The organism is Streptomyces luteoverticillatus (assembly GCF_003970715.1).
Classification (GTDB): Bacteria; Actinomycetota; Actinomycetes; order Streptomycetales; family Streptomycetaceae; genus Streptomyces; species Streptomyces abikoensis.
On record NZ_CP034587.1, the window covers coordinates 3,000,435 to 3,225,497 of the forward strand.

Below are 225,063 nucleotides of genomic sequence, written 5' to 3' on the forward strand. Positions count from 1 at the left end.
ACACCCCCGCTTCTCCCCCGACGGGCGCCGGATCGCCTTCACCAACTGGCGCAGTCTGGATCCGGAGATCCACCTCGTGGACATCGAGGGCGGGCCCGCCCGCCGGCTGAGCTACTGGGGCAGCACCGACACCCGGGTCTGCGGCTGGGCGCCCTCGGACCGCAACGGCGGCCACGACATCCTCGCCGTCTCCTCGCACGGCCAGCCGTTCTCGTACTTCTCCTGGGCCTACCGGCTGCCCACCGCCGGCGGCCCGGGGCTGCGGCTGCCCTGGGGGCCGGTGTCCGACATCGCGATGGGCGAGGTCGACGGCGAGCACCGCACCCTGCTGCTGGCCGGCAAGCCGCCGCACGAGCCCGCGTCCTGGAAGCGCTACCGGGGCGGGGCGACGGGCCGGCTGTGGCTCCACGGCACCCGGCTGGTGCCGGACCTGGGCGGCCACCTGGACTCGGTGATGTTCGTCGACGGCCGGATCGCCTTCCTCTCCGACCACGAAGGCATCGGAAATCTCTACTCCTGTCGCCCCGACGGTTCGGATCTGCGCAGACACACCGACCACGCCGACTTCTACGCCCGCCACGCCGCCACCGACGGCTCCCGCGTCGTCTACCAGTGCGCGGGCGAGGTGTGGCTGGTGGAGGACTTCTCCCCGGGCGCCGTCCCGCGCCGGCTGGACCTGCGCCTGGGCGGGCCGCGCGCCGGGCGGCGCGCGTACCAGGTGCACGCGGCCCAGAACGTCGGCTCGCTGGCCGTGGACACCACCGGCCGGGCCAGCGCCGTCGGGGTGCGCGGCAGCCTGTACTGGCTCACCCACCGCGACGGCCCGGCCCGCGCCATCGCCGACACCCCGGGCGTACGGACGCGGCTGCCGGAGATGCTGGGCTCCACGGGCCGGATCGCCTATGTGACGGACGCGGAGGGCGAGGACGCCATCGAGATCGCCCAGTTGCCGCGCGCCTCCGGGCCGTCCGAACCGCGCCGGCTGGCCGCCGGGCGGCTGGGCCGGGTGCAGGAGCTGCTGTCCTCGCCCGACGGCGAGCGGCTGGCCGTCGCCGCGCACGACGGGCGGCTGCTGCTCGTGGACGCCTCGGCCGAGGGGACGGGCGAGGTCACGGAGCTGATCAAGTCCGCCAACGGGCCCGTGCGCGACCTCGCCTTCTCCCCCGACTCCGGCTGGCTGACCTGGTCCCACCCGGGAGTCGGGCGCTCCCTGCGGCAGATCAAGATCTCCCGCCTCGCCGACCGGCTGATCGTCGACGTCACCAACGGCCGCTTCGAGGACGAGCAGCCCGTCTTCACCCGCGACGGCCGCTACCTCGCCTTCCTCTCCTGGCGCGGCTTCGACCCGGTGTACGACGTCCACACCGGCGACCTCTCCTTCCCGCTCGGCTGCCGCCCCTACCTCGTCCCACTGTCCTCGGCCACGCCCTCGCCGTTCGCGCTGTCCACCGAGGGCCGGCCGGCGGGCGGCGGGCTCGATCTGGACGACACCGGGGACCACGAGGGCGCGCTGGTCGTGGAGGTGGAGGGGCTGGAGAGCCGGGTGACGCCGTTCCCGGTGGCCGCCTCGAAGTACTCCTCGCTCCACCCCGTCGCCGGCGGCGGCCTGGTGTGGCTGCGCTGGCCCATCTCCGGTGCCCTGGGCGAGACCTTCGCCAGCCCCACCGACGTCTCCGGCAAGCCCACGCTGGAGCACTTCGACCTGGTCAAGGCCAAGCGCACCGAACTCACCTCGTCCCTCGACTGGTACGCGGTCAGCGGCGACGGCACCCGGCTCGTCGTCAACGACGACGGCGACCTGCGCGTCGTCCCCGCCACCGACACCCCCGACCCCGACTCGACCGTCTACATCGACATGCGGCGCATCCTCCACGAGGCCGACCCCGCCGCCGAGTGGCGGCAGGCCTACGCCGAGGCGGGCCGGATCGTCCGCGCCTACTTCTGGGAACCGGGCATGTGCGGCATCGACTGGGACGCCGTGCTGGAGCAGTACCGGCCGCTGCTCGAACGCGTCGCCTCCCCCGACGAGTTCGCCGACCTGCTCCGCGAGGTCCTCGGCGAGCTGGGCACCTCCCACGCCTATGTCACCCCCGCCCGCCGCAACGAGGGGCCGCCCCACTACCAGCGCGCCATCGGCCTGCTCGGCACCAACCTCACCCACCAGAAGGACGGCTCCTGGACCGTGCGCCGCGTCCTGCCCGGCGACTCCTCCGACTCCAAGGCCCGCTCCCCGCTGGCCGGTTCGGGCATCCGCGAGGGCTGGGCGCTCACCCACGTCGACGGCCGCCCCGTCGACCCGGTCACCGGCCCGTACCCGCTGCTCGCGGCGGCGGGCGGCACGACCGTCGAGCTCACCTTCCGCCCGCCCGAACCGGACGGCCACCCGCGCCGCGTCGCGATCGTCCCCCTCATCGACGAACGGCCGCTGCGCTACCAGGACTGGGTGACCAAGCGCCGCGCGGTCGTCCACGAGCTCAGCGGCGGCAAGTGCGGCTACCTCCACATCCCCGACATGGGCGGCTCCGGCTGGGCCCAGTTCAACCGCGACGTGCGGATGGAGATGTCCCGGCCCGCCCTGATCGTGGACGTGCGCGGCAACGCGGGCGGCAACATCAGCGAGCTGGTGGTGGAGAAGCTCACCCGCACCATCATCGGCTGGGACCTCACCCGCGACGCCCAGCCCGTCTCGTACGCCTCCAACGCGCCGCGCGGACCGGTCGTGGCCATCGCCGACGAGATGACCTCCTCCGACGGCGACATGATCACCGCCGCGTTCAAGCTCCAGGGCATCGGCCCGGTCGTCGGCCTGCGCACCTGGGGCGGCGTCGTCGGCATGACCGGCCGCCACCGCCTCGGCGAGGGCACGTCCATCACGGTCCCCATGAACGCCGCCTGGTTCGACGCCTACGGCTGGGGGGTGGAGAACCACGGCGTCGAGCCCGACATCGAGGTCGACCGGACCCCGCTCGACTGGGCCGAGGGCCGCCACAAACAACTGGACGACGCGGTACGGGTGGCGCTGGACCTGCTGGAGCAGCACGGCGCGACGAACCCGCCCGACTACTCCGACGTCCCCGACCTGCGCCGCCCGAAGCTGCCGCCGCGCACATAGGAATACGTAGTGAGGGGCGCGCCCTGCTGCTGGGCGCGCCCCTCACTACGGTGCCGTCAGATGTCGTCCTGGATGTCGTCCAGGGACTGCTGGCGGTTCTGCTGCTGGCGCTCCTGCTGTTGCTGCTGCTGGCCCTTGACCTTGTCCTGCGTCTGCTGGCCCTTCTGCTGCGCCTGCTGCTTGGCCTGCTTGGCCTTCTCCTTGGCCTGCTGGGCCTTGCCCTGCATCTCGTCCTTGATGCCCATGCGTACTCACTCCTAGGGGGTGATCGGGGAAGTGGGCCGCGACCAGCCTCACACGGCCCCGCGCCCCCCGCATGTCGATCAGTGACGCTCCGTGCGCGCCTCGGTGGGGGCCTCGGTGCGCGCCTTCGCGTCCGCCTCCCCGCCCGCGCCGACCAGCCCGAACCGCACCCCGCCCAGCCGGGGTTCGGCGCGCCGCATCTCGCGCGGGCCGCCCAGGGCGACCAGCGTCGGGAGCGCGCCGCGCAGCGGCTGCAGCGCGCGCAGCCAGCCCTGCCCGTAGACGTGCGCGGAGCGCCGCTCGATGCCCGTCACCAGCCGGTCGACCGCCGGGCCCAGCGGGTATGTGCGATTGGCGGGCCACGGCAGCCGCTGCCGCAACTCCCGCATCACCTCGAACTCGTCGGCGCCGCGCACCATGTCGGTGTCGGTCCAGCTCAGATAGGCCACGCCGACGCGTACGCCCTTGTGGGCGACCTCGGCGCGCAGGCCGTGCGCGTATGCCTCGACGCCCGCCTTGGACGCGCAGTACGCGGTCATCATGGGCGCCGGGGTGAGCGCGGCGAGGGAGGCGATCTGCAGCAGATAGCCCCGGCTCTCGGTGAGGACGGGCAGGAAGGCGCGGCCGGTGACGGCGCTGCCGATGAGGTTGACCTCGATCACCCGCCGCCAGTCGGCCGGATCGGAGCCGGCCAGCGGGCCGCCGGCGGCGACACCGGCGTTGGCGACGACGACGTCCACCTTGCCGAAGCGCGCCTTGACCTCCGTCGCCACGGCCGCCATCGCCTCGTGGTCGGCGACGTCGGCGTGCCAGTGGGCGGCGTCGCCGCGCAGCGTCCGGGCGACCCGGCGCAGCTCGTCCGGCTCCAGCCCCACCAGCGCCACGCTCGCGCCACGCGCGGACAGCTTCCGGGCCAGCGCCTCCCCCACGCCGCGCGCGGCGCCGGTGACGACGGCGACCTGACCGGTCAGGCTCGTCCGGGGCCTCATCGCGCGGCTCCGGCGACGGCGGCCTCACGTGCCCTGGGCGCTCTCAGCAGCTGGTACTCGGCGAGGTCCACCCGCCGGGTGACCTTGCGGAACTCCGCCGTGGTGCCGGGCCAGACCGTGGTGTTGCGGCCCTGTGCGTCGAGGTACCAGCTGTCGCAGCCGGTGTTCCAGACCGTGCGCTCCATGCGGCGCTGGACGCCGCGGTTCCAGGCGCGGACGGCGGAGGGGCGGGCGTCCAGGGCGGCCCGGCCGCCGATGGTGTCGAGCTGGCGCAGGAAGTCGGCCACGTAGTTCAGCTGCGCCTCGATGATGAGGATCATCGAGTTGTTGCCCAGGCCGGTGTTGGGGCCTATGACGAAGAGGAAGTTGGGGAACCCGGCGGCGCTGGCGCCGCGCAGGGCCGCCATGCCGTCCTTCGCCCACTCCTCCGCGAGCGTCGTGCCGTTGGCGCCGGTGACGCGGTCGGCTATCGGCATGTCGGTGGTGTGGAAGCCGGTGCCGAAGACGACGACGTCGGCCTCCGTCTCCGTGCCGTCGGCGGCCACGAGCGTGGAGCCGCGCACCTCGGCGAGGCCGGAGGCGACGACGTCGACGTTGGGGCGGGCGAGCGCGGGGTAGTAGTCGTCGGACAGCAGGATGCGTTTGCAGCCGATGCGGTAGTCGGGCAGCAGCTTGGCGCGCAGGGCGGGGTCCTTGACGGCCCTGCGCAGATGGGCGGCGGTGACGCGCTCCATGAGCCCGAGCCGCTCGGGCCACTTGGTGAACAGGCCGACCTGCATCTCCCGTACGCCCCACAGCGAGCCGCGCCGCAGCAGGCCCGTGGCCGGGACCTTCGCGTGCAGCCAGCGCTCGGCGGCGGTGATCCGGCGGTCGAAGCGCGGCAGCACCCAGGGCGGGGTGCGCTGGAAGAGGGTGAGCCGGGCGGCCTCGGGCTGGATCGCGGGCACGATCTGCGCGGCCGAGGCCCCGGTGCCGATCACGGCCACGCGCTTGCCGCGCAGCTCGGCGTCGTGGTCCCAGCGGGCGGAGTGGAAGACGGGCCCGGGGAAGTCCGCCAGCCCGGGGACGTCCGGGATCCGGGGGTCGGAGAGCGGGCCGGTGGCGGAGACGACGACGTCGGCGGTCCAGTCGTCCTTGGTGGTGCGGATCTCCCAGAGCAGCCGCTCGGCGTCCCAGCGCATCGCCAGCACCTCGGAGCCGAAGCGCAGATGCGGGCGGAGCCCGAAGGTGTCCGTGATCCGCTCCAGATAGGCCCGTATGTGCGGCTGGCCCGAGAAACTGCGCGGCCAGTCGGGGTTGGGGGCGAAGGAGAAGGAGTAGAGGTGCGAGGGGACGTCGCAGGCGCAGCCGGGATAGGTGTTGTCCCGCCAGGTGCCGCCGACGGAGTCGGCGCGCTCCAGGACGACGAAGTCCGTGACGCCCTCGCGGCGCAGCCGCACGGCCGCGCCCAGCCCGCCGAACCCCGACCCGATCACCGCCACGCGCACGTGACGTCCGCGCTGTCCGGCCTTCTCGACCTTTTCAGCCTCTTCGACCTCTTCGTGCTCGACCATGCCGTCGCCTCCCGGTCCCGGTTCCACAGAAGCACCCGCCGCCCGACCGTGCCAGCGCTCACTGGCACGGTCGGAGCGTAGGGCAGGGACGGGGCGCGGCGATAGGGGCCGGGGGCAAGGAAGTTACCGGCGGTCGCGCGTACGCTTCCCGCGTGGCGAACGACGGCAAGCGCGAGTACCGGACGGCGGAGCTGGCCGCGGAGGCCGGCATCACGGTGCGCACCCTGCGCTTCTACCGCGAACGCGGCCTCCTCCCGGCGCCGCGCCGCGAGGGCCGCATCGCCTGGTACGACGAGCGGCACCTGGCCCGGCTGCGCACGGTGGCCGCGCTGCTGGACCGGGGGCACACGCTCGGCGGCATCGCCGAACTGATCGCCGCCTTCGAGGGCGGCCGCGACGTGGGCGAACTCCTGGGCACGCCCTGGTCGGAGGAGACGACGGTCCGGCTGACCCCGGAGGAGCTCGCCGACCACTTCGCGGGGGAGGCCACCCCGGAGAACCTGGCCGCGGCCCTCGACATCGGCTATCTCGCCGTGGACGGCGAGGAGATCGTCCACATCAGCAGCCGCCTTCTGGACGCCGCGACGGCGCTCGTCCGCGCGGGCATCCCCCTCTCCGCCGTCCTCACGGCGGCCCGCGAGGTCCGCGCCCACACGGACGCGCTGGCGGGGATGTTCACCCGCCTGGCGCGGGAGCACGGGGTCGCGGACGAGGGCGAGTTGACGCGCCTTCGACCGCAGGCGCGGACGGTGGTGGACGCGGAGTTCGCGCTGGCGATGGACCGACGGTTGCGCGAGGTGGAGTGAGGGCGCAGAGGCGGCGCGTTCGGTGTCGCGCGCTCCGGGGTGGGGCTGCGTGCGCCCCGCTCAAATCCCGGCGAAAGGCCGACAGTTGAGGATGACGGGGATAAAGTCCTTCTTGCTTCCTATGACAGGCCGAGCCCCAGTGCTCAATCGCGACCTTTCCCTGGGTCCGCTCGCCGCGTTCGGGGCCCCAGCCAGGGGCCTTGGACGCGGGCCGAATGGCAACGTGTCCGAGGTCCCTTCGTGGGGCCTCGCAGCCGGCGAGCCCCCTTGTGAGGGAAGGCGCCGCATATGGCCCGTCATGGCAAGCCGAAGCCGCCGATCGACTGGGGGCAGGGGAAGCGGTGGGTGAAAGCAGTTACACCGTGGGTGGAACTGCTTGTCACCGTCACCACGCTGATCTTGCTCATGATCGGCAGGGGATGACCGGCGGGGCCTAAGGCCATTAGGCCCCGAACGATCATCGGCTTTGCACGCGCCCGTCGCGGGGCCAGTCCCCGTGGCGGGCGCTCCTGCTCCCGTAGCGGGAACAGGGACGCGGGATGACCGGCGGGGCCTATATCCAGTAGGCCCCGAACGACCAACCCACTTCGACCTCCTGTATAGCAGCCCCCGCCCCCGCTCGCACAGCACTCGCCGCCGCTACTTCTTCGGTACCCGCGGCAGCTCCGCGTGCCGGACCGTGTAGCCGCCCTTGGTGACCGGGGCGTAGGGGGCGGAGGACATGCACGTGCCGACGTCGGAGGAGACCGGCTCCTTCGCGCCCTTGTCGCCGTCGCGCAGGACGTTCACCGCCGCCCAGGAGAAGCCGACCCGGTCCTTGGACTTGTGGCCCGCCTTCTCCTTGCCGCCGTCCAGGACGCTGAAGCCGAGGCGCTTGCCCACCCAGTCCTGCGGGCCGTCCGGGCTGACCTTGGTCATCACCGCCGTGAGGGACGCGACGCCCGGCCCGGTGACGAGGCAGTCGACCTTGCCCTCGGCCGTCATCGTCTTCCCCAGCGCGGCGACGTAGTGGGAGACCTTCACCGTCCCCTCCGCGTCGGTCGGCAGCCCGCTGGGCAGGCCGGCCAGCGGCCGGCTGTAGGGCTTGGCGTGGGCGTCGAAGGCGAAGGAGCGGACGTCCTTGTCCGGCCAGTACGGGAGCCCGAACTCCGCCGACCCGGTCACGCTCGCGCGCTGCGGCGCGGCGTCGGACGCCGCCGCCGCGTTCCCGGCGGCGGCGCCGCCGAGGGTGACCGTGGCGGCCAACGCGACACCCAGCGCGGCGGCTTTGCGCGAGCGAGCGGAAAGGCGGGCGGGCGATGCGAATGCCATGACGTTTCTCCCGAGGAGGACGGTGAAGCTGCGGTTGCTGCCGAACTCATCGTTCAGCAGCGCCCGCCGCGGCCCATCCGTCCCCGGGCGGAACCCGCCCGCGCCCCCTCCGCCACGAGGCGATCCGCCATCCGCCCGGAGGACTACCGCGCCTCGTAGACGGCCGTCACCGGCGCGTGGTCCGACCAGCGCAGATCGTGGCTCGCGGCCCGCTCGACGACCGCCTTCACCGCCCGCTCGGCCAGGCCCGGCGTCGCGACCTGGTAGTCGATGCGCCAGCCGGAGTCGTTGTCGAAGGCGCGGCCGCGGTACGACCACCACGAGTACGGGCCCTCCACCCCGGGGTGGAGGGCGCGGACGACGTCCACGTACTCCTCGAAGACCTTGCCGAGCCACTCGCGCTCCTCGGGGAGGAAGCCGGCGCTCTTGCGGTTGGCCTTCCAGTTCTTGAGGTCGGCCTCGGTGTGGGCGATGTTCCAGTCGCCGCAGACCAGCACCTCGCGGCCGTCCGCCGCCGCGCGGGCCTTGAGGCCCACGAGGTAGGGCAGGAACTCCGCCATGAAGCGTTCCTTCTCGTCCTGCCGCTCCGTGCCCACCTCGCCCGAGGGCAGGTAGAGGCTGGCCACGGTCACACCGGGAAGATCGATCTCCACGTACCGGCCGCTGCCGTCGAACTCCGCCGAGCCGAAGCCGACGCGCGTCGCGTCCGGCTCGCGCCGCGAGTAGAGGGAGACGCCCGCGCGGCCCTTGGCCGCGGCCGGGGCGTGGACGACGTGCCAGCCCTCGGGGTCGCGGACCTCGTCCGGGAGCTGGTGGGGCTCGGCGCGGACCTCCTGGAGGCACACGACGTCGGCTTCGGTCTGCGCGAGCCACTCGACGAAGCCCTTCTTGGCGGCGGCGCGCAGTCCGTTCACATTTGCGGTGGTAACGGTGAGCATCCGGGCACGATACCGACTCCCGAAACCCGCTGCCGCCGGGGCGCACGTACCATCGCGGCATGGAGATCGTGCCGGTCGCCTACGACCACCCGGACGCCGTAAAGCTCAATGACCAGGTGCAATTGGAGTACGTCGAGCGGTACGGGGGCGGCGACGACACGCCGCTGGACCCGGCGCACTTCGCCCCGCCGCGTGGCCTGTATCTCATCGCGTACGACACGGACGGCGAGCCGGTCGCCACGGGTGGCTGGCGCGCGATGGAGCGCGACTCCGAGGGCGGCGTGGGGTACGCGGACGGGGACGCCGAGCTGAAGCGGATGTTCGTCATACCCCGGGCCCGGGGCCTGGGCCTGGCACGCCGCATCCTCACCCTCCTGGAGACCGACGCCCGCGAGGCGGGCCGCGCCCGCATGGTCCTGGAAACGGGCGACAAGCAGCCGGAGGCCATGTCCCTCTACGTCTCCAGCGGCTACGAGCCGGTACCGGCGGGGCGCAAGTTCGGCTACTACCGCGAGTACGACACGAGCCGCTGCTTCACCAAGCCGTTGCGCTGCCGCTAGGGCTTCGAGGGCGTGGGGCGCGGGCCCGCCGGGGCGGCGCCTGGGCACGGCCCCGGGGCCCCGGCCCTCCGGGCCGCTCCCCATGGGCAACAGGCCCGACGGCGGAGCCGAAGCCGCCGGGGCTCACGCCCCGAGCGGGCACGAGGTCCAGCGCCGGCGCCCGCGCCGCCGGGCGGTCCGCGGGCGGAGCCCCGGGTGGGCAGGCCGCCGCAAGCGCCGCCGCGAAGCCTAGGAGCGGAACCCCGACCGGCGCGTGCCAAGGCCGGGGCCCGCACCGCTGCGGGGTTCAGGGGCAGAGCCCTCGGGTGGGCACGGGCCGGGCCGTCGTAAGCGCCGCCGCGGCCCAGGAGCGGAGCCCCGACCGGCGCGGCCCCGCGCCGCCGCCCGGCCCAAGGGCGGAGCCCTCATGGTCACGGGCCGAGGCCGGGGTCAGCCGCCGGGGCCGGCGGCGATGGCGGCTTCCACCTCCGCGCGGACGCGTTCCGCCGGGTAGCGGCGGACTTCGCCGAAGGGGGCGAGGGCGCGGTCGACCGGCCCCGGGTCGTCCTCGCGGACCTCGGCCATCAGGACCGTGCTGCCCGGCGGCACCTCCGCCGCCAGCATCTCCAGGGCCGCGTTCGACGCCGTGGCCGCGCGGGCGTCGTGGACGCCGCCGATCAGGCCGCCCGCGCCGAAGCCGACCAGGACGCCGAGCGGCCCGCCGAGGATGCCCAGCAGGCCGCCGAGCAGGCCGCCCATGGCGAAGGCGGTGGCCGTGCCGGTGTTGTCGACGGCGTCGGGGAAGTCGAGGGCGCCCTCCGCGTCCCGGGCGATCACGGCGCCCTCGCGCAGGGTGACCTCCCCGTCGGAGTGGACGCGGCGCAGGGCGTCCAGCGCCTTGTGGCCCTTGGCGGGGCCGGTGACGTTCAGGAAGAGGACGTTGTCGTTCACGGCATCCACTCTTCAGCCTGCCGCCGCACCCCGCACGTCAGTCGCCGTCGTCCGGCGGAGCGGACGAGGCCGCGTCCACGTCCACGTCCCGTATCGCGTCGCTCAGGTCGAGCACCGCCTCCGCTCCCCCGCCCGGCGGGTTGGTGAAGGTGAGCCGGGCGCCCAGCACCCGCGCCTGGCCGACCGCGATCGTCAGGCCCAGGCCGAGCCCGGCCCGCGAGCCCGTGCGGAAGCGCTGTGGGCCGTGGGAGAGGAGCTGCTCGGGAAAGCCGGGGCCCCGGTCGCATATGCGTATGACGCCGTCGTCGACCTCGGCGACGACCTGCCCCGAGCCGTGCCGGAAGGCGTTCGTGACGAGGTTCGCCAGGATCCGCTCGACGCGGCGCGCGTCGGTCTCGACCAGCCGGTCGCGGACCACCCGCACCTCGACCTTCTCCCCCGAGCCCGCCGCCCGCACCGCCCGCCGGGTGAGCTCGCCCAGCGCCCGTACGTCCGTCTCGGCGTGCTCGGCGTCCGCGTCGAGGCGGGCGACCTCCAGGACGTCCTCCATCAGGGTGCGCACCCGGTGCGAGCGTTCGCGGACGAGCTCGGTGGGCCGGCCCGGCGGCAGCAGCTCCGCCGCGGCCACCAGGCCCGCGACGGGCGTGCGCAGCTCGTGGGCGATGTTGGCGGTGACCTCGCGCTCGGCCTGGAGGCGGGCGGCGAGCGCGTCGGCCATGGTGTTGACGGCGTGGATCAGCCGGGCGAGCTCGTCCTTGCCGCCCCGGGGCCGCAGCCGGGCGGTGAGGTCGCCGTCGGCGATCCGCTCGGCGGTCCGCGCGGAGGCGTTGAGCCGGCGCCCCGCGACCGTCGCCAGGGCCACCCCGACGACCCCGGCGAGGGCGGTGCCGATGCCGCCCGCCAGCCACAGGACCTCGTCGAGCTCCTCCAGATTGCGGATCTGCCGGGTGTAGGGGTGTTTGAGGACGACGACGTCGTCGCCCACGCGCGTCGCGGCCCACAGCGTCGGCTCGGGCCCCGAGCGGTCCAGATAGGTCGCGCGCCGGCCCCGGTCGACGGCGCGCCGCAGCGGCTCGGGCAGCCGGTGGGGATTGAGGATCACACGGGGGCGGTCGAGGCCCGCCGCGTGGTCCTCGGCGGCGGACACGACCCGCTGGTCGAGGGACTCCCGCGCGGTCTCCAGCTGGTTGAGCGCGGTGCGGTGGTGCACGACGAGGCCGATGAGGACGGAGACGACCGCGGCGGTGGCCGTGATGGCCACCCCGATCTTCGTACGCAGACCCATCGACTGACAGTCTCCTCGGCTGGGGGCTGGGCTCCGCGCGCTCAGCGCGGTGCCTGCGGGGGGACGAAGAGCCGCAGGTCGCGCAGCTCGTTGTGCTGCCCGGGCGGAAGCCCGTCGACGACGACCACGGCCCGCCCGTAGTAGGCGGAACGATCCTTCCGCACCAGGCCGGCGAAGGTGACCTTCGCCGGGTAGCTCCTGGCCCGGCAGGCCGGCAGGCACCAGCCCCCCGACGCCTCCCCCGTCGCCTCGGCGGCCGGACCGCCCCAGGACAGCCACCGCAGCCCGGTGAGCCGTACGGACTCACCGGCCTCGAAGGACGCCGGACGGCGCAGCGAGGGTTTACCGGGGCCCTCGACCACGTAGACCGGGCCGGTGAGGGGGCTGGTGGAGGGCCGGGCGGGGCCCGCGTCCTGGAGACCGCCGGGTTCCGCGCAGCCGCAGAGCAGGACGCCCAGCAGCCCGGCGGTGAGAGCGGTGGCACCGGGCGCCGGGCGGACCGGTCGCGCGGTTCGTCGCCGCACGGTTCGTCGTCGCACAGCTCGCAGCACAGGCTTCCTCACGCCGTCGGGACAGGACCGGACTGGACGAGCGGGACGCGCAGGACGGACCGGACGGCCACCACACCCCCGGGCGCCCCCGCCTTTAGCAGGTCGCCCGAGGCCCGCGGGGCCATTCGTGCCAAATGTAACCGGCGTGGCTGGTTCGACGCCTGTGCCCTTGACCGTTTCCCGACGAGGACTCATAGGATCTCCGCGCTCAAGTGGTCCAGTCCAGCCAGTCGTCAGCCGACGGCCGGGAGCCGGCCCGTAGCCGGTCGCCGGCCGGCAGGCCGCGGCGCCACGGTGGAGGTCACTCATGCCCATCGCCCGTCGTACGATCCTCGGCGCGCTCGCCGGGACCGCCGCCCTCGGCACGGTGGGGTCGCCCTCCGCCGGGGCGGCCCCGGCCGGGGCCGCCGCCTCCGCGCTGGCCCGGCTGCTGCCGCGCCACCACGACCAGGTCACCTTCCGCACCGTGCCCCGCCGGAACGGTCACGACGCCTTCCGGGTGTCCGGCACGGCGGGCCGGATCACCGTCGAGGGCACCACGCCGGCCGTCCAGCTGACCGGCTTCCACCACTACCTCCGGCACGTCGCGAACGCCCACGTCTCCTGGCGCGGCGAGCAGACCGCCCTCCTCCCGGCCCGGCTCCCCGCCGTCGGCGAACCGGTCGCCGCCACGGCCAACGTCGCCCACCGGTTCGTGTTCAACGACACCAACGACGGCTACACCGGCCCGTACCACGACTGGGACTACTGGGAGCGCGAGCTCGACGTCCTCGCCCTGCACGGCTTCAACGAGGTCCTCGTCTACGCCGGCGCCGACGCCGTGTACCACCGCACGTTCATCGAACACGGTTACAGCGACGCGGAAGTCCGCGCGTGGGTTCCCGGCCCCGCCCACCAGCCGTGGTGGCTGATGCAGAACATGGCCTCCTTCGGCGGGCCCGTCACCCGGGAACTCCTCGACCGCCGCACCGCCCTGGCACGGAAGATCGTGCGCCGGCTGCGCGAGCTGGGCATGACCCCGGTGCTGCCCGGCTACTTCGGCACCGTCCCGCCCGGCTACGCCGAGCGCGACAAGGGCGCCCGGACCATTCCGCAGGGCGGCTGGTGCGGCTTCGACCGCCCCGACTGGCTCGACCCCCGCACCCCCCACTTCGCCGCCGTCGCCCGCACCTTCTACCAGGTGCAGCAGGAGCTGTTCGGCGCGACGACCATGTACAAGATGGACCTGCTGCACGAAGGCGGCTCCCCCGGCGACGTCCCCGTCGGCGCGGCCGCCAAGGCGGTGGAGAAGGCCCTGCGCACGGCCCACCCGGACGCCGTCTGGGCCATCCTCGGCTGGCAGCACAACCCCCGGCGGGAGATCGTCGACGCCGTCGACCGCTCCAGGATGCTCGTCCTCGACGGCATCCCCGACCGCTTCCCGAAGATCACCGACCGGGAGCAGGACTGGGGCGGCACGCCCTACGCCTTCGGCACCATCTGGAACTTCGGCGGCCACACCGCGCTGGGCGCCAACGCCCCCGAATGGGTCTCGCTCTACGAGCGGTGGCGCACCAAGCCGGGCAGCGCCCTGCGCGGCATCGCCGTGATGCCGGAGGCCGCCGACAACGACCCGGCCGCCCTCGCCCTCTTCTCCGACCTGGCCTGGACGTCCGGGCCGGTCGACCTCCGGACCTGGTTCGGGCAGTGGGCCGTCACCCGCTACGGGGCCGCCGACGCGGGCGCCGCCCGCGCCTGGGACGCCCTGCGCCGCACCGCCTACGGCACCGGCCGCGCCGACAGCTGGAGCGAGCAGGCCGACGGCCTCTTCGGCGCCCGCCCCGACCTGGCGGTCGACCACGCCGCGAGCTGGTCCCCGCGGCAGCTGCGCTACGACGCCGCCGAGTTCGAGGCGGCCCTGCCGGCCCTGCTGTCGGTGGCCCCACCCCTGCGCGCGAGCTCCGCGTACCGGGCCGACCTCGTGGACGTCGCCCGCCAGTGCGTCTCCAACCGCGGCCGGCTGCTGCTGCCACGCGTCAAGGCCGCCTACGACGAGGGCGACCGCGACCGCTTCGGCGACCTCACCCGGCAGTGGCTGGACTGGATGGACCTGCTGGAGCAGATCGTCGCCACGGACGACCGCCACCTCCTGGGCCGCTGGCTGTCCGCCGCCCGCGCCTGGGGCTCCTCCGACGCCGAACGCGACCGCCTCCAGGCCGACGCCCTCACCCTCCTGACGGTCTGGGGCCCCCGCCACGCGGCGGACGCCGGCAAGCTCCACGACTACGCCAACCGCGAGTGGGCGGGCCTGGTCGGCGGCCTCTACCGGCTGCGCTGGCAGACGTACTTCACGGAGCTGGAAACGGCCCTCGACGAGGACCGCGCCCCCCACCCCGTCGACTGGTTCGCCCTGGAGGACCGCTGGACCCACGGCCCGACGGAAACCCGCACCCGCCCGACGGGCGACATCGTCCGCATCGCGAGAACGGTGGCGTCACGGCTGTAACCGGGCACCCAGCCTCGCCGGCGTTTGAGGCGCGGGGTCTGGGGCGGAGCCCCAGGAAACGGCGGGGACCCCCCACCGGCCAAGCCGACAGGGGGTCCCCGGAACGCGAGCGCGAGCGCTACCGCTTCTTCGGAACGCTGACCGAGCCCTCCCCGCCCGCGAGCTTCCACTCCCGGTGCAGGATGTCGACCGGAATCCGCCGCTCGAACAGCGGCGTACCGAAGATCTTCAGCTGCGCCTGCAGCGCACCCGTCAGGTCGACACCGCCGTACGCGGCCCACTTGCCGCTCGCGGAGGCCGACCCGTTGGACGAGGCGGTGGCGGTACCCTCCGCCTCGGCCCGCAGGTAGGGCGCGAGGTTGGCGCTGACGCCGACCATGCCGTAGAGGCCCACGGACGCCTCCGCGCCGAGGGTCGCCTTGACCTTGCCCGCCGCGCTGGCGGTGGCCGTGACCGGCGTGGCGTTCATCTGGGAGCTGCTGACGGGCGTCCAGCCCTTGCCCCAGGTGTAGGCGCCGCCGACCTTGAAGTCGCCCTTCAGCTCCTGCTTGACGTCGACGGAGATCTTTCCTTCGGCGTCGACCTGGAGGTAGCAGGTGAGGTCGAGGTTGACGACGACCGGCACCGGGCCGACCTGGATCACCGGGTCGGCGTGGAGCTTCGCGAAGGGCAGCTTGATGGGCTTGTCGGCGGTGGTGGCCACCGCCTGGCCCTTGAGCTCCCACGCGGAGGACCAGTCGCCGGTCAGGGCCAGCGACGCGGTGCCCGGGCCGCCGGTGGAGCCGACGCCCTTGCCGTTGTAGGAGAAGTCCACCTCGGGGGCGAGCTGGACGTAGCCCGCGGCGGACGCCTCGGCCTTGACCGGGGAGCCCGGAGGCGTGGGGATGGACGCGCCGACGTCCAGCCGCAGGTTGCCCAGCGGCACCTTGGCGCCCTGCGGGCCCACGTGGATGCCGTCCGGCTTCGTCCAGGAGGCCTTCACGCCCGGCAGGAGCGGTACGACCTTCACGGACGACGGGTCGACGGGCACCGCGCCCTTGGCCTCGGAGTCGCCGAGCAGCGCGTCGAGGGTGGCCGGGGCCGTGTTGACCTCGGTGCCCTTGTCGGTCGTGCCCAGCACCTTGGTCACCTTGGCCAGCAGGCCGGAAGGCGCACCGGGCGCGGGGGCGCTGGCGATGACGTCGCCGACGGCCACGCCGTTCGCCTCGGCCCCGCCCGGCTGGGCACCCTGGGCACCCGGAGCCGACTGCGGCGGCTGAGCCGACTTGTGGGGCTGCGGCGCGATGCCCTTCGGCTTCTTCGCGGCGCCGCTGCCCGTCGGTCCCGCGATCACGGCCCGGCCGCTGCGCTGGTCGAACGAGGCGACCTTCAGCGACGACTTGGCCGCCTTGGGCGCGGAGGCGCCGTCCGACCCGCCACCGGGGCGGGCCACCGCGCTCGGCGCGCCCGCCCCGGCGGGGGCGGCGGCGACCGCGAGCTGCGGCGCGAGGGCGTTCGACGTCGCGGCGACCGGCTCGGCGTCCGAGCCCTTGGCCGCCGAGGAGGAGCTACCCGCCGAACAACCCGTGGAAAATATGGACACAGCGGTCAGAGAAGTTAAAACGGCGGCGTATCTAACAGACTTACGCAAATTCAAGTCCTCGGGAGCGTGAGGTGGGGGCGACCCGGCGGGATACGCGGCCGGGCCGCATCACACGGCATCAGGAAGGGCTGCGATCGCCACCCACGCCGGGATTACCGGCAAGTAGCGATCCGCAAGATCGTGCCATGCGCCACACACCCAGAAGAACCGTTTCCCTACCGCTGGAAACATGATCTGGGTCACACTTTTCTCAACAAGGTTTAATAAGTCGCCCGTTCAATCATCGGCGGTTCAACTGACCTCGATAAGCAACCCTTTGGGGCGCCCCTACGACCACACCCCCGCCGGGGCCACCCGCGCCGCGTACACGCCGAGCCCCCGGGGCTCCCGCCCGAGCACCCGCAGCACATCGTCCGTGGGCACGGCCATGTGCCCGGCGCGCTGCGCCGCGAACATCGCGCCCAGCCCCGCGACCGTCTCCTCCGGCCACCCCTCGGCGCGCAACTCCGCCGCGTACTCCTCGGGCGCCAGCTCCACGAAGCGGATCGGGCGCCCCGCCGCCCGGGCGATCGTCGCCACGGCCGCCTCCCAGGGCAGCGCCTCCGGCCCGGACAACTCGTAGACCCGGCCGTGGTACCCGTCCCGCGTCAGCAGCTCCGCCGCGACCTCGGCGACGTCCTCGGCGTCCACGAACGGCTCGGGCACCCCGCCGGTCGGCAGCGCCAGGCGCCCTTCCCGCAGCGGCCGGTGCCAGAGGTCCTCGTCGAAGTTCTGGTGGAAGTTGTTCGGGCGGATGACCGTCCACTCCACGCCGGAACCACGCACCGCGCGCTCACCGGCCGCCATGCCCCGCCCGAAGTCCGGGCCGGTGTGCTCGACGCCCCGCCCGGACAGCGCCACGAAGCGGCCCACGCCCGCGGCGACCGCACGGCCGACGAAGTCCGCCACCGGCGCGGGGTCCTCGGGCGCCATCAGGTACACCGCCGACGCCCCCGCCAGGGCCGGCTCCCAGGTGCCCGGATCCGACCAGTCGAACCGCACCTCCCCCGAACGGGACGCCGCCCGCACCCGCTCACCCGCCGCCCGCAGCCGCCGCACCACGCGGCGTCCCGTCTTGCCCGTACCGCCGAGAACCAGGATGTCCTTGCCCGTTGTCGTCATGACGGAGAGTCAACCGTCCCGCGCGCGCCCCCGACATGGCCGTGAGTCCGTCACACATGCGCGATCGTACGGACGCCCACGGCCGCACACGGCCCGCGCCCACGGCTCGCATACCGTGACCCCATGGGCGACCCCTTCGACGACCTCCTGCGCGGCGTACGCGCCGACGGCACCGCCGTCGGCCGCTCGATCCTCACCCCGCCCTGGGCACTGCGGTTCGACGAGGGCGCCCCGCTGACCCTGTGCGTCCCGCTGCGCGGCGAGGCCTGGGTCGTCCTCGACGGCGACGACCGTCCGCACCACGTCGGCGAGGGGGCCGCGGCCATGGTGCGCGGCCCGCGGCCGTTCGTCCTCACCGACGACCCGGCCGCCGCCACCCGGGCGCGACCGCTGCGCGAAGCCGGGCAGGCGGACCGGGAACCGGCCGAGGGGGCCGGCCGTACGGTCCTGCTGGCGGGCGCGTACCGCTTCCAGGGCGCGATGCCCGCGCGGCTGCTGGACGCCCTGCCGCCGGTGGCGGTGGTGACCGACGACGACTGCTCGCCGGTGAGCGACTTCCTGGAGTCCCAGCTCACCAGGGGCCGGCCGGGCCGCCGGATCGTGCTGGACCGCCTGCTGGACTGGCTGCTGGTGTGCACCCTGCGCGACTGGTTCGACAGCCCCGGCGCCTGCCCGCCGACCTGGTACCGCGCCTGGGGCGACGCCGTCGTCGGCCCGGTGCTGCGCGCGATGCACGAGTCCCCCGGCCGTCCCTGGACGCTCGCCTCGCTGGCCGCCGAGGCGGGCGTCTCCCGGACGACCATGGCCGGCCGCTTCACCGGCCTGATGGGCGAGCCCCCGCTGTCGTACCTCACCCAGTGGCGCATGGACCTGGCCGCCGACCTGCTGACCGACCCCGCCGAGACGGTCGCCGCCGTGGCCCGCCGCGTCGGCTACGCGGACGCCTTCGGTTTCAGCGCCGCCTTCAAACGCGTCCGCGGCCTGACTCCCAGCGAGCACCGCAGGGCCGCCTCCTGACAGTGACACAGGACGCGGTGACACAGGCCACAGCGGTGAACGCGGGCCGCGCGACCCGCTCCCCGAAACGCAGAAAATCCCGCCCGATCTGACGATCGGACGGGATTTCCCGCTGGCTCCCATTCCGGTTCGGGAACCTTCTGTTGTGGACCTGAGGGGATTTGAACCCCTGACCCCCTCGATGCGAACGAGGTGCGCTACCGGACTGCGCCACAGGCCCTTGCAACGAGTGAAACTCTAGCACCCCCACCGCGCTGTTCGGAAATCCGCTCCCCTCGCCTCCGCTGGTCAGCGAGGCGGAGGCCCGCCGGCGTCACTCGTTGGCGGCGCGGGGGCGGTCGTCGTCGGCGTACTGGTCGAACAGCGGGGTGTGCCCGCGCTCGCGCCGGGGGCGGCGGGGACGGGCCGGGCGGCGGTCCTCGGCGGGCGGACGGCGGTCGTGGGCGTCGGCCGGCTCGGCGTGGCTGGAGCGGGCCGAGCTCCAGGTGTCCGCCGGGCCGGCACCCGTCGCCCGGGGGGCCACCGGCGCGGAGACGTACGTGGGCAGCGGGACGGGCACGGGCTCCCAGCCCTCGCCCGGATCCCGGTCGCGCTGCTGGTCGACCCACTCGGCGTGATCGGTCTGCTCGACCAGAGCGCGCCGGCCCGCGCTGCGCGCGGCGGCAGCGCCGCCCGCCGCCGGGGGCGCCGCGTGGTGGACAACGGTGTCAGTGTCGGCGGAGCCGTCCTCGGGGGGCGCGGGGTGGGAGCGCGCACGACCCTCGCGGAGGCGCTGGGCGGCCAGTTCGGCGCGGCGCTGGTCCATGGTGAAGGCGAACCGGCGACGCTCGTGGATCCGCAGGTAGCAGATGTACGCGCTCAGCAGCACGGCCGGGACGCCCGGCACCCACAGGAGCTCGAGACCGCCGACGCCCGCGACGACCGCGCCCAGGGTGAAGGCGAGGAAGAGCAGCACCGTCGTCCGGCGACGCCGGGCCAGCACCTTGGAGCGCCGGGCCCGCTCGGCCGCCGTCAGCGCGCCGGCCTGGGCGGACGCGGCCGACGGGGACGGAGACGGAGACGGAGATGGCGACGACGAGGGGGCCGACGGTGCCGCCGGGGGCGCCTGCGCGGCGTCCGGCCGCCCGGACGCGGGCGCGCCGAAGGACCGGACGTCGACCATTTCGGTCGCCGCGTCCGGTTCGGACGCCCGGGGCTCCGGCTCCCCGGCTTCCCCGGGGGCCGCCGCCTCGGCGGGGGCACGCCCCTCCAGGTCCTTGGCGTAACGGCGCTCCATGCCCGCCCGTCCGGACAGCAACCGGATGGCCGTGCTGAAGCGTTCCGTCGGACGGGCTTCATTGAGCTCGTCCTGCCTACGGAGCCACATCGGCACCAAGTAGGCGGCCCAGGCCCCGACGATGACTGCGTAGATCAGGCCGCTGCTGCTCACCCTTCACACGGTAGAGGGGTGTGCGCAGATGATTCCGCCAATTGGCGCGGTGTGTCGCACGATCCGGCTGATATCTCGAACTTTTTTTGTGATTGTTGAGATCGGAACCCTACGAATACCGTCAATTGACCGGTCAATTCGAACGTTTATTTTATTTCTGGGGAGAGTCCCGTCCCCGCGCCCGTCCCGCCCCTCGGCCGGGAGCGGTGCCAGCGGGTGAGGAGCCCCTCGGGGACCTCCTCGGCGGTCAGCGCGTAGACCAGGTGGTCGCGCCAGGCGCCGTCGATGTGGAGATAGCGGGGGCGCAGGCCCTCCTCGCGGAATCCCAGTTTCTCCACCACCCGGCGGCTGGGCAGATTCTCCGGCCGGATGCACACCTCCACGCGGTGCAGCCCGACCGCGCGGAAGCAGTGGTCGACCACCAGGGCCACTGCCGTGGGCATCACGCCCCGGCCGGCGACGGCCTCGTCCACCCAGTAGCCGATGTGGGCCGAGCACATCGAGCCCCAGGTGATCCCGGCCACGGTCAGCTGGCCGACGAGCTGGCCCCGGTACTCGATCACGAACGGCAGCATCCGCCCGGCGTGCGCCTCCGCCTTCAGATGGCGGACCATCTGCCGGTAGGTGGGGCGCTGGGCGACGGGCCCGCCGGGGGGCGGCGGGGGCACGGTGGCCTCCCAGGGGCGCAGCCAGTCGCGGTTGCGCCGGTTGACCTCGCGCCAGGCGCGCTGGTCGCGCAGCTTTATGGGGCGCAGGGCGACATCGCCGTCCGCCAGCTCGACCGGCCAGATGTTCATAGGGCGGCCGCGGGGTTTCTCGGGTGGTCGCCGCCGTGGTGGTCGCCGCCGGTCCCGTCACCGCCGGGGTGGTCGCCGCCGTGGAGCTGGTCCACCGCGTGCCGGAGGAGCCGCTCCAGGACGGCCAGCCCGTCGCGTACGCCGCCCGTCGACCCGGGCAGGTTGACGATCAGTGTCCGGCCGGCCACTCCGGCCAGGCCCCGGGAGAGCGCGGCCGTGGGCACCTTGGCCAGGCCCTCGGCCCGGATGGCCTCGGGGATGCCGGGGACCTCGTAGTCCAGGACGCGGCGGGTGGCCTCGGGGGTGCGGTCGGTGGGGGAGATCCCGGTCCCGCCGGTGGTCAGCACCACGTCGTAGGCGGCGGCGACCGCCTCGCGCAGCGCGGCCTCGACCGGGTCGCCGTCCGGCACCACGCGGGGCCCGTCCACGGCGAAGCCCATGGCTTCCAGCCCGGCCGCGAGGAGGGGCCCGCCCCGGTCCTCGTAGACGCCCGCCGAGGCCCGGTTGGAGGCGGTGACCACGAGGGCCCGGTACCGCCGCATCGCGGGAGCGGTCACGCGCCGGCCTCCCGCCGGACGTACGGGCCGGACTTCCCGCCCGTCTTCTCCTCCACCCGGATGTCCGTGATCACCGCGGCCTTGTCGACGGCCTTCACCATGTCGACGACCGTCAGAGCGGCCGTGGTCACGGCGGTGAGCGCCTCCATCTCCACCCCCGTGCGGTCCGTGGTCCGCACGGTGGCGAGGATCTCGACGGCCTCGTCGGTGACCGTCAGGTCGACCGTGACGCCGGAGAGGGCGAGCGGGTGGCAGAGGGGGATCAGCTCGGGCGTCCGCTTGGCGCCCATGATCCCGGCGATCCTGGCGGTGGCGAGGGCGTCGCCCTTGGGCAGGCCCTCGCCGCGCAGCAGTGCCACGACGCGCGGTGAGACCAGCACCCGGCCGCTGGCCCGGGCGGCGCGCGCGGTGACCTCCTTGGCCGAGACGTCGACCATGCGGGCCGCGCCCGTCGCGTCGAGATGGGTGAGGTGCTCCTGGCCGCTGCTCATCGTTCTCCCGGTCCGGTCCCTGTGGGCAGCCACCGTACCCGGCGGGAGCGCGGATCGTTCGGGAAGGACGTCAGCCCAGGAGGACGACCTCCACCTCGGCGCCCGGGTCCACGGACGTGGTGTCCTCGGGGACGACGATCAGGGCGTTGGCATCGGCGAGGGCCTTGACCAGGTGGGAGCCGGCCCCGCCGACCGGTGTGACCTCGCCGTCCGTGTACCGGCCGCGCAGGAACTGCCGCTTCCCCGCCGGGGAGGACTTCACCCCGTCCGCGCACACCGCTCGTACCGTCTCGCGGTCGGCGGGCGGGAGCCCCATCAGGGCGCGCAGCGCGGGCCGGACGAAGAGTTCGAAGGAGACGTACGAGCTGACGGGGTTGCCCGGCAGCGCGAAGAGGGGGACGCGGTCGGGGCCGACGCGGCCGAAGCCCTGGGGTTTGCCGGGCTGCATGGCCAGCCGCCGGAAGGAGACCTTCCCCTCCGCGCCGGTCAGCCCGGTCAGGGCCTCCTTGACCACGTCGTAGGCGCCGACGCTGACGCCGCCGCTGGTGACGACGGCGTCGGCGCGCACGAGCTGGTCCTCCAGGGTGGCGCGGAAGACGACGGGGTCGTCGTCGACGGCGCCGACGCGGTAGGCGAGGGCGCCGGCGTCCCGGGCGCAGGCGGTGAGCATGAAGCTGTTGGAGTCGTGGATGCGGCCCTCGCCCAGGGGCTCGCCGGGCGGCACGAGCTCGCTGCCGGTGGAGAGCACGACGACGCGGGGGCGGGGCCGGACGGTCACGGTGGCGCGGCCGATGGCGGCCAGCAGCCCGAGCTGGGCGGGGCCGAGGACGGTACCGGCCCGGGCGGCGATCTCCCCGGCGGCGACGTCGCTGCCGCGGTCGCGGATGTGGGCGCGGGCGGCGACGGGGCGGTGGACTCGGACCTCGCCGAAGGCATCCTCCCCGCCGGCCTCGGCCATGGTGACGGCCGGGCCCTCGCCGCTCTCCCCGTCGGTCCACTCGACGGGGACGACGGCCTCGGCGCCGGGCGGCAGCGGGGCGCCCGTCATGATCCGCACGGCCTCGCCGGGGCCCACGGGGGGCAGCTCGGCGCTGCCCGCCGCGATGTCGCCGACGACGGTGAGCACGGCGGGGAACTCCTCGCTCGCGCCCGCGACGTCGGCGGTCCGGACGGCGTAGCCGTCCATGGAACTGTTGTCGAAGGGGGGCAGGGCGGCGGGGACGACGACGTCCTCCACCAGCACACAGCCCTGCGCGTCCAGGAGTTGCAGCTCGATCGGCTCCAACGGGCGGATCTTCCCGAGGATGTCGTCGAGGTGCTCGTCCACGGACCAGACGCGGTCCCCTCCGGCGGCCGACCCGTCCGTCTCACTGCTCAAGTCGCTACATCTCCTCGGTGACATAACTCCGGAGCCAGGCCCGGAAGTCCGGTCCCAGATCCTCGCGTTCGCATGCCAGTCTGACAATGGCACGCAGATAGTCACCTCGGTCGCCGGTGTCGTAGCGGCGGCCCTTGAAGACGACGCCGTGCACGGGCCCGCCGAGGCCGGGCGCGGCGGCCAGGGCCTGGAGGGCGTCGGTGAGCTGGATCTCGCCGCCGCGGCCGGGCTCGGTCTCGCGCAGCACGTCGAAGACGGCAGGGTCGAGGACGTAGCGGCCGATCACCGCGTAGTTGCTGGGCGCCTCGGCGGGGCCGGGCTTCTCGATCAGGCCGGTGACCTCGACGACGTCCTCGACGTCGGTGGGCTTGACGGCCGCGCAGCCGTACATCCCGATCTGCGCGGGGTCGACCTCCATCAGCGCGATCACACTGCCGCCGTGCCGGCGCTGGATGTCGACCATGCGCGAGAGCAGCGGGTCGCGCGCGTCGATCAGGTCGTCGCCGAGCAGCACGGCGAAGGGCTCGTCGCCCACGTGCGGGGCGGCGCACAGCACGGCGTGGCCCAGGCCCCGGGGGTCGCCCTGGCGCACGTAGTGCATGGTGGCGAGATCGCTGGACTCCTGGACCTTCGCGAGGCGGGAGGCGTCGCCCTTGCGCCGCAGGGCCTCCTCGAGCTCGTAATTGCGGTCGAAGTGGTCCTCGAGGGGCCGCTTGTTACGGCCTGTGATCATGAGGACGTCGGACAAACCCGCGTGAACCGCTTCCTCCACCACGTACTGGATCGCCGGCTTGTCGACGACCGGCAGCATCTCCTTGGGGGTGGCCTTGGTGGCCGGGAGAAAACGGGTTCCGAGCCCGGCGGCAGGGATGACAGCCTTGCTGATCCGAGGGCGCGATTGAGTCATGGGCCGAACACTAACCGTTGGGACTGAGCGGAAGATGTGACTCCGCCGAGTATGACCCCAGACAGGAGAATGCCGAAACCATGTGCGCGTCAGCAGAGGTCCCCCAGCCCGACAAGGCGGCGTTGCGGCGCGCCCTCCTGGCGGTGAGAGCCAGTCTGACCAGGGACGACGTCCTCGCGCGCGAGGCGGAGCTGGGCCGGCGCGCCCTGGAGCTGCCGGAGCTGGCGGACGCGCGGACGGTGGCCGCGTACGTGTCCATCGGCGGGGAGCCGGGCACTCGAGCGCTGCTGGACACGCTGCGTGACCGCGGGGTGCGGGTGCTGCTGCCCGTCCTGCTGCCGGACAACGATCTCGACTGGGGGCTCTACCGGGGCCCGGAGGGTCTCGTCCGGGCGGGCCGGGGCCTGCTGGAGCCGGACGGGGAGCGGCTCGGCCCGGAGGCCGTCACCGGCGCCGACGCGGTGCTGCTGCCCGGGCTCGCCGTGGACGGGCGCGGGCTGCGGCTGGGGCGGGGCGGCGGCTCGTACGACCGGGTGCTGGCCCGGCTGGACCGCGCGGGGGCCGATCCGGCGCGGGTCGTGCTCCTCTACGACAACGAGGTGGTCGCGCGGGTCCCGGAGGAACCGCACGACCACCCCGTGCACGCGGTGATCACCCCTGCCGGGGTCCGCCGCTTCGGCTGAGCGCCCCGTCAGGGGCGCGGGACGGTGTCGCTATTGCGGCTACCGCCGCGTGGGCGCGACCAGCCACAGTCCACCCGCAGCCGCGGGACCGCACTTCCGGCGGAGCGCCCGGCGCCCGGCACCGCCGGACCTGGCTACCCGCCGGGAGGGCTCACGGCTTCAGCGTCAGCACCGCGTCCTTGCTCTTCTCGACGGCGTCCTTGCCGAAGGCCCACGGCAGGAGCTCGCCCTTGGCCCACTTGTCCGTCTGGTCGTAGTAGTGGGCGTTGTAGGCGTGGCCGGAGGCACCGGTGAGGTTGATCCAGCGCGACTTGTCGAGGTCGCCGAGGTTGACGACCATCCGCATGGACGGCACCCAGACGACGCCGTAGCCGCCCGCCGCGTTCCAGCCGGCGGCATTGACCGCCGCCTCGCCGCCCGCGAGGTTCCAGGGACCCCGGTTGAGCATCCACCGGACGATGCCGGGGCCCTCCTTGCCCAGGGTCTGGTTCTTCAGGTTCAGCTGGTGCAGCCGGCCCCAGCTCCACTGGGTGACGTCCTTGCCGAGCTTGGAGGTCAGCTCCCAGCGGGCGTCGATCATGGCCTTGGCCAGCAGCTGGTCACGGTTGGCGGCACCCGGGTTGGCGCGCGTGCCGTTGGTCTTCCACCAGGCGTTGTCGGGCTTGTCGAGGATGTTGCGGACGACCTCGAACCAGCGGTCGCCACCGTCGGGCTGCGCGTTGTCGGGGTCGCGCTCGCCGCACTCGAGGACGAGGCGGGTGTTGCCGTCCAGGTCCTCCTGCGGGCCGGAGTCGTTGGCCGGGCGCACTCGCAGGCACTGGCCCTTGACCCGCAGCTCCTTGGGGAGCTTGTTGCCGAAGGCGAGCTTGAGGGTGTTGCGCCACACCGCGTTGAAGTACGCGGCGGCCGCCGAGTCGGGCTCCTGGGTGTAGTCCCAGTCCTTCAGCAGCTTCTGCGCCTCGCGGACGTACTTCGTCTCGCGCTCGTTGGCGCCCTTGACGTCGATCTTGAGCAGGTAGGGCGTCAGCAGCTTGCCGATCTCGCTGCTGTTGTCCATCTGCATCTTCTGCATGTCCTCCGTCGAGATCTTCCCGCCGTCCTTGATCTTCGACTGGATCATGTCGTTTATCCGCTGGCTGCGGGCGCCGTAGCCCCAGTCCTGCGTCAGGAGGTACGGGTAGCTCTTGTCGGCGACGGCCTGGTTGGCGGTGACGATGTAGCCGCGCTTGGGGTTGTAGTCGTACGGCAGCGCGGACTGCGGCACATAGTCGGTCCACTGGTAGGCCGGGTCCCAGCCGGGGGCGGGCAGCCGGCCGTCGGGCGTGGCGGCCTGCGCGTCGGGCTTGGCGCCGTCCTTGGCGTCGATCTTGCCGTCGCCGTTGACGTCGGTCTTCGGCTCGCCGGTGGCGCCGCTCTGCGCGGGGGTGCCATTGGCGCCATTGACGCCGTTCCGGCCGGTGGTGCTCGTCTCGCCGCCCTTGGCCGCGTCGACGCCCGCCTTGCCGCGGACCGGGATGCGGCCCGGGGCCTGGTAGCCGATGTTGCCCTTGGTGTCGGCGTAGATCAGGTTCTGCGAGGGGACGTCGAAGTCGGCCGCCGCCTTGCGGAAGGAGGCCCAGTCTCCCGCCTGGTCCAGCGCGAACAGGGCGTCCATCGTCTTGCCCGGGTCCAGCGCGGTCCAGCGCAGCGCGACGGCGTAGCCCTCGGCGCGGTCCGGCGCCGGGTCCTGCACGGGCGCCTTCTCGCCGACCTTGACGAGCTCGTCGTTGCGGTCGGAGACGATCGGGCCGTTGTTGGTCTCGCGGACGGTGATCTCACGGCTCTTCTCGCCCGCGACCTTGATGGTCTCCTTGCGGGTGACGAAGGGCTTCTGCTTGCCGTCGTAGAGGTAGCTGTCGGCGGTGACCTTCTCCAGGTAGAGGTCGGAGACGTCGGCGCCGAGGTTGGTCATGCCCCAGGCGATGTCCTTGTTGTGGCCGATGACCACGCCGGGCATGCCCGCGAAGGTGTAGCCGGCCACGTCGAACGGGCACTGCGCGCCGGTGGTGTTGCAGTGCAGGCCCATCTGGTACCAGAGGGAGGGCATCTGCGGCGCGAGGTGCGGGTCGTTGGCCAGCAGCGGCTTTCCGGTCGTCGTGTACTGGCCGGAGACGACCCACGAGTTGGAGCCGATGCCGTTGCCGCTGGGGCCGAGCAGTGCCGGGATCTTCTCCAGGGAGCTCGACAGCGAGGCGAGGCTGCCGCGCAGCCCGTTCGCCGCGCCCGCGCCCCCGGCGGTCGCCGGGTTCTGCGTGCCGGCGGCCTGGGTGCCGCCGGTGGCGGCGCCACCCTTGGGGTCGAAGGTCTTGGCGCTGTCGACCGCGCCGCCCTCGACGATCGGCTTGTTCCGGTCGTACGGGTACGCCGGGTACAGCTCGTCGATCTGCTGGGGGGTCAGCCGCGAGGACGCCAGGGACCGGTCGATCTCGTCCTTCATATTGCCGCGCAGGTCCCAGGCCATCGCCTTGAGCCAGGCGACGGAGTCGACCGGGGTCCAGGGCTCGGGCTTGTAATCGTTCTGGAACTCGAGGGCGGCGTACTCGACGGACAGCGACTTGCCCTTGTGGTCCTTCAGATAGGCGTTGACGCCGTCGGAGTAGGCCTGGAGCCACTTCTTGGTGGTCGCCGACAGCTTGGTGTCGTACTCCTGCTGCGCGACCTTGCGCCAGCCCATGGTGCGCAGGAAGGCGTCGGTCTCCACCTGGCCGGATCCGAACATCTCGGAGAGTCGTCCGGCCGTCAGATGACGGCGGACGTCCATCTCCCAGAAGCGGTCCTGCGCCTGGACGAAGCCCTGGGCGCGGAAGAGGTCCTCGGCCGAGTCGGCGTAGACCTGGGGAATGCCGTGGTCGTCGCGGACGACCTTCACCTGACCGGACAGGCCCTTGAGCTGAAGGGTTCCGTCGGTCTCGGGGAAGGAGGCGCGAACGGTGCTGACGCTCCAGTACGCGCCGAAGGCGACGCCCGCCACGAGCAGCAGCACGGTGGTGATCACGAGCAGGCGGGCGCGTCGCCCCTTCTTCTTTTTGCCGGGGCCGTTCTTGTTGGCGGGCATCGCTGTCCTTTGAGGGGCAGATGGTCCTGGGAATGCTGGAAGCAACCATAGGCGCAGGGCGCGGGAGACCCGGACGCGGTGCCGTGCCGACGGCATCCGGCCAGGCGAGGCCGTGCCGAAGAGGCGTTAAGAACCCGTAAAATATTAGATGAGGAAATTAACTTCCTCTGGACGCATCCCCCATTGCCCCCGCCCTCGCGGCCCCCAGGACAGGAGGAACGTTTCGGCCGCATCGTGAACACCCCGACGCCGTATGACGACGCCCGTGGAACATCTCGTGAAGGGACCGGCCCCTGACTGTCCACCACCTCAACGAACTCCTGTTGATCTGCTCGCTCGTGCTGCTCGTGGCGGTGGCGGCGGTCCGGATCTCCTCGCGCAGCGGGCTGCCCAGCCTGCTCCTCTATCTCGGCATGGGCGTCGCCATCGGCCAGGACGGCATCGGCGTCTCCTTCAACGACGTCGGCCTCACGCAGGTCATCGGCTACGCCGCGCTGGTCGTGATCCTCGCCGAGGGCGGTCTCGGCACGAAGTGGCACGAGATCAAGCCGGCGCTGCCGGCCGCGGCCGTGCTCTCCACCTTCGGCGTCGCGGTGAGCGTCGGTGTGACGGCCGCCGCCGCGCACTATCTGGCCGGCGTCGAATGGCGCCAGGCACTGATCATCGGCGCCGTGGTGTCCTCCACGGACGCGGCCGCCGTCTTCTCCGTCCTGCGGAACGTTCCGCTGCCCGGCCGGCTCACGGGTGTCCTGGAGGCCGAGTCCGGCTTCAACGACGCCCCCGTCGTCATCCTCGTCGTGGCCTTCTCGGCCGCCGGACCGGTCGACCACTGGTATCTGCTGCTGGGCAAGATCGCGCTGGAGCTGGTCATCGGCGCCGCCGCCGGCCTGCTGATAGGCATGGCAGGCGCCTACGGCCTGCGGCACGTGGCACTGCCCGCCTCCGGCCTCTACCCGATCGCCGTCATGGCCATCGCCGTCACCGCCTACGCGGCCGGCGCGCTCGCCCACGGATCGGGCTTCCTGGCCGTCTATCTCGCCGCCCTGATCCTCGGCAACGCCAAGCTGCCGCACTCTCCGGCCACCCGCGGCTTCGCGGAGGGGCTGGGCTGGATCGCCCAGATCGGCATGTTCGTGCTGCTGGGCCTGCTGGTCACCCCCCACGAGCTGGGCGACGACATCGTGCCCGCGCTGGTGGTGGGCCTGGTGCTCACGATGGTGGCCCGCCCGCTGTCCGTGTTCCTCAGTACGGCACCCTTCGGGACGCCCTGGCAGGAGAAGGCGCTGCTCTCCTGGGCCGGGCTGCGCGGCGCGGTCCCCATCGTCCTGGCGACCATCCCCATGGTCGCCGGGGTCCCCGACAGCCGCCGGATCTTCAACATCGTCTTCGTGCTCGTGATCGTCTACACGCTGGTGCAGGGCCCGACCCTGCCCTGGCTGGCGCGGCACCTGAAGCTGGGCGACGGCGAGGAGGCCAAGGACCTGGGCATCGAGTCCGCGCCGCTGGAGCGGCTGCGCGGGCATCTGCTGTCGGTCTCCGTCCCCGACGGTTCGCGGATGCATGGCGTGGAGGTGAGCGAGCTGCGACTGCCCGCCGGGGCCGCCGTCACCCTGGTCGTCCGCGACGGCGCGAGCTTCGTGCCGGGCCCCGCGACCGTCCTGCGCCACGGCGACGAGCTGCTGGTCGTGGCCACCGACCCGGTGCGCGACGCGACCGAGCGACGACTGCGCGCGGTCGGCGAGGGCGGCAAGCTGGCCGGCTGGCTGGGCGAGGCCCCCGCACCCCCGGAAAGTGCGGCGGCAAAGCGGCGAGCAAAGAAGGGTCTGGTGAAGAAGAGGTTGGTTAAGTAAGATATTCGACTATTCGCGTGCGTACCGGGAGTCCCACCGGGACCCCACACGCCACGCGTGCGACACGACAACATCGAACCAACTCTGCCTGACGCAGAGCTGGCGCGACCGCACGGCGGCCGTGGCCGCATGAGGCGGCCGGATCGGTATCTACCACGGTCCTGCGCGAGAGGACAGCTCTCGGCGCGCTCCGTGCGACGTATTCCCGTTCGTCCGGAGCGTGCTACCAGGCGGCGGAAAGGCCGGACCGTGGCAGCCACGGTCAATGACAACGACGGGGCCCGCGCCGGGTACGGCAGCCTGCTGCGCACGCGCGGCGCGCTGTCGTTCCTGCTCCCCGGGTTCCTGGCGCGCCAGCCGTTCGCGATGCTCACGATCGGCATCCTGCTGCTGGTCAACGACACCACCGGCTCCTACGGCACCGCGGGCACCGTCTCGGCGACGGCGGGCGTGGCCATGGCCCTGTTCGCCCCGCTGAGCGGCAAGCTCGCGGACCGCTTCGGACAGGCCGCCGTGCTCATGCCCGGCGTCGTCGTCCACGCCGCCGCGATCTCCCTGCTGACGGCGCTCGCGCTCTCGCACGCGCCCCTGTGGGCGCTGCTCGCGGCGGCCGTGCCGGCGGGCGCGTCGACCCCGCAGATCGGCCCGATGGTCCGCGCCCGCTGGGCGGCCAAGCTGGACGGCTCGCCGCTGATGCCGACGGCCGCGGCCTTCGAGTCGGTCACCGACGAGTTCACGTTCGTGATCGGCCCGGTGCTGGCCACCGCGCTGTGCACCGGCGTCCACCCGGCGGCCGGCCTGATCGCCGAGGCGGCCCTGACGCTGATCGGCGGCCTGGTCTTCGCCTTCCAGCGGGGCACGCAGCCCGTCCCGACGGGCCGCGCGGCCGCCGGGAGCGCCGAGGGCACCTCCGCGCTGTCCGTGCCGGGTGTCCGGGTGCTGGCCATCACCATGCTCGGCATCGGCACGGTCTTCGGCGGCATGCAGGTCTCGATGACCGCCTTCACCAAGGAGCTCGGCGAGCCCGGCCTCAACGGTCTGATGTACGGCACGTTCGCGGCCGGAAACATGATCGCGGGCATCGTCTGCGGCGCCGTCGCCTGGAAGTCCAGCGCGCAGCGCCGGCTGCTGACCGCCTACCCGCTGCTGGTCCTGGCCACCACCCCGCTGTGGGCCGCGCACGCGCTGCCGCTGCTGGGCGCCGCGGGCCTGCTCGTGGGCCTGTGCATCGCGCCCTCGCTGATCACCGGCTACACGCTGGTCGAGAAGCTCGTCCCGGCGAGCGCCCGGACGGAGGCCTTCACCTGGCTGACCGGCGCGGTCGGCCTGGGCCAGGCGGCCGGCGCCACCGTGGGCGGCCGGCTGATCGACGCCCACGGCGCGAGCACCGGTTTCCTGGTGCCGCTGGGCGGCACCGCGCTGGCGCTGGTGGTCCTGCTGGGGCTGCGCAAGGCGCTTACGCCGAAGGGCGAGTCGGTCGTCGCGGCACGTGGGGTCGGTCACCGTGAGCCCGTTTCGGTGGACTGACGGGCCGGAATACTGCACTATTGAGCGTCGTTAGCACTCATTGAGTGAGAGTGCCAGGAGGAACAAGTGCCGACTTACCAGTACCAGTGCACCGCGTGCGGCGAGGGCCTCGAAGCGGTGCAGAAGTTCACCGATGACGCCCTGACCGTGTGCCCGCAGTGCGACGGACGCCTCAAGAAGGTGTTCTCGGCGGTCGGCATCGTCTTCAAGGGCTCGGGCTTCTACCGGAACGACAGCCGTGGCGCGTCGTCCAGCAGCACCCCGGCGTCGAAGTCGACGTCTTCTTCCTCTTCCTCGTCGTCTTCGTCTTCGTCTTCCACGACGACGAGCTCGTCGAGCGCGTCGAGCACGACCAGCAGCAGCTCGGCCGCCTGACACGCGCCCATACGCGGTTACGCAGCTTCTCCACGGAGCCCGTCGCCCCCGTTCTCGGGGGTGGCGGGCTCCGTGGCGTGCGGGGACGGTCCGGCTAGGGTGAGCGCATGGCCGAGACCAACAGCGCAGCGACGATAGGGGTCATCGGGGGATCGGGGTTCTACTCCTTCCTCGACGACGTGACCGAGATCACGGTGGAGACGCCCTACGGGGCGCCGAGCGACTCGCTGTTCCTGGGCGAGCTGGCGGGCCGGAAGGTGGCCTTCCTGCCCCGTCACGGCCGCGAGCACCGCACTCCCCCGCACCGCATCAACTACCGGGCCAACCTCTGGGCCCTGCGCTCGGTGGGCGTCCGGCAGGTCCTGGGCCCGTGCGCGGTGGGCGGCCTGGTCCCGGAGCACGGGCCGGGCACCCTGCTCGTGCCGGACCAGCTCGTGGACCGGACGAAGTCCCGCGCCCAGACCTTCTTCGACGGGGAGCCGCTGCCCGACGGCTCGGTGCCCAACGTGGTCCACATGACCTTCGCCGACCCCTACTGCCCGGCCGGGCGCTCGGTGGCCCTCGGGGCGGCGCGTGGGCGCGGCTGGGAGCCGGTGGACGGCGGGACGATGGTCGTGATCGAGGGGCCGCGCTTCTCGACCCGGGCCGAATCGCGCTGGCACGCGGCGCTGGGCTGGTCGGTCGTCGGCATGACCGGCCACCCGGAGGCGGTCCTCGCCCGTGAGCTGGGGCTCTGCTACACGTCGATGGCGCTGGTCACGGACCTGGACGCGGGCGCGGAGGCCGGTGAGGGCGTCTCCCACGAGGAGGTGCTGCGGGTCTTCGGTGAGAACGTGGACCGGCTGCGCGAGGTGCTGTTCGACGCGGTGGGCGCGCTGCCGAAGACGGCGGACCGGGACTGCCTGTGCACGCGGGCGCACGACGGCTGGGACCTGGGGATCGAGCTGCCGTAGAGGGACGCGGGCGGGCCGGGGGTCCCGGGGCTACCGGGGGCTACCGGGTGACGAAGTTGTCCACAACCGGCGAGTAGTCCACAGGCCTCAGCGGGACCGGCGCGGAACGGGGATCGTAGGGAACGTCAGCCGACGCTCCCTCTCCCCCGTCGCCAGGTGGTGTTCCCATGTCCGCAGCACCCACAGCACCCCTCATGCCCGCCGTGCCCGCGACCCCCATTCCCCGTTCCTTGGCCTCCGTCTCCCGCTCGTACCCCGCGCCCTGGACCCCGCCGGGGCGCCGGGTGCCGATGTTCGCGCCGGTGCGTGTGGGGCGGCGCGGGCGACGCCGACGCACCCGGGCGCCGGTTTGCGGATTGGACAGACCAGCCAGACTCTCTCGTATGTTATGGAATCGGCCATTCCGGCATAGGTACGTACAGAGAGAGGTTGTTCGGTGAGCTCCGGGAGCGATAAGAAAACAGGAGTCCTCGGGGGTTTCAAGGCCTTCCTGATGCGGGGCAACGTGATCGACCTCGCGGTCGCCGTCGTCATCGGAGCGGCGTTCACCAACATCGTGAACTCTGTGGTGAAGGGCGTCATCAACCCCGTCGTCGGTGCCTTCGGCACCAAGGACCTCGAACGCTACGCGTCCTGCATCAAGGGCCCCTGCACCCGTAGCGCCGCGGGCGAGGTCACCAAGGGCGTCTACATCCAGTGGGGCTCGGTACTCAGCGCCACGCTGACGTTCCTGATCACGGCGGCGGTGGTCTACTTCCTGATGCTGCTGCCCATGAAGCGCTGGCAGGACCGCCAGGCCGCCAGGACCCCGGCGGAGACCAAGCCGGACGAGCCCACCGAGATCGAGCTGCTGGCCCAGATCCGCGACGCCTTGACCGAACAGCGCCGAGGCCCGGGCTCAGGCTCGGACTCCGTCCCGGCCCAACGCTAGATGTGGTGGGGCGGCTTCTCGTCCAGGAAGCGGGCCAGGTCGGCGGCGCCGCCGCCGGTGGCCGGGCGGTCGCCCCAGCCGCGGTCGGTGTCGTCGGAGGACTGCCGGTCCAGCGGGTCGTCGAAGATCAGCGCGGCGGCCGGGGACGCGGGGTCCCGGCGGGGCGCGGGCTCAGGGGCGGTGCTCATGCGTCCAGGGTACGGGCGGCGCCCCCGGCCGGAAGGCCGCGAGCCGACGAGACCGCCGGGTGCACGGCACGGCACGCAGTACTCGGCACCCGACACTCGGCACGTGAGGTTCGACGCGCGGCGGGCCCGCACCCCGGCGACAATCGCCCCATGAGCGACGAGGAGCCGAACGGGGAGCCGAACGGGGAGCCTCCGCCTCCCGACCGCCGCTCCGGCGTCCTGCGCCGGATGACCGCGCGCGGGCGGGACGAGGAGCACCGGGCCGCGACACCCCTCGAGCTCTTCTTCGACCTGTGCTTCGTCGTCGCGGTCGCCCAGGCCGGCAGACAACTGGTCCACGCGCTCGCCGAAGGGCACCCAGGACACGGCATTCCTGGCTATCTCATGCTTTTCTTCGCGGTGTGGTGGGCCTGGGTCAACTTCAGCTGGTTCTCCTCCGCCTACGACACGGACGACGTCGTGTACCGCGTCGTCACGCTCGTCCAGATCGCGGGCGTGCTGATCCTGGCGGCGGGCATCCCCCGCGCCTTCGACGAGGCGAACTACACGGCCGTCTGGCTCGGCTACGCCGTGATGCGGCTCGCGCTCGTCTCGCAGTGGCTGCGGGCCGCGCACTCCTCCGCCGGGGCGGAGCGGCGCACGGCGCTCAAGTACGCCGTCGGCGTCTGCCTGTGCCAGGTCGGCTGGCTGGGGCTGCTCCTGCTGCCGGACCGGGCCAAGCCCTGGGTGTTCCTGGTGATGGCGATCGCCGAGATGGCCGTGCCCGCGATCGCGGAGAGGCGACAGCAGACCGCCTGGCATCCGCACCACATCGCCGAGCGCTACGGCCTGTTCACGATCATCGTGCTGGGTGAGACGGTGTCGGCCGCCACGGTCGCCGTCCAGTCCGCGCTGGACGAGCACGAGGCGGTGGGGGAACTGCTGCCGATCGCGAGCGGCGGCCTGCTGTTGATCTTCGCGGCCTACTGGATCTACTTCGCCGTGCCCATCCACCTCCACCTGGCGTCCAACCGCCAGGCGTTCCTGTGGGGCTATGGCCACTATCTGGTCCTCGGCTCGGCGGCGGCCATCGGCGCGGGCATCGAGGTGGCGGTCGAGGAGTCGGTGGGCAAGGCGCACATCTCCACGTTCGCGGCGTCGGCCTGTGTCACCGTTCCCGCCGCCCTGTTCATGTTCTGTGTCTGGCTCATCCACTCCCGTCACTACAAGCGCGGCACGGCCCAGCAGCTGGTCCTGCCCGTGTCGGCGCTTGCCGTTCTCGCCTGCACGTTCGCGGGCGGGGCAGCGGTGCTGCTGGCGGGTCTGGTCGGGGTGGCGACAGTGGCAGTAGGGGTGACGCTCTTCACGCGCAACCCGCCAGAACCCGAGCCATCACCTCAACACAGCTGACTCCTCCATATTCTGACGGTCCGTGATACGGATGCCGTATGACTGACGCTCGCCTCACACCCACGCCCGGACCCCAGGACGGCCTCACTGATGTCCACGGCCTCCACGTGGGTCACGCCCACCGCAGGGGTGACGGCGCCCTCACCGGCACCACGGTCGTCCTCACCGCGCCCGGTCTGGGTGGCGCCGTCGCCGCCGTGGACGTCCGCGGCGGCGGGCCGGGCACCCGGGAGACCGACGCCCTGGACCCCCGCAATCTCGTCCAGCGCGTCGAGGCCGTCGTCCTGACCGGCGGCAGCGCCTTCGGCCTGGACGCGGCGTCCGGTGTCATGGCGTATCTGGAGGACGCGGGCCGGGGCTTCCGGGTCGGGCCGGATCCCGCGCAGGTCGTCCCGGTGGTCCCGGCGGCCGCCCTGTTCGACCTCGGCCGGGGCGGCGACTGGCGGGCCCGCCCTGACGCCGCGCTGGGCCGGGAGGCCGCCGAGGCGGCGGCCCGGACGGCACCGGGGGCACCCGTCGCCCTGGGCACGGTCGGCGCGGGCACCGGCGCGGTGGCGGGCGGGATCAAGGGCGGCATCGGCACCGCCAGCGTGGTCCTCCCCTCCGGGGTGACGGTCGCCGCGATCGCCGCTGTCAACGCGGCGGGCTCCGTGGCCGACCCGGCGACGGGCGTGCTCTACGGGCGGCTGTACGAGGGCCGGCCCGTCGCCTATCCCTCCCCGAGCGGCACCGGGCGGCCCAGGAGGCCCTGGCTGTGGCGCGGCAGGAGTCGGCCCGGCGCTGGGCGGGTTCCGTCCGCCCCCCGCTCAACACCACCATCGCCGTCGTCGCCACCGACGCCGTCCTGACCCGCGCCCAGGCCCAGAAGCTCGCGGGCACCGCCCACGACGGCCTGGCCCGCGCGGTCCGGCCGGTCCATCTGCTGACCGACGGGGACACGGTCTTCGCCCTGGCCACGGGCGCCCGCCCGCTGCCGGTGGAGGACCATCTGCCCGGCAGTGCGGACTTCGCCGCCGGCGCGGTCAACGAGATCCTGGCGGCCGGGGCGGACGTTCTGACCCGCGCCGTGGTCAAGGGCGTCCTCGCCGCGGAGGGCGTCGACGGGCCGGGCGGCGTCTTCCCCGCCTACCGCGACCTGTACGGCACGGACGCCTGACCGCCGTCGGGGTTTCCCGCGCCTTCGGCGCGGGTTTCGCCCACCCACCCGCCCGATTACCCGGAACGGGACCCACGAGGTAGTAACGGAAGGGGGCGGGGTGGGGTGGATGGGCCCTGGTAGGGGCGTAAAGAGCTCTTCGCCGCTGGAGCAAAATACGGGGCAACCGTCACCAAAGTGGCAGGCACCGCGAAGAGCTCAGCCCCGTAAGGGCCCGTCCACCCCACCCCGCCCCCGGCCTACACGGCGGCCCGCTCCTTGTGCGACGCGACCGCCTCGCCACCCTGCGCGGGCAGCGCCGACCCGGCCGCAGGAGCCACAGACTTGCGCGGCAGCGCGAACATCAGGGCAAGCACCACGCCCAGCACCGCCGCGACCCACCACATGCCGTGCCGGAACGCCGCGCCGAACGCCTCGCCCGCGCGACCCCGCGCCATCTCGCCCTCGTCAAGGGCGTTGAAGAAGACGACCGACACCAACCCGAGACCCACCGCGTTGCCCAACTGCTGCGTGGTGTTTATCAGCCCGGACGCCGAGCCCGAGTGCTCACGCGGCACCCCGGCGATGACCGTCTCGGTGAGCGGGGCGACGATCAGGCCCATGCCGAGGCCCATGACGGTCAGCGGGAGGGCCATCTGCCAGGGGTGGATGCCCGTGCCGAAGTGCTCGGACTCCCAGATGTAGAGCAGGACGCCGGCCATCATCGCCAGCGCGCCGGCCTGAAGCACCTTGCGCCCGAAGCGGGGGACGAGCTTCTGGACCGAGAGGCCCGCCGCCACCGACACGGCGATGGAGAAGGGGATGCCGGTCAGGCCCGCCCGCAGCGGGCTCCAGCCGAGCCCGATCTGCATGTAGAGGGTCCAGATCAGGAAGAAGACACCGCAGGCGACGCCGAAGGCGACCTCGACGCCGATGCCCGCCGCGAAGCTCTTGACCTTGAACAGCGACAGCTCGACCAGCGGCGAGCCGTCCTTCCGCGACTTGTGGCGCTCGTAGGCAACAAAGGCGACAAAAACAACCGCGCTGCCGGCCATGCAGAGGAAGCCCCACAGCGGCCAGCCCAGCTCGCGGCCCTGCGTCAGCGGGTAGAGCAGCATCAGCAGCCCGCCGGTGGCGAGGGCGACGCCCACCAGGTCCAGCTTGAGCGCCTGCGGCGCGCGGGACTCGGAGATGTAGCGACGGCCCATGATCAGGCCGGCGATGCCCACGGGCAGGTTGACCAGGAAGATCGGCCGCCACTCCAGGCCGAAGAGGTTCCACTGGGTGAGCAGCGCGCCGAGGATGGGGCCGGAGACCGCGCCCAGGCCGACGACGGCGCCGAACATGCCGAAGACCTTGCCGCGCTCGTGGGCGGGGAAGGTGGCGTGGACGATGGCCAGCACCTGCGGCACCATCAGCGCGGCCGTGGCGCCCTGGAGGACGCGCGCGGCGACGAGGAGGTGGGGGTCGCCCGCGACGCCGCAGAGCATCGAGGCGAGGGTGAAGCCGCCCATGCCGAGGAGGAACACACGACGGCGCCCGTATATGTCGCCGAGGCGGCCACCGGTGATCAGTCCGGCGGCGAAGGCGAGGGCGTAGCCCTCGGTGATCCACTGGAGGATGCTGAAGGAGGCGCCGATGTCCTTCTGGATGCTCGGCATGGCGATGTTGACGATGGTGACGTCCACCAGGTCCATGAAGGAGGCGGTCATCACCACGGCGAGCGCCAGCCAGCGGCGGCGGTCTGCGATCGCGTCGGGGGCGGTCGCGTCCGGGGAGGCCCCGGCGGCGGGCGGGTCGGTGGTGGCGGTGCTGGTCACAGGGGTCTTGCCTTTCCTCTTCCTGCGCGCCGGATCGTTTCCCTCACCCGGTGCGCCCACCACGCTAGGGGGCGTATAGGTCAGGTCATGTCCTAGATGCCTGCCACCCTGGTGAGATGACGGACACCCCGGCACGGCTGCTGAATCTGCTCTCTCTCCTCCAGACACCTCGCGAATGGCCCGGCAGCGAGCTCGCCGAGCGGCTCGGTGTCAGCTCCCGCACCATCCGGCGGGACATCGAGCGGCTCCGCGATCTCGGCTACCCCGTACAGGCAACGATGGGGGCCGAGGGTGGGTACCGGCTGGCGGCCGGAGCCGCCCTGCCGCCGCTGGTCCTGGACGACGAGGAGGCGGTCGCCATCGCGGTGGGGCTGCGCGCGGGCGCGGGCCATGCCGTGGAGGGCATCGAGGAGGCGTCGGTGCGGGCGCTGGCCAAGCTGGAGCAGGTGCTGCCGGCCCGGCTGCGGCACCGGGTCTCGGCCCTGCAGGCCGCGACCGTGCCGCTCACCGGTGGCGACGGCGCGACCGTGGACCCCCACACGCTGACCGTGATCGCCTCCGCCGCCACCGGTCACGAGCGGCTCCGTTTCGCCTATCGCAAGGGTGACGGCACGGAGACGAAGCGCCTGGTCGAGCCGCACCGGCTGATCAGCACGGGCCGCCGCTGGTATCTGGTCGCGCATGACGTCGAGCGCGGCGACTGGCGGACGTTCCGGGTGGACCGGGTGAGCGAGCCCTTCGCGACGGGGGCCCGTTTCGCCCCGCGTGAGCTGCCGGTGCCGGACGCGGCGGAGTACCTGAAGCGGTCGATGGCGGGGCTCCAGCCGACGTACCGGCTCGTGGTCACGTTCCGCGCCCCGGCCGAGTCGGTGGCCGCCCGGCTGCCGAACTGGCTCGGGGTGCCGGAGCCCGTCGACGCGACGACGTGCCGGCTGGACGTCACCGCGTCCGACTCCGTCGAGTGGGTGGCTCTACGGCTGGCGATAGTGGACTGCGAGTTCGAGGCACACGAGCCGCGCGAGCTCGTCGACCACCTGCGCGAGCTGGGCGCCCGCATCAGCAGGGCGGCGCTCTGAAGGCCCTCCGCCCCCGCCCCCACGAAGGCGAAGGCGGACATAAAAGGGCCCCGGCGCAAGGGGGGGAGATGCGCCGGGACCCGGCCTGCTGGCTTATAACCAGATTAGACCCGTTTAGGCCGCCGCGTCGAACCCTGTGGCGTGTGCCATTTTCTTCAGCTCCAGAAGCGCGTGCTTCTCGATCTGCCGGATGCGCTCACGCGTCAGCCCGTGCTGCTTGCCGACCTCCGTCAGCGTGCGCTCGCGCCCGTCCTCGATGCCGTACCGCGCCTTGATGATCGACGCGGTGCGCTGGTCGAGGCGGCCGATGAGATCCTCCAGCTCCTCGCTGCGCAGCAGCGCGATGACCGACTGTTCCGGCGAGACGGCGGAGGTGTCCTCCAGCAGATCGCCGAACTGGGTCTCGCCCTCGTCGTCCACGGACATGTTCAGGCTCACCGGGTCACGGGCCCAGTCGAGCACGTCGCCGACGCGCTCGGGCGTGGTGCCCAGCTCCTCGGCGATCTCCGCGTGCTCCGGGTCGCGCCCGTTCTCGCGGTTGAACTCGCGCTGCACCCGGCGGATGCGGCCCAGCTCCTCCACAAGGTGGACGGGGAGCCGGATCGTACGGGACTGGTCGGCGATCGACCGGGTGATGGCCTGGCGGATCCACCACGTCGCGTACGTGGAGAACTTGAATCCCTTGGTGTAGTCGAACTTCTCCACCGCGCGGACCAGGCCGGCGTTGCCCTCCTGGATCAGGTCGAGAAGGGGGAGGCCACTGCGCGGGTAGCGCCGGGCGACGGCGACGACGAGACGCAGGTTGGACTTGATGAAGACGTCCTTCGCGCGGGCGCCCGCGGCGGCTATCGCCGCCAGCTCCTCGCGCGACGCCTCGCCCGCCCGGTCCCCGCCGGCCTCCAGGCCGTCCAGGATCTGCTGGGCGTAGACGCCCGCCTCGATGGTCTGCGACAGCTCGACTTCCTCGGCGGCGTCGAGCAGGGGTGTACGCGCGATCTCGTCGAGGTACATGCCGACCAGGTCGCGATCGGCGATCTCCCCGCCTGTGGCGCGAACACTGCTTGCCTCGCCAGTCCGCTGTGCGGTGGTCTGACGACGGGCGACGGCACGGGTTGCCATGCGTACTCCCTTGCGATGAGACGTGTCGCGGGATGGGCCAGGTGCCCCGGGGGCACCCCGTCCGAAGTAAAGAACGGCCGGAATCCGGACAGAATTCCCCAGAGACGTCTTCTTTTTATGGATCATGCAGTACCCTGTCCGGCCGCACGGCGGGTACGCGTGGTGACGGAGCTCGGGGAAGCGCAGGTCAGCCCCGGTGGGGCGGTCCGTCCCACGGCCCTCGTGCGCCCCCGCGGCCACGACGTCCATGAGACGGCCGTCACATCGCGGCCATTCCGCTCCTACCCCGCTTCCTCATCCCCAAGGACGCCGGTCATAGGTCACCGGTTGCCCGGGAAGGCCCGGAAGGCCGGTTTCCTGACGGCTCCGACCGGGCCCGTGGCGGCGTAATCGAGCGTGATCGAGTTGCCCCGGCGATGGGGCGGGTGTGCCCTGGTGGACAGAGCGAGAGGAGCCCGCCATGACGCACTCGATCCTGCCCGGCCGGCACCACGCCCACGAGGGGCCCGGACCGGTCCCCCGCACCGGCCACGTCCGCCACGAGCGCACGGCCCCCACCCCCACCTGGGCGGTGCCCGTCATCGGCGGCTTCGTCCTCGGCCTCTACGCGGTGTTCCTCGCCCATGAGAACGGCTTCGGCGAGCTCCAGGGCTGGATGCTGGGCCTGGTCGCGGCCGTGGTCTCGGCGGGCCTGGGCTATCTGGTGATCCGCAACCGCGGCAAGATGATCACCGAGGTGCGCGCCGCCTCGTTCGGGGCGCTCTTCGGAGTCTCCATGGGTTTCCTGCGCAGTCTCACCCGGGTCTCGGTGCTGGAGGCCTCCTGGATCGGCCTGATCTTCGGCGTGTGCATGGGCCTCGCCTCGTACTACGTCTTCTACTGGCACGAGCACTGAACGAGGCCGAACGCGGTCAACGAGGCGGCATCGGACGCGCGGAGTACGGACGGAGTACCGGCGACCTACGCCGGTGAGCCATGGGGCGTAGGTCCGGCGACCGTTCCGCCCGGGCCGCCCCCGCTCCTACGGTGAGGCCATGACCGCCATTACTGAGGACGGCACACTCGACGAAGCACTGCAGCGCGTCCACTCCACCGGCCCGGAATTGTCCCAGGGCTGGCTCTCCAACCACGCCCCCATGGCCGTGGAGGCCCTCGCCCGCCACGGCCAGGCCCGCACGGTGCACCGCTGGCTGGACGCCTACCGGCACCGGACGGACGAACTGCCGTCCGCCGCCCTGACGATCACCGACGACAACTGGCGCGAGGCCCTCGGCGACCCCCGCCACCTCGGCTCCTGGATCGCCCACTTCACCCGGCTGACGGCCGAACTCCCCTGGACGGACGTGCTCACCGCATGGTGGCCACGGCTGCTCCCCGGCATCATCGCCGGCGCCACCCACCCCGTGATCCGCGTCGGCCACGCCGTCCGCACCCTCCTCACGGACGGCGAGACCGAGCCCCGCACGGCCGAACTCGCCCACGCCCTGGGCTACTGGGCCGCCCGCCACCAGCCGCTGCCCGTCACCGTCACCCCCTCCGGCGGCGCGGGCCCCCACCGCGCGCTGGACGCCGTACCGTCGCTGGCCGTCCAGGAGGGCGGCGTCCTCGACCGCCTCGCGCGGCTTCCCGCCGCCGAGGGCTGGCCCGCCGCCGCCAGCGGCCTGCGGCGGCCCGCCGGCCCGGACGACGCGCGCGACCTGCTGACGGAGCTCGTCCGCGCCACGGTCGCCCGCTACCCGCGCTACGCCCACGGCGACGCGGTCATGCTCGTCCACGCGGCGACCGCGCCCAACGCCGTCCTCCGCGTCCTGCCGGCGCTTCCCCGCGCCTTGTGGGTGCCCAGCCTGACGGCGGCGTGGGAGGCGAGCGCGGTCCTCACGGCCGCGTACGCGCCGGCGCGGCCGGTGTTCCCGGCAGCGCCGGGGGTCACCACGACGATGGAGGAGTCCTTCGCGCTGGCGGCGGCGCACGGGGACGCGCACGTCATCAAGCTCGCCGACACGGCGTGGGACGTGGGCGGCCCGGCCGCCCTGGCGGCGACGGCTCGCGCGTGCGAGCTGATCGAACCGGGCGACGGCTGAGCGGCCGGGTTTCCGAGGGGGCTGCGCCCCCTCGCCCCCGCCCGGGGACTTCCTAGTCCTCAGCCCAGTACGGCGGCTCCTCGTCCGGCCACGGCACCTCGTCCTCGCCCACAGCCTGCGCGGGCACCCGCGCGGGCTCCGGGGCCGGAGCAGGAACCGGAGCAGGAACCGGAGCAGGAACCGGAGCAGGCGCAGGCATCTCCGAAACCTCCCCGCCGTGCTCGCCCAGGACCCCCAGAATCCCCTCCCCGTACTTCGTCAGCTTGCTCTCGCCCACACCGTTCACCCCGGAGAGCGCGTCCAGCGACGTCGGCCGCGCCGTCGCGATCTCCCGCAACGTCGCGTCGTGGAAGATCACATACGCGGGAACGCCCTGCTCCCGGGCCGTCGCCGCGCGCCAAGCGCGCAGCGCCTCGAAGAGGGGTGCCGCCTCCGCTGGAAGATCAACGGGCGCGCGCTTGCCCGAAGCCGGCTTCGCCGTCTTCGCCGCCCGCGCCGGCTTCGGTTCGCGCCGCAGCGACACCGTGCGGCGCGAGCCCAGCACGTCGCCGCTGGCGTCGGTCAGGACGAGCGTGCCGTAGTCGCCCTCCACCGCGAGCAGCCCCTGCGCCAGCAACTGCCGCACCACGCCCCGCCATTCGGCGACGGAGAGCTCCGTGCCGATGCCGAAGACGGACAGCGTGTCGTGGTCGAACTGGATGACCTTCGCGCTCTTCTTCCCGAGCAGGATGTCGATGATGTGGCCCGCGCCGAACTTCTGCCGCCGCTCCCGGGCCAGCCGGAGGATCGCCGAGAGGAACTTCTGGGCGGCGATCGTGCCGTCCCAGGTCTCCGGCGGGGTCAGGCACGTGTCGCAGTTGCCGCACGCGGTGCTCGGCTGGCCGAAGTAGTCGAGCAGCCGCGTCCGGCGGCACTCGACGGTCTCGCACAGGGCGAGCATCGCGTCGAGGTGGGCGGCCAGCCGGCGGCGGTGCGCCTCGTCGCCCTCGGAGCCGTCTATCAGCTTGCGCTGCTGGACGACGTCCTGGAGGCCGTAGGCCAGCCAGGCCGTGGACGGCTGGCCGTCGCGCCCGGCGCGGCCGGTCTCCTGGTAGTAGCCCTCGACGGACTTCGGCAGGTCGAGGTGGGCGACGAAGCGCACGTCCGGCTTGTCGATGCCCATGCCGAACGCGATCGTGGCGACCATGACGATGCCGTCCTCGCGCAGGAACCGCGACTGGTTGGCCGCGCGCGTCCGCGCGTCGAGGCCCGCGTGGTACGGCAGGGCCTCGACGCCGTGCTGCGCGAGGAACGCGGCGGTGTCCTCGACGCCCTTGCGGGAGAGGCAGTAGACGACGCCCGCGTCGCCCGGGTGCTCGGTGCGCAGCAGCTCCAGGAGCTGCTTCTTCGGGTCGTTCTTGGGCGCGATGCGGTACTGGATGTTGGGCCGGTCGAAGCTGGCGACGAAGTGCCGGGCGTCCTGGAGCTTGAGCCGGGTGGCGATCTCCGCGCGCGTCGCCTCCGTGGCCGTCGCGGTCAGGGCGACGCGCGGCACGTCCGGCCAGCGCTCGTGCAGCTGTGACAGGGCCAGGTAGTCGGGGCGGAAGTCGTGGCCCCACTGGGCGACGCAGTGCGCCTCGTCGATGGCGAAGAGGGAGATCTTGCCCCGGTCGAGCAGCCGCAGCGTGGACTCCACGCGCAGCCGCTCGGGCGCCAGATAGAGCAGGTCCAGCTCGCCCGCGGCGAACTCGGCCTCCACCAGGCGGCGTTCGTCCAGGCCCTGCGTGGAGTTGAGGAAGCCGGCCCGCACCCCGAGCGCGCGCAGCGCGTCGACCTGGTCCTGCATGAGGGCGATCAGCGGGGAGATCACCACGCCGACCCCTGGTCTGACGAGCGCGGGGATCTGGTAGCAGAGCGACTTGCCGCCGCCCGTGGGCATCAGCACGAGCGCGTCGCCGCCGCCGACCAGGTGATCGATGATCTCTTCCTGGTCGCCGCGGAACGCGTCGTAACCGAAGACGCGCCGCAGGCAGCTCAGGGCCTCGCCGTCGAGGCTTCCGAGCTCTGCTGTGGTCTGTGTGGGGTCGGCCATTGCAGAAGTCTACGAGGCCCCGCCGACAGAACCCGTTGGATCAAGGAACTCCACACGAACGGGTGATCGAGCGATCGAGCGGGTGATCAGGCGGCCTCCGTGACGATCGGACCACGATCACGCGACCTCTATCCCGTACTCCTGCACCAGCGCCTCCAGCCCGCCCGGGTACCCCTGCCCCCCGAGCACGAAGTCCCAGTCGCCGTTCGCCCGCCGCCGGAACGAGCCCAGCACCAGCGCGGTCTCGCCGGGCCGGCCGTCCGAGACCTCCAGCTGCCCCAGCTCGGCTCCCGTCGCGTCGGCGAGACGGATGCGGGCGTCGGTGAACTGCGAGAGGTCGGCCTCCGGGTTGACCTCCGGATCTATGGCCGCGACCAGCACCAGCCGGTCGGCGGCGGCCGGCAGCTCCTCGAAGGCGACGCGCAGCGCGGCCTTGTCGGCGAGGGTGGGCTCCAGCGCCCGGACGGAGCCGTCGGGGGTGCGGGGGTTGTTGTAGAAGACGAAGTGATCGTCGCTGAGCACCCGCCCGCCGTCACAGACCAGCGCGCACACGTCAAGGGCGACCTGCCCCGACCAGGACATGCCCAGCACGTTGTGGGTCTCGGGCCGGCCCTCGGCCGGCTCCTCACCCGAGGAAGCCGCCCGGCCGCCGCCCCGGGCCGGGCGCGGCGACCCGCCCCCGAGCCGGCCGCGCAGCCCGTGCTGGGCCAGCAGGTCCACGAGCTCCTCGCCGGAGACGAGCGTGAGCGGCTTGCCGTTGGCGAAGGCGTACGAGCCCGGGCCGAAGCCGGAGGTCGTCACCAGGACGCCCTTGTTGGCGCCCGCGCCCTGCACCGTGCCGAACAGATCGCGCACGGCGGTCGGCGGGACGGTCTTCCGGTACCGCTTGACCTGCACGATGATCCGGCCGCCGCTGATCGGGTCGGGGTCCAGGGCCTCGACGTCCACGCCGCCGTCGTTGGAGCGGGTGGTCATCACCGCCCGCATGCCGCGCGCCCGGAACAGCTCGGCGACGAGCTCCTCGAACTCGATGGGGTCCATCTCGAAGAGGTCCGGGTCGTCACCGCCGCCGTGGGAGACCACGCCGCGCCCGACGTCGCCCGGCACCCGTCCGGGGCGGACGGCGGCGAGCTGGTCGGGCCGGGCGGACAGCTGCCCGCCGAGGCCGTCGACCAGGCAGTCGACCGCGCTGACCTGCTCCAGCCGCAGGCCCGAGAAGACGGACCGGCCCACCGTCAGCGAGGCCAGGACGATCTGCGCGCGGTGCCCGGTGGCCGGGTCGTGGTCGTCGACGAAGCCGTTGAGGGCGACGGATTCCAGGATCCCGAACTCGTCGGCCGCGAACAGCTCGCGCACCGCCAGCAGCACGCACTGCGCCAGCACGTCCCGGTAGGCGTTCCGGCGCTGGGTGACGGGCCGGGCCGTCTCCTTCTCCTCGTCCGCCGTCGGCATGTACCGCACCGACTTGATCTCGGGGACGATCCCGAAGCCCGGCAGCTCCCAGTCGAGGACGAGCTGCCGGGCGCCCGGGTCGTAGGCGGCGGCTATCTGGTGCGGGAACTCGTCCGGCCAGGCGGTGGAGGCGTAGAGCGCGGCGGAGAAGTACTCCACCACGGCGTCCGGGTCGCCCTCGCGCAGCGCGGTGATCGTCTCGCCGATGCCGGCGTTGTGCCGGCGGATGTCGGCGAGCGTGGCCGCGGCCCACTGGTCGTACTGCTGCCGGTAGGCCGCGAGCTGCTGCTGGCGCTGCGCCTCGGCGGCCTGGGCGGCGTGCCAGTCGTGCTCGTACTGCGCGCGGTTGCCGAAGCCGCGGTAGGCGTTCGGATCGGGCATGGGAACCGGCTGACCCAGGTGGCCGGGGTTGAACGGCTCCAGCCGCTCGGGCCGCTCCAGCGCGCTCGTCCGGAAGCCCGGGGCCCCGCACCCGGCGCTCAGCAGGCTTTCGAGCGCCGTCATCCGCGCGTCGAGCTCCTCCGTGCGCCGGCGCGCCTCCGCCTCGCGCGCCTGCCGGTACGCCTGGCGCCGCTCACGGTCCTGGCGCGCCAGATCCCGCTCGTGCGCGCGCTGCTGCCGCTCCTGCTCGCGCTGCTGCTGCGTCAACGCCCGCTGCCGGGCCTCCTGCTGACGCTGCTGCTGGCGCTGCGCCTCGGCCCATATGCTCATCAGTCCACTGGAGCGGCGACTCATCGGTTACGTTCCCTCCCCCGGCGGACTGCGCTTGCGTGTCGACTTTAGTCGGCTTGCGCGTGAATTGATCACCGCCTGGCGAAAGACCGCCCCGGACGGCGGGATCGCAGCACGAACCAGCCACCGACCAGCGCGATCGTGCTGATGACCGCTGTGAGGACGATGGCGGTGAGGTGGGCGCCACCGTCGAAGGCCGGAGACGGCGCGGCCGGTTCCGGCGAGGCGGCGGGGGCGGCCGCCGCACGGGGCGCCGAGGCAGGTGCCGCGGCGGGCACGGTGACCGTGGCCTCGCCATGGCCGAGGTCGGGGAAACCGCAGTGGAGGGTGACCGTCCAGTTTCCGGGCGGCAGCGACTCGTGGGTGGTGTAGGCGCCCTTGGCGCCGGGGACGGGCACGAGCACCCAGGGCCCCTGGGCGTGCCCGGCGGCATCCCGGGCGGTGAGGGTGCCGGCGACCCGCTCGTCCACGGGGTCGCCGTCGTTCTCCCAGGTCGCGAGGGCCCGGATGTGACCGTCCGAGGGCGGGCCGGGGACGGTGAGGCGGATCGTGTCGCCGTGCGCGGCGGCCGGGCCCGCGGCGCCCAGCGCGAGCAGGCAGACCGTGGCGGTCGTGGTCGCCGCGAGCCGGAGGGTCCGGGAGGTCCGGGAGGTCCGGGAGGTCCGGGAGGTCATCGTCGCTCCAAGAGAAAAGTGGTGGGGGAAGGGCCGGCGGCCACCGGTGGGTGTGACGTGGGGGGTGCCGGTGGCCGCCGGCCCGATCACAGAAGGACTGGGGCGTCAGGAGGCCTTGGCCAGCGTCCAGTTCTGGTAGCCCTGGCTGTTGCGCTGCTGGAGTTCCAGCAGCTGGCCGCCGTAGTACCAGCGGTTGCTGATGCCCAGGACGAGCTGCGAGCCCTGCGGCTGGAGGACGTACGAGCCGTCGCCCGCCGCGGTCAGCCGCCACTTCTGGGCCGAGGTGTCGTCACAGGACCGCTGCGCGACGTACTGGCCGGCCGCCGCCCGCCCGTCGGTGCCCGGCTGGAGGCACTTGCCGGACTGGACGGACTTCAGGCGTACCGCGCCGCCGCCCGCGTTCTCGAACGTCCACTGCTGGTTGGCGTAGCCGTGGCGCTGGTAGGCGATGGCGACGGTGCCGTCGGCGGAGGAGCTGCCCCACAGGTCGGCGGCCTGCCCGGTCAGGCCGTTGACCAGCACGTACTTGCCGCCGGGCCGGGTGGTGCCGGTGGTCGCCGCGAGGGTGCGGAAGGACGCGGCGCGGCCGGGCGCGGAGACCTTGCCCTGCCCGTCGCGCACGGCGACGGCGACCCGGTGGGCGCTGTCGGGCGCGAGCCGGGTGATCCGCAGGGCGGTACCCGTGACGTCGGCCAGCTTCTTGCCGTCGAGGAGCAGCTCATAGCCCTTGGCCCCGGTGACCGGGTTCCAGCCGACGAGCGCGGAGTCCGGTCCGATCTGGGTCACCTGGACGTCGGGGCCGGTGGACGGGCGCGTCGGTCCGGACGTGGGGCCGGTGGTGGGGGTGGGAGTGGGCGAGGGGTTCGGGCCGGGGCCCTTGCCGGCGCCCGCGATGAGGAAGCGGTTGTTGGCGATGTTCCAGTGGGTGGCCAGATAGCTGCCCGGGCTGGGGTTGGTGTGGAAGTAGTCGTCGTGGTGGCAGTCCAGGCGCTGGTCGCCGGCGCGGTCGGGGCAGAGGATCTGCATCTGCGGGTAGTTGGGGGCGTCCGAGTAGCACATGATGTCCCACTCGTCGACGCAGTGCCCGGCGCGGCTGGTGTGGGGGGCGCTGTTGTTGACGGCGCCGAGGTTGTGGCCCAGTTCGTGGGCGGGGGTGCTGCCGCCCCAGCAGCCGGAGTCGGTACGGCCGTAGGAGGGGCCGAAGTTGCTCATGTTGTCCTGGCCGGGGCGCTCGTCACCGTTGAAGGTGCCTATGCCGCAGTAGACCTGGGTGTCCGCGAAGAGCATGTACTTGCGGTCGCGGCGGTTGAAGCCCTTGGCGGCCAGCGCGTCGTTCGTCGCGCCGAACTCCTGGAGGGCGCCCGCGGGAAGCTCGACGTTCAGGACGGACGCGGTGCAGTCGGACTCGGTGACGTAGCGGACGTGCCGTTCCCCGCCGGTCTCCTGGGCGCTGGCGTTGTAGATGAGGTCGGTCTCCGACGCCCACTGCTTGAACGAGGCGGCGTACTGGGCGAAGCGGTCGCGGCCGGGCGCGTGGACGTACAGCACCTGGACGCGGTTGCCGCTCGCGCCGTCGCCCTCGCACACCACGCGCGAGCCGGAGGGGGCCTGCGGCGTGGTCGTACCGCCGCCGGGGGCGGCCGGGGCGGCCACGCCGCCGGTGCGGGCGTCGAGGACGGGCTGGGCACCTCGCAGCGCCTCGGCGGCCGAGGGGCCCCGGCCGCCGTCACCGGCCGGGTCCGTGGACCCGGAGGCGGTGGCGCGGGCCACGGGCGGGGTGTCCTTGGCGATGTCGACGCCCTTGGGCGGCGCGTCCGGGCCGTGGGTGCACAGGCGCGCGGAGGAGACGCGGTAGACGCCGGCGCAGGGGTCGCCCTTGGGCGCGGGGTCGAGGCCGTCGTAGACCATGCCGCGCGACGCGTCGGACTTGGGCGCGGCGGTGAGGGGCGTGGGCGGTTCCTGGTGCCGGGGCGCGGCGGCGGGCACGATCGCGGCGTCCGCCGGGGCGCCCGCCTCGACGTCGGGCGCGGAGCCGGTTCCGGAACCGGTGCCGAGGGTGAGGACCCCGGCGGCGACGGCGGCGGCCGCGACGGTCGCGGCCGCCGTGAGTATCAGTGGTCGTCGTCCGTTCTTCTTCCGACGGTGGGTGGTACCGCGTCTGTCGCGTACGTGCTTGGAGCGCATGGGTGATCCCAACGGTCGTGGAGGGTGTGACGAGGCCGGGGCGGAAACGGAAGGCCCCGGCGGAACCGCGCGGCGGGCGCGCGGAAGTTCAGGGGGAATCTGCGGGCCGGTGCGTCAGCGGGCGGCGACGACGGGCGTCCCGTGCGGCGAACCGGCGGTGAAGGTGACGGCGACGCCGAGTTCGGTCAGCGAGCAGTCGCGGACGACGTCGTGGCGGGTCGCGCCGCGCGTCCACACGGTGAGAGCGCCGGCGACGTCGGCCCGTCCGGCCGAGGCCATGCCCGCGAGGCTCCAGCGGTGCCCGGGCTCCGCCTTCTCCGGCCCCTGCTCCCGGTCCTGCGCCCGCTCCCGCTCCTGCTCGCGGGTGGCGTCGAGGCGGGCGCCCAGCGCCAGTTCGCCCGCGCCGCGCCGGGCGACGACGACCAGCTCGGCGCTGGCCCGCAGCGGCCCGCAACCGGCCTTGGCCCGCTCCTTGTTGACCTGACGCTCGACCTCCCGTGCGGTCTCGTCCCGCTGATCGGCACCGGGCGTGACCGCCGGCGCCGGGGTACGGACGGGGGCGGTGGAGTGGGCGGACGTGGGCGCGGAGGGGGTACGGGCGGACTCCGGCACCACGGGCCGGTGGGCGGGCGCGGACGCGGACGTGGCGGTACGGGCCGCCGGGGAGGACGCGGAGGGCGCGGGTACGGGCGGCGAGGGGAGCTCGGTGCGCAGGGACGTGAGCGGAAGCACCACGTTCTCCGCACCCCGGCCCTGGTTTCCGTCGCGCGTTCCGCTGCCGTCCGGGGCGGGGGCGAGGTAGCGGTACCCGCCCAGGACGCCGATCGCGACGGTGACGGCCAGCGCGACGGCGGTGACGACCGCGCGAACGCCGGGACGGCGGGTACGGCCCCGGCCGGTGCCCGCGGCCGTACCCGAGGACGTGCCGGGGGCCACCCCACCGGCACCACCGGACGAAGCACCGCCCGTGGCGCAGCCGACGGGCTGAACGCCCAACGCGCCCGCGGCGAAACGATCCATCAGAGCGCCGCTCACCGGGACGAGTCCGAGGCCCGCGAGCAGTCCCTCGGCGGGGATGAGCGCGGTCCAGTGGCCGCCGCACTCGGCGCAGCCGCGCGTGTGCCGGGCGATGCGCTTGCGCCACAGCGGGGAGGGCGTGCCGTCCCAGATGCCGACGATGCCCGCGAGTTCCGGACAGCGGGGGGTGGTGGCCAGGGCCCGGACGACGGCCCGGGCGGTCTCCAACTGGAGCTTGGTGCGCTGGATGCGCACGGCGGTGTGCTGCGGCGTGAGCTCCAGCGCGGCGGCGACCTCGGCCCGGGTCAGCTCGCCCGTCGCCTCCAGCCACCACAGGGACAGCGCGGCCCGCTCGTCGTCGTCGAGCCAGCGGGTGGCCTCGGCGACCTGCCGGCGCTGTCCCTCCAGCCCGAGCCGGAGGATCGTCAGCTCGACGAAGTCGGCGCCGGGGTCGGAGAGGTGGCACGCCTCCTGGAGCCCGCCCACGGGGGCGTCCTGCTGTCTGCGCCAGTGGCCGCGGATCCGGTTCACGGCGATCGCGACGAGCCAGGACCGGAAGCGGGAGGCGTCACGCAGCCCGGAGAGACCGCCCACCATCCGGATCATCGTCTCCTGGACCACGTCGTCGACGTCCGCGTGGCCCTTCAGCGCCCTGCCGACGATGTTGTAGACCAGCGGCAGGCAGGCGGCCACGAGTTCGCCCTGCGCACCCGCGTCCCCGGCCCGCGCCGCCTCGACCACTCCGGTCACCCCGGTCACACTCTTCACAGTCACGCCTCGCCACCTCGTTCCCGTCCGCCATTCCTGGCGTTCCGATGCATGGGAGACCTGGGGTAACCGGGGGCATAACGAAAAGTGGTCCAACTTTTCGGCCACCACTTCGGCACCGCCCGATCACGGCGGGGCCGCCTAGCGCTCGCGAAGCGGTCAGGAGAGCCAGTCGGTGTAGCGGGTGGGGGCGAGGTGAGCGTCCTTGTCGGTGAGGACGTCACCCTTGACGACGGCGAACATGCCGGCGGTGGGGTCGGTGACGACGGTGCGGTCGTCGCCCTTGCGGGCAAGGGTGATCCGGCCCAGCTCGTCCAGGGTGAAGATCTCGGGTCCGGCGATGTCGCGAATGCCGTTCAGCGGGGCGCCCGCGGCGACTTCCGCGACCGCGGCGGCCACGTCCTTGGCGGCGATCGGCTGGACCGGCGTGGCGGGCAGCCGGACGGTGCCGGCGTCGGCGGTCCAGGACATGACGGCGTCCATGAACTCCATGAACTGCGTCGCCCGGACGATCGAGTAGGGGATCGGCCCGGCCGCGAGGATCTCCTCCTGGAGCGCCTTGGCCCGGTAGTAGGCCAGCTCCGGGACCCGGTCCGTGCCGACGATCGAGAGAATGACGAAGTGGCCGACGCCGCCCTTCCGGGCCTCGGCCAGAAGGTTCTCCATCGAGGTCCGGAAGAAGGCCGGGGAGGCTTCGTCGAAGGTCGGGGAGTTCGTCAGGTTGACGACGACGTCGGCTCCCGCCACCGCCTCGCCCAGTCCCCGGCCGCTGATGACGTCGACCCCGCCGGACTTCGAGTGCGGTACGGCCTCGTGCCCGGCGGAGTTCAGGATCTCGACGACCTGCGATCCGATGAGTCCGGTACCGCCGATGACTGCGAACTTCATGCCATGCCCTTCATCGAGAATGGGTGGAAATATGGCATATCACCCGTCATGTGGGCATACATACGAAGAAGCGGCGCCCGGCCGTACGGGCCACGCACCGCTCACGCGAACGGCCCCGGACGAAGAGTCCGAGGCCGAAGAGAGCGCGCCTCCCTGGGAGAATCCCCAGGTCAGCGCGTTGACGCAAAGTGCCCCCGGGCAGATTCGAACTGCCGACACCCGCTTTAGGAGAGCGGTGCTCTATCCCCTGAGCTACGGAGGCGGGGCGTGAGCGCGTCCGCCGGCGCCCGCGGACACCCCTGGGGGCCGCGCGGCCTGCGAGGACGCTCGACGGACAGGTTAGCGGATCGGCGTGCGGCGGGTCAGTGGGCCATCAGGCGTAGTCGTCCGCCGGCGGGCGGCGGGTGACCTGGACGCGCCAGTTCCCGGCGCGGTCCTGGCCGAGGACGTCGACGGTGACGTCGGCCGTCGAGCAGCGCTGGCCGGCGCGGTAGGGGGCGTCGGTCAGGGCCGGGCTGACGTTGGGGTCGGTGGTCAGGCAGCCGCGGCTGCCCGGGGTGGCGTCGGAGGCGCGCACGGGGGCGGCACCCGAGGGGAGGTCGGAGGCGACGGTCGTGACGAGGACGCCGGGGCGGCAGACGGCGTGGTCGAGGCGGCCCGGGGCGCGGGCCTCCAGGGTGATCGCGCGGGTCGCGGAGAGGGGGATCACGGCGAGCTTGGGGCCGCCCGGCACCGAGGTGGGGCTCAGGGTCAGCAGCCGGCGGCCGGGCCGGGTCACGCAGTGGACCTGCGAGGGGGCCAGCCAGCCGAGCTTCCACTTGTGCCAGGCGAGGAAGTCGTTGGAGGGCCCCCAGTCCTCGTCCATGGGGTCCCAGTGGCCCACGGGGGTGCGCGGCGTGCGGTTCTGGTCGCCGCGGTAGAGGTCGGGGAGACCGAAGCTGTGGGCGTTCTCGTGGTTGAGGACGCGGTAGGGGCTGTCACCGGTCTGCCGGCTCCAGATGAAGGACACGTTCCGGATGGGGGCGCCGTTGCGGGAGGTCAGCCCCGTGGCGGCGCCCGCGAACGTCACCGAGCGGACGTCCTGGACGGCGGGTGGTCCGGCGTTGGGCGCGGCCAGCACGTTGATCAGGTCGTAGCGCCGGAAGTCGACCCGGCCGCCGACGGCGGCCACGATCTCCTTGGTGATCGCGTAGTAGCCGTCGCCCCGGTTCGGGTCGAAGCTCGCGCCGCGCGTGATGCCGTACGAGCGGTACGGGCGGGACATGCGGATCCAGCGCGGCCAGGGCGTGGAGCGGTAGTCGAGCCGCCCGTAGGAGCTGACGCGGTAGTAGTCGGCGACGGCCGGGAAGAACTCGGCGTACCGCTTGCGCGGGGTCATCCTCGCGGGGGCGTCCGGGAAGTCGATGAGGAAGGTGACGGCCCGTACGACGCCGCTGGAGCGGGCGTACCCGCGCGGGGTGCGGGCCCCCTCCGAGACGTGCGAGGTGACGGTGCGCAGCGCGCACGGGCCGCCGGGCGGCCGGCCCCCGCCCCGGAGGCCTGCCGCGGACGGGCGAACGACCGAAGGGCGGTCGGCGTCCCCCGCCCGCGCGGGCAGGGGGGCGGTGAGGGCGCCCACCGTGGCCGCCGCGACCAGGATGACCAGGGGTCTCATGCGCCGCCTCGCCTTCATCCCACGTCTTCATCTCAGCGTCGTCATCTCGTCGTACTCATCACTCACCCTGTGCCCGGTGAGTGGGCCCGCGCGCCCCGGACTGCGGCAGACGGGGAGTGGAATCCCGCCATCCGGGGGTGTGATTCACGCCATACGGCGCTCCGAAATATCCGGGGAGGGTCTCCCCGTTTAAGTGAGCGTTCCTGTCAAACGGGGAGCGACTCCCCGCATAGCACTTCTCACGGAAGGAGGGCGCGGCCTTGGCCACAGCCCCGCAGCCCCGCCTGCGCGCCGACGCCCTGCGCAACCGCGAGCGGATCGTCGCGGCCGCCCGCGAAGCCCTCGTCGAGCACGGGGCCGATTCCTCACTCGATGAAATCGCTCGACGCGCCGGGGTCGGCAATGCCACGCTGTACCGGCACTTCGCGGATCGCCGCGAGCTGATTCACCACGTCACCCTCTCCGTCATGGCCCGTATCGCCGACCGGGCGGAGGCGGCGCTAGCGGAGGAGCCCGATGCTTTCCACGCGCTGAGGCGCTTCGTCCACGCCGCGGCGGACGAGCGGATCGGGGCCCTGTGCCCCCTGCTCGCCGAGGGTGTCGACAAGAGCCACCCCGACCATGTCGAGGCCCGCGACCGGCTGGAGAGCCTCATCGAGGCGCTGATGGCCGCCGCCCGCGCGTCCGGTCAGCTCCGCGCCGACATCGGCATCGGCGACCTGATGGTGGCCGTCACCCAGCTCACCAGACCGCTGCCCGACACCGGCTGCCACGACTTCGGCCAGTTCGTCCAACGCCACCTCCAGCTGTTCCTGGACGGCCTGATGAACCCGGCCCGGTCGGAACTCCCCGGCGCGCCCGCCACCTTGGCGGACCTGCGCAAGGGGTTCCCCCAGGCGGCGGACCCGTCCGCCGGGGACGCGCCCCGCCCGTAGCCCGCGCGGCCCGCGCGCCGGACAGGCCCGCGCACCGGACAGCCCACGAACCACCACACCTCACCACCACCGCTAGGTAGGCCCCACCCATGTCAGATCTCCGCACCGAAGCCGATCCGAGGCGCTGGAAAGCGCTGATATTCATCGCCCTGGCCCAGCTGATGGTCGTCCTCGACGCGACCATCGTGAACATCGCGCTGCCCTCCGCCCAGGCCGACCTGGGCATCTCGGACGGCAACCGGCAGTGGGTCATCACCGCCTATGCCCTCGCCTTCGGCGGACTGCTGCTCTTCGGCGGCCGGATCTCCGACCTGTGGGGCCGCAAGCGGGCGTTCGTCACCGGCCTGATCGGCTTCGCGGCCGCCTCCGCGCTCGGCGGCGCCGCCGTCAACACCGCCATGCTGCTGGGCGCCCGCGCCCTCCAGGGCGTCTTCGGCGCGCTGCTCGCCCCGGCGGCCCTGTCGCTGCTCGCCGTGCTCTTCACCGAGGCGAAGGAGCGCGCCAAGGCGTTCGGCGTCTTCGGTGCCATCGCCGGTGCCGGTGGTGGTGTCGGCCTGATCCTCGGCGGCCTGTTCACCGAATACCTCAACTGGCGCTGGACGTTCTTCGTGAACATCCCCTTCGCCGTCGTCGCCGCCGCCGGCGCGATCTCCGTGATCCGTGAGCCCGCCGAGGGCCGCAACCCCTCGAAGCTGGACATCCCCGGTGTCATCCTGGCCACCCTCGGCCTGGTCTCCCTGGTCTACGGCTTCACGCGCGCCGAGTCCGACGGCTGGTCGGCCGGCATCACCATCGGCCTGTTCGTCGCCGCGGCCGTGCTGCTGGGCGCCTTCCTGCTCGTCGAGCGCTCGGTGAAGGCCCCGCTGATGCCGCTGCGCGTCCTCACCGACCGCAACCGCGGCGGTGTCTACATCTCCCTGGGCCTGGCCGCCATCGCGATGTTCGGCCTGTTCCTCTTCCTGACCTACTACCTGCAAGTCGTCCGCGGCTACTCGCCGGTCAAGACCGGTCTGTCGTTCCTGCCGATGATCGCCATGATGATCACCGGTTCCACGCAGATCGGCACCCGCCTGATGACCCGCGTCCCGGCGCGCTGGCTGATGGCCCCCGGCTTCCTGCTCGCGGCGGCCGGCATGGTGCTGCTCACCCAGATCGACCTGGACACCTCCTACGCGGCGGTGATCCTGCCCGGCCTGATGATGATGGGCCTCGGCATGGGCACGGCCTTCATGCCCGCCATGAGCCTGGCCACCCACGGCGTGCAGCCGCGTGACGCGGGTGTCGCCTCGGCGATGGTCAACACCTCGCAGCAGGTCGGCGGCGCCATCGGCACCGCGCTGCTCAACACCATCGCGGCCAGCGCCACCACGGACTACTTCAAGTCCCACATGGCCGGTGCCACGAACCCGAAGCTCCTCACCTTCCAGTCGATGGTGCACGGTTACTCCACCGCCGTGTGGTGGGCGGTCGGCATCCTGTCGCTGTCCGCGCTGGTCGCCCTGGTCTTCGTCAACGCCAACCCGGGTGGCGGCCCCGCCGCCTCCTCGGCGGACGGCGAGACGGCCGAGGACGCGATCCCGGTGATGGCCCACTGAGGCCGTAGCAGTACGCGAAGGGCCCCTGCCGAATCGGTCGGCAGGGGCCCTTCACGCTTTTGACGAGCTTCTTTCCACGGGCTTCAGGTCACCGCAGCCAGGGCAGATCCGCGCCCTCCGGCTGGAGCCCGGCGGCGATGATCCCGCACACCTCGCCGAACTTGGCGACCTGCTCGGGCGTCAGCCGGTCGAAGACCGCGCCCCGGACCGCCTCCACGTGCCCCGGCGCGGACCGCCGCAGCATCTCGAAGCCGGCGTCGGTCAGCACGGCCAGCTGCCCGCGCTTGTCCGACGGGCACTCCTCGCGCCGTACCCAGCCGCTCTTCTCCAGCCGGGCGATCGCGTGCGAGAGCCGGGACCGGGTGATCTTCGCGCTCTGCGCCAGCTCGGTCATCCGCATCCGGCGCCGGGGCGACTCCGAGAGCTTGACGAGCAGGCCGTAGTAGACGTGCGGCATGCCCGCGTCGCGCTGCAGCTGCCGGTCGAGGTAGTCCTCCAGCAGCGTGGAGGCGTGCTGGTAGGCCCGCCAGGCCTCCTGCTCGGCGGGGGTGAGCCAGCGGGGCTCGGCGACGGCGGCGTCGTCCGGGACCTCCGGGGGTCGGTTCGTCATGACATCCACTGTTTCACTCGCCGGTTCCCTCCGGTACGACGACCAGCCATTGCTTGAAGCTTAAATAATAAAGTTGTAAGGTCGGTAGCGCTAGAAGGTTGAGAGTTCAAGCATTTCGGAGGCTGTCATGCCGGCACCGACACCCGGGCGCATGCCCGCCCTCTACCTCTCCCACGGCGCGCCGCCCCTCGCGGACGATCCCATATGGCCCGGCCAGCTCGCCGCCTGGGCCGCGGACCTCCCCCGGCCCACGGCGATCCTGATGATCTCCGCCCACTGGGAGGAGGCCCCCCTCGCCCTGGGCGCCACCGAGACCGTGCCCCTCGTGTACGACTTCTGGGGCTTCCCCGAGCACTACTACCGCGTCCGCTACGCGGCACCGGGCGCCCCGGCCCTCGCGGACCGCGTCCGCCGCACCCTGCGGGGCGCCGGTACGCCCGTGGCGGACCTGCCCGACCGGGGGCTCGACCACGGCGCGTACGTCCCGCTCGTCGAGATGTACCCCGACGCGGACGTCCCCGTCCTCCAGATGTCCCTGCCCACCCTGAACCCCACGCGGCTGCTGGAGATCGGCCGGCGGCTCGCGCCGCTGCGCGACGAGGGCGTCCTGATCGTCGGCAGCGGCTTCTTCACCCACAACCTCGCCGCCCTCCGCCACGCCGGCTCCGGCCCGCCCGGCTGGTCGGCGGAGTTCGACGCGTGGGGCCGCGAGGCCCTGGCGGCCGAGGACGTGGACGCGCTCCTCGACTTCGAGCACAAGGCCCCGGCCGGCCGGCTGGCCCACCCCCGCACCGAGCACTTCGCGCCGCTGTTCGTGGCGATGGGAGCGGCGGGCGAGCACCTCAGCTCCCACCGCAGCGTCATCGACGGCTTCTGGGGCGGACTGGCGAAGCGATCGGTGCAGTTCGGGTAGGACGCCTGACCTCAGCGCGGCTGACCCGACCGGCTCCTGACCCGACCGGATCGGGCACAGGATGTCGGGTCCGGCAGGGTGGTCCTTTCCTAACGTGAGTGATCGAAAGGGAAGGAGTCCGGGATGGTGCTGGAACGGCTGAACCAGGCGCTGGAGCACATCGAGTCACACCTCGACCAGCCGATCGACGTGGCCGACCTCGCGCGCATCGCGGCGACATCGGAGTACCACCTCCGCCGGCTGTTCTCCGCGCTGGCGGGCGTCCCGCTGTCGGAGTACATCCGCCGCAGGCGCCTGACCGTCGCGGGCGCCGAGGTGCTCGCCGGCGAACGGACCCTGCTGGACGTCGCGACGCGCTACGGCTACGGCTCGGGGGAAGCCTTCGCCCGCGCGTTCCGCGCCCTCCACGGCGTGGGCCCGGGCGAGGCCCGGCGAACGGGTGCGGCGCTGAGCGCCCAGCCCCGGATGTCCTTCCGCCTCATCGTCGAAGGGAACAGCAGTATGCGATACCGGATTGTGGAGAAGGACGAGTTCCGCGTGGCCGGAAAGAAGGCCCGCGTCCCGCTCGTGTACGAAGGGGTCAACCCGGCGATAGCCGAGTTCGTCCGGGGCATCGGGAAGGACGAGCTGGGCCGCATCGCCACGCTCTCCGACCAGGACCCGTCGGGGATCGTCGCGGTGAGCGTCCTGCTCGACCCGAGCCGCGCGGAGGGCAGCGAACTCGACTACTACCACGGCGTGGTGACGGGCGCACAGGACGTTCCCGCCGACCTGGACGTCCTCGCCGTCCCGGCCGGCACGTGGGCCGTCTTCGAGAACTCCGGCCAGTTCCCGCAGTCGCTCCAGTTCATGTGGCGCGACGTGTTCACGCAGTGGTTCCCCTCGAACCCGTACGAGACCCGGCCCGGCCCGGAGATCCTCCGTGTCCGCCCTTCGGCGGACGGGACGCACGCAGATTCGGAACTCTGGATTCCGGTGGGGCGGGCCGCGACGGCCTGAGCCGGGCCGGCGGGGCCGGGTGCGCTTCGGGGCGCCTAACCGGCGACCCCGAGGCCCCCGGCCCGAAGGCCGACGACGAACGCCGACCAGGCGTCCACGCCGAAGGTCAGCGCCGCACCGGTCAAGTCCTTGCTGTCGCGGGTCGCCACCGCCCCCCGCCGGACCGCTATCTCGAAACACTGGCCGTTCCCGCTGCTGTAGGAACTCTTGCGCCATATGCCATCGGGGGTCGTCGCTCGGCCCACTGCCGCCACCTCTTCCCTCACTGAGTTTCCTTGGCCAGTGCGGCGATCAAATTCGACGTGTCGTCAGGACTCAGCGCCACCGCGCGCAGGTTGTCGAAGATCGCGCCGTACCGGCGAATATCCGCCTCGGCTTCGAGGAAGAGGTCTCCAGCCATGCTGTCGATGTAGACGATCTCAGGGTCTTCGGCCTCGGGAAAGCTCATGAGCACGAAGGAGCCAGGCATCCCTGCATGCGCACCGGCGCCGAACGGGATCACCTGGAGCGTCATGTGCGGCTCCTGGGCCACGGCTGTCAGGTGTTGCAACTGCTTGTGCATAACATCGCGGCCACCCACCATGCGCCGCAGGGCAGCCTCATCCATGATTGCCCAGAGGTGCAGCGGGTCGTCTTTGACAAGCACCGCCTGCCGTTCCACCCGCGCCTGAACTCGCTGCTCGATTTCCCTGGCACTCGCCATCGGCAATACGCCCTTGATCACAGCGCGTGCATAGTCCTCGGTCTGCAACAGACCTGGGACGAATAGCGATTCGTAGTTTCGTACTGCACGCGCCTCAGCCTCGAAGCTGATGTAAGCAGTATATTCCTCGGGCAGTTCACTGTGATACGGGCGCAACCAGCCCTGCACGCTCGCGCCTTCCGACAGCGCCAGGACCTCATCGCGCTGCGACTCACGCACGCCATACAGATTGAGAAGCGCGACCAAGGTCCGCCGTTGCGGACGGACACGTGCGGTCTCGATCCGGTAGAGCGTCGCCGTGTTGATGCCCGTCTGTTCGGCGACGTCCTCCCTGGTCAAGTCGGCACCGGCGCGCAGCCGTCGGAGTTCGGCGGCCAGACGCCGGAGGCGGACCGTCGGCATCTGCCGCTTCGTAGGCATGCCCTCCACCTTTCATCTGCACAGGAGGCAGGGCGATTCTGTCCGCCAACACCCCTCACCTGCAAGGCAGGTTCGCACATGCACTCTATGCATTCTCACGTCTTGCACACGCATAGTCGGCGGGTGCATTCTGATCCCGCGATCGCTCGGCGCGACGACATCGTCACGCAGAGGTGATTTTGGTGTGTGCCACGCCCAAAAGGAGAAACCCCCGCGACCGTGCAGCCGGTCCGGGGGCGTGGCCAACGCTAGAGAGGAGCGTCAGCAATGCATGACCTTATCCGCCGGTGGCTCGCATGGGCGAGGGCGGTTTTCCGTACGAACAACTCCCGCGCAGGCGGCGACCGTCCGTGCCCCGCCTGCGTGGGCCTCGCGGCACCGCGGCCCGAGCCCCGGCCCGTCGACGACGCGTCGTACTGGGTGTGGATCACCGCGCACGGCATCGATCTCCGCCCCCGTGTGCCCCACCACGACACGGAGGCGGCCCGGTGACCGACAACACCGGTGAGAACGACGCGCTGCGCGCGAAGGTGGCCGACGCCAACCAGCAGAGCAGGCAGCGGCTGGCCTCCACCAGCGGGAATCCGCCCGAACCACCGGCCCGCCGTTGCGATGAATGCTGGGACATCAAGCGCCGCCGCGCGGCCGCCCTGCGCGCCGACGATCGTCAGGAAGCCGCGAGGATGACGACGGCGATGGGCGTCCACCAGCGCCGGGCGCACTGACGAGCGCGCCCGGCACGGGCACCGGCACCCTCCTCAGCTCAGCAGCCCGGGAGGGTGCCGGACCGCCGTGAGGTGGGCGTAGACCACCACGTTGCCCAGGTACTCGTCCGCCTCCGCCGAGAAGCCCCCGCCGCAGGTGATCACGCGGAGCTCCGCACGGCCCTGGCCCGGGCCCACCGCCCCGTACACCTTCTCCGAGGGGAAGCTCGACCGGTCGTAGACCTCGATCGCGTCGATCGTGAAGACGGCCGTCAGGGCGTCGGAGCGGGCCACCTCCACCGTGTCGCCCTTCTTCAGCGCGCCGAGGTTGTAGAAGACGGCCGGGCCGTTGGCCAGGTCGACGTGGCCGGCGACGACGGCGGTGCCGGCGGTGCCGGGCGGTGTGCCGTCCGCGTACCAGCCGGCGAGGTTGCCGTCCTCCTCGGGCGGGCTCGCGAGTGTGCCGTCGGGGCCGAGGCCGAGGGGAGTCATGGGCGCGTCGACCTGGATGCCGGGGATGCGGACGCGCGTGGGCACGGCCCGCGGCAGGGGCGGTACGGCGTGGTCGTCGCGGCGCGGGCCGAGCAGCGGCTCCCCGGAGGTGGGGAACGCCTCGGCCCGGGACGGCTGCGGGGGCGGCCTCTGGTCCTTCGCCCCGTGCTCGATCAGCCAACTGCCCACCAGCAGCGCCACCGCCAGGACGACGGCGAGCACGGTCTTGTGGCGCGAGTGACGCGAGTGGCGCGGGGCGCGCGAGTCGCGTCGTCCGTACCGTGAACGCGCGGGCGCGCTCCGCAGACAGGCACTCGCCCACCGGCTCACCCCGGGGGCCGGGTCCCCGGCCCCCGGGCGCAGCGCGCGCGTCCGGGGGCCCAGGGGCGGTCCGGCCGGCACCGGGAGCGGTCCTCGGTCCGGTCAGGCCTGGTCGGCCCGGTCGCCGCCGCCGCGACGCCGCAGGAACCAGACGCCGACGACCGCCGACGTGCCCAGGACGGCCGCGCCGGCGATGACCTCGGCGGTGCCGGAGTCGTCGCTGGTGCCGCCCACGCCGGTCTTCATGCCGCCCTTCGGGGTCATGGGCGACATGCTCGGGGCGGCGGAGGGTGAGCTCTTCATGCCCGCGCCCGCCTTGACGACCAGGTCGCCGGTGGCCTCCTTGCCGTTGGCGCACTTGGCGCCGATCCCGTAGGTGCCGGGCTTGGCCGACTTCGGGACCGCGAACTGGCCGACGACGGCCTCCTTGTTCGTGCCCGCCTTGAGCTCGAACGACGCCGGGCCGCCCACGGCGCTGGCGTCACCCGTGCCCTTGCCGTCGGGCCCACAGGCGGTGGTGTTCACCGTGATCGTGGCGCCCGGCTGGACGGTGCCCGGGGTGACCTCGAGCTTTCCGAAGTGATCGGCGGCGAGCGCGGGGGCGGCGGCCGCCCCCAGCGCGGCTATGGTCAGCGCGGCCCCGGCGAGCACTCGTGCGTTACGCATGCTTCCTCCGTGAGCGCGGGCGCGGCACGCCGATGTGCCGCAGCGGGAGTCGGAATTCCGCGCTCCTCTCTGCCGAGGGAAACCGCGCCGGCGGGGGCCCGCACCCGGCGGGATGGGCCGCCGACGGCCCGGGGCGGCCCGGGATACGGCCGTATGGGCAGGTCATCCCAGGGGCGCGAGATCATCCGGACGGCCTCCCCGCCGAGACTGCGAACGGGTGACCGAGGGTGTTCCCTCGGTCACCCGTTCGGCATGGCGGCGGGTACAGGCGGCTAGCGCGCCAGGTCGTCCGGGCAGGCCGTGCCGCGCGGCAGCTTGTACTTGGCCACGATCCGGTAGGTACCGGCGTGCGGGGCGCGCAGCAGGGTCCAGTCGTCCTCCGGCTGGCCCGCGCGGGCGTCCTGGACCTGCTTGGCCAGACAGCCGTTGACGTTGACCGGCGGCTCGCCGCCCGGCCCGGCCTTGGGGGGCTGGATGTCCTTGCCCTGCGCGTCGACCAGGCCCAGCCACGGCGAGTACGGGACGCGGATCAGCACCGGGCCTGGCTTGCCCACCGTGACCGTCAGCCCCTCGGCGTCCGAGCGGTCCACCACGGCGGGCGGGTCGGCGAGCGGCGTGGGGTCCTTCACGGCGAAGACGCGCCAGTTCTCGTCGGACCACACCTCGCGCAGATACGGCTGGCCGCGCTCGACGAGCTTGGCCTCCTCGACGGCCGCGTTGTCCGGCTCGTCCTTGGGCAGCACCACGTAGGCCACGGCCCAGCGGCCGAGCCAGGCGCGGTAGCTGTCCGGGGTGAGCATGCCCTCCTCGTAGAAGAGCGGGTTCCGCTTGAGGTCGGCCTGCCGGTTCCAGCCACGCGCGAGATTGACGTACGGGGCCAGCGCCGAGGCCTCGCGGTGGCTGCGGGCCGGGACGACCTCGACGCGCCCGCCCGCCGCGTCCAGCTTCTGGAGCTGGTCGACGAGGGGGGCGAGCTCCCGGGCCCAGGAGGCGGCGGGGGTGGTGTGCACTATGTCGCTGATGGAGTTGGCGAGCTGCCAGCCGGTGAGGGTCAGCACGCCGCACACGGTCGCGAGCCAGACCTTGCCGCGCCGCAGCAGCTCGGCTCTCGGCGGCGCCTCCATCCCGGTCAGCGCGGCGACCAGCACCACACCACCGAAGATCATCCCGAGCCGGGAGATGTTCGTGCCGATCTGCGAGGGGATCAGCCAGACCAGCAGCACACCCAGCACGTAGAGCGACGAGACGGCCCGCACCGTGCGCCACGACGAGGGCGTCATGAACACGCCGAAGAGCCCGGCGAGCAGCGGCAGGATCGCCGAGGCGAAGGCCATCGGCTGCTGCCCGGAGAACGGGAACAGCCACGCCGACAGCGCCACCACCACCACCGGGGTCACCCCCAGCGCGTAGGCCGCCGGCCGGCGCCGGCTCAGCCACAGCGCCGCCGCCACGATGCCGACGAACAGGCCGGCCACCGGGCTCGACGCCGTCGCCAGCCCCGCCATCAGCCCGGCCAGCGCGGCCCGCCCCCAGCGGTAGCGGCCCGTGGCGCGCCAGCGCACCGGCCAGGCGAAGATCGTGGCCACCGCCGCCAGCCCGAACATCGCGCCGAGCCCGAACGTCACCCGGCCCGATATGGCGTTGCACATCAGCGCGAACGTGCCGTAGAGCGCCGCCCACAGCGGCCGGCGCACGACACGGCTGCGGACCAGCAGCAGCGCGATCAGGCCGGAGGCGACCGTGCCCGCGATCATCATCGTGGTGCGGACACCGATGGCGGCCATGATGTAGGGCGAGATCACGCTGTACGACACCGGGTGCATCCCGCCGTACCAGGCGAGGTTGTACGCCGAGGCCGGATGCTGCAGCGCGAACTCCGCCCACGCGTCCTGCGCGGCGAGGTCGCCGCCGCTGTTGGCGAAGATGCAGATCCAGAGGATGTGCAGCGCCGCGGCCACGAAGAGGGTGATCCCGACCGTCCCGGTGAGGGCGGCGTAGCGCCCGCCCTTGCGGTGGTGCGGGACGACGGCCCACGAGGGGCGCCGCCAGCCGGCCCCACGGGCCACGGTGGTACGTCCCGTCACGGGTGTGCCGGTGTCACCGGTGTCGTCCGGTGCTCCCGGACGCTCCGGACGTGCGGGCCGTTCCGGCCGTTCCGGCTGCTCCGGGTCTCTGGGCCGCGCCGGCCCCACGGTGGTCACTGCGGCTCTCCCCGTCTTCCCCCTGCGGTCTTCTCCCCCATCTTCACGCATGCTCCGGCTGTGACGAGCAAACCCTGGCGACGCTAGCACGCGCCGTCGGGCCGCCCCGCACGTCGCGGCGACCGCGAAAGCGGCCCCCGGTCCGCACCCACTCGTACGGACCAGGAGCCGTCACGGCCGGGCCGGCGTCAGCCCAGGCGGGTCAGCTTGGCGCCGAAGGAGGGCTCGGCCAGAGCCGTCTTCAGCACGACCGGGACCTTCACCGCGTCGGGACCGCTGCCCACGACCAGCTCGCCGACCTCCGTACCGGCCTTCGCCGAGTGCGGGATCTTCCGGCCGACGTCGGACAGCGCGAACTTCGTGTCGAAGCCGGCCCAGCCGACGGCCACGACGTCCTTGGTGGAGACGATGGGCGTCTGCCCGCCGAGACCGTCGTCGACGTGGCCGACGACGTCGCCCTTCTTCACCACGGTGACCGTCTTCAGAGCGTTCTGGATCGACGTGATCTGCTCGTAGCTCTTGTTCTTGACCTTGGTGAGGCTGTTCTCGGCGTTGGGGTCCAGGCCCTTGAAGTGCTGGTCCATGGTGGCGCCGACGACCAGGTACTCCTTGCCGTCGAGCACCCGCCGCGCCGCCCACATCAGCGCGCCGCCGGCCGCGGTGCTGGAGCCCGTCTTGATGCCGAGGACTCCGGTGCCCTTCACGAGCAGCGTGTCGTTGTTGTTGTTGATGTGCGGGCCGCCGGGGATGTCGGCGTTGGGCTGCTGGGTGATCTCCCGGACGACCGGGTTCTTGATCATCACCTCGGCGAGCTTCACCTGGTCCACGGCCGTGCTCTTCGTCGTCGCCGTCAGACCGCTGGGGTCGGTGTAGGTGGTGTTGGTCATGCCGAGGTCCTTGGCGGCGTCGTTCATCTTCTTGACGAACGCGTCCTCGGCACCGTTGGTGTCCCACCGGGCGAGCATGCGGGCGATGTTGTTGCCCGACGGGATGAGCAGCATGCGGAGCATGTCGTACTCGGAGAACTCCTGCCCGGCACGCACCTTGGCCGTGGACTCGCCCTCGGCGTTGGACTCCTTCTCCGCCGCCTCGTCGATCGTGATCTTGTTGCTGGTCTTGTCCCCCTTCTGCAGGGGGTGGTCCTTCAGGATCACGTAGGCGGTCATGACCTTGGCGACGCTGGCCGTCGGCACGGGCTTCTGCGGGCCGAACGTGCCCACGTCACCGGCGCCCACGACCTTGGCCGCGGACTGGCCCTCGTCCGGCCAGACGAAGGGCGCCTTGCCGCCGTCGAAGGTGAACGACTTCTTCGCGCCGAGGGAGAGCTTGGGGTCGGGCAGCGGCCGGAAGGACTGCACGATCACGAAGATGATCCCGAGCAGCACGACGAGCGGCGTCCAGATCTTGACGCGCCGGACGGCCGTCCGTACGGGCGTCTGCGGCGGCGGCGGGGTGTTCGTCAGCTGGGCGAGCAGGTCGAGCGGCGCGGCCGGCCCCGTGGGCGCGGCCGGGGCGGCGGTGTGGCCCGGGGGCGGCGGGACCTTGGACGTCCCGGGCTCGGGCTTCGCCGGCTCGGGCTTCGTGGGCTGCGGCTTCGTGGGCTGCGACTTCGCGGGCTGCGACTTCGCGGGCTGCGACTTCGCGGGCTGCGGCTTTGCCGGGGCCTTGGCGGGCGCGGCCTCGTCGTCCTTCTTCAGCGGGACGAACTGGCTCTTGCGCTCGCCACCGGGCGTCGGCTGCGGGGTGGGGGCCTTCATCAGCTCGGTCGGCTGGTCGCCGTTGTCGAGCTTGGCGGCACCGGCCTTGGGGGCGGCGTCGGTCTTCGGCGCGTCCGCCTTGGGGCGCACGGTACGGAAGACGGCGGTCGCCTGGTCGGCGGCGGGCTCGTCCTTGCCGTCTTTGCTGTCCTTGCCGTCCTTCTCGCCGTCGGCGGCGGGCTTCTTCGCCTCGGACGTGGCGGCGTCGGCCTTCGGGCGCACGGCACCGAAGACGGCCGTGGCCTGGTCGACGCCGTCCTTGCCGTTCTTGCCGCCCTTGCCGCCCTTGCCGTCCTTGTCCTCGTCGGCATCGGCGTCGGAGGACTTCGGACGCACGGTACGGAAGACGGCCGTCGCCTGGTCGGCGGCGGGCGCGCCCTTGCCGTCGTCCTTGCTGTCCCCGCCGTCCTTCTCGTCCTTGGCAGCGGGCTTCTTCGCCTCGGGGGCGGCGTCGCCGCTGGTTTCGTCCACCTTGGGGCGCACCGTGCGGAAAACGGCTGTCGCCTGGTCGGCGCCGGACTTGTCCTTCGCGCGGGCGGCCACGTCGTCAGCCGTGCGCTCCGCCTCTGCCGGGGCGTCAGCGGCCTTACCGGCAGGGGCATCCGCGGTGGCGTCGGCTCGGTCGGCCGACGGCTTCTCACCTGCGGCGTCGCCCTCGGCACCGGCCTCCGGGCCGTCCTCTTCCGCGCTCGCCACCCAGGCGGCGACGGCGGCCTTCAGGCGGGCGTCACGCTTGACGCCGCCGTTCGCACCACCGTTCCCGTTCCCGGCGGACTCAGCGGGCTTCGCTGCCTCATCGGCATCGGAATCGGCCGTGTCGGCCTCGCGGCCCTGACGGTTCTCATCCGAAACCGAATCCGAACCCGAATCCGATGAATCCGACCCGCCGGACTTGCCGTCCGTACGGTCCTCGGTCGTGTCCGTGCCGGCCCGGAAGACTCCGAGCCGGGGGTCGCGTTCGCTGCCGGTCGTACCAGTGGTGCCAGTCGTCTCCCCCGACGACTTCCGCTGCTCCGACTTGCCGGGGGACTCGCCCGCCACCGATGCCTCCTCGAATTCCGCGCCGTTACACCGAGGCGGGACGACAAGTGTCCCGCTGCCCGGATCCTCTCAACGTCTATCAGTGTCCTCTGCCGCCGTCGCGTCAGGGCACAGCTAGCGGGTCAGAGAGCGGTGTCCGCCTTCACCCACGTGCAAGACGAGACGACATACCTACCGGTTCCCACCCGAAGTCACCACGCGCTCTCGACAGACCAATGTGAGAGGGGTCACCCTGTCACTCATCCACGCGGGGAGGCATGGATGGGCAGGAGCCGCAGAACAATTCCGGAGGAGCTTCTGCTGCTCGCCCTGGACCCGGCCACGGGTACCACGGCGCAGCCGCAGTCGCTCGACCTCGGTCTCGCCGGAGCGCAGCTCGTGGAGCTGGCTCTGGCCGGACGGATAGCCCCAGACGGGGATCGTATCGCCGTGGTGCACCCACGGCCGACTGGTGATCCGACCCTGGACACCGCGCTCGAGCTGCTGCGCCGTCGCGGCAGCCCGGTGCGCGCCGTCCACTGGATCGGCGGGCCCCGGCTGGGGCTGCGTCAGACGTATCTCACGCATCTGGAGCGGTGCGGCATGGTGCATGCCGTGGCGGGCCAGATGTGCGGGGTGCTGCCGACCACGCGCTATCAGGCGACGGACACGGCGATCAGCCGGGAGATCAGGTCCCGGCTGGACAGCGCGATCCGCACCGGCGTCCCGCCGGACCCGCGGACGGCCGCGCTCGCCGCCCTGGCCCACGCGGTCGGCCTGGGCAAGCACCTCTACCCGGGCAACGAGGGCCGTTCCTCACGGTCCCGGTTGCGCGATCTCATCCGGCACGACCCCATGGGCGGGCTCGTCGCGCACGCCGTGATGGACGTGCAGAACGGGGTCGGCGCGCAGCCGCGCCGGGCGCCGGCCACGGCCGGTCCGACGGGTGGCGGCGGTTCGGGCCGGCGCGCCGCCGTGCGGGCGCCGGTCGAGCCGGCGGCGGTCGGCACGGGCCGGACGACCGCGCATCGAGGTGGGGTCATGGCCCGCGCGGGCGCCTCGTGAAACGGTTCCGCAGCCGCTGACCGCGGTCGTACGACCGCAAGCACGACCGCAAGCACCACCCCACGCATCACCCACGCATCACCCTTGGCACCAACCCACGCACCAACCCAACGCACCACTTCCGCTCCACCGACCGCACCGGGGTCACCTGCCCCGGTCCGGGAGCCGCAGCAGCGCGGGGCGGCGGGCCGTACCGCCCGAGCACGGTGGTACGGCCCGCCGCCCCGCGTGCGCGTACGCGCGCCTGGGCGCGCGCGGTCGTAGGGGTCGCGCGGTCATGCGTAGTAACGACTACGTCACGCGCATCCGCATCAAGGTCACCACAAGCGGACACGGTGTAAGCATTTCCCAGCGCCGCCCCGGCCGGTGGTGGCAGGCTGCCGGAGCAGGAGACAGCAGCATGACGGAGCCGGAGGTGCGTCCCGTGGCGTCCAGTGTCAACCCCACCGTAAGGCGGCGCCGATTGGGGCAGGAGCTACGCAAGCTCCGTGAGCTCAAGGGCATGACCGCCGAGGAGGTGGCCGAGCGGCTTCTGGTCTCGCAGTCGAAGATCAGCCGGCTGGAGAACGGCCGCCGCAGCATCAGCCAGCGCGATGTCCGCGATCTGTGCGGCGTGTACGGCGTCGAGGACCACCGCATCGTCGATTCGCTGATGCAGATGGCCAAGGAGTCACGACAGCAAGGCTGGTGGCATGCCTTCGGCGACATCCCGTACAGCGTCTACATCGGACTCGAGACGGACGCGGCGTCGTTGCGCGTCTACGAGGCGTCGCTCGTACCCGGGTTGCTCCAGACGCCCAACTACGCCAACGCCGTGACCGAGGGCTCGTGGCCGGAGGCCACCGCCGCGGACGTCGAGCGGCGCGTACAGGTGCGGATGCGCCGCCAGGAACGGATCACCGACCCGGAGAACCCGCTGCGCCTGTGGGCGGTCATCGACGAGTCGGCGCTGCGCAGGATCGTCGGCAGCGGCGCCATCATGCGCGAACAGATGGAACATCTCGTGGAGTTCAGCCTCCAGCCGCACATCACCGTGCAGGTGCTGCCCTACGCGGTGGGCGCCCACCCGGGCATGTACGGGAAGTTCTCCATCCTCGAGTTCCACGATCCGCAGGACGCGAGCACGGTCTACCTCGAGGGCATCACCAGCGATCTGTACCTGGAGAAGCCCAACGACGTCCAGGCGTACAGCGTGATGTACGAGCATTTGCGGATGCAGGCGCTCAACGCCGAGGACTCGCGGCGGTTCATCCTCCAGGTCGCGGAGGACTGGGCGGACGAAGGTCGGAAAGAGGAGCCCGGCCAGTAGCCGTGAGGTGCGAGGGGCGGGACTGTACACCCCTTCCCGCCATGGAGGAAGGGGTGATGGATATATGCCATCCGGTCGAGTGAACGGGCCGTTCATCAGGTGATGTTGGCGCGTAACGTCGATCGCGTCGGGACACCGGCCCCACCGGTCCGGCCAGTGGGTTCCCGGCCGTCTTCCGGCCGGCACCCGGGCGATTCCCGCCGTACCAGGCAGCACTCACAGGCATCGGAGCAATTCATGGCGATTCAGCAGGGAAAGACCACGTGGCGGAAGTCCTCCTACTCGCTGGCCCACGGCGACTGCGTCGAGGTCGCCTCCCCGCTCGTGCGGTCCATCGCGGTCCGTGACTCCAAGGACCCGCAGGGCCCCGCCCTCGCCTTCTCCTCGGAGTCCTGGTCCGCGTTCGTGACGGTCGTCGGCGACAGCGCGCAGTCCCTCTGACCGACCGCGTTGAACGCGGATCACCCGGCACAGCGACATAAAACCGCCGTATCGATATTTCCGCAGAGAGCCCTCTTGTCGCCTGGCATCCCGTCCCGGCCGAGAGGGCTCCGCCACGTCCGGAGCCACCTCCTACGCGCGGGGATACCGCGCCAGCCAGGCCGCCGACGAGACGGCGCCCGGCGGGCCGTGCAGCGCGGGTCCCTGGGTGAGCTCCATGGCGAAGTCGTCGGCGAGTTCGAGGATCGTGCCCCGGCCCTCCAGCTCCGCCACCCACCCGGGCGGCAGCGCCGTCTCCCCGTGCACGGCGCCCAGCAGATTGCCGCAGATCGATCCCGTGGAGTCCGAGTCCCCGCCGTGGTTGACCGCCAGCAGCAGGCCGTGACGGACGTCCTCGGCCACCAGCGCGCAGTACAGCCCCATCGCCAGGGCCTCCTCCGCCACCCACCCCTCGCCCAGCGACTGGAGCCGTTCGGCCGACGGCGGCCCCTGCCGCACGGCGGCCAGGGCGCCCCGCAGCGCCGCGGTGGTCTCCTCGTGGCCCGGCCGGGCGGCCAGCAGTTCCAGGGCCCGCAGCGCGGCGGCCTCCAACGGCGCGCCCCGCACCGCGCCGTGGACGATGACGGCGAAGGCGGCGGCCGAGAGCCGGCCGGTGGGGTGACCGTGGGTCTGCGCCGCGCACTCGTCGGCCAGCTGGAGGACGAGGCCGGGCGCCCAGTCCGCCAGCAGCCCGAACGGCGCGGAGCGCATCACCGCGCCGCAGCCCTTGGAGCCCGGGTTCTTGGGCTCCGCCAGGGTGCCCATCCGGTGGTCGGCGAGGCCGGAGAGGCACGCCCCGCCAGGCGCCCGGCGCGCGTAGAGCCACTCCTGCCCGGCGAGCCAGCCCGCGTCCCGCACCCGCTCGTCGGGGCCCCAGCCCTCCTGCGTGGCGGCCCAGCGCAGATGGGCGCGGTGGACGTCGGCCGGCGGGTGCCAGGCCCCGGTGTCCCGGCGGACGTGGGCCCGGATCAGCCCCTCCACCGTGAAGAGCGTCATCTGGGTGTCGTCGGTGACGGCGCCGCGCCGGCCGTAGGCCGGGACGTAGTCGGTCACGCCGGCGGGGCCGTGCGCGGCGCGGATCGCCTCCAGGGAGTCGAACTCGATGCCCGCGCCCAGCGCGTCCCCGATCGCCCCGCCGAGCAGGCAGCCGCGCACCCGGGAGCGGAAGTCCTGCTGTTCGGCCCGGCCCCGGGGCAGCGGCCCGGGGGCTCCGGCGGTGCCCGCCGTGGCGGTCGTGGTCACGTGTCCGGCCTCCTGGACGGGAGAGTGGCGAGCGGGCCGCGGGCCCGTTCGCCAGGCCCGCGTCGGTCGGTACGGCACTGTGTCGCTACAGCGCTGTGTCGGCACAGTGCCGTGTCGACATGCGCTGTGTCGGCACAGCACTGTAGTGCGCCGGGGCCGGCCCGGCGTCCGGGACACCGGGCCGACGGCGATTACGCGCCAGGCCCCTTGGCCGGGCGCACCGTGTTCATGATCTTGTCGATCTGGGCCTCGGTGAGCGCGTCCGGGACGCCCTGGTCGGCGTAGATGACCCAGCCGTGGAAGGTGCCGTCGGGCATCTTCTGGGCGATGGACTTCACGATCGCGGTGGGCGGCACGCACGGGCTCGGGCGGTTGGTGACGGTGACCTTGGCGGTCGCCGTCCAGCCGTCGATGCCGTTGTGCTTCCACTCCTTCTCGTCGGTGAACTCCAGCTTGGGCTTGTGGTCCTTGCCGCCGTAGGCCATGAAGCCCCAGTTGCCCGCCCAGTTCTTGGCGTTCGTCTTGAGGTCGCCGTCCTTGCCGCCGCCGGTGGTGCCGACGGTGGCGAGCTGGCCCTGGCCGGCCTCGCCGACGGCGTCGGGGTTGGGCTGCGAGGAGCAGCCGCCCTCCTTGTAGTTGGACGTACCGGTCATCACGACGACCGGCTTGCCGTCCTCGGTGTACGAGATGGCCGTGTCCGTCGGGAAGACCTTCCACTTGTCGGTCTTGCCCGGCACGTCGTACTGGAAGTAGTGGTCCGCGCGGGTCTGCGTCTGCCAGCCGGGGACGGTGGGCTGCTGGGCGGACGGGTCGGCGGAGGCGCCGGCGTCCGCCGGCTTGTCCGACTGCTGCCCGGGCGCGGCCGGTGCCTGCGACTGGGCCTGGCCGGCCTGAGGCTTGTCGTTCTTCTTGTCGTCGTCACCGCCGCTGCCGCCGAGGAAGGCGTACGCGCCGCCGCCGATGACGGCGAGCGCCACGACGCCGCCGATGACGGCCATCAGCGTCTTGTTGCTCTTGCCGGCCTGCGGGCCCTGACCGGCCGGCTGGCCCTGGGGGGCGTGCGGCTGCGGCGGCCAAGGCTGCTGGCCCATCGGCTGCTGACCCATCGGCTGCGGGGCCATCGGCTGCTGCCCCATCGGCGCCGGGGGCATACCGGGCGGCGGGGCCATGCCGGGGCCCTGGGCACCCGGGACGGGCCCCGGGGCGCCCGGCACCGGGCCCGGGGCGGGCGGCGGGGGCGGCGGGACCGCGCCCGGGGCGCCGCCCCGCGCCGGGCCGGGCGGCGGCGGCACGGCCGGCTGGGAGATCATCGTCGGCTGGGCGTGCCCGTCGCCGTCCGGACCCCACGTGGGCGGCGGGCCGAAGCCGCCCTGAGGCGGCGTCGAGGGGTTCTGCGGCTGCTCAGGCTGCTGCGGCTGCTGGGGGTTCTGGGGCCAAGACATGCGGGACACCCTATGCGGGGACTGTCGTCGACCGGTCGGCGGTCGGCGACAGATCCGCAACACTTGTACGAACGAAGATCAAACGAACATCACTCCTCGCCGGCGCCGGAGGCGGGAAGCGCGTCCAGCACCGGGAGCAGCGTGGGCAGATGGCCGTCCGAGGAGAGGGCGGCCTCCTGCCGCTCCTTCGCCACCTCGCCGTAGAGCGTCGTGCGGGGCCGCGCGGGGCGCCCGGCGCTCTCGGCTATCGCGACGAGGTCCTGGATCGAGCGGTACGAGCCGTACGAGGAGCCGGCCATCCGGGAGATGGTCTCCTCCATCAGGGTGCCGCCGAGGTCGTTGGCGCCCGAGCGGAGCATCTCCGCCGCGCCGTCCGCGCCCAGCTTGACCCAGCTCGTCTGGATGTTGGGGATATGGGGGTGGAGCAGCAGCCGGGCCATCGCGGTGACCGCGCGGTTGTCCCGCATGGTCGGGCCGGGCCGGGCGATGCCCGCGAGATAGACGGGGGCGTTGGTGTGGATGAAGGGCAGGGTGACGAACTCGGTGAAACCGTCCACGCCCTTGGCGAGCGCGTCCCGCTGGATCTCGGCGAGCAGCCGGAAGTGGCCCAGCCAGTGCCGGGGCTGGTCCACGTGCCCGTACATCATCGTGGAGGACGAGCGGATGCCCAGCTCGTGCGCCGTCTTGATGACCTCGACCCAGGTGGCGGTGGGGAGCTTGCCCTTGGTGAGGACCCAGCGGACCTCGTCGTCCAGGATCTCGGCGGCGGTGCCGGGGATGGAGTCGAGCCCGGCCTCCTTGGCGGCGGTCAGCCACTCCCGGATGGACATGCCCGTGCGCGTCGCGCCGTTGACGACCTCCATCGGCGAGAAGGCGTGGACGTGCATGCCGGGCACCCGCTCCTTCACCGCGCGGGCGATGTCGAAGTAGGCCGTGCCGGGCAGGTCGGGGTGGATGCCGCCCTGCATGCACACCTCGACCGCGCCCACGTCCCACGCCTGCGCGGCGCGGTCGGCGACCTGGGTGAGCGAGAGGGTGTAGGCGTCGGCGTCGGTGCGTCGCTGGGCGAAGGCGCAGAAACGGCATCCGGTGTAGCAGACGTTGGTGAAATTGATGTTCCGCGTGACGATGTAGGTGACCTCGTCCCCGACGACGTCGCGGCGGAGGTCGTCGGCGACGCGGCAGAGGGCGTCCAGTGCGGGGCCGTCGGCGTGGAGCAGGGCGAGCGCCTGGTCGTCCGTCAGCCGGGTGGGGTCGTCGGCGGCCTGGCGCAGTGCTTCGCGGACGTCGCCGTCGATGCGCTCGGGCGCCATGCCGGGGGCGGCGGCCTCGCGGAGGGCGTCCCAGTCGCCGTAGACGTCGTCGAAGTCCTCGCGGCGGTCGGAGGTGCGGCCCTCGGTGTCGATGGCGCGGTGGAGGTCCGTACGGCCGGAGGCGGTGAAGACCTCTTCGGGCTCCTGCCAGGGGATGCCCTTGACCTCGGCGTTCTCATCGGCCAGACCGGTCTCGGGGTCGGCCAGGGCTCGGACGTGGGGCAGGATGCGGGGGTCCAGCCAGGGCTCGCCGCGCTGGACGAACTCCGGGTAGACGGCGAGGCGTTCCTTGAGGCGGAAGCCGGCGGCGGCCGAGCGCTCGGCGAGCTCCTCGATGGCGGGCCAGGGGCGCTCGGGGTTGACGTGGTCGGGGGTGACCGGGGAGACGCCGCCCCAGTCGTCGATGCCGGCGCCGATGAGGCGGGCGTACTCGTCGTCCACCAGGTTGGGCGGGGCCTGGAGGCAGCCGGAGGGGCCCATGATGAGCCGGGCGACGGCGACGGTGGCGACGAGGTCGTCCAGGGTGGCGTCCGGCATGCGGCGCATGGCCGTGTCCGACTTGGCGCGGAAGTTCTGGATGATGAGTTCCTGGATGCCGTGGTAGGCACGGGAGATCCGGCGCAGGGCGAACAGGGACTCGGCGCGCTCCTCGGGCGTCTCGCCGATGCCGATCAGCAGGCCGCTGGTGAGGGGGACGGAGCTGCGGCCCGCGTCCTCCAGGTGGCGCAGCCGGACGGCGGGTTCCTTGTCGGGCGAGCCGTGGTGCGGCATGCCCGGCTCGCTCCACAGCCGCTGGGCGGTGGTCTCCAGCATCAGGCCCATGGAGGGGGACACCGGCTTGAGGCGCTGGAAGTCCGTCCAGGTCATGACGCCCGGGTTGAGGTGGGGCAGCAGGCCCGTCTCCTCCAGGATGCGGATGGAGACGGCGCGGACGTAGGCGATGGTGTCGTCGTAGCCGTGGGCGTCGAGCCACTCGCGGGCCTCGGGCCAGCGGTCCTCCGGCTTGTCGCCGAGGGTGATCAGCGCTTCCTTGCAGCCGAGTTCGGCGCCGCGCCGGGCGATGGCCAGCACCTCGTCCGGCGACATGAACATGCCCTCACCGGCGCGGCGGAGCTTGCCGGGGACGGTGGCGAAGGTGCAGTAGTGGCAGCGGTCGCGGCAGAGGCGGGTCAGCGGGATGAAGACGCTCTTGGAGTACGTGATGACACCGGGCCGCCCGGCGGCCTCCAGGCCCGCGTCCCGCACCCGGGCGGCGGAGGCGCACAGGTCTTCCAGATCGGCGCCGCGCGCACGGAGCAGCACGGCGGCCTCGGTGACGTCCAGCGCGACGCCGTCGCGGGCGCGTTTGAGCGCGCGTCGCATGGCGTTGGCGGTCGGGGCGACCGGGGTGTTCGGCTGTTCGGGACGCGGTGCGCTCGAAGTCATTGTCCGAGCATACGAGCGGACACTGACACCGCCACGTACTGGAAGCGGACGTTCCATGTGCCTCTCGTCACGTCAGACGGAGGCATCCTCCGGAATGCCCCGGAGGCGTCGCCTCCGCCCTGCCTACAGGAACTCCGCGTGGGCGTCCAGCGCCCTCAGGACCTCGGCCTCCGGGGCCGACGGCAGCCCGACCGCCACCTCCTCGATGCCCAGGTCGGCGTAGTGCGCGAGCTTGCCCGCCGAGGGGTGGACGGCGTACGGCATGACCTCCGGCTCGCCCGGCCGCCCCGCCTCCGTCCAGACCCGGCGCAGCTCCGGCAGCGTCTCCCGCAGCCCGCTGCCGCCCACCGGCATCCAGCCGTCCGCGTACTCGGCGACGTGGGCGAAGAGCTTCGGGCCGGCCGCGCCGCCGATCAGGGTGCGCGGCCCCACCAGCGAGTCCGTGCCCTGGAGCCGGCGCGGGCGGCGAACGGGCTTGGGGTGCGCCCAGCTCGCCTGGACCGACCCGAATTCACCGTCGTGGGCCGTCGGTTCGGGCGACCACAGCGCGCGCATCAACGCCATCCGGTCGCGCACCAGCTCCCGGCGCGTGTGCCAGTCGACGCCGTGGTCCTCGGCCTCCTCCACGTTCCAGCCGTAGCCGATGCCGAGGGTGAACCGGCCGCCGCTGAGGAAGTCCAGGGTCGCCGCCTGCTTGGCCAGGACGATCGGGTCCTGCTGGGCCACGAGCGCGACGCCGGTCCCCAGCTCGATCCGGTGGGTGACGGCGGCGGCCTGGGCGAGCGCCAGGAAGGGGTCGAGGGCGCGGCCGTACTCGCGCGGCAGCGGGTCCCCGGCCGGCGCCGGGGTCTTGCGGCTCACCGGGATGTGCGTGTGCTGGGGCAGATAGAGCCCGGCGAAGCCGCGCTGCTCCAGCTCACGGGCCAGCCGGACCGGGCTGATCGTCTCATCGGTGAGAAAGATCGTCGTGGCGATCCGCATCCCGGGCACCTCCGTCGTCGCGGCGGTCTCGCGTGTGACCCACGGTATGCCTTGGGAGGCGGCCGTGGGGGCGCCACGCGCGGTCGGGTGTCGACGCGTGTTCGTATACCGGCCGCCACGCGCGTCGGCGGGTGTTCCACAGCCCGCCACCCGGGCGTACAACAGTGGGTCACGGCAGTCGCGGCACATCGCCACAGGCATCGGCGATCGGCAGTCGGACACGGCCCACGCGAGGAGGCGGGGATGCACCGGCGCGACGTACTCAGGCGCGACATACTCAAGGGGGCGGCAGCCGCGGGAGCGGTGAGCATACTGACGCTCGAGGGAGTGAGCTTCGCGCACGCCGCGGGCGGGGGACCCGCCTCCGGCGAGGAGACCCGCAGGGTCACCGGACGGCTCCCCGCCGGCGCCCCGGACTTCGTCCACCTTCCCGTGGAAGTACCGCGCGGCGTCCGCGAGATCGCCGTCTCGTACAGCTACGACAGACCCTCCGTGCCCACCGGCACCCAGGGAAACGCGTGCGACATCGGCATCTTCGACGAACGCGGCACCGCGCTGGGCGGAGCCGGCTTCCGGGGCTGGTCGGGCGGTGCCCGCTCGGAGTTCTTCGTCGGCGCCGAACGGGCCACGCCCGGCTATCTGGCCGGGCCCGTCCGCCCCGGCACCTGGCACGTCGTCCTCGGCCCGTACACGGTCGCCCCGCAGGGGCTCGCCTACGAGGTCGCGGTCACCCTGCGGTACGGGACGCCGGGGGCCACGCCGAAGCCGGTGTACCCGCCGCAACGGGCCCGGGGCCGGGGGCGCGCCTGGTACCGGGGCGACAACCACCTCCACAGCGTCCACTCCGACGGGCTGCGCACCCCCGCGCAGATCGCCGCCGCGGCCCGCGCCGCCGGGCTCGACTGGATCACGACGACGGAGCACAACACGACCGCCGCGCACGGGGCGTGGGAGGGCCTGTGGGGCGACGACCTCCTGATCCTCACGGGCGAGGAGGTCACCACGCGCAACGGCCACGTCCTCGCCCTCGGCACCGACCCCGGCGTCTTCATCGACTGGCGCTACCGCGCGAGAGACAACGCCTTCGGACGTTTCGCACGGAGAATCCGGCAAACGGGCGGACTGGTCGTCCCGGCCCACCCGTACGCGACGTGCGTCGGCTGCGGCTGGAAGTTCGGCTTCGAGGAGGCGGACGCGGTGGAGGTGTGGAACGGCCCCTACACCCCGGACGACGAGATGGCCGTCGCCGCGTGGGACAACACGCTGGTCGCCGCCGCCCGCTCCGGCGGCCGCTGGCTGCCCGCCATGGGCAACAGCGACGCCCACCGCGAACCGCAGGTCGTGGGGCTGCCCCAGACGGTCGTCCTGGCCGACGCACTCTCCCGCGAGGCCCTGCTGGCGGGCATCCGCGCGGGGCGCAGCTGGATCGCGGAGTCGTCGGCCGTCGACCTGTCGTTCACGGTCCTCGGCGGGCGCGGCGCGCACGCGGGCATCGGCGAGCGGCTGCGGGCCGCGCCGGGCGAGCAGGTCACCGTACGGCTGAAAGTCACCGGCACGACGGGCTGCTCGGCGTCCTTCGTCACGGACCAGGGGCGGATGTTCACCGCGCCCGTACCGGCGGACGGCACGCTGGAGTGGCGTACGACGCCCTCCCAGGCGGCGTACGTACGTGCCGAGGTGCGGCACCCGGCGGGCGACGGCGGTGCGTCGGGGCTGCCGGGGGCGATGGCGGCGATGACGAACCCGGTGTTCCTGAGCGCGGCCGGCTGACGGCCAGAACCGCACCACGAACAGCACCACAGACCTGGCCTTCCGCCGCTAGAGTTCTGGCGCTTCGTCACTTCTGGCATCGCTTCAGGCATCACCTCTCTGGCATCACCTCCTGTCGAATCCTGTCGATCTCGTCGAAGGGAACAGCCGTCCCCATGCCGAAGTCCTCCCCCCGCGTCCGGCTCGCCGCCGTCGCCCTCACCGCCGCCCTGTTCGGCGCGAGCGCCCCCGTCGCCTACGCCGCCTTCGACGACCCGGACCCCAAGGCCGCCGCAAGCGCGCCGGTGCGGGCGGTCGGCAAGCCGTACGTGAAGACCGAGCTGCTCTTCGGCACGGCCAAGCCCAACGGTGGTTCCCCGGTCACCGACAAGGAGTACCGCGCCTTCGTGGACGAGGTCGTCACCCCGCGCTTCCCGGCGGGCCTGACGGTCGAGAACGCCTACGGCCAGTACCTCGACGCCCACGGGAAGATCGAGCACGAGCGCTCGTACAAGCTCACCCTCCTCTACCCGAAGGGCGAGGCGCGCACCGCCGGCGCCAAGATCGAGCAGATCCGCGCCACCTACAACAAGCGCTTCGCCCAGGAGTCCGTGGCCCGCGTCGACGACAACGAGCTCGTCGACTTCTGACCGTCTTCTGATCGCCTGCCGGAATCAGTCCTCGATCACCGGGGTGGAGCGCGTCAGCACTTCACCCCGGAAGAACGCCGGGCTGCGCCGCCGCATCAGCTCCATCAGCACCACACCCAGGAGCAGCAGGCCCACCCCGATGAAGAAGACCGATCCGACCCCGAAGACCGCGCTGCCGCTGCCGTAGGCCGGGTTCCACATGTCGTGGAGCGTCTTGCAGAAGACCGCCGCCAGCACCAGACCGCCCAGAACCGGGAAGACACCCTTGAACAGCGCATCGCGCACCGAACGCCGGAGCCGGGCGCGAAAGAACCACGCACACGCGAATGCCGTGAGCGAGTAATAGAAACAGATCATGAGCCCGAGCGCGTAGATCGTGTCCACGAGGACGTTCTGGCTCAGAAAGCTGATGCCGGCATAGAAGACTCCGGTGGCGGCACCCGCCGCGATCGTGGCCGGACCCGGGGACTTGAAACGCGGGTGGATACGAGCGAAGGAGGGCGGGAGCGCCTGGTACGTGCTCATCGCGAGCACCGTCCGCGCCACTGGCAGGAACGTCGTCTGCAGGCTCGCGGCGGCAGAGGCCAGCACCGCGACGAAAAGCAGGACACCGAGGACCTTACCCATGACAGGCTCGGCGAGTGCGGCGAAGACATTGCTCGACGTGTCCGGGTTGCCGAGCCCCATCCCTTTGTCTCCCACGCCTGCGAACATCTGGGCACCAACGGCGGTCAGCAGGTACGAGCCGACGAGCGCGGCCATGACGATGAGAGAAGCCCGGCCAGGGGTCTTCTCGCTGCCTTGTGTCTCCTCGTTGACCGTAAGGCAGGCGTCCCACCCCCAGAAAAGGAAGATGGACAAGGACAACCCCGCCGTGAAGGCGCCGAAAGAAGCGACCTCGAAGGGGTTCAGCCACGTCCACGAGAAGTCGAGCGATCCGGGCAGGCCGCCGGACCGCGCCTTCGTGAACGCCATGGCCACGAACAGGGCGAGCACGGCCAGCTGGAGCCCGACCAGCGCGTACTGCACCCCTTTGGTGGCGGTCATGCCGCGATAGCTGACGGCCGTCGCGGCGGCGATGAACACCAGGCACGTCACGACGTGGACGAGCCGGTCGCCGTCGAGGGCCGCGATGGAGTCGCTGCCGGTGAGCCGGCCGAGCAGCAGGTAGAAGAAGGACGTCGCGACGCCCGCGAGGTTCGACAGCACGATGATGGTGGCGATGACCAGGCCCCAGCCGCACATCCAGCCGACCCGGGGCCCGAAGGCCCGTACGGTCCAGGTGAAGGACGTGCCGCAGTCCGGGAGGGCCTTGTTGAGCTCGCGGTAGGCGAAGGCGACCAGCAGCATCGGGAGGAAGCCCGCGAGGAAGACGGCGGGCATCTGGACCCCCGCCTTGCCCACGGTCGGGCCCAGTGTGGAGGTCAGGCAGTAGACGGGCGCGACGGTCGAGATCCCGATGACGGAGCTGCCCAGCAGGCCGACGGAACCGCCGCTCAGCCCCTTGGCCCGCGGCCGCTCCCCGGCGTCCCGGCCCGCGACGCTTCTTACCGTTTCTCCGGCCCTCGGCCGCGGCTGCACGTGAACCATGGCGAGGACGTTAAGCGCTGCTGTATCCGCATCCGGAGAACAATCGTCCCGGAGCCCCACCTTCAACCCACCCCAGCAAACGGTGAGTTGATCTTCTTAATAAAGGCCACCACAGCCTTACGCCAAGTAACACCAAGGGGCAATCCCACTCCTCCCCGGATGCGAGAACCGCACCTCCGCCCCTTTTGTGCCGGTTCAAAATTTTCCCGTCGCCGCCGTCGTCACCGTCTCCGTGTCCCGCCCCGACCGCAGCACCCGTCCCGGCACCGCTCCCGTCACCACGTCGTGCCGGACGGTCTCCACGCCATTGACGCGTACGCTCACCATGCCCACGGCCCGCGAGTCCAGCCGGCCGCCGTCGCCCGGCAGGTCCCGGACCAGCGTCGCCGGGCCCGCGTCGACGCGCTCGGGGTCGAAGAGGACGAGGTCGGCGCACCACCCCTCGGCGATCCGGCCGCGCTCGCGCAGGCCGAAGAGGCGCGCGGGGTCGTCGGTGAGCATCCGTACCGCCCGTTCCAGCGGCACGAGCTTCCGTCCGCGCAGACAGTCGCCCAGGAAGCGCGTCGGGTAGGGGGCGCCGCACATCCGGTCCAGGTGGGCCCCGGCGTCCGAGCCGCCGAGGAGGACGTCCTCGTGGTCCCAGGCGCGGCGGCGCAGCTCCCAGCTGGCGGGGTCGTTGTCGGTGGGCATCGGCCACAGGACGGTGCGCAGGTCGTCGGCGACGCAGACGGCGACCAGCGTGGCGAAGGGGTCGGTGCCGCGTTCGGCGGCGATGTCCTCGACGACGCGGCCCGTGAGGCCGTCGTTCTCGGGGGCGTAGGTGTCGCCGATGACGTACCGGCCGAAGTCGGTGAGCCGGCGGAAGGGGCCGGCGTCCGGGCTCGCCGCGCCGCGCAGCAGCCGGTCGCGGACGGCCGGGTCGCGCAGCCGGTCGATCCGTTCCGGCAGCGGGAGTCCCAGTATTTCGCCCCAGCCGGGGAGGAGGTGGAGGGCGCAGAAGGTGCCCAGCGACATGTTCATGGGGGTGAGGATCGGCATGGTGAGGGCGACGATCCGGCCGCCCGCCGCGCGGGCGCGCTCGCTGGTGGCCAGTTGGTGCGGCACCCTGCCGGGAACGGTGGACTCGATGGTGAGGACGTTCCAGTTCAGCGGGCGTCCGGCGGCGGCCGTCAGCTCCACGAGGAGCGTGCTCTCCTCCGCCGAGAAGTGGTCCAGGCAGCCGGAGACGATGGCTTCCAGTTGGGTGCCCTCGTGCTCGCCGACCGCGCGGGCGAGGGCGAGGAACTCGTCGGGGCGGGCGTGGCGGGAGGCGACGGGCCGGCCGTCGCCGTCGGAGTGGGTGGTCGAGCGGGTGGTGGACAGGCCCCAGGCGCCGGCGTCCATGGCGTCGTGGAGCAGCGCGGTCATCCGCCGTAACTCCTCCGCGCCCGGGGTGCCGCCGATGGCGGACGGTCCCATCGCGTACCGCCGCAGCGCGCAGTGGCCCACCATGAAGCCCGCGTTGACCGCGATCCGGCCGTCCAGCGCGTCGAGATATTCGCCGAAAGAAGACCAGTCCCAGGGCGCGCCCTGTTCCAGGGCGGCGAGCGACATGCCCTCGACCTTGCTCATCATCCGCCGGGTGTAGTCGGCGTCGGCCGGGCGGCCGGGGTGGAGCGGGGCGAGGCTGAAGCCGCAGTTTCCGCCGACGACGGTGGTGACGCCGTGGCTCAGGGAGGGCGCGGCGTAGGGGTCCCAGAAGAGCTGGGCGTCGTAGTGGGTGTGCGGGTCGACGAAGCCGGGGGCGAGGACGAGGCCGGTGGCGTTCTCCTCGGTGCGGGCCCGGTGCCCGACCCGGCCGCCCGCCTTCACCCCGCCCGCGTCCCGGTCGATCAGCGCGATCCGGCCGTCCCGGACGCCGACGTCGGCGACGTACGCGGGACCTCCGGTGCCGTCGACGACGGTGGCGCGGCGGATGAGGTGGTCCAGCACGGTCGGCTCCTCTCGCGACGAGCGGGACCGGGGCGGCGGCCCGGGAGGCGCCGCCCCGGGGCGTGGGCGGCCGCTCAGGCGTGCCCGGCGGCCTGGCGGTAGCGCGTGGTGCGGTGGACCGGATCGGTGTCTATCTTCGGGATGACGTGTTCGCCGATGAGCCGGATGGTCGTCATCGTGTCCTCGGGGGGGATGCCGATCGGCAGCCCGAAGGACAGCTGGTCGGCGCCGGCCTGCTCCCAGCGCTTGCACTGCCGGAAGACCTCGTCGGGGTCGCCGCAGATCATCAGCTCCTCGGCGATGAGGAGTTCGATGATCTCCTCGGTGTACTCCGGCAGCAGTTCGGGCCACCGGGGGATGCCCTCGGGGCGGGGGAACGTGTCGTGGTAGCGGAAGAGCAGCGACTGGAGGTAGTTGAGGCCGCCGCCGACCGCGATCTCGACGGCCTTGGCGTGGGTCTCCGCGCAGATGGCGGTGGAGGTGACCATGACGTTGTCGTTGACGTAGTCGCCGACGGGCCGGGCCTTGTCGATCGCGGTCTTGTAGGAGTCGACGACCCACTCCATGTCGGAGACCTTCTGGACGCTGAAGCCGAGGACGCCCAGCCCCTTGCCGGCCGCCATCGCGTACGAGGAGGGCGACCCGGCGGCGTACCACATGGCGGGGTGGGAGGGTCCGTACGGCTTGGGCAGGACCGTGCGCGGCGGAAGGGACCAGTGTTTGCCGGCGAATCCCTCGTAAACCCCCTCCCGCCACATCTTCGGGAACTCGGCGATGGTCTCCTCCCACATCGCCTTGGTGGCGTCCATGTCGGTCACGTCCGGCAGGAAGCCCAGGATCTCGTGGCTGCCCGCGCCCCGCCCGGTGCCGAACTCGAAGCGTCCGCCGGAGAGGTGGTCCAGCATCGCGGCCTTCTCGGCGAGCTTCACCGGGTGGTTGACCTTGGGCAGCGGGTTGAAGATGCCGGAGCCGAGGTGGATGCGCTCAGTGGCGTGGGCGAGGTAGCCGAGGAAGACGTCGCTGGCGGAGAGGTGGGAGTACTCCTCCAGGAAGTGGTGCTCGGTGGCCCAGGCGTACTTGAAGCCCGACTTGTCGGCCTGGACGACGTAGGCGGCCTCCTCCATCAACGCGTGGTGCTCGGCCCGGGGGTCGGTGCGCGACCGGCTCGCCGGCACATAGCCCTGCACGAAGATCCCGAATTCCACGGAGGTCACCCCGTCCTTTTCTGACGAACTGTCAGATCGATTGACGCGATGCGACTGTGGCACCGGTCACATGACCCGTCAAGGCCATGGGGCCGTCAGGCTCGGGCCCCCGCCCAGAGCCCCTCCGGCGTGAGGCCGAGCAGCTCGATGGCGTTGCCCCGGACGACGCGCTCCACGACCTCCGGCGCCAGGTGCGCCATCTGCTCCTCGGCGACCTGCCGCGAGCGCGGCCAGGTGGAGTCGGAGTGCGGGTAGTCGGTCTCGTACAGCACGTTCCCCACCCCGACGGCGTCGAGGTTGCGCAGCCCGAAGGCGTCGTCGAAGAAGCAGCCGTACACCTGGCGGGCGAAGAGCTCGGAGGGCGGGGTGAGCACCTTGTCCGCGACGCCGCCCCAGCCGCGGTTCTCCTCCCACACCGTGTCCGCGCGCTCCAGGACGTACGGGATCCAGCCGATCTGCCCCTCCGCGTACATCAGGCGCAGGCCGGGGAAACGGTCGAGCTTGCCGGACATCAGCCAGTCGGCCAGCGAGAAGCAGCAGTTGCCGAAGGTGAGGACGGAGCTTACAGCGGGCGGAGCGTCGGCCGACGTGGAGGGCATCCGGGAGGAGGAGCCGATGTGCATGGCGAGGACGGTGCCGGTCTCCTCGCAGGCGCGCAGGAACGGGTCCCAGGCGTCACTGTGGACGGACGGCAGTCCCAGATGTGGCGGGATCTCGGAGAAGCAGACGGCGCGCACGCCGCGCGCGGCGTTGCGCCGCACCTCGGCGGCGGCGAGCTCGGCGTCCCACAGCGGCACGATCGCCAGCGGGATCAGGCGCCCACGCGCCTCGGGGCCGCACCATTCGTCGACCATCCAGTCGTTGTAGGCCCGTACGCACAGCAGGGCCAGCTCCCGGTCGGCGGCCTCGGCGAAGGTCTGGCCGCAGAAGCGGGGGAAGGTGGGGAAGCAGAGGGAGGACTGGACGTGATTGAGGTCCATGTCGGCCAGCCGGTCGGGCACGCTGTAGGAGCCCGGCCGCATCCGTCCGTAGGTGATCCCTTCCAGTCTGACCTCGTCCCTGGAGCATCCGACGGCGGTATCAAGCCGCGTGAGAGGACGGAACAAATCCTCATAGACCCACCAGTCCGCTTCCGGGCCGTCGTCACCCGGGGTGCCCATGACGGGCGCGAAGCGCCCTCCCTCGAAGGTCATGCCCTTGACCGGGGCCCTCACGATGCGTGGTCCGACGCCGTGGAATTTCGCCGGTAACCGGTTCCGCCAGACGTCGGAGGGCTCCACTGTGTGGTCGTCCACCGAGATTATCTTGGGGAAGCTCACCATGGCCGACACCGTAGCGCTGAACTGACGGTTCGTCAGGACAGGGCGGATCCGGCCCGTGGCCGGGCGCTCGCGGACCGTACAGAGAGGGCCGGACCCCTGCTGACGTAGCAGCCCCGAACAAGGCAGACTGGCCGGTGCGACCGAGCAGGACAGGCAGGGGGTCACCATGGCCGGGGATACAGGGCACGGGCAGGCGCTGCGCTTCACCGTGCTCGGGCCCGTCCGCGCCTGGCGCGGCGACGAGGCGCTGAACACCGGTTCACCCCAGCAGCGGGCGCTGCTGGCCGCCCTGCTGCTGCGCGGCGGGCGCACGGCCACCGCGCCCGAGCTCGTGGACGCCCTGTGGGGCGAGGAGCCCCCGCACGCCGCCCTGGCGGCCCTGCGCACCTACGCCTCCCGGCTGCGGAAGGCCTTCGGTCCGGACGCGGACGCCCTGGTCAGCGAGGCGGGCGGCTACGCGATACGGGTCACCGACGGCTGCCTGGACGCGGACGAGGCCGAACGCCTGGCCGCCGACGCGGAGAAGGCCCGCGCGAGCGGCGACCGCTTCCGCGCCCGCGACCTGATGAACCAGGCCCTGGCCCTGTGGGACGGCGAGCCGCTGGCCGGGCTCTCCGGCCCGTACGCCGACACCCAGCGCGCCCGGCTGGAGGAGTGGCACCTCACGCTCCTGGAGACCCGCCTGGATGTGGACCTGGAGGTCGGCGGGCACGCCGAGGCCGTCTCCGAGCTCACCGCCCTGACCGCCGCGTACCCGCTGCGCGAGCGGCTGCGCGAGCTGCTGATGCTCGCCCTCTACCGCAGCGGCCGCCAGGCCGAGGCCCTCGCCGTCTACGCCGACACCCGCCGCCTGCTCGCCGACGAACTGGGCGTCGACCCCTGCTCCGAACTCTCCGAGCTCCAGCAGCGCATCCTCAACGCCGACACCGAGCTCAACGTCCATCCCGCGGGCGACCGTCCCAGCCTCGGCCCCACCTTCATCCGGCCCGCGCAGCTGCCCGCGACCGTCCCGGACTTCACCGGGCGCGCCTCCTTCGTCCAGGAGCTGGGCGACCAGCTGGCCACGGCGGAGGGCAGCGTGATGGCGGTCTCCGCCGTCGCGGGCATCGGCGGCGTCGGCAAGACGACGCTCGCCGTGCACGTCGCGCACGCCGCCCGGCACCACTTCCCCGACGGCCAGCTCTATGTCGACCTCCAGGGCGCGGGGCCCGTGGTCGCCGAGCCGGAGGCCGTGCTGGGGTCCTTCCTCCGCGCCCTCGGAATCCCGGACTCCGCCATTCCGGACGGGATGGAGGACCGCGCCGCCCTGTTCCGCTCCACGCTCGACGGACGCCGCGTGCTGACCCTGCTGGACAACGCGCGCGACGCCGCCCAGGTCCGCCCGCTGCTGCCCGGCAACGAGGGCTGCGCCGCGCTCGTCACCAGCCGCGTCCGCATGGTCGACCTCGCCGGCGCCCACCTCGTCGACCTGGACGTGATGAGCCCAGAGGAAGCGCTCGTCCTGTTCACCCGGATCGTCGGCCCCGAGCGCGTCAGCGCCGAGCGGGACGCCGCCATGGACGTCGTGGCCGCCTGCGGCTTCCTGCCGCTCGCCATCCGCATCGCCGCCTCCCGCCTCGCCGCCCGCCGCACCTGGACCGTCTCCGTCCTCGCCCGCAAGCTCGCCGACGAACGCCGCCGCCTGGACGAGCTCCGCGCCGGCGATCTCGCCGTCAAGGCCACCTTCGAGCTCGGCTACGGCCAGCTCGAGCCCGGCCAGGCCCGCGCCTTCCGCCTCCTCGGCCTCGCCGACGGCCCCGACATCTCCCTGGCCGCCGCGGCGGCCGTCCTCGACCTGGGCCCCGACGCCACCGAGGAACTGCTGGAGTCCCTCGTCGACACCTCGCTCCTGGAATCCGCCGCGCCGGGCCGCTACCGCTTCCACGACCTCGTCCGCCTCTACGCCCGCGCCTGCGCCGAACGCGACGAGCAGCCGCCCGCCGAACGCGACGCCGCCATGTCCCGCCTGCTGGACTTCTACCTCGCCACGGCTGCCGGGGTGTACGTCCTGGAGCGCCCCGGCGACCAACTGCTCACCCACCTGACGCCGACCACCCACCCGGGCCTGACCTTCACCGACCGCACGGCCGCCGGTGACTGGCTGTTCGCCGAGGCCGGCTGCCTGCTCGCCTGCGTGCGCCAGCACGCGAGCGCCACCGGCGACACCCTGCGGCGCGCGGTCGACCTGCTGCTGGCCGCGAAGGACCTCGCCGAGTCCGGCGCCGACTCCCGCCAGTACGAGCAGGCGGCGTCCGCCCTGCTGACCGCCGCCCAGGGGGCCGGCGACATCCGGGCCGAGGGTCGCGCGCGGACCGTGCTGACGCACGCCCACAGCATCGCGGGCCGCTTCGGGCACGCCGAGGAACAGGCGCGGCGCGCCGTGCTGCTGGGACGCTCCTGCGCGGACCCCATCCCCTGCTGCTACGCCTCCAACAACCGCGGCATCATCGCCATCTACGAACACCGCTACGAGGACGCCGAGGCCCACATCGGCCAGGCGCTCAGCGCCTTCCGCGCCGACGGCAACCGCCCGGGCGAGGCCAGCGCGCTGAGCAACCTCTCCCGGGTCCACCTGGAGACCGGCCGCACGCAGTCGGCCGTCCGGCTCGCCGAACAGGCCCTGGAGCTCTACCACGAGCTCAACGTCTCCTGGCGGCTCGCCAACGGCCTCTACGCGTACGGGATCGCCCTCACCCGCGCCGGGCGCTACGAGGAGGCCCTGGGCCGGCTCGCCGAGGCCCTGCCGGTCTTCCACGACAACAGGCAGCGGCTGTGGGAGGGCATGACCCTCTTCCGGATGGCCGAGCTCTACCTCGCCACCCGCCGGCACGCCCAGGCGGCGTCCTACGCCGAGCAGGCGCTGGTCCAGATACGGGGCATCGGCGGCGAGTGGCGGCGCGGCAACATCCTGACCGTGCTGGGCCGTTCCCTGGACGCGCTCGGGCAGCAGGGGCGCGCGCACGCCTGCTGGACGGAGGCGCTGGCCATCTACGAGGCGCTGGGCTCGGCGGAGGCCGCCGACGTACGGGACCTGCTGACGCCTGCCGCGGCGGCGTAGATTTCCCCAGCGGGGTGCGGGAGCCCGTGGGGGCTCGAAGGCGTATCCGCGGACGTACTCACAGACGTACTCACAGATGTTCTCAGGCGTACGACGGTCGGCGAGGTGTGGGAACGGGCTGCCGGAGTGGGGCGTTCCGGCGTATCCGGAGGTGCCGTTCCGCGCGGGCTTACCGTCTTACCGGAGGTCACAAACAAGCGGAACTAGGCCGCTTACGTGCCCGTTCATCGATCGTTTATCGTGACCCGTCAATCTAAGGGATGTCGATCCGTCGCGTCGGGGGGCAGGCGGGTCGTAGGTGAGACCTTCACCTCAGGGCGAGCAGCCCTCACAACCCGTCCGGCGGCCCTCGGGGGAGTCGCCGGGCGGGTTCTGCGATCCCTGACCGTCCCAACGACTCGCACTGCCAACGGGAGACAGCATCATGAGCGACGACAGCAATCTCAATTCGCCCATAGCGGCCAAGCCGCAGGACGACCACGCCACGGGGGCGCCGCTCACCGCACAGAAGCTGACCGGCGTGGAGGCCACGCCGCAGGACGACCACGCGACGGACGCTCCGGCGATGGTCACGATGGACGACCACGCGACCAACCCGCCGAAGTTCGTGACGATGGACGACCACGCCACGAACCCGCCGAAGTTCATGGCCATGGACGACCACGCCACGATCGAGAAGCCGTTCTGAGGGCTTTCCGAGCCACGCGGTACTGAGAGAACAGCGCCGTACGGAGAAGCACCACCTCGAACAGCACCACTCTGAGCACATCGCGCATGGGGAGCTTCCGCCAGACATCGGCCGGAAGCTCCCGGAGCCCAGGGTCCTCCGGGGGAACCGAGGGGGGCGGGCTGTCCGGCGGCGGTAACCCACGGGGGGCGTGGGCGACCGACGGGGGAACCGGCGAATGCGCCGACGAGGCGGACACGGGGGAACGACACCGTCTCGCGGAGCACTTGCAGGAGGACAGCCCGACGGGGGGCCCGGGTGGGAGAGGCAGGGGCCGGAGCCGACGGCACGGAGGGGGAGCCGTCGGCCCCGGTCCCTGCCTTTCGTCCTGCCACGGGCACGGGCGTCCAGAGGCGGATACGTCCTTCGGCGGGGGATTCCCCGATTCCATGAGTTTTCCGCCCGAACACCCGTACTTCACGGCAACCCGCCGGTACGTTCTCCGGCACAGCACCACCGACCCACGCACGGCAACCCCCGATCAGAGGAGCCACCATGATCCGCATCCGCACCAAGACCACCCCGACGGCGCACGGGAACTACGGCGGGAATTACGGCGGGAATTACGGGAAGCGCGGGAAGCAGGCGTTCGCCATACTCGGCCTGGCCGCCGCGGCGGCGGTCCTCGGCTCGGTACCGGCGGCCGCCGACGACCACGCGTCCGGCCCCGCGGCGCTGAGCGCCCGGCCGGCGCACGTCCTGCGGGTCCACGACGACCACGCGTCGACCGCTCCCCGGCTCCTCGACGACCACGCCTCCGGCACCACGCTGATCGGGGACGACCACGCGTCCGGCGCCTCCCTGGCCGGGGACGACCACGCCTCGGTCAGCCCCCGGTTCCTCGACGACCACGCGTCCGACAGCCCCCTGATCCTGGACGATCACGCCTCGGACAACCCGCTGATCCTGGACGACCACGCCTCGGACAACCCGCTGATCCTGGACGACCACGCGTCGGACAACCCGCTGATCCTGGACGACCACGCGTCCGGCGGCAACGACGACCACGCCTCCGGCCCGGAGCCGAGCCTCCGCTGAGCCCCGGCGCGCGGGCCAGGGGGTGCGGCCGACGGTAGAAGCCGGCAGGCGACGGCAGCCGACCGCGGCCGGAGACCTCCGGAGGACGGCCACGGCCGCACCCCGGGCCGCGCCGCGCCCCACGCCCGCGTTCCCGTTATTCCGCCCGGCGCCGCTATTCCGCCCGGCGCCGCAGCAGCCCCTTGAGCACCTTGCCGGAGGCGTTGCGCGGCAGCTCCCGGACGAACTCCACCTCGCGCGGCACCTTGTAGTTCGCCATCTCACGGCGCGCCCAGGCGATCAGGCTGTCCGCCGTGACCGCGTCCCCGGCACCCGCCCGGCGGACCGCGAACGCCTTGCCGACCTCGCCGAGCCGGCCGTCCGGCACACCGACCACCGCGACCTCGGCTATCCCCGGGTGCCGCGCCAGGACCCGCTCGATCTCCGCCGGGTAGGCGTTGAAGCCACCGACGACGAACATGTCCTTCAGCCGGTCGGTGACCCGCAGATTGCCCCGCGCGTCCAGCACGCCCACGTCGCCGGTGTGCAGCCAGCCCTCGGCGTCGAGGGCCCGTGCCGTGGCGGCCGGGTCCTCGAAGTAGCCGGACATCACCTGAGGGCCGCGGACCAGGATCTCCCCGGGCACCCCGGCCGCCCGCGCCCGCCCGTCGGGACCGGCCACCTTGACCTCGGTGCCCGGGACGGCCCGGCCCGAGGTGCCCGCGATGACCTCCGGAGGGTCGCCGCGCCGGCACATCGTGACGACGCCGGTCGCCTCGCTCATCCCGTAGGCGGTGAGCACGGTGGCGATGCACAGCTCGCCGCGGAGCCGGTCGATCAGCCGCCGGGGCACCATGGCCGCGCCCGTCACCACCACCCGCAGCGACGACAGGTCGTACGCCGCCCGGTCGGGGTGGTCCAGGAGCGACTGGTGGAGCGTCGGCGGCCCGGGCAGGACCGTGATCCGCTCGGCGGCGATCCGGGCCAGCACGGTCTCCGCCGCGAAGACGGGCTGAGGCACCATCGTGGCGCCCCGCATCAGGCAGGCGATGACGCCCGCCTTGTAGCCGAAGGTGTGGAAGAAGGGGTTGACGATCAGATAGCGGTCTCCTTCCCGCAGCCCGGCCAGCTCGCTCCAGACGGCGAACGTGCGCAGCGTCTGCCCGTGGGTGATGACGGCCCCTTTGGGCTCGCCCGTGGTGCCCGAGGTGAAGAGGATGTCCGAGGGCGCCTCGGAGGGTATGGCGTCGGCCCGGGCCCGTACCGTCCGGGCGGGGACACCCTCCCCGGCGGCGAGGAACTCCTTCCACGCCCGGAAGTCGGCCGGGGCGTCGTCGGCCAGGACGACGACGTCCCGCAACCGCGGCAACCCGGGCAGCGGCCCCCGCACGGCCCCGGGGGCGGCGGGCCGCTCCCCACGCGCGGCACCGCGCAGCGCCGCCACATAGGACGTGCCGAGGAAGGTGCCCGTGACGAAGAGCAGCCGGGCCCGGGTGCGCTCCAGCACCTGCACCGCCTCGGCGCCCTTGAAGCGGGTGTTGACCGGCACCAGCACCGCGCCGGCGCCGACCGCGCCGAGGGCGGCGACGATCCAGTCCAGACTGTTCGGCGCCCAGATCGCGACCCGGTCGCCCGCCTCCACCCCGGCGGCCACGCACGCGGCCGTGGCCCGCCCGACACGCTCGCCGAGCTGCCGGTAGGTGATCCGGGTGCGGCCCTCGACGACGGCCTCACGGGCGGCGTACCGCTCGGCGGCCATCCGGACGAGCCGGGGTATCGAGACGAATTCCAGGTCACCGCGCATCGCACACCCTCCCCCCGCCGCCCCCGGTTTCGCGCCGACCACCCCGGCGCGCCACCAGCTGGCTGACGGTTCGTCAGATTAGCGATAGCCTTCCGCGCTGTCAGCATCGACAGCACGGAGGCGGCGATGACGGCAACGCTCAAGGACACCACCGCGATCGTCGGCATCGGCCAGACCCCCTTCGCCCGACAACTCCCCGAATCCGAAAAAACGTTGGCGTGCCGCGCCGTCCTCGCCGCACTGGACGACGCGGGCCTCTCCCCCTCCCAGGTCGACGCCTTCGCCTCGTACACCATGGAGACCACCGACGAGGTCGAGGTCGCCAAGGCCATCGGCGCCGGGGACGTCACCTTCTTCTCCCGCGTCGGCTACGGCGGGGGCGGCTCCTGCGCGACCGTCGCCCACCTCGCCGCCGCGATTGCCACGGGCCAGGCGACCGTCGGCGTCGCCTGGCGCTCCCGCAAGCGCGGCTCCGGCCCCCGCCCCTGGCGAGACACCCGGACACAGCTCCCCACCCCGGCGCAGTGGACCCGCCCGTACGGACTACTGCGCCCCGTGGACGAGATCGCGATGCTCGCCCGCCGCTATATGCACGAGTACGGCGCCACCCGCGATCACTTCTTCAACGTCGCCCTGGCCTGCCGCAACCGCGCCAACCAGAACCCCGCCGCCGTGATGTACGAACGGCCGCTGACGCGCGAGATGTATATGACCTCCCGCTGGGTCAGCGATCCCCTCTGCCTCTTCGACAACTGCCTGGAGACGGATGGCGCGTTGGCCTGCGTCATCGTGGCCGCGGAACGCGCCCGCGACTGCCGCGCCACCCCCGTCTATGTGCACTCCGCCGCCCAGGGGCTGCCCGCCCAGCACCACGGCATGGTCAACTACTGGACGGACGACCCCCTGTCCGGACCGTCCTGGACCGCCGCCCGGCAGCTGTGGAAGACGGCGGACGTCGGCCCCCAGGACATCCATGTCGCCCAGATCTACGACGCGTTCACCCCGCTGATCCCCCTGTCCCTGGAGGGCTATGGCTTCTGCGGACGTGGAGAGGGTGCGGCCTTCTCGGAGGGCGGCGCGCTCGAACTCGGCGGCCGGCTCCCCCTCAACACCGGTGGCGGCGGTCTCAGCGAGGCCTACGTCCATGGCTTCAACCTCATCAACGAAGGGGTCAAGCAACTCCGCGGCACCTCCACGGCACAGGTGCCGGGCGCGGCGACATGCCTGGTCACGGCAGGCGAGGGCGTCCCCACTTCGGCACTTCTGCTGAGGAGTTGAGTGCTCATGTCCTCCATGATGCAGGGCACCACTGACAACGGCCTCCTGCTGCCCGTCCAGGACGAGGACGGGCGCCCGTTCTGGGAGTTCGCCGCCCGCGGTGAGCTGCGCGTCCAGGCCTGCGCGGACTGCCACCGGCTCCGTTTTCCGCCTCGGCCCTGCTGCCCGCGCTGCCAGTCCTTCGCCACCGAATGGCACCGCGTCTCCGGTCGCGGCCGCGTCTGGTCGTACGTCCTGCCCCACCCGCCGCTGCTGCCCGCCTACGCCGAGCAGGCCCCGTACAACGTCGTCGTCGTGGAGCTCGCCGACGCCCCCGGCATCCGTCTCGTCGGCAACCTCGTCGCCGCACCGGACGCCGCGCTCGACTCCGTCGACCCGTCCCGGCTGCGCGTCGGCGCGCCGGTCAGGGTCGTCTTCACCGAACTCGCGCCCGGGGTGACCGTGCCACGCTGGCTGCTGGAGCGCCCATGACCGTCCGCACCGAACGCCACCCGGACGGCGTAGCGCTCGTCACCCTCGACCGGCCCGAGCGGCACAACGCCATCGACCTCGCCACGGCCACGCGCCTCAAGGACCTCTGGACGGAGTTCCGCCACGACGACTCCGTCCGCGCCATCGTGCTGACCGGCGCCGGGGACCAGGCCTTCTGCACGGGCATCGACCGCTCCACCGACGTCCCCCAGCCGGGCTCCCCGTACTCCCTGGACGACCCGCTGCGCACCGTCGGCCCCAAGGCCGCCGACCTGTGGAAGCCCGTCATCGCGGCGGTGGGCGGCATGGCGTGCGGGGGCGCCTTCTACCTGCTGGGGGAAGCGGAGTTCATCGTCGCCGCCGAGAACGCGACGTTCTTCGACCCGCACACGTCGTACGGGATGGTCAGCGCCTACGAGGCGGCGTACATGGCGCAGCTCATGCCTTTCGGCGAGGCCGCGCGGACGGCGCTGATGGGCACGGCCGAACGCCTATCGGCGCGCCGCGCCCATGAGATCGGCCTGGTCTCGGAGCTGACCCCGCCCGGAGAGGCCACGGCGGCGGCCCTGCGCGCGGCGGCGGTCATCGCCTCCTACCCACCCGAACCGGTCCAGGGCACGGTCCGCGCCCTGTGGTCGACGAGGGAGCCGACCAGAACCCATACGGATTCGTTGGCCCAGCACTTGATAGCACTGGGAAACGCCTCAGCCTCGGAGCAGGCCAAACTCTTCACCACCCGCACCCGGACCTATCGGGTGCGGTAGGTTGCGGGCAATCGTCCCGCAGGGCGGGACGGGTGGGCGCAACCGGGACCACCGGCCCGCACCCGAACACGGCGCCCCCTCGGGGGGCACAACGGCGCGTCAGCGCCGAACGTGCCCCGTCCCCTTCCCCGCGTCCAACGCGTAAACGCACCGGTCCTTGCTGCACGCGTAGACGACCCCGCCGGCCGCCACCGGCGACCCCGTGATCTCCCCGCCCGTGGCGAGCTTCCAGCGCAGCTGGCCGCCCGCCGCGTCCACCGTGTACAGACAGTGGTCGGCGGAGCCGAAGTGCACCCGGCCGTCGGCGACGACGGGCGTGCCGATGATGTCGCCGCCCGCCGCGAAGCGCCACTTCGGCGTGCCCGTGACCGCGTCCAGTGTGTAGAGCGCGCCACCGCTGCCCAGGTGGACCGATCCCCCGGAGACCAGCACCGGCTCCGTGGTCTGCCGGGCCTCCGTGGCGATGCGCCAGCGGTCGCGGCCGGTGGCCGCGTCCAGGGCGTAGACGGTGCCCAGGTAGTCGGCGATGTAGACGCCCCCGCCGGTCACGGCGGGGCCGGGGGCGAAGGCGGGCGGGCTCAGGAAGACCGCGGGCGCCTCGAAGCGCCAGCGCACATCCCCCCGGGTCACGTCGATGGCGAGCACGCGCGTGCCGGCCGCGACATAGACGACGCCGTCCGGCGCGGGCAGCAGCCGTACGGGCACACCACCGCACGAGGCCGCGTCGCCCACCGGGTACGACCAGCGCTCCGCGCCCGTACGGGCCTCGAGCGCGCGCAGCCGCGCGTCGGACCAGACGTACACCGTGCCGTCGTGGACGAACGGCCCGCAGTCGGGGGTCTCGAAGTCGGCCTGGGCGCCGTTCATCTCCCACAGGAGCTCGCCGTTGGCGGCCTCCCACGCCTGGACTCCCCCGCCGCGCGTGCCGGTGACGATCGTGCCCCGGTCGGCCTTGAGGGAGTAGACCCAGCCGTCCGTGGACAGCCGCCACCGCTCGGTGCCGTCGGAGGCGTCGAGCGCGTACAGCGTGGGACCGTCGGAGGCGTGTATGCGGCCATCGGCGACGGCCATCGCCCAGGCCACGTCCCGCGTCTTGAACTGCCTGCGCCCGCTGGCCACATCGAGCGCGTGGACCTCGAACGACGTGACGTACAGCAGGTCGCCGGAGACGACGGGGGTGCCCCAGACGTCGTTGGACATCCGGAACCGCCACGGCCGCCAGCGGCCCTGATCCGTCTGCGCGGTGGCCCCGCCGTCGGGGGCGGGGGCGGCGGGGGCGGCCACCGGGGGCTGGCTGGGGACGGCCGCGGCCGACGCGCCGGCCGGGGGGCGGACCCATCCCGTGGTGGCGCCCGCGCTGGTGCCCGCGTGCGGATCCCGGGCGTCGGCGACCCTCGGGCCCGGGCCGATCGGCACCTGCGACCCGGCCAGCCGGATGGCCCCCTCGGAAGCGGACGGCGCGCCGGCGTGGCGGCCGTGCGCTACGGCTCCGGCCCCGGCCACCGCCCTGACGCTGTGCGGTCCGCTCAGCCCGCCGCGCGGGTCGGGCGTGCCGGTACCCGCGTGCCCGTCGCTCCAGCCAGGACCGCTGCGGCCGGCGGGGCCGCTGTGGCCGCCAGGGCCGCCGTGCGGCTCGTAGGCGGCCACAGGCTCCGGCGCCGGAGGCTCGGCGGGCCGGGGCGGGACGGCCTGACGGGCGCGGCCGGCCGCGCCGGTGCCCTTCGCGGTGGGGCGGTGCCCCGCGCGGCGCTGCTCGATCAGGGTGACGGCGTTGTCGGGCAGCCAGGCCGAGGCCGTGCCGCTGTCGTCGCCCCCGCCGGAGGCGAACAGATGGGGGGCGAGCTGCGACTGGAGGTCGGCGGGGCTCGGCCGGTTCTCGGCGGCCATCTGCATACAGGAGTCGATCAGGGGCCGGAGCTCGTCCGGCAGCCCGCTCAGGTCGGGCCCCTCCCTGAGCAGCATGAACACGGTCTCGACCGGGTTGACGCCGTGGAAGGGGGCGTGCCCGGTCGCCGCGAAGACCAGGGTGGAGCCGAGGGAGAAGATGTCGCTGGCCCCGGTGACGCTCCGGGAGTCGCGCGCCTGCTCGGGCGACATATAGGCGGGCGTGCCGACGGCGACGTTGGTCATGGTCAGCCGGGTGTTGGAGACACCCGAGGCGATGCCGAAGTCGATGACCCTCGGCCCGTCCTCCACCACGAGCACGTTCGACGGCTTGAGGTCCCGGTGGACGAGCCCGGCGCCGTGGATGGACTGGAGCGCCTCCGCGACGCCCGCGGCCAGCCAGCGCACCGCCTGGGCCGGCAGCGGCCCGCACTCGGTGATGATCTCCTCGAGCGAGGGGGCGGGCACATAGGCGGTGGCCAGCCAGGGCACGGCCGCCCTGGGGTCGGCGTCGACGACGGCGGCGGTGTAGAAGCCGCTGACCGCACGGGCCGCTTCCACCTCACGGGTGAAGCGGACGCGGAAGAGCTGGTCCTCCGCGAGCTCCGTGCGCACCGTCTTGATCGCCACCCGTCGGCCGGACGCCGAGCGGGCGAGATAGACCAGCCCCATGCCGCCGGCACCGAGTCGGCCGAGCACCTCGAACGGGCCGATCCGTCTCGGGTCGTGCTGCGTAAGCTGCTCCACCACTGACCTGCCACCTCCCCGTGGGGGCTTGAAGGGTTCCAGCCCCGTGCAGCGTCTCTCCGCGAAATTATCCCGGGGAACGCACCCCAGATTCTTCCTGGCGAAGCCCTCGGTTGCGAACCCGGGGCGCGCTTCGCCGTGTCTCCGCCATATGGGGCCATATCCCCCGCCATGCGGAACGACCCCTCTCACCTGCTGCTCCGCAGCGCTCCCGGGCCCGTCGGCTACCCCGGGCCCGGGTGCGCGACGTCGATCACCGCGAAGTCGGCACCCTGGTCGTCGGCGAGAACGGCGAACCGTCCGTACGGCGTGTCCTGCGGCTCCCTGCGCACCCGTCCGTGCAGCCGGAGCGCCTCGCGCACCACCGCGTCGCAGTCCTCGACGACGAAGTAGGCGAGGAAGTGCGCGGGCATCTCCCGGGGGAACCGCTCGTCCATGACGGCTCTGCCCGCGACCGCGTTCTCCGGGGTGCCCGGGGTTCCGGCGGGCGTCCAGACGGCGAAGTCGATGCCCGCCTCCTCGCTCACGTCGTGCGTGGTGAAACCGAAGACCGCCTCGTAGAAGGGGTCGACCGCCGGGGCGTCCCACGTGTACACCTCGGCCCAGCCGTACGAACCCGGCTCGCCACGCTTCTCGAAGCCCCGGTGGCTGCCGGCCTCCCATACCCCGAAGGCGGCCCCTCCGGGGTCGGCGGCCATCAGCATCGTGCCGAACGGGCCGATGGACATCGGGCCCATGAAAATCTGACCGCCGGCCGCCCTGATCCGGTTCGCGGTGACCGCCGCGTCCTGGGAGGCGAAATAGATCGACCAGGCCGTCGGGAACCGGCCGTCCGGCTTGGGCGCCAGCGCGGCGACGTTCTTCCCGTCGTGGAATGCCTGGGTGTAGTGCCCGTACTCGCCCCCGCTGTCCTCGAATGTCCAGCCGAGAAGTCCGCCGTAGAAGCGCTTGCCCGCTTCCACATCTGAGAGCATGGCGTCCGCCCAGCACGGCGCGCCTTCGCGGAATGCTTCCGTGGCTGCGCTCATGGTGCGGCTCCTTCCGCGCGGTCGGGTTCCGCGCGTGCGGGCGGGGGCGTCTGCTACGCGGAGTGTTCTGGCAGCCACGGTAGAGGCAGATCGCCGATCTCGCTCGGCCTGTGGATAACCGGAAATCGGAGCCGTCGGCTTCTCCGTCCACAGCTTGTTGATAGGACAATTCACCGGTACGGGCCAATCCGGTCCGGCTCTCCCATCACCCCTTCCAACACCGCCTGACCTGCGATTACATACCTTCGCGCACCCCTGCCCCCATTTGCATGCGGCCGAATCGCGCTCCGATCACCCCTCGGTAAGCTGACGGCATGACAGGACAAGTACGCACCGTCGACGGCCGCGTGGCCGGTCGGCGCGGTCAGGCGACGCGGCAGAAGCTGCTCGACTGCCTCAGCGAAATGCTCAGCTCCTCGCCCTACCGCGATGTCAAGGTCATCGATGTCGCCCGCCGGGCCGGCACTTCTCCGGCGACCTTCTACCAGTACTTCCCCGACGTCGAGGGCGCCGTCCTCGAAATCGCCGAGGAAATGGCGAAGGAAGGCGCGACGCTCACCGATCTCGTCGCGGGCCGTTCCTGGGTCGGCAAGTCCGGCTGGCAGGCGGCCGAAGAACTCGTCGACGGCTTCCTCGGCTTCTGGCGCAAACACGACGCGATCCTGCGTGTCGTGGACCTGGGCGCGGCCGAGGGCGACAAGCGGTTCTACAAGATCCGCATGAAGATCCTCAACGCCGTCACCAACTCCCTGACGGACTCCGTCAAGGAGCTCCAGTCCAAGGGGAAGGTGGACAAGGACCTCAACCCCGCGGCCGTCGCGGGCTCGCTCGTCGCCATGCTCGCCGCGGTGGCCTCGCACCAGAAGGGCTTCCAGAGCTGGGGAGTCAAGCAGGCCGAGCTCAAGCCGAACCTCGCGCTCATCGTCCACCTGGGCATCACCGGCAAGAAGCCGACCAAGTAGCGACCGCGCGCCCGACGCGGCCACCCGGCCCGGCGGCCACCCGGCCCGTCCGCGTGCCCCGCGCCGCGCCGCGTTCCCGCAGCGTGCGGGCACTTCGAACGTGCCGGCGCGTCACGGACGCCCGCCCTTCGCACGTCCTGTCATCGTGGCGGCGGGGCCGCCCGGGCCATCGAGCCCGGGCGGCCTCAGCCGTGCCGCATTCCCGCGAAGGGTCCCGGCGTCGCTGCCGCCGCTACCGCCGTTCCAGCCGGAAGAGCCGGATCTCCCGCTCCACGCGCGCCTGATAGCGCGCGTACGGCGGCCAGAACCTCACCACCGCCGACCACATGGCCCCCCGCTCCGCGCCCTTCAGCAGCCGCGCGCGCACCGGAATCTCCTGGCCCTTCCAGCTGATCACGACGTCCGGGTGCTTCAGCAGGTTGGCCGACCAGGCGGGATGCCCGGGGCGGCCGAAATTGCTGCCGACGAGGATCCAGGCACCGACTGTTCCGTCCTCGTCCTTCAGGGGCATGCACGCGAGCGGCGTCCTGCGGGGCAGGCCGCTCTTCGCCCCTGTGGAGGTCAGCAGACAGCTCGGCAGCAGGCGAGTGCTCAGCAGCACCTTGCCGCCCGTCAGCCGGTGCACCGCGCGGTCGAGCGACGGAACGACATGCGGAGCGAATCGCGCGAACGACCGGGTCGAGGAGATTCTCTGTACGAGGCGTTCGACCGTCGCCATCACAGCACCACCGTTTCCCTCTCTCCCGGAACGCCAAACGAACCTGTCGTGTCGAACAGCCCGGCCGTCTCGGCCGCCCGGGCCCGCAGCCGGTCCACCGGGCCGAACAGCAGCTCGTCCGAAGCCGCTCGTTTGAAGTACAGCTGTGCCTCGTGCTCCCAGGTCACCCCGATGCCGCCGTGCAACTGCACGGCCTCACCGGAGACCCTCCGGGCGGTCTCCAGCGCTTGCGCGAGCGCGAGACCGGCCGCGGCGGGCCGCCCGGACCACGCCGCGTAGTAGGCCGCCGAGCGGGCGGCCTCCACGGCGACGTACAGGTCCGCCAGCCGGTGCTTGACCGCCTGGAAGGAGCCGATCGGCCTGCCGAACTGTTCGCGCACGCGCGCGTACCCGACCGTTCGCTCCAACGCCCGGTCCGCCGCCCCCACCGCCTCGGCCGCGAGGACGGCGGCCACACCGGCGCCCACCTCGGCCGGCTCCCCCCGCACGCGGGAACCGGGCGGCCCGAGCGGCTCCGCCTCGACGTCCCGGAGCTCGACACGGGCCTGGGGGCGCGTCTCGTCCAGCGAGGTCAATCTGGTCCGCGTCACCCCGGAAGACGTCGCGGGCCGTACGACGAAGAGCAGGGTGCGGGCGTCGGCGTAGCCTCCCGTGCGCGCGGCGACCAGCAGCAGTCCCGCGCTGTGCCCGTCGAGCACCTGGGGGGCCTCCCCGTAGAGCCGCCAGCCGTCACCGGAACGCCGGGCCTGTACCCCGCCCGCCCGACCACCGCCCGCCCAGTCGCCGTCCCGCGAGCGGTCGCCGGGGCCCGGCCCGGTCAGCCCGAGCGCGGCCGGCAGCGTGCCGCGGGGGACGACGAGCGTCCCGGTCAGCTCGCCGGATGCCAGACGCGGCAGCAGGTCGCCCCGCTGCTCGCGCGTGCCCAGGGCGGCGATCAGTGGGACGGTCACGGCGGACGTGGCCAGCAGGGGCGAGGGCAGGAGCACCCGCCCGGTCTCCTCGCAGGCCAGAGCCAGCTCCAGAAGGCCGCAACCGGCCCCTCCGTACTGCCGCTCGACGGCCAGGCCGGGCAGCCCCGGCCGCTCGGCGAGCCGCCGCCACAGGTCCGTGTCATGACCGGCCGGGGTCAGCACCGCCGCCCTGACCTCGGACATGGCCGCGTGCTTGGCCAGCACCTCGCGCAACGTGCGGCGGATCTCTTCCTGTTCGTCACTGAACGCGGCATCCATCGGCAGAGCCACCTCCTGACTGACGAGGCGTCATATTAGAGAGAGCCGCAACGCTTTCCCAGACCGCATGGACATCTGCCTGATGTACCGTCAGATCCATGACTCCAGGCACGCGCAAGGTCGCTGTCGTCGGCGTCGCCCTCTCGGACTGCGGTCGTCTCGACGCGGTCACGCCCTACGCACTGCACGCCCAGGCCGCCCGCCGCGCCCTCGCCGACTCCGGGCTCGACAGATCCCTGATCGACGGCTTCGCCTCCGCCGGACTCGGCACGCTCGCACCCGTGGAGGTCGCGGAATACCTGGGGCTGCGGCCCTCCTGGGTGGACTCGACCTCGGTCGGCGGGGCGACCTGGGAGGTCATGGCCGCGCACGCCGCCGACGCCATCGCCCAGGGGCACGCCGAGGTCGTGCTCCTCGTCTACGGCTCCACCGCCCGCGCCGACATCAAGGCCGGCCGGCGCACCGCCGCCCTGTCCTTCGGCACGCGCGGCCCGGCCCAGTTCGAGGCACCGTACGGGCACACCCTCATCGCCAAGTACGCGATGGCCGCACGCCGCCATATGCACGAGTACGGCACCACGCTGGAACAGTTGGCGGACATCGCCGTTCAAACCCGCGCCAACGCCTTTCACAACCCGTACGCCCTGTACCGCTCCCCCCTCACGGTCGACGACGTCCTCGGCGGCCCGATGGTCGCCGATCCCTTCACCACGCTGCACTGCTGCGTACGCTCCGACGGAGGGTGCGCCGTCCTGCTGGCCGCCGAGGAGTACGTGCCGGACACGGCGAAGCCTCCGGTGTGGGTGCTGGGCACCGGAACCGCCGTCTCGCACGCGACGCTGTCCGCCTGGGAGGACTTCACCGTCACCCCGGCCGCGCTCTCCGGCCGGAAGGCCTTCGCACGCGCGGGCGTGACACCCCAGGAGATCGAGGTGGCGGAGCTCTACGACGCCTTCACCTATATGACCCTCGTGACGCTGGAGGACCTGGGCTTCTGCGCCAAGGGCGAGGGCGGCGCGTTCGCGGCGAAGGGCAGACTGACCATCGGCGGCGAGCTGCCCGTCAACACGGACGGCGGTGGCCTCTCCGCCTGCCACCCGGGCATGCGCGGCCTTTTCCTCCTGGTCGAGGCCGTACGGCAGCTGCGCGGCGAGGCGGAGGAGGGCCGCCAGGTACGCAGGGCCCACGGCCGTCCTCCCCGGCTCGCCGTCGCTTCGGGGACGGGGGGCTGGTTCTGCTCGTCGGGGACGATCGTCCTCGGCCGCGAATGACGCCCCCGGCCGACGGGCTACCCGCCCACCTCATCAGGCCCAGCCACCGCCTCCGGCCCCGCCGGCCCCTCCGGGCGGAAGACCGGCACCACCACCCCGGCGTCGGGCAGGCGCCGGTAGGCCACCCGCAGCCGCATGCCGATCCTCAGCTCCCCCTCCGGACAGTCGACCACCTCGGTCGTCATGCGCGGCCCCTCGTCCAGGTCGACCACGGCGGCCGTGTACGGCAGGCGCGAGCCGAAGGGCGGCAGGTCGTTCCGGTGGACGACGGACCAGGTGTAGAGCGTCGCGCCCCCGCCCGCCTCCTCCCAGCCGACGTCCGCGCTCCAGCAGTACGGGCAGAACTCCCGTGGGTAGTGGTGCGCCCGCCCGCACCCGGCAGCGTGGCAGCGGCGTATCAGCAGCCGCCCCTCGGCCGCGGCGTCCCAGTAGGGGCGCGCGAAGTCGTCGATCTCCGGCACATCCGCCCTCGCCGGTCGCGTCAAGGGGCGCTCCCTCCCTCCACGTTCCGATCGTTCCGGCGCACACCCTGTTCCTGATGAACCATCAGCTCAGTAATCTGACTTACCGTCAGCTTATCGGCCATTGAGCAGGAGTGGGCGAGAACGATGCTCGGATCTACTCACGGCACACTCACCACCACCTCCCGTCCCGCCCGGGTGACGGCCTGCGGCCGCCACCCCGGCCCTGCTGTCCATGGCACGACCACCACCGCCGAGGACACCGACGTCAGCGGACGCCCCCTCTCCTCGGACGTCCCCGACCTCGACCGCCTCTTCCACCCCCGGACCATGGCCGTCATCGGCGCCTCCGAGACCGAGGGCAAGCCCAACACCACCATCACCCGCCAACTCATCGACTGGGCCGAGCGCGTCGGCGCCCGCGTCCACCCCGTGCACCCCACCCGTACGACCGTGTTCGGCCTCCCCTGCCACGCCTCCGTCCGCGACCTCCCCGAGCGGGTCGACCTCGCCGTCCTGCTCGTCGGCGACCCGGCCCCCGTGCTCGAGGAACTCAGGGAGGTCCGGGCCCGGTTCGTCGTCGTCTTCGCCTCCGGCTTCGCCGAGACGGGCGCCGAGGGCGCCACCGCCCAGACCCGGCTCACCGCCGCGCTCCAGGGCTCCGGCACCCGGCTGCTCGGCCCGAACACCAACCTGAACGCCTTCGAGCGCTTCCGCGACGACCTCGACGGCCCCGCCATCGCCCTGATCACCCAGTCAGGCCACCAGGGGCGGCCCGTCTTCGCCCTCCAGGAGCTGGGCATCCGGCTCTCCCACTGGGCGCCGACCGGCAACGAGGCGGACCTGGAGTGCGCCGACTTCCTCTCCTACTTCGCCACCCGGCCCGAGGTCGGCGCCATCGCCGCCTATGTGGAAGGGCTCAAGGACGGCCGCGCGTTCCTGCTCGCCGCCGACCGGGCCGCCCGCCACAAGGTGCCCGTGGTCATGGTGAAGGTCGGCCGGACCGAGACGGGCGCCCGCACCGCCGCCACCCACACCGGCAAGCTCACCGGCGCGGACGACGTGGTGGACGCGGCCATGCGGCAGTACGGCGTGATCCGCGTGAACGGCCTGGACGAGCTCCAGGACACCGCGGCCCTCCTCGCCCGCGCCCGCCCGCCGCGCGCCCAGGGCGTCGCCGTGTATTCGATCTCCGGTGGCACGGGAGCCCACTTCGCCGACCTCGCCTCCGCGGCCGGCCTCGACCTCCCCGTCCTGTCCGCCGCGAAGCAGAACGAACTCCACCAGTGGATCCCCGGCTATCTGAGCGTGGCCAACCCCGTCGACAACGGCGGCCATCCCGTCGGCGACTGGCGCGGCCGGAAGATCATCGACGCGGTCCTCGCCGACCCGTCCGTCGGCGTGCTCGTCTGCCCGATCACCGGCCCCTTCCCGCCCCTGAGCGACCGCCTCGCACGGGACCTCGTGGACGCGGCCGAGAAGACCGACAAACTCATATGCGTGGTGTGGGGCTCGCCCGTCGGCACCGAGGACGCCTATCGCACCACCCTCCTCGGCTCCTCGCGCGTGGCCATCTTCCGCACGTTCGCCAACTGCGTCACCGCCGTCCGCGCCTACCTGGACCACCACCGCTTCACCGACGGCTACCGTTCCCCCTTCGACGACGCCCCGCGCACCCTGTCCCCGTCCGCCCGCAAGGCGCGGGCGCTGCTGCGCCCGGGCGAGCAGCTGAGCGAGCACGCGGCGAAGCAGCTCCTGCGCGCGTACGGCATACGCGTGCCCCGGGAACAGCTGGTGACCAGCGCCGCCGCGGCCGTCCGGGCGGCCGGCCAGATCGGCTATCCCGTGGTCATGAAGGCCTCGGGGCCGCGACTCGGCCACAAGTCGGAGCTCGGCCTGGTGCGGATCGGGCTGACCTCGGCCAGCCAGGTCCGCGACACCTATCGGGAGCTGACCGAGATCGCCCGATACGAGGAACTGCCGCTGGACGGGGTGCTCGTCTGCCAGCTCGTCGGCCAGGGCGTCGAGATGACCGTCGGCATCACCCACGACCCGCTCTTCGGCCCCACCGTGACCGTGGGCCTGGGCGGCGTCCTGGTGGAAGTCCTGGACGACACGGCCGTACGCGTGCCGCCGTTCGGCGAGGACCACGCGCGGGCCATGCTCGGCGAACTGCGCGGACGCGCCTTGCTGGACGGCGTCCGGGGGGCTCCCCCGACCGACGTGGACGCCCTCGTCGAGACCGTCCTGCGCGTCCAGCGCATGGCCCTGGAGCTGGGCGACGGCCTCGCCGGACTGGACGTGAACCCGCTCGTGGTGCTGGAGCGCGGCCAGGGCGCCGTGGCCCTCGACGCGCTGGCCGTCTGCCGCTGAGGCACCGGGCACCCCCGCCGCACCCCGCGCGGCCGGGCCGCGCCCGGCCGCCCGTAGGACAAGGAGCTCCCCCATGACGTTCTCCCCCCGTGAGACATCCCCCGGGCCCGGTGGACGCGGCGAACCGGACGGGTCCGCCGCGTCCACCGGATCCGCTGAGTCATTGGTACTGCACACCACTGACAACGGGGTGGCGTGGCTGACCCTCAACCGGCCCCAGGCCCTCAACGCCATCACCCCTGACCAGCGCGAACACCTGATTTCCCAGTTCGCGCGGGCCTCGGCCGACCCGGCCGTCCGGGCCGTGGTCCTCACCGGCACAGGCCCGGGTTTCTGCGCGGGCGCCGACCTGCGGACGGTGCCGGGAACAGCCCTCACCGACCGCGCCCCCGGCGATGTGGCCCGGACGATCCGGGACGGCGCCCAGCGGCTCATCGGCGCGGTGCTGGACTGCGAGAAGCCCGTGATCGCCGCCGTGAACGGCACGGCCGCCGGGCTGGGCGCGCATCTCGCGTTCGCCTGCGACCTGGTCCTGGCGGCGGAATCGGCCCGTTTCCTCGAGGTGTTCGTGCGCCGGGGCCTGGTCCCCGACGGCGGCGGCGCGTACCTGCTGGCCCGCCTCGTGGGTCCGCGCCGGGCGAAGGAGCTGATGTTCTTCGGCGACGCGCTCTCCGCCACCGAGGCGGAACGCTTCGGCCTGGTCAACCGCGTCGTCGCGGACAAGGAGCTGGACGAGATGGCACGGTCGTGGGCCCGGCGTCTCGCCGACGGCCCGACCCGTGCCCTCGCCCTGACGAAACAGCTGGTCAACGCCTCGCTCGACGCCGATCGCGGCACGGCGTTCGCCGCCGAGGCAGCCGCGCAGGAGATCAACGCCACGACGGCGGACGCGGCCGAGGGTCTCGTCGCCTTCCTCGAACGCCGGAGCCCCGCGTTCCGGGGACGGTGACCGCCATGGCCGCCGGCTCCCGCGCACGGGGTACCGATCTCACACACCATCAGTTTCAATGGGGGCCATGATGGGACACGCCGGTATGGCGGACGTCGCCCTGCGCTATCTGCGATCGGCCGGCTCGCCCGCCCCGGCCGCCCCGCGCCTTCCCCCGCTCCCCCGCCCGGCCTTGCGAGCCGTACGAGCGGACGAGCCTCCTCCGCCGAATACGGAGGACTTCCGGACGGTGCTGGGGCATTTCGCCAGCGGAGTCACCGTGATCACGGCGCCCGGAGCGGACGGCGAGCCTCCGGCGGGTTTCGCCTGTCAGTCGTTCGCCTCGCTGTCCCTCGACCCGCCCCTGGTCGTCTTCATGGTGGGCCGTATGTCCACGACCTGGCCCCGCGTGGCCCGCGCGGGGGTCTTCTGCGTCAACATCCTGGGCTCCGGGCAAGGAACGCTCTGCCGAGGTTTCGCGGTGAGCGGCGCGCAAACGGCCGACAAGTTCGCCGGAGTTGCTTACACGCCCGCTCCGGCGACCGGTTCGCCCAGGATCGAGGGCGTGCCCGCCTGGGTCGACTGCGTGATCCACGCGGTGCACACGGCCGGGGACCACCTCATCGTCGTGGGGCGTGTGGCGGCCCTGGGGGCGGATGAGAACGCGGCGAGCGCAGGCCCCCTGCTGTTCCACCGGAGCGGCTTCGGCACCTTCGACGCGTTCGGGACGTACGACGAGCGGGCGCCCCGCCCCTGACGGGCGCGTCCGCCCCGTCCCGCCCCCGCGGTCACTTCTCCCTGTGCCTGCTCTTGTGCTTGACCACCTTCGTCAGCACATAGCGCTTGCCGGAGCCCGGCTTGCCGATCTCGTGGAAGATCCGCGGCTCCTTCTCCGTACCGATGACGCTCCAGTCGCGGGACAGCTCGCAGGAGCTGATCCGCATGGAGACACCCTGTACCCGGCCACCGTCCTTGACCGGTGTCCAGGTGCCGGAGCCGTCGCAGTCCTTGGGCCGGTCCTTGCCCGTGCCGTCCCAGATGAAGTTGTCGAGCCCCTCGGCGATCGCGTTGCCGTCCGAGTCCAGCTTGACCGTGCCGCCGCGGCCGTCCGTCCAGGTGCCGGCGAGGTCCGACCTGGTCAGGCGCGGCGGCTCGTACACGCTCACCAGGCCCGTGCCGTACGCCCCCGCGCCGAGCGCGCCGACGACCAGCCAGGCCAGCAGTCCGTCACGCGTCACCCGGCGGGCCACGCTGCCGGACCGGCTTTCACGGACCCTGCGGGCGGCCGCCCGGCCCGCCAAGGCGGCGGGTACCAGTACGACCGTGAGGGCACCCCACCAGATGGGGTAGCTGAGCGGCCGCGCCAGGGAGAGGCTGCCGAGCGCGGCCACTCCGCCGAACACGACGACGGCCGCCGCGGCGACGGCGGTCGCGGCCCCGGCGGTCCACAGCGCGCTGTCGCTCCGCTTCCGGGCGCGTGCCGTCCGCCGGGCCAGCGTCAACGTGGGCATGACGGCGGCGGCGGTGACGAAGCCACTGAGCAGCACGGTCAGCAGTAGGGCGCCGAGGGCCACGGCGGCGATCAGGACGGGTCCGTTGGGGAGCCCGTCGTGCTCCCGGGAGAGAAGGACGAGCACACCGGCCGTCGCGGCGACGACGATCTCCGCGCAGAGCGTGGCCATCGAGGCGCAGAACGCGGCGCCGAACCCGTCGTCGCGCGGCGCCCGGTGCGGCGCTTCGCAGCACGGCCCGGACGCGGCGTCCATCGCCTCGTCCGGTGCCTCTTCCGCTATCGGGTGCGGCTCAGCCTGCTGTGTCATGTCAGCCCCTCTCTCCAAGAATGATTCCCCCAGAGGCCGCGAGGTTCCGTTCCGGCCGGTGCGGGACCACGCCCGTCCCGCCGGTCCGCCGGCGGGAGGCCCGGTCACGCCACCGCGTCGGCGGCGGCCGACGGCGGACCATTCTTACCGAATGGTCCGGCTTGACCTGAATCCGGGCCTGAACGGCACGAAAGGCACAGGCCAAGCCCACACTCAGGCGACGGCCCGCGCAAGACCCACGACGGGGATCACATGGAGGACGACCGGCTCACCGGTCGAAGGAGAGGACGCCCCGGGCCACCGCATGGTTGTTCATGTCGTCCATGGCCTGCGCGAACTCCTCGACAGGGCGGATCCGGCCGACGAGTTCGTCGAGCATCAGGCGCCCCTCCCGGTACAGCCGGGCGTAGAGCGCGATGTCGTGCTGCGGCCGGGACGAGCCGTAACGGCAGCCCAGAATCGACTTGTCCAGATAGAGGGACGAGACCGGGAACGACGCCTCCGCGCCGAGGGGCGGCACGCCCAGGAGGACCGCCTGGCCATGCCGCCCGAGAAGATCCACCGCCTGCCGGACGAGCCTGACGTCACCGACGCATTCGAAGGCGTGGTCGGCTCCGGCGGGCAGAACCTCCCGGACGGCGGCGAGGACGTCACGGCCGGCGGAGGCGTGGACGAAGTGCGTGGCGCCGAGGAGCCGGGCCGTCTTCTCCTTCTCGGGATTCGCGTCGACGGCGACGATCGGGACGGCACCGGCGATCCGGGCCCCCTGCAGCACGTTGAGGCCGACCCCGCCCGCCCCGATGACGAGGACGGACTCGCCCTGGCCCACGCGCGCGCGGTTGAGGACCGCGCCGACACCGGTCAGGACTCCGCAGCCGAGGAGCGCCGCCGGGACCAGCGGGACGTCGTCGGGGATCCTGACGGCCTGGACGGCCTTGACGACCGTCCGCTCGGCGAAGACGGACGTGGCCGCGAAGTGGAACAGCTTCTCCCCGTTCCGCCGGAAGGGTCTGCCGGGCCTGCCGAAGGCGGCGCGGCACATGGCCGGCCGGCCCCGGTCGCAGTCGGCGCAGGCGCCGCAGGAGGCCAGAGTGGACAGGGCGACGTGATCGCCGGGTGAGACGTGTGCGACTCCCGGCCCTACGGCCTCGACCACGCCCGCGCCCTCGTGCCCGAGGACCACGGGGAGGGGATGCGGGATGGTTCCGTCGACGACCGCGAGGTCGCTGTGGCAGAGACCGGCCGCGGCGACGGCGACGAGCACCTCGCCGGGGCCCGGGTCCCGTACCTCCAGGTCGTCGACGAAACGCGGCCGCTCGCCGTCGAAGATGACGCCTCTCATCGGTGGTGATCCTCTCCGGGGCAGGGCTCAGGACGGCCAGACGACCGACTGGAGTTCGCTGTACGCGTCGAGGGCGAACGAGCCGCCGTCGCGGCCGATCCCGCTCTCCTTGAACCCGCCGAAGGGCGTCTCGGGATGCCGCTGGACGGTGTTCACGCCGACGTTCCCGCTGCGGAGCCGGGCGGCAAGGGCCCAGGCACTGCCGGCGTCGGCGCTGAAGACGTAGTCGTGGAGGCCGTATGCGGTGCCGTTGGCGATACGGACCGCCTCGTCCTCGTCATCGAAGACGAGCACGACCACGACGGGTCCGAAGATCTCCTCGCGGGCGACGGCCATGTCGGGGGTGACGTCGGTGATGAGGGTGGGGGCCACGTAGAAGCCCGGGCGGACGGCGGGGCGCGTGCCGCCGACGACGATGCGGGCGCCCTGGTCACGGGCCTGGGCGATGTGGGCCTCGACGCGATCGCGCTGCTCGGCGGAGATCAACGGGCCCACGGTCGTGGAGTTATCCACAGGGTCCCCGACGATCAGCGACCCGGCGTAGTGTCTGAGACCGGCGACGACCCGCTCGTACAACGACCGGTGGACGAGTACGCGGGTCGGCGCCGTGCAGATCTGCCCACTGTGGAAGGACCAGACCGAACCGACCGCCCCGACCGCCGACTTGATCACCGCTTCGTCGGCGTCCTCCAGGACGATGGCCGCGCCCTTGCCGCCCAGCTCCATCAGGGTGCGCTTCATCGACCTCCCCGCGGCCTCGGCGATCTTCTTTCCCACCGCGCTGGAACCGGTGAAGCTGATCATGTCGACGCCGGGGTGCGCCACGAGCGCCTCCCCGGCTCCCGTGCCAGAGCCGGTGACCACGTTGAACACCCCGTCGGGAAGCCCGGCTTCACGGCACAGCGGGCCCAGCTCCAGGCAGCAGAGCGGGTCCTGCGGCGCCGGCTTCGCGACGACCGTGTTGCCCATGGCCAGGGCGGGCGCGACCTTGCCCGCGAGATTGACGAGAGGGAAGTTGTAGGAGGTGATACAGCCGACGACGCCCACGGGGCGGCGCACCGCGGCGGCGCCGAGCAGGCCGCCGGGTGCGAGGGGGCTCGCCCTGACGGGGCGTGGCGCGAGCGGGACGACGTGCGGTTCCGTCGCGCCCCGCGCGTACCGGTGGAAGCGTTCGGCGGCGGTGGGAAGTTGCATGGCCGAGGTGATGCGTGTCGTCGAGCCGGTCTCGGCCTGGAGGAGGGGCGCGAGCTCCTCGCTCCGCTCGGTGATCAGATCAGCGATCCGGTCCAGTACGGCCGCGCGCTCGCGCGGACGCGTACGGGACCAGCCGTCCTGCGCGGCCCGCGCGGCGGCCACGGCGTCGGCGACTTCGGCGGGAGTCGACTCCGGGGCCTCCCCGACGACCTTCTCGGTCGCCGGATTGACAACTGGATAGTGCCCTTTTTCCGGCGCGCGCCAGGCGCCGGCGATCCAGTGCCCGTACTCCGTCATGTCCGTGCCTCCTTGGGCAGACCGAGTACGCGCTCGGCGATGATGTTGCGCTGGATCTCGTCCGAGCCGCCGTAGATGGTGTCGGCTCGGCTGAAGAGGAACAGGCGTTGCAGGGTGTCCAGCCGGTACGGGCTGTCGGCGCTCCAGGGGTCCGGCCCCAGGGCGGCGGGGGCGCCGCGCACTCGCATCGCCAGTTCACCGAGCCGCTGGTGCCAGCCGCCCCACAGCAGCTTGGCGACGCTGGGCGCCCCGGGGGTGTCCGCGGCCCCCAGGGTCCGCAGGGCGTTCCAGCGCATGACCTGGAGTTCGGCCCATTGCCGTACGAGCTGGTCCCGTACCGCCGGCTCCTCTGCGGCGCCGGTCTCCACGGCCAGGCGGACCACTCGCGCCAGTTCGGCCGCGAAGCCGATCTGCTGGACGAGGGTGGACACTCCGCGTTCCCTGGCGAGGAGCCCCAGGGCGACCCGCCAGCCGTCGCCCTCCCTGCCGACGAGGTGTTCGGCACGGGCCTCGGCGCCGTCGAAGAACACCTCGTTGAAGTCGGAGGTCCCGGTCAGCTGGCGGATCGGGCGGACCTCGACGCGGCCGGGCTGGTCCATCGGCACGAGGAGGAAGGAGAGTCCGTGATGGCGCCGTGAGCCCTTGGTGGTGCGTGCGAGGACGAAGCACCAGTCGGCCTCGTGGGCGAGAGAGGTCCAGATCTTCTGCCCGTCGATCCGGTAGACGCGGCCGCCGTCGGCGCGTGTGGCGGTGGTCCGGACACCGGCGAGGTCCGAGCCCGCGCCGGGTTCGCTGTAGCCCTGGCACCAGATCTCCTCACCGCGGGCGATGGCGGGGAGGAAGCGGGCGCACTGGGCGTCGTCGCCGTGGGCGAGGAGGGTGGGCGCCAGGAGGTTCTCGCCCAGGTGGCCGAGGCGGGCAGGCGCTCCGGCGCGGGCGTATTCCTCGGCCCAGACGACCTGCCGGGTCAGGGTGGCCGTGCGGTTGCCGTGGGTGCCGCGGTGGGGGCTCCAGCCGAGGCCGATCCAGCCGCCGGTGCCGAGTTCGCGTTCCCACGCGCGGCCGGGCGCGGGGTGCCCGTCGTCGTCCTGGTGCCGGGCCGTGTGTCCGGGCAGATGCTCGGCCAGCCAGGTCCGGGCCTCCTGGCGGAAGGCCTCGTCCTCCGGCCCGAATGCGAAGTCCATGGCGTCGCGCCTCTCCCTTCGCGGTCCGCCGCGTCACGCGTTGGGGCGCCGGCCGGCGGCGGCCGCGTCGGCCATGTCCCGGAGCCGGTCCAGGAGGGGCATCGGGTCGACGCCGATGGTCTCCGGGAGGGCCTCGGCGATCCGTTCGGGGGTCCAGCGGCCCTCGGCGTAGGCGGCGCGCAGTTCGCGGGGCTGGGCCCAGACGGCGATCTTGGGTCCGGCGACGGTGTAGACCTGGCCGGTGACGCCCTGCTCCCGGGCGCGGTCGCCGAGCAGGTAGACGACCAGGGGGGCCACGTCCTCGGGCTCGCCGATCTCCTTGAGTTCCATAGGGACGCCGGCGGACATCCGGGTGCGGGCCACGGGTGCGACGCAATTGGCGGTGACGCCGTACTTGTGGAGTCCCAGGGCGGCGCTGCGGACGAGGGAGATGATCCCGCCCTTGGCGGAAGCGTAGTTGGCCTGGGACACGCTTCCCTGGTGGTTGCCGCTGGTGAAGCCGATGAGGGTGCCGGAGCGCTGCCGGCGCATCACGGCGGAGGCGGCGCGGAAGACGGTGAAGGTGCCCTTCAGGTGGGTGGCGATGACCGAGTCCCATTCCTCCTCGGTCATATTGAAGATCATGCGCTCGCGGAGGATGCCCGCTCCGCAGACGACGCCGTCGAGGCGGCCGTACCGGGCGGTCGCCGTGTCCACGATCCGCCCGCCTCCGGCCATGGTGGAGACGTCGTCCGCGACGGCCGTGGCCTCGCCCCCGAGGGCCTCGATCTCCTTGGCGACGGCCGTGGCGATCTCACTCGAGGGCTCCTCGCCCGCCACGGACACCCCGTAGTCGTTGACGACGACCCGGGCGCCCTCGGCGGCGCAGGCCAGGGCGACCGCCCTGCCGATCCCCCGTCCGGCGCCGGTGACGGCGATCACCTTGCCTGCCAAGAAGTTCCCCACGGCGTGGCCCCCTCCCGCAGTTTCTGACGGTCCGTTAGATTTTTGGGCAGCACGGGCGCGAGCACAAGCCCCGCGGCCGAAGCCGCGGGGGAGCCGTACAGCCGCCATCCGGGAGGACATCCATGCCGCTGCCGTCCGAGTTCTACGAACTGGCCAAGCGACTGAACAACTGGGGTCGTTGGGGCGAGGCTGACGAGATAGGCACGCTCAATCTCATCACCGACGAGGTGGTGCGGGAGGCCGCCGCGACCGTGGCCGTCGGCAAGCGGGTACCGCTCGCGCTGCCCCTGCACCAGGACGGCGTCCAGACGGGTGTGATCCCGGGCAGGATCAACCCGCTGCACACCATGGTGGCGATCAACGTGGAGCTGTTCGGGCCGGGCACCGTCGCCACCAGCGACGACATCGTGACCATGGGACTGCAGGCCGGCACCCACTGGGACGGGCTCTCGCACGCCTCCCACGGCGGGAAGCTCTACAACGGCCGCCCGGCGGAATCGATCACCGCCCACAGCCGCTCGGCCTTCAACGGCGTGGAGAAGGCCGGGCACATCGTCTCGCGCGGCGTACTGCTCGACGTCGCCCGTGCCAGGGGCGTGGACCGGCTCGAGGGCGACCACGCCGTCACGCCCGAGGACCTGGAGGCGGCGGAGGAAATGGCACGGGTCACGGTCCGGCCGGGCGACATCGTGCTCGTCAGAACGGGGCAGATCCAGCGATTCCTGGCCGGCGACAAGCACGCGTACGCCCACCCCTCCCCCGGCCTGTCGATCCGCACACCCGAGTGGTTCCACGCCCGCGACGTGGCAGCCGTCGCCAATGACACCCTCACGTTCGAGATCTTCCCGCCGGAGATCACGGACCTCTGGATGCCCGTACACGCGCTCGACCTGGTGGAGATGGGAATGCCACAGGGCCAGAACTGGAATCTCGAGGAACTCTCCGCCGTGTGCGCGGAAGAGCGGCGCTACGCCTTTTTCCTGGCGGCCATGCCGGAGCCGTTCGTCGGCGGGACGGGAACACCCGTGGCGCCCGTGGCGATCCTCTGACGACGGCGCCCGGGCGCGGGCGGACTCCCGGGACAACGGGTGGGCGGCGGCGCACAGATGCGCACCCCGAGCACGGCACCGTGCGCCGCCAACCAGCTCCGGCGCCTCAGCCCTGTCGTCGCGCCGGATCGCGACCCGCACTCGCCAAGGCAGCCCAGGACAGCCGGACCTCTCGACGTCCCCTCGCAACGAATCGCTGCATCCAAGGGTGATCACGTGACCACTTCACGTCAACACCTGGTCTGGACTTTGTCGATTACGCCCGATTTGTCGCGGCGTGTTGTGGCTCGAAAGCACTACTCCAGCATGGACCGCCGCGGTCGACCTCGCACCAGACGCGCTTGCCGGCTCCCTCGCGCTGCCAGCCCCAGCGGTCGGCGAGTCCGTCCACCAACTCCAGACCCCTGCCTCCCGTGTCACCACCCTCGGCCCACCGCCGCGCCGGCGGCCGGGCGCTGATGTCGGCCACCTCGACCCGGACCGTGCCGGGACGAGCGTCCGGCGCCCGTCCGGCGGGGCTCGCGGCGCCCGGGAGGAGCATCCGCAGGACGGCCGGACAGCCGGTGTGCACCACGGCGTTGGTGACCAGCTCCGAGATCAGCAGGATCAGCGTCTCGGCCAGGGGCTCGTCGAGCCCTATCCCGCATCCGGCGAGCCGCGACCGCGCCCACCTACGGGCCCGTCCCACTTCCGAGGGGTCGGCCCCCACCTCGATCTGCACCTGAAGCACCTGCACCGCTCACACCATCCGAACCGGCGGACACAACGCCTCGCTGCCTGATGGGATCACACAGCGTGACCCCCTTCGGCGAAAGCATGGTTGACCTACAGTCACCCCGACAAGCGCTTCGGGCATATTCCGGCGCGAAGGAGCGCGCCTACTGCATACTGTGCGACGCGCGCTTGAGGGTCTCGGACACCAGGGCGTTCCCGCCTCCGGGCCGACAAGGACGAAGGGCGTTTCCCCACCCGGCACCGCCTCTTCGGCGGGACCGGATTTATTGCGCCCCTGAACCACTCGCATCTCACGGAGAGTACCCGAAATCCGGCGCGACTCCATACGGTGACGAGTTGCGCGAAGAACACAACTCGATATCGACGCAGCGTGATCATTCGGGGCGGCAAGGGTGGCATTTCGGCCGGGCCGATTACCCGGCGTCATTCGAATGGTTCGCGATTTCCTCCGGGCAATTCCCCCGGCGCGGCGAGCAGGGCCCGGGCCAGCGACTCCTCGGCGTCCTCGGTCGGCCGCCACTGCGTTCGCCTCAGCCAGGCCCGCTTCAGATGGAGATGGACATCTGCCTCCCAGGTGAAGCCCATGCCGCCATGCAGTTGCAAACAGTCCCGGGCATTCCGGACGGCCGCCTCGTCCGCCAGCAGCCGGGCTCCGGTGATATCGATTTCGGTGGCCGTGAGTGATGCCGCATATACGCTTACGCGTGCGAGTTCCGTACGGGCGAGCATTTGCGCGCACAGGTGCTGCACGGCCTGGAAAGCGCCGATCGGGCGGCCGAACTGGCTGCGGTTCTTCGCGTGGGAGACGGCCATGTCCAGAGTCTGGCCGGCACTGCCGAGTTGCTGCGCGGCGGTCAGCAGCGCCGCCTCCCGAAGGAGGCGAGCGGCATCGTCCCCGGCGAGCCCGCCGCCCCTGGCGCCCGCGTCCGGCAAAGCCGGTGTCCTCTCGGGCATCGACACCACCTGATGGAGGGGCGTCGTGGGGTCCACCGACCGCACCGGGCGGCCCGCCAGGACGCTCGGTCCGTGACCGCCCGTCACCTCCAGCACCCTGAGACAGCCACGATCAGGACCGCGCTCGCCGTCCAGGACGAGCACGACATCGGCCATGGCGAGGTGCTCGACCATGCCGGGCGCCTCCAGGGCCGTCACGACCGTGTCGCCCTCGGCGACGCCGGGGATCAGTCCGGCCGCCAAGTGGGTGGCGACGAGCGGGCCGGGGAGCAGATGGCGGCCCGCCTCCTCGAAGAGGAACACGGCCTCGGGCAGGCCGAGACCGGCTCCACCGTCTTTCTCCGCGAGTCTCAGGGAGAAGAATCCGCACTTGCCCAACTCCCGCCACAGTGAACGGTCGAGAGTGTCTTCCGGCACTTCGGCATCGACGGCCTCCCGGAGATTCCGCCGGGGGAATCGCGCCGACAGAAGCGTCCGCATTCCCGCGACCAGCGCGCGTTGATCATGGCTCGGCCGGAAGTCCATGCCCTTGAGTCACCGCCCCTTGGGAAGGCCGAGGACGCGCTCGGCGATGATGTTCCGCTGGATCTGGGAAGTACCGGCGGCGATGGTGTAGGCGAGGGACGTGAGGCGCCCGGTGGTCCACTCGTGATCGGCGTCCAGGGAGAGCGGCCCCATGACGTCGGCGGCCGCGTCGTAGAGCTCCTGTCGTGCGTGGGAATAGCGCAGTTTGAAGACGGATGAGCCGGCACCGGGCACCCCGTCGCCGCCCGCGCGGAGCGCCGCTTCCGCCTCGCTCGTATTCCACTGGACGAGCCGCCACAGCGCGCCGAATTCGGCGTTGAGGCGGCCGAGTCGACGCCGTAGGGCGGGGTCGTCCCAGCGCCCGTTCTCCCGTGCCGCGCGGGCCAGCCGTACGAGGGTGCGGCGGCAGGCGACGACCTCCCCCGCGAAGGCGGTGCCGCGCTCATAGGAGAGCGTGACCATGGTGACGCGCCAGCCGTCGTTCTCGGCGCCGACGCGATGGGAGAGCGGTACGCGCGCCCCGTCGAGGAACACCTCGGCGAACTCCGCCGACCCGGCGAGGGTCCGCAGCGGGCGAACGGTCACCCCGGGGGCGTCCATGCTCAGGGCGAGCCAGGTCAGGCCACGGCGGCCGGAGTCCGGGGGGCCGGTGCGGACGAGCAGTTCGCACCAGTCGGCGACCTCGGCGTGCGAGGTCCAGATCTTGCTGCCGGTGACGACATAGGCGTCGCCGTCACGGACCGCGCGGGTGCGGAGGGAGGCCAGGTCGGAACCGGCGTCCGGCTCCGAGAAGCCCTGGCACCACACTTCCTCGCCGCGCAGGATGGGCGGGAGCCACCGGGCGCGCTGGGCGGCGGTCCCCTCGGTCGCGATGGTGGGGCCCGCGTGGAGGAGGCCGACGAAGTTGGCGCCGACATAGGGGGCGCCCGCCCGTTCGGTCTCCTCCAGGAAGATCAGGTGCTTGCCGGGCAGCGCGCCCCGGCCGCCGGCGTCGGCGGGCCAGTGCAGGCCGGCGTACCCGGCGTCGTACAGCGCCCGCTGCCAGGCGCAGTCGTAGGCGCGGCGGGCGGGCCAGTCGTCCGGTGACGGCTTGGGGGGCAGTTCGGGCAGCGTCGCGTCCAGCCAGGCGCGGAGCCCCCGGCGGAACTCCTCCTCTTCGGCGGTGCGGTCGAGGTCCACCGGGCTCAGCTCCCCGGTTTGTCGAGATCGGGATCGAAGGCGAGGTCAAGGTCGAGGTCGAGGCCGAGCATGCGGATGGCGTTGCCGCGCATCAGTTTGTGGACGGTCTCCTCGTCGAGGCCCCGCACATGGTCGAGAGCCACTTCCTTCGTGTGCGGCCACGTCGAATCCACGTGGGGGTAGTCGGTCTCGAAGGTGGCGTTGTCGCGGCCGACCGTGTCGAGCGAGTCGATGCCGTGTTTGTCGCGGAAGAAGCAGCAGTAGATCTGCCGGTAGTAGTAGGTCGACGGTGGCTCGGGGATCAGGTCGCGAACGCCGCCCCAGGCGCGGTGTTCGCGCCAGACGTCGTCGGCGCGTTCCAGGGCGTAGGGGACCCAGCCCATCTGTCCCTCGCTGTAGGCCAGTTTCAAGTGGGGGAAGCGGACGAGGACGCCGCTGAAGAGGAAGTCCGACATCGAGGCCATGGCGTTGTTGAAGGACAGCGTGGCCTGGACGGCCGGGGGCGCGTCGGGGGAGGCGGCGGGCATCTGGGAGGAGGACCCGATGTGCATGCACACCACCGTCCCCGTCTCCTCGCAGGCGGCGAAGAACGGGTCCCAGTAGCCGGAGTGGATCGACGGCAGGCCGAGGTACGTCGGGAGCTCGCTGAAGGTCACGGCCCGTACGCCGCGCGCCGCGTTGCGCCGGATCTCGGCCACGGCCAGTTCCACGTCCCACAGCGGGATCAGGCACAGCGGGATCAGCCGGCCGCCGCTGTCGCCGCACCACTCCTCGACCATCCAGTCGTTGTAGGCCCGCACACAGGCCAGCGCGACCTCCTTGTCCCGGGCCTCCGCGAAGGTCTGGCCGCAGAAGCGCGGGAAGGTCGGGAAGCACAGGGACGCCTCGACATGCCCCAGGTCCATGTCCGCCAGCCGCGCCTTCGGGTCCCAGCAGCCCCGGCGCATCTGCTCCCGCGTGATGCCCTCCAGGGTCATCTCGTCCCGTGAGAAACCGACGGCCGCGATGACGCGCTTGTACGGGAAGCGGAGGCCCTCGTAGACCCACCAGTCGGTAGGGGGCCCGTCCGGGTCCATGGTGACGCGGTAGGCGCCCCCGACGTACTCCAGCTCCCCGATCCCGGCGGTCAGGGAGCGCGGGCCACGGTCGCGGTACTTCGCGGGCAGCCAGGTCTCGAAGAGATGGGCCGGTTCGATCACATGGTCGTCGACGCTGACGATGCGCGGCAGCTCCATGGGTGCCCCTTCGCCAAATCTGACACTCCGTCAGTTAATGAGGAGGCTAGCCCTCGCCCCCTGGACCGACAAGGCGCGACCGCCTACGCTCCGGCCCGGTATGACATACCGTCAGATCGAGAGGCGCTCTCATGCGGAACGGCACCGACGCCCGGGAACTGGCGGCCTCCCGCACGCTCTGGGAGCTCCTGGAGCGCCGCGCGGAGCTCACCCCGGACGCCCTCGCGCTCGTCCAGGCCGACGAGCCCGCGCGGGAGGCACGGGACGGAGCACCCGGCGGCGACCGGCGGGTGACCTTCGGCGGGCTGCGCTCCCGCGCCGAGCGCGTCGCCGCCTGGCTCCACACCTTCGGCGTGGGCCCCGGGAGCCGGATCGCCTGGCAGCTGCCCACCCGCGTCGAAACCGTCGTCCTGGCCTTCGCGCTGGCCCGGCTGGGCGCCGTCCAGAGCCCCCTCGTCCCCGCTTGCCGCGACCACGAGGTCGGGCACGCGCTCAGGGCCGCCGGAGCCGAGTACTTCGCCGTCCCCGGGCTGTGGCGCGGCTTCGACCACACGCCGATGGCCCACCGCGTCGCCCTGACACTGCCCACGCCACCCCTGGTGTTCCTGGCCCACGACGCCCTTCCGGAGGCCGACCCGGCGATCCTCCCGCCCCCTCCGGCCGACGGCACGGCCGTCCGCTGGATCTTCTGGACGTCCGGCACCACGGCGGGCCCCAAGGGCGTCCTGCACACAGACCGCGCCCTGGTCTCCGCCGGCGCCTGCCTCGCCGACGCGCTCCGGCTCGCCCCCGACGACGTCGGCTCCATGGCCTTCCCCTACGCGCACGTGGCCGGGCCCGAATACACCGTCGCGTCGCTCCTGCGCGGCTTCCCGGCACTGCTCGTGGAACACTTCTCGCTGCCCGGTTCGCTCGCCGCCTACCGGCGCCACGGGGTCACCGTGGCGGGCGGCTCGACCGCGTTCTACGCGATGTTCCTCGCCGAGCAGCGCAAGAACCCCGCCCGCAGGCTGCTCCCCACGCTCCGGCTCATGGCCGGCGGAGGGGCGCCCCGGCCGCCCGCGCTCCACCACGACGTGGTCCGTGAACTGGGCTGCCGGCTCGCCCACGGCTACGGGATGACCGAGGCACCGATGATCACCATGGGGTGCCCGGACGACCCCGAGGAGAAGCTGGCCGCCACGGAGGGACAGCCGCCCCCCGGCATGGAAATCCGGGTCGTCGGCCGGGACGGCGCGCCCGTCCCCACCGGTGCGGACGGGGAGATACGGCTGCGCGGCGAGGCGGTCTGCCGGGGCTACCTCGACCCGGCCCAAACGGCCGAGGCGTTCGACGAGGACGGCTTCCTCCGCACCGGGGACCTCGGCCGGCTCACCGAGGACGGCCACCTCGTGCTCACCGGCCGGGTGAAGGACATCATCATCCGCAAGGGCGAGAACATCTCGGCCCAGGAGGTCGAAGGGTTCCTCCACGACCACCCGGGCGTCGAGGACGCCGCCGTCATCGGCCTGCCCGACGCGCTGCGCGGGGAACGCGTCTGCGCCGTCGTCCAGCAGCCGGCGGGAGCCCGGCCCCTGACCCTCGAAGCCGTCACGGCCCATCTGCGCGCCGCCGGGCTGGCCGTGCACAAACTGCCCGAGCAGTTGGAGCTCGTCGACGCGCTGCCCCGCGACGACACCCTGCACAAGGTCCTCAAGAAGACGCTGCGCGAGCGCTTCGCCGACTGAGCGACGCCGGGCCCGGGGCGAACGGACGTCAGGCGCCCGCCCGGTACGTTGCCATGGCCTGGTCGAAGAAGGTGTCCACCGACCGCTGCTCGTCCATCGGGCCGCGCACCTGGAGCAGGTGATAGCGGTCGCCCAGGATCATCGCGGCGTTGCGCACGTAGATCTGACGGCCGCCGCTGTCGTTCCAGTGGAACGTGCCCTCCGCCGTCGCCGTCCCGCCGACGTCGACGCGCCGCAGGCCGGAGGAGCCCGACCAGGACGAGGCGCGGTACGGGGCCAGTTCGGGCTCCTTGTCCTGCTGGTAGGCCATGGGGTCGCCGCCGAACTCGGCCACCGTGTCCCGGCCCGGCACCACGATCAGCTCGTAGTCCCCGCCGGCGTAGACGACCTGCCCGCGCGCGTTCTCGCCGCGCCGCTGCCAGTCCTCGGCGACGGCCACGGCGAAGCCCTTGGCGTCCTTGCGCAGGGCGAAGCCCTTCGCAGCACCGGCACCGGAACCGGAACCGGCACCCGTACCGGCGCCGTCAGTGGAGGCCCGGCCCGCCGTACCGGCGGGGGCGGAGCCGCCCGGCGCCGCGCTCAGGGCACCGGCCGCGCCCGTACGGTCCGCCGGGGCGCGCCCCGTGCCCTCCTCCGCGCGCGGCATGAACAGCACCGCGTACAGCACGGCCCCGACGAGGGCGAGCAGGATCAAGCCGAGCAGGAGCCTGCCCAGCCGCAGCGGGGAGGCCGTCGCGGGCACGCGCTCCTCCCGCAGATGGCCCGTGGTGTGGAGGCCGCTCCGCTCCTGCGCGCGGGGCGGCTCCCCGCGTCGCTCGGCCGCCGTCCGCTTGTGCCGCCCGTGGGTGTTCTCCGGGGCCTGAGCGGCCGCCGCGCCCCGGGCGGACGCGCGGACGCGCCGCCCTCGGACCAGCTCGCCGCGCCGGCGGACGACCGGAAGCCGGCGCGGATCGCCGGGGGCGGGGGCGCCGATCGACGGCACGGTGACGGTCCGGCTGCCGAGCTCGGGCTCCGGGGCCGACCGGATCAGCGAACGGAGCCAGCCGCGGAGCTCCTCGAACTCGGGCCGCTCGGCGGGATCCTTCCGCATCAGCGACTCGACGACCGGGCGCAACGCGCCGCACTCCTCGGCGTACGCGGGCGGTTCCGCGCAGACGACCTGGACGAGCTCGGCCGCGCTCTCCTCGGGATAGGGCGCGTGGCCCTGGACGACGCGGAAGAGCAGGGCGCCCAGGGCCCACAGGTCGGCGGCGGGGCCGACGGGGGGCGCGAGCTGCCAGTTCTCCTGCACCGGCCAGGCCTGTTCGGGAGCCCAACGCTCGGTGACGGCGCCCACCACGACCATCCGCGCCTGCCGGGCCCGCTCGGCGGCGAGCGCGTCGGCCGGGCCCTTGGGGTGCCCCCAGCCGTTCGAGGACCGCCCCGGCGAGGCCGGCGACGAGCCGTCGGCGGGCCCGCCCTGCCCCGGCCCGGCGGGCACGCCCTGCCCCACCACGGCGGGCCCACCTTGAGCGGACACGCCGGGCTGAGCACCCCGGCCCGGAGCGCCGGGCCTGCCCTGAGCGGAAGCGCCGGGCCGCCCGCCCTGCCCCGGCACCCCAGGACCACGCGCGCCACCGGGGACCGGCCCGCCGGCACCCGTGCCACCGGTACGCGCCCCGCCGGCACCCGTTCCGCCGCGCGGCAGGCCGTCCGGGGTCCAGGGGCGAGTGGTCCCCGGGGCGGGGGCGCTGCCGCTGGACGCGCGGCCGCCGCCCCAGGTGGAGGCGCCGGCGGCCGGGCGGGTGGCGCCTTCGGCCGCCGCGCGCGCGGCGGCGCGGGCTGCCGCGTGGTAGGCGGCGATCGCACCGGAGCGGGCCGCGCGGGCGTTCCGGGCCTCGTCCGGTTCGTCCCCCGCGCCGTGGGGCTCGACGGCACCCGAGGACGCGGTACCGCCCGTCGTACCCCCCGTCACGGCGCCGCCGCCCTGCCGGGGGACGCCCCCGGCTCGCGTGCCCGGGCCGCCGGGAGCTCCGCTCCCCGGCCCGTACGGCGAGGGGCGCGGCCGCTCTCCCCGGGCCGCCGTCTCCGGGACCGGGTCGTAGCCGCACAGCGCCTCCTCGGCCGCGCCCGCGGCGAGGCCGGTGAGGATGGCACGGCCGTCGTCGCAGATGAGGACGGTCCGGGCGGTGATGTTGCGGTGGGTCCAGCCCTGGGTGTGGAGGGCGCGCAGGGCCGTGAGGACGTCGGCGGCCACCTCGGCCGCGCGGTGCGGGGAGAGCGTGCGCTCGGCGAGCAGGGCGGCCAGCGGGCGGGCGGAGACGAGCTCGCTGACGATCCAGAGGCTGCCCGCCTCGGCGAAGACGTGGAAGACCTGGTCGAGCCGGGGATGGTCCGGGATCTGCGCGGCGGCGGTGGCGGCCACCAGCGCGCGGCGCACCGCCGGGTCGCCGGGCCCCGAGGCCGTACGCCGCGCCCCCGCGCCCCCCGTCGCCGACCCGGTCGGGCTGTGCGGGCCGTCCAGGACCTCGGCATCCACGACCTCCGGCAGCGGGACCTGCCGGACCAGGACCTCCTGGCCGCTGTAGGTGTCGAACGCCCGGGTCTCCACGAGCTCGAACGCCTCGGACGGGGGCAACGGCAGACGGTAGCGGTCGGCGAGCACCCGGCCCGCGTAGTCGTCCACGACGCCTCCCCACTCGTGCGATCCGCCGTCGCACGGCCCGCCCCCGACACACCCGAGGCACCCCGCCGCGCCGACCGGCAGTCAGAAACGGTCGGTCAACGGGGCCTTGCGGCGTATCGCGACTGCGTACGGTCCATGACGACTCACGATACGTGCCGAACCCGCCCCTTAGGGCGCGTACGGCTCAGTACGTCCCCACCAGTCCGGCCCGGTATGCGCGCGGGTCCCTCCCGTCCGGGAGGTCACGCGGCGTCACACGGCGTCGCGCGCGCCGCCGCGTCAGTTCGCGCGCGAGAAGCCGTCCTGGCCGTCCCGGCCACCATGGCCGTCCGGGTCGGCGTACATCGGTGCGGTCGAGACGATCGCGGCCTTCTTGTGCTTCGTGGACGAACCGCCGTTGCCGCTGTCGCCCTTGTCGCCGCTCACGGCGATGGCGATCACCGTGCCGATGACGGCGAGGACGACCACGACCGCCGCGACGAGCAGCACGCGGCGCGGCACGACGTCCATGAGCGAGGCGCGGCCGTAGGTCGTGCCACGGGCGTCACGGACACCCCTGGCGCCGGCGGCGACACTGCCGACCCGCAGTTTGACCGGCTGCCCGGCGCCCTCGGGCTCGGCGGTGACCGACGAGCCCGTGTCCGCGTCCCGCAGCGGCCGGAAGGCGCCCCTCGACGGCACGGACGGCGAGCCGGACGGCCCACCGGACACGCCACCGGACCGGGAGGACGACGCCGACGGCGTCGACGAGGAACGCGAACCCGCCCCGGCGGAGGACGAGGCGGCCGAGGATCCCGTCGGCCCCGGAGAAGCCGGGCCCCGGGACGTCGGCGCGGACGAGCGGCCGTCGTCGTAGCCGTACCCGCCGCGCTCCTTCTTCGGCCGTGCCGGAGCCGCCGCGCGGACCGGCTTCTCCGGTATGGACGGCACGGCGATGGCCTGGGTGGCCTCCAGGTCGGGCTGGGGCTCGGGCGGCTTGGGCAGCCGCTCGTCCGGGGCGTTGACGGCGTCCGTCAGCAACGCCCGCGCCCCCGCCTCGTCGAGGCGCTTCTGCGGGTCCTTGGCCAGCAGGCCGTACATGACCGGCGCCAGCGGCCCGGCGTTGCGCGGCGGCCCGAGGGGCTCGGTCATGACGGCCGTGAGGGTCGCGATCGCAGACCCCTTGTCGTAGGGCGGGGCGCCTTCGACGGCCGCGTAGAGGAGGCCACCGAGCGACCACAGGTCGGCGGGAGGGCCGGGCTTCTGGCCGCGGGCGCGCTCGGGGGATATGTACGAGGGGGCGCCGACGAGCATGCCCGTCGAGGTGACCGACGGGTCGCCCTCGACCTGCGCGATGCCGAAGTCGGTGAGGACGACACGGCCGTCGTCCGCGATGAGGACGTTGGAGGGCTTCACGTCACGGTGGAGGATGCCCTCGCGGTGCGCGGCGCGCAGCACGTCGAGGACGGCGAGCCCGACCTCGGCGGCCCGGCGCCACTTCAGCGGCCCGTCCTCGCGGATGACGTCGGCGAGCGAGCGGCCCTCGATGAGCTCCATGACGATCCACGGACGGTCGTCCTCGTGGACGACGTCGTAGACGGTGACAGCGCCGGCGCTGCGGATCCGGGCGATGGCCTTGGCCTCGCGCAGCGTGCGCGTGATCAGGCGGCGCTTCTCGTCCTCGTCGATGTTGGACGGAAAGCGCAGCTCCTTGACCGCGACCACGCGGCCCAGGGTCTCGTCCGTCGCCCGCCAGACCGTGCCCATGCCACCGCGCCCGAGGACGTCCCCGAGGCGGTATCGCCCGGCGAGGAGGCGCCCTGCCGTGCCCTGCGTCTGCTCCGCCTCCGACATGCGTCCCCTCTGGCAATCAGCTCTGCGACCAACCGACCCTGGCAGAGGGACCATTGTCTCTCATCCGCGGACCAGCGGAAGGCCAGGGTCCGAGAGCCCTGGTGAGGGGCGTGTGCCGACACGCGCCGGGGCGGTGCCGAGGACGACGGGATGCGGTGGCGTCGTCGCCCGCTCCCCTGAACAGGACCTGTCACTCCCACAGGACACGGTGGGGCGACGGGCGGTTCCCGAAGCTGCCGGGCTGTCACACACCGCTCATGAGCACATCGCGTACCTGTAAAGGGCACGCATGCCCCCGGACGGCCCGTCAGACCGGCTGGATGTCCGGCGCGCCGAGCCGGGCCGCGTCCGCCGTCAGGTCGTCGGGCTGCCGCTGCGACTCGCGCTCGGCCTCCACGCGCTTCTCGTAGTGCTCGACCTCCTTGTCGACCTGGGCCGCGTCCCAGCCCAGCACGGGCGCGATCAGCTCGGCGGCCTCGCGGGCGCTGCGCGTGCCGCGGTCGAAGGTCTCGATCGAGATCCGCGTCCGCCGGGTGAGGACGTCGTCGAGGTGGCGCGCGCCCTCGTGGGAGGCGGCGTAGACGACCTCCGCCCGCAGATAGTCCTCGGCGCCGCCCAGCGGCTCGCCCATCGCCGGGTCGGCGGTGACGTAGGACAGCACCTCGTCCACCAGCGAGCCGTAGCGGCTGAGCAGGTGCTCGACCCGCGCGACGTGCAGCCCGGTGCGCCGGGCGAGCTGGGCGCGCCCGTTCCACAGGGCCTTGTACCCCTCGGCGCCGACGAGCGGGACGTCCTCGGTGACGCAGTCGGCCACCCGCTGGGCGAGCCCGTGCACGGCCTCGTCGACGGCGTCCTTCGCCATCACCCGGTACGTGGTGTACTTGCCGCCCGCCACGACCACGAGCCCCGGCACGGGGTGGGCCACCGTGTGCTCGCGCGAGAGCTTGCTGGTCGCGTCCGACTCGCCGGCCAGCAGGGGGCGCAGCCCGGCGTAGACACCCTGGACGTCGTCGCGGCTGAGCGGCACGGCGAGCACCGAGTTCACGTGCTCCAGCAGATAGTCGATGTCGGCGCTGGAGGCGGCGGGGTGGGCCTTGTCCAGGTCCCAGTCGGTGTCCGTCGTGCCGATGATCCAGTGCCTGCCCCATGGGATGACGAAGAGCACGCTCTTCTCGGTACGCAGGATGAGCCCGGTGGTGGAGTGGATCCGGTCCTTGGGGACGACCAGGTGGATGCCCTTGGACGCCCGCACGTGGAACTGGCCGCGTTCGGCGATGAGCTGCTGGGTGTCGTCCGTCCACACGCCGGTGGCGTTGACGATCTGCCGGGCGCGGATCTCGAACTCGCCGCCCTGCTCCAGGTCCCGCACCCGGGCGCCGACCACGCGCTCGCCCTCGCGAAGGAAGCCCACGACGCGCGCCCGGTTGGCGACGTCGGCGCCGTAGGCGGCGGCGGTGCGCACGAGGGTGGTGACGTAGCGCGCGTCGTCCATCTGGGCGTCGTAGTACTGGAGGGCGCCGACCAGCGCGTCCTTGCGCAGGCAGGGCGCGACCCGCAGGGACTTCCGGCGGCTGAGGTGGCGGTGGGCGGGCAGCCCTCTGCCGTGGCCCGAGGAGAGGGACATGGTGTCGTAGAGGGCCACGCCCGCGCCGGCGTAGAAGCGCTCCCAGCCTCTGTGCTGGAGCGGGTAGAGGAAGGGCACCGGCCTGACGAGGTGCGGGGCCAGCCGCTGGAGCAGCAGCCCGCGCTCCTTGAGGGCCTCGCGCACGAGGGCGAAGTCGAGCATCTCCAGATAGCGCAGCCCGCCGTGGATGAGCTTGCTGGACCGGCTGGACGTGCCCGCCGCCCAGTCCCGCGCCTCGACGAGGCCGGTCGCCAGACCGCGGGTCGCCGCGTCCAGGGCGGTGCCGGCGCCGACGACGCCCGCGCCGACGACGAGGATGTCCAGTTCCCGCTCCGCCATTCGGGCGAGAGCCTCGCCGCGCTCGGCCGGGCCGAGTGTCGCTGTCCTCACCACTGCCTCCCGCCTGGCCGCTCCCGCCGCCGCTGCCGGAGGCCGCGCGGACGGAGCCGAGACCGTACGTCGTGACGCGTCCACGACCGCATGTCGTGCCGCGTCCTTCTTCGATGCTGCCCCAGATCGACCGTTCCGGCCGCGCCACGACCACCTCCGGTCCGTCCGCCGCGACGCGGCCCCGGCGGATGTGAAGCACAAATACCGGATAACAGTCATATATCCCCTAAGCTGATGTACCGGATCGCTTTATCCGGGTTCATCCGGAACCGGAACCCACCGGACACCGCCTCCGGACGTCACCTCCGGGAAGGACCGCATCCCGCCATGCCCGCAGATCTCGCCGTCATCGGCCTCGGTCACCTCGGGCTCCCGCTCGCCCAGGCCGCCACCGCCGCGTCCATCCCCACCGTCGGCTACGACACCGACGCCCGCATCGTCGCCGAGCTCCGCGCCGGACGGCTGCCCCCGGAGGGCGCCGACGGCTTCACCGCGGGCCTGATCCGCCGCATGGTCTCCGCCGGCTTCCGCGCCACCACCGAGGACGCCGAGCTCGGCCGGGTCCGCACGGCCGTGATCTGCGCCCCCACCCGGCTGGGCGAGGACCGGGCACTCGACCTCGGCGCCGTCGTCGCGGCGGCCCGTGCCCTGGCGGCCCGGCTCCGGCCGCACACCACCGTGATCCTGGAGTCCGCCGTCTACCCCGGCACCACCGAGGACCTGCTGCGCCCCCTCCTGGAGTCCGGCTCCGGGCTGCGCGCCGGCCAGGACTTCCACCTCGCCTACTCCCCCAGCCGCCTCGACCCGGGCAACCGCCACCACGGCCTGGCCAACACCCCGAAGGTCATCGGCGGCCTCACCCCCGCCTGCACCGAGGCCGCCGCCGCCTTCTACGGGCGCATCTGCGAGAAGGTCGTCCGCGCGCGCGGCCCCCGCGAGGCCGAGGCGGTCAAGGTCCTGGAGACCAACTACCGGCACGTCAACATCGCGCTCGCCAACGAGATGGCCGTCTTCTGCCACGACATCGGCGTCGACCTCTGGGACGTCCTGCGCTGCGCGGAGACCAAGCCCTTCGGCTTCCAGGCGTTCCGCCCCGGCCCCGGCGTCGGCGGCCACGGCGTCCCCATCGACCCCAACTACCTCTCCTACAAAGGCCGCAGCCTCGGCTACCCGCTGCGCATGGTCGAGCTGGCGCAGGAGGTCAACGGGCGGATGCCGCGCTATGTCATCCAGCGCTGCGCCACGCTCCTCAACGAGCACGGCAAATCCGCGCGCGGCGCCCGGATCCTGCTGCTGGGCGTCAGCTACAAGGCCGACATCGGCGACCAGGAGGGCTCACCGGCCCGCGAGATCGCCTCCCGGCTGATCGAGATGGGCGCCCTGCTCAGCTACCACGACCCCTACGCCGCCCAGTGGCGCGTCATGGGCCAGCCCGTGCCGCGCGCCGACTGCCTCTACGAGGCCGCGGCCGCCGCCGATCTGACGGTCCTTCTCCAGCACCACCGCACGTACGACCTGCAGGGGCTCGCGGTCAAGGCCCAGCTGCTGCTGGACACCCGGGGCGCGAGCCCCACCGGAGCGGCGCACCGGCTGTGAAACGCGCCCCAGCTGCAAAAACGCGCCGGGGCCAGCCAGGGCTACAGCCGGCCCGAGGACAGCAGGCGCGGCTGGGCGTCCAGCACCGTGCGCATCGAGGCGAAGTTCTCCACACAGCGGCCGGTGCCGACCGCGACGCAGTCGAGCGGCTCGTCCGCGACGAACACGGGGATGTCGAGCTCGCGGCTCAGCCGGACGTCCAGGCCGCGCAGCAGCGCGCCGCCGCCGGTGAGCACGATGCCCCGCTCCATGATGTCGCCGGAGAGCTCCGGCGGGGTCTCGTCGAGCGTCTGGCGCACCGCCATCACGATGGCGTCCACCGGCTCGGTGAGCGCGTGGCGGATCTCGTCGGCCGTCAGCTCCAGCGTCTTGGGCAGACCGCTGACCTGGTCCCGGCCGCGCACCGTCAGCCGGTCGCCGGGGCGCAGCCCCTGGGTCTCCTCCGGGTCGCCGCCGCCCGCCTCCGCGTAGCCGGTCGGCGAGGCCGAGCCGATGCTCAGCTTGATCTCCTCGGCGGTGCGCTCACCGATGGCGAGGGCGTACTCCTTCTTGACGTAGGAGATGATCGCCGCGTCCATGGCGTCGCCCGCCGTGCGCACCGAGCGCGCGGTGACGATCCCGCCCAGCGAGATCACCGCGACCTCGGTGGTGCCGCCGCCGATGTCGACGACCATGCAGCCGGTCGGCTCGCTGACCGGCAGCCCCGCGCCGATCGCGGCCGCCATGGGCTCCTCGACCAGGTGCACCTGCCGGGCCCCGGCCTGCGACGCGGCCTCGATGACCGCCCGTCGCTCGACGCCCGTGATGCCCGAGGGCACGCACACCACGACGCGCGGGCGGGAGAAGCGGCGGTTGCCCATCACCTTCTTGATGAAGTGCCGCATCATCCGCTCGGCTATCTCGAAGTCCGCGATGACGCCGTCCCGCATCGGGCGGATGGCGACGATGTTCGAGGGGGTACGGCCGATGGTCTCCTTGGCCTCGGAGCCGACCGACAGCACGCTGCCGTCCTCGGCGTTGACCGCGACGACCGAGGGTTCGTTGAGCACCACTCCCTTCCCCCGGACATACACCAGCGTGTTCGCGGTGCCGAGGTCGATACCCATGTCCCTGCCGCTGAACGACTTGCTTTGCGCCATAAGTCGCCAGTATTCCCTACGATCGAATGTTTATACGGCGCTAACGGCGGCGCCAGGCCACGCGAAGGGGCCATGCGAAAGGCCCGGCCCGCCGAAGCGGACCGGGCCCTGGGAGACGAAGCGTCAGCGCTTGTCGTGCTGCGACGGGGCGACCGTCACCTCGACGCGCTGGAACTCCTTGAGCTCGCTGTAGCCGGTGGTGGCCATCGCGCGGCGCAGCGCGCCGAAGAAGTTCATCGAGCCGTCCGGGGTGTGCGAGGGGCCGAGGAGGATCTCCTCGGTGGAGCCCACGGTGCCCAGGTTCATGCGCTTGCCGCGCGGCACGTCCTCGTGGACGGCCTCCATGCCCCAGTGGAAGCCACGGCCGGGGGCGTCGGTGGCGCGGGCCAGCGGGGAGCCCATCATCACGGCGTCGGCACCGCAGGCGATGGCCTTCGGCAGGTCGCCGGACCAGCCCACGCCGCCGTCGGCGATGACGTGGACATAGCGGCCGCCGGACTCGTCCATGTAGTCCCGGCGGGCGGCGGCCACGTCGGCCACGGCGGTGGCCATCGGGACCTGGATGCCCAGGACGTTGCGGGTGGTGTGCGCGGCGCCGCCGCCGAAGCCGACGAGGACACCGGCCGCGCCCGTGCGCATCAGGTGGAGGGCGGCGGTGTAGGTGGCGCAGCCACCGACGATCACCGGGACGTCGAGCTCGTAGATGAACTGCTTGAGGTTCAGCGGCTCGGCGGCGCCGGAGACGTGCTCGGCGGAGACGGTCGTCCCGCGGATCACGAAGATGTCCACGCCGGCGTCGACGACGGCCTTGGAGAACTGCGCGGTGCGCTGCGGGGAGAGCGCGGCGGCGGTCACGACACCGGAGTCGCGGACCTCCTTGATGCGCTGCCCGATCAGCTCCTCCTTGATCGGGGCGGCGTAGATCTCCTGGAGGCGCTTGGTCGCGGCGGTCTCGTCCAGCTCGGCGATCTCGGCGAGCAGCGACTCCGGGTCCTCGTAGCGGGTCCACAGACCCTCGAGGTTGAGCACGCCCAGGCCGCCCAGCTCACCGATGCGGATGGCGGTCTCGGGCGAGACGACCGAGTCCATGGGGGCGGCCAGGAACGGCAGCTCGAAGCGGTAGGCGTCGATCTGCCAGGCGATCGAGACCTCCTTCGGGTCGCGGGTACGGCGACTCGGGACGACGGCGATGTCGTCGAACGCGTACGCCCGGCGGCCGCGCTTGCCGCGCCCGATCTCGATCTCAGTCACGTGTGTGGCCCTTCACTTTCCTTGGCGCTCCGTCTGCCGCATACCAGTATCCCCGACGCGGCGGAGCCCGCGGCCTGAGCGGTCGCGGGCTCCGACGGACTTCTGTGCGAAGCTCCGACTACTACCGGCGGGAGTAGTTCGGCGCCTCCACCGTCATTTGAATGTCGTGCGGGTGGCTCTCCTTGAGGCCCGCGGACGTGATCCGCACGAAGCGGCCCTTGTCCTTGAGCTCCTGGATGTCGGCCGAGCCGACGTAGCCCATGGAGGCCCGCAGGCCGCCGACGAGCTGGTGGGCGACCGAGGACAGCGGGCCGCGGTAGGGCACCTGGCCCTCGATGCCCTCGGGCACCAGCTTGTCCTCGGAGAGGACGTTGTCCTGGAAGTAACGGTCCTTGGAGAAGGACCGCGCCTGGCCGCGGGACTGCATGGCGCCCAGCGAGCCCATGCCGCGGTAGGACTTGAACTGCTTGCCGTTGATGAAGACCATCTCGCCCGGCGACTCCTCGCAACCCGCGAGCAGCGAGCCGAGCATCACCGTGTCGGCGCCGGCGGCGATGGCCTTGGCGATGTCGCCCGAGTACTGCAGGCCGCCGTCGCCGATCAGCGGGACGCCCGCCGCGTGGCACGCCTGGGCGGCCTCGTAGATCGCGGTGACCTGCGGGACGCCGATGCCGGCGACGACGCGGGTGGTGCAGATCGAGCCCGGGCCGACACCGACCTTGACGCCGTCCACGCCCGCGTCGATCAGGGCCTGGGCGCCGTCACGGGTGGCGACGTTGCCGCCGACCACGTCGACGCTGATGTTGGACTTGATCTTGGCGATCATGTCGAGGATGCCCCGGCTGTGGCCGTGGGCGCTGTCGACGACCAGGAAGTCCGCGCCGGCCTCGACGAGCGCCTGGGCGCGCTCGAAGGCCTCGGCGCCGACGCCCACCGCGGCGCCGACGACCAGGCGGCCCTCGGCGTCCTTGGCGGCGTTCGGGTACTTCTCGGCCTTGACGAAGTCCTTGACCGTGATGAGGCCCTTGAGCACACCGGCGTCGTCCACCAGCGGCAGCTTCTCGATCTTGTGGCGGCGCAGCAGCTCGATGGCGTCCTCGCCGGAGATGCCCACCTTGCCGGTGACCAGCGGCATCGGGGTCATGACCTCGCGCACCGCGCGGCCGCGGTCCATCTCGAAGGCCATGTCACGGTTGGTGACGATGCCCAGGAGCTTGCCCGCCGGGTCGGTGACCGGCACGCCGCTGATGCGGAACCGGGCGCAGAGCGCGTCGGCCTCGGCCAGCGTGGCGTCCGGGCGGACGGTGATCGGGTCGGAGACCATGCCGGACTCCGAGCGCTTGACGAGGTCGACCTGGTTGGCCTGGTCCTCGATCGAGAGATTGCGGTGGAGCACGCCCGCGCCGCCCTGGCGGGCCATGGCGATGGCCATGCGCGCCTCGGTCACCTTGTCCATGGCGGCGGACAGCAGCGGGATGTTCACACGTACGTTGCGCGAGACCCGGGAGACGGTGCTCACGCCGTTCGGCAGGACCTCGGAGGCGCCCGGCAGCAGCAGGACGTCGTCGTATGTCAGACCGAGCATCGCGAATTTCCCGGGCATTCCGTCGACGTTGTCAGTCATGACACCTTCCCAAATGGTCTTGCCCCAGCGAGGACTACCATGCTAACGGCCGTGGCGGGTGTCCCATTCCACGAGCTCTGAGGCTCGCGTCACTTGGATTTTCCTACGAGAACACCCGCGACACGCCTCGCTCTCACTGTTCGGCGAGCGCCCTGAGCCTGCTGAGGGCGCGGTGCTGGGCGACCCGGACGGCGCCGGGTGACATTCCCAGCATCTGCCCGGTCTCCTCGGCGGTCAGTCCGACGGCGACGCGCAGCAGCACGAGCTCCCGCTGGTTCTCCGGAAGGTTGGCGAGCAGCTTCTTCGCCCACTCGGCATCGCTGCTGAGCAGTGCCCGCTCCTCGGGCCCGAGCGAGTCGTCGGGCTGTTCCGGCATCTCGTCGGAGGGCACCGCCGTGCTGCCGGGATGGCGCATGGCGGCGCGCTGGAGGTCGGCGACCTTGTGCGCGGCGATGGCCACGACGAAGGCCTCGAAGGGGCGCCCGGTGTCGCGGTAGCGCGGCAGGGCGCACAGGACGGCGAGACAGACCTCCTGGGCGAGGTCGTCCACGAAGTGCCGGGCGTCGCCCGGCAGCCGCGAAAGGCGCGTACGGCAGTAGCGCAGGGCGAGGGGGTGCACCAGGGCGAGCAGATCGTGGGTGGCCTGCCGGTCGCCCTCCACCGCACGGGCCACGAGCGCGCCAATGGCGGTGGTGTCGTCGTCGCGCATCGGTCCATGGTGCCCCGGCGCCGGATGCTCCGTGGCACCGCCCTCGTGGTTGTGCATCGAACCGTTACGCGTCGGTGTCCTCGCACTCACGTCTAGCGCCTCCCCCTTTCGGGTATGCCCGCCCCAGCACTCACGACTCCACCGATAGCTTGCACCCGTGCCGTGCGGCACGTGGCAGGGCTTGTCCGTCATGAGGTCTCTTCTGGCCGAGCGAGAAACCTCGGCCTCCGCCGGGGAGGAGTCACACCTCAAGGATGCGGCATCCCTCGAGGTTTCGGCGTCGGGCCGGTGGGGCGGCGAGGTCGGGGTGCGCGCCACGGGGGTCGCGGTGGGCACCGCCCGCCGGGGTGGCGCGCACCGCGACCTCGAGACGCTGCGCGCCACACCGCCTCAGCGGACCAGGCCCCAGCGGAAGCCGAGGGCCACCGCGTGCGCCCGGTCCGAGGCGCCCAGCTTCTTGAACAGCCGCCGCGCGTGGGTCTTCACCGTGTCCTCGGAGAGGAAGAGCTCGCGGCCGATCTCCGCGTTGGAACGGCCGTGGCTCATGCCCTCCAGCACCTGGATCTCCCGCGCGGTGAGGGTGGGCGCGGCGCCCATCTCGGCCGAGCGCAGCCGCCGGGGGGCGAGCCGCCAGGTGGGGTCGGCGAGCGCCTGGGTCACGGTGGCGCGCAGCTCGGCGCGCGAGGCGTCCTTGTGCAGATAGCCGCGCGCCCCGGCGGCGACCGCCAGCGCGACCCCGTCGAGGTCCTCGGCGACCGTGAGCATGATGATGCGGGCGCCCGGGTCGGCGGAGAGCAGCCGGCGCACGGTCTCCACACCGCCGAGCCCGGGCATGCGTACGTCCATGAGAATGAGGTCCGAACGATCGGCGCCCCAGCGGCGGAGGACTTCCTCGCCGTTGGCCGCCGTGGTCACGCGCTCGACGCCGGGCACGGTCGCCACCGCGCGACGGAGCGCTTCTCGGGCAAGCGGGGAGTCGTCGCAGACGAGGACGGATGTCATGGCCGCCCTCCGCAGCTGATGCGCGTCACCTTGAGCCTCCAGAGGCTGGTACTGGTCGTCACCTTGCGCGGTCGACGGCACCCGGGCCCTGCCACCCGCCCGACTGCTTCATGCGTCAACCGCCTCCGCACTCTCAACGACGGTCACCCGAAAGAGTTACGGGCTTGGTCGGCCGTGTTCGGCACTCTACGTGAGGGCGCGGACACGGAGCAGGGCGCACGGGGGGCGCCCGCTCCATCGGCCAAGCTATGCCCCATTTGCCCAGTCGGACCCGCATTTCTTCCCATTTACCGGTATCTGTGGCTAGATTCAGCAATGAGTCATATTTTCATCTGCTCACACGACAGTCACGACAGATACACGACAGAGATACGGGCACGGGCACTGCATCGGACAGATCGTTTCGAGGGGATAAGCAATGGCAGATTTCTCCCGCCTTCCCGGTCCCAACGCCGACCTGTGGGACTGGCAGCTCCTGGCGGCGTGCCGAGGGGTCGACAGCTCGTTGTTCTTCCACCCTGAGGGCGAACGCGGCGCGGCGCGCAGCGCCAGGGAAACCTCCGCGAAGGAGGTGTGCATGCGCTGTCCCGTACGCGCCGAGTGCGCGGCGCACGCGCTGGCGGTGCGGGAGCCCTACGGCGTCTGGGGCGGGCTGACCGAGGACGAGCGCGAGGAGCTCATGGGGCGCGCGAGGCACCGGCCCATCTCGGCGAGCGGCGCCGGCGCCGGCGCGATGACGGCGTGAGCGCCTGCGGCGCGCTTCCGCTGACGACCACGCTCCCGCACGCCCCCAGGCCGCTCCGGGCCGCGCCGTCGCGGCCGACGCCCACGCACGGGCCCCACCACTGGCACCCCGCGGCCGACGGCACGTTCCCGGCGGCACATTCCCGGCGACGCCCCGCCGCAGGTGCACCGCCTCAGCGACTCGCGGCCGCCGTGAGGCGGTCGAGCATCGCCCCGACCGCCGGGACCCTGGCCAGGTCCGGGAGGGTGAGGGCGACGATCTCCCGTTGCACCACCGGCTCCACCGGCACCGTCCGCGCGCCCTTGGGCCGCACCGTCTCCAGCGCCAGCTCCGGCATGACCGCGACCCCGAGACCGGCTCCGACCAGACCGAAGACCGCCGGGTAGTCGTCCGTCGCGAAGTCGATGCGCGGGGTGAAGCCCGCGCTCTCGCAGACCTCCACCAGATGCCGCCGGCAGCGCGGGCAGCCCGCGATCCACGGCTCCCGCTCCAGCTCGGCGATCCCGATCCGCTCCGCCCCGGCCAGCCGGTGCCCCTCGGGCACCACGCCGATGAGGCGGTCGGTCAGCAGCGGCCGGACGACCAGGTCGTCCCACTCCGCGCCGGCCGCCGGGTCCGCGCCGCGCACGTCGGGGTAGCGGAAGGCGAGCGCGATCTCGCAGTCGCCCTCGCGGAGCATCTCCACCGAGCGCGGCGGCTCCGCCTCGACGAGGGAGATCTGGGTGCCCGGGTGGGCGGCGCGCATCTCGGCGAGCGCGGTGGGCACGAGCGTGGAGCTGCCGCTGGGGAAGGACACCAGCCGCACCCGGCCGGCCCGCAGCCCGGCGATGGCCGCGATCTCCTCCTCGGCGGCGGTCAGCCCGGCCAGGATCCCCGTGGCGTGGCGGACCAGCGCCTCGCCCGCCTCGGTCAGCCGCATCTCCCGGCCCGTCCGGACCAGCAGGGGCGTGCGCGCCGACTGCTCCAGGGCCTTCATCTGCTGGCTGACGGCGGGCTGGGTGCAGCCGAGCTCCCGGGCCGCGGCCGAGAACGAACCGGTGGCGGCCACCGCGCGCAGCACCCTCAGATGACGTGCCTCGATCATAGAACCGAGCATAAGGCACCCTTGGGGCCGACGCGAAATAATCGCTCGACGCTTTGAGGGGATCCGCCTAGGCTGATCGCATGGACCGCGCCATGACTTCCCCCATGCGACTGCTCTCCGTCAACATCGGCCGGGCCCTGACGGCGGGCGACCGCCCGGGCCACGAAGGCGCCTTCGCCGGCGGGCTCGCGAGCGGCATCGACAAGCGTCCCGTCCCCGGCCCGGTCGCCGTGGCCGCCCCCGGCCCGAAGGGCACGGCGGGCAGCGGCCTCGCGGGCGACGCGGTCGTCTCCCTCCGCCACCACGGCGGGAACGACCAGGCGGTCTACGCCTTCGCCCGGGAGGACCTCGACGGCTGGGAGCGGGCGCTGGGCCGCGCGCTGCCCCACGGCGCCTTCGGGGAGAACCTCACCACCACCGGGATCGACGTCAACGGCGCGCGCATCGGAGAGCGTTGGCGCATAGGTACGGATCTGCTGCTGGAGGTCACCTCTCCGCGTATCCCCTGCCGCACCTTCGCCGACTGGCTGGGCGAGTCGGGCTGGATGCGCCGCTTCACCCAGGAGGCCGCGCCCGGAGCGTATCTGCGCGTCCTGGAGCCCGGGGAGATCCGCGCGGGCGACCGCGTCGACATCGTCCACCGCCCCGCGCACGAGGTGACCGTCGCCTACGCCTTCCGCGCGCTGACGACGGATCAGTCGCTGCGGGCCGGCCTCCTCGCGGCGGGCGACGCCCTCCACCCCGAGCTGCTGGAGAAGGCCCTGGCCTACAGGGAGCGTCAGAATCGCGCCAACGGGCGGCCGGCGGGGCGGCCGGAGGAGGGGGAAGGCAACCGGGAGGGTGTGCCGAGCACTAACGTTCCCGTATGACGACTGCACTGATCACGGGAGCCACCGCCGGCATCGGCGCGGCCTTCGCCCGGCGGCTGGCGGCCGACGGGCACAATCTGGTCATCGTGGCCCGCGACGAGAAGCGGCTGAGCGAGCAGGCGACGGAGCTCCACGACCGCCACCGTGTGGAGGTGGAGGTGCTCCGCGCCGACCTGTCGCAGGAGAAGGACATCGCGGCGGTCGAGGCCCGGCTCTCGGACCGCAAGAACCCGGTGGACCTGCTGGTCAACAACGCGGGCTTCGGCAACAAGGGCCGCTATCTCGAGGTCGCGATGGCCGACGAGCTGACGATGCTCAAGGTGCACTGCGAGGCGGTGCTGCGGCTGACCTCGGCCGCGGCGGCCGGGATGCGGGAGCGCAGGCGCGGTGGCGTGGTCAACGTGGCCTCGGTCGCCGCGTTCGTCCCCCGCGGGACGTACGGGGCGAGCAAGGCGTGGGTGGTGCAGTTCACCCAGGGCGCCGCGCGGGACCTGGCGGGCAGCGGGGTGCGGATGATGGCGCTCTGCCCCGGCTTCGTCCGCACGGAGTTCCACCAGCGGGCCGGCATGGGCACGGACAACGTGCCCGGCTGGATGTGGCTGGACGCCGACAAGCTGGTCGACGCGGCGCTGAAGGACCTGGCCCGCGGCAAGTCGCTGTCCATCCCCGACCCGCGCTACAAGGCACTGACCGGTCTGCTGAAGCTGGCGCCGCGCCGCGCGGTCTCGCGCGCCGGGGCGACGACGGGCCGCCGCTACGGCCCCAACTGACGGCACGAACCGGCGGACGGCGCCGGAACGGACCGGGGCCCGGCCTCCCCACGAGGGAGGCCGGGCCCCGGCCGTATCACCCGGATGGGCGAAGGGTTATGTCAGTGGGCGTGGCCGTGGCCGTGACCGGCCTCGGCGGGCTCCTCTTCCTTCTTCTCGACGACCAGGGTCTCGGTCGTGAGCAGCAGGGAGGCGATGGACGCGGCGTTCTCCAGGGCGGAGCGGGTGACCTTGACCGGGTCGATGACGCCGGCCTTCACCAGGTCGCCGTACTCGCCGGTCGCGGCGTTGAAGCCCTGGCCCGCCTCGAGCTCGGCCACCTTGGAGGTGATGACGTAGCCCTCGAGGCCGGCGTTCTCGGCGATCCAGCGCAGCGGCTCGACGGCGGCGCGGCGGACGACGGCGACACCGGTGGCCTCGTCGCCCTCCTTGCCCAGGTTGCCCTCGAGGATCTTGACGGCGTGGACCAGCGCGGAGCCACCACCGGAGACGATGCCCTCCTCGACCGCGGCGCGGGTCGCGGAGATGGCGTCCTCCAGACGGTGCTTGCGCTCCTTGAGCTCGACCTCGGTGGCCGCGCCCACGCGGATGACGCAGACGCCACCGGCGAGCTTGGCGAGGCGCTCCTGGAGCTTCTCGCGGTCCCAGTCCGAGTCGGTGGTCTCGATCTCGGCCTTGATCTGGGCGACGCGGCCCTGGACGTCCTCGCTGTTGCCGCCGCCGTCGACGATCGTGGTGTCGTCCTTGGTGACGGTCACGCGGCGGGCGGTGCCCAGCACGTCCAGGCCGACCTGGTCGAGCTTGAGGCCGACCTCCTCGGCGATGACCGTGCCACCGGTGAGGGTGGCCATGTCGCCCAGCATCGCCTTGCGGCGGTCGCCGAAGCCCGGGGCCTTGACGGCCACGGCGTTGAAGGTGCCACGGATCTTGTTCACGACCAGGGTCGACAGGGCCTCGCCCTCGACGTCCTCGGCGATGATCAGCAGCGGCTTGGAGCCACCGGCCTGGATGATCTTCTCCAGCAGCGGGAGGAGGTCCTGGATGGCGGAGATCTTGCCCTGGTGGATCAGGATGTACGGGTCGTCGAGGACGGCCTCCATACGCTCCTGGTCGGTCACCATGTACGGCGAGAGGTAACCCTTGTCGAAGGCCATGCCCTCGGTGAAGTCCAGCTCCAGACCGAAGGTGTTGGACTCCTCGACGGTGATGACACCGTCCTTGCCGACCTTGTCCATGGCCTCGGCGATCAGCTCGCCGACCTGCTTGTCCTGCGCGGACAGCGCGGCGACGGCGGCGATGTCGGCCTTGTCCTCGATCGGACGGGCGGTGGCCAGAAGCTCCTCGGAGACGGCCTTGACGGCGGCGTCGATGCCCTTCTTCAGGGAGGCCGGGGAGGCGCCGGCGGCGACGTTGCGCAGACCCTCGCGGACCAGCGCCTGGGCCAGCACGGTGGCGGTGGTGGTGCCGTCACCCGCGATGTCGTTGGTCTTGGTCGCCACCTCCTTGACGAGCTGGGCGCCCAGGTTCTCGTACGCGTCGTCGAGCTCGACCTCGCGGGCGATGGTGACACCGTCGTTGGTGATGGTGGGGGCGCCGAACTTCTTGTCGATGACGACGTTGCGGCCCTTGGGGCCGATCGTCACCTTCACGGTGTCGGCGAGCTTGTTGACGCCGCGCTCAAGGGCGCGACGGGCGTCCTCGTCGAACTTCAGGGTCTTGGCCATGGGGTACGTATCCTTCGCCGGGTCTCAAAACGAACCGCGCCCCCGGCGCCCGGCTGTGCAGGCACGGGAACCAGGGGCACTGTTCACAAGCTTCGAAGGCTCACAGAGCCTCGGGTGAACTACTTCTCGATGATCGCGAGAACGTCGCGAGCCGAGAGGACGAGGTACTCGTCACCGTTGTACTTCACCTCGGTGCCGCCGTACTTGCTGTAGAGCACGACGTCACCGACCTTGACGTCGAGCGGCAGGCGCTCGCCGTTCTCGAAGCGGCCCGGGCCCACGGCCAGGACAGCGCCCTCCTGGGGCTTCTCCTTGGCGGTGTCCGGAATGACCAGGCCGGAGGCCGTGGTCTGCTCGGCGTCGAGCGGCTGGACCACGATGCGGTCCTCAAGCGGCTTGATGGCAACCTTGGAGCTGGCGGTCGTCACGATCCGACCTCCCCCTTCGGAGATCTCACGGGGTTAACTGTCTGAGGTGGCGACCAGGAGTCCCGTCGTCGCGGGTGCCGGAACGTGCCCGTCGCTACGTTTGGCACTCACCGGTGGAGAGTGCCAACGGAGCCGAGACTATGACGCGGTTAGCACTCGGTCAAGCGGAGTGCCAATTCGGCGTGCGGCGAGCTTTGATCTACCCCGTGGGCGGAGCCGTACTCCTGCGGGACGCGGCCCGGCTCCCGCGCACTACAGATAGTCCTCCAGACGGGCCACCGTGAAGCCCTGCGCCTGAATGCTGCGCAGCATGTTGGTGACCATCCGGGTCATCGTGGTGCCCTTGAGCTCCTGGGGCCCGCGGAAGTGGGCCAGGACGATGTCGCCGGGCCGGAGCCCGTTTCCCTCCGCGTAGCGCATGTCGTTGATCTGCATCGTCGCCTCCCACAGCACGACCGCGCGCACCCCGCAGCCGGCCGCGGCGGTGAGCGTGGCGTCGTTGTAGTTGCCGTAGGGCGGGCGGAAGAGGGCCGGGCGGCTGCCGAACCGCTTCTGAAGGGAGTCCTGCTGCCCGCAGATCTCGCGCTTCTGCGCCTCGGCGGAGAGGGTGCGCAGGTTGGGGTGGGAGAGGGTGTGGTTGTCGATGCCGTTGCCGAGGGCGCGGAGCTTGTCGAAGTAGCCGTAGCCGGCGCCCGCGCGGGCGATGTCGTCCGTCAGGAACATCGTGAACGGCACCTTGAGGTCCGCCGCCATCCTCAGGAACTCCGGGTCCTTCTCGGCCCCGTCGTCGAAGGTCACGAAGACGACCTTGTCCTGCGTGGGAATGCGCCGGATGATCTGCGGCTTCTCGCCTGCCCTGAACCCGTCGGTGAGCTTCTTCGCGGGCGGGGCCGGGGGCGCGGCCAGCGGCTTGTCCAGGCCCCAGCGGCGGTACGCACCGGGGTCGGCCGGTGAGGCGGTGGCGGGCGCGGTGGGCGTCCCGGCCGCCTTGTGCGGCTTCCCCGGGCCGCCGGAGGAGGAGCCGGAGCATCCGGCCAGAGCACCGGTCAGGACGCCGGTCAGCAGCAGCGCGGCGGAGGCGAGGGCGGCGGCGCGTATTCGGCCGGAAACAGACGGGCTCACAGGGCTCACACACCCGATTCTTGTTCATCCGTTCGAAGACCGCACGGGCCCCCTCACCCTCCTCCGGCTCACCGCCCTACGAGGAGTGGCGCGAGAATGAGACACGTGCCCGCACCGAACGCCCCCGCCACCGACGCCTTCGTCGCCCTCCTCACCGACGAGGGCCGCGCCCTCCTCGACGAGCTGCGCGACCACGACCCCGCCCAGGAGCTCGCCACGGCGACCCGGCTGCGCCGCGACCACCCCGCCGACCTGGTGTCGGCGGCACTGGGACAGGCCCGGCTGCGGCAGCGCGCGGTCGCCAAGTTCGGCGCCGAGGACGCGTACCGCATGTTCTTCACCCCGAACGGCGTCGAGCAGGCCACCCGGGCCGGTGTCGCCGCCTACCGGGCCCGGCGCTTCGCCGCCCTCGGCGTGCGCCGGCTGGCCGATCTGTGCTGTGGCATCGGCGGCGACGCGATCGCGCTGGCACGCGCCGGCATCGAGGTGCTGGCCGTCGACCGCGACCCCCTGACCTGCGAGGTCGTCCGCGCGAACGCGGCCGCCCTGGGCCTGGCCGAGCTGATCGAGGTGCGCTGCGCGGATGTCACCGAGGTCGACACCTCGTCGTACGACGCCGTGTTCGTGGACCCGGCGCGGCGCGGCGGCCGGGGCCGGATCTTCGACCCGGAGGCTTACTCGCCCCCGCTGTCCTGGGCGGTCGAGGCGGCCCGCAAGGCCCCGCACGCCGCGCTGAAGATCGCTCCCGGGGTGCCGCACGAGGCGATCCCCGAGGACGCGGAGGCCGAGTGGATCTCGGACGGCGGTGACGTGAAGGAGGCCGTGCTGTGGTTCGGCACGGACCCCGGCACGCACCGGGCGACCCTGCTGCCGGGCGGCGCGTCCCTGGTGGGGCGCGGTCTGCCGGACCCGGCCGTGCGGCCCGTGGGCCGCTACCTCTACGAACCGGACGGCGCGGTCATCCGCGCCCACCTGGTGGCGGAGGCCGCGACGGAGCTGGGCGACGGCGGGCTGATCGACGAGACGATCGCGTATGTGACGAGCGACGAGCTGCGGGCTTCCGCCTACGCGGCGGCGTACGAGATCACGGACGTGCTGCCGTTCAACCTGAAGAAGCTCAAGGCGATCGTCCGGGAGCGCGGGATCGGGGTCGCCGTCATCAAGAAGCGGGGCTCGGCGGTGGAGCCGGAGGAACTCCGCAAGAAGCTCAAGCTCGCGGGTGCGAACTCGTGCGTGATCGTGCTGACGCGTGTGGCGGGCGCGCCGGCCATGCTGCTGGGGCAGCCGGCCCGGGCGTGACCCGGACCGGCGGGGCCGCCCGTCAGTCGTAGAGGTTCTGCTTGCTCAGCTCGTGCACGTGGTCGTGGTCATGCGCGTGACCGTGCCCATGGCCGTGCTCGTGGTCATGGTCGTGCTCGTGGTCGTGCTCGCCCGGCACGTGCGTCTCCGTGACCGGCAGCGAGGAGTCCGCCGACAGGTCCCACGACGACGCCGCGCGGCCCCGGGCCACCATCTCCGCGCCCAGCGCCGCGACCATCGCGCCGTTGTCGGTGCACAGCTTCGGGCGCGGCACGCGCAGGGTGATACCCGCGTCCTCGCAGCGGCGCTGGGCCATGGCGCGCAGGCGGGTGTTGGCGGCGACGCCGCCGCCGATCATCAGGTGGTCCACGCCGTGGTCCTTGCAGGCGCGAACGGCCTTGCGGGTCAGGACGTCGACGACCGCCTCCTGGAAGGAGGCCGCGACGTCCGCGACCGGCACGTTCTCGCCGGCCGCGCGCTTGGCCTCGATCCAGCGGGCCACGGCCGTCTTCAGGCCGGAGAAGGAGAAGTCGTATATCGGGTCACGGGGACCGGTCAGGCCGCGCGGGAAGCGGATGGCGTCGGGGTCGCCCTCGCGCGCGTAGCGGTCGATGACCGGGCCACCGGGGAAGCCGAGGTTCAGCACCCGGGCGATCTTGTCGAAAGCCTCGCCCGCCGCGTCGTCGATCGTCGAGCCGAGCGGCCGGACGTCCGAGGTGATGTCGGGCGCCAGCAGAAGGGACGAGTGGCCGCCGCTCACCAGCAGGGCCATCGTGGGCTCGGGCAGGGCACCGTGCTCCAGCTGGTCCACGCAGATGTGCGAGGCGAGGTGGTTGACGCCGTAGAGGGGCTTGCCCAGCGCGTAGGCGTACGCCTTCGCCGCGGAGACGCCGACGAGCAGGGCGCCCGCGAGGCCGGGGCCGGCGGTGACCGCGATGCCGTCGAGGTCCTTCGCGCTCACGCCCGCTTCCTTCAGGGCGCGCTGGATGGTCGGGACCATCGCCTCAAGGTGGGCCCGGCTGGCGACCTCCGGAACCACGCCGCCGAAGCGGGCGTGCTCGTCGACGCTGGACGCGACCGCGTCGGCGAGCAGCGTGTGGCCGCGGACGATACCGACGCCGGTCTCGTCGCACGAGGTCTCGATGCCGAGGACGAGGGGTTCGTCAGTCTTGCGAGCCATGGGACATTCCTTGCACTGCGGACAGGGGATCGGAGAGACGCATCACGAGCGCGTCGATGTTGCCGGGCTGGTAGTAGCCGCGGCGCACGCCCACGGGCTCGAAGCCGAAGCGTTCGTAGAGGCGCTGGGCGCGGGTGTTGTCGACGCGCACCTCGAGCAGCACCTCACGGCACTCGAAGGCGTTCGCGGTGGTGAGGAGCTCGGTCAGCAGCCGGGCGCCGAGGCCCGTGCTCCAGTGCTCCCTAGCCACGGCGATGGTCTGCACGTCGCCGGTGCCGTCGACGGCGGCGAGGCCCGCGTAACCGACGACCCGGACCTCCCGGGCCTCGCCGACGACCTCGGCGACGACGTAGCGGCGGTTGGCGTTCGCCCCGCGCGCGTGGGCGAGCTCCGACCAGAAGAGGCCCTTGGACCACGCGTCGTGGGGGAACAGGGCGCGCTCCAGCTCCAGCACGGGCGCGATGTCCCACCAGCGCATCTCGCGGACGCGGACGGTGGCGGCTGCTGCGGCGGCGGCCGCTTCGGCTGGCCCTGTCACTGCGGGGTGACCACCTTGTAGTTGGCCGGCACCTGGGCGTCGGGGCGACGCAGGTACAGCGGCTGGTCCGGCAGGAACTCGCCGCCCGTGCGGAGCTTCTCGGCCGCCAGCGCCGCCAGCGCGGCCGCCGACTGGTGCTGCGGCAGCTCCTCGCGGACGTCCGAGAAGGCGTCCCGGTAGAGCACCGCGCCCGCGCCGACGGCGGTCAGGCCCGCCAGGCGCTCGGTGAGCTCGGCGGGGCGGTCCACGGCGGGCTCGGTGATCCGGGTCCGGGCGTCGGCGTAGCGCGCCCAGTACACCTCCTTGCGGCGGGCGTCCGTCGCCACGACGAACTCGCCCGTCAGCCCCTGCTGCCCGGCCGCGTACGCGATGCCGTCCAGCGTGCACAGGCCGTGGACGGGGACGGAGAGGGTGGCGGCGAAGGTGGCGGCGGTGACGATGCCGACGCGCAGACCGGTGTAGGGGCCGGGGCCCACGCCCACGACGATCCCGGTGACGGCGTCGAGCTTCGTACCCGCCTCGCGGAGTACCCGGTCGACGGCGGGCAGCAGCAGCTCCCCGTGCCGGCGGGCGTCCACCTGGGTCGACTCGGCGACGACGGACTCGCCGTCGTGGAGGGCGACGGTGACAGCGGGGGTGGCGGTATCCAGAGCGAGCAGCAGCACGTGACAAGCCTACGGCGCACCATGGGGCGGGCGGCGCGCGCATGGGCCCCGAGCCGGGGGCGCGGCGGGGGCGCGGGCGGGTGCTACGGTCAGCCGCATGGCCGTACGGACGGCCGTACGAAGCCGCGCAACGGCCGGTACGCACGGGCCGGGTACCCACGGGCCGGGACGGCGGCGCCGGGCCGGCGGCGGGACAGTGGCGACAGCACACAGCGACACAGCAAGCACAGCAACACAGCAGCACGCGGGACGAAAGGTGCGCAGCGTGGCACGTAGCAGCTCGGGGATCATCGTGGCCACGCTCACCGCGGCGGCCCTGGCCGCCGTCGGTTTCCTGGCCGTCCAGGCGGAGGCCGCCCCCGATCACCCCACCGCGCACGCCTCGGGCCGGGCCGCCGGCAAGGCGAAGGACGGGGAGCAGGGCAAGGACAAGGCCGCAGGCTCCGCCGGGCAGGAGCAGGGCAAGGCCCCGAACGCGGTACCGGAGGACTCCGGCACCGGCCTGCGCGTCGTCTACGGGCTCGCCCAGAAGCGGGTGTGGCTGGTCGGCTCGGACGGCAAGGCCACGCGGACGTTCGAGATCGCGCCCAGCACCGTGAACCCGCCGCCGGGCAGCTACGCGGTCACCTCGCGCACGCCCACGATCACCGGCTCGGACGGAACGCCCGTCGAGCACGTGGTGGTCTTCCACCGGGACGCCGCCGGGGTCGTCTTCGGCTTCAGCGCGGCCGTGGACGGTTCGTCGCCCAAGCCGGACCCGGCGAAGAAGACGGGCGCGATCCGCGAGCAGCCGGCCGACGGGCGGGCGATGTGGGAATTCGCGGTGAACAAGACGCCGGTCGTCGTCGTTCCGTAACTCGTTCGGTAGCTCTTTCAGGCGGCGTCGCGGGCGGTGTCGCGCGCGTCGTCACCCTCGTCGTCCGCCCGCGCGGGCTCCGGCGCCTTCGGGGGCGTGGAGACGGCGTCGGCGGCGGCACAGGACGCCAGGAGGTCGCGCACCGACAGGGGGCGCTCCTCGGCGGCGGGGGTGGGCTCGGGCTCGTGGGCCGACATGAATGCCTCCTGGGGCGGCTCGGGCCGGTCGGAGGCGCCACGGTCCACCTTCTACTTAGGTAGACCTAACCGACCCTCCTGCCCTCCATGTGACCACGCCCGGTGTCGCGCGCGCAACATCTTGCCGACGGCTTGTCGGAACGAGCGCCGTTCACCGCCCCAGCGGCGACAGATCCACGCCCGCCCAGCGGGCGCCGAGCCCGGTGACGGTCACGCTGCGTACGTCGTCGGCGTCGCCCTCGGCCGGGGCGTCCGCGCCCACCGCGCGCTCGATCACGACGCGCAGCCGGTCCTCGGACAGCTCCTCGACCTTGCCGTCGCCCCACTCCACGACGATCACCGACTCGGGCAGCGAGACGTCGAGGTCCAGGTCCTCCATCTCGTCCAGCCCGCCGGACAGCCGGTAGGCGTCGACGTGGACGAGGGCCGGGCCGTCGCCCAGCGGCGGGTGCACCCGGGCGATGACGAAGGTCGGGGACGTGACGGCACCGCGCACCCCGAGCCCCTCGCCCAGCCCCCGGGTCAGCGTCGTCTTGCCGGCGCCCAGCTCCCCGGAGAGCAGCACGAGATCACCGGGGCGCAGCAGCGCGGCGAGGCGGCGGCCCAACTCACGCATGTCTTCGGCGGACTTGACGGTGAGCTGCGCGGCGGCGGGGATCTCATGCAGGGTGCTCATATCCGCCGATGGTAACGCCCGCGTTGTGGGCAATCGTTCCGCAGGGCGGAACGGGTGGGCACAACGCCGGAACGACGGCGTCAGCCACCCCGCCGGACCCCGGTGCGGGGCGCGGGTCGCTATTCGGGTGCGGCCCGGTGGGCGTTGCCCACCCTCCCCCAGCTACCGCTGGGAGGTGCCCCCAGCCCTGCGGAACGCCTGCCCACAAGCTGCAGGACGTGTCCCGACACCAGGTCCGGAACCTCGAGCATCACCAGATGCCCCGCCCCCGGCACGATCACCAGCTCCGCGTCCGGCAGCGCCTCGCCGATGACCCGGCTGTGCTCACTCGGCGTGACCATGTCCTTCTCGCCCGCCAGGACCAGCACCGGCCGCCCCGCGAACTCCGCCAGCGCCGCCACCTTGTCGTGCTCGGCGAAGGCCGGGTAGAACTCGGCGACCACGTCCACCGGCGTCGCCTCGATCAGCCGCTCGGCGAACCGCGCCACCCCGGGGTCGACGTCCCGCGACCCGAACGAGTAGCGCTTGATGATCCCGCCGATGAGCTCGGCGACGGCTCGCCGCCCCTTCTCCACCAGCTCCGTCTGGGTCAGCATCAGCCTGAACGCGCCCGGCAGGACCGTCCGCCGCAGCAGGTTCATCCCCACCGGCGGCAGCCCGTACGTCACCTCGCCCATGAGGCCCGAGGACGTCCCGATGAACGCGGCACCGACCACGCGCTCGGCGATCAGCTCCGGGTAGTGGGCGGCCAGGGCCATCGTGGTCATGCCGCCCATCGAGTGCCCCACCAGCACCAGCGGCCCCTCGGGGGCGGCCGCGTCGACGACGGCCTTCAGATCGCGGCCGAGCAGGTCGATGCTGACCGGTTCGCGAGCCTCGCGCTGGCCCTTGCCGCGCGCGGAGCGGCCGTGGCTGCGCTGGTCCCAGAACACGGCGCGGACGCCCGCGGCGCGCAGCGCGGCGCGCTGGAAGTGCCAGGAATCCTGGCTCAGGCAGTAGCCGTGGCTGAAAACGACGGTGAGCGGCGGCTCCGGGCGGCGCCCGAAGAAGCCCTTTCCCTTACCGGGGGCCTCCGGCTCGTCCACCTCGTAGTGGAGCTCGGTGCCGTCCTCGGCGAGGGCCGTGCCCGCGGTGCCGCGCAGCGTCCCGTACGGACCGGCGGAGTCGAGGGCGAGCCGCGCCTTGCGGCGCATGCCGCGTCCGACGGTCAGCCGTTCCACGGCGACCCCGACCGCGGCTCCGGCGGCGACGACCCCGACGGCCGCGCCAGCGAACCCCGCGATGCCCGCCCCGCGTCGCCAGGCGGCGCCGTCCAGGGCCTCCACGGCCCCCGTCGCCACCGTGCCCGTACTGTCGCCGCCGCCCTCGCTCATGTCAGGCCCCCGTGTCTTCGACGTCCTTGTCCCCGACATAGACGCGCGGCACACGCGCGGAGATGCGCGTGACGACTTCATAGGCGATGGTTCCGGTCGCCCGCGCCCAGTCCTCGGCGGTCGGCTCGCCCCGGTCACCGGGGCCGAAAAGCACCGCTTCGTCGCCGGGAGCCGCGCTGTCGCCGCCCAGGTCGACCACGAACTGGTCCATCGCGACCCGCCCGGCCACCGTCCGCCACTTGCCGCCCACCAGCACCGGGCCGGTGCCGGAACCGGAGCGCGGGATGCCGTCCGCGTAGCCGACGGGGACGAGCGCGAGGGTCGTCTCACCGGGGGTCGTGTACAGGTGGCCGTACGAGACGCCGTGCCCGCCCGGCACCCGCTTCACCGAGGCCAGGGACGCGGAGAGCGTCATCACCGGCCGGATCCCCAGCTCCTCGGAGGTGCCCAGCTCGGGGCTCGGGGATATCCCGTACATCGCGACGCCGGTGCGCACGAGGTCGAAGTGGGTCTCGGGGAGGGTGAGGGTGGCCGGGGAGTTGGCGATGTGCCGGACCTCGGGGGCCAGGCCCTGGGCCTCCGCGTAGGCGATGGCGTCCTTGAAGACGGTCAGCTGGGCCCGGATGGAGGGGTGGCCCGGCTCGTCGGCGCAGGCGAAGTGCGACCAGATGCCGGTGACCTTGACGAGCCCGGCCGTCTCGGCGTCGCGCGCGGCGGCGACGAGCTTCTCCCAGTCACCGGGCTGGCAGCCGTTTCGGCCGAGACCGGTGTCGATCTTCAGCTGCACGCGGGCGACGCGGCCGGTCGCGCGGGCGGCGGCGGTGACCTCCTCCAGCGCCCACAGGCCGCTGACGGAGACGTCGATGTCGGCCTCCAGGGCCTCCCGCCACGGGTCGCCCGGCGTCCACAGCCAGCACATCAGCCGGCCGGTGTCACCGGCGGCGCGCAGGGCGAGCGCCTCGTGCGGGGTGGCCGTGCCGATCCACTCGGCTCCGGCCTGACGGGCTGCTCTGGCGCAGGGCACCGCGCCGTGGCCGTAGGCGTTCGCCTTGACGACGGCCATCAGCTGCGCCCGGGGGGCGCGGGCGCGCAGAGCGCGTACGTTGGCCCGCAGGGCGGCCAGGTCGACCACGGCTCGGGCGCGCATCGGTGTCTCACTCATCGCAGCCAGTCTCTCAGGCCGAGGCCTGGGGGCGGGCCGCACCTCCGCCGGTTGTGGGCAATCGTTCCGCTGGGCTGGGGGCACCTCCCAGCGGTAGCTGGGGGAGGGTGGGCACAACCGGACCACCGGCCCGCAGCCGAACAGGGCACCCCCGCTACCGGACCAGTCGTACTGTCGCGCACCCGCCCCGTGCGGCAGGCTGGCCCCTATGAGGACCGCCTACAACGTAGAGACCGTACGGGCCGCCGAGCGCGCCCTCATGGCAACGCTCCCGGAAGGCACGCTCATGCAGCGCGCGGCCGCGGGCCTGGCGGCCGCCTGCGCCGACCTCCTGGGCCGCCGCGTCTACGGCGCCCGCGTCGCCCTCCTCGTCGGCAGCGGCGACAACGGCGGCGACGCCCTCTACGCCGGCGCCCGCCTGGCCCGCCGCGGCGCGGGCGTGACGGCCGTACTGCTCACCCCGGACCGCGCCCACCCCGGCGGCCTGCGCGCGCTCCGCGGCGCGGGCGGCCGCGCGGTCACGGCCGGCGAAGGCGTAGGGGCCGTCCGCCGCGCCGACCTCGTCGTCGACGGCATCGTCGGCATCGGCGGCAAGGGCGCCCCGCGCGAGCCCGCTCAGGAGCTCGTCGCGGCGGCCGAGGGCGCCCTGATCGTCGCCGTGGACCTCCCCAGCGGTGTCGACGCCGACACCGGCGAGGCCCCGGGCGCGGCGGTGCGCGCCGACGCCACCGTCACCTTCGGCACGTACAAGCCGGGCCTGCTCGTCGACCCCGCCCGCGAGCACGCGGGCGCGCTGCGCCTGGTCGACATCGGCCTCGGCCCGTGGCTGCCGTCCGAACCGGACGTCGAGGCCCTCCAGCACGCGGACGTGGCCGATCTGCTCCCGCGTCCCAGCGCGGAGAGCGACAAATACCGGCGCGGCGTGGTGGGAATCGTGGCCGGATCGGCCCGCTATCCGGGCGCGGCCGTCCTCGCCGTGGCGGGCGCGCTCAGCGGCGGCGCGGGCGCCGTGCGCTACGCGGGCCCGGCCACCGACGCCGTGATCGCCCGCTTCCCGGAGACGCTGGTGACGGCGGGCCCCCCGGCGGAGGCCGGCCGCGTGCAGGCCTGGGTGATCGGCCCGGGCCTCGGGGACGGCTCCGAGGCGCGCCAGGCCCTGGTGGACGTCCTGTCCTCCGACGTCCCCGTACTCGTCGACGCCGACGGCCTGCGCCTGCTGGACCCCCAGGCCGTACGGGCGCGGCGGGCCGAGACCCTCCTGACCCCGCACGCGGGAGAGGCCGCCGCGCTGCTCGGCCTCTCCCGCGAGGAGGTCGAGGCGTCCCGCCTGTCCGCCGTCCGGGCGCTGGCGGACCGCTTCGGCGCGACGGCCCTGCTCAAGGGCTCCACCACGCTCGTCGCCGACGGCACCCGAGCGATCCGCGTCAACCCGACGGGCACCCCGTGGCTGGCCACCGCCGGCAGCGGCGACGTCCTGGCCGGCCTGACCGGCTCCCTGCTCGCGGCGGGCATGAACGCCCGCGACGCGGCCTCGGTGGGCGCGTACCTCCACGGCCTCGCGGCGCGCGCGCTCGGAAGCGCGCCGATCACGTCGCTGGGCGTGGCGGAGGAGCTGCGGCGGGTGTGGCTGGACGTCAGCCGCTGAGAGGTGCTTACTACGCGTCGTACGCCCGCAACGCGGCGATCAGCCACTTCACGCCGGGGCCCATGGCCGGCTCGGGCCAGCCGTTGATCGCGGAGACGAGCTGCCAGTACCGCTCGTAGCCCGACTCGTCACCGATCTCCAGCCGCTCCAGCAGCCAGGCCCGGAACGCGGGCCCGTCCGCCCGGCCGGCCAGCTCCGCGTAGGCGCGCGTCAGCTCGTCGACGACCGGCCGCGCGGCGGGCGAGCCCGGCTCGGTCCCGGCCTCCCGGGCCGCCGCCGTACGCACCCGGACCAGCTCGGCGAGCTGCCACCCCGCGTGCGGGTCGAGTTCCCCGGCCTCGTCCCGGGCCCGCACCTGGTCGGCCGCCGCCCTGCGCATGGCGGCGCGGAAACCGTCGTCCTGGACGAGCCCGGCCAGCTCGATCCAGGCGTCGACCTGCGCGGGCGTGGGGTCGTCCGGCAGCATCGGCATCGCGTCGCGCAGCATGGCCAGGAAGTCGGGGCCGACGTCGACGCCCTCGAAGGCGTTGTCGATGAAGTCGTCGATCAGACGGCGGCGTTCAAGCTCCGACAGTTGTGCGAGTTTGTGCATGGTCTCCAGCTCCTCGGGTGTCGACCCGCGTACGGCCACGGCTCGCAGCACGGCCCGGTGCAGCCGCAGGGTGCGGATCTGCCGCTCCAGGGCGTCGGCGTGCACGGCGGCTATCTGCGCCACGGAGACCTCCCGCCCCAGCACGCGCTGGACGGCGGAGAGCCCGACGCCGAGTTCGCGCAGCGTGCGGACGAGGCCGAGCCGGGCCAGGGCATCCGGTCCGTAGAGCCGGTAGCCGGCGGGTGTGCGGTCGGTCGGCGGCACGACCCCTGTGTCGGACCAGAACCGGATGGTCTTGACCGTCAGGCCGGTCAGCCGGGCCAGTTCCCCGATGGAGTAGCGGGTGGTGTCGTCGTCCATGCCCGCCACCTTGGTGTCTCCCGTCGCGGGAGAGTCAACTCGGACATCCTGGAACCCGGGGCGGGGGTCCCGGCGTCCACGCCGAAAACAGTCGATCACGGACGTCGTCCACGGATGTCGTCACAAGGAGGCCCCATGGCCGCCATGGCCGCGCGCTACCTCTACCTCGTCCGGCACGGCGAGGCGCTACCGGACGAGAGCGGACTGACCGAGGCGGGCCGCCGCCAGGCGGAACACCTCGGCGAGCGCCTCCGCGCCGCCCCGCTCTCCGTGATCCACCACAGCCCCCTGCCCCGCGCCCGGCAGACGGCCGAACTGATCGCCGGGCGGCTCGACGGCGTCCCGCTGCGGAGCGCGGAGACGGCGGGCGACTACTTCCCGTACGTGCCGCGCCGGGACGAACTGCCGCCCGCGTTCGCCGACACGCTGCTCAGCCGCTTCGCGGGCCACCCGGACGAGGAACTGCGGCGGGGCCCGGCCCTGGCCCGCGAGGCGCTGGCGGAGTTCACGGGTCCGGTGGAGGGCGCCGAGCCGCGCCACGAACTCGTGGTCACCCACAACTTCCTCGTGGCGTGGCTGGTGCGCGCCGCGCACGACGCCCCGGCCTGGCGCTGGATGGGCATGAACCAGGGCAACGCGTCACTGACGGTCATCCGCTACGCCCCGGACCGTCCGGCGTCGGTACTGATCCACAACGACATGGGCCATCTGCCGGAGGAGCTGCGCTGGACGGGATTCCCGCCGGAGCTGCGGGTGTGAGGGCGGACACCCTTGACCTCAAGCCGACTTGAGGTACCAAGATCGCAGCACGAGCACGGGGGAGCCCGGTCCGGACGCGCCACGGGGGTGCGGGCCCGGGCCGGGCTCACAAGGCAGCGCTCGCCTTAAGCCCGCACTGCCGCCGGACGCGGATTTCCGCTGCCTACAGCAGCGGAGACAGGCAGGGGCACGTCCTGCCGCAACTCGAACCACACCTGCTTGCCGACGGGCCTGAGCTCGTCCCACACCCACCTCACCCCGGACGCGTGCGCCAGCCGGCGCAGCAGCGCGAGCCCGGAGGCATCGCCCACGCAGGGCGGCCGGGGCCACGGGGGCCGTCCGGGATCGTCGTCCCGCACGGCCACGAGCACGCGCTCGGGGTCGACGGTCACCTGCACGGCGAGCTCGGGCACGCGCGCGTGCCGCACGACGTTGGCGACGGGGGCGGAGAGCAGATACGTCCCGCCGAGCCCGCTCATCGCCCCACCGCCCCGAGGCCGGCGGAACGGACTCTCCCCCAACTGGCCTGTCGGCGATTAGTGTTGCGCATCGTCGGCGCTCCTCTACAGCGTTGGCCACGCCCCCGGACCGGTCGCACGGTCGCGGGGGTCCTCTGACCCCTGACAGCCTGCCGACGCCACAGGGCCGGAACTATCAGACGTCATTGACAGCGTCGGCCAGCGCCTCGCCGTAGGTCACCTCCCCAACCACGCCGCGTAGTTACTGAAGGTGTCCGGCATGCGCCGCCTCGCCGACTCCAGCCCGGCGAAGGTCTCCCGGACGATCGGGTGGTAACGCGTCTGCTGCGGCGCAACCCTGCGGGCCAGCTGCAGGTTCTTCCCGGTGTGGTCGTCACTGTGCGGGGGCATAGAGAGCTCCGTTCTGACACGACACAGGCACGGTATCGCCGCCCACTGGCACGGCAATGGCGAACGTTCGTGGCTGGACGGACGATTGGGCCGCCCAGGCGGCCGTCAACCCGCTTCCGCCGCGTCCGACGCTCCCTGCCGGAACGCGTGGCACGCCCTGCTACCACGTGCTAGCTTCCGCGTATGGCGAAGACGCAGGTCAACCTCAGACTGGAAGAGTCCACCGCCGAGATGGCCAAGCAGGCCGCCGAGACACGGCACATCCCGGTGAACGAGTACGTCGAGCAGCTGATCCGGGCGGACAACGAAGAGCTCCGTGAGAAATTCCTCGCCGGCGTCCAGGAGGTCCTGGACGGCTACGGCGACCTCATCGACGAGATCGAGGCAGCCGCTGCGTGACCGTGCACGTCGACCTGTCATGGCTCCTTGACGCCGCCCGCCTCAACGGCAAGGAAGACCCGGCACCCGAGGACTACGGCGTGCCGATCGCGGCCATCGAGCGGCATCGGGCCGTGCTCGCAGGCCAGGACGTCTATAACGGCGCCTACGCACGAGCCGCCGCCTTGGCGCACACGCTGGGTCGGCTGCCCTGGCTGGAGCGTTCGAACCTGCGTGTGGCCATCGGCGTGGCTCAGGGCTACCTGGGAGCGTCCGGAATCGAGCTGAAGCTCACCCAGCAGAAGGTCACGGCCCTGGCGAGCGAACTCAAGAAGCCGGAATCCACCGCCGCGACCGTAGCGGCCGTCCTGCGCACCTGGAACGACTGACCTCGGCCCCTGCCCCGAGCGGAAGCGGTGAGCGGCCCACCCAGGGCCGCTCACCCCGCCAACCGCACCCGCCACGGGCACCCGCATCCGGCCGCGCAGCGAGCTTCACTGCTCCGCGATCACCACCGCCGAGGCCACCCCCGCGTCGTGGCTCAGCGAGATGTGCCAGCTTCGCACCCCCAGCGCCTCCGCCCGCGCCGCGACCGTCCCTGTGACGACAAGAGCAGGCCGGCCGCTCGACTCCGTGACGATCTCGGCGTCGGTCCAAAGGAGCCCCGGCGGTGCCCCCAGGGCCTTGGCCAAAGCCTCCTTCGCGGCGAAGCGGGCGGCCAGCGAGGCGATGCCGCGTCGTTCGCCGCTCGGCAGGTACAGCTCGCGTTCCACGAACAGACGGTCCGCCATTCCGGGCGTCCGCTGGAGCGCGGCGTCGAAGCGGTCGATCTCCGCGACGTCGATCCCGACTCCCACGATCATTCGACGGTCACCGACTTCGCGAGGTTGCGCGGCTGGTCGACCTCGTTGCCGCGGGCCGTGGCGAGCTCGCAGGCGAAGACCTGGAGAGGGACGGTCGCGACGAGCGGCTGGAGCAGCACCGGCGTGGCCGGGATCTCGATCAGGTGGTCCGCGTAGGGGCGCACGGCCTCGTCGCCGCGCTCGGCGATGACGATCGTGCGGGCGCCCCGGGCCCGGATCTCCTGGATATTGGAGACGATCTTGTCGTGGAGGACGGACCGGCCGCGCGGCGAGGGGACGACCACGACGACCGGGACGTCCCGCTCGATCAGCGCGATCGGGCCGTGCTTGAGCTCGCCCGCCGCGAAGCCCTCGGCGTGCATGTAGGCGAGCTCCTTGAGCTTGAGCGCGCCTTCCAGCGCGACGGGGTAGCCCACGTGGCGGCCGAGGAAGAGGACCGTGTTCTTGTCGGCGAGGGAGCGGGCCAGCTCACGGACCGGCTCCATCGTCTCCAGGACCTCCTCCACCTCCCCCGCGATCTCCGACAGGTCGCGGATCACGGAGAGGATCTCGTCGCCCCACTTGGTGCCCCGGACCTGGCCCAAATACAGCGCTACGAGATAACAGGCCACCAGCTGCGTCAGGAAGGCCTTCGTCGACGCGACGGCCACCTCCGGCCCCGCGTGGGTGTACAGGACCGCGTCCGACTCCCTCGGGATCGTCGAGCCGTTGGTGTTGCAGATGGCGAGCACCTTCGCGCCCTGCTCGCGCGCGTGCCGCAGGGCCATCAGCGTGTCCATCGTCTCGCCGGACTGGCTGATGGCGACGACGAGCGTGCGCGGGTCGAGGATCGGGTCGCGGTAGCGGAACTCGCTGGCCAGCTCCGTCTCGCAGGGGATGCGGGTCCAGTGCTCGATGGCGTACTTGGCGATGAGCCCCGCGTGGTACGCCGTGCCGCACGCGACGATGACGACCTTGTCGACCTCCCGCAGCACGGAGGCGGGGATGCGGACCTCGTCCAGCGTCAGCGAGCCCGCCGCGTCGATGCGGCCCAGCAGCGTGTCGGCGACGGCCTTCGGCTGCTCGGCGATCTCCTTGAGCATGAAGTAGTCGTAGCCGCCCTTCTCGGCGGCCGAGGCGTCCCAGTCGACATGGTAGGCGCGGGTCTGCTCGTCGGCGGGGGCGCCGTCGAAGTCGGTGACGACGACGCCGTCGCGGCGCAGCTCGACGACCTGGTCCTGGCCGAGCTCGATGGCGTCCCGGGTGTGGGCGATGAAGGCGGAGACGTCGGAGGCGAGGAAGTTCTCGCCGTCGCCGACGCCCACCACGAGCGGGGAGTTGCGCCGGGCGCCCACCACCAGGTCCGGGTCGTCGGCGTGGACGGCGACGAGCGTGAAGGCGCCCTCCAGCCGGCGGCAGACCTGGCGCATGGACTCGGCCAGGTCGCCGCAGGAGGAGAAGGCCTCCGCCAGCAGGTGGGCGACGACCTCGGTGTCCGTCTCGGAGGCGAGGTCGTGGCCGCGCTCGGCCAGTTCGGCCCGGAGCTCCGCGAAGTTCTCGATGATGCCGTTGTGGACGACGGCGACGCGGCCCGCGTTGTCCAGGTGCGGGTGGGCGTTGGCGTCGGTGGGGCCGCCGTGGGTGGCCCAGCGCGTGTGGCCGATCCCGGTCGAGCCGGAGGGGAGGGGGCGGTCGGCCAGCTCCTTCTCCAGGTTCGCGAGCTTGCCCGCCTTCTTCGCCGAGGCCAGCCCGCCGTCGGCCAGGACCGCCACCCCGGCCGAGTCATAGCCGCGGTACTCCAGCCGCCGCAGCCCCGCCAATACGACATCGAGGGCGCACTGCCCTCCCACATAGCCAACGATTCCGCACATGGACGGAAGCGTACGGCCCCGGTGTCAGCCCCCGTGGGTCAACGCCCGCGCTCGATCCGGTCGATGGCGTCCTGGACCAGCTCCAGATACTCGACCTCCTCGCAGCGCGGTTTGCTGCCGAGAACGTACCGGTCGAGGCAGTCGTCGAGGTCCTGGCCGAGGTCCTCGTCCGGCAGCTGGGCGGTCAGATCGCCGCGCACCCGGTCGGCGAAGGCGTCGCGCGGGGCCACGGCCCCGGCGGTGGGCGCGCCGACGGGCGCGTGGACGACACGGCGGGGCCGTACGACACGTCGCACGCCCCTCCTGGCACGGCGGAGCACGAGCTGGAGAACGAACAACGGAACCCCTCGCGTGGGGAGAGGGACAGGGGGCTGGACGCTATTCCTGACTCGCGAGTAAGTACAGACCCCAGCGCGAACTTCACCCACTGGCACCACACCGTCCCCGTCCGCCACGAGGGCCACACCGCTTGGAGCACGGCCGGAGCACCGTCGGAGCACGCTCGGAACGCGCTCGGAACGCGCTCGCGGCAGGATCGGAGCCCGCTGGTGGCACCGCCACGCTCCGCCGTGGAACCGCCACCCGAAGGTGATCACTCCGCCGACGGCGCGCACAATGGGCCCGTGCCCACCACGACCGACCAGCCGCGGCACCGACGCCGCGCGGACTCCTCCCCCTTCGTCGACCTCACCCGTACGGAGTGGAGCGCGCTGCGCGAGAACACCCCGCTGCCGCTGACCGCCGAGGAGGTCGAGCGGTTGCGCGGCCTGGGCGACGTCATCGACCTGGACGAGGTCCGGGACATCTACCTGCCGCTCTCCCGCCTGCTCAACCTCTACGTGGGCGCCACGGGCAGCCTGCGCGGCGCCCTCAACACCTTCCTGGGCGAGAAGGGGGCGCAGCGCGGCACGCCGTTCGTCATAGGCGTGGCGGGCAGCGTGGCGGTCGGCAAGTCGACCACGGCCCGGCTGCTGCGCGAGCTGCTGGCCCGCTGGCCCGAGCACCCGCGCGTGGAGCTCGTCACGACGGACGGCTTCCTGCTGCCCAACGCCGAGCTCCAGCGGCTGGGCCTGATGTCGCGGAAAGGTTTCCCCGAGTCCTACGACCGCCGGGCGCTGACCCGCTTCGTCGCGGATGTGAAGGCCGGGAAGGACGAGGTGTCGGCGCCCGTCTACTCCCATCTGATCTACGACATCGTGCCGGACGAGCGGCTGACCGTGCACCGCCCGGACATCCTGATCATCGAGGGTCTCAACGTCCTCCAGCCGGCGCGCCCCGGCGAGGACGGCCGCACGAGGGTGAGCCTGGCCGACTTCTTCGACTTCAGCGTCTATGTGGACGCGCGCGCGGAGGACATCGAGCGCTGGTACTACGACCGCTTCAAGAAGCTGCGCGCCACGGCCTTCCACGACCCCGACTCCTACTTCCGCCGGTACACCCAGGTGTCGGAGGAGGAGGCGCTGGACTACGCGCGGCGCAACTGGCGGACGATCAACAAGCCGAACCTGCTGGAGAACGTGGCGCCGACGCGGGGGCGGGCGAACCTGATCCTGCGCAAGGGCGTGGACCACAAGGTGCAGCGGCTGTCGCTGCGGAAGCTCTGACGCGAACGCCGGAGGGGGCCGACAGAAGTCGGCCCCCTCCGGCGTTCGCGAAGGCCCGGCCGGCTAGCCCAGCGTCGTCTTGACGACGTCGGCCAGGTGCTCGGCCACCTTCCGCGCCTGCTCGTGGTCCGCGGCCTCGACCATGACGCGCACCAGCGGCTCCGTGCCGGACGAGCGCAGCAGCACCCGGCCCGTCGTGCCCAGCTCACGCTCGGCGGCGTTGACGGCGGCCGCCAGCTCCTGCGAGGTGCCCACGCGGGACTTGTCGACGTTCCGCACGTTGATGAGGACCTGCGGCAGGCGCTCCATGACGCCGGCGAGGTCGGCCAGCGAGCGGCCGGTGGCGGCCACGCGCGCGGCCAGCATCAGGCCGGTGAGGGTGCCGTCGCCCGTCGTGGCGTGGTCCAGGACGATGACGTGACCGGACTGCTCACCGCCGAGGGCGAAGCCGTTGGCCTTCATCTCCTCCAGGACGTAGCGGTCGCCGACGGCGGTCTGGACGAGCTGGACGCCCTCCCGCTCCATGGCGAGCTTGAAGCCCAGGTTGGACATGACGGTGGCGACGACGGTGTTCTTGCGCAGCGAGTCCGCCTCGCGCATCGCCAGGGCCAGGACGGCGAGGATCTGGTCGCCGTCGACCTCGTTGCCCTTGTGGTCCACGGCCAGGCAGCGGTCGGCGTCGCCGTCGTGGGCGACGCCCAGGGCGGCGCCGTGCTCGACGACGGCGGCGCGCAGCTTGTCCAGGTGGGTGGAGCCGCACTCGTGGTTGATGTTGAGGCCGTCGGGCTCGGTGCCGATGGTGACGACCTCGGCGCCGGCGCGCGAGAACGCCTCGGGGGAGACCCGGGAGGCCGCGCCGTGGGCACCGTCGATGACGACCTTGAGGCCGTCGAGGCGGTTGGGGAGGACGCCGATGAGGTGGGCGACGTAGTTGTCGAAGCCCTGGTCGTAGTCCTTGACGCGGCCGACGCCGGCGCCGGTGGGCCGGTCCCAGGGCTCGCCGGAGGCATGGGCGCGGTAGGTCCGCTCGATGCGGTCCTCGAGCTCGTCGGCGAGCTTGTGGCCGCCGCGGGCGAAGAACTTGATGCCGTTGTCGGGCATCGCGTTGTGGCTCGCGGAGAGCATCACACCGAGGTCGGCGCCGAGGGCGCCGGTCAGGTAGGCGACGGCCGGCGTGGGCAGCACGCCCACCCGGAGCACGTCGACGCCCGCGCTGGCGAGACCGGCCACCACGGCGGCCTCCAGGAACTCCCCGGACGCCCGCGGATCACGGCCGACCACCGCCACCGGGCGATGCCCCTCGAACGTGCCCGCCTCGGCGAGCACATGCGCCGCCGCCACCGACAGACCGAGCGCGAGCTCGGCCGTCAGATCCGCGTTGGCGACGCCGCGCACACCGTCCGTACCGAAGAGTCGTCCCACTGGTGTCCTCCGAAAAACGCGGGAGTGCGGGGCCCGGTACGAGCCCCCTTGCTTGAGGTGTCGAGTCCTGGACCGGGGCGGCGCCTCCAGTCATCAGATATACGCCGCATCCGGCGTATTTACGCCTACGGCGCCCGCATGGCGCCAACGCCGTATTTCGCCCCGGGCCGACAATGGCCGAACGCCCCGGCGGCACGGAACCGTGTCGCCGGGGCGTTCGAGCAATGCAGCGAAGCCGCTGTTTAGCGCTTGCTGTACTGCGGAGCCTTGCGGGCCTTCTTGAGACCGGCCTTCTTGCGCTCGACCGCACGGTCGTCGCGCTTCAGGAAGCCGGCCTTCTTCAGCGGGCCGCGGTTGTTGTCAACGTCGGCCTCGTTCAGCGCGCGGGCCACGCCGAGGCGCAGGGCACCGGCCTGACCGGAGACGCCGCCACCCGCGATGCGGGCGATGACGTCGTAGCGACCGTCGAGCTCGAGCACCTTGAAGGGCTCGTTGACTTCCTGCTGGTGCACCTTGTTGGGGAAGTAGTCCTCAAGGGTGCGACCGTTGATCTTCCACTTGCCGGTGCCCGGAACGATCCGGACGCGGGCGATGGCGTTCTTGCGACGGCCCAGGCCGGCGGCCGGCTGCGGGTCGCCGAAGCGGGACGCGAGGGACTCGGAGGTGTACTCCGACTCAACGACCTCGGTCTCGGTGGTGTACTCCTCGACGCCCTCGACCGGCATCTCGGCGGTGGTCTCAGCCACTGGTTCTCCTCAGACTTTCTGGTTCGGCGGTGGCCGGGACTTAGCCCTGCTTGACCTGGGCGATCTCGAACGGAACCGGCTGCTGGGCGGCGTGCGGGTGCACGGAGCCCGAGTAGACCTTCAGCTTCGAGAGCATCTGACGGCCGAGGGAGTTCTTGGGCAGCATGCCCTTGATCGCCTTCTCGACGGCCTTCTCGGGGTTCTTGTCGAGCAGCTCGTCGTAACGGACGGAGCGCAGACCACCCGGGAAGCCAGAGTGGCGGTACGCCATCTTCTGGGTCTTCTTGTTGCCGGACAGGTGCACCTTGTCGGCGTTGATGATGACGACGAAGTCACCCATGTCCATGTGCGGGGCGTACACAGGCTTGTGCTTGCCGCGCAGCAGGGAGGCAGCCTGAGAGGCCAGACGGCCCAGGACGACGTCCTGCGCGTCGATGATGTGCCACTGGCGCTGGACATCGCCGGGCTTGGGGCTGAACGTACGCACGGTCGTAGCCTTCGCTTCTTCAGTGAGTGGGTCCTGACACAGCCCACCAGAGAGATCACACAGCGCAGGCCGCACAACGGGGACGCAACCCGTGTGCAGGCCGCTGGCGATCAGCCCGGCGGACCAGCGTAAGGGCCCTTCGCGTGAGAACGACCAAGCCAATACGCATAACGAACTCGTAGAGTACCGGGACCCGACCGTTGGGGTCAAAACACATGGTCCCACCGGTGCCCCGGCCCGGCCATCGGGCTAGCGCGCCCGGGCCACCCGCGCCTCGTCCCACACCGGCTCCGACACCTCCCGCAGCCGCCCGTCCGATCCGAACACCACGCTGCATTCTCCCGGGGGCAACCCCCGGACCCCCGGCCGACCGCAGCGCCGCCCTCCCAGCCGACGCCGGACGGCGTCACCGCGCCCGGGCCACCCGCGCCTCGTCCCACACCGGCTCCGGCACCTCCCGCAGCCGCCCGTCCGCCCCGAAGACGACGAAGCGATCGAACGCGCGAGCGAACCAGCGGTCGTGGGTGACGGCCAGGACCGTCCCCTCATAGGCCTCCAGCCCCGCCTGGAGGGCCTCCGCGCTCTCCAGGTCCAGGTTGTCCGTCGGCTCGTCCAGGAGCAGCGCCGTGGTGCCGGAGAGCTCCAGGAGCAGGATCTGGAAGCGGGCCTGCTGGCCGCCGGAGAGCTTCTCGAAGGCCTGGTCGCCCTGCTTCTCCAGCTCGTACCGGCGCAGCACCGACATCGCGCCGCCCCGGTCCTTGGCGTGCTCCGTCCACAGGATGTCGACGAGCGTGCGGCCCATGAGCTCGGGGTGGGCGTGGGTCTGGGCGAAGTGCCCGGGCACGACACGGGCGCCCAGCTTCCAGGTGCCCGTGTGCGCCACGTCCTCCCCCGCGAGGAGCCGAAGGAAGTGGGACTTCCCCGAGCCGTTGCTGCCCAGCACCGCGACCCGCTCGCCGTAGAAGACCTCCAGGTCGAACGGGTTCATCAGGCCGGTCAGCTCCAGCCCCGCGCAGGTCACGGCACGTACGCCCGTACGCCCGCCGCGCAGCCGCATCCGGATGTCCTGCTCGCGCGGGGGCTCCGGCGGCGGGCCCGCCTCCTCGAACTTCCGCAGCCGGGTCTGGGCGGCGGCGTAGCGGGAGGCCATGTCGTGGCTGACGGCCGCGGCCTGCCGGAGCGTGATCACCAGCTTCTTCAGCTGGGCGTGCTTCTCGTCCCACCGCTTGCGCAGCTCCTCGAAGCGCGCGAAGCGGTCCTTGCGGGCCTGGTGGTATGTGCCGAAGCCGCCGCCGTGCACCCAGACGTCGCTGCCGGCCGGGCCCGGCTCGACGCTGATGATCTTCTCGGCGGCGCGGGCCAGCAGCTCACGGTCGTGGGAGACGAAGAGGACCGTCTTCTTGGTCTCGCGCAGCCGCTCCTCCAGCCAGCGCTTGCCGGGGACGTCCAGATAGTTGTCCGGCTCGTCCAGCAGCAGGACCTCGTCCGTGCCGCGCAGCAGGGCCTCCAGGACGAGCCGCTTCTGCTCGCCGCCGGAGAGGGTGCGCACCTGGCGCCACTGGGCCTTCTCGTAGGGGACGCCGAGGGCGGCCATGGTGCACATGTCCCACGTGGTCTCGGCCTCGTAGCCCCGGGCCTCGGCCCAGTCGCTGAGCGCCTGGGCGTAGGCCATCTGAGCGGCCTCGTCGTCCCGCTCCATGATCGCGACCTCGGCCTCGTCGACCGCCCGCGCGGCCTGCCGGATGCCGGGCTGGGCGACGGAGACCAGCAGGTCACGGACCGTACGGTCGTCCCGGACGGAGCCCACGAACTGCGGCATCACGCCCAGGCCGCCGGAGACGGTGACCGAGCCGCCGTGCGGCTTGAGCTCGCCGGAGATCATCCGCAGCAGGGTGGTCTTGCCGGCGCCGTTGGCCCCCACGAGGGCCACCGCGGCCCCTTCCCCCACCCGGAAGGACACGTCGTCGAGCAACCGCCTCCCGTCGGGGAGGTCGTACTCAAGATGTGCCGCTTCCACATGTCCCATGAGGGCGATTCTCGCCGCTCCCGAGGCGGCGACCAACCGGTTTACGATGCACGCCATGAGCTTTGGGCAGGGTGGGCCGTACGGGGCCCAGGGGGATTCCGGGCCGCACACCACGCCGTGGGGGGCGCCGCCGCCCCAGCAGCCCGGGCAACCTGGGCAGCCGCAGCCCGGGCAGTTCGGACCACCTCCCGGGCAACCGGCTCAGGCGGCCCCCCTCCCGCCGCAGCAGCCCGCCGCGCACCCGGGCGCCCAGCCACCCCAGGCCCCGCCCCTGCCGCACCCGGGCGTCCTGCCGCAGCCCTGGGATCGGCCGCAGGCCGGCGGCACGCCCGACTGGGCCGCGCTGGCCGACACCGCCGACCGGAACCGCCGCCGCAAGTGGCTGCTGATCGGCGGCGGCGCGCTGGCCACCGCCGCGGTCGCCGCGATCGTCGCCACGGCCGTGGTGCTGTCCGACAAGGGCGACAAGAACCTCCCCGCCGCCGAGAAGCTGCCCAGCGCCTCGGCCGGCACCCCCGAGCCGACGTTCTCCAAGGCCGTGACCCCGCCGCCCAACCCGCGCGAGTTCATATCCAGCCAGGAGAAGGACACTGCCCCGCTCACCGTCAAGACGCTCTTCCCGCACTCCAAGCCGTCGCTGGACAAGCGCGTCTACAAGCGGGCCGCCCAGGACACCGCCACCGACTGCGCCTCCGTCGCCCAGGGCGGACTGGGCCAGGTCCTCGCCGACAACGGCTGCCGCCAGGTGCTGCGCTCCACCTACGTACGGGACGGGGTCGCCGTCACCGTCGGCGTCGCCGTCTTCGACACCAAGGCCGCCGCCGACAAGGCCAAGGAGCAGTCCACCGGCAACATCGCCCCCCTCACCGGGGACGACGCGGCGTCCTTCTGCCAGGGCACCGCCTGCCGGCTGAGCGCCAACGCCGAGGGCCGCTACGCGTACTTCACCATCGCCGGGTTCACCAACGGCTCCGCCGTCACACCCGACGACACCAAGGCCCTCCAGGCCGGGCGGGACGTCGCGGGCTACACCTTCCGCCGCATCATGGCCCGCGCCAACGCGCAGGCGGCCGCGGCGGCCTCGCCCAAGCCGTCCGGGAAGCCCTCGGCCAAACCGTCGGACTCGGCCAAGAACAAGGCCTGACCCCGAGGGCGGGAGTCCGGGCCACCGCTCCTCACTCCTGAATCTCCCCGTCCCCCTCCTCGGCGCCCTCGCCACCCTCCCCCGGGTCGCCGTCGGCGGGCGGCGCGGTGGGCGGGCGTTCCGCCCGCAGCAGCCGCTCGACCTTCGCGACCTGCGCCGCGACGAGCGCCGGCGGGATCTCCACCGCCCCGGGGTCGGACAGGTGCGTGGCGAAGAACATCGACAGCGTGGATCCGCTGCGCACCACCGTCACCAGAGTCGGAGCCCCCTCCGCCGCGTTGACCATGCGGTACGCCAGCGCCTCTGCCCCCAGCCGGGGCGCGGGCAGCACCGTCACCGCCTCGAACCGCTGGGGCTGCCCCTCCCCCGTGCGCATCGCGAAGCCCCCCGCGCAGTCGGACACCGCCCGGCGCAGCTCCCGGAGCGTGACGAGCGCCCCGTCGTCCGCGTAGGCGGACACCCGGACCGTCCCCAGCAGGCCCTGGAAGCCGTGCTCCCGCGAGGACTTGGAGAACGTCCGTACGAGCGAAGCGACGGGCGCGGGCTCCTGCCGGGGGCCCAGGGCCAGCACCAGCGGCCGGCAGGCGGGCCGGCCCGTGCTCGGCAGCCCGTGCCCGGCGCTGCCCTCGGAGGCCCGTTCGAGGACGAAGCCGGGCACCTCACGGGCATCCAGCGCCACGTGCTTGAGCTGATCGGCGCTGAACACCTGGACGACCGACGGCCCTTCGGCGCCCCCGGCCTCGTCCTTGCCCTCGCCGGGCCTGCCCCCGCCGACACCGGCGCAGCCGGTCAGCAACAGGAGGGCCGTCAACACCCCTACGGGGGAAGCCGTCAGGCCCCGTTTACCCTTCACCCTCATCAGGTCCACCCTCATGACGTCCGCCCTGCCCTCCAGTTCGCGGCGCTCGCCGAGCGGCGCCCCTCATGGCTTCTTGCGACGTGACCCAGGCCACAATGTAGGCTGCGCAGGCATCGGAAGCCCCTCCCTACGGTCCCACCGGCGGTTCGAGCCGCGCGGAGCCCCGGCCGGTCGGGCCGAACACCCAAGGGCGCTATGAAGATCTCTTTCCTTTTGCAGAACGCCTATGGCATCGGCGGAACCATCCGCTCCACTTTCAATGTGGCGGGCGCCCTCGCCGCCCGGCACGACGTCGAGATCGTGTCCGTCATCCGCAGCGGCGAGAAGCCCCGGCTGACCCTCCAACCCGGCGTACGGCTCATCAACCTCATCGACCAGCGCGCCGACAAGGGCGCCGACCTCGACGACGCCCTCCTCGGCCAGGACAGCCAGTACATCCCGCCCGTCGAGGCCAAGGGAGCGCACTTCAGCGCCCTCACCGACCAGCGGGTATCCGCACACCTCGCCGCCACCGACGCAGACGTCGTCATCGCCACCCGCCCCGGACTCGTCATGTACCTCGCCGAGTTCGGCCAGGACCGCTATCTGCGGATCGGCCAGGAACACCGGATCTACGGCACCCACGAGGCCGCCATCCGCGCCTACCAGGACGCGTCCATCCCCCACCTCGACGCCCACACCACGGTCTCCGAGGCGGACGCCGTCACCCACCGGGAGCAACTCCCCGGCATCAAAACGAAGATCGTATGCATCCCGAACGGCTGCCCGCCGTCCGAGGTCGAACCGGCCGACCCGGAGAGCAAGTTGGTCGTAGCCGCCGGACGGCTCATCCCCGTCAAACGCTACGACCTGCTGATCAACGCCTGGGCCGCCGTCGCCGAGGCGCACCCGGACTGGAAGCTCCGCCTCTACGGCCGCGGCCCCGAACAGGCCAAACTCCGCGCCCAGATCGACAGGCTCGGCCTGAATGAGTCACTGACGCTCATGGGCGCCCACTCCCCCATCGAAACCGAATGGGCCAAGGGCTCCATCGCCGCCGTGACCTCCCGCGAGGAGTCCTTCGGCATGACGATCGTCGAGGCCATGGGCTGCGGCGTCCCCGTCGTCGCCACCGACTGCCCCCACGGCCCCGGCGAGATCATCAGCGACGGCGAGGACGGCCTGCTGGTCCCCGTCGGCGACAGCGACGCGATCGCCAAGGGCCTGATCAAACTGATCGAGGACGACGAACTCCGCCGCACCATGGGCGCCGCCGCCCGCGTCTCCGCGCGGCGCTACGCGCCCGAACGCATCGCCGACGCATACCTGGAGCTCATCGACGACCTCGGCGGCCCCCGCCGCACCGGCGACGAACAGGCCACCACCGCGAAACCGGCCCGGCCCACGCTCAGGCGGCGCCTGCGCCGCACCGTCGGCAGGATCGTCCGGCCACTGCGCCGCCAGGCGGCGCCCCCGCGCGAGAAGAAGGTCCTCAAGGACATCGTCGTCCGCAAACCACTGCGCCCGGTCGCCTCCTGTCGCGTCAACTCCGAGGGGGACATCGTCGTTTCGGTGGACCCGAAGGGCGTCAGCGGGGAGAACCTCTCCCTGACCGTCACCCGCCGCAAGGAGAACAAGCCGGCCGCGGTCCCCCTGACGCCGCCGTCCGAAGCGGACGCGCCCTGGACCGCCGTCCTGAAGCGGACCGAACTCCGCCTGGGCGAAGGCCGCTGGGACCTCCACGTGGTCCGCGCCGACGACCGCGCCCGCCGCCGCGTCGTCGCCCATCTCCCCGAAGGCCGCCGCCTGTTGACCCTGGAACCGCTTCCGGGCTCCCCCTTCACGTGGTGGATCCCCTACTCCACCGTCGACGGCTACCTCGCCCTGCGCGCCTGGCACCGCGACGGCCACTCGGAGGCGCGCGCGCTGAGGCCGGACGGGAACTCCTTGACCGTCGAAGGCGCCCTGTACGGGGTGGAGTTCGCCTCCGAGGGGACACCCTTGCTGGTCGGCACCCCACGTGGTGAGGCGGCCTCGGAAGTGACAGCGGAAATCGAGCTCGTGGACGCGACGACCTTCAGGGCGACGCTGCCGTACGACCGCCTTCGCGCGGCCCGCGCCGGGGAGGAGAGCGCGACGTGGGACCTGGCCGTACGGCTGGCCCCGGACGCGGCGCCGATCCGGATCGGCCGCCTTGTGGGGGACATCGTCGACCGCAACAAGACGGATGTGTATCCGGGGGTGGCGGGGGTGCGGCCGTACTTCACGGTGACGAGTGATCTGGCGGTGAATCTCCCCTGACCCGCCCCTTCCCGTTTCTTTCAGGGGCTGCCGCCCCCGAACCCCCGTGTCCTCAAACGCCGGACGGGCTGATTTCAGCCCGTCCGGCGTTTGAGGACGTCTCTAGCAGCAACCCGCCCCGGGCAGCGACCTCTTGTTCCGCGCCGCGAGGTTCCGCGCGGCGAGCTCGGAGTCCGCCGGGTACCCGACCTCCTCCAGCGTCAGCCCGTGCGGTCGCACCACGTGCACCGCCGAGTCGCGGACTCCCGCACGCAGCACCTTGCCCGGCCAGTCCACCGGCCGGTGCCCGTCGCCGACGAACAGCAGCGCGCCCACCAGCGACCGCACCATGTTGTGGCAGAACGCGTCCGCCCGCACGGTCGCCGTCACGACACCCGAAGCGTCCCGCACCCAGCTCAGCTCCTGGAGCGTGCGGATGGTCGTCGCACCCTCGCGCTTCTTGCAGTACGCGGCGAAGTCGTGCTCACCCAGCAGCGCACGCGACGCCGCGTTCATCGCGTCCACGTCCACCGGCCAGTCGTGCCACAGCACATGACCCCGCAGCAGCGGATCCACGCCGCCCGGGTGGTCGACGACCCGGTAGGCGTACCGTCGCCAGATCGCGGAGAACCGCGCGTTGAACCCGGCCGGGGCCTCCGCCGCACGCCAGACCCGGACGTCGTGCGACAGCCGCCCTGCCAGTCGGCGCAGCAGTTTGTCCTCGTGCTCGGCCCAAACCTCCGCCGGAAGATCGACATGCGCGACCTGGCCCCGGGCGTGGACGCCCGCGTCCGTACGGCCGGCGACCGTCAGCTCGTACGTCTCCTTGGACCGGGTCACGGTCCGGATCGCGTTCTCGAGCTCACCCTGCACGGTGCGCTGGCCCTCGCGCTGCTTGGCCCAGCCGGAGAAGTCCTTGCCGTCGTACGACAGGTCCAGCCGCACCCGTACGAAACCGGGCTCAACCTCGTCACTCACCGAGTGTTTCCTCTCAGAATGCGGGACGGGCCCGCCCCCGGAAGGGGCGGGCCCGTCACTGACACGTCAGACGCGTCAGGCGTCCTTCGACTCCTCGGCCGGAGCCTCGGCGGCGGCCTCGGTCTCCTTGACCGCACGCTTGGTGGCGGCCTCGGCCTCGGCGACGGTCGCCTTCTTGGCGATCTCACCCTCGACCAGCTCGATCACAGCCATCGGGGCGTTGTCGCCACGACGGTTGCCGATCTTGGTGATACGGGTGTAGCCACCCGGACGCTCGGCGAAGCGCGGAGCGATCTCGGTGAAGAGCACGTGCACGATGCCCTTGTCCGTGATCGTCTGCAGCACCTGGCGACGGTTGTGGATGTCGCCCTTCTTCGCCTTGGTGATCAGGCGCTCGGCGACCGGACGCAGGCGGCGGGCCTTGGCCTCGGTCGTCGTGATGCGGCCGTGCTCGAAGAGCGACTTGGCGAGGTTCGCCAGCATCAGCTTCTCGTGCGCGGCACCGCCGCCCAGACGGGCACCCTTGGTGGGACGCGGCATGGTATTTCTCCTAGAGGTCTGCCCCGGCCGTATCAGGTACCGGAGTCAGTATCCGAGCGGGCGGTCGCCCGTCGGAGATCCGGGGCAAGCCCCGGAAGGGGCGCGGGGAACTGCGCGACAAGCCACAGCGCACCCGCACCCGAAGACCGATCAGTACTGCTCGGTCTCCACGAAACCCGCGTCCGCGTCGTCGTCGGCGCCAAAGGCGTCGGCGGCGGCGGTCGGGTCGAATCCGGGCGGGCTGTCCTTGAGGGCCAGGCCCATGCCGGCCAGCTTCGCCTTGACCTCGTCGATCGACTTCGCACCGAAGTTGCGGATGTCGAGCAGGTCGGCCTCGGAGCGGGCGACGAGCTCACCCACGGAGTGGATGCCCTCGCGCTTGAGGCAGTTGTAGGAGCGAACGGTGAGCTCGAGCTCCTCGATCGGCAGCGCCAGGTCGGCGGCCAGGGCGGCGTCCGTCGGGGACGGGCCCATGTCGATGCCCTCGGCGTCGATGTTGAGCTCGCGGGCCAGACCGAACAGCTCGACCAGGGTCTTACCGGCGGACGCCATGGCGTCACGCGGGCGCATGGCCTGCTTGGTCTCGACGTCGACGATCAGCTTGTCGAAGTCGGTGCGCTGCTCGACACGGGTCGCCTCGACCTTGTAGGTGACCTTGAGAACCGGCGAGTAGATGGAGTCGACCGGGATACGGCCGATCTCCTGGCCCACCTGCTTGTTCTGGACGGCGGAGACGTAGCCGCGACCGCGCTCGACGGTCAGCTCCATCTCCAGCTTGCCCTTGGCGTTCAGGGTCGCCAGGACCAGGTCGGGGTTGTGCACCTCGACGCCGGCCGGCGGGGCGATGTCCGCGGCGGTGACCAGACCCGGGCCCTGCTTGCGCAGGTACATCACGACCGGCTCGTCGTGCTCCGAGGAGACGACCAGCTGCTTGATGTTCAGGATGAGGTCGGTGACGTCCTCCTTGACGCCCGGCACGGTGGTGAACTCGTGCAGGACACCGTCGATGCGGATGGACGTGACAGCCGCACCCGGGATCGAGGAGAGGAGCGTACGACGCAGGGAGTTGCCGAGGGTGTAGCCGAAGCCCGGCTCCAGCGGCTCGATCACGAACCGCGAGCGGAACTCGTCGACGACCTCTTCGGTCAGCGAGGGACGCTGAGCGATCAGCATGTTGTGAATCCTTCAGTCATGGGCGCCCGCTATTTGACGCCCTCTGCCACCGGACGGTAGTCCGATGTCGTCACTGTGCAAGGGTACGGGCGGCACGGCCCCCGTGAAGGGGAGCCGTACCGCCCGGCACCTTACGAACAACCGTGCGAAACGGCGCAGCGTCAGACGCGGCGGCGCTTCGGGGGACGGCAGCCGTTGTGCGGGGTCGGGGTGACGTCCTGGATGGAGCCGACCTCGAGACCGGTCGCCTGGAGCGAACGGATGGCGGTCTCACGACCGGAGCCCGGGCCCTTGACGAAGACGTCAACCTTGCGCATGCCGTGCTCCTGCGCGCGACGGGCAGCCGACTCGGCGGCCATCTGCGCGGCGAACGGGGTGGACTTGCGCGAGCCCTTGAAGCCGACGTGGCCGGCGGAGGCCCAGGAGATCACGTTGCCCGAAGGGTCGGTGATCGAAACGATGGTGTTGTTGAACGTGCTCTTGATGTGCGCGTGGCCGTGAGCGACGTTCTTCTTTTCCTTGCGGCGCACCTTCTTGGCAGCGCCCTGACGACCCTTGGGGGGCATGTCTTACTCCTGAATGGAGAGGGAGGTGGTCGGTCCTACAGCGAAGACCGCTGATGAGCGTCCGCTGTGGACTACTTCTTGCCCGGCTTCTTCTTGCCGGCGATGGCGCGACGCGGGCCCTTGCGGGTACGAGCGTTCGTGCTGGTGCGCTGACCGTGGACCGGCAGACCGCGGCGGTGACGCAGACCCTGGTAGCAGCCGATCTCAACCTTGCGGCGGATGTCGGCCTGAACCTCACGACGGAGGTCACCCTCGGTCTTGATGTTGGCGTCGACGTACTCGCGGATCTTGACCAGGTCCTCCTCGGACAGGTCACGAACGCGGGTGTTCGGGTTCACACCGGTGGAGGCGAGGGTCTCCTTCGCCAGGGTGCGGCCGATGCCGAAGACGTAGGTGAGTGCGACCTCCACGCGCTTTTCGCGCGGGATGTCAACACCGGAAACGCGTGCCATTGAATGGCTCCTGTTGGTGTTCGGGGGTCTTCCGCAATGCCATTCCGTGGCCGCCGTACCAGGTACGGACCAGGTCCCCGGCCCCCGCCGGAGGTGTCACCGACCCCGTGCCGGGGCTAGGTGGGCGCTGCGTATGTACATGTATTGCTCGCGTCGCGCGAAGAAACTGCGGAGTGCAGGTTCTGCGATCAGCCCTGGCGCTGCTTGTGGCGCAGGTTGTCGCAGATGACCATGACCCGGCCGTGGCGGCGGATCACCTTGCACTTGTCGCAGATCTTCTTGACGCTCGGCTTGACCTTCATGGGATGTGAGGTTCTCCGGGTCAGTGCCGTCGCCCCGCCGGAAGCGGGACGTCGACAAGATCTACTTGTAGCGGTAGACGATCCGGCCACGCGTCAGGTCGTAGGGAGACAGCTCCACGACGACCCGGTCATCCGGGAGGATTCGGATGTAGTGCATCCGCATCTTGCCGCTGATGTGCGCGAGGACCTTGTGACCGTTCTGGAGCTCTACCTTGAACATGGCGTTCGGCAGAGACTCGATCACGGTGCCCTCGATCTCGATGGCACCTTGCTTCTTGGCCACGCTTCGCCTTTCGAATCGGCTACCTTGATCGACTCTCCCATATGCACGCGGGCATGCGGATACACGAGAGCCGACGCGTCAGTCTACGTCAGGGCAAACGAAAAGCCTAATCCAGGGTGCTTGCCCGACCATGGAGATCCTTACGCAAGGGGATCCGGCGCGGCAGTGATCCCATACTCCGCGAGCTTCGCGCGGCCGCCGTCGACCGCCGTCAGGACCAGCGGGCCCTGCTCCGTCAGGGCGACGGAGTGCTCCCAGTGGGAGGACCAGCTCTTGTCGTCCGTGAGGACCGTCCAGTCGTCCGCCAGGACGTGCGTCCTCGCCGTGCCCAGGCTCACCATGGGCTCGATCGCGATGCAGAAGCCCGGGACCAGCTTGGGGCCCTTGCCGCGCTTGCGGGAGACGTAGTTCAGCAGGTGGGGGTCCATGTGCATCTCGGAGCCGATGCCGTGGCCGCCATAGTCCTCGATGATCCCGTACTTCCCGGAGGCCGGGCGGGGCTGGCGGCGGATGTAGCCCTCGATGGCCTTGGAGATGTCCACGAGCCGGTTGCCGGCCCGCACGGCCGCGATGCCGGCCCACATGGACTCCTCGGTCACCCGGGAGAGCTCGATCAGCTCCGGAGCGTGACCGGTGCCCACGAAGGCCGTGAAGGCCGCGTCGCCGTGCCAGCCGTCCACGATGGCGCCGGCGTCGATGGAGATGATGTCGCCGTCCTTGAGGACGGTCTTCTCGTCCGGGATGCCGTGGACGACGACCTCGTTCACCGAGGTGCAGATCGTGGCGGGGAAGCCGCCGTAGCCGAGGAAGTTCGACTTGGCGCCGTGCTCGGCGATCACCTTGCGGGCGACCTCGTCCAGGTCCTTGGTGGTGGCACCCGGCACCGCGGCCTCCCGGGTGGCCGCGTGGACGGCGGCGACGACCAGCCCCGCCTCACGCATCTTCGCGATCTGCTCCGGGGTCTTGATCTCGACCATGACCATGCCTTCCTGGCTGTTGCATCGAATACTGCGTCGAAACACCGCATCGAAATATTGCTCGGACAAACACTACGGCCGCGACACCCCGAGGGGCATCGCGGCCGTGGCGAGAGGGACTCACGCCTCCCGGGACGGGAGGGCGTCCATCGCGCGCTGGGTGACCTCGGCGACCTTGCCGAGGGCCGAGATCGTGACCACCAGGCCCTGGGCCTTGTAGTAGTCGATGATCGGCTCGGTCTCGCTGTGGTAGACCTCGAGGCGCTTGCGGACCGTGTCCTCGGAGTCGTCCTCACGCTGGTACAGCTCGCCGCCGCAGACGTCGCAGACGCCCTCCGCGGCCGGCGGGTTGTAGATCACGTGGAAGATGTGGCTGCTGTCCTTGCGGCACATCCGGCGGCCGGCGATGCGCTTGACCACCTCGTCCTCCGGGACCTCCAGGTCCAGGACGGCGTCGAGCCCCAGCCCGTCCGCCTTGAGGATGGTGTCCAGCGCCTCCGCCTGGGCGAGGTTGCGCGGGAAGCCGTCCAGCAGGAAGCCCTCGGCGGCGTCCTCCTGCTCCATGCGGTCCTTGGCCATCCCGATGGTGACCTCGTCCGGCACGAGCTGGCCGGAGCGCATGTACTCCTGGGCCTTCTGGCCGAGCGGCGTGCCCTGGCTGATGTTCGCCCGGAAGAGGTCGCCCGTCGAGATGTGCGGGATCGCGAGATTCTTGGCGAGGTACGCGGCCTGCGTACCCTTGCCGGCGCCGGGCGGCCCGACGAGGACGATTCGCATCAGCGGAGGAACCCTTCGTAGTTGCGCTGCTGAAGCTGGCTCTCGATCTGCTTCACAGTCTCCAGACCGACACCCACGATGATCAGGATGCTGGTTCCACCGAACGGGAAGTTCTGGTTCGCGTTGAGTGTGACCAGTGCCACGGTCGGCACGAGCGCGATCAGACCCAGGTACAGCGATCCCGGCCACGTGATGCGGTTCAGCACATAGCTCAGGTACTCCGCGGTGGGACGGCCAGCCCGGATCCCCGGGATGAAACCACCATACTTCTTCATATTGTCGGCAACTTCTTCGGGGTTGAAGGAGATGGCGACGTAGAAGAACGCGAAGAACACGATCAGCAGGAAGTACGTGACCATGTATACAGGGTGGTCACCCTTGACCAGGTTGGCCTGGACCCACTGTGCCCAGTCCGCCTTGGAGCCGGTGAACTGCACCAGCAGCGCCGGGATGTAGAGCAGCGACGAGGCGAAGATGACGGGAATCACACCCGCCTGGTTCACCTTCAGCGGGATGTAGGTGGACGTACCGCCGTAGGAACGGCGGCCGATCATGCGCTTCGCGTACTGGACCGGAATGCGGCGCTGAGCCTGCTCGACGAAGACCACGAGCGCGACCATGGCCAGACCGCACAGGATCACCAGGCTGAACTCCAGCCAGCCACCGAGCAGCTTGCCCTGCATCTTGATGGCCCACAGCGCGCCCGGGAAGCCGGCGGCGATGGACGTGAACATCAGGATGGACATGCCGTTGCCGATGCCGCGGTCGGTGATCAGCTCACCGAGCCACATGATCAGCGAGGTGCCGGCGGTCATGGTGATGACCATGACGACCGTGGTGAAGATCGACTGGTTCGGAACGATCTGGTTCCCGACGGTGCAGTTGCCGAAGAGCGCACCGCTGCGGGCCGTGGCCACCAGGCCGGTGCCCTGGAGGATGGCGAGGGCGACGGTCAGATAACGCGTGTACTGCGTGATCTTGGTCTGGCCGGACTGGCCCTCCTTCTTGAGGGCTTCGAGTCGCGGAATGACCACGGTGAGCAGTTGGAGGATGATACTGGCCGTGATGTACGGCATGATCCCGAGCGCGAAGATCGTGATCTGCAGCAGCGCACCACCGCTGAACATGTTCACGAGGCCGAAAAGGCCCTGCCCACTCTTGGCCTGGTCCATACACGTCTGGACATTGCGGTAGTCGACCCCCGGGACGGGGATGTGGGCCCCGAGCCGGAAGAGAACCATGATGCCCAGCGTGAAGAGCAGCTTCTTGCGCAGGTCGGGCGTCTTGAACGCCCGGGCGAACGCGGTGAGCACGGTGCCTCCTGCGCCCCCCACGTGGCTGCGTGAGAGGTGACGGTCTTGAGGTTCGACGAATACGTAGAGTCAGCCAAAATCCGCGCGGGCAGAGTCCGCGCGGAAGTTAACAGTGCACGCCACCTTACCGGCGACCATGCCCCCCTTGGAACGACCAACCGGGGATGCCCCTATTGGGACATCCCCGGTTGTCAGATCAACGAACTCAGATGAGCTCGGTGACGGTGCCGCCGGCGGCGGCAATCTTCTCCTGGGCGGAGCCGGAGACGGCGTCGACCGTCACCTGCAGCGCCACGGAGATCTCGCCCTGGCCAAGGACCTTGACGAGCTCGTTCTTGCGAACAGCGCCCTTGGCGACCAGGTCGGCCACCGTGACCTCGCCACCCTGCGGGTAGAGCGCGGCCAGCTTGTCCAGGTTCACGACCTGGAACTGCTTGTGGGCGGGGTTCTTGAAGCCCTTCAGCTTCGGGAGACGCATGTGGAGGGGCATCTGGCCACCCTCGAAGCGCTCCGGAACCTGGTAACGGGCCTTCGTACCCTTGGTACCGCGACCAGCCGTCTTACCCTTCGACGCCTCACCACGACCGACACGGGTCTTGGCGGTCTTGGCGCCCGGGGCGGGACGGAGGTTGTGGACCTTCAGCGGGTTCTGCTCCGCCATGTCAGTCGACCTCCTCGACCGTCACGAGGTGGCGGACGGTCTGCACCATGCCGCGGATCTCGGGGCGGTCCTCCTTGACAACCACGTCGTTCAGGCGCTTGAGCCCGAGCGAACGCAGGGTGTCGCGGTGGTTCTGCTTGCTGCCGATGTAGGACTTGACCTGCGTGACCTTGAGGCGAGCCATTACGCACCCGCCCCTGCACGCGCCCGCAGCAGAGCGGCGGGGGCGACGTCCTCGAGCGGCAGACCACGACGGGCGGCGATCTCCTCGGGACGGGACAGTCCCTTGAGGGCCTCCACCGTGGCGTGCACGATGTTGATCGGGTTCGAAGAACCGAGCGACTTCGACAGGATGTCGTGGATGCCGGCGCACTCGAGCACCGCACGCACCGGGCCACCGGCGATAACACCGGTACCGGGGGACGCGGGCTTGAGCATGACGACGCCGGCCGCCTTCTCACCCTGGATCGGGTGCGGGACGGTGCCCTGGATACGGGGGACCTTGAAGAAGTTCTTCTTGGCCTCTTCCACGCCCTTGGCGATGGCAGCCGGAACTTCCTTGGCCTTGCCGTAACCGACACCGACCGTGCCGTCACCGTCGCCCACCACGACCAGCGCGGTGAAGCTGAAGCGGCGACCACCCTTGACAACCTTGGCGACGCGGTTGATCGCGACTACGCGCTCAACGTATGCGGTCTTCTCGGCGGCAGCGCCACCGTCACGGCCCTTCCGGTCCCGCCGCTCGCCGCCACCGGCACCGCTTCCGCGGCGCTGGGGTCCAGCCATTGGAATTACCTCTCTCTGTTACGTCCGCTAGCTCCGGAACCGGGGCTTAGAACTTCAGCCCGGCTTCGCGGGCGGCGTCCGCCAGAGCGGCAATGCGCCCGGCGTACTGGTTGCCACCGCGGTCGAACACGACGGCCTCGACACCGGCGGCCTTGGCACGCTCGGCCACCAGGGCGCCGACCTTCTTGGCCTGGGCGCTCTTGTCGCCCTCGCCACCGCGGATCGACGCGTCCAGGTGCGACGCCGACGCCAGGGTGTGACCCTTGATGTCGTCGATGACCTGGGCGGTGATGCCACGGTTGGAACGCGTCACGACCAGGCGCGGGCGCTCCGCCGTACCCGACAGGGTCTTGCGGATGCGGATGTGGCGGCGCAGCTTCGCAGCGCGCTTGTAGGCGTCGCCCTTGGCGATCTTCACACCGTATGCCATGGCTTACTTACCCGCCTTTCCGACCTTGCGGCGGATGACTTCGCCCTCGTACTTGACGCCCTTGGCCTTGTACGGGTCGGGCTTCCGCAGCTTGCGGATCTTCGCGGCGACCTCGCCGACCTTCTGCTTGTCGATGCCCTCGACCGAGAACTTGGTCGGAGCCTCAACCTTGAAGGTGATGCCTTCGGGAGCCTCGATCAGGATCGGGTGGCTGTAGCCGAGGGAGAACTCCAGGTTGGAGCCCTTGGCGACAACGCGGTAACCGACACCGCTGATCTCGAGCTTCTTCACGTAGCCCTGGGTCACGCCGGTGATCATGTTCGCCACCAGCGTGCGGGACAGGCCGTGGAGAGCCTTGTTCTGACGCTCGTCGTTGGGACGGATCACCTGAAGGGTGCCGTCCTCGCCCTTGACGATCTCGATGGGGGCGGACAGCGAGATGTTCAGGGCGCCCTTGGGGCCCTTCACCTGCACGTCACGGCCATCGATGGTGACGTCCACACCAGCGGGAACCTGGATGGGCAGCTTGCCAATACGCGACATTAGCTATTCCTCCGTTCCCGATTACCAGACGTAGGCGAGGACTTCCCCACCCACGCCCTTCTTGCTGGCCTGCTGGCCGGTCAGGAGACCGTGGGACGTGGAGATGATCGCCACGCCCAGGCCGCCGAGGACCTTCGGCAGGTTGGTGGACTTTGCGTAGACCCGGAGGCCCGGCTTCGAGATCCGCTTGATGCCCGCGATGGAGCGCTCACGGTTCGGACCGAACTTGAGGTCGAGAACGAGGGACTTGCCAACCTCGGCGTCCTCGACCTTCCAGCCGGAGATGTAGCCCTCCTGCTGCAGGATCTCGGCGATGTGCGCCTTGATCTTGCTGTGGGGCATGGCCACGGTGTCGTGGTAAGCCGAGTTCGCGTTCCGCAGACGGGTCAGCATGTCTGCGATCGGATCGGTCATGGTCATGTTTGGCCTTCGGCCTCTCTCGCCGGGGTTTCCTATCTGCGCCATCCCTCTCCCCGAACTCAAGTCGGGACGGGTGCGGCGCGGGGACCTACGGCGTAGTAAGACGGTCATGGGCGGCGGGCGCCCAACCCTTCAACTCTACGGGAGTGAAGGGCTGGGCCCCACCGTCCTTGATGCTTACCGAGAGCCCTGGTCAACCCAAGTGGGTTGTTACCAGGAGCTCTTGGTCACGCCCGGCAGCTCGCCACGGTGAGCCATCTCACGAAGGCACACGCGGCAGAGGCCGAACTTGCGGTACACGGAGTGCGGGCGGCCGCAGCGGTTGCAGCGCGTGTACGCGCGAACCGCGAACTTGGGCTTGCGCGCGGCCTTCGCGATCAGAGACTTCTTCGCCATCTCGGTCACGCCTCCTTGAAGGGGAAGCCGAGGTGACGAAGGAGGGCGCGGCCCTCGTCGTCGTTGGTCGCCGTGGTCACCACGGTGATGTCCATACCCCGGACGCGGTCGATCTTGTCCTGGTCGATCTCGTGGAACATGACCTGCTCCGTGAGACCGAAGGTGTAGTTGCCCCGACCGTCGAACTGCTTCGGGGACAGACCACGGAAGTCGCGGATGCGCGGGAGCGCGAGCGACAGGGTGCGGTCCAGGAACTCCCACATGCGGTCGCCACGGAGGGTGACGTGGGCACCGATCGGCTGGCCCTCGCGCAGCTTGAACTGCGCGATGGACTTGCGAGCCTTGGTGACGGCCGGCTTCTGGCCGGTGATCGTGGTGAGGTCGCGGATGGCGCCCTCGATCAGCTTGGAGTCGCGGGCGGCGTCGCCCACACCCATGTTGACCACGATCTTGGTGAGGCCGGGAACCTGCATGACGTTCTCGTACGAGAACTCCTCACGCAGCTTGCCCGAGATCTCCTCACGGTACTTCGTCTTGAGACGCGGAGTGGTAGCCATCAGATGTCCTCACCCGTCCGCTTGGCAACGCGGATCTTGTTGCCGTTCTCATCGAAGCGGTAGCCGACGCGCGTGACGACCTTCTTGCCGTCCTTCTCCACGACGAGCTGAACGTTGCTCACGTGGATCGGGGCCTCGGTGATCACGATGCCACCGGCCTGGTTCTGCGCGGCCTTGGTGTGCTTCTTGACCCGGTTGACACCCTCGACGAGGACGCGGTTCTCGCGGGGCATGGCCACGATGACCTTGCCCTGCTTGCCCTTGTCCTTACCGGTGATGACCTGGACCAGGTCGCCCTTCTTGATCTTCATCGGTTACAGCACCTCCGGCGCGAGCGAGACGATCTTCATGAACTTCTTCTCGCGCAGCTCTCGGCCCACGGGGCCGAAGATACGGGTGCCGCGGGGGTCACCGTCGTTCTTGAGAACGACAGCGGCGTTCTCGTCGAAACGGATGTACGAGCCATCCGGACGGCGGCGCTCCTTGACGGTGCGAACGATGACGGCCTTGACGACGTCACCCTTCTTCACGTTGCCACCGGGGATCGCGTCCTTGACGGTGGCGACGATGACGTCACCGATGCCCGCGTAGCGGCGACCCGAGCCACCGAGAACACGGATGCAAAGGATCTCCTTGGCACCAGTGTTGTCGGCGACCCGAAGTCGCGACTCCTGCTGGATCACGTCTATCTCCTGATCGTCTGCCGGTTCCCGGCGGGGGCCTCACGGTGTTCGTTCAAACAGTCATGAGGCCCCGCGCCGAGCCTGGCGGAACTTATCTGAGGGAAACCCCCTCAGAAATTACTTGGCCTTCTCGAGGATCTCGACGACGCGCCAGCGCTTGGTCGCCGACAGCGGACGCGTCTCCATCAGGAGGACGCGGTCGCCGACGCCGGCAGCGTTCTGCTCGTCGTGCGCCTTGAGCTTGTTCGTACGGCGGATGACCTTGCCGTACAGGGCGTGCTTGACACGGTCCTCGACGGCGACGACGACGGTCTTGTCCATCTTGTCGCTGACGACGAGACCCTCACGGGTCTTGCGGAAACCGCGCTCGTTCGTCTCAGTCACATTCTTCTCGCTCATCAGGCGCTCTCCACCGTCTCGATGCCCAGCTCACGCTCGCGCATCAGGGTGTAGATCCGGGCGATGTCCTTACGGACGGACTTGAGCCGACCGTGGTTCTCGAGCTGCCCCGTCGCCGCCTGGAAGCGGAGGTTGAACAGCTCTTCCTTGGCCTCACGGAGCTTCGCGACGAGGTCCTCGTCGTTGAGCTCGCGCAGCTCGGTCGCCTTGATACCAGCGGCCATCACGACTCACCTGCCTCGCGCCGAACAATGCGGCACTTCATCGGAAGCTTGTGGGCGGCGCGGGTCAGCGCCTCACGAGCGACCTTTTCGTTCGGGAAGGACAGCTCGAACATCACCCGACCGGGCTTGACGTTCGCGATCCACCACTCCGGAGAACCCTTACCGGAACCCATGCGGGTCTCGGCCGGCTTCTTCGTCAGCGGACGGTCCGGGTAGATGTTGATCCAGACCTTGCCGCCACGCTTGATGTGACGGGTCATGGCGATACGAGCGGACTCGATCTGCCGGTTCGTCACGTAGGCCGGGGTCAGGGCCTGAATGCCGTACTCACCGAAGGCGAGCTCGGTGCCACCCTTGGCCATGCCGTTCCGCTTGGGGTGGTGCTGCTTGCGGTGCTTGACCCTGCGAGGGATCAGCATGTCGGTCAGGCCTCCGTTCCGGTGGACTCGGCCGGAGCAGCGGCAGCGGCCTCGGCCTTGGGGGCCTCGGCAGCGGCGCTCTGCTGCGGCTTGCGGCCGCGGCCGCCACGCTCGCCACCACGGCCACCACGGGCCGGGCGGTCCTGAGCGCCACCACGGGACGGGCGGTTGCCCGCACGCGCGGCGGCGTTCTCGGCGCGGACCTCGGCGATGTTCTTGACGTCGCCCTTGTAGATCCAGACCTTCACGCCGATGCGGCCGAAGGTGGTCTTGGCCTCGAAGAAGCCGTAGTCGACGTTCGCACGGAGCGTGTGCAGGGGCACACGGCCCTCGCGGTAGAACTCCGAGCGGGACATCTCGGCGCCGCCGAGACGGCCACCGCACTGGATCTTGATGCCCTTGGCGCCGGCCTTCATCGTCGACTGCATGCTCTTACGCATGGCGCGACGGAAGGAGACGCGGGAGGACAGCTGCTCGGCGACGGCCTGGGCCACCAGCTGAGCGTCCACCTCGGGGTTCTTGACCTCGAGGATGTTCAGCTGAACCTGCTTGCCGGTCAGCTTCTCCAGCTCGCCACGGATGCGGTCGGCCTCGGCGCCACGGCGGCCGATGACGATGCCCGGGCGGGCGGTGTGGATGTCAACGCGGACGCGGTCGCGGGTGCGCTCGATCTCAACCTTCGAGATACCGGCGCGCTCCATGCCCTTCGTCATCATGCGACGAATGGCGACGTCTTCCTTGACGTAGTCCTTGTACAGCTTGTCGGCGTACCAACGGGACTTGAAGTCCGTGGTGATGCCGAGCCGGAACCCGTGCGGGTTAACCTTCTGGCCCATTACCGGGTTCCTTCCTTGCTGCTGACGACCACGGTGATGTGGCTGGTCCGCTTGCGGATCCGGTAGGCACGGCCCTGGGCACGCGGACGGAACCGCTTCAGGGTCGGGCCCTCGTCCACGAACGCCTCGCTGATGTACAGCGACGAAGCGTCCGTGTGGTCGTAGTTGTGCGCGGCGTTGGCAATGGCGCTGTCCAGCACCTTGCCCACCGGCACGCTCGCGGCCTGCGGGGCGAAACGCAGGACCGCCTGAGCCTCCGTGGCATCCATGCCACGGATGAGGTCCACCACGCGGCGGGCCTTCATGGGCGTGACGCGGATGTACCGCGCCTGGGCCCTGGCTTCCATGGTTGTCCCTTCGGTGTCAGTCATAGTCGTTCACACCCCGCCTTTAGCGGCGCTTCGACTTGCGGTCGTCCTTGACGTGGCCGCGGAAGGTGCGGGTCGGCGAGAACTCGCCGAGCTTGTGGCCGACCATCGACTCGGTGACGAACACCGGGACGTGCGTCTTGCCGTTGTGCACCGCGAGCGTGTGGCCGAGCATGGCCGGCACGATCATGGAGCGACGGGACCAGGTCTTGATGACGTTCTTGGTACCGGCTTCGTTCTGTACGTCCACCTTCTTCATGAGGTGGCCGTCGACGAAGGGTCCCTTCTTGAGACTACGCGGCATCTAAACCCGCTCCTAGCGCTTCTTGTTCGTCTTGCGGCGGCGGACGATGTACTTGTTGCTCGCCTTCTTGGGAGAACGAGTACGACCCTCCTTCTGACCCCACGGGGAGACCGGGTGGCGACCACCGGAGGTCTTACCCTCACCACCACCGTGCGGGTGGTCGACCGGGTTCATCGCGACACCGCGGACGGTCGGGCGAACGCCCTTCCAGCGCATGCGGCCGGCCTTGCCCCAGTTGATGTTCGACTGCTCGGCGTTGCCGACCTCGCCGACAGTGGCGCGGCAGCGGACGTCGACCAGGCGGATCTCACCGGACGGCATACGAAGGTGGGCCATGGTGCCCTCCTTCGCCAGCAGCTGCACGGAGGAACCGGCGGAGCGGGCGATCTTCGCACCGCCACCGGGACGCAGCTCGATGGCGTGGATGGTCGTACCGACCGGGATGTTGCGCAGCGGCAGGTTGTTGCCCGGCTTGATGTCGGCCCCGGGGCCGTTCTCGATCCGGTCACCCTGGCCGAGGCCGCGGGGAGCGATGATGTAGCGCTTCTCGCCGTCCACGTAGTGGAGCAGCGCGATGCGCGCGGTGCGGTTCGGGTCGTACTCGATGTGAGCGACCTTGGCCGGCACGCCGTCCTTGTCGTGACGACGGAAGTCGATCACACGGTAGGCGCGCTTGTGGCCACCGCCCTGGTGGCGAACGGTCACACGACCGGCGTTGTTACGGCCGCCCTTGCTGTGCAGCGGGCGGACCAGCGACTTCTCCGGCGTGGACCGCGTGATCTCGACAAAGTCGGCGACGCTGGAGCCACGACGGCCCGGGGTCGTCGGCTTGTACTTGCGGATACCCATTTCTCAGTCCTCGTCCGATTCCGGACGACTCGGACTCCGTTAGGAGACCGGGCCGCCGAAGATGTCGATACGGTCGCCCTCGGCGAGGGTCACGATGGCGCGCTTGGTGTTGGCGCGCTTGCCGAAACCGGTCTTGGTGCGCTTGCGCTTACCCTGACGGTTGATCGTGTTGACCCCGGTGACCTTGACCGAGAAGACCGCCTCGACGGCCTGCTTGATCTGGGTCTTGTTGGCGCGCGGGTCGACGATGAACGTGTACTTGTTCTCGTCCAGCAGCGCGTAGCTCTTCTCGGAGACAACCGGCTTGACCAGGAGGTCGCGCGGGTCCGAGAACGTCTTGCTGGTGACGACGGCCTCAGTCATCAGGCCTCGCTCCCTTCGGTCTCAACGGCCTTGGGGCCAGACACGAAGGACTCGAAGGCGGCCTGGGTGAAGACCACGTCGTCGGAGACGAGCACGTCGTACGTGTTCAGCTGGCCCGGCTCCAGGATGTGAACCTGGGGCAGGTTGCGGGCGGACAGCCACGCGGCCTCGTCGGAGCGCTCGGCGACCAGGAGCAGGTTCTTGCGCTCCGAGACCTTGCCGAACAGGACCTTGGCGGCCTTGGTGGAGGCAGTGCCCTCGACCACGCCGGAGACGACGTGGATGCGGGAGTGGCGCGCCCGGTCGGAGAGGGCGCCACGCAGGGCGGCGGCCTTCATCTTCTTGGGGGTGCGCTGCGAGTAGTCGCGCGGCACGGGACCGTGCACGACGCCACCACCGGCGAACTGCGGCGCGCGGGTCGAACCCTGACGGGCGCGACCGGTGCCCTTCTGGCGGTAAGGCTTCTTGCCACCACCACGGACCTCGCCGCGAGTCTTGGTCTTGTGCGTGCCCTGACGGGCAGCGGCCAGCTGCGCGACGACGACCTGGTGGATCAGCGGGACGCTGACCTTGGCGTCGAAGATCTCCGCGGGGAGCTCGACGGTCCCGGCCTTGTCGCCCGCCGGCGAAAGGATGTCAATGGTGCTCATCGTTACCTCAGGCCCCCTTGGCCGCGGTACGGACCAGGACGAGGCCGCCGTTCGGACCAGGAACCGCGCCCTTGATCAGGAGCAGGCCCTTCTCCGCGTCAACGGCGTGGACGGTCAGGTTCTGGGTGGTGACCCGCTCGTTGCCCATGCGGCCCGCCATACGGAGGCCCTTGAACACGCGGCCCGGGGTGGCGCAGCCACCGATCGAACCGGGGGAGCGGTGCTTGCGCTGGGTGCCGTGACCGGCGCCGAGGCCCTTGAAGTTGTGACGCTTCATGACACCGGCGAAGCCCTTGCCCTTGCTCTTGCCGGTGACGTCAACCTTGACGCCCGACTCGAACACGGCAGCGGTGATCTCCTGGCCGAGCGTGTACTCGCTGGCGTCAGCGGTACGCAGCTCCACCAGGTGGCGGCGCGGGGTGACGTCGGCCTTGGCGAAGTGACCCTTGAGGGGCTTGTTCACCTTGCGCGGGTCGATCTCGCCGAAGGCGATCTGGACCGACTCGTAGCCGTCGATGTCGTTGGTGCGGACCTGGGTAACGACGCAGGGCCCGGCCTTGACGACGGTCACCGGGACGACACGGTTGTTCTCGTCCCAGACCTGGGTCATGCCGAGCTTCTCGCCCAGGACGCCCTTAATGTTCTTAGCCATCTCGCGCGTCACCTCAGAGCTTGATCTCGATGTCGACGCCCGCCGGCAGGTCGAGACGCATCAGCGAGTCAACCGTCTTCGGCGTGGGGTCGAGGATGTCGATGAGGCGCTTGTGCGTGCGCATCTCGAAGTGCTCGCGCGAGTCCTTGTACTTGTGCGGCGACTTGATGACGCAGTACACGTTCTTCTCAGTGGGCAGCGGCACCGGGCCCGCGACCGACGCACCAGTGCGGGTCACCGTCTCGACGATCTTCTTCGCCGAGGAGTCGATGACCTCGTGGTCGTAGGCCTTGAGCCGGATGCGGATCTTCTGTCCCGCCATGGCTACTCAGTAGTCCTGTCTCTCGTAACGCTCTGGGACTCGGTCGGCTGCCTCCGGAGGCCTTCCGGACGCTGCTCTTCCTCACTCCACCTCCGACCCACGCGGTCGGGCGTGTCGCGCCCCTTCCAGCAAAATCCCCAAAGGGGATTCCCTGCTCAAGGGGTTTGTGGGGGAAGAACACCCACCGAGCGCCTGGTCGGTACCCCGCTGGCACTTCCCGGAAGATTCCCGTACTTCCGCCCCTCATAAGGGACGACGAGTACTGCGGGACTCGCTTCCAGTCCTCCCGGCGGGAGGCGCGCAGCATCGGCACTCAACCGAGCAACCTGAACAGTGTGCCATACGGTCGGGAAGAGGCGCCAATCGAAGCTGAAGACGGTACCCCGAGCGGCGCACTTGTCAAACCACCCCGCCGACATACGGGACACTATGGTCGCGAAACGCCCGGGCCGTCGCCGAGCGGGCCCGGTGTCGCCCGGCGGGGTGCTTTGCCGGGCCCCGGGCAACCTCCCGGGAGCCCCGGTCGTCCCCTATCACGTATCACGCCGGGGTACGGCCGGGACGGCGCGCTGGACGACGGGACGGAGTCATCTAGTTGAACACCTCACAGCGCAAGGGGCTCACGCGGCGGTCCGTACTCACCGGTATCGCCGTGGCCACCGCGGCCGCCGCCACCGGGTGCGGCGACGGCGGCGCCGGGTCCAGCCGGGTCGCCCCCTCCCCGACGCCCTCCAGTCCACGGGCCCCGCCGGCGCGGGATCGTTCACCGGCGGCGGGGACGCGCTGCTCCTCCAGGTCATGGCCCACCCCGACGACGACCTGTACTTCATGAACCCCGACGCCCGGCACATGGTCGAGGCGGGCGCCCCCGTGGTCTCCGTCTATGTGACCGCCGGCGAGTCCGTGGGGCAGAACTGGATCGAGGGCATGCCCAAGCGCGGGCCCGACAAGGCCGCCTACTCCTCGGCCCGCCACCAGGGCCTGCGCCAGGCCTACGCCGAGCTCCTCGGCCGGGACAAATTCACTCCTTGGAAGAAGTCCGTCATGGACCTTCCGGGTGGTTGCCGCGCCGAGGTCAACGAGCTCGGCGAGGGCCGCCGCACGGTCCGGCTGATCTTCCTCAACATCGCCATGTTCTCCGCCGGCGAGACCCGGCTCCCCCTGCTGTGGGACCGGCCGTACGCCGTGATGCAGACCCTGGTGGCCACCGGCTCCCCCTGCGGCTCCGTCTCCACCTACCACCACCAGACCCTGGTGGACGCGCTGGTCGCGATCATGGAGAAGTACCGGCCCACCGTCGTCCACACCATGGACCCCGACCCCGACTACCAGGTCCACGACGCCACCCACCCCAAGGACAACGACTACGGGGCGTGCTCGGACCACCGCGACCACACCCCCACCGCGCTCTTCACCTGGAAGGCGCTGGGCCAGTGGGTCTCCCGGCACACCCGGCGCGAGGGCCACCCGCCGCGCTTCACCACCCTCGCCTTCCGCGGCTACTACAACCAGCGCTGGCCCTACAACCTCCCGTCCGAGATCGTGGACGAGAAGTACCGCCTCGTCGCCGCCTACGGCGGCGACCCCGGCTGGGCCTGCCAGAACCAGGGCGGCTGCGGCGACTACGGCCAGGGCGGCGAGCGCCCCCTGCAGAACCGCAAGGGCTGGATCCGCTCCACCCACTACCGCTACCCGGGCCCCATCGCCGTCGCCGACAGCGACCGCTCGGGCCGCCTGGAGGCGTACGGCGTCCTCGGCCTCCAGGCCGTGCGCTGGCAGGAGACCTCCCCCGGCAGCGGCCGCTGGGGCGCCCCCGTGGGCCTCGGCGGCGGCCCGCTGGCGCCCGCCGTCGCCTCGGTCAAGGACGCCAAGGGGCACCGGCTGCTGTTCGCCCTGCGCTTCTCCTCCCTGGAGGGCCAGGGCCGGGGCAACAGCCGCGAGATCACCGTCCTGGAGCAGCACAGCCCCGGCGGCGCCTTCAACGCCTGGAAGAGCCTCGGCAACCCCGAGCACAAGGCCGAGCGCGGCCGCCGCGTCGGCGTGCCCGCCGCCGTCGCCACCCCCGACGGCCGGGTCCACCTCTTCGTCCGCAACGCCGGCAAGGGCCTCTCCAGCCGCGTGCGCGAGCCCGACGGCAGCTGGGGCAAGTGGCAGAGCCTCCACGGCCAGGAGATCCAGGAGGGCCTCTCCGCCGCCCTCGACGGGCAGGGCCGCGTCCACGTCTTCGGCATCGGCCGGGACACCGTCCACCACTGGAGCCAGGACGCCCCCGGCAAGCCCGTCCGCGTCATGCCGCTGCACGGCCTGCCCGGCCCCGGCGGCAACCAGATGGGCGCCGCCCTCGGCGCGGACGGCGGGCTGACCGTCGTCTACCGCACCCCGACCGCCGCCGAGCCCGTCGGCTACAGCCTGGGCCGGGACGGCAACGGCGCCGACCGGACCGGCGGCTCCGGGCTGCGCTCCTTCACCGGCTACGGCCCGCTCGCCGCCTGCACCGTCCCCCGCCGGGGCGGCCGGGACTCCCTGATGGTGCTGGGCCGCGCCCTGAGCGGCGAGATACAGCTCGCGGACGCCGAGGCCGGCGACGGGCCCGTCCGCGCGCCCCGGGGCATCACCGCCGTGGGCGCCTCCGGGCTCGTCACCGACTCCGGCCAACGGGTGTGCGCCGTGGGCCTCCGCCCCGACGCCACCCCCTGGGTCTGGCGCCCGGCCCCCGGCTCGGGCGTCTGACCCTCCCGTACGCGTGGCCGAGGAGACCGCCCTGCGGGGTCTCCCGGTCCCCCCGTACGTTCAACCGGCGCGAGAAGGGGCAGGGGCAAGAGGTGCGCATTCACTTCACCGGGGTCGACCTGGGCCGCGTACGCCTGGACGCCGAGCCCGACCTGCTGTGGGAAACGCTGCTGGCCGCCCACATGGTCCAGACGGGGCAGGGCCCCCTGATCTTCGACGGCTGGCGCGAGCTGGTCCGGGGCCGGCTCACCGACCCCATGCGGCGCGTCCTCGCCCTGGCCCCGCCCCGGGGCTACTCCCCCGACTTCCTCACCCCGCCCGAGGCCACCGAGGGCCTCGCCACCGGCCTCGACGCCATGCTCTCCCTGCCCCGGACGACGCTCCGCCGCGATCTGGAGCTGCTCGCCCCCGACCGCCGCGACCTCCCCTTCGTCCGCCACCTCGCCGAGGGCCGCACCGAGGCCCTCCAGGCCCTGGGCCAAGGCCTCACGGCCTTCCACGACACCGCCGTGCGGCCTTATCTGGCCAAGGTGCGGGAGCACATCGCCGCCGACCGGGCCACCCGCTCCCAGGCCCTTCTGCGCAGCGGAGTCGAACAACTGCTCTCCAGCATTCATCCACAGGTGCGCTGGAGCCCACCGGTACTGGAGGTACTCGTACCGGGCACGGGCGAGGACGTCCATCTCGAAGGGCGCGGGCTTCGGCTCGTGCCCTCCTTCTTTTGCTGGCGCGCCCCCACCGTGCTCCGAGATCCGGAGCTGCCGCCCGTGCTCGTCTACCCGATCGTCCACGACCCCGCCTGGCTCGGCGACCTCCGGGGCGGGCGGCGCGAGGGCGCCGAGCCGCCGCTGGCCGCCCTGCTCGGCCACACCCGCGCCGAGGTGCTGGAGGCCACCGCCCGCGGCTGCACCACCAGCGAGCTGGCCCGCCGGGTGGGCATCGCCATGGCCACCGCCAGCCACCACGCCACCGTGCTGCGCGAATCCGGGCTGATCACCACCCACCGCACGGGCGGCCGGGCCTACCACACCCTCAGCGTCCTGGGCCGGGACCTGCTCAACGGCAACCGCCTCGTCCTCCCCGGTCCCGGGAGGTAGCCGCCTACCGTAGATCCATGCAGCAGCCAATAAAGCCCCACGCGGGTCGCCGGCTCCTCGCCGTCAGCGACCTGCACACCGGCATGGCCGACAACGTGGCCATCGCCGAGTCACTGCGCCCCACCACCGACGAGGACTGGCTGATCGTGGCCGGTGACGTCGCCGAACGCTTCGACGACGTCGAACGCACCCTCAAGCTCCTGGCCCGCAACTTCCCCAAGGTCATCTGGTCCCCCGGCAACCACGAGCTGTGGACGCCGACGGGCGACCCCGTCGAGCTGCGCGGCGAGGCCCGCTACGCGCACCTGGTCGACCTCTGCCGGAGCCTGGGGATCACCACGCCCGAGGACCCCTGGCCCGTCTGGGAGGGCGAGGGCGGACCGGTGGCGGTGGCCCCGTTGTTCACGCTCTACGACTACACCTTCCGCACGCCCACGGCCGCCACCAAGGAGGAGTCCCTGGCCCAGGCCCATGAGGCGGGCATCGTGTGCACGGACGAGTACCTGCTGCACCCCGAGCCCCACCGGGGCATCGACGACTGGTGCCGGGCCCGGGTCGCGGCCACCGAGGCCCGGCTGGCCGCCCACGACCCGGAGCTGCCGCTGGTGCTGGTCAACCACTGGCCGCTGGACCGCCGGCCCACGGACGTCCTCACCTACCCCGAGTTCGCCCAGTGGTGCGGCACGGAGCTCACGGCCGGCTGGCATACCCGCTTCAACGTCGCCGCGGTGGTCTACGGCCATCTCCACATCCCCCGGACCACCTGGTACGAGGGGGTGCGCTTCGAGGAGGTCTCCATCGGCTACCCCCGCGAATGGCGGCGCCGGGGCCACCCCAAGGGCCTGCTGCGGCAGATCCTGCCCTATCCGGCCTAGCCGTCCCCCGGAAACACGAAGAGGGCCCGCACACCTCGCGGTGTGCGGGCCCTCTTGTCGACCGTCAGGTCAGACCGTCAAGCAAGCGGACTTACTTGTTGATCTTGGTGACCTGGCCGGCGCCGACGGTGCGGCCGCCCTCACGGATGGTGAAGCGCAGGCCCTCCTCCATGGCGACGGGCTGGATCAGCGAAACGGTCATCTCGGCGTTGTCGCCGGGCATGACCATCTCCGTGCCCTCCTTGAGGGTCACAACACCGGTCACGTCAGTCGTACGGAAGTAGAACTGCGGACGGTAGTTGTTGAAGAACGGGGTGTGACGGCCACCCTCGTCCTTCGACAGGATGTACGCCGTGGCCTCGAACTCGGTGTGCGGGGTGACCGAACCGGGCTTGATGATGCACTGGCCGCGCTCGACGTCCTCGCGCTTGATGCCACGGAGGAGCAGACCGACGTTCTCACCGGCCTGGCCCTCGTCGAGCAGCTTGCGGAACATCTCGATACCGGTGACCGTGGTGGTGGTCTTCTCGGTCTTGATGCCGATGATGTCGACGGTCTCGTTGACCTTGAGGACACCACGCTCGATACGACCGGTGACGACGGTGCCACGACCGGTGATCGTGAAGACGTCCTCGATCGGCATCAGGAACGGCTTGTCGACGTCACGCTCGGGCTGCGGGATGTTCTCGTCGACGGCGGCCATCAGGCCGAGGAGCTTCTCGCCCCACTCCTTGTCGCCCTCCAGCGCCTTCAGCGCGGAGACGCGGACGACCGGAGCGTCGTCGCCGTTGAACTCGTACTCGTTGAGGAGCTCACGGACCTCGAGCTCGACGAGCTCCAGGATCTCCTCGTCGTCCACCATGTCGGCCTTGTTCAGGGCGACGACGATGTACGGAACGCCGGACTGGCGGGCCAGGAGCACGTGCTCCTTGGTCTGCGGCATCGGACCGTCGGTCGCGGCGACCACGAGGATCGCGCCGTCCATCTGGGCGGCACCGGTGATCATGTTCTTGATGTAGTCCGCGTGACCCGGGCAGTCGACGTGGGCGTAGTGACGCGCCTCGGTCTGGTACTCGACGTGCGCGATGGAGATGGTGATACCGCGCTGACGCTCCTCCGGGGCCTTGTCGATCTCGTCGAAAGGCGTGAAGGGGTTCAGGTCCGGGTACGCGTCGTGCAGCACCTTGGTGATCGCCGCGGTAAGAGTGGTCTTACCGTGGTCGACGTGACCGATGGTGCCGATGTTGACGTGCGGCTTAGTCCGCTCGAACTTCGCCTTCGCCACTGGGGTCCTCCTGTGGAGTGGTTCTGTACGCCTAGATACGTTCGGCGCCAGGGATCTTTGCTGGGAAGCCGCCCACCGGGGCATTCCGAATGGTTTGTTGCGGAATGCCCCGACAGCCGGTGTCAAGCCTAAAGCGTGTGCAACGCCCGCCGTAGCGGGAGCTGGTTACTCGCCCTTGGCCTTCGCGATGATCTCCTCGGCGACGTTCCGCGGAACCTCGGCGTAGGAGTCGAACTGCATCGAGTAGCTTGCGCGACCCGAGGTCTTGCTGCGGAGGTCTCCGACGTAGCCGAACATCTCCGACAGCGGAACCAGGCCCTTGACGAGCTTGGCGCCGTGACGGTCCTCCATGGCCTGGATCTGGCCACGGCGGGAGTTGATGTCGCCGATGACGTCACCCATGTAGTCCTCGGGGGTGGTGACCTCGACCGACATCATCGGCTCGAGCAGAGCCGGCGATGCCTTGCGAGCACCCTCCTTGAACGCCATGGAACCGGCGATCTTGAACGCGAGCTCGGAGGAGTCGACGTCGTGGTAGGCACCGTCGAGCAGCGTCACCTTGACGCCGGTCAGCGGGTAGCCGGCCAGCACACCGAACTCCATGGCCTCCTGGCAACCCGCGTCCACGGACGGGATGTACTCCCGCGGGATACGGCCACCGGTGACCTTGTTCTCGAACTCGTAGCCGTCGCCCTCGAGGGGCTCGATCGCGATCTGCACCTTCGCGAACTGGCCGGAACCACCAGTCTGCTTCTTGTGCGTGTAGTCGATCCGCTCGACGGCCTTGCGGATCGTCTCGCGGTACGCGACCTGCGGCTTGCCGACGTTGGCCTCGACCTTGAACTCACGCTTCATACGGTCGACCAGCACGTCGAGGTGCAGCTCGCCCATACCCGCGATGATGGTCTGGCCCGTCTCCTCGTCCGTGTGGACCTGGAAGGACGGGTCCTCCTCGGCCAGACGCTGGATGGCGACACCCAGCTTCTCCTGGTCGCCCTTGGACTTGGGCTCAATGGCGACCTGGATGACCGGGGCCGGGAAGTCCATCGACTCGAGGATCACCGGGTTGGACGCGTCGCAGAGGGTCTCACCGGTGGTGGTCTGCTTCAGACCCATGACGGCGACGATGTCGCCGGCACCCACCGAGTCGATCTCCTCACGCTTGTTCGCGTGCATCCGGTAGATCTTGCCGATGCGCTCCTTCTTGCCCTTCACGGAGTTCTGCACCTGGGTGCCGGCCTCCATGCGGCCCGAGTAGACCCGGACGAAGGTGAGCTTGCCGAGGTGCGGGTCGCTCATGATCTTGAAGGCAAGGCCGGCGAACGGCTCGTCGTCGGACGGCTTGCGCTTCACGACCTCGTCGGCGTTGTTGACCGCGTGGCCCTCAACGGCCTCGATGTCCAGCGGCGACGGCAGGTAGCGGACCACGGCGTCGAGCAGGGGCTGAACGCCCTTGTTCTTGAACGCGGTACCACAGAACACCGGGGTGACGGTGACGGAGTCGCCGCCGCCCTTCGACGCGAGAGTGATGCGGCGGATGGCCGCCATCAGCTGCTCCTCGGTCGGCTCCTCGCCGCCCAGGTACAGCTCCATCATCTCGTCGTCGTTCTCGGCGACGCCCTCGAGGAGCTTGCCGCGCCATTCCTCGGCAGCCTCGATGTGGGTGTCCGGGATGTCGACGACGTCGTACATCTCGCCCTTGGCGGCCTCGGCGGACCAGACCAGCGCCTTCATCTGGACGAGGTCGACCACGCCCTTGAAGTCGGCCTCGGTGCCGATCGGCAGCTGCATGACCAGCGGAACCGCGCCCAGGCGGTCGACGATCATGTCGACGCAGCGGTGGAACTCGGCACCCGTACGGTCGAGCTTGTTGACGAAGCAGATACGCGGCACGCCGTAGCGGTCCGCCTGACGCCAGACAGTCTCGGACTGGGGCTCGACACCGGCAACGCCGTCGAACACCGTCACGGCACCGTCGAGCACGCGCAGGGAGCGCTCCACCTCGACGGTGAAGTCGACGTGACCCGGGGTGTCGATGATGTTGATGGTGTGGTCGACGTTGTCGAGCGGCCAGTGGCAGGTGGTGGCAGCGGACGTGATCGTGATGCCACGCTCCTGCTCCTGCTCCATCCAGTCCATCGTGGCAGCGCCGTCGTGGACCTCACCGATCTTGTACGAAACACCGGTGTAGAACAGGATCCGCTCGGTGGTGGTCGTCTTGCCCGCGTCGATGTGGGCCATGATCCCGATGTTGCGGACCTTGGCCAGGTCAAGCGAAGTGGTGGCCATATGGCTCAGTCTTCTCTCGGTTCTCGATGGGGGTAGCGACTACCAGCGGTAGTGCGCGAAGGCCTTGTTGGACTCGGCCATCTTGTGCGTGTCCTCACGCTTCTTGACCGAGGCGCCGAGACCGTTCGAGGCGTCCAGCAGCTCGTTCATGAGGCGCTCGGTCATGGTCTTCTCGCGACGGGCGCGGGAGTAACCGACCAGCCAGCGCAGCGCCAGGGTGGAGGCGCGGCCCGGACGGACCTCGACCGGCACCTGGTAGGTGGCGCCACCGACGCGGCGGGACTTGACCTCGAGAGCCGGCTTGACGTTCTCGAGAGCGCGCTTGAGGGTGATGACCGGGTCGTTACCGGTCTTCTCGCGCAGACCCTCCATGGCGCCGTACACGATGCGCTCGGCGGTGGAGCGCTTGCCGTGCAGGAGGATCTTGTTGATCAGCGACGTCACCAGGGGGGAGCCGTAAACCGGGTCGATGATGACCGGGCGCTTCGGGGCGGGGCCCTTACGAGGCATTCTTACTTCTCCTTCTTGGCGCCGTAGCGGCTGCGAGCCTGCTTACGGTTCTTGACGCCCTGCGTGTCGAGGGAACCGCGGATGATCTTGTAGCGAACACCCGGAAGGTCCTTCACACGGCCACCGCGGACGAGCACGATGGAGTGCTCCTGCAGGTTGTGGCCCTCACCCGGAATGTAAGCGGTGACCTCGATGCCGGAGGTCAGACGCACACGCGCGACCTTACGGAGCGCCGAGTTCGGCTTCTTCGGGGTGGTGGTGAAAACACGCGTGCAGACGCCACGACGCTGGGGCGAACCCTCGAGTGCGGGCGTCTTGTTCTTCTCGACCTTGTCCTGCCGGCCCTTCCGGACCAGCTGCTGGATCGTAGGCACCGTTTCTCCGGTTTCTGTGATCTCGATAAAACTAACCTGGGCGTCACCGCCGACCCACGCGGTCGGGCGTGTCGAAGGCTGCAGACCCCACTGGAGGGCGGAATCAGCGCAGATTTCGGTGTTTCCGGCCGCTGGATCCGTCCGGCTCCGGGTCTCTCACACGGTCTGAAGGCACGCGCGAGAGCCCAGGGACACCCCAGGCACAAGGTCAGAGCGTACCTACAGCATGGGCTGCGGTCAAAACAAATGCACACGCGGAGGACACCCCGATGTGCTGCATATGTCGCAGATCAGAGCGGCCGCGCGGGCCCCGCCGGGGCCGCTCCCGGCGGGACTAGCGGCCGGCCGATACACCCCGATGGACGCCGTGGGTGCCCTCCGTACGGGCCCCGCTGACCGAAAGGATCATCTCGGCCATCTCGACGAACTGCCGGCGGTGACTGTCGGGCACGCCGAGCATCTGCGCGGCCTCCGCCGGGGTCACCAGGCCGTCGCCCTCCCGGCCCCGGGCGCCCTCACCGGCGCCCGTACGCCCCGCGCCCGGCAGCGGCAGGTCCTCCGCCGTCACCTTGCCGGACTGGATCAGCATGTCGCGCAGCGAGACGCCGAGCACGCGCGCGAGGGCGCGCATGGTCTCCAGGTCGGGCAGGCTCTGCCGCTGCAGCAGCCGGGTGACCGCCGCACGGTGCACGCCGGCGTCCTCCGCCAGCCGTGACCTGCCTCCGCCACGCGGGCTGTCGATGTCATAGCCGCGTTCGCGCATCAGGCCTTCGACCCAGCCCGCGAAACGCTCCATATCCGAGCCCTTTTCGCCCATAACACTGCTCCCTCCGCACTCCCTCCGCGCCACCGAGCCTACCGTCCGATCGCGCACGCAATAAACAGAATGAAGTGCGCGAGCGCAACTCGCCACCCCGCCATGGCAAATTCCGGCTTTTACCTACTGGTCAGCGCGTTTTCGGGACGCCCGGTATGTGGGACGGAACACATGATCGGTATTTGTTGCGCTCGCGCACGCACTCTGTCTACTGTTGATTGCGCCACCGCAACATGACGCACTGTGGTCACGGTGGCACCTCCCACCACGCACCCACCGCACCCACCGCACCCGCACGCACCGCACCGCACCCGCACGCACCGCACCGCACCCGCACGCTGCTTCACCCTGCCGCGCACCACCCCGAGACCTGCCCCGCACCACCCCGAGAGGGGACTCCACCCCGAGAGGGGACCCGAACCCGCCCATGCCCGAATCCGCGCTCCGCGCCCCCGTCACCGCCTATCCCCACCCCACCGCCGCCCGCCGCCCCGTCGACTGGCGCTCCCACGCCGCCTGCGTCGGCCTCCCGGACGCGGCGGTCTTCGCCCGCCGCCCCAAGGACGCCCTCCCCGCCCTGCGGGCCTGCGCCGGCTGCCCCGTCCCCGCTACTGCCTGGAGGCGGTGGCGCCGAGGGAGAGCTGGTTCGACGGGGTGTGCGGGGGTCGCCTGTGGCGCAACGGCAAGGAGGCCCGGATCCCCGACGCGCTGGCGGGTGAGGCGGGCCTGCCCGCCTCACCCGTCCCGTACCCGTCCCCACATCCGTCCCCGTATCCGGAGGAGCTGTCATGACCACCGCGCACACGACCACCGCGAGCCGTCCCGACCGCGCCGCCGTATGGCTGGGCATCCTGCTCCGCCAGTTCCCCGAGCTGGCCCGGGAGCTCGCCCCGAGCCGCACCGCCCGCCCCTCCTCCGGCGGACGCCCCACCCGTACGGCCCCGGCGGCGCCCATCCGCCTGTTCGTCTCCGACACCATCCGTGACGTCACCGACGGAGTGGTGGAGCTGGAGGAGGCGGTCTGCGAGAAGCTGCGCCTCCCCCGCCCGGGACGGGCCGGGGTGGAGCAGCGGCTGGCCCGGCTGATCGCCCTGCTGGACGACGTCGCCGAACGCCCCGACCCGGTGCTGGCCGAGCACGTACGGGCCGAGGCCCGCCGGATGGCGCGGCGCTGCTCCCTCGCGCTGGGCGACGCCGAGACGCCCGTACGCGTACGCGGCCGCTGCCCGCACTGCGACTCGGTCTCCCTGCGCGTCTTCCCCCACCGCGAGACGGTCCTCTGCGTCAACCCCGGCTGCCGCTGCGCGGACCCTGCCTGCGCCTGCCGTACGGACCGCGGCCACCGGCACGCATGGGCACGCGGCGAGTGGGCGCGGCTGGCGGAGGCGACGGAGGGCGACCTGGCGGAGATGGCCGCGGCGCAGGACGAGGAGGGCTCGCAGGGATGACAACGACTCTGGTGACAGCGCGGCTGGCGGCCGAGGAGGTGGCGGTGGTGCCGGACACCATCCGCAAGTGGGTCCAGCTGGGGCACCTGACCCCGGCGGGCCGCCGGGGCAGGGCGAACCTCTTCCGGCTGGAGGACGTCTTCGCGGCGGAGCGCGTCACGCGCCGGGCGCACGAGCGACGGGAGGGGCGCGCGGCGCCCCCTATATAAAGAGGAGCAGACAGCACTGTGCCCCGCGACTCGGGTTGATCCGCGGGGCACAGTGCTGTCTGTTCTGTATGTCAGACGTCGGTCATGTCGTAGGAACCGATGCGGTACACCTGAGCGCCGGCGGCGTCCTTGCGCTTCTGGTCCACGGCCTCGATGGCCTCCTGCCAGCCGCTGACGAAGCCGCTCACCTCGGCCTCCTCGACGGTCTTCCCGGCTATCTTGCCGACGACGGCGGTCAGCGCCCGGGCGACCTCGTCGGTGAAGAGCCCCGACCGCCCCGACTCGGCGGCGACCTCGACGGTGGCTGCCACGACGTCCGTGAGCAGGTCACTGCGCGCGCTCACCACGTGGTCCCCCCGCAGACCACGATTTGCTCGCTCATGCCACCCCCAGGTGCTTCCGCCGACTCATTTGCCCTTCCGTAACACCTCCTGAGCATCTGTCGTGAGATGGCCAGGAGTGTGCGCGATCGCCCATTAATCTATCCCGACGGTCTGACACCTCGTCCCCTCAGCACCGGACCTCGCGATATCTCCCGGAGGGCTTCCGGTCGAACATAAGATCACTCCCAAGTGTGACGTGTGCGACGCACTGGCCGGTAGGGGATTAAGCGGACGGGTGGGGTCAGCCATGTGGGGACGGAGACGAGCGCAGCGGGCCTACGACGGGATGCTGGCGGGGGCTCATGAGGCCTTGTCGAGCCTGCTGGGGGTGGCGGACGAGACCCACGGGCTGCTCCAGGACGCCTACGAGGACCTGCGTGCCGCGCACGGCCGGATCGAGGAACTGCTCGACCGGGGCGACGGCCTCCCGGCGAAATCGGTCCGGGCGGAGCTGTCCGGTGCCGAGCGGCTCTGGGACGACCACGAGCGCCTGGTCACGGGGTACGAGGAGATCCGCGCGCCCTGGCACGACGGCGTCGAGCACGCCGACATCGACGACGTGAACACGGCGGCCGAGACCTTCTCGGCGTACCTGGAGGAGACCATCCCCCTGGTCAAGGACGTGGCCTCCCTCATCGACAGCCTCGGGACTCTCCACCAGAACCTCCTGGCCCTCCACGACAAGCTCGCCCCGATCCAGCAGCGCACCCACGCCGCCTTCGCCGCCGCCTCCGCCGACCTCGCCTGGGCCGGCCCCGAGGCCCAGGGCAGATTCGCCCTGGAGGCCCGCCTCCACTCCCTCGGCGACCGCCTCCACGAACTGGACGCGGGCCGCGTCGAGCTCCAGCCGGGCCGCACGGTGATGGACTGGTACCGCGAGGTCGAGGCCGGCATCGCCGAGATCCGCGACGCGACCGTGCGGCTGGGGCGGTGAGCCGGCCGTGATCAGTGTGCACGTGAGCGGGTTCGTCGGCGGAGCGCTCTGGTTACTGATCGCGGCGGGCGTGGCGGTGAGTGATCTGCTCGCCTACCGGAGGCGGGTCACCACAAGAGCCGTGTGCGTCAGCGTGCATGACGAGCCCGAGGGAATCGTCCGTCACCACCTTGAGAGGGTCCCGGTGACCGACGAGAGGAGATCTGTCCTCTTCCGCACCAAGGGACCGAGCGTCGGGGTCGGCAGGGCCGTCACCATCTCGTACGACCCCAAGCGCGACCACGAGGTGTTCCTCGCGGACCGCCACCCACGGATCTCGTGGCAGCCCGTCCTTGCACTGGCGGGCATCGGAGTCGCGCTGATCGTCATGGGTCTCATCCCATAACTCCCCCGGGCCGACGATTCGCCACTCAGAACAGCGAACCCGGCAGCTCCAGCAGCCAGAACACGAGTGGGGCGCAGAGGAGCACACCCCGACCGCCGGTCAGGGAGAACGCGACCGCGGCCGTGACAAGCCACATGATCCGTGTCGGAACCACGACACGCGACGGATCACGGGAGTCGTAGCGGATCACGCCCCCGCGGGCCGTCGGGTAAGTCGACACCTACTCGCGCTCCCGGCGGTTCCGACGGCGAACGGTCAGCGCCTTCGTATCCGGGCAGGCGCCCTCGAACAGATGCGGCGTCAGTTCGCCCTCGGCGACGTCGGGCTGTCGCACTTACCCTCCGAGCACGATCGTGGTGGCGCGCTTGGTCTTCCAGTGCACCTCGTCACGCGACGGGTTTCTTCACTGCCCTCATGCGCGAACCACAACCCTCTGGCACCCACCACCCCGAACCCTCCTGATTGCGCGCTCGAAACTTCTTGTTGCGATCTCGCACGATCTCGTTCACAATAGATGCAGCGGCGGAGCTGTGCCCACGACAAGGGCGCGGCCCGCCGCTTCGCGTTGAGCGGCCGGCGACGACCACTCCCGCGTGCCGCATGGCAACGGCCCCCGTCCCCGAAAAGGGACGGGGGCCGTTCGCGTGGCCCCGAACACGACCGACGCGCCGCGCCGCTCGACGCGAATCCCACCCGCCAACCGCAACCACTAAGAAAAGAAAGGGGGGCAATCACAGAAATGGCCAATACCGCCAAGGCCCTGCTCGCCGAAGCCGCCGAGCACATCGGCTACAAGGAAGGCCCGAACAACGACAACATGTTCGGCCGTTGGTACCCCATGAACAACGAGCCGTGGTGCGCGATGTTCGTGTCGTACTGCGCCTGGAAGACCGGCAACGACGACATCATCCCGAAGTTCGCCTACTGCCCCAACGGCGTCGCCTGGTTCAAGGCGCGCGACCAGTGGAACCGGACTCCTTCCGTCGGCGCGATCGTGTTCTACGGCACCGAGGGCCAGGACCACGTCGAGATGGTCGAGTCGTTCACCGACTCCGAGATCGTCACCATCGGCGGCAACACCAACAACGACGGTTCGTCGAACGGCGACGGCGTCTACCGCCGCCGCATCAGCCGCAGCAACCCCCGTATCTACGGCTACGGCCACCCCACCTACAAGAATGACGAGGACCTTGACATGCCCAAGCGCGTGAGCCTTGCCCGTAAGACCGAAGTCGTCCTGAAGCGCAACACCGTTACGCAGATCCCGTTCGACGACGAGTACTCCGACGGCGGCGACCAGCACCCGGACAAGGGGGGCCCGGCGTTCATCACCGGCAACTCGGACTACATCGCGACCGCCGCCGCCACGATCGCCGGCATCGCCCCCGGCATCACCATCCAGACCCGCTTCCTGGAGATCAACGCCAAGGGCGACGTCGTCAAGGAGGGCCCGATCGAGGAGGCCCTGGCGACCACCGGCAACACCTACGTCACCCAGACCCGCGCCGGCGGCGTCTGCGACCCCGGCAACCACGTCGTATGGACCATCGAGGTCATCAACGGCGACACCGACGGCAAGGTCACCTACGCCGAGGTCCAGGCCAACTACTGGCCCCGCCAGGCCTAATCGGCTTTATCGACCGGCACTCGGTGATTCGGAAGGCCCCGCACGCGAAAGCGCGCGGGGCCTTCCGCGTCCGGTGACGCGGCGTACGCCGCGATCCCGGAGAGGTTCGCGCACGTCAACCTCGCTGTCGTCAGCGAGGAGCGCAAGGGCACCGACCTCCGCTGAGCGGCCTCCTGGACCTCACCACCAGAAAGGACACCACCATGGTCGCAGTCAGTGACCTTCTGCCGTACAAACTCTCTCCCCCGCAGGAGAAGTGGAAGTTCGACGCCGACCAGCGGAGCAACGCCACCGCCATCCTGGACGAGGCGCTCAAGGCCGGCCTCGGCTACCGCGGAGCGGTCGTCGGCGTCGCCACCGCGCTCCAGGAATCGGGCATGCGGAACCTCAACTACGGCGACGCGACGAGCATCGGCCTGTTCCAGCAGCAGGACTGGTGGGGCACGCGCGAGCAGCGGCTCGACCCGCACTGGACCTCCTGGAAGTTCTTCTCCGAGATGAAGAAGATCTGCCCCGGCAAGTTCGGCTCCGGCTACCTCACGTCGACGCCGCTCACGCAGGTGGCCCAGGCCGTGCAGGTCAGCGCGTTCCCCAACGCCTACGCCAAGCACGAGCAGTCGGCCGCCGAGCTGATCGCCGACCTGGTGAACAACGGCGCCGACGACGACGCCCCGAAGCGCGTCAGCCTCGCCCGGAAGTCCGAGCTGCCCCTCAAGCGGAACACGGTCACCCAGATCCCGTTCGAGGACGAGTACTCCGACGGCGGCGACCAGCACCCCGACAAGGGCGGCCCGGCGTTCATCACCGGCAACTCCGACTACATCGCCACCGCCGCCGCCACCATCGCCGGCATCGCTCCCGGCATCACCATCCAGACCCGCTTCCTGGAGATCAACTCCAAGGGCGACGTCGTCAAGGAGGGCCCGATCGAGGAGGCCCTGGCGACCACCGGCAACACCTACGTCACCCAGACCCGCGCCGGCGGCGTCTGCGACCCCGGCAACCACGTCGTGTGGACCATCGAGGTCATCAACGGCGACACCGACGGCAAGGTCACCTACGCCGAGGTCCAGGCCAACTACTGGCCCCGCCAGGCCTAGGAGACCGGATGAACGAGGCCCTGCTGGCGTTCCCCGACGTGGAACGCCTCATCGTCGACAACCTCAAGAACCGGCCCGAGCTGGCCGAGGTCAAGGTCGACAACCGCCCGCCGGCCGACTTCAACGGCACCCAGAAGGTCGTCCTGGTCTCCCGGACCGGCGGCGCCTGGATCGACGACCTCCACCTCGACACCCCGCTCGTCGAGCTGGAGGTCTACGGGCCGGACAAGACCACCGCGCACTCGATCTCGCTGGCCGTCCGCGCCGCGCTCCTGACGCTCCGCGGCACCGTCTACGGCTCCGCGGTCGTCACCGACGTCGTCGAGACGGAAGCGGTGCGCTGGCTGCCGGACTACAACCGCCCGGCGGGCAACCGCTACCTCACCACGGTGCGCTTCTCGCTCCGCCCCGCGTAGCCGCAACCGCCCCTTCGCGACCCTTCGCACCCCTCCGCGCCCCTTCCCGCGGGCCATTCACCTCTTATCAAGGAGTACCCATGTCCGGAATGAACCCGAGCGAGATCCGTGTTGCCGGCACCGGCCGCATCCTCCTCGCCAAGCCCGGCACCGAAGCCCCGGCCGCCATCGACGCCCCGTGGGGCGACGCCTGGCACGACCTGGGCTACACCAGCACCGACGGTGTGAAGTTCGGCCGCAAGGGCAAGACCGCCAACATCGACACCTGGCAGTCCCTCACCCCGGCCCGCACGATCTACACCGAGCGCGAGCTCACCGTGAAGTTCGGCATGCTCCAGCTGAACGAGGACACCCTGCCGTTCTTCTTCGGCGGCGGCGAGGTCGTCGAGACCGCCCCGAACTCGGGCCTGTACAAGTACGAGATCCAGAGCGACCAGGGCGAGGACGAGCGCGCGCTCGGCGTCGAGTTCACCGACGGCACGGACGTCCGCTACCGCTTCGTCATCCCGCGCGGTGTGGTCACGGTCAGCGATGACGTGGACCTCAACCGCAAGGGCGCGGTGAAGCTGGGCGTCACCTTCACGGCGATGGCCGCGAAGCCGGGCGCGGCGCTGGCGACGTGGCTGATGAAGGACAAGTCCTTCGCCCCGACGGGCGCGCCGGCCAAGTAACGCCGACGCCTTTCCCCTTCCGGAACCACCTGAATACGGGCGCCGCCCCGGCCTTCGCCCCCGCCCCCGGGGCGGCGCCCGCCCCTTCCCACCGCTTTTTCACCCACTTCTAGGAGCAGCACATGCCCGCTTTCGATGTCAACGCGGCCCGCGCCCAGCGCCTGGAGGCCCACGGTAAGTCGTGGTCCTTCCAGCTGGACGGCGACGCCTTCGAGCTCCCCACCGAGATCGGCCACCGCACCGCCCGCGCCCTGCGCGAGCTCGACGACAGCGACGTCGACGGCCTGCTGGGCCTGCTGCTGGGCGAGAAGCAGTTCGCACGCCTGGTCGAGCACGACCTGACGATGCAGGACATCGCCGCGATCCTGGAGGCGTACGGCCAGGAGACCGGGCTCGGCCTGGGGGAAGACTGAGCCTCGACGCGTTCGTAGACGAACACGCCGAGGCTCTGGAAGCCGATCTGCTGCGGCACTACGGGGTGGACCTCCTCGACTGGCACCGCGGGACGCTCTCCTCGAGACGCCTCGCGGTGCTGGTCAAGCACATGCCACGCGACAGCGCGGTCAACCGTGACCTGTACGGCGAAGCCGTGGAGTGGGACGCGTCGACCCATCTACTGGCGGCGCTCGTCGACCACTCGGCTGTCGCCAACTGGATGACGGCGACGATCAACAGCGGCGAGGACGCGGAGCCGCTGGATTACCCGGAGCCGGTGGCAAGACCGAACCTGTCGGCCACCGAGCCGGACACCGACAAGTCCGATTCCGATGACGGGCAGGAGGACGGCGAGCTTCCGGCGCCGGACCGGCTCGCGCGCTTCTTCGCATGACCAGGCAACGAATCAACCCGAAGATTCCCTCGCTGACGATCACCGCTCGGGCAGTGAAGCGCTGGCCAGGCTCACCGTCGGACCATGCCGCCACCAGCGCCCCGTGAGGTCCGCCTAGGCCATAGACCGGGAACCCGTCGCCGATTTCCTTCAGATCCGTAATGCTACGGCCCGCCGTCAAACGAGGGCTTCAACTGCCGTGAAAGCTCCCGATCAGAGCGTCGACACCCCAGAAGACGAGCTGCATCAGCACAAGCACCGCAATCCCTCCCCAAAGGTTCAGTCGAGCTGAAGAACCTACCTTCAGCTCCCGGACAGTTCTCGCCCTGCGAGGAGACCGCGGATCGTACAAAATTTCAAGAACTTCTCCGGTGTCGGCGATTCGCGAACCACGCAGAGGGCTTCGATAGAAGACAGTGCGACCTTCCAGTGTCTTGAACTGAAAGGTTTCCGAAACCCGATCTTCTGACCAGGAGGCGGCGACACACTCGCCTTTCACAGCCACACCGGAGGACCTTAGCCTGCGGTCCGTCATCAGCGGCCGGACCCCGAACGGCACCACGAAAAACACGGCGACAAGAATTGTCGTCGACGCGAATACCACCCACATCACTTCTCGATAGTGATCAGCCAGCCAAAGCAGCACGAAGCCCTCCAAGCGAGATGGCCCAAAAAATCCTCAATACATCACATTATCACGACCTGGAGCAGGCGGACAATAGATTCCTCAGCCATCGAAATAGGCATGCCGAATAGTCAGGGCGAGCGCAATGGGAATGCTGGACGACATCTCCCCCAACGATGTTCCGAAAACCTACACAGACACCATCCCCAGAGGGGAAGACGGGTGGACATTCAAGGAAGAGAAGCTAAATTCCTCGATATTCACCCAGACCATAAACGGCCTCAGCAGAACACAGAATCACATCAGTCAGACCGTCAACCATCTCAGCATGACCGTCAACGACTTGAGCGTTTCGATGACCGGCCTGAGCGCCAGCATTACGGGTGCCAGCGCCGGGGTCGACGGCGCAAAGCTCTCCTTTGCCGGCTTTACAGGTGGAGCCACGCTGGCGAAGGCAGATTTCACCGGGGCGAAAGTCGACGAAAAAGGCGTCTCCTTCCTTGGGCGTCAGATCCTCACCTGGCCGTGGGCGGAAGACAAGGAGACCAGACTCCTAAGGAGAGCCGGGAAGGGCTCCGCTAAGGCCGAAACGCTTTCCGCTAACGCACGGGCCAGGCTGAACGAGGCACCCGAATACTCCATCACTCGAATCCGCGCAGAGCAGGAGTTGAAGAAGGCAGAAAAGTTCCGTCAGCGCGCCGGCCGGGCTCACACGGCTTTGATCGAGCTTGCCCGAAAATCTGCACAGAAGAAAAAAGATGCGGAGCTGAGCCTCAAAGAGGCACGCAAAAGCTATCGAGAAGCAGGCCGGAACCAACGAGCAGCGGTCAAGGAGCTTCGAAATCTGCAGAACGCCGCGGCATCTGCACAACGAGAGATCGGCTGATCTTGAGGGCAGGCCGAGGCAGATTGGAGAAAAATGTCTCTCGTTCAATCTCTCAGTAGAGCCGGCGGCGCCGCCCGGACTTTCAGAACCAACATCGACGCCGCCGGCCGGGCCGCCGGCACGCTCGGGCGGAGCGCCGGCACCGCCAATACCAACGTCGGCAGGATCAAGAACTCCGCCAAGCAGTCCGCCCGTGAGCTCAAGGGCATGAAGACCGCCGCCGATCAGGCGGCCCGGTCGGTGGCCAAGGTCGGGAAGGAGGCCGGCAAGGGCGGGACGTCCATGGGGAAGTTCCAGGGCGGGCTGAAGAAGGCCGACGGCGGGTTCAAGGGGCTCAACAAGGCCATGAAGGGCAACGTCATCGGGATGTTGCTCGAACTCTTCGCACCGCTCATCGAGAAGGTCGTCGCCATGGCGTCCAAGTCGAAGGCGATGCAGAAGATCATGAAGGTCGCCTTCGACGTCATCGGCAAGGTCGTCGACACCGTCATGAAGGCCATCGGCCCGCTGATGAAGGCCACCGGCAAGATCATCTCGAAGGTCTGGGACGGCATCAAGGCGGCCATCCTGCCCATCGCCCTGTGGATCGGTTCCGCCATTCCCGGCGCGTTCAACACCGTCAAGGACGCCCTGTCCAGCGCCTGGGGCGGGCTGTCGTCCTTCGCCGGAAGCGTGTTCAGCGGCATCCTCTCCGCCGTCAAGTACCCGCTCAACGGCGTCATCGGCCTCATCAACTCGGCGATCGGCGCCCTGAACGGCATCAAGGTCTCCATCCCCGGCTGGGTGCCCCTCGTCGGCGGCAAGACCTTCGGTGTCAGCATCCCTCGGATCCCGATGCTCGCGGAGGGCGGCATCGTCGCGCCCCGCAGCGGTGGTGTGCCGGCGATCGTCGCCGAGGCGGGCCAGCACGAGGCGGTCATGCCGCTGTCGAAGCTCGACCGGCTGCTGAGCCGCACCGCCGTCGAAGCCCGGCTCAAGGCGGCCGGCGTCGGCACGAGCGGCGGTAGCGGTAGCGCCACCGCCGGGTTCCACATCGAGAACTACTACGCCACCTCGTCCTCCACCCCGCGCGACACCGCCCGAGCGCTGATGTTCCTCGCGAAGGCCCGCGGATAGGGGGCGGCACAGCCAGGCCCACCGATCAGAAGGAGGACCCCCATGGCCGCCGCCGCGGCAGCAGCGCTCCCCAGAAATCCGCTCGCCAACTCCGCCGGCGCGTTCCGCAACTTCGGCTCGGCCCTCGGCCAGGCGGCCCGCTCCGTCCGCACCGTCCAGAACGGCGTCCGGAACGCCGCCCGGGCCGCCGACCGCATCCGGACGTCCACCGGTCAGGCCGGCAAGGAGGCCCGGCAGTTCGGTACGGGCGCCGGGGCCGCCGGCCGCTCCGCACTCGCCGTCGGCCGGCAGGCCGGTACCGCCCACACCGGTCTGCTGAAAACGAAGTCCGGTGGTCAGCAGTCCGCCCGGCTGCTGAAGAACATCAACCGCCAGGCCACCGCCTCCGGCAGGTCCATCGCCCGCACCGGCAAGAGCGCCGGAATCCTCGGCAAGTTCACCGGGATCCTCGGCGGCAAACTCAAAATCGCCGGCGGCATCATGACAGCCGTCAACCTCGTGATGAAGACGAACCCGTTCGTCCTCGTCCTCTCCCTCCTCGCCCCCTTCGCCACCGAGCTCATCGACTTCGCGCTGAACTCGGAGCTCGGGCAGCAGATCATGGAGACGGTCTTCGGGCTCGTCGAGGCGTACTTCACCACCGCCCTGACCGTCATCGTCCCCGTGATCACCGGCTATCTCGCCGTGATCAAGGGCGTCTGGAAGACGCTCGAAAGCGTCGTCAAGCCGGTGGTCACCTGGGTCACTAAGGACATCCCCGGCGGCTTCAGGAAGGTCAACTCCGCGATGGAGAAGGCCCTCCACGGCATGGGCGACTTCCTGCGGACCGGATTCCAGATGGTCATCGGCGTCGTCAAGGGCCCCCTCAACGGGCTCATCGCCTTCGCCAACTGGGTCATCGACGGCCTCAACAGCCTCAGCTTCAACTTCCTCGGCAAGCACTTCGGCGTCAATCTCTCGAAGATCCCGATGCTCGCCGAGGGCGGCGTCGTCAGCCCCCGCGACGGCGGCGTCCCCGTGATCCTCGCCGAGGCCGGCGAGGCCGAGGCCGTGCTGCCCATGTCGAAGCTCGACCAGTTGCTGGCCCGTACGGCCGAGGCCGCCCGGCGCACCGCCCCCGCGCGGGCCGGTGCCCGCATCGGCACCTATCACGAGCCCGAGGGCCGCGGCGCCCACGCCATCGCCTCGGACCTGCTTTTTCTCGCCGCGGTCCACGCCTGAGCCCACGCCTGAGCCCGGGCCTGAGCCCACGCCTGAGCCCGGGCCTGAGCCCACGCCTGAGCCCGGGCCCGAGCACACGCCGCGGCCCACGCCGCAGCCCACGTCTCGGCCCTTGAGCCCAAGGCGGACCCCCTACACGCGGCCCCATACACCCGGAGGTGAGGCCCACCCATGCCCACAGCGACCCAACTCGACACCGCGACCGCCACCGCTCCCCCCGGCTCCCAGATCACCCAGGACGGGCAGATCGAGTGGGCCGGGCTCCTCATGGGCCCCGGTACGCCCTACCAGATCGACGCCAAGGGCCTGACCGGCTGGGACGACCTGCCGGAGCTGGACTCCGCGGACGTGCCCAAGCCCGATCAGCACGGTTCCTGGCCCGGCGCCCAGTGGGCCAAGCCGCGGACGGTCGCCGCGACCGTCTGGCTGCTGCCCGACCGTCCCGACCAGGCCCAGGCCGTCGCCCGGGCGTTCCGCGCCGCCACCGCCGTGCACAGCGGCGAGCAGTGGCTCGCCGTGCGCGTCCACGGCCAGACCCTCGCCTGCCGGGCGCGCGTCGACCGCCGCGTCGTCCCGACGGACCGCACCTACGTCACCCAGGGCATCGCGTCCGTCTCCATCCAGTGGCTGTGCACCGACCCCCGCCGTCTCGGCATCACCGAGCAACTGGGCCGCACGGCCCTCCCCACGTCCGAGCCCGGTCTGCTGTGGCAGCCGGACGGCGGCCTGGAGTGGCCCCTGGCGTGGGGCGCCGCCGGCAGCACCGGAGTGATCACGGCGGTGAACGAGGGCGACGCCCCCGTCAGCCCCGTGATCGAGTTCCGCGGCCCGGTCGGCCTCCCGTCCCTGACCCGGCTCGGCGACGGACGACAGCTGGAGTACGACATCCAGCTCGCCGAGGCCGATGTGCTGACCGTCGACACCACGGACGGAACGGTCCTGCTCAACGGCACCGCGTCCCGGCTCTACACCGCCACCAACCGCTCCACTCCCGAGCAGCTGTTCCAGCTGGAGCCGGGCGACAACTCGCTCGCCTTCCGCGCCGGCCCCGACTCGACCGACCCGCGCGCCTCGGTGACCGTCCGCTGGCGCGACGCCCACTGGTGACCCACCCGCCCACCGACTTTCCCCGCCGCCCTTCCCCACCTCCCCACCACCTTCCTCGGAGGACGAGATGAACAACGTCCGCAGCGCATGGCTGCTCAACCGCACCGACGCCGGCGGGGGCCAGTCCCGCGTCGACACCCGGCTCGCCCCGCTCGGCACCATGGCCCCGGAGGGCGTGCTGGCCACCCGGGACGGTGTGATCCCCGGCTCCCAGAGCGGCCGGTACGCCATGGACGGCCTGTACGTCTTCAGCGACCAGGCGGGCATGATCGGCAAGGTCGCGCCGGGCCGCGCCGTCGTGCAGGGCACCGAGCCGGCCGGCTCCTACCCGGTCGTGGTGACCGACTACATCCCCCTCACCTTCGCCGACGGCGACCCGAACAACCCCCGCGTGGACCTGGTCGTGCTGCGCGTCTACGACGCCCAGCAGGACACCTCCAACCGCACCGAGGCCGTCGTCGAGATCATCCAGGGCGTGCCGGCCGCCAACCCGGCCGCGCCCGCGACGCCCCGCGCGGCCATCGCCCTCGCCGAGGTCACCGTCCCCGCCGGGGCCTCCGCCGGCAAGGGCGGCATCAACTGGGACACCGTCCGCGACCGGCGCCGGGCCACCGTCGCCGTCGGCGGCATCATCCCGCGCGGCTGGGGCCAGAACTTCCCCGGCGGCTACGTCGGCCAGTACCGCGACACCGGTACAGGCCTGGAGCGCTGGGACGGCACCCAGTGGAAGCAGTACCCGGAGCCCCGGGCGGTCTGGCGGGACTACACGCCGGTCTGGGGCGGCGACTACGAGCCGACCCGGCCGCAGATCAACAACGGCTCGCTGACCGGCCGGTACCTCCACGACGGCTCGATCGTCCACTTCACCGCCACGCTCCGGATCGGCTCGAACTCGAACTGGGGCGGCGCCGGCCGCAACGGCAACTGGTGGCTCTCCCTGCCTGTCCGGCCGACCGGCCCCAGCATGTCCGGCAACCTCAAGTTCCGTACCAGCTCCGGCTACTACCACGGCGGCTGCTACCTGGAGGCCAGCCGTCACCCCAACGGTTCCGCCTGCGGCTGGACCGCCAACAAGTCCTCCGGCCAGGTCGACGGCGGCTGGGTCGACGGCGACTGGCCGGACACCGTCGTCGAGGGCAACTGGTTCACCGTCTCGGGCTTCTACGAGGCGAGCGCATGACCGTGGCTCCCCGGCCCGCCTACCGCGCCCTCTTCTGCGATCTGCGCACCGACCAGGTCGTCGACGCCCTGCCGCTGACCGGCGTCGAGTTCGACGACTACATCGGCAAGACCGGTTCGCTGCGCGCCACCGTGCCCCTGCCGGACAGGGCGCTCGCCCAACGGGCCCGTTCCGCGCTCCAGCCCGGCCGCACCGCGGTCTGGCTGGAGCGCGGCGGCGAGATCTGGTGGGGCGGCATCCTCTGGACCTGTACGCCCTCCGGCGACGAGCAGGGACGCATGACGGCCGAGATCCAGGCCGGCACCTTCGACTCGTACCTCGACCACCGGATCCTCTCCAGCGGCTTCGAGAGCAAGGACGTCGACCAGTTCGACATCGTCCGCGGCCTCTTCGACCACATCCAGGCACAGCCCGGCGGCGACCTCGGCATCGAGTACGGCAACGAGGTCTCGGGCGTCCGCCGGACCCAGAACTACGCCTACACGGACGTCGCCCGGATCCGCGAGATCCTCGACGGGCTGGCCGCCCAGCGGGACGGCTTCGAGTGGCGGGTCCACTGCTACCGCGACCCCGTCACCGCGCGGCGCGTCAAGCGCCTCCAGCTCGGCCACCCGAGGATCCACGTCGGCGCCCAGGACATCGTCCTGGACCGGCCCGGACCGCTGCTGTCGTACAACCTGCCGAGCGACGCGACGCTGCAGTCCAACGTGTGGGTGGCCCGCGGCGATTCGGCCAACCGCAACCAGGCCGCGGACTCCGTGCCGACGATGTCGGAGCGGAAGGTCTCGATCGAGGACCTGAACGCCGGCTGGCCGCGCCTGGAAGGCACCTCCGACCACAGCTCGATCAGCGACCGCGACATCCTCAACAGCCTCGCCGACGCCGAACTCGCCCGCTCCCGGCGCCCCCAGCTCATCCCCGAGGTCACCATCCGGATCGACGGCCGGCTGACCCCGGCGCTCATCGGCGCCACGGTCCGGCTGCGCGTCACCGACCTGTGGCACCCGGAAGGGCTCGACGCCCGCTACCGGGTCGTCGGCATGACCGTCTCGCCGCCCGAGCGCGCGAAGGCCGAGACCGCGAAGCTCTATCTGGAAGGACTCTGATGGCCGCCATCCCCCTCGACATCCTCGACCGCATCCGCGACCTGGAACGACAGGTCCGCGCGCTGATGGGCAGCGCCAACACGCGGCCCAAGATGGACGAGATCCAGGGCGGCCGCGTCGTCATCGGCGACGGCGGCTCGCTGACCATGCGCACGCCCGAGGGCAAGGACCTGATGTACCTCGGGCGGGTGTGGCCGGACCGCGCGGGCGGCCAGTACCAGCAGGGCCTCGTCGTCCGACGCGACGACGGCACCCTCGCGCTCACCGTCTGGACCGGCGACTCCAAGGACCTGCCCGTCCAGCCCATCCGGATGTGGGACGCCAAGGGCAACGTCATCTTCGCCGAGGACGCCAGGAACTTCGGCCTGGCCAAGCCGTTCATCCCCTACCCACTGCCCACTCCCGAGGACACCGGCAAGTGGGAATCCACCAGTTCCACCAGCTGGACGACCCTGTACAACGGCAACGCCATCGTCCAGCACCCCAAGCTCTACTGCCTGATCGCCGCGACCGCGGGCGGCGAGTTGCGCCTGCTGGTCGACGACCGCCAGGTCGGGCCGACATCGAAGAACGGCGCGCTCGAGTTCTCCGAGTACATCGGCGCGGAATACGACAGCCACGTCACCTTCAAGGTCCAGGCCCGCGCCTTCAACAGCAACAGCACCGTGCGGTGCTCCCCGCGCGCCCTGTACGGCGTTCTCTCCTGAAGCCCACGGATACGTCCTCCCCGAGCGAAGAAAGACAACGTCTCGTGCTACCCAGTGCCATACCCACCGTCACCGTGACGGCCCGATACCTGTCCACCGACGGGCACGCGCTCGTGGGCAGCGTCACCTTCGAACCGCCCCCGCTGCTCACCCACAGCGACAGCGACGTCATGCTCGGCGGCGCCACCGCCGTGCCCCTCGACGCCGACGGGCGGATCAGCGTCGCCCTGCCCGCCACCGACGCGCCGGGCATGAACCCGACGAACTGGGCCTACACCGTCACCGAGCGGCTGTCGGGGCTGCCCGCCCGCGCCCCGTACAAGATCCTGCTGCCGGCCGCGCGACCGAAGGTCGACCTGGCCGACATCGCCCCCAGCGATCCCCGCACCCCCGACTACGTCCCGGTCGCCGGGCTCCCCGGCCCGCCCGGGCCGCCCGGACCGGCCGGCGCGCCGGGGCCCGTGCGCTCCGTGAACGGCCGCACCGAGGCCGAGATCCGGCTCGAAGCCAAGGACGTGGGCGCGCTGCCGGTCACCGGGGGCACCGTCACCGGCACGTTCACCGTCCGGGGAACCGGCGACGGCGCCGCCGTCGACGTGCAGGACACCAAGGGCGCCAGCCGCGTCCGGATCGACGCGGCCGGTGGCCTCGTGGCCAGCGCCGACGCCCGCTTCACCGGCAACGTGCAGATCGGCGCGGCCGTGGCCGACAGCGCCGGCGGCCAGGCCGTGCTCGGCATGAAGAACGTCACCGCCGTGCCCACGGGCAAGCCCACCGACGGCATCGTCGTGTACGCCAACGGTGGCGTCCTCGCCTACCGCAAGCCCGACGGCACCACGGTCACGCTCGACGAGCGGGCGGCGGGCGTGCGGTCCGTCAACGGCCGCAGCGGCGTCGTGGACCTCACCGCGGCCGACGTCCGCGCGGAGCCCGCCGGACGCTCGGTCCTCCTCTCGGGGGCCCAGACCGTCGAGGGCGCGAAGTCCTTCACCACCGTGCCGTCCACCACGGCCGACCCGACGGCCCCGGAACACCTCGTCCGCAAGTCCTACGTGGACGGTGTGGCCCGGTCCAACGACTGGGTACCGGCCGACCTGGGCTTCATCGCCTGGACGTTCGACCCGGGGCTGGGGGACGGCAAGGGCGGGATGAACCCCACCGTGCCCGGCGACATCCCGGCGAGCGGACGCATCTACTACAACGCCGTGATCGTGCGCTCAGCGGTGTCCGTGAAGGAGATCGCCTTCCACACGCTGGGCTACTCCGGGGCGTCCGGCGGTATCGCGCCGGGTTCGTTCGCCGGAATCTACGACGCCGCGGGCAACCGGATCGCCCAGACCGCCGACCTCAGCATGGTCTACCAGGAAGTACATGACGCCGGCGGCTCGACGTCGTTCCTGCCGCTGACCGCCCCGGTGACGCTCCAGCCCGGCATCCACGTCATCGCACTGCTGATCAACTACTCCAACTCGGCCAACGCGCCCCGGATCATGACCGGCAACGGCGGCTACGACGTGCCGGGCCGCTTCGGCCGACCGGGCGGCACGCCCCGCACGGCCCTGTCACGCAACACGACCAACACCTCCCTCCCCGCTTCCCTCAACTGGGGCACCGACGTGGCCGCTCTCGGCACCCGGTACTGGATGGCGCTCGCCTGACCCCGCTCCACCGCACCCCTACGAAAGGAACCACCGTGTACGAGACACAGGGAACGCTCGCGATCTCCGGAGCCGACAAGGCGACGCCCACGCTCCAGATCTCCATGCTCACCGCACCGGACGGCTACGACCGTCTGACCGCGGAGGAGCACGCCCATATGCTCCGCGCCGCGCTCGACGCCGCCGTCGGCACCGTCCCGGAGCGCTTCCAGACCGTGACGCTCGCCGTCGTCACCCAGAACACCGCAGTGGCGACCGTTCGCTGACCAGCACACGCCGACAGGCCCCGCCCCCTTCCGGGCGGGGCCTTCGTCATCCCCGAAAGGCAATGCCACATGGCGACTCCCCTCACCGCCGACCAGTTCGTCGCCGCGCTGCGCGCGGAAGGCGTCGACGTCGTGGAGACCGACGACTGGCGCGACCACAACCGCAACCACAAGGGCGCCTGGGGCCCCGTGCACGGGGTGATCATTCATCACACGGTCACCTCCGGCACCGCGTCCTCCGTCGAGCTCTGCTACGACGGCTACGAAGAGCTCCCCGGCCCGCTCTGCCACGGCGTCATCGACAAGTCCGGCATGGTCCACCTGGTCGGCAACGGGCGGGCGAACCACGCCGGTACGGGTGACGGCGACGTGCTCACGGCCGTGATCGGCGAGACGTCCCTGCCCCGGCCGGTCGCCAACGACACCGACGGCAACGCCCGTTTCTACGGCTTCGAGTGCGTCAACCTCGGCGACGGCGACGACCCGTGGCCGGCCGAGCAGCTCGACGCCATCGAGCGGGTCTCGGCCGCGCTGTGCCGGGCGCACGGCTGGAGCTCGGGCTCCGTGATCGGCCACAAGGAGTGGACGAACACCAAGGTCGACCCGGTCGGGTTCGAGATGGACGACCTGCGCGGCCGGGTGACCGGCCGGCTGGGCGGGGCGCCGGTCGAGCGTCCGGAGAAGCCCGCCGAGCCCGCCGAGCCGTCCCGCCCCGCCATGACCACGTACACCGTGCAACCGGGCGACACACTCAGCGCCATCGCCGAGTCCCACGGCACCACCCCCGCCCGGCTCGCCTCGCTCAACGAGCTGGCCGACCCGGACCGCATCCACCCCGGCGACCAGCTCTCCGTCCCGGGCCCGGGCAACGACTACGAGCCCTTCCCCGGCCAGTCGTTCTTCCAGGCCGAGCCGAAGTCGCCGGTCGTCACGGCGATGGGCCACCGCCTGGTCGAGGAGGGCTGCTCGGCGTACTCCCAGGGGCCCGGCGAGCAGTGGACCGACGCCGACCGGCAGTCGTACGGCCGCTGGCAGCGCAAGCTCGGGTTCTCCGGGCCGGAGGCCGACGGCTGGCCCGGACGGGTCTCGTGGGACGCGCTGAAGGTACCCCGCGTCTCCTGAGCGGCCCCCAGGCCCCACAAGAAAGCAGAAAGGAACCACCCGTGTCCGACGCCGCCAAGCGGACCCTCCGCACCGTCCTCCAGACCGCCGTCGCCCTCGCCCTCGCCCTCCCCGCGATCGTCGACGCCTCCGGCATCCCGGCCAGCCTGCCGTGGGTGGCCGGGGCGCTCGCCGTCGCCGGCGGGCTCGCCCGCGTCATGGCCCTGCCCGCAGTCCAGGCCCTGCTCCCCCGCTGGCTGCGGGACGGGGACGACGACCGGGGCCGCGCATGAGCGAGCGGCAAGGAAGCGAGGCCGCCGCGGTCGCCGTGGAGCTGGAGCGGCTGCGCGGCACGATGGAAGCCGGCTTCGCCCGGGTCGACGGCTCGCTCGCCCTGCTCGTCCAGCGCAGCGACCAGACCGACAAACAGCTCGCCGATCACGAGGCCCGGCTGGACGCCCTGGAGCGCGCCCGCTGGCCGCTGGCGAGCGTGGCGGCGCTGACGGCCGTCGGCGGGGTGGTCCTCGCCGGGCTCCAGCTCACCGGCCGGTAAGAAACAGCCGGTAAGAAACCACCGCTGAGAACGCCGCAGGGCGGCCACCCCCGAAGGGGTGACCGCCCTGTGCGCGATCAACTAGCGACTCACTGGTTGTACGGACCGTAGTCGTAGTCCTCCAGCGGGACCGCCTGGCCGGAGCCGGTGCCGAAGGGCGAGTAGTCGATGTCGTCGTAACCGACGGCCGAGTACATCGCGGCCTTGGCCTCCTCGGTGGGCTCCACCCGGATGTTGCGGTAGCGGGACAGACCCGTACCGGCCGGGATGAGCTTACCGATGATGACGTTCTCCTTGAGGCCGATGAGCGAGTCGGACTTGGCGTTGATCGCCGCGTCCGTCAGCACTCGGGTCGTCTCCTGGAAGGAGGCGGCCGACAGCCAGGACTCCGTCGCCAGCGAGGCCTTGGTGATACCCATCAGCTGCGGACGGCCGGAGGCGGGGTGACCGCCCTCGGTGACCACACGACGGTTCTCGGACTCGAAGCGCGAGCGCTCCACGAGCTCGCCCGGCAGCAGCTCCGCGTCGCCGGACTCGATGATCGTCACGCGGCGGAGCATCTGCCGGATGATGATCTCGATGTGCTTGTCGTGGATCGACACACCCTGCGAGTTGTAGACCTTCTGAACCTCGCCGACCAGGTGGACCTGGACGGCGCGCTGGCCGAGGATGCGCAGGACGTCGTGCGGGTTGGTGGCACCCACGGTGAGCTTCTGGCCCACCTCGACGTGCTCGCCCTCGCTGACCAGCAGACGGGCACGCTTCGAGATCGGGAACGCCGTCTCGTCGCTGCCGTCGTCCGGGGTGACGACGATCTTCTTGGTCTTCTCGGTCTCCTCGATCCGCACGCGGCCGGCGGCCTCGGAGATCGGGGCGACACCCTTGGGCGTACGGGCCTCGAAGAGCTCGACGACACGGGGCAGACCCTGGGTGATGTCGTCACCGGCCACACCACCGGTGTGGAAGGTACGCATCGTCAGCTGGGTACCGGGCTCACCGATGGACTGGGCGGCGATGATGCCGACCGCCTCACCGATGTCCACCAGCTTGCCGGTCGCCAGCGAGCGGCCGTAGCAGAAGGCACAGGTGCCGACCGCGGACTCACAGGTGAGGACCGAACGGGTCTTGACCGTCTCGACGCCGTGGGCGACGAGCTGCTCGATGAGCACGTCACCGAGGTCGACGTTGGCCGGCGCGATGACCTTGCCGTCGACGACGACGTCCTCGGCGAGCATACGGGCGTAGACGCTCGTCTCGACGTCGTCCGTCTTGCGCAGGACGCCGTCCTCGCCCTTGACGGCGATCGCCAGCTTGAGGCCGCGCTCGGTGCCGCAGTCCTCCTCGCGGATGATCACGTCCTGGGAGACGTCGACCAGACGACGGGTGAGGTAACCCGAGTCGGCGGTACGGAGGGCGGTGTCCGCGAGACCCTTACGGGCACCGTGGGTGGAGATGAAGTACTCCAGCACGGTGAGACCCTCACGGAACGACGCCTTAATGGGTCGCGGAATGGTCTCGTTCTTCGCGTTCGACACCAGACCACGCATACCGGCGATCTGCCGCATCTGCATCATGTTTCCTCGGGCACCCGAGTCAACCATCATGAAGATGGGGTTCGTCTTGGGGAAGTTCGCGTTCATCGCCTCGGCGACCTCGTTGGTCGCCTTGGTCCAGATCGCGATGAGCTCCTGCGTGCGCTCGTCCTTGGTGATCAGACCGCGCTCGTACTGCTTCTGGACCTTCTCGTCCTGCGCCTCGTAGCCCTTGACGATCTCCTTCTTCGCCTCGGGAACGACGACGTCGGAGATGGCCACGGTGACACCGGAACGGGTCGCCCAGTGGAAACCGGCCGCCTTCAGGTTGTCGAGCGTCGCCGCCACGATGACCTTGGGGTAGCGCTCGGCCAGGTCGTTGACGATCTCGGAGAGCTGCTTCTTGCCCACCGAGTAGTCGACGAACGGGTAGTCCTCGGGCAGCAGCTCGTTGAAGAGCGCGCGGCCCAGGGTGGTGCGCAGGCGGAACGAGTCACCCTGCTGCCACTCCGGCTCGCCCTCCTCGCGGACCGGGGGAACCCAGCCGCGCGGCGGAACGGTGCCGATCGGGAAGCGGATGTCGACCTTCGCCTGGAGCGAGAGCTCACGGGCGTCGAACGCCATGATCGCCTCGGCGACCGAGCCGAAGGAACGACCCTCGCCGCGGACCTCGCGCTCCTCCTCATCGGTGGTGAGGAAGAACAGGCCCAGCACCATGTCCTGGGTCGGCATGGTGACCGGACGGCCGTCGGCCGGCTTGAGGATGTTGTTCGAGGACAGCATCAGGATGCGGGCCTCGGCCTGCGCCTCCGCGGAGAGCGGCAGGTGGACGGCCATCTGGTCACCGTCGAAGTCCGCGTTGAACGCGGTGCAGACGAGCGGGTGGATCTGGATGGCCTTGCCCTCGACCAGCTGCGGCTCGAAGGCCTGGATGCCGAGGCGGTGCAGCGTGGGCGCACGGTTCAGCAGCACCGGGTGCTCGGCGATGACCTCTTCGAGGACGTCGTACACCACGGTGCGGCCGCGCTCGACCATGCGCTTGGCCGACTTGATGTTCTGCGCGTGGTTCAGGTCGACCAGGCGCTTCATCACGAACGGCTTGAAGAGCTCCAGCGCCATGGCCTTGGGCAGACCACACTGGTGCAGCTTCAGCTGCGGACCGACGACGATGACGGAACGGGCCGAGTAGTCGACACGCTTACCGAGCAGGTTCTGACGGAATCGACCCTGCTTACCCTTCAGCATGTCGCTGAGGGACTTCAGCGGACGGTTGCCGGGGCCCGTGACCGGGCGACCACGACGGCCGTTGTCGAAGAGGGCGTCGACCGCCTCCTGGAGCATCCGCTTCTCGTTGTTCACGATGATCTCGGGGGCACCGAGGTCGAGCAGACGCTTCAGACGGTTGTTGCGGTTGATCACACGGCGGTACAGGTCGTTCAGGTCGGAGGTCGCGAAGCGGCCACCGTCCAGCTGCACCATCGGACGCAGGTCCGGCGGGATCACGGGGATGCAGTCCAGCACCATGCCGCTGGGGCTGTTGCGGGTCTGCAGGAAGGCGGAGACGACCTTGAGGCGCTTGAGCGCACGGGTCTTCTTCTGGCCCTTGCCGGTCCGGATGATCTCGCGGAGGCGCTCGGCCTCCTCGTCGAGGTCGAAGGACTCCAGGCGCTTCTGCAGCGCGGCGGCGCCCATCGCACCCATGAAGTAGGTGCCGAAGCGGTCGCGCAGCTCGCGGTAGAGCAGCTCGTCGCCCTCGAGGTCCTGGACCTTGAGGTTCTTGAAGCGGCTCCACACCTCGTCGAGGCGGTCGATCTCGCGCTGCGCGCGGTCGCGCAGCTGCTTCATCTCACGCTCGGCGCCCTCGCGCACCTTGCGGCGCACATCGGCCTTGGCGCCCTCGGCCTCGAGCTCGGCCAGGTCGGACTCGAGCTTCTTGGCGCGGGCCTCCAGGTCGGCGTCGCGGCGCTGCTCGATCTGCTGACGCTCGACGGAGACGTGGGCCTCCAGCGAGGGCAGGTCGCGCGTACGGCGCTCCTCGTCCACCCACGTGATCATGTAGGCGGCGAAGTAGATGACCTTCTCGAGGTCCTTCGGGGCAAGGTCGAGCAGGTAGCCCAGACGCGACGGGACGCCCTTGAAGTACCAGATGTGGGTGACGGGAGCGGCGAGCTCGATGTGGCCCATCCGCTCACGGCGCACCTTGGCGCGCGTGACCTCGACGCCACAGCGCTCACAGATGATGCCCTTGAAGCGGACACGCTTGTACTTGCCGCAGTAGCACTCCCAGTCCCGGGTCGGACCGAAGATCTTCTCGCAGAAGAGTCCGTCCTTTTCGGGCTTCAGGGTGCGGTAGTTGATGGTCTCAGGCTTCTTGACCTCGCCGTGGGACCAGGTCCGGATGTCGTCCGCGGTCGCCAGGCCGATCCGCAGCTCGTCGAAGAAGTTGACGTCGAGCACTGTTCGTCAATCCCTCTTTCAGGGTCGTGCCCCTCGCGTTAGCGATTTATGGGCTCTACATCAGTGGTCTGGGGGTCCGGGGACGGTGGGGGCCTCTTAGGAGGCCCCCACCAGACCCGTCAGACCTCTTCGACGCTGCTCGGCTCGCGCCGGGACAGGTCGATACCGAGCTCCTCCGCCGCGCGGAAGACGTCCTCGTCGGTGTCCCGCATCTCGATGGACATGCCGTCCGAGGACAGCACCTCCACGTTGAGGCAGAGGGACTGCATCTCCTTGATGAGCACCTTGAAGGACTCGGGGATGCCGGGCTCGGGGATGTTCTCGCCCTTGACGATCGCCTCGTAGACCTTCACTCGGCCGGTGACGTCGTCGGACTTGATGGTCAGCAGCTCCTGGAGGGCGTACGCGGCGCCATAAGCCTCCAGCGCCCACACCTCCATCTCACCGAAGCGCTGGCCACCGAACTGAGCCTTACCACCCAGCGGCTGCTGGGTGATCATGGAGTACGGACCGGTCGAACGGGCGTGGAGCTTGTCGTCGACCAGGTGGTGCAGCTTGAGGATGTACATGTACCCGACCGAGATCGGGTCCGGGAACGGCTCGCCGGAGCGGCCGTCGAACATCCGGGCCTTGCCGGACGGGAGCACCAGGCGCTCGCCGTCGCGGTTGGGGATCGTGGACTCGAAGAGACCGGCGATCTCGTCCTCGCGGGCGCCGTCGAAGACCGGGGTCGCGACGTTGGTGCCCGGCGCGACGTCGTCGGCGCCGATCGCCTGGAGGCGCTTCATCCACTCCTCGTCGCCCTCGACCTTCCAGCCGCGGCTGGCGAGCCAGCCGAGGTGGATCTCGAGGACCTGTCCCGGGTTCATTCGGGACGGGACACCGAGCGGGTTGAGGATGATGTCGACCGGGGTGCCGTCCTCGAGGAACGGCATGTCCTCGACCGGGAGGATCTTGGAGATGACACCCTTGTTGCCGTGGCGGCCGGCGAGCTTGTCACCATCGGTGATCTTGCGCTTCTGGGCCACGTAGACGCGGACCAGCTGGTTCACGCCCGGGGGCAGCTCGTCGCCCTCTTCGCGGTCGAAGACGCGGACGCCGATGACCTTGCCGATCTCACCGTGGGGGACCTTCAGCGAGGTGTCACGGACCTCACGGGCCTTCTCACCGAAGATCGCGCGGAGCAGACGCTCCTCGGGGGTCAGCTCGGTCTCCCCCTTCGGGGTGACCTTGCCGACGAGGATGTCGCCGGCGACGACCTCGGCACCGATGCGGATGATGCCGCGCTCGTCGAGGTCGGCGAGGACCTCCTCGGAGACGTTCGGGATGTCCCGGGTGATCTCCTCGGGGCCCAGCTTGGTGTCACGGGCGTCGACCTCGTGCTCCTCGATGTGAATCGAGGAGAGGACGTCGTCCTGCACGAGGCGCTGCGACAGGATGATCGCGTCCTCGTAGTTGTGGCCCTCCCACGGCATGAACGCCACGAGGAGGTTCTTGCCGAGCGCCATCTCGCCCTCGTCCGTGGACGGACCGTCGGCGAGCACCTGGCCGGTGACCACGCGGGCGCCCTCGTCCACGACGACCTTCTGGTTGAAGGAGGTGCCCTGGTTGGAGCGGGAGAACTTGGCGACGCGGTAGGTGTTGTACGTGCCGTCGTCGTTGGCCACCGTGACGTAGTCGGCGGAGACCTCCTGGACGACACCGTCCTTCTCGGCCTTGATGACGTCACCGGCGTCGACCGCGCAGCGGTACTCCATGCCGGTGCCGACCAGCGGCGCCTCGGCCTTGATCAGCGGAACGGCCTGGCGCATCATGTTCGATCCCATGAGCGCGCGGTTGGCGTCGTCGTGCTCGAGGAACGGGATCATGGCGGTCGCGACCGACACCATCTGGCGCGGCGAGACGTCCATGTAGTCGACCTCGTCCGGCGCGATGTAGTCGATCTCGCCGCCACGGCGACGGACCAGCACGCGGGCCTCGGCGAAGCGCATGTCCTCACCCAGGGCGGCGTTCGCCTGGGCGATGACGAAGCGGTCCTCCTCGTCGGCGGTCAGGTAGTTCACCTCGTCGGTGACCTGGCCGTCGACGACCTTGCGGTACGGGGTCTCGACGAAACCGAACGCGTTGACGCGACCGTAGGAGGCGAGCGAGCCGATCAGACCGATGTTCGGGCCTTCGGGCGTCTCGATCGGGCACATACGGCCGTAGTGCGACGGGTGGACGTCTCGGACCTCGAAGCCGGCCCGCTCACGGGAGAGACCGCCCGGACCCAGCGCCGACAGACGACGCTTGTGGGTCAGACCCGACAGCGGGTTGGTCTGGTCCATGAACTGGGACAGCTGGCTGGTGCCGAAGAACTCCTTGATGGAGGCGACGACCGGCCGGATGTTGATCAGGGTCTGCGGCGTGATCGCCTCGACGTCCTGGGTGGTCATCCGCTCGCGGACGACGCGCTCCATACGAGCCAGACCCGTGCGGACCTGGTTCTGGATGAGCTCGCCGACGTTGCGCAGACGACGGTTGCCGAAGTGGTCGATGTCGTCGGTCTCGACGACGATGTCCGTGCCGTTCTCACCGACGGTCTCGACCTCGCCGGCGTGCAGCTTCACCAGGTACTTGATCGTCGCGATGACATCGTCGACGGTCAGCACACCGGCGTCGAGCGGCGCGTCGGCACCCAGCTTCTTGTTGACCTTGTAGCGGCCGACCTTCGCGAGGTCGTAGCGCTTCGGGTTGAAGTAGAGGTTCTCGAGCAGCGTCTGCGCGGCCTCACGGGTCGGCGGCTCGCCCGGGCGCAGCTTGCGGTAGATGTCGAGCAGCGCGTCGTCCTGGCCCTGGGTGTGGTCCTTCTCCAGGGTGGCGCGCATGGACTCGTACTCGCCGAACTCCTCGAGGATCTGCTCGGTGGTCCAGCCGAGAGCCTTCAGGAGGACGGTGACGGACTGCTTGCGCTTGCGGTCGATGCGGACGCCGACCATGTCGCGCTTGTCGACCTCCATCTCCAGCCAGGCACCCCGGGACGGGATGATCTTGGCGGTGAAGATGTCCTTGTCGGACGTCTTGTCGATGGAGGAGTCGAAGTAGACACCCGGCGAACGGACCAGCTGCGAGACGACGACACGCTCGGTGCCGTTGATGCAGAAGGTGCCCTTCGGCGTCATGAGCGGGAAGTCGCCCATGAAGACCGTCTGGGACTTGATCTCACCGGTCTCGTTGTTGGTGAACTCGGCGGTGACGAAGAGCGGGGCCGCGTACGTGAAGTCGCGCTCCTTGCACTCGTCGATCGAGTTCTTCGGGGGCTCGAAGCGGTGGTCACGGAAGGTCAGCGACATCGACCCGCTGAAGTCCTCGATCGGGGAGATCTCCTCGAAGATCTCCTCCAGACCGGACTTGGTGGGGACGTCCTGACCACTTTCCAGCGCAGCCTCGACGCGAGCCTTCCAGGCGGCGTTGCCGAGCAGCCAGTCGAAGCTCTCGGTCTGAAGCGCAAGAAGGTTCGGAACCTCGAGGGGCTCCTTGATCTTCGCAAAAGAGATGCGCAGCGGGGCGGTGCTGGCGCCGGTGTTCGTATTGGCGGTCGAGGCGTTGCGCGAGGCGGCCAAGAGGGGGTCCTTCCGAGGGCTCGGACTCACTACGCGCGTACCGGTCCCACTCGTCGCGTACGAGAGAAATCCCAGCTCAGGGGGTTTCCTTCAGCTGTGCTCGAGAGTGGGCATGCCCCTGGTGACGGGCAGGGAGCAGCTAACAGGCAGCGCAAAGGGTCAGTGTAGCCACTTGGCCCACTGATGTCCAGAGCGGATTTCCGGAGACCGGTGCGATACCAATCTCTCCCTCCGGGATCCTGTTGTTCCGCATCGCCTGGCGTCCTGCCCGACGCAAGCCATGCGCGGGAAGCGCATGACGATACTTCCCGCTCCGCCTTCGATCCATGCCTCGGACGGAGGATCGATGTGGCGGCGCGTCCGTAGGACGCGTCCTGAGAATCGCGCGCGGCGTGCCGTTCGTCAAGGCCCCTCGGCCCCCGGCGGCCGCTCGGGGCGCCCTCCCGCCCTGCTGGGAGCGGGTTCGTCGCCTCGGGGAGGCGGCGAAGATCACCATACTCGTCTCCGGGCCGCCGTGCGCGCATCCGTCCCGGGAACGCCCAAGGGCGACCACCCGTGCGGGTGATCGCCCTTGGTTGATTCCGGCCCGGGGGCCGGAAAGGAGAGTCGGCAGACTCCCGAGGTACTTACTTGACCTCGACGGAGGCGCCGGCGCCCTTGAGGGCCTCGGCGGCCTTCTCCGCGGCGTCCTTGGCGACCTTCTCGAGGACGGGCTTCGGGGTGCCGTCGACGAGGTCCTTGGCCTCCTTCAGGCCCAGGGAGGTCAGCTCACGCACGACCTTGATGACCTGGATCTTCTTGTCACCGGCGGCGGTGAGGATGACGTCGAACTCGTCCTTCTCCTCGACCTCGGCGGCAGCGGCGCCACCAGCGGCACCGGCAACGACGACCGGCGCGGCGGCGGCGGCGGTGACGTCGAACTTCTCCTCGAACGCGGACACGAAGGCCGCGAGCTCGATGAGGGTCATCTCCTCGAACTGCGCGAGCAGCTCGTCCTGGGTCAGCTTCGCCATGATTGGCGTCCTTCCACTAAATCGGCAGGTGCCGGATGTACGTGTTGGCGGGCGTGCGGCCCGCTACGACCGGTGCCGGGTGGCGCCGGTCAATGCGCGAGCCGAATTACTCGGCACCGCCCTGCTCGGCGAGCTTGGCGCGCAGCGCGTCCGCAGTGCGGACGAGCTTCGTCGGCAGCGCCTGGAAGAGCGAGGCAGCCTGGGACTGCTTGCCCTTCATGGCACCGGCCAGCTTGCTGAGCAGAACCTCGCGGGACTCGAGGTCCGCAAGCTTCTTGATCTCATCGGCGGACAGCGCCTTGCCATCAAGGACACCGCCCTTGATGATCAGGTTCGGGTTCTCCTTGGCGAAGTCACGAAGACCCTTCGCCGACTCCACCGGGTCACCGGTGACGAAGGCGACAGCCGTCGGGCCAGCGAAAAGCTGGGCGTCGAGCTGGTACCCGGCCTCTTCGGCCGCGATCTTGGTCAGCGTGTTCTTCACCACGGCGTACTGCGCGTTCTCACCGAGCGAACGGCGCAGCGTCTTGAGCTGCGCCACGGTGAGACCGCGGTACTCGGTCAGCACAGCGGCGTTGGAGCTGCGGAACTTGTCCGTGAGCTCGGCAACCGCGGCGGCCTTGGCGGACGTCGCCATGAGCCTCGGCCTCCTTCCGGGTGATTCGGACCGCTTAGGCGCGAGAAGGGGGCTTGGGCAAAACGAAACGCCCCGGCGCAGGCGCTCGGGGCGTGACTCGACCGCGGGGACGTAATCCTCTTACGTCTCGGCGGGAGTGCAATCCACGTGACACCTGCGCAGGTCGCCCGCAGCTAGCGGATCCTTCGGCCGTCACACCTCCGGATGGAGACGCGACAACGACCAGCGGTCTTTGGCTTCCTCAGGAGATTACGCGATAGGTGCGTATGGATGCAAATCGAGCCGGGCCCCGCACCTTCGAAAGAGGTGCGGGGCCCGGCCCGTACTGCTCAGAGCGCCACTACGCGCCCGCCGAGGCCGTCTCAGACGGTCTCGTCCTCCACGAGGAGGTTGCGGGTGCGGTTGGAGTCCAGGGCGATGCCCGGGCCCATCGTGGTGGTCAGGGTCGCCTTCTTGATGTAGCGGCCCTTCGCGGCGGACGGCTTGAGGCGGTTGATCTCCTCGAGCGCGGCGGCGTAGTTCTCCACCAGCTTGGCCTCGTCGAAGGAGACCTTGCCGATGATGAAGTGGAGGTTCGAGTGCTTGTCGACTCGGAACTCGATCTTGCCGCCCTTGATCTCGGTCACGGCCTTGGCCGTGTCCGGGGTGACCGTGCCGGTCTTCGGGTTCGGCATCAGACCACGGGGACCGAGCACGCGGCCGAGGCGGCCGACCTTGCCCATGAGGTCCGGGGTGGCGACGACGGCGTCGAAGTCCAGACGGCCCTTGGCGACCTCGTCGATGAGCTCGTCGGCACCGACGATGTCGGCGCCCGCGGCACGCGCGGCCTCGGCACGGTCGCCGGTCGCGAAGACCAGGACCCGGGCGGTCTTACCGGTGCCGTGCGGAAGGTTCACGGTGCCACGGACCATCTGGTCGGCCTTGCGCGGGTCGACACCCAGGCGGAAGGCAACCTCGACGGTCGCGTCGAACTTGGTGGTGGAGGTCTCCTTGGCGAGACGGACGGCCTCGAGGGGAGCGTACAGACGCTCCTCGACCTTGGCGTCCGCAGCGCGGAGAGTCTTGCTGCGCTTCACTTCTGCTCCTGAAAGGTTGAGCGTGGAGTCGTGGTCCGGGCCAGCGCTTGGCCCTGCCACTAAGAGGTAAGACGGGAGCTGATCAGCCCTCGACCGTGACGCCCATGGAACGGGCGGTGCCGGAGATGATCTTCTCGGCGGCGTCCAGGTCGTTGGCGTTCAGGTCGGGCATCTTGATCGTGGCGATCTCGCGGACCTGCTCGCGCGTAAGCTTCGCGACCTTGGTCTTGTGCGGCTCGCCGGAGCCCTTCTCCACGCCCGCGGCCTTGAGGATCAGCTTGGCGGCCGGCGGAGTCTTGGTGACGAAGGTGAAGGAACGGTCCTCGTAGACCGTGATCTCCACCGGCACGACCATGCCACGCTGCGACTCGGTCGCGGCGTTGTAGGCCTTGCAGAACTCCATGATGTTGACGCCGTGCTGACCCAGCGCGGGGCCGACCGGCGGAGCCGGGTTGGCGGCGCCGGCCTTGATCTGGAGCTTGATGAGCCCCGTGACCTTCTTCTTCTTGGGAGGCATTGCTCTCTCCGGGTCCTAGTGAGAGTTTTTTTGCCATACGCACACTGCGCGCAGGCATACCGCACCACGATAACGGGTAACGCGGCGGGACCAAAAACCGAGAGGTCAGACCGGCCCTGGGGCGCGGTCTGACCTGTTCGGTGGTGTGTGGGCCAGAAGGGGTTAGTTCTTCTGGATCTGGTCGAAGCTGAGCTCGACCGGGGTCTCGCGGCCGAAGATCTCGACGAGGCCCTTGACCTTCTTCGAGTCGGCGTTGATCTCGTTGATCGTGGCCTGGAGGGTCGCGAACGGACCGTCCGTGACGGTGACCGAGTCGCCGACCTCGAAGTCCAGGACCTGGACCTCGACCTTGCGGGACGGGACCGGGCGGCCCTCGGCCTCGGCGGCCTCCTTGGCGGCCTTCGCCTCGGCCTCCGGGGCGAGCATCTTGACGATCTCGTCCAGGGTCAGCGGGTACGGGTCGTAGGCGTTGCCGACGAAGCCGGTGACACCCGGGGTGTTGCGGACGACGCCCCAGGACTCGTTCGTCAGGTCCATGCGCACCAGCACGTAGCCGGGGAGCTTGTTCTGGCGGACGGTGCGGCGGTCGCCGTTCTTGATCTGGACGACCTCTTCCTGCGGCACCTCGGCCTGGAAGATGTAGTCCTCGACGTTCAGCGAGACGGCGCGCTGCTCGAGGTTGGTCTTCACGCGGTTCTCGTAGCCCGCGTAGGTGTGGATGACGTACCACTCGCCGGGCAGACCACGCAGCTCGTCGCGGAGCGCGGCGACCGGGTCGACCGGGGCGGCCTCCTCCTCGGACTCCGCCTCCTCGTCGGCGGCGTCCTCGGCGGCGGCCTCGTCCTCGTCGGACTCGACGTGCAGCGCGGCCTCCTCGGCCGGCTCGCCCGCGGCGGCTTCCTCGGCGTCGAGCTCGTCGACGTTGTCGGCGTTCTCGACGATCTCCTGCGGGGTGTCGTCGCCCTGCACCTCGGCCGAGACAGCCTCGTCAACGTTGGCCTCCGCCGCGACGGGCTCGGCGGCGTCGTTCAGGTTCGGGTCAGACACGTGGCTGCTTCTTCCTGGCTACAAGGGGTGGAACGAGCGAATAGGCGGCACTCTACGAGGGCCGCCTTGCGCACGGGGGCCGGCTCAGCCGAAGACGTACTTGACGGCCTGCTCAAACCCATAGTCAATCACGGTCACCAGTCCAATGACGATGACAACGAAGACGATCACCACAGTGGTGTACGTCGACAGCTGGCTCTTGGAGGGCCAGACGACCTTGCGGAGCTCGGCGACTACCTGTCGGTAGAACAGCGCGAGGCGGCCCAGAGGGCCCTTCTTCCCGCGCTTTCCGCCGCGACGCT

Annotated in this window: 210 protein-coding genes, 2 tRNA genes and 2 pseudogenes (2 of these 214 running past the window's edge); 79 read left to right on the forward strand and 135 right to left on the reverse strand. The window is 71.4% G+C overall.

The features are described from left to right. Positions 1-3,112 carry the 3' portion of a S41 family peptidase gene (locus tag EKH77_RS12975; RefSeq protein WP_126914554.1) on the forward strand. Its footprint begins 149 nt before the window's first position, so only the last 3,112 of its 3,261 coding nucleotides appear in the window; its start codon lies beyond the left edge, outside the window; its stop codon occupies positions 3,110-3,112. Between the two features lie 56 nt (positions 3,113-3,168). Here the strand turns inward: EKH77_RS12975 and EKH77_RS12980 are convergent, their stop codons facing one another. The 3 genes from EKH77_RS12980 to EKH77_RS12990 form a co-directional block, all read right to left on the reverse strand. Beyond that, entirely contained in the window at positions 3,169-3,357 is a 189-nt protein-coding gene (locus tag EKH77_RS12980) for a hypothetical protein (RefSeq protein WP_126914555.1), read from the reverse strand. 78 nt (positions 3,358-3,435) lie between these two features. Then, complete coding sequence (locus EKH77_RS12985; RefSeq protein ID WP_126914556.1) at positions 3,436-4,344, reverse strand: SDR family oxidoreductase; 909 nt, start codon at positions 4,342-4,344, stop codon at positions 3,436-3,438. Beyond that, complete coding sequence (locus EKH77_RS12990; protein WP_126914557.1) at positions 4,341-5,897, reverse strand: flavin-containing monooxygenase; 1,557 nt, start codon at positions 5,895-5,897, stop codon at positions 4,341-4,343. The genes EKH77_RS12985 and EKH77_RS12990 overlap by 4 nt, the downstream gene beginning before the upstream one ends. Positions 5,898-6,049: 152 nt before the next feature. Here EKH77_RS12990 and EKH77_RS12995 point away from each other — a divergent pair, with 152 nt between their 5' ends. Further along, complete coding sequence (locus EKH77_RS12995; protein ID WP_126914558.1) at positions 6,050-6,703, forward strand: MerR family transcriptional regulator; 654 nt, start codon at positions 6,050-6,052, stop codon at positions 6,701-6,703. A 639-nt stretch (positions 6,704-7,342) separates the two neighbouring features. On the opposite strand, the gene EKH77_RS13000 is transcribed toward EKH77_RS12995, so the two are convergent. Continuing rightward, positions 7,343-8,014: a hypothetical protein gene (locus EKH77_RS13000; protein WP_126914559.1), complete on the reverse strand. Its 672-nt coding sequence runs from the start codon at positions 8,012-8,014 to the stop codon at positions 7,343-7,345. 143 nt (positions 8,015-8,157) lie between these two features. Continuing rightward, positions 8,158-8,952: an exodeoxyribonuclease III gene (locus tag EKH77_RS13005; protein WP_126914560.1), complete on the reverse strand. Its 795-nt coding sequence runs from the start codon at positions 8,950-8,952 to the stop codon at positions 8,158-8,160. A gap of 59 nt (positions 8,953-9,011) precedes the next feature. Here EKH77_RS13005 and EKH77_RS13010 point away from each other — a divergent pair, with 59 nt between their 5' ends. Next, entirely contained in the window at positions 9,012-9,512 is a 501-nt protein-coding gene (locus EKH77_RS13010; protein ID WP_126914561.1) for a GNAT family N-acetyltransferase, read from the forward strand. A 429-nt stretch (positions 9,513-9,941) separates the two neighbouring features. Here EKH77_RS13010 and EKH77_RS34335 read toward each other — a convergent pair whose 3' ends face one another. Genes EKH77_RS34335 through EKH77_RS13025 form a run of 3 tightly spaced genes read right to left on the reverse strand, consistent with a single transcriptional unit; the run spans position 9,942 to position 12,266 of the window. Beyond that, the gene (locus EKH77_RS34335; protein WP_126914562.1) at positions 9,942-10,442 is read right to left on the reverse strand and encodes a DUF1269 domain-containing protein; all 501 of its coding nucleotides are present in this window, start codon (positions 10,440-10,442) and stop codon (positions 9,942-9,944) included. 37 nt (positions 10,443-10,479) lie between these two features. Beyond that, the gene (locus tag EKH77_RS13020; RefSeq protein WP_126914563.1) at positions 10,480-11,727 is read right to left on the reverse strand and encodes a HAMP domain-containing sensor histidine kinase; all 1,248 of its coding nucleotides are present in this window, start codon (positions 11,725-11,727) and stop codon (positions 10,480-10,482) included. Positions 11,728-11,768: 41 nt separating this feature from the next. Beyond that, positions 11,769-12,266, reverse strand: a complete 498-nt coding sequence (locus EKH77_RS13025) for a hypothetical protein (protein ID WP_126914564.1) — start codon at positions 12,264-12,266, stop codon at positions 11,769-11,771. 319 nt (positions 12,267-12,585) lie between these two features. Between EKH77_RS13025 and EKH77_RS13030 the strand changes: the two genes are divergently transcribed. After that, entirely contained in the window at positions 12,586-14,763 is a 2,178-nt protein-coding gene (locus EKH77_RS13030) for an alpha-N-acetylglucosaminidase (protein WP_126914565.1), read from the forward strand. A 118-nt stretch (positions 14,764-14,881) separates the two neighbouring features. Here the strand turns inward: EKH77_RS13030 and EKH77_RS13035 are convergent, their stop codons facing one another. Together EKH77_RS13035 and EKH77_RS13040 are read right to left on the reverse strand one after the other, a co-directional pair. After that, positions 14,882-16,345, reverse strand: a complete 1,464-nt coding sequence (locus EKH77_RS13035; protein WP_240667338.1) for a hypothetical protein — start codon at positions 16,343-16,345, stop codon at positions 14,882-14,884. Positions 16,346-16,672: 327 nt separating this feature from the next. Further along, positions 16,673-17,506, reverse strand: a complete 834-nt coding sequence (locus EKH77_RS13040) for an NAD(P)H-binding protein (RefSeq protein ID WP_126914566.1) — start codon at positions 17,504-17,506, stop codon at positions 16,673-16,675. A gap of 123 nt (positions 17,507-17,629) precedes the next feature. On the opposite strand from EKH77_RS13040, the gene EKH77_RS13045 reads away from it, so the two are divergent. Continuing rightward, a complete protein-coding gene (locus tag EKH77_RS13045; RefSeq protein ID WP_126914567.1) occupies positions 17,630-18,523 on the forward strand; it encodes an AraC family transcriptional regulator in 894 nt (297 codons plus the stop codon). 146 nt (positions 18,524-18,669) lie between these two features. On the opposite strand, the gene EKH77_RS13050 is transcribed toward EKH77_RS13045, so the two are convergent. From EKH77_RS13050 to galU, 7 genes are all read right to left on the reverse strand, one after another. Next, positions 18,670-18,743: transfer RNA gene (locus EKH77_RS13050), tRNA-Ala, on the reverse strand. A 93-nt stretch (positions 18,744-18,836) separates the two neighbouring features. Then, positions 18,837-19,952, reverse strand: coding sequence for a divisome protein SepX/GlpR (gene sepX, locus EKH77_RS13055; protein WP_126914568.1), 1,116 nt, complete (start codon positions 19,950-19,952; stop codon positions 18,837-18,839). 146 nt (positions 19,953-20,098) lie between these two features. Next, entirely contained in the window at positions 20,099-20,749 is a 651-nt protein-coding gene (locus EKH77_RS13060) for a GNAT family N-acetyltransferase (RefSeq protein WP_126914569.1), read from the reverse strand. Next, complete coding sequence (locus EKH77_RS13065) at positions 20,746-21,291, reverse strand: MogA/MoaB family molybdenum cofactor biosynthesis protein (protein WP_126918046.1); 546 nt, start codon at positions 21,289-21,291, stop codon at positions 20,746-20,748. The genes EKH77_RS13060 and EKH77_RS13065 overlap by 4 nt, the downstream gene beginning before the upstream one ends. 11 nt (positions 21,292-21,302) lie before the next feature. Next, positions 21,303-21,797 carry a cyclic pyranopterin monophosphate synthase MoaC gene (gene moaC, locus EKH77_RS13070; protein WP_126914570.1) on the reverse strand — a complete coding sequence of 165 codons (495 nt, stop codon included), beginning with the start codon at positions 21,795-21,797 and terminating at the stop codon, positions 21,303-21,305. Between the two features lie 70 nt (positions 21,798-21,867). Continuing rightward, positions 21,868-23,199, reverse strand: coding sequence for a molybdotransferase-like divisome protein Glp (gene glp / locus EKH77_RS13075; protein WP_126914571.1), 1,332 nt, complete (start codon positions 23,197-23,199; stop codon positions 21,868-21,870). Then, positions 23,180-24,082, reverse strand: a complete 903-nt coding sequence (gene galU / locus EKH77_RS13080) for a UTP--glucose-1-phosphate uridylyltransferase GalU (protein WP_126914572.1) — start codon at positions 24,080-24,082, stop codon at positions 23,180-23,182. The genes glp and galU overlap by 20 nt, the downstream gene beginning before the upstream one ends. Before the next feature lie 80 nt (positions 24,083-24,162). On the opposite strand from galU, the gene EKH77_RS13085 reads away from it, so the two are divergent. After that, on the forward strand, positions 24,163-24,765 hold the full coding sequence (locus EKH77_RS13085; protein WP_126914573.1) for a 5-formyltetrahydrofolate cyclo-ligase: 603 nt from the start codon (positions 24,163-24,165) through the stop codon (positions 24,763-24,765). Positions 24,766-24,916: 151 nt separating this feature from the next. Here the strand turns inward: EKH77_RS13085 and EKH77_RS13090 are convergent, their stop codons facing one another. Then, the gene (locus EKH77_RS13090; protein WP_126914574.1) at positions 24,917-27,859 is read right to left on the reverse strand and encodes a penicillin acylase family protein; all 2,943 of its coding nucleotides are present in this window, start codon (positions 27,857-27,859) and stop codon (positions 24,917-24,919) included. Between the two features lie 323 nt (positions 27,860-28,182). Here EKH77_RS13090 and EKH77_RS13095 point away from each other — a divergent pair, with 323 nt between their 5' ends. The 5 genes from EKH77_RS13095 to EKH77_RS13115 all read left to right on the forward strand — a co-directional run bounded on the left by EKH77_RS13095 (position 28,183) and on the right by EKH77_RS13115 (position 33,495). Beyond that, positions 28,183-29,709, forward strand: coding sequence for a potassium/proton antiporter (locus EKH77_RS13095; protein WP_240667340.1), 1,527 nt, complete (start codon positions 28,183-28,185; stop codon positions 29,707-29,709). Between the two features lie 249 nt (positions 29,710-29,958). After that, entirely contained in the window at positions 29,959-31,236 is a 1,278-nt protein-coding gene (locus EKH77_RS13100; RefSeq protein ID WP_126914576.1) for an MFS transporter, read from the forward strand. Positions 31,237-31,302: 66 nt separating this feature from the next. Next, positions 31,303-31,611: an FmdB family zinc ribbon protein gene (locus EKH77_RS13105; RefSeq protein WP_126914577.1), complete on the forward strand. Its 309-nt coding sequence runs from the start codon at positions 31,303-31,305 to the stop codon at positions 31,609-31,611. 107 nt (positions 31,612-31,718) lie between these two features. Continuing rightward, positions 31,719-32,564 (forward strand): S-methyl-5'-thioadenosine phosphorylase, encoded by an 846-nt coding sequence (locus EKH77_RS13110; RefSeq protein WP_126914578.1) that lies wholly within the window; start codon positions 31,719-31,721, stop codon positions 32,562-32,564. Between the two features lie 493 nt (positions 32,565-33,057). Further along, the gene (locus EKH77_RS13115) at positions 33,058-33,495 is read left to right on the forward strand and encodes an MscL family protein (RefSeq protein WP_126914579.1); all 438 of its coding nucleotides are present in this window, start codon (positions 33,058-33,060) and stop codon (positions 33,493-33,495) included. Here the strand turns inward: EKH77_RS13115 and EKH77_RS13120 are convergent. After that, a complete protein-coding gene (locus tag EKH77_RS13120) occupies positions 33,492-33,683 on the reverse strand; it encodes a hypothetical protein (protein ID WP_126914580.1) in 192 nt (63 codons plus the stop codon). The genes EKH77_RS13115 and EKH77_RS13120 overlap by 4 nt on opposite strands. Before the next feature lie 150 nt (positions 33,684-33,833). On the opposite strand from EKH77_RS13120, the gene EKH77_RS13125 reads away from it, so the two are divergent. Continuing rightward, positions 33,834-35,072 carry a low temperature requirement protein A gene (locus tag EKH77_RS13125; RefSeq protein WP_126914581.1) on the forward strand — a complete coding sequence of 413 codons (1,239 nt, stop codon included), beginning with the start codon at positions 33,834-33,836 and terminating at the stop codon, positions 35,070-35,072. A gap of 38 nt (positions 35,073-35,110) precedes the next feature. Then, a pseudogene (locus EKH77_RS13130) lies at positions 35,111-36,228 on the forward strand (P1 family peptidase). Between the two features lie 239 nt (positions 36,229-36,467). Here EKH77_RS13130 and EKH77_RS13135 read toward each other — a convergent pair. Further along, on the reverse strand, positions 36,468-38,027 hold the full coding sequence (locus EKH77_RS13135) for an MFS transporter (protein ID WP_397613236.1): 1,560 nt from the start codon (positions 38,025-38,027) through the stop codon (positions 36,468-36,470). 116 nt (positions 38,028-38,143) lie between these two features. Between EKH77_RS13135 and EKH77_RS13140 the strand changes: the two genes are divergently transcribed. Next, positions 38,144-39,103, forward strand: coding sequence for a helix-turn-helix transcriptional regulator (locus EKH77_RS13140; RefSeq protein ID WP_126914582.1), 960 nt, complete (start codon positions 38,144-38,146; stop codon positions 39,101-39,103). Positions 39,104-39,217: 114 nt separating this feature from the next. On the opposite strand, the gene EKH77_RS13145 is transcribed toward EKH77_RS13140, so the two are convergent. Continuing rightward, a complete protein-coding gene (locus tag EKH77_RS13145; protein WP_126914583.1) occupies positions 39,218-40,222 on the reverse strand; it encodes a sigma-70 family RNA polymerase sigma factor in 1,005 nt (334 codons plus the stop codon). Positions 40,223-40,682: 460 nt separating this feature from the next. On the opposite strand from EKH77_RS13145, the gene EKH77_RS13150 reads away from it, so the two are divergent. Beyond that, positions 40,683-41,117: a hypothetical protein gene (locus tag EKH77_RS13150; protein ID WP_126914584.1), complete on the forward strand. Its 435-nt coding sequence runs from the start codon at positions 40,683-40,685 to the stop codon at positions 41,115-41,117. Between the two features lie 139 nt (positions 41,118-41,256). Continuing rightward, positions 41,257-42,303, forward strand: a complete 1,047-nt coding sequence (locus tag EKH77_RS13155; protein WP_126914585.1) for a questin oxidase family protein — start codon at positions 41,257-41,259, stop codon at positions 42,301-42,303. A 52-nt stretch (positions 42,304-42,355) separates the two neighbouring features. On the opposite strand, the gene recQ is transcribed toward EKH77_RS13155, so the two are convergent. The 8 genes from recQ to EKH77_RS13200 all read right to left on the reverse strand — a co-directional run bounded on the left by recQ (position 42,356) and on the right by EKH77_RS13200 (position 53,743). Beyond that, a complete protein-coding gene (recQ, locus tag EKH77_RS13160) occupies positions 42,356-44,374 on the reverse strand; it encodes a DNA helicase RecQ (protein WP_126914586.1) in 2,019 nt (672 codons plus the stop codon). Between the two features lie 117 nt (positions 44,375-44,491). After that, positions 44,492-46,561: a restriction endonuclease gene (locus EKH77_RS13165; RefSeq protein ID WP_206279851.1), complete on the reverse strand. Its 2,070-nt coding sequence runs from the start codon at positions 46,559-46,561 to the stop codon at positions 44,492-44,494. Positions 46,562-46,629: 68 nt separating this feature from the next. After that, positions 46,630-47,232, reverse strand: coding sequence for a hypothetical protein (locus EKH77_RS13170; protein WP_164737792.1), 603 nt, complete (start codon positions 47,230-47,232; stop codon positions 46,630-46,632). Between the two features lie 105 nt (positions 47,233-47,337). After that, positions 47,338-49,416: an RICIN domain-containing protein gene (locus EKH77_RS13180; RefSeq protein ID WP_240667342.1), complete on the reverse strand. Its 2,079-nt coding sequence runs from the start codon at positions 49,414-49,416 to the stop codon at positions 47,338-47,340. Positions 49,417-49,530: 114 nt separating this feature from the next. Continuing rightward, positions 49,531-51,207, reverse strand: a complete 1,677-nt coding sequence (locus tag EKH77_RS13185; RefSeq protein WP_164737793.1) for a sigma-70 family RNA polymerase sigma factor — start codon at positions 51,205-51,207, stop codon at positions 49,531-49,533. Between the two features lie 153 nt (positions 51,208-51,360). Beyond that, positions 51,361-52,089, reverse strand: coding sequence for an SDR family oxidoreductase (locus EKH77_RS13190; protein ID WP_126914589.1), 729 nt, complete (start codon positions 52,087-52,089; stop codon positions 51,361-51,363). Positions 52,090-52,278: 189 nt separating this feature from the next. Next, positions 52,279-52,351 (reverse strand) — tRNA-Arg (locus EKH77_RS13195). 111 nt (positions 52,352-52,462) lie between these two features. Then, entirely contained in the window at positions 52,463-53,743 is a 1,281-nt protein-coding gene (locus EKH77_RS13200; RefSeq protein WP_126914590.1) for a M6 family metalloprotease domain-containing protein, read from the reverse strand. A gap of 260 nt (positions 53,744-54,003) precedes the next feature. Between EKH77_RS13200 and EKH77_RS13205 the strand changes: the two genes are divergently transcribed. Together EKH77_RS13205 and EKH77_RS13210 are read left to right on the forward strand one after the other, a co-directional pair. Beyond that, positions 54,004-54,678: a TetR/AcrR family transcriptional regulator gene (locus tag EKH77_RS13205; protein ID WP_126914591.1), complete on the forward strand. Its 675-nt coding sequence runs from the start codon at positions 54,004-54,006 to the stop codon at positions 54,676-54,678. A gap of 89 nt (positions 54,679-54,767) precedes the next feature. Next, entirely contained in the window at positions 54,768-56,273 is a 1,506-nt protein-coding gene (locus EKH77_RS13210) for an MFS transporter (protein WP_126914592.1), read from the forward strand. Between the two features lie 88 nt (positions 56,274-56,361). Here EKH77_RS13210 and EKH77_RS13215 read toward each other — a convergent pair whose 3' ends face one another. Next, entirely contained in the window at positions 56,362-56,883 is a 522-nt protein-coding gene (locus EKH77_RS13215; protein ID WP_126914593.1) for a MarR family winged helix-turn-helix transcriptional regulator, read from the reverse strand. A 127-nt stretch (positions 56,884-57,010) separates the two neighbouring features. Here EKH77_RS13215 and EKH77_RS13220 point away from each other — a divergent pair, with 127 nt between their 5' ends. Continuing rightward, on the forward strand, positions 57,011-57,796 hold the full coding sequence (locus EKH77_RS13220; protein WP_126914594.1) for a dioxygenase family protein: 786 nt from the start codon (positions 57,011-57,013) through the stop codon (positions 57,794-57,796). Between the two features lie 126 nt (positions 57,797-57,922). Further along, positions 57,923-58,795 (forward strand): AraC family transcriptional regulator, encoded by an 873-nt coding sequence (locus EKH77_RS13225; protein WP_126918050.1) that lies wholly within the window; start codon positions 57,923-57,925, stop codon positions 58,793-58,795. 35 nt (positions 58,796-58,830) lie between these two features. Here EKH77_RS13225 and EKH77_RS13230 read toward each other — a convergent pair whose 3' ends face one another. Then, positions 58,831-59,040, reverse strand: a complete 210-nt coding sequence (locus EKH77_RS13230; protein WP_126914595.1) for a DUF397 domain-containing protein — start codon at positions 59,038-59,040, stop codon at positions 58,831-58,833. A 17-nt stretch (positions 59,041-59,057) separates the two neighbouring features. Beyond that, entirely contained in the window at positions 59,058-59,918 is an 861-nt protein-coding gene (locus tag EKH77_RS13235) for a helix-turn-helix domain-containing protein (RefSeq protein ID WP_126914596.1), read from the reverse strand. Between the two features lie 267 nt (positions 59,919-60,185). Here EKH77_RS13235 and EKH77_RS13240 point away from each other — a divergent pair, with 267 nt between their 5' ends. Further along, positions 60,186-60,410, forward strand: coding sequence for a hypothetical protein (locus EKH77_RS13240; RefSeq protein ID WP_126914597.1), 225 nt, complete (start codon positions 60,186-60,188; stop codon positions 60,408-60,410). Next, positions 60,407-60,643: a hypothetical protein gene (locus tag EKH77_RS13245; protein ID WP_126914598.1), complete on the forward strand. Its 237-nt coding sequence runs from the start codon at positions 60,407-60,409 to the stop codon at positions 60,641-60,643. Before EKH77_RS13240 ends, EKH77_RS13245 begins: the two co-directional genes overlap by 4 nt. A 33-nt stretch (positions 60,644-60,676) precedes the next feature. Here EKH77_RS13245 and EKH77_RS13250 read toward each other — a convergent pair whose 3' ends face one another. From EKH77_RS13250 to EKH77_RS13265, 4 genes are all read right to left on the reverse strand, one after another. Next, complete coding sequence (locus tag EKH77_RS13250; protein ID WP_126914599.1) at positions 60,677-61,336, reverse strand: class F sortase; 660 nt, start codon at positions 61,334-61,336, stop codon at positions 60,677-60,679. A 201-nt stretch (positions 61,337-61,537) separates the two neighbouring features. After that, positions 61,538-62,101: a hypothetical protein gene (locus EKH77_RS13255; RefSeq protein WP_126914600.1), complete on the reverse strand. Its 564-nt coding sequence runs from the start codon at positions 62,099-62,101 to the stop codon at positions 61,538-61,540. Between the two features lie 272 nt (positions 62,102-62,373). After that, positions 62,374-64,353 (reverse strand): MFS transporter, encoded by a 1,980-nt coding sequence (locus EKH77_RS13260; protein ID WP_417922705.1) that lies wholly within the window; start codon positions 64,351-64,353, stop codon positions 62,374-62,376. 137 nt (positions 64,354-64,490) lie between these two features. Next, complete coding sequence (locus tag EKH77_RS13265) at positions 64,491-67,100, reverse strand: D-alanyl-D-alanine carboxypeptidase family protein (RefSeq protein WP_126914601.1); 2,610 nt, start codon at positions 67,098-67,100, stop codon at positions 64,491-64,493. Positions 67,101-67,361: 261 nt separating this feature from the next. Between EKH77_RS13265 and EKH77_RS13270 the strand changes: the two genes are divergently transcribed. From EKH77_RS13270 to EKH77_RS13280, 3 genes are all read left to right on the forward strand, one after another. After that, a complete protein-coding gene (locus tag EKH77_RS13270; RefSeq protein ID WP_126914602.1) occupies positions 67,362-68,144 on the forward strand; it encodes a GOLPH3/VPS74 family protein in 783 nt (260 codons plus the stop codon). A 424-nt stretch (positions 68,145-68,568) separates the two neighbouring features. Beyond that, entirely contained in the window at positions 68,569-69,453 is an 885-nt protein-coding gene (locus EKH77_RS13275) for a helix-turn-helix domain-containing protein (protein WP_126918052.1), read from the forward strand. A gap of 237 nt (positions 69,454-69,690) precedes the next feature. Then, a complete protein-coding gene (locus tag EKH77_RS13280; protein WP_126914603.1) occupies positions 69,691-69,894 on the forward strand; it encodes a DUF397 domain-containing protein in 204 nt (67 codons plus the stop codon). Positions 69,895-70,026: 132 nt separating this feature from the next. On the opposite strand, the gene EKH77_RS13285 is transcribed toward EKH77_RS13280, so the two are convergent. From EKH77_RS13285 to EKH77_RS13305, 4 genes are all read right to left on the reverse strand, one after another. Beyond that, entirely contained in the window at positions 70,027-71,175 is a 1,149-nt protein-coding gene (locus EKH77_RS13285) for an ADP-ribosylglycohydrolase family protein (protein WP_240667343.1), read from the reverse strand. Positions 71,176-71,366: 191 nt separating this feature from the next. Then, positions 71,367-72,617, reverse strand: a complete 1,251-nt coding sequence (locus EKH77_RS33770) for a hypothetical protein (protein WP_240667344.1) — start codon at positions 72,615-72,617, stop codon at positions 71,367-71,369. A gap of 89 nt (positions 72,618-72,706) precedes the next feature. After that, positions 72,707-75,355, reverse strand: a complete 2,649-nt coding sequence (locus tag EKH77_RS13300) for a bifunctional FO biosynthesis protein CofGH (RefSeq protein WP_126914605.1) — start codon at positions 75,353-75,355, stop codon at positions 72,707-72,709. A 123-nt stretch (positions 75,356-75,478) separates the two neighbouring features. Further along, positions 75,479-76,336, reverse strand: coding sequence for a TIGR03619 family F420-dependent LLM class oxidoreductase (locus EKH77_RS13305; protein WP_126914606.1), 858 nt, complete (start codon positions 76,334-76,336; stop codon positions 75,479-75,481). A 243-nt stretch (positions 76,337-76,579) separates the two neighbouring features. Between EKH77_RS13305 and EKH77_RS13310 the strand changes: the two genes are divergently transcribed. Both EKH77_RS13310 and EKH77_RS13315 read left to right on the forward strand, forming a co-directional pair. Next, entirely contained in the window at positions 76,580-78,106 is a 1,527-nt protein-coding gene (locus tag EKH77_RS13310; RefSeq protein WP_126914607.1) for a CehA/McbA family metallohydrolase, read from the forward strand. A 155-nt stretch (positions 78,107-78,261) separates the two neighbouring features. Further along, positions 78,262-78,735 (forward strand): DUF3574 domain-containing protein, encoded by a 474-nt coding sequence (locus tag EKH77_RS13315; RefSeq protein ID WP_126914608.1) that lies wholly within the window; start codon positions 78,262-78,264, stop codon positions 78,733-78,735. A gap of 24 nt (positions 78,736-78,759) precedes the next feature. Here EKH77_RS13315 and EKH77_RS13320 read toward each other — a convergent pair whose 3' ends face one another. From EKH77_RS13320 to EKH77_RS13335, 4 genes are all read right to left on the reverse strand, one after another. Beyond that, complete coding sequence (locus EKH77_RS13320; RefSeq protein WP_126914609.1) at positions 78,760-80,325, reverse strand: APC family permease; 1,566 nt, start codon at positions 80,323-80,325, stop codon at positions 78,760-78,762. 195 nt (positions 80,326-80,520) lie between these two features. After that, the gene (locus EKH77_RS13325; protein WP_126914610.1) at positions 80,521-82,296 is read right to left on the reverse strand and encodes an N-acyl-D-amino-acid deacylase family protein; all 1,776 of its coding nucleotides are present in this window, start codon (positions 82,294-82,296) and stop codon (positions 80,521-80,523) included. 74 nt (positions 82,297-82,370) lie between these two features. Beyond that, complete coding sequence (locus EKH77_RS13330; protein ID WP_126918055.1) at positions 82,371-83,501, reverse strand: LLM class flavin-dependent oxidoreductase; 1,131 nt, start codon at positions 83,499-83,501, stop codon at positions 82,371-82,373. 95 nt (positions 83,502-83,596) lie between these two features. Continuing rightward, on the reverse strand, positions 83,597-84,823 hold the full coding sequence (locus tag EKH77_RS13335) for an amidohydrolase family protein (protein WP_126914611.1): 1,227 nt from the start codon (positions 84,821-84,823) through the stop codon (positions 83,597-83,599). Between the two features lie 166 nt (positions 84,824-84,989). On the opposite strand from EKH77_RS13335, the gene EKH77_RS13340 reads away from it, so the two are divergent. The 3 genes from EKH77_RS13340 to EKH77_RS13350 all read left to right on the forward strand — a co-directional run bounded on the left by EKH77_RS13340 (position 84,990) and on the right by EKH77_RS13350 (position 89,685). Further along, positions 84,990-87,920 (forward strand): AfsR/SARP family transcriptional regulator, encoded by a 2,931-nt coding sequence (locus EKH77_RS13340; RefSeq protein ID WP_126914612.1) that lies wholly within the window; start codon positions 84,990-84,992, stop codon positions 87,918-87,920. 424 nt (positions 87,921-88,344) lie between these two features. Next, positions 88,345-88,608, forward strand: a complete 264-nt coding sequence (locus EKH77_RS13345; RefSeq protein WP_126914613.1) for a hypothetical protein — start codon at positions 88,345-88,347, stop codon at positions 88,606-88,608. Positions 88,609-89,142: 534 nt separating this feature from the next. Further along, positions 89,143-89,685 carry a hypothetical protein gene (locus EKH77_RS13350; RefSeq protein WP_126914614.1) on the forward strand — a complete coding sequence of 181 codons (543 nt, stop codon included), beginning with the start codon at positions 89,143-89,145 and terminating at the stop codon, positions 89,683-89,685. A 154-nt stretch (positions 89,686-89,839) separates the two neighbouring features. Here EKH77_RS13350 and EKH77_RS13355 read toward each other — a convergent pair whose 3' ends face one another. Further along, positions 89,840-91,468 carry a FadD3 family acyl-CoA ligase gene (locus EKH77_RS13355; protein WP_126914615.1) on the reverse strand — a complete coding sequence of 543 codons (1,629 nt, stop codon included), beginning with the start codon at positions 91,466-91,468 and terminating at the stop codon, positions 89,840-89,842. 126 nt (positions 91,469-91,594) lie between these two features. On the opposite strand from EKH77_RS13355, the gene EKH77_RS13360 reads away from it, so the two are divergent. The 3 genes from EKH77_RS13360 to EKH77_RS13370 are packed head-to-tail and all read left to right on the forward strand — an operon-like array spanning position 91,595 to position 93,981. Next, positions 91,595-92,746 carry a lipid-transfer protein gene (locus EKH77_RS13360; protein WP_126914616.1) on the forward strand — a complete coding sequence of 384 codons (1,152 nt, stop codon included), beginning with the start codon at positions 91,595-91,597 and terminating at the stop codon, positions 92,744-92,746. Positions 92,747-92,752: 6 nt separating this feature from the next. Continuing rightward, positions 92,753-93,217, forward strand: a complete 465-nt coding sequence (locus EKH77_RS13365; protein ID WP_126914617.1) for a Zn-ribbon domain-containing OB-fold protein — start codon at positions 92,753-92,755, stop codon at positions 93,215-93,217. Further along, positions 93,214-93,981, forward strand: a complete 768-nt coding sequence (locus EKH77_RS13370; RefSeq protein WP_126914618.1) for an enoyl-CoA hydratase/isomerase family protein — start codon at positions 93,214-93,216, stop codon at positions 93,979-93,981. Before EKH77_RS13365 ends, EKH77_RS13370 begins: the two co-directional genes overlap by 4 nt. 99 nt (positions 93,982-94,080) lie before the next feature. Here the strand turns inward: EKH77_RS13370 and EKH77_RS13375 are convergent, their stop codons facing one another. Continuing rightward, the gene (locus tag EKH77_RS13375; protein ID WP_126914619.1) at positions 94,081-96,615 is read right to left on the reverse strand and encodes a serine/threonine-protein kinase; all 2,535 of its coding nucleotides are present in this window, start codon (positions 96,613-96,615) and stop codon (positions 94,081-94,083) included. Between the two features lie 221 nt (positions 96,616-96,836). Further along, the gene (locus tag EKH77_RS13380; RefSeq protein ID WP_126914620.1) at positions 96,837-97,640 is read right to left on the reverse strand and encodes a VOC family protein; all 804 of its coding nucleotides are present in this window, start codon (positions 97,638-97,640) and stop codon (positions 96,837-96,839) included. A 314-nt stretch (positions 97,641-97,954) separates the two neighbouring features. Here EKH77_RS13380 and EKH77_RS13385 point away from each other — a divergent pair, with 314 nt between their 5' ends. Beyond that, complete coding sequence (locus tag EKH77_RS13385) at positions 97,955-98,602, forward strand: TetR family transcriptional regulator (protein WP_126914621.1); 648 nt, start codon at positions 97,955-97,957, stop codon at positions 98,600-98,602. A gap of 232 nt (positions 98,603-98,834) precedes the next feature. On the opposite strand, the gene EKH77_RS13390 is transcribed toward EKH77_RS13385, so the two are convergent. Continuing rightward, on the reverse strand, positions 98,835-99,320 hold the full coding sequence (locus EKH77_RS13390) for a nitroreductase family deazaflavin-dependent oxidoreductase (protein ID WP_126914622.1): 486 nt from the start codon (positions 99,318-99,320) through the stop codon (positions 98,835-98,837). After that, entirely contained in the window at positions 99,320-100,549 is a 1,230-nt protein-coding gene (locus EKH77_RS13395; protein WP_126914623.1) for an acyl-CoA dehydrogenase family protein, read from the reverse strand. Before EKH77_RS13395 ends, EKH77_RS13390 begins: the two co-directional genes overlap by 1 nt. Positions 100,550-100,647: 98 nt before the next feature. Here EKH77_RS13395 and EKH77_RS13400 point away from each other — a divergent pair, with 98 nt between their 5' ends. Continuing rightward, positions 100,648-101,820, forward strand: a complete 1,173-nt coding sequence (locus tag EKH77_RS13400) for a thiolase C-terminal domain-containing protein (protein WP_126914624.1) — start codon at positions 100,648-100,650, stop codon at positions 101,818-101,820. Between the two features lie 17 nt (positions 101,821-101,837). On the opposite strand, the gene EKH77_RS13405 is transcribed toward EKH77_RS13400, so the two are convergent. After that, positions 101,838-102,305, reverse strand: a complete 468-nt coding sequence (locus tag EKH77_RS13405) for a Zn-ribbon domain-containing OB-fold protein (RefSeq protein WP_126914625.1) — start codon at positions 102,303-102,305, stop codon at positions 101,838-101,840. A 123-nt stretch (positions 102,306-102,428) separates the two neighbouring features. On the opposite strand from EKH77_RS13405, the gene EKH77_RS13410 reads away from it, so the two are divergent. The 3 genes from EKH77_RS13410 (at position 102,429) to EKH77_RS13420 (ending at position 106,339) form a co-directional block, all read left to right on the forward strand. Next, a complete protein-coding gene (locus EKH77_RS13410; RefSeq protein ID WP_126914626.1) occupies positions 102,429-104,654 on the forward strand; it encodes an acetate--CoA ligase family protein in 2,226 nt (741 codons plus the stop codon). A 73-nt stretch (positions 104,655-104,727) separates the two neighbouring features. Beyond that, positions 104,728-105,603 carry an enoyl-CoA hydratase/isomerase family protein gene (locus EKH77_RS13415; protein ID WP_126914627.1) on the forward strand — a complete coding sequence of 292 codons (876 nt, stop codon included), beginning with the start codon at positions 104,728-104,730 and terminating at the stop codon, positions 105,601-105,603. A gap of 58 nt (positions 105,604-105,661) precedes the next feature. Next, the gene (locus EKH77_RS13420) at positions 105,662-106,339 is read left to right on the forward strand and encodes a flavin reductase family protein (protein ID WP_240667345.1); all 678 of its coding nucleotides are present in this window, start codon (positions 105,662-105,664) and stop codon (positions 106,337-106,339) included. A gap of 31 nt (positions 106,340-106,370) precedes the next feature. On the opposite strand, the gene EKH77_RS13425 is transcribed toward EKH77_RS13420, so the two are convergent. The 5 genes from EKH77_RS13425 to EKH77_RS13445 all read right to left on the reverse strand — a co-directional run bounded on the left by EKH77_RS13425 (position 106,371) and on the right by EKH77_RS13445 (position 112,364). Beyond that, a complete protein-coding gene (locus EKH77_RS13425) occupies positions 106,371-107,402 on the reverse strand; it encodes a hypothetical protein (RefSeq protein WP_126914628.1) in 1,032 nt (343 codons plus the stop codon). Positions 107,403-107,670: 268 nt separating this feature from the next. Further along, the gene (locus tag EKH77_RS13430; RefSeq protein WP_126914629.1) at positions 107,671-108,744 is read right to left on the reverse strand and encodes a Zn-dependent alcohol dehydrogenase; all 1,074 of its coding nucleotides are present in this window, start codon (positions 108,742-108,744) and stop codon (positions 107,671-107,673) included. Between the two features lie 27 nt (positions 108,745-108,771). Next, the gene (locus EKH77_RS13435) at positions 108,772-110,235 is read right to left on the reverse strand and encodes an aldehyde dehydrogenase family protein (protein WP_126914630.1); all 1,464 of its coding nucleotides are present in this window, start codon (positions 110,233-110,235) and stop codon (positions 108,772-108,774) included. After that, entirely contained in the window at positions 110,232-111,419 is a 1,188-nt protein-coding gene (locus tag EKH77_RS13440; protein ID WP_126914631.1) for an acyl-CoA dehydrogenase family protein, read from the reverse strand. The genes EKH77_RS13435 and EKH77_RS13440 overlap by 4 nt, the downstream gene beginning before the upstream one ends. A gap of 33 nt (positions 111,420-111,452) precedes the next feature. After that, positions 111,453-112,364 (reverse strand): SDR family NAD(P)-dependent oxidoreductase, encoded by a 912-nt coding sequence (locus EKH77_RS13445; protein WP_126914632.1) that lies wholly within the window; start codon positions 112,362-112,364, stop codon positions 111,453-111,455. 122 nt (positions 112,365-112,486) lie between these two features. Between EKH77_RS13445 and EKH77_RS13450 the strand changes: the two genes are divergently transcribed. Continuing rightward, entirely contained in the window at positions 112,487-113,413 is a 927-nt protein-coding gene (locus EKH77_RS13450) for a cyclase family protein (protein ID WP_126914633.1), read from the forward strand. A 256-nt stretch (positions 113,414-113,669) separates the two neighbouring features. Here EKH77_RS13450 and EKH77_RS13455 read toward each other — a convergent pair whose 3' ends face one another. The 4 genes from EKH77_RS13455 to EKH77_RS13470 all read right to left on the reverse strand — a co-directional run bounded on the left by EKH77_RS13455 (position 113,670) and on the right by EKH77_RS13470 (position 118,041). Continuing rightward, on the reverse strand, positions 113,670-114,149 hold the full coding sequence (locus tag EKH77_RS13455; protein WP_126914634.1) for an ATP-binding protein: 480 nt from the start codon (positions 114,147-114,149) through the stop codon (positions 113,670-113,672). A 422-nt stretch (positions 114,150-114,571) separates the two neighbouring features. Continuing rightward, positions 114,572-115,627 (reverse strand): acyl-CoA dehydrogenase family protein, encoded by a 1,056-nt coding sequence (locus EKH77_RS13460; protein WP_126914635.1) that lies wholly within the window; start codon positions 115,625-115,627, stop codon positions 114,572-114,574. A 9-nt stretch (positions 115,628-115,636) separates the two neighbouring features. Next, a complete protein-coding gene (locus EKH77_RS13465; RefSeq protein WP_126914636.1) occupies positions 115,637-116,806 on the reverse strand; it encodes an acyl-CoA dehydrogenase family protein in 1,170 nt (389 codons plus the stop codon). A 5-nt stretch (positions 116,807-116,811) separates the two neighbouring features. Further along, positions 116,812-118,041: an amidohydrolase family protein gene (locus EKH77_RS13470; RefSeq protein ID WP_126914637.1), complete on the reverse strand. Its 1,230-nt coding sequence runs from the start codon at positions 118,039-118,041 to the stop codon at positions 116,812-116,814. Between the two features lie 131 nt (positions 118,042-118,172). Here EKH77_RS13470 and EKH77_RS13475 point away from each other — a divergent pair, with 131 nt between their 5' ends. After that, positions 118,173-119,768 (forward strand): class I adenylate-forming enzyme family protein, encoded by a 1,596-nt coding sequence (locus tag EKH77_RS13475; RefSeq protein ID WP_126914638.1) that lies wholly within the window; start codon positions 118,173-118,175, stop codon positions 119,766-119,768. A 28-nt stretch (positions 119,769-119,796) separates the two neighbouring features. Here EKH77_RS13475 and EKH77_RS13480 read toward each other — a convergent pair whose 3' ends face one another. The 3 genes and pseudogenes from EKH77_RS13480 to EKH77_RS13490 all read right to left on the reverse strand — a co-directional run bounded on the left by EKH77_RS13480 (position 119,797) and on the right by EKH77_RS13490 (position 126,280). Next, a complete protein-coding gene (locus tag EKH77_RS13480) occupies positions 119,797-122,433 on the reverse strand; it encodes a protein kinase (protein WP_126914639.1) in 2,637 nt (878 codons plus the stop codon). A gap of 977 nt (positions 122,434-123,410) precedes the next feature. Further along, positions 123,411-124,266 (reverse strand): annotated as a pseudogene (locus tag EKH77_RS34755) (serine/threonine-protein kinase); the annotation flags it as partial. Positions 124,267-124,573: 307 nt separating this feature from the next. Further along, positions 124,574-126,280, reverse strand: a complete 1,707-nt coding sequence (locus EKH77_RS13490; RefSeq protein WP_126914641.1) for a glycerol-3-phosphate dehydrogenase/oxidase — start codon at positions 126,278-126,280, stop codon at positions 124,574-124,576. A gap of 327 nt (positions 126,281-126,607) precedes the next feature. Here EKH77_RS13490 and EKH77_RS13495 point away from each other — a divergent pair, with 327 nt between their 5' ends. Beyond that, positions 126,608-127,876 (forward strand): nucleotide sugar dehydrogenase, encoded by a 1,269-nt coding sequence (locus EKH77_RS13495; RefSeq protein WP_126914642.1) that lies wholly within the window; start codon positions 126,608-126,610, stop codon positions 127,874-127,876. Between the two features lie 41 nt (positions 127,877-127,917). Here the strand turns inward: EKH77_RS13495 and EKH77_RS13500 are convergent, their stop codons facing one another. The 5 genes from EKH77_RS13500 to EKH77_RS13520 all read right to left on the reverse strand — a co-directional run bounded on the left by EKH77_RS13500 (position 127,918) and on the right by EKH77_RS13520 (position 133,601). Continuing rightward, positions 127,918-129,015: a rod shape-determining protein gene (locus EKH77_RS13500; RefSeq protein ID WP_126914643.1), complete on the reverse strand. Its 1,098-nt coding sequence runs from the start codon at positions 129,013-129,015 to the stop codon at positions 127,918-127,920. Positions 129,016-129,138: 123 nt separating this feature from the next. Next, positions 129,139-130,266, reverse strand: coding sequence for a GuaB3 family IMP dehydrogenase-related protein (locus tag EKH77_RS13505; RefSeq protein WP_126914644.1), 1,128 nt, complete (start codon positions 130,264-130,266; stop codon positions 129,139-129,141). A gap of 121 nt (positions 130,267-130,387) precedes the next feature. Continuing rightward, positions 130,388-131,890 carry an IMP dehydrogenase gene (gene guaB, locus EKH77_RS13510; RefSeq protein WP_126914645.1) on the reverse strand — a complete coding sequence of 501 codons (1,503 nt, stop codon included), beginning with the start codon at positions 131,888-131,890 and terminating at the stop codon, positions 130,388-130,390. 133 nt (positions 131,891-132,023) lie between these two features. Then, entirely contained in the window at positions 132,024-132,599 is a 576-nt protein-coding gene (locus tag EKH77_RS13515; protein WP_206279852.1) for a sigma-70 family RNA polymerase sigma factor, read from the reverse strand. Between the two features lie 390 nt (positions 132,600-132,989). Next, complete coding sequence (locus EKH77_RS13520) at positions 132,990-133,601, reverse strand: response regulator transcription factor (protein ID WP_003948568.1); 612 nt, start codon at positions 133,599-133,601, stop codon at positions 132,990-132,992. 418 nt (positions 133,602-134,019) lie between these two features. Between EKH77_RS13520 and EKH77_RS13525 the strand changes: the two genes are divergently transcribed. Further along, positions 134,020-134,346: a WhiB family transcriptional regulator gene (locus EKH77_RS13525; RefSeq protein WP_126914647.1), complete on the forward strand. Its 327-nt coding sequence runs from the start codon at positions 134,020-134,022 to the stop codon at positions 134,344-134,346. Positions 134,347-134,518: 172 nt separating this feature from the next. On the opposite strand, the gene EKH77_RS13530 is transcribed toward EKH77_RS13525, so the two are convergent. Then, complete coding sequence (locus EKH77_RS13530; protein ID WP_126914648.1) at positions 134,519-135,430, reverse strand: LysR family transcriptional regulator; 912 nt, start codon at positions 135,428-135,430, stop codon at positions 134,519-134,521. A gap of 104 nt (positions 135,431-135,534) precedes the next feature. Between EKH77_RS13530 and EKH77_RS13535 the strand changes: the two genes are divergently transcribed. Next, complete coding sequence (locus tag EKH77_RS13535) at positions 135,535-136,299, forward strand: MOSC domain-containing protein (RefSeq protein WP_126918057.1); 765 nt, start codon at positions 135,535-135,537, stop codon at positions 136,297-136,299. Further along, positions 136,296-137,069 carry an SDR family NAD(P)-dependent oxidoreductase gene (locus EKH77_RS13540; RefSeq protein WP_126914649.1) on the forward strand — a complete coding sequence of 258 codons (774 nt, stop codon included), beginning with the start codon at positions 136,296-136,298 and terminating at the stop codon, positions 137,067-137,069. Before EKH77_RS13535 ends, EKH77_RS13540 begins: the two co-directional genes overlap by 4 nt. A gap of 101 nt (positions 137,070-137,170) precedes the next feature. On the opposite strand, the gene groL is transcribed toward EKH77_RS13540, so the two are convergent. The 3 genes from groL to EKH77_RS13555 all read right to left on the reverse strand — a co-directional run bounded on the left by groL (position 137,171) and on the right by EKH77_RS13555 (position 140,343). Beyond that, positions 137,171-138,793, reverse strand: coding sequence for a chaperonin GroEL (groL, locus tag EKH77_RS13545; RefSeq protein ID WP_126914650.1), 1,623 nt, complete (start codon positions 138,791-138,793; stop codon positions 137,171-137,173). Between the two features lie 119 nt (positions 138,794-138,912). Next, on the reverse strand, positions 138,913-139,221 hold the full coding sequence (groES, locus tag EKH77_RS13550) for a co-chaperone GroES (protein ID WP_004955293.1): 309 nt from the start codon (positions 139,219-139,221) through the stop codon (positions 138,913-138,915). A gap of 252 nt (positions 139,222-139,473) precedes the next feature. Continuing rightward, complete coding sequence (locus tag EKH77_RS13555) at positions 139,474-140,343, reverse strand: polysaccharide deacetylase family protein (RefSeq protein ID WP_430981031.1); 870 nt, start codon at positions 140,341-140,343, stop codon at positions 139,474-139,476. Between the two features lie 96 nt (positions 140,344-140,439). On the opposite strand from EKH77_RS13555, the gene EKH77_RS13560 reads away from it, so the two are divergent. Further along, positions 140,440-141,642, forward strand: a complete 1,203-nt coding sequence (locus EKH77_RS13560; RefSeq protein WP_126914651.1) for a class I SAM-dependent methyltransferase — start codon at positions 140,440-140,442, stop codon at positions 141,640-141,642. A 22-nt stretch (positions 141,643-141,664) separates the two neighbouring features. Here EKH77_RS13560 and tsaD read toward each other — a convergent pair whose 3' ends face one another. The 3 genes from tsaD to tsaB are packed head-to-tail and all read right to left on the reverse strand — an operon-like array spanning position 141,665 to position 144,025. Next, positions 141,665-142,822: a tRNA (adenosine(37)-N6)-threonylcarbamoyltransferase complex transferase subunit TsaD gene (gene tsaD / locus EKH77_RS13565; protein ID WP_126914652.1), complete on the reverse strand. Its 1,158-nt coding sequence runs from the start codon at positions 142,820-142,822 to the stop codon at positions 141,665-141,667. Continuing rightward, positions 142,806-143,300, reverse strand: coding sequence for a ribosomal protein S18-alanine N-acetyltransferase (gene rimI / locus EKH77_RS13570; RefSeq protein WP_126918059.1), 495 nt, complete (start codon positions 143,298-143,300; stop codon positions 142,806-142,808). Before rimI ends, tsaD begins: the two co-directional genes overlap by 17 nt. A 56-nt stretch (positions 143,301-143,356) precedes the next feature. Next, the gene (tsaB, locus tag EKH77_RS13575) at positions 143,357-144,025 is read right to left on the reverse strand and encodes a tRNA (adenosine(37)-N6)-threonylcarbamoyltransferase complex dimerization subunit type 1 TsaB (RefSeq protein ID WP_126914653.1); all 669 of its coding nucleotides are present in this window, start codon (positions 144,023-144,025) and stop codon (positions 143,357-143,359) included. A gap of 265 nt (positions 144,026-144,290) precedes the next feature. Between tsaB and EKH77_RS13580 the strand changes: the two genes are divergently transcribed. Then, positions 144,291-144,881 carry a hypothetical protein gene (locus tag EKH77_RS13580; protein ID WP_126914654.1) on the forward strand — a complete coding sequence of 197 codons (591 nt, stop codon included), beginning with the start codon at positions 144,291-144,293 and terminating at the stop codon, positions 144,879-144,881. A 17-nt stretch (positions 144,882-144,898) separates the two neighbouring features. On the opposite strand, the gene EKH77_RS13585 is transcribed toward EKH77_RS13580, so the two are convergent. The 4 genes from EKH77_RS13585 to alr form a co-directional block, all read right to left on the reverse strand. Then, positions 144,899-145,078, reverse strand: a complete 180-nt coding sequence (locus EKH77_RS13585; RefSeq protein ID WP_126914655.1) for a hypothetical protein — start codon at positions 145,076-145,078, stop codon at positions 144,899-144,901. A 151-nt stretch (positions 145,079-145,229) separates the two neighbouring features. After that, positions 145,230-145,754 (reverse strand): tRNA (adenosine(37)-N6)-threonylcarbamoyltransferase complex ATPase subunit type 1 TsaE, encoded by a 525-nt coding sequence (tsaE, locus tag EKH77_RS13590; RefSeq protein WP_126914656.1) that lies wholly within the window; start codon positions 145,752-145,754, stop codon positions 145,230-145,232. 119 nt (positions 145,755-145,873) lie between these two features. Further along, complete coding sequence (locus EKH77_RS13595; RefSeq protein WP_126914657.1) at positions 145,874-147,127, reverse strand: alpha/beta fold hydrolase; 1,254 nt, start codon at positions 147,125-147,127, stop codon at positions 145,874-145,876. A gap of 1 nt (position 147,128) precedes the next feature. Next, entirely contained in the window at positions 147,129-148,289 is a 1,161-nt protein-coding gene (alr, locus tag EKH77_RS13600; protein WP_126914658.1) for an alanine racemase, read from the reverse strand. Between the two features lie 208 nt (positions 148,290-148,497). Here alr and EKH77_RS13605 point away from each other — a divergent pair, with 208 nt between their 5' ends. Beyond that, positions 148,498-149,934, forward strand: coding sequence for an NAD(P)H-hydrate dehydratase (locus EKH77_RS13605; RefSeq protein WP_126914659.1), 1,437 nt, complete (start codon positions 148,498-148,500; stop codon positions 149,932-149,934). Positions 149,935-149,944: 10 nt separating this feature from the next. Here EKH77_RS13605 and EKH77_RS13610 read toward each other — a convergent pair whose 3' ends face one another. Beyond that, the gene (locus EKH77_RS13610) at positions 149,945-150,886 is read right to left on the reverse strand and encodes a MerR family transcriptional regulator (RefSeq protein ID WP_126914660.1); all 942 of its coding nucleotides are present in this window, start codon (positions 150,884-150,886) and stop codon (positions 149,945-149,947) included. A 135-nt stretch (positions 150,887-151,021) separates the two neighbouring features. On the opposite strand from EKH77_RS13610, the gene EKH77_RS13615 reads away from it, so the two are divergent. Continuing rightward, complete coding sequence (locus EKH77_RS13615; protein ID WP_126914661.1) at positions 151,022-151,645, forward strand: histidine phosphatase family protein; 624 nt, start codon at positions 151,022-151,024, stop codon at positions 151,643-151,645. 125 nt (positions 151,646-151,770) lie between these two features. On the opposite strand, the gene EKH77_RS13620 is transcribed toward EKH77_RS13615, so the two are convergent. Continuing rightward, the gene (locus EKH77_RS13620; protein WP_126914662.1) at positions 151,771-152,124 is read right to left on the reverse strand and encodes a hypothetical protein; all 354 of its coding nucleotides are present in this window, start codon (positions 152,122-152,124) and stop codon (positions 151,771-151,773) included. A 216-nt stretch (positions 152,125-152,340) separates the two neighbouring features. Continuing rightward, on the reverse strand, positions 152,341-152,514 hold the full coding sequence (locus tag EKH77_RS13625; RefSeq protein ID WP_346429056.1) for a hypothetical protein: 174 nt from the start codon (positions 152,512-152,514) through the stop codon (positions 152,341-152,343). A 183-nt stretch (positions 152,515-152,697) separates the two neighbouring features. Between EKH77_RS13625 and EKH77_RS13630 the strand changes: the two genes are divergently transcribed. Beyond that, positions 152,698-152,913, forward strand: a complete 216-nt coding sequence (locus EKH77_RS13630; RefSeq protein ID WP_126914663.1) for a hypothetical protein — start codon at positions 152,698-152,700, stop codon at positions 152,911-152,913. Next, positions 152,910-153,281, forward strand: a complete 372-nt coding sequence (locus EKH77_RS13635; protein WP_126914664.1) for a fic family toxin-antitoxin system, toxin component — start codon at positions 152,910-152,912, stop codon at positions 153,279-153,281. The genes EKH77_RS13630 and EKH77_RS13635 overlap by 4 nt, the downstream gene beginning before the upstream one ends. Before the next feature lie 105 nt (positions 153,282-153,386). On the opposite strand, the gene EKH77_RS13640 is transcribed toward EKH77_RS13635, so the two are convergent. The 3 genes from EKH77_RS13640 to EKH77_RS13650 are packed head-to-tail and all read right to left on the reverse strand — an operon-like array spanning position 153,387 to position 155,901. Further along, complete coding sequence (locus EKH77_RS13640; protein WP_126914665.1) at positions 153,387-153,755, reverse strand: holo-ACP synthase; 369 nt, start codon at positions 153,753-153,755, stop codon at positions 153,387-153,389. Further along, positions 153,752-155,605, reverse strand: coding sequence for a glutamine--fructose-6-phosphate transaminase (isomerizing) (gene glmS / locus EKH77_RS13645; RefSeq protein WP_126914666.1), 1,854 nt, complete (start codon positions 155,603-155,605; stop codon positions 153,752-153,754). The genes EKH77_RS13640 and glmS overlap by 4 nt, the downstream gene beginning before the upstream one ends. A 38-nt stretch (positions 155,606-155,643) precedes the next feature. Continuing rightward, positions 155,644-155,901, reverse strand: a complete 258-nt coding sequence (locus EKH77_RS13650; protein WP_397613192.1) for a hypothetical protein — start codon at positions 155,899-155,901, stop codon at positions 155,644-155,646. Positions 155,902-156,228: 327 nt separating this feature from the next. On the opposite strand from EKH77_RS13650, the gene coaA reads away from it, so the two are divergent. Then, a complete protein-coding gene (gene coaA, locus EKH77_RS13655; RefSeq protein ID WP_126914667.1) occupies positions 156,229-157,209 on the forward strand; it encodes a type I pantothenate kinase in 981 nt (326 codons plus the stop codon). Between the two features lie 63 nt (positions 157,210-157,272). On the opposite strand, the gene glmM is transcribed toward coaA, so the two are convergent. From glmM to EKH77_RS13675, 4 genes are all read right to left on the reverse strand, one after another. Then, the gene (gene glmM / locus EKH77_RS13660; RefSeq protein WP_126914668.1) at positions 157,273-158,631 is read right to left on the reverse strand and encodes a phosphoglucosamine mutase; all 1,359 of its coding nucleotides are present in this window, start codon (positions 158,629-158,631) and stop codon (positions 157,273-157,275) included. A 242-nt stretch (positions 158,632-158,873) separates the two neighbouring features. Further along, positions 158,874-159,377: a 30S ribosomal protein S9 gene (gene rpsI / locus EKH77_RS13665; protein WP_126914669.1), complete on the reverse strand. Its 504-nt coding sequence runs from the start codon at positions 159,375-159,377 to the stop codon at positions 158,874-158,876. A gap of 40 nt (positions 159,378-159,417) precedes the next feature. Beyond that, on the reverse strand, positions 159,418-159,864 hold the full coding sequence (gene rplM / locus EKH77_RS13670) for a 50S ribosomal protein L13 (protein ID WP_126914670.1): 447 nt from the start codon (positions 159,862-159,864) through the stop codon (positions 159,418-159,420). Positions 159,865-160,270: 406 nt separating this feature from the next. After that, positions 160,271-161,890 carry an ABC-F family ATP-binding cassette domain-containing protein gene (locus EKH77_RS13675; protein ID WP_126914671.1) on the reverse strand — a complete coding sequence of 540 codons (1,620 nt, stop codon included), beginning with the start codon at positions 161,888-161,890 and terminating at the stop codon, positions 160,271-160,273. A gap of 55 nt (positions 161,891-161,945) precedes the next feature. On the opposite strand from EKH77_RS13675, the gene EKH77_RS13680 reads away from it, so the two are divergent. Then, a complete protein-coding gene (locus EKH77_RS13680) occupies positions 161,946-163,034 on the forward strand; it encodes a hypothetical protein (protein ID WP_240667347.1) in 1,089 nt (362 codons plus the stop codon). Between the two features lie 31 nt (positions 163,035-163,065). On the opposite strand, the gene EKH77_RS13685 is transcribed toward EKH77_RS13680, so the two are convergent. Further along, positions 163,066-163,848: a hypothetical protein gene (locus EKH77_RS13685; protein ID WP_126914672.1), complete on the reverse strand. Its 783-nt coding sequence runs from the start codon at positions 163,846-163,848 to the stop codon at positions 163,066-163,068. A 240-nt stretch (positions 163,849-164,088) separates the two neighbouring features. Here EKH77_RS13685 and EKH77_RS13690 point away from each other — a divergent pair, with 240 nt between their 5' ends. Further along, a complete protein-coding gene (locus EKH77_RS13690; RefSeq protein WP_126914673.1) occupies positions 164,089-166,173 on the forward strand; it encodes a glycosyltransferase family 4 protein in 2,085 nt (694 codons plus the stop codon). 102 nt (positions 166,174-166,275) lie between these two features. Here the strand turns inward: EKH77_RS13690 and truA are convergent, their stop codons facing one another. The 31 genes from truA to rpsJ all read right to left on the reverse strand — a co-directional run bounded on the left by truA (position 166,276) and on the right by rpsJ (position 183,375). Then, positions 166,276-167,130 (reverse strand): tRNA pseudouridine(38-40) synthase TruA, encoded by an 855-nt coding sequence (gene truA / locus EKH77_RS13695; RefSeq protein WP_126914674.1) that lies wholly within the window; start codon positions 167,128-167,130, stop codon positions 166,276-166,278. Positions 167,131-167,205: 75 nt separating this feature from the next. Then, complete coding sequence (gene rplQ / locus EKH77_RS13700) at positions 167,206-167,670, reverse strand: 50S ribosomal protein L17 (protein WP_126914675.1); 465 nt, start codon at positions 167,668-167,670, stop codon at positions 167,206-167,208. Positions 167,671-167,820: 150 nt separating this feature from the next. After that, a complete protein-coding gene (locus EKH77_RS13705) occupies positions 167,821-168,843 on the reverse strand; it encodes a DNA-directed RNA polymerase subunit alpha (protein ID WP_004946635.1) in 1,023 nt (340 codons plus the stop codon). A gap of 161 nt (positions 168,844-169,004) precedes the next feature. Continuing rightward, positions 169,005-169,409 carry a 30S ribosomal protein S11 gene (gene rpsK, locus EKH77_RS13710; RefSeq protein WP_003956432.1) on the reverse strand — a complete coding sequence of 135 codons (405 nt, stop codon included), beginning with the start codon at positions 169,407-169,409 and terminating at the stop codon, positions 169,005-169,007. A gap of 71 nt (positions 169,410-169,480) precedes the next feature. Beyond that, the gene (rpsM, locus tag EKH77_RS13715) at positions 169,481-169,861 is read right to left on the reverse strand and encodes a 30S ribosomal protein S13 (RefSeq protein ID WP_126914676.1); all 381 of its coding nucleotides are present in this window, start codon (positions 169,859-169,861) and stop codon (positions 169,481-169,483) included. A gap of 188 nt (positions 169,862-170,049) precedes the next feature. Next, entirely contained in the window at positions 170,050-170,163 is a 114-nt protein-coding gene (gene rpmJ / locus EKH77_RS13720; protein WP_003956441.1) for a 50S ribosomal protein L36, read from the reverse strand. A gap of 61 nt (positions 170,164-170,224) precedes the next feature. Further along, positions 170,225-170,446 carry a translation initiation factor IF-1 gene (infA, locus tag EKH77_RS13725; protein ID WP_003956442.1) on the reverse strand — a complete coding sequence of 74 codons (222 nt, stop codon included), beginning with the start codon at positions 170,444-170,446 and terminating at the stop codon, positions 170,225-170,227. 140 nt (positions 170,447-170,586) lie between these two features. Continuing rightward, positions 170,587-171,423 carry a type I methionyl aminopeptidase gene (gene map / locus EKH77_RS13730; RefSeq protein ID WP_126914677.1) on the reverse strand — a complete coding sequence of 279 codons (837 nt, stop codon included), beginning with the start codon at positions 171,421-171,423 and terminating at the stop codon, positions 170,587-170,589. A gap of 120 nt (positions 171,424-171,543) precedes the next feature. Then, on the reverse strand, positions 171,544-172,200 hold the full coding sequence (locus EKH77_RS13735; protein WP_126914678.1) for an adenylate kinase: 657 nt from the start codon (positions 172,198-172,200) through the stop codon (positions 171,544-171,546). Next, positions 172,200-173,513, reverse strand: a complete 1,314-nt coding sequence (gene secY, locus EKH77_RS13740) for a preprotein translocase subunit SecY (RefSeq protein ID WP_126914679.1) — start codon at positions 173,511-173,513, stop codon at positions 172,200-172,202. The genes EKH77_RS13735 and secY overlap by 1 nt, the downstream gene beginning before the upstream one ends. Positions 173,514-173,718: 205 nt before the next feature. Further along, positions 173,719-174,174, reverse strand: coding sequence for a 50S ribosomal protein L15 (rplO, locus tag EKH77_RS13745; protein WP_126914680.1), 456 nt, complete (start codon positions 174,172-174,174; stop codon positions 173,719-173,721). A gap of 1 nt (position 174,175) precedes the next feature. Beyond that, positions 174,176-174,358, reverse strand: a complete 183-nt coding sequence (gene rpmD, locus EKH77_RS13750; RefSeq protein WP_087927574.1) for a 50S ribosomal protein L30 — start codon at positions 174,356-174,358, stop codon at positions 174,176-174,178. Further along, positions 174,358-174,960, reverse strand: coding sequence for a 30S ribosomal protein S5 (gene rpsE / locus EKH77_RS13755; RefSeq protein WP_126914681.1), 603 nt, complete (start codon positions 174,958-174,960; stop codon positions 174,358-174,360). The genes rpmD and rpsE overlap by 1 nt, the downstream gene beginning before the upstream one ends. Before the next feature lie 46 nt (positions 174,961-175,006). Continuing rightward, positions 175,007-175,390, reverse strand: coding sequence for a 50S ribosomal protein L18 (rplR, locus tag EKH77_RS13760; protein ID WP_126914682.1), 384 nt, complete (start codon positions 175,388-175,390; stop codon positions 175,007-175,009). Positions 175,391-175,393: 3 nt separating this feature from the next. After that, positions 175,394-175,933, reverse strand: a complete 540-nt coding sequence (rplF, locus tag EKH77_RS13765; protein ID WP_126914683.1) for a 50S ribosomal protein L6 — start codon at positions 175,931-175,933, stop codon at positions 175,394-175,396. Between the two features lie 21 nt (positions 175,934-175,954). Then, complete coding sequence (rpsH, locus tag EKH77_RS13770; protein ID WP_126914684.1) at positions 175,955-176,353, reverse strand: 30S ribosomal protein S8; 399 nt, start codon at positions 176,351-176,353, stop codon at positions 175,955-175,957. Between the two features lie 210 nt (positions 176,354-176,563). Then, positions 176,564-176,749 carry a type Z 30S ribosomal protein S14 gene (locus EKH77_RS13780; protein WP_071964550.1) on the reverse strand — a complete coding sequence of 62 codons (186 nt, stop codon included), beginning with the start codon at positions 176,747-176,749 and terminating at the stop codon, positions 176,564-176,566. Positions 176,750-176,754: 5 nt separating this feature from the next. Next, complete coding sequence (gene rplE, locus EKH77_RS13785) at positions 176,755-177,306, reverse strand: 50S ribosomal protein L5 (RefSeq protein ID WP_126914685.1); 552 nt, start codon at positions 177,304-177,306, stop codon at positions 176,755-176,757. Then, positions 177,306-177,617, reverse strand: coding sequence for a 50S ribosomal protein L24 (gene rplX / locus EKH77_RS13790; RefSeq protein WP_126914686.1), 312 nt, complete (start codon positions 177,615-177,617; stop codon positions 177,306-177,308). The genes rplE and rplX overlap by 1 nt, the downstream gene beginning before the upstream one ends. A 3-nt stretch (positions 177,618-177,620) precedes the next feature. Further along, the gene (rplN, locus tag EKH77_RS13795) at positions 177,621-177,989 is read right to left on the reverse strand and encodes a 50S ribosomal protein L14 (RefSeq protein ID WP_099199421.1); all 369 of its coding nucleotides are present in this window, start codon (positions 177,987-177,989) and stop codon (positions 177,621-177,623) included. Positions 177,990-178,106: 117 nt separating this feature from the next. Next, a complete protein-coding gene (gene rpsQ / locus EKH77_RS13800; protein ID WP_019888756.1) occupies positions 178,107-178,388 on the reverse strand; it encodes a 30S ribosomal protein S17 in 282 nt (93 codons plus the stop codon). Then, positions 178,388-178,612 (reverse strand): 50S ribosomal protein L29, encoded by a 225-nt coding sequence (rpmC, locus tag EKH77_RS13805; RefSeq protein WP_030368408.1) that lies wholly within the window; start codon positions 178,610-178,612, stop codon positions 178,388-178,390. Before rpmC ends, rpsQ begins: the two co-directional genes overlap by 1 nt. After that, a complete protein-coding gene (rplP, locus tag EKH77_RS13810) occupies positions 178,612-179,031 on the reverse strand; it encodes a 50S ribosomal protein L16 (RefSeq protein WP_106677952.1) in 420 nt (139 codons plus the stop codon). Before rplP ends, rpmC begins: the two co-directional genes overlap by 1 nt. Before the next feature lie 5 nt (positions 179,032-179,036). After that, positions 179,037-179,867 (reverse strand): 30S ribosomal protein S3, encoded by an 831-nt coding sequence (gene rpsC, locus EKH77_RS13815; RefSeq protein ID WP_030368410.1) that lies wholly within the window; start codon positions 179,865-179,867, stop codon positions 179,037-179,039. Continuing rightward, entirely contained in the window at positions 179,867-180,214 is a 348-nt protein-coding gene (gene rplV / locus EKH77_RS13820) for a 50S ribosomal protein L22 (RefSeq protein WP_031012097.1), read from the reverse strand. The genes rpsC and rplV overlap by 1 nt, the downstream gene beginning before the upstream one ends. A 43-nt stretch (positions 180,215-180,257) precedes the next feature. Then, positions 180,258-180,539, reverse strand: a complete 282-nt coding sequence (gene rpsS / locus EKH77_RS13825; RefSeq protein ID WP_126914687.1) for a 30S ribosomal protein S19 — start codon at positions 180,537-180,539, stop codon at positions 180,258-180,260. A 12-nt stretch (positions 180,540-180,551) separates the two neighbouring features. Continuing rightward, the gene (rplB, locus tag EKH77_RS13830; RefSeq protein WP_004950440.1) at positions 180,552-181,388 is read right to left on the reverse strand and encodes a 50S ribosomal protein L2; all 837 of its coding nucleotides are present in this window, start codon (positions 181,386-181,388) and stop codon (positions 180,552-180,554) included. Positions 181,389-181,427: 39 nt separating this feature from the next. Then, positions 181,428-181,751, reverse strand: a complete 324-nt coding sequence (gene rplW, locus EKH77_RS13835) for a 50S ribosomal protein L23 (protein ID WP_058046827.1) — start codon at positions 181,749-181,751, stop codon at positions 181,428-181,430. Then, positions 181,751-182,401 (reverse strand): 50S ribosomal protein L4, encoded by a 651-nt coding sequence (rplD, locus tag EKH77_RS13840; protein WP_126914688.1) that lies wholly within the window; start codon positions 182,399-182,401, stop codon positions 181,751-181,753. Before rplD ends, rplW begins: the two co-directional genes overlap by 1 nt. A gap of 7 nt (positions 182,402-182,408) precedes the next feature. After that, positions 182,409-183,053 (reverse strand): 50S ribosomal protein L3, encoded by a 645-nt coding sequence (rplC, locus tag EKH77_RS13845; RefSeq protein WP_058942728.1) that lies wholly within the window; start codon positions 183,051-183,053, stop codon positions 182,409-182,411. A gap of 13 nt (positions 183,054-183,066) precedes the next feature. Beyond that, positions 183,067-183,375 carry a 30S ribosomal protein S10 gene (gene rpsJ / locus EKH77_RS13850; RefSeq protein WP_003948644.1) on the reverse strand — a complete coding sequence of 103 codons (309 nt, stop codon included), beginning with the start codon at positions 183,373-183,375 and terminating at the stop codon, positions 183,067-183,069. 678 nt (positions 183,376-184,053) lie between these two features. Here rpsJ and EKH77_RS13855 point away from each other — a divergent pair. From EKH77_RS13855 to EKH77_RS13865, 3 genes are all read left to right on the forward strand, one after another. Then, positions 184,054-186,105 carry a PIG-L family deacetylase gene (locus EKH77_RS13855; protein ID WP_240667348.1) on the forward strand — a complete coding sequence of 684 codons (2,052 nt, stop codon included), beginning with the start codon at positions 184,054-184,056 and terminating at the stop codon, positions 186,103-186,105. A 92-nt stretch (positions 186,106-186,197) separates the two neighbouring features. Continuing rightward, the gene (locus tag EKH77_RS13860) at positions 186,198-187,202 is read left to right on the forward strand and encodes an ArsR/SmtB family transcription factor (RefSeq protein WP_240667349.1); all 1,005 of its coding nucleotides are present in this window, start codon (positions 186,198-186,200) and stop codon (positions 187,200-187,202) included. Between the two features lie 17 nt (positions 187,203-187,219). Then, positions 187,220-188,077 carry a metallophosphoesterase family protein gene (locus EKH77_RS13865; RefSeq protein ID WP_126914689.1) on the forward strand — a complete coding sequence of 286 codons (858 nt, stop codon included), beginning with the start codon at positions 187,220-187,222 and terminating at the stop codon, positions 188,075-188,077. 91 nt (positions 188,078-188,168) lie between these two features. Here the strand turns inward: EKH77_RS13865 and tuf are convergent, their stop codons facing one another. The 5 genes from tuf to EKH77_RS13890 form a co-directional block, all read right to left on the reverse strand. After that, complete coding sequence (gene tuf, locus EKH77_RS13870) at positions 188,169-189,362, reverse strand: elongation factor Tu (protein WP_126914690.1); 1,194 nt, start codon at positions 189,360-189,362, stop codon at positions 188,169-188,171. Between the two features lie 165 nt (positions 189,363-189,527). After that, positions 189,528-191,651 (reverse strand): elongation factor G, encoded by a 2,124-nt coding sequence (gene fusA / locus EKH77_RS13875; protein WP_126914691.1) that lies wholly within the window; start codon positions 191,649-191,651, stop codon positions 189,528-189,530. Between the two features lie 39 nt (positions 191,652-191,690). Then, the gene (rpsG, locus tag EKH77_RS13880) at positions 191,691-192,161 is read right to left on the reverse strand and encodes a 30S ribosomal protein S7 (protein WP_004950419.1); all 471 of its coding nucleotides are present in this window, start codon (positions 192,159-192,161) and stop codon (positions 191,691-191,693) included. Positions 192,162-192,163: 2 nt separating this feature from the next. Beyond that, positions 192,164-192,535, reverse strand: coding sequence for a 30S ribosomal protein S12 (gene rpsL, locus EKH77_RS13885; protein ID WP_003948652.1), 372 nt, complete (start codon positions 192,533-192,535; stop codon positions 192,164-192,166). Between the two features lie 334 nt (positions 192,536-192,869). After that, positions 192,870-193,331, reverse strand: a complete 462-nt coding sequence (locus EKH77_RS13890; RefSeq protein ID WP_240667350.1) for a helix-turn-helix transcriptional regulator — start codon at positions 193,329-193,331, stop codon at positions 192,870-192,872. A gap of 645 nt (positions 193,332-193,976) precedes the next feature. On the opposite strand from EKH77_RS13890, the gene EKH77_RS33775 reads away from it, so the two are divergent. Genes EKH77_RS33775 through EKH77_RS13905 form a run of 3 tightly spaced genes read left to right on the forward strand, consistent with a single transcriptional unit; the run spans position 193,977 to position 195,009 of the window. Continuing rightward, complete coding sequence (locus EKH77_RS33775; protein WP_240667351.1) at positions 193,977-194,144, forward strand: hypothetical protein; 168 nt, start codon at positions 193,977-193,979, stop codon at positions 194,142-194,144. Next, positions 194,141-194,800 carry a hypothetical protein gene (locus EKH77_RS13900; protein WP_126914693.1) on the forward strand — a complete coding sequence of 220 codons (660 nt, stop codon included), beginning with the start codon at positions 194,141-194,143 and terminating at the stop codon, positions 194,798-194,800. The genes EKH77_RS33775 and EKH77_RS13900 overlap by 4 nt, the downstream gene beginning before the upstream one ends. Beyond that, positions 194,797-195,009 (forward strand): hypothetical protein, encoded by a 213-nt coding sequence (locus tag EKH77_RS13905; RefSeq protein ID WP_126914694.1) that lies wholly within the window; start codon positions 194,797-194,799, stop codon positions 195,007-195,009. The genes EKH77_RS13900 and EKH77_RS13905 overlap by 4 nt, the downstream gene beginning before the upstream one ends. Before the next feature lie 71 nt (positions 195,010-195,080). Here EKH77_RS13905 and EKH77_RS13910 read toward each other — a convergent pair whose 3' ends face one another. Then, a complete protein-coding gene (locus EKH77_RS13910; RefSeq protein WP_240667352.1) occupies positions 195,081-195,353 on the reverse strand; it encodes a hypothetical protein in 273 nt (90 codons plus the stop codon). A 367-nt stretch (positions 195,354-195,720) separates the two neighbouring features. On the opposite strand from EKH77_RS13910, the gene EKH77_RS13915 reads away from it, so the two are divergent. From EKH77_RS13915 to EKH77_RS13950, 8 genes are all read left to right on the forward strand, one after another. Beyond that, positions 195,721-196,326: a hypothetical protein gene (locus tag EKH77_RS13915; RefSeq protein WP_126914696.1), complete on the forward strand. Its 606-nt coding sequence runs from the start codon at positions 195,721-195,723 to the stop codon at positions 196,324-196,326. Positions 196,327-196,333: 7 nt separating this feature from the next. Further along, entirely contained in the window at positions 196,334-196,711 is a 378-nt protein-coding gene (locus EKH77_RS13920; protein ID WP_126914697.1) for a hypothetical protein, read from the forward strand. 739 nt (positions 196,712-197,450) lie between these two features. Beyond that, positions 197,451-198,338 carry a CHAP domain-containing protein gene (locus EKH77_RS13925; RefSeq protein ID WP_164737795.1) on the forward strand — a complete coding sequence of 296 codons (888 nt, stop codon included), beginning with the start codon at positions 197,451-197,453 and terminating at the stop codon, positions 198,336-198,338. 203 nt (positions 198,339-198,541) lie between these two features. Next, a complete protein-coding gene (locus tag EKH77_RS13930) occupies positions 198,542-199,438 on the forward strand; it encodes a hypothetical protein (protein WP_126914699.1) in 897 nt (298 codons plus the stop codon). A gap of 8 nt (positions 199,439-199,446) precedes the next feature. Next, positions 199,447-199,854 carry a hypothetical protein gene (locus EKH77_RS13935; RefSeq protein WP_126914700.1) on the forward strand — a complete coding sequence of 136 codons (408 nt, stop codon included), beginning with the start codon at positions 199,447-199,449 and terminating at the stop codon, positions 199,852-199,854. 80 nt (positions 199,855-199,934) lie between these two features. Beyond that, entirely contained in the window at positions 199,935-200,525 is a 591-nt protein-coding gene (locus EKH77_RS13940; protein ID WP_126914701.1) for a phage tail protein, read from the forward strand. Positions 200,526-200,647: 122 nt separating this feature from the next. Then, the gene (locus EKH77_RS13945; protein WP_126914702.1) at positions 200,648-200,938 is read left to right on the forward strand and encodes a hypothetical protein; all 291 of its coding nucleotides are present in this window, start codon (positions 200,648-200,650) and stop codon (positions 200,936-200,938) included. 65 nt (positions 200,939-201,003) lie between these two features. Then, positions 201,004-201,354: a hypothetical protein gene (locus EKH77_RS13950; protein WP_126914703.1), complete on the forward strand. Its 351-nt coding sequence runs from the start codon at positions 201,004-201,006 to the stop codon at positions 201,352-201,354. A 190-nt stretch (positions 201,355-201,544) separates the two neighbouring features. Here the strand turns inward: EKH77_RS13950 and EKH77_RS13955 are convergent, their stop codons facing one another. After that, entirely contained in the window at positions 201,545-202,000 is a 456-nt protein-coding gene (locus EKH77_RS13955) for a DUF3592 domain-containing protein (protein ID WP_126914704.1), read from the reverse strand. Between the two features lie 124 nt (positions 202,001-202,124). Between EKH77_RS13955 and EKH77_RS13960 the strand changes: the two genes are divergently transcribed. From EKH77_RS13960 to EKH77_RS14020, 12 genes are all read left to right on the forward strand, one after another. Further along, complete coding sequence (locus EKH77_RS13960) at positions 202,125-202,865, forward strand: hypothetical protein (RefSeq protein WP_126914705.1); 741 nt, start codon at positions 202,125-202,127, stop codon at positions 202,863-202,865. A 33-nt stretch (positions 202,866-202,898) separates the two neighbouring features. Continuing rightward, on the forward strand, positions 202,899-203,981 hold the full coding sequence (locus EKH77_RS13965; RefSeq protein ID WP_126914706.1) for a phage tail protein: 1,083 nt from the start codon (positions 202,899-202,901) through the stop codon (positions 203,979-203,981). 42 nt (positions 203,982-204,023) lie between these two features. Then, positions 204,024-205,202 (forward strand): tape-measure protein, encoded by a 1,179-nt coding sequence (locus tag EKH77_RS13970; RefSeq protein ID WP_126914707.1) that lies wholly within the window; start codon positions 204,024-204,026, stop codon positions 205,200-205,202. Positions 205,203-205,373: 171 nt separating this feature from the next. Then, positions 205,374-206,309, forward strand: a complete 936-nt coding sequence (locus EKH77_RS13980) for a phage distal tail protein (protein ID WP_126914708.1) — start codon at positions 205,374-205,376, stop codon at positions 206,307-206,309. A gap of 67 nt (positions 206,310-206,376) precedes the next feature. Further along, on the forward strand, positions 206,377-207,489 hold the full coding sequence (locus EKH77_RS13985) for a hypothetical protein (protein WP_126914709.1): 1,113 nt from the start codon (positions 206,377-206,379) through the stop codon (positions 207,487-207,489). Beyond that, positions 207,486-208,595 carry a hypothetical protein gene (locus tag EKH77_RS13990; RefSeq protein ID WP_126914710.1) on the forward strand — a complete coding sequence of 370 codons (1,110 nt, stop codon included), beginning with the start codon at positions 207,486-207,488 and terminating at the stop codon, positions 208,593-208,595. The genes EKH77_RS13985 and EKH77_RS13990 overlap by 4 nt, the downstream gene beginning before the upstream one ends. Beyond that, a complete protein-coding gene (locus EKH77_RS13995; RefSeq protein ID WP_126914711.1) occupies positions 208,595-209,302 on the forward strand; it encodes a hypothetical protein in 708 nt (235 codons plus the stop codon). Before EKH77_RS13990 ends, EKH77_RS13995 begins: the two co-directional genes overlap by 1 nt. 74 nt (positions 209,303-209,376) lie before the next feature. Next, positions 209,377-210,960 (forward strand): phage tail protein, encoded by a 1,584-nt coding sequence (locus tag EKH77_RS14000; protein WP_126914712.1) that lies wholly within the window; start codon positions 209,377-209,379, stop codon positions 210,958-210,960. Between the two features lie 35 nt (positions 210,961-210,995). Further along, on the forward strand, positions 210,996-211,226 hold the full coding sequence (locus tag EKH77_RS14005) for a hypothetical protein (protein WP_126914713.1): 231 nt from the start codon (positions 210,996-210,998) through the stop codon (positions 211,224-211,226). A 69-nt stretch (positions 211,227-211,295) separates the two neighbouring features. Next, entirely contained in the window at positions 211,296-212,348 is a 1,053-nt protein-coding gene (locus EKH77_RS14010; RefSeq protein ID WP_126914714.1) for a peptidoglycan-binding protein, read from the forward strand. A gap of 41 nt (positions 212,349-212,389) precedes the next feature. Further along, a complete protein-coding gene (locus EKH77_RS14015) occupies positions 212,390-212,620 on the forward strand; it encodes a hypothetical protein (protein WP_126914715.1) in 231 nt (76 codons plus the stop codon). Further along, positions 212,617-212,880 (forward strand): hypothetical protein, encoded by a 264-nt coding sequence (locus tag EKH77_RS14020; RefSeq protein WP_126914716.1) that lies wholly within the window; start codon positions 212,617-212,619, stop codon positions 212,878-212,880. Before EKH77_RS14015 ends, EKH77_RS14020 begins: the two co-directional genes overlap by 4 nt. An 89-nt stretch (positions 212,881-212,969) precedes the next feature. Here EKH77_RS14020 and EKH77_RS14025 read toward each other — a convergent pair whose 3' ends face one another. From EKH77_RS14025 to secE, 8 genes are all read right to left on the reverse strand, one after another. Continuing rightward, the gene (locus EKH77_RS14025) at positions 212,970-216,869 is read right to left on the reverse strand and encodes a DNA-directed RNA polymerase subunit beta' (protein ID WP_126914717.1); all 3,900 of its coding nucleotides are present in this window, start codon (positions 216,867-216,869) and stop codon (positions 212,970-212,972) included. 119 nt (positions 216,870-216,988) lie between these two features. Continuing rightward, a complete protein-coding gene (gene rpoB, locus EKH77_RS14030; protein ID WP_126914718.1) occupies positions 216,989-220,471 on the reverse strand; it encodes a DNA-directed RNA polymerase subunit beta in 3,483 nt (1,160 codons plus the stop codon). Positions 220,472-221,097: 626 nt separating this feature from the next. Further along, positions 221,098-221,484 (reverse strand): 50S ribosomal protein L7/L12, encoded by a 387-nt coding sequence (gene rplL, locus EKH77_RS14045; protein WP_126914720.1) that lies wholly within the window; start codon positions 221,482-221,484, stop codon positions 221,098-221,100. Between the two features lie 106 nt (positions 221,485-221,590). Then, positions 221,591-222,121, reverse strand: coding sequence for a 50S ribosomal protein L10 (gene rplJ, locus EKH77_RS14050; RefSeq protein ID WP_126914721.1), 531 nt, complete (start codon positions 222,119-222,121; stop codon positions 221,591-221,593). Positions 222,122-222,483: 362 nt separating this feature from the next. Next, complete coding sequence (gene rplA / locus EKH77_RS14055; protein WP_126914722.1) at positions 222,484-223,197, reverse strand: 50S ribosomal protein L1; 714 nt, start codon at positions 223,195-223,197, stop codon at positions 222,484-222,486. A gap of 82 nt (positions 223,198-223,279) precedes the next feature. Then, a complete protein-coding gene (gene rplK / locus EKH77_RS14060; RefSeq protein ID WP_126914723.1) occupies positions 223,280-223,714 on the reverse strand; it encodes a 50S ribosomal protein L11 in 435 nt (144 codons plus the stop codon). 162 nt (positions 223,715-223,876) lie between these two features. Then, a complete protein-coding gene (gene nusG / locus EKH77_RS14065) occupies positions 223,877-224,761 on the reverse strand; it encodes a transcription termination/antitermination protein NusG (RefSeq protein ID WP_126914724.1) in 885 nt (294 codons plus the stop codon). Between the two features lie 84 nt (positions 224,762-224,845). Then, positions 224,846-225,063, reverse strand: partial view of a preprotein translocase subunit SecE gene (gene secE, locus EKH77_RS14070; RefSeq protein WP_126918064.1) — the 3' portion only. 67 nt of this gene lie beyond the right edge of the window; 218 of the gene's 285 nt are visible here — the last part of the coding sequence; the start codon falls outside the window, past its right edge; the stop codon is at positions 224,846-224,848.

What these genes read in the sequence shown, in the direction of transcription:
- EKH77_RS13520 (WP_003948568.1), bottom strand. Translation starts at nt 133,601, where the DNA reads ATGACATCCGTCCTCGTCTGCGACGACTCCCCGCTTGCCCGAGAAGCG.
- EKH77_RS14010 (WP_126914714.1), top strand. Translation starts at nt 211,296, where the DNA reads ATGGCGACTCCCCTCACCGCCGACCAGTTCGTCGCCGCGCTGCGCGCG.
- EKH77_RS13705 (WP_004946635.1), bottom strand. Translation starts at nt 168,843, where the DNA reads ATGCTGATCGCTCAGCGTCCCTCGCTGACCGAAGAGGTCGTCGACGAG.
- EKH77_RS13270 (WP_126914602.1), top strand. Translation starts at nt 67,362, where the DNA reads ATGGGCAGGAGCCGCAGAACAATTCCGGAGGAGCTTCTGCTGCTCGCC.
- EKH77_RS13365 (WP_126914617.1), top strand. Translation starts at nt 92,753, where the DNA reads ATGTCCTCCATGATGCAGGGCACCACTGACAACGGCCTCCTGCTGCCC.
- EKH77_RS13960 (WP_126914705.1), top strand. Translation starts at nt 202,125, where the DNA reads ATGGGAATGCTGGACGACATCTCCCCCAACGATGTTCCGAAAACCTAC.
- EKH77_RS13440 (WP_126914631.1), bottom strand. Translation starts at nt 111,419, where the DNA reads ATGGACTTCGCATTCGGGCCGGAGGACGAGGCCTTCCGCCAGGAGGCC.
- EKH77_RS13515 (WP_206279852.1), bottom strand. Translation starts at nt 132,599, where the DNA reads ATGCGCGACGACGACACCACCGCCATTGGCGCGCTCGTGGCCCGTGCG.
- fusA (WP_126914691.1), bottom strand. Translation starts at nt 191,651, where the DNA reads ATGGCCACCACTTCGCTTGACCTGGCCAAGGTCCGCAACATCGGGATC.
- EKH77_RS13495 (WP_126914642.1), top strand. Translation starts at nt 126,608, where the DNA reads ATGCCCGCAGATCTCGCCGTCATCGGCCTCGGTCACCTCGGGCTCCCG.
- moaC (WP_126914570.1), bottom strand. Translation starts at nt 21,797, where the DNA reads ATGAGCAGCGGCCAGGAGCACCTCACCCATCTCGACGCGACGGGCGCG.
- EKH77_RS13615 (WP_126914661.1), top strand. Translation starts at nt 151,022, where the DNA reads ATGGCCGCCATGGCCGCGCGCTACCTCTACCTCGTCCGGCACGGCGAG.
- EKH77_RS13460 (WP_126914635.1), bottom strand. Translation starts at nt 115,627, where the DNA reads ATGGACTTCCGGCCGAGCCATGATCAACGCGCGCTGGTCGCGGGAATG.
- EKH77_RS13310 (WP_126914607.1), top strand. Translation starts at nt 76,580, where the DNA reads ATGCACCGGCGCGACGTACTCAGGCGCGACATACTCAAGGGGGCGGCA.
- EKH77_RS13065 (WP_126918046.1), bottom strand. Translation starts at nt 21,291, where the DNA reads ATGCGGCGGTACCGGGCCCTCGTGGTCACCGCCTCCAACCGGGCCTCG.
- EKH77_RS13210 (WP_126914592.1), top strand. Translation starts at nt 54,768, where the DNA reads ATGTCAGATCTCCGCACCGAAGCCGATCCGAGGCGCTGGAAAGCGCTG.
- EKH77_RS13640 (WP_126914665.1), bottom strand. Translation starts at nt 153,755, where the DNA reads ATGATCGTGGGAGTCGGGATCGACGTCGCGGAGATCGACCGCTTCGAC.
- EKH77_RS13120 (WP_126914580.1), bottom strand. Translation starts at nt 33,683, where the DNA reads ATGAGCACCGCCCCTGAGCCCGCGCCCCGCCGGGACCCCGCGTCCCCG.
- tsaD (WP_126914652.1), bottom strand. Translation starts at nt 142,822, where the DNA reads ATGGCTCGCAAGACTGACGAACCCCTCGTCCTCGGCATCGAGACCTCG.
- rplE (WP_126914685.1), bottom strand. Translation starts at nt 177,306, where the DNA reads ATGGCTACCACTCCGCGTCTCAAGACGAAGTACCGTGAGGAGATCTCG.
- EKH77_RS13260 (WP_417922705.1), bottom strand. Translation starts at nt 64,353, where the DNA reads ATGCGTGAAGATGGGGGAGAAGACCGCAGGGGGAAGACGGGGAGAGCC.
- EKH77_RS13415 (WP_126914627.1), top strand. Translation starts at nt 104,728, where the DNA reads ATGACGTTCTCCCCCCGTGAGACATCCCCCGGGCCCGGTGGACGCGGC.
- EKH77_RS13045 (WP_126914567.1), top strand. Translation starts at nt 17,630, where the DNA reads ATGGGCGACCCCTTCGACGACCTCCTGCGCGGCGTACGCGCCGACGGC.
- EKH77_RS13410 (WP_126914626.1), top strand. Translation starts at nt 102,429, where the DNA reads ATGCTCGGATCTACTCACGGCACACTCACCACCACCTCCCGTCCCGCC.
- EKH77_RS13350 (WP_126914614.1), top strand. Translation starts at nt 89,143, where the DNA reads ATGATCCGCATCCGCACCAAGACCACCCCGACGGCGCACGGGAACTAC.
- rpsC (WP_030368410.1), bottom strand. Translation starts at nt 179,867, where the DNA reads ATGGGCCAGAAGGTTAACCCGCACGGGTTCCGGCTCGGCATCACCACG.
- EKH77_RS13475 (WP_126914638.1), top strand. Translation starts at nt 118,173, where the DNA reads ATGCGGAACGGCACCGACGCCCGGGAACTGGCGGCCTCCCGCACGCTC.
- EKH77_RS13990 (WP_126914710.1), top strand. Translation starts at nt 207,486, where the DNA reads ATGACCGTGGCTCCCCGGCCCGCCTACCGCGCCCTCTTCTGCGATCTG.
- EKH77_RS13255 (WP_126914600.1), bottom strand. Translation starts at nt 62,101, where the DNA reads ATGCGTAACGCACGAGTGCTCGCCGGGGCCGCGCTGACCATAGCCGCG.
- EKH77_RS13400 (WP_126914624.1), top strand. Translation starts at nt 100,648, where the DNA reads ATGACTCCAGGCACGCGCAAGGTCGCTGTCGTCGGCGTCGCCCTCTCG.
- rpmJ (WP_003956441.1), bottom strand. Translation starts at nt 170,163, where the DNA reads ATGAAGGTCAAGCCGAGCGTCAAGAAGATCTGCGACAAGTGCAAGGTG.
- EKH77_RS13690 (WP_126914673.1), top strand. Translation starts at nt 164,089, where the DNA reads ATGAAGATCTCTTTCCTTTTGCAGAACGCCTATGGCATCGGCGGAACC.
- EKH77_RS13935 (WP_126914700.1), top strand. Translation starts at nt 199,447, where the DNA reads ATGAACGAGGCCCTGCTGGCGTTCCCCGACGTGGAACGCCTCATCGTC.
- rpsJ (WP_003948644.1), bottom strand. Translation starts at nt 183,375, where the DNA reads ATGGCGGGACAGAAGATCCGCATCCGGCTCAAGGCCTACGACCACGAG.
- EKH77_RS13735 (WP_126914678.1), bottom strand. Translation starts at nt 172,200, where the DNA reads ATGCGAATCGTCCTCGTCGGGCCGCCCGGCGCCGGCAAGGGTACGCAG.
- EKH77_RS13430 (WP_126914629.1), bottom strand. Translation starts at nt 108,744, where the DNA reads ATGAGAGGCGTCATCTTCGACGGCGAGCGGCCGCGTTTCGTCGACGAC.
- glp (WP_126914571.1), bottom strand. Translation starts at nt 23,199, where the DNA reads ATGTCACCGAGGAGATGTAGCGACTTGAGCAGTGAGACGGACGGGTCG.
- rpsH (WP_126914684.1), bottom strand. Translation starts at nt 176,353, where the DNA reads ATGACCATGACCGATCCGATCGCAGACATGCTGACCCGTCTGCGGAAC.
- EKH77_RS13525 (WP_126914647.1), top strand. Translation starts at nt 134,020, where the DNA reads ATGGCAGATTTCTCCCGCCTTCCCGGTCCCAACGCCGACCTGTGGGAC.
- EKH77_RS13145 (WP_126914583.1), bottom strand. Translation starts at nt 40,222, where the DNA reads ATGGCAACCCGTGCCGTCGCCCGTCGTCAGACCACCGCACAGCGGACT.
- rplF (WP_126914683.1), bottom strand. Translation starts at nt 175,933, where the DNA reads ATGTCGCGTATTGGCAAGCTGCCCATCCAGGTTCCCGCTGGTGTGGAC.
- EKH77_RS12990 (WP_126914557.1), bottom strand. Translation starts at nt 5,897, where the DNA reads ATGGTCGAGCACGAAGAGGTCGAAGAGGCTGAAAAGGTCGAGAAGGCC.
- EKH77_RS13595 (WP_126914657.1), bottom strand. Translation starts at nt 147,127, where the DNA reads ATGAGCGAGGGCGGCGGCGACAGTACGGGCACGGTGGCGACGGGGGCC.
- EKH77_RS13380 (WP_126914620.1), bottom strand. Translation starts at nt 97,640, where the DNA reads ATGAGCGCAGCCACGGAAGCATTCCGCGAAGGCGCGCCGTGCTGGGCG.
- EKH77_RS13335 (WP_126914611.1), bottom strand. Translation starts at nt 84,823, where the DNA reads ATGGTGAGCTTCCCCAAGATAATCTCGGTGGACGACCACACAGTGGAG.
- EKH77_RS13000 (WP_126914559.1), bottom strand. Translation starts at nt 8,014, where the DNA reads ATGGCATTCGCATCGCCCGCCCGCCTTTCCGCTCGCTCGCGCAAAGCC.
- rpsE (WP_126914681.1), bottom strand. Translation starts at nt 174,960, where the DNA reads ATGGCTGGACCCCAGCGCCGCGGAAGCGGTGCCGGTGGCGGCGAGCGG.
- EKH77_RS13905 (WP_126914694.1), top strand. Translation starts at nt 194,797, where the DNA reads ATGACAACGACTCTGGTGACAGCGCGGCTGGCGGCCGAGGAGGTGGCG.
- rpmC (WP_030368408.1), bottom strand. Translation starts at nt 178,612, where the DNA reads ATGGCCGCTGGTATCAAGGCGACCGAGCTGCGCGAGCTCAACGACGAG.
- EKH77_RS13940 (WP_126914701.1), top strand. Translation starts at nt 199,935, where the DNA reads ATGTCCGGAATGAACCCGAGCGAGATCCGTGTTGCCGGCACCGGCCGC.
- EKH77_RS13680 (WP_240667347.1), top strand. Translation starts at nt 161,946, where the DNA reads ATGAGCTTTGGGCAGGGTGGGCCGTACGGGGCCCAGGGGGATTCCGGG.
- EKH77_RS13170 (WP_164737792.1), bottom strand. Translation starts at nt 47,232, where the DNA reads ATGACCTCCCGGACCTCCCGGACCTCCCGGACCTCCCGGACCCTCCGG.
- rplV (WP_031012097.1), bottom strand. Translation starts at nt 180,214, where the DNA reads ATGGAAGCCAGGGCCCAGGCGCGGTACATCCGCGTCACGCCCATGAAG.
- rpsM (WP_126914676.1), bottom strand. Translation starts at nt 169,861, where the DNA reads ATGGCACGCGTTTCCGGTGTTGACATCCCGCGCGAAAAGCGCGTGGAG.
- EKH77_RS13190 (WP_126914589.1), bottom strand. Translation starts at nt 52,089, where the DNA reads ATGAAGTTCGCAGTCATCGGCGGTACCGGACTCATCGGATCGCAGGTC.
- rimI (WP_126918059.1), bottom strand. Translation starts at nt 143,300, where the DNA reads ATGCGCTGGTGGGACATCGCGCCCGTGCTGGAGCTGGAGCGCGCCCTG.
- rplQ (WP_126914675.1), bottom strand. Translation starts at nt 167,670, where the DNA reads ATGCCGCGTCCCACCAAGGGTGCCCGTCTGGGCGGCGGTGCCGCGCAC.
- EKH77_RS13470 (WP_126914637.1), bottom strand. Translation starts at nt 118,041, where the DNA reads ATGGAGCTGCCGCGCATCGTCAGCGTCGACGACCATGTGATCGAACCG.
- EKH77_RS13305 (WP_126914606.1), bottom strand. Translation starts at nt 76,336, where the DNA reads ATGCGGATCGCCACGACGATCTTTCTCACCGATGAGACGATCAGCCCG.
- EKH77_RS13530 (WP_126914648.1), bottom strand. Translation starts at nt 135,430, where the DNA reads ATGATCGAGGCACGTCATCTGAGGGTGCTGCGCGCGGTGGCCGCCACC.
- EKH77_RS13560 (WP_126914651.1), top strand. Translation starts at nt 140,440, where the DNA reads ATGAGACACGTGCCCGCACCGAACGCCCCCGCCACCGACGCCTTCGTC.
- rplL (WP_126914720.1), bottom strand. Translation starts at nt 221,484, where the DNA reads ATGGCGAAGCTGACCCAGGACGAGCTGCTCGCGCAGTTCGAGGAGATG.
- EKH77_RS13060 (WP_126914569.1), bottom strand. Translation starts at nt 20,749, where the DNA reads ATGAACATCTGGCCGGTCGAGCTGGCGGACGGCGATGTCGCCCTGCGC.
- EKH77_RS13925 (WP_164737795.1), top strand. Translation starts at nt 197,451, where the DNA reads ATGGCCAATACCGCCAAGGCCCTGCTCGCCGAAGCCGCCGAGCACATC.
- rplR (WP_126914682.1), bottom strand. Translation starts at nt 175,390, where the DNA reads ATGGCATACGGTGTGAAGATCGCCAAGGGCGACGCCTACAAGCGCGCT.
- rplK (WP_126914723.1), bottom strand. Translation starts at nt 223,714, where the DNA reads ATGCCTCCCAAGAAGAAGAAGGTCACGGGGCTCATCAAGCTCCAGATC.
- EKH77_RS13625 (WP_346429056.1), bottom strand. Translation starts at nt 152,514, where the DNA reads ATGCCCCCGCACAGTGACGACCACACCGGGAAGAACCTGCAGCTGGCC.
- EKH77_RS13180 (WP_240667342.1), bottom strand. Translation starts at nt 49,416, where the DNA reads ATGCGCTCCAAGCACGTACGCGACAGACGCGGTACCACCCACCGTCGG.
- rpsK (WP_003956432.1), bottom strand. Translation starts at nt 169,409, where the DNA reads ATGCCCCCCAAGGGTCGTCAGGGCGCTGCCAAGAAGGTGCGCCGCAAG.
- rpmD (WP_087927574.1), bottom strand. Translation starts at nt 174,358, where the DNA reads ATGGCTCGCCTCAAGGTCACGCAGGTCAAGTCCTACATCGGCAGCAAG.
- EKH77_RS13010 (WP_126914561.1), top strand. Translation starts at nt 9,012, where the DNA reads ATGGAGATCGTGCCGGTCGCCTACGACCACCCGGACGCCGTAAAGCTC.
- EKH77_RS13970 (WP_126914707.1), top strand. Translation starts at nt 204,024, where the DNA reads ATGGCCGCCGCCGCGGCAGCAGCGCTCCCCAGAAATCCGCTCGCCAAC.
- EKH77_RS13280 (WP_126914603.1), top strand. Translation starts at nt 69,691, where the DNA reads ATGGCGATTCAGCAGGGAAAGACCACGTGGCGGAAGTCCTCCTACTCG.
- EKH77_RS13240 (WP_126914597.1), top strand. Translation starts at nt 60,186, where the DNA reads ATGCATGACCTTATCCGCCGGTGGCTCGCATGGGCGAGGGCGGTTTTC.
- EKH77_RS13985 (WP_126914709.1), top strand. Translation starts at nt 206,377, where the DNA reads ATGAACAACGTCCGCAGCGCATGGCTGCTCAACCGCACCGACGCCGGC.
- EKH77_RS13420 (WP_240667345.1), top strand. Translation starts at nt 105,662, where the DNA reads ATGGGGGCCATGATGGGACACGCCGGTATGGCGGACGTCGCCCTGCGC.
- rplX (WP_126914686.1), bottom strand. Translation starts at nt 177,617, where the DNA reads ATGAAGATCAAGAAGGGCGACCTGGTCCAGGTCATCACCGGTAAGGAC.
- alr (WP_126914658.1), bottom strand. Translation starts at nt 148,289, where the DNA reads ATGAGTGAGACACCGATGCGCGCCCGAGCCGTGGTCGACCTGGCCGCC.
- glmS (WP_126914666.1), bottom strand. Translation starts at nt 155,605, where the DNA reads ATGTGCGGAATCGTTGGCTATGTGGGAGGGCAGTGCGCCCTCGATGTC.
- EKH77_RS13395 (WP_126914623.1), bottom strand. Translation starts at nt 100,549, where the DNA reads ATGGATGCCGCGTTCAGTGACGAACAGGAAGAGATCCGCCGCACGTTG.
- EKH77_RS13500 (WP_126914643.1), bottom strand. Translation starts at nt 129,015, where the DNA reads ATGGCGCAAAGCAAGTCGTTCAGCGGCAGGGACATGGGTATCGACCTC.
- EKH77_RS13235 (WP_126914596.1), bottom strand. Translation starts at nt 59,918, where the DNA reads ATGCCTACGAAGCGGCAGATGCCGACGGTCCGCCTCCGGCGTCTGGCC.
- EKH77_RS13450 (WP_126914633.1), top strand. Translation starts at nt 112,487, where the DNA reads ATGCCGCTGCCGTCCGAGTTCTACGAACTGGCCAAGCGACTGAACAAC.
- galU (WP_126914572.1), bottom strand. Translation starts at nt 24,082, where the DNA reads ATGACTCAATCGCGCCCTCGGATCAGCAAGGCTGTCATCCCTGCCGCC.
- EKH77_RS13980 (WP_126914708.1), top strand. Translation starts at nt 205,374, where the DNA reads ATGCCCACAGCGACCCAACTCGACACCGCGACCGCCACCGCTCCCCCC.
- EKH77_RS13435 (WP_126914630.1), bottom strand. Translation starts at nt 110,235, where the DNA reads ATGACGGAGTACGGGCACTGGATCGCCGGCGCCTGGCGCGCGCCGGAA.
- EKH77_RS13340 (WP_126914612.1), top strand. Translation starts at nt 84,990, where the DNA reads ATGGCCGGGGATACAGGGCACGGGCAGGCGCTGCGCTTCACCGTGCTC.
- EKH77_RS13030 (WP_126914565.1), top strand. Translation starts at nt 12,586, where the DNA reads ATGCCCATCGCCCGTCGTACGATCCTCGGCGCGCTCGCCGGGACCGCC.
- EKH77_RS13220 (WP_126914594.1), top strand. Translation starts at nt 57,011, where the DNA reads ATGCCGGCACCGACACCCGGGCGCATGCCCGCCCTCTACCTCTCCCAC.
- rplD (WP_126914688.1), bottom strand. Translation starts at nt 182,401, where the DNA reads ATGAGCACCATTGACATCCTTTCGCCGGCGGGCGACAAGGCCGGGACC.
- rplB (WP_004950440.1), bottom strand. Translation starts at nt 181,388, where the DNA reads ATGGGTATCCGCAAGTACAAGCCGACGACCCCGGGCCGTCGTGGCTCC.
- EKH77_RS13865 (WP_126914689.1), top strand. Translation starts at nt 187,220, where the DNA reads ATGCAGCAGCCAATAAAGCCCCACGCGGGTCGCCGGCTCCTCGCCGTC.
- EKH77_RS13315 (WP_126914608.1), top strand. Translation starts at nt 78,262, where the DNA reads ATGCCGAAGTCCTCCCCCCGCGTCCGGCTCGCCGCCGTCGCCCTCACC.
- tsaE (WP_126914656.1), bottom strand. Translation starts at nt 145,754, where the DNA reads ATGAGCACCCTGCATGAGATCCCCGCCGCCGCGCAGCTCACCGTCAAG.
- EKH77_RS13215 (WP_126914593.1), bottom strand. Translation starts at nt 56,883, where the DNA reads ATGACGAACCGACCCCCGGAGGTCCCGGACGACGCCGCCGTCGCCGAG.
- EKH77_RS13370 (WP_126914618.1), top strand. Translation starts at nt 93,214, where the DNA reads ATGACCGTCCGCACCGAACGCCACCCGGACGGCGTAGCGCTCGTCACC.
- EKH77_RS13200 (WP_126914590.1), bottom strand. Translation starts at nt 53,743, where the DNA reads ATGAGACCCCTGGTCATCCTGGTCGCGGCGGCCACGGTGGGCGCCCTC.
- EKH77_RS13605 (WP_126914659.1), top strand. Translation starts at nt 148,498, where the DNA reads ATGAGGACCGCCTACAACGTAGAGACCGTACGGGCCGCCGAGCGCGCC.
- EKH77_RS12980 (WP_126914555.1), bottom strand. Translation starts at nt 3,357, where the DNA reads ATGGGCATCAAGGACGAGATGCAGGGCAAGGCCCAGCAGGCCAAGGAG.
- EKH77_RS13020 (WP_126914563.1), bottom strand. Translation starts at nt 11,727, where the DNA reads ATGGGTCTGCGTACGAAGATCGGGGTGGCCATCACGGCCACCGCCGCG.
- EKH77_RS12985 (WP_126914556.1), bottom strand. Translation starts at nt 4,344, where the DNA reads ATGAGGCCCCGGACGAGCCTGACCGGTCAGGTCGCCGTCGTCACCGGC.
- EKH77_RS13090 (WP_126914574.1), bottom strand. Translation starts at nt 27,859, where the DNA reads ATGCCCGCCAACAAGAACGGCCCCGGCAAAAAGAAGAAGGGGCGACGC.
- EKH77_RS14020 (WP_126914716.1), top strand. Translation starts at nt 212,617, where the DNA reads ATGAGCGAGCGGCAAGGAAGCGAGGCCGCCGCGGTCGCCGTGGAGCTG.
- EKH77_RS13945 (WP_126914702.1), top strand. Translation starts at nt 200,648, where the DNA reads ATGCCCGCTTTCGATGTCAACGCGGCCCGCGCCCAGCGCCTGGAGGCC.
- rpsQ (WP_019888756.1), bottom strand. Translation starts at nt 178,388, where the DNA reads ATGAGCGAGAAGAATGTGACTGAGACGAACGAGCGCGGTTTCCGCAAG.
- EKH77_RS13125 (WP_126914581.1), top strand. Translation starts at nt 33,834, where the DNA reads ATGAGCGACGAGGAGCCGAACGGGGAGCCGAACGGGGAGCCTCCGCCT.
- EKH77_RS13425 (WP_126914628.1), bottom strand. Translation starts at nt 107,402, where the DNA reads ATGACACAGCAGGCTGAGCCGCACCCGATAGCGGAAGAGGCACCGGAC.
- EKH77_RS13540 (WP_126914649.1), top strand. Translation starts at nt 136,296, where the DNA reads ATGACGACTGCACTGATCACGGGAGCCACCGCCGGCATCGGCGCGGCC.
- EKH77_RS13110 (WP_126914578.1), top strand. Translation starts at nt 31,719, where the DNA reads ATGGCCGAGACCAACAGCGCAGCGACGATAGGGGTCATCGGGGGATCG.
- guaB (WP_126914645.1), bottom strand. Translation starts at nt 131,890, where the DNA reads ATGACTGACAACGTCGACGGAATGCCCGGGAAATTCGCGATGCTCGGT.
- recQ (WP_126914586.1), bottom strand. Translation starts at nt 44,374, where the DNA reads ATGGCCGACCCCACACAGACCACAGCAGAGCTCGGAAGCCTCGACGGC.
- EKH77_RS13165 (WP_206279851.1), bottom strand. Translation starts at nt 46,561, where the DNA reads ATGAGTCGCCGCTCCAGTGGACTGATGAGCATATGGGCCGAGGCGCAG.
- EKH77_RS13150 (WP_126914584.1), top strand. Translation starts at nt 40,683, where the DNA reads ATGACGCACTCGATCCTGCCCGGCCGGCACCACGCCCACGAGGGGCCC.
- EKH77_RS33770 (WP_240667344.1), bottom strand. Translation starts at nt 72,617, where the DNA reads ATGTCTTGGCCCCAGAACCCCCAGCAGCCGCAGCAGCCTGAGCAGCCG.
- EKH77_RS13535 (WP_126918057.1), top strand. Translation starts at nt 135,535, where the DNA reads ATGCGACTGCTCTCCGTCAACATCGGCCGGGCCCTGACGGCGGGCGAC.
- rpsG (WP_004950419.1), bottom strand. Translation starts at nt 192,161, where the DNA reads ATGCCTCGTAAGGGCCCCGCCCCGAAGCGCCCGGTCATCATCGACCCG.
- EKH77_RS13385 (WP_126914621.1), top strand. Translation starts at nt 97,955, where the DNA reads ATGACAGGACAAGTACGCACCGTCGACGGCCGCGTGGCCGGTCGGCGC.
- EKH77_RS13355 (WP_126914615.1), bottom strand. Translation starts at nt 91,468, where the DNA reads ATGCGCGGTGACCTGGAATTCGTCTCGATACCCCGGCTCGTCCGGATG.
- EKH77_RS13320 (WP_126914609.1), bottom strand. Translation starts at nt 80,325, where the DNA reads ATGGTTCACGTGCAGCCGCGGCCGAGGGCCGGAGAAACGGTAAGAAGC.
- EKH77_RS13890 (WP_240667350.1), bottom strand. Translation starts at nt 193,331, where the DNA reads ATGGAGCGTTTCGCGGGCTGGGTCGAAGGCCTGATGCGCGAACGCGGC.
- EKH77_RS13995 (WP_126914711.1), top strand. Translation starts at nt 208,595, where the DNA reads ATGGCCGCCATCCCCCTCGACATCCTCGACCGCATCCGCGACCTGGAA.
- groL (WP_126914650.1), bottom strand. Translation starts at nt 138,793, where the DNA reads ATGGCCAAGACCCTGAAGTTCGACGAGGACGCCCGTCGCGCCCTTGAG.
- EKH77_RS13620 (WP_126914662.1), bottom strand. Translation starts at nt 152,124, where the DNA reads ATGAGCGGGCTCGGCGGGACGTATCTGCTCTCCGCCCCCGTCGCCAAC.
- map (WP_126914677.1), bottom strand. Translation starts at nt 171,423, where the DNA reads ATGGTCGAGATCAAGACCCCGGAGCAGATCGCGAAGATGCGTGAGGCG.
- EKH77_RS13930 (WP_126914699.1), top strand. Translation starts at nt 198,542, where the DNA reads ATGGTCGCAGTCAGTGACCTTCTGCCGTACAAACTCTCTCCCCCGCAG.
- EKH77_RS13585 (WP_126914655.1), bottom strand. Translation starts at nt 145,078, where the DNA reads ATGTCGGCCCACGAGCCCGAGCCCACCCCCGCCGCCGAGGAGCGCCCC.
- rplP (WP_106677952.1), bottom strand. Translation starts at nt 179,031, where the DNA reads ATGCTGATCCCTCGCAGGGTCAAGCACCGCAAGCAGCACCACCCCAAG.
- EKH77_RS13360 (WP_126914616.1), top strand. Translation starts at nt 91,595, where the DNA reads ATGACGGCAACGCTCAAGGACACCACCGCGATCGTCGGCATCGGCCAG.
- EKH77_RS13005 (WP_126914560.1), bottom strand. Translation starts at nt 8,952, where the DNA reads ATGCTCACCGTTACCACCGCAAATGTGAACGGACTGCGCGCCGCCGCC.
- rplJ (WP_126914721.1), bottom strand. Translation starts at nt 222,121, where the DNA reads ATGGCGACGTCCGCCAAGGCCGCCGCGGTTGCCGAGCTCACGGACAAG.
- rplC (WP_058942728.1), bottom strand. Translation starts at nt 183,053, where the DNA reads ATGGCTAAGAACATTAAGGGCGTCCTGGGCGAGAAGCTCGGCATGACC.
- EKH77_RS13115 (WP_126914579.1), top strand. Translation starts at nt 33,058, where the DNA reads ATGCGGGGCAACGTGATCGACCTCGCGGTCGCCGTCGTCATCGGAGCG.
- EKH77_RS13085 (WP_126914573.1), top strand. Translation starts at nt 24,163, where the DNA reads ATGTGCGCGTCAGCAGAGGTCCCCCAGCCCGACAAGGCGGCGTTGCGG.
- EKH77_RS13300 (WP_126914605.1), bottom strand. Translation starts at nt 75,355, where the DNA reads ATGACTTCGAGCGCACCGCGTCCCGAACAGCCGAACACCCCGGTCGCC.
- EKH77_RS13390 (WP_126914622.1), bottom strand. Translation starts at nt 99,320, where the DNA reads ATGGCGACGGTCGAACGCCTCGTACAGAGAATCTCCTCGACCCGGTCG.
- EKH77_RS13630 (WP_126914663.1), top strand. Translation starts at nt 152,698, where the DNA reads ATGGCGAAGACGCAGGTCAACCTCAGACTGGAAGAGTCCACCGCCGAG.
- EKH77_RS13780 (WP_071964550.1), bottom strand. Translation starts at nt 176,749, where the DNA reads ATGGCGAAGAAGTCTCTGATCGCGAAGGCCGCGCGCAAGCCCAAGTTC.
- EKH77_RS13900 (WP_126914693.1), top strand. Translation starts at nt 194,141, where the DNA reads ATGACCACCGCGCACACGACCACCGCGAGCCGTCCCGACCGCGCCGCC.
- EKH77_RS13965 (WP_126914706.1), top strand. Translation starts at nt 202,899, where the DNA reads ATGTCTCTCGTTCAATCTCTCAGTAGAGCCGGCGGCGCCGCCCGGACT.
- EKH77_RS13610 (WP_126914660.1), bottom strand. Translation starts at nt 150,886, where the DNA reads ATGGACGACGACACCACCCGCTACTCCATCGGGGAACTGGCCCGGCTG.
- rpsS (WP_126914687.1), bottom strand. Translation starts at nt 180,539, where the DNA reads ATGCCGCGTAGTCTCAAGAAGGGACCCTTCGTCGACGGCCACCTCATG.
- EKH77_RS13040 (WP_126914566.1), bottom strand. Translation starts at nt 17,506, where the DNA reads ATGACGACAACGGGCAAGGACATCCTGGTTCTCGGCGGTACGGGCAAG.
- rplO (WP_126914680.1), bottom strand. Translation starts at nt 174,174, where the DNA reads ATGGCGGAGCAGAACCCGCTGAAGGTCCACAACCTCCGTCCCGCCCCG.
- EKH77_RS13140 (WP_126914582.1), top strand. Translation starts at nt 38,144, where the DNA reads ATGACGGACACCCCGGCACGGCTGCTGAATCTGCTCTCTCTCCTCCAG.
- EKH77_RS13675 (WP_126914671.1), bottom strand. Translation starts at nt 161,890, where the DNA reads ATGGGACATGTGGAAGCGGCACATCTTGAGTACGACCTCCCCGACGGG.
- EKH77_RS13155 (WP_126914585.1), top strand. Translation starts at nt 41,257, where the DNA reads ATGACCGCCATTACTGAGGACGGCACACTCGACGAAGCACTGCAGCGC.
- EKH77_RS13345 (WP_126914613.1), top strand. Translation starts at nt 88,345, where the DNA reads ATGAGCGACGACAGCAATCTCAATTCGCCCATAGCGGCCAAGCCGCAG.
- rplW (WP_058046827.1), bottom strand. Translation starts at nt 181,751, where the DNA reads ATGACTGAGGCCGTCGTCACCAGCAAGACGTTCTCGGACCCGCGCGAC.